The sequence below is a fragment of the Afipia sp. P52-10 genome, assembly GCF_000516555.1.
Classification (GTDB): Bacteria; Pseudomonadota; Alphaproteobacteria; order Rhizobiales; family Xanthobacteraceae; genus P52-10.
This window is the reverse complement of record NZ_AZSJ01000003.1, coordinates 874,776-1,101,807: the sequence shown is the minus strand read 5'-3', so window position 1 is coordinate 1,101,807 and position 227,032 is coordinate 874,776. Positions and strand designations below refer to the sequence as shown.

Annotated in this window: 208 protein-coding genes, 1 tRNA gene and 1 riboswitch (2 of these 210 only partly in view); of the genes, 115 read left to right on the top strand and 94 right to left on the bottom strand. The window is 64.8% G+C overall.

Annotated features, from left to right (window positions below; genetic code table 11):
* The 6 genes from X566_RS06505 to X566_RS06480 all read right to left on the bottom strand — a co-directional run.
* Positions 1–1,268 carry the 5' portion of an ABC transporter ATP-binding protein gene (locus X566_RS06505; protein ID WP_034464568.1) on the bottom strand. Its footprint begins 370 nt before the window's first position, so the window shows 1,268 of its 1,638 coding nt (coding positions 1–1,268); it begins with the start codon at positions 1,266–1,268; its stop codon lies off the left edge, out of view.
* Between the two features lie 5 nt (positions 1,269–1,273).
* Entirely contained in the window at positions 1,274–2,476 is a 1,203-nt protein-coding gene (locus tag X566_RS06500) for an ABC transporter permease (protein ID WP_051443914.1), read from the bottom strand.
* Positions 2,476–3,582: a microcin C ABC transporter permease YejB gene (locus tag X566_RS06495; RefSeq protein ID WP_034464565.1), complete on the bottom strand. Its 1,107-nt coding sequence runs from the start codon at positions 3,580–3,582 to the stop codon at positions 2,476–2,478. Before X566_RS06495 ends, X566_RS06500 begins: the two co-directional genes overlap by 1 nt.
* Before the next feature lie 99 nt (positions 3,583–3,681).
* Positions 3,682–5,580: an extracellular solute-binding protein gene (locus tag X566_RS06490; protein ID WP_034468091.1), complete on the bottom strand. Its 1,899-nt coding sequence runs from the start codon at positions 5,578–5,580 to the stop codon at positions 3,682–3,684.
* A 14-nt stretch (positions 5,581–5,594) separates the two neighbouring features.
* Complete coding sequence (locus X566_RS06485) at positions 5,595–7,421, bottom strand: extracellular solute-binding protein (protein ID WP_244434772.1); 1,827 nt, start codon at positions 7,419–7,421, stop codon at positions 5,595–5,597.
* 264 nt (positions 7,422–7,685) lie between these two features.
* Complete coding sequence (locus X566_RS06480; RefSeq protein ID WP_034464560.1) at positions 7,686–8,237, bottom strand: cytochrome c family protein; 552 nt, start codon at positions 8,235–8,237, stop codon at positions 7,686–7,688.
* Between the two features lie 283 nt (positions 8,238–8,520).
* Between X566_RS06480 and X566_RS06475 the strand changes: the two genes are divergently transcribed.
* Positions 8,521–9,267 carry a 3-deoxy-manno-octulosonate cytidylyltransferase gene (locus tag X566_RS06475; RefSeq protein ID WP_034464557.1) on the top strand — a complete coding sequence of 249 codons (747 nt, stop codon included), beginning with the start codon at positions 8,521–8,523 and terminating at the stop codon, positions 9,265–9,267.
* Positions 9,268–9,313: 46 nt separating this feature from the next.
* Positions 9,314–10,156 (top strand): prephenate dehydratase, encoded by an 843-nt coding sequence (locus X566_RS06470; protein ID WP_034464554.1) that lies wholly within the window; start codon positions 9,314–9,316, stop codon positions 10,154–10,156.
* 44 nt (positions 10,157–10,200) lie between these two features.
* On the opposite strand, the gene X566_RS06465 is transcribed toward X566_RS06470, so the two are convergent.
* The gene (locus X566_RS06465) at positions 10,201–10,530 is read right to left on the bottom strand and encodes a hypothetical protein (protein WP_034464552.1); all 330 of its coding nucleotides are present in this window, start codon (positions 10,528–10,530) and stop codon (positions 10,201–10,203) included.
* Between the two features lie 48 nt (positions 10,531–10,578).
* A complete protein-coding gene (locus tag X566_RS06460) occupies positions 10,579–11,595 on the bottom strand; it encodes an LLM class flavin-dependent oxidoreductase (protein ID WP_034464550.1) in 1,017 nt (338 codons plus the stop codon).
* Positions 11,596–12,004: 409 nt separating this feature from the next.
* Between X566_RS06460 and metF the strand changes: the two genes are divergently transcribed.
* A complete protein-coding gene (gene metF, locus X566_RS06455; protein ID WP_034468089.1) occupies positions 12,005–12,919 on the top strand; it encodes a methylenetetrahydrofolate reductase [NAD(P)H] in 915 nt (304 codons plus the stop codon).
* Positions 12,920–13,068: 149 nt separating this feature from the next.
* Complete coding sequence (gene metH, locus X566_RS06450; protein WP_034464548.1) at positions 13,069–16,935, top strand: methionine synthase; 3,867 nt, start codon at positions 13,069–13,071, stop codon at positions 16,933–16,935.
* Between the two features lie 21 nt (positions 16,936–16,956).
* Here metH and X566_RS06445 read toward each other — a convergent pair whose 3' ends face one another.
* The 6 genes from X566_RS06445 to X566_RS06420 form a co-directional block, all read right to left on the bottom strand.
* Positions 16,957–17,667, bottom strand: a complete 711-nt coding sequence (locus X566_RS06445) for a carbonic anhydrase family protein (RefSeq protein WP_034464546.1) — start codon at positions 17,665–17,667, stop codon at positions 16,957–16,959.
* A 160-nt stretch (positions 17,668–17,827) separates the two neighbouring features.
* A complete protein-coding gene (glpK, locus tag X566_RS06440) occupies positions 17,828–19,333 on the bottom strand; it encodes a glycerol kinase GlpK (RefSeq protein WP_034464543.1) in 1,506 nt (501 codons plus the stop codon).
* 23 nt (positions 19,334–19,356) lie between these two features.
* Positions 19,357–21,048, bottom strand: a complete 1,692-nt coding sequence (locus tag X566_RS06435; RefSeq protein ID WP_034464540.1) for a long-chain fatty acid--CoA ligase — start codon at positions 21,046–21,048, stop codon at positions 19,357–19,359.
* 189 nt (positions 21,049–21,237) lie between these two features.
* On the bottom strand, positions 21,238–22,761 hold the full coding sequence (locus X566_RS06430) for a D-alanyl-D-alanine carboxypeptidase family protein (RefSeq protein WP_409337813.1): 1,524 nt from the start codon (positions 22,759–22,761) through the stop codon (positions 21,238–21,240).
* 234 nt (positions 22,762–22,995) lie between these two features.
* Entirely contained in the window at positions 22,996–24,825 is a 1,830-nt protein-coding gene (locus tag X566_RS06425) for a glucan ABC transporter ATP-binding protein/ permease (RefSeq protein WP_034464538.1), read from the bottom strand.
* A 190-nt stretch (positions 24,826–25,015) separates the two neighbouring features.
* Positions 25,016–26,047, bottom strand: a complete 1,032-nt coding sequence (locus X566_RS06420; protein WP_034464537.1) for an ABC transporter substrate-binding protein — start codon at positions 26,045–26,047, stop codon at positions 25,016–25,018.
* A 680-nt stretch (positions 26,048–26,727) separates the two neighbouring features.
* On the opposite strand from X566_RS06420, the gene X566_RS06410 reads away from it, so the two are divergent.
* The 7 genes from X566_RS06410 (at position 26,728) to X566_RS06380 (ending at position 31,437) form a co-directional block, all read left to right on the top strand.
* Entirely contained in the window at positions 26,728–27,177 is a 450-nt protein-coding gene (locus tag X566_RS06410) for a hypothetical protein (protein ID WP_244434694.1), read from the top strand.
* 157 nt (positions 27,178–27,334) lie between these two features.
* Positions 27,335–27,769, top strand: a complete 435-nt coding sequence (hisE, locus tag X566_RS06405; RefSeq protein ID WP_034464534.1) for a phosphoribosyl-ATP diphosphatase — start codon at positions 27,335–27,337, stop codon at positions 27,767–27,769.
* Positions 27,770–27,849: 80 nt separating this feature from the next.
* Positions 27,850–28,431, top strand: a complete 582-nt coding sequence (locus X566_RS06400; protein WP_034464532.1) for a YqaA family protein — start codon at positions 27,850–27,852, stop codon at positions 28,429–28,431.
* A gap of 52 nt (positions 28,432–28,483) precedes the next feature.
* A complete protein-coding gene (locus X566_RS06395) occupies positions 28,484–29,077 on the top strand; it encodes a hypothetical protein (RefSeq protein ID WP_051443911.1) in 594 nt (197 codons plus the stop codon).
* Between the two features lie 255 nt (positions 29,078–29,332).
* Positions 29,333–30,331 carry a nitronate monooxygenase family protein gene (locus X566_RS06390; protein WP_034468080.1) on the top strand — a complete coding sequence of 333 codons (999 nt, stop codon included), beginning with the start codon at positions 29,333–29,335 and terminating at the stop codon, positions 30,329–30,331.
* Positions 30,332–30,405: 74 nt separating this feature from the next.
* Positions 30,406–30,831, top strand: coding sequence for a PaaI family thioesterase (locus X566_RS06385; RefSeq protein ID WP_034464529.1), 426 nt, complete (start codon positions 30,406–30,408; stop codon positions 30,829–30,831).
* Positions 30,832–30,942: 111 nt separating this feature from the next.
* On the top strand, positions 30,943–31,437 hold the full coding sequence (locus X566_RS06380; protein WP_034464526.1) for a GFA family protein: 495 nt from the start codon (positions 30,943–30,945) through the stop codon (positions 31,435–31,437).
* Between the two features lie 240 nt (positions 31,438–31,677).
* Here X566_RS06380 and X566_RS06375 read toward each other — a convergent pair whose 3' ends face one another.
* Positions 31,678–32,454 carry an HpcH/HpaI aldolase/citrate lyase family protein gene (locus tag X566_RS06375; protein WP_034468077.1) on the bottom strand — a complete coding sequence of 259 codons (777 nt, stop codon included), beginning with the start codon at positions 32,452–32,454 and terminating at the stop codon, positions 31,678–31,680.
* 298 nt (positions 32,455–32,752) lie between these two features.
* Here X566_RS06375 and X566_RS06370 point away from each other — a divergent pair, with 298 nt between their 5' ends.
* The 5 genes from X566_RS06370 (at position 32,753) to X566_RS06350 (ending at position 38,386) form a co-directional block, all read left to right on the top strand.
* Entirely contained in the window at positions 32,753–33,742 is a 990-nt protein-coding gene (locus tag X566_RS06370; RefSeq protein WP_034464523.1) for a tripartite tricarboxylate transporter substrate binding protein, read from the top strand.
* 247 nt (positions 33,743–33,989) lie between these two features.
* Positions 33,990–34,979 (top strand): tripartite tricarboxylate transporter substrate binding protein, encoded by a 990-nt coding sequence (locus X566_RS06365; RefSeq protein WP_034464520.1) that lies wholly within the window; start codon positions 33,990–33,992, stop codon positions 34,977–34,979.
* 202 nt (positions 34,980–35,181) lie between these two features.
* On the top strand, positions 35,182–36,177 hold the full coding sequence (locus X566_RS06360) for a tripartite tricarboxylate transporter substrate binding protein (RefSeq protein ID WP_343213041.1): 996 nt from the start codon (positions 35,182–35,184) through the stop codon (positions 36,175–36,177).
* Between the two features lie 177 nt (positions 36,178–36,354).
* On the top strand, positions 36,355–37,347 hold the full coding sequence (locus X566_RS06355) for a tripartite tricarboxylate transporter substrate binding protein (RefSeq protein ID WP_034464517.1): 993 nt from the start codon (positions 36,355–36,357) through the stop codon (positions 37,345–37,347).
* 46 nt (positions 37,348–37,393) lie between these two features.
* Positions 37,394–38,386 (top strand): tripartite tricarboxylate transporter substrate binding protein, encoded by a 993-nt coding sequence (locus X566_RS06350; RefSeq protein WP_034464515.1) that lies wholly within the window; start codon positions 37,394–37,396, stop codon positions 38,384–38,386.
* 30 nt (positions 38,387–38,416) lie between these two features.
* Here X566_RS06350 and X566_RS24980 read toward each other — a convergent pair whose 3' ends face one another.
* Positions 38,417–38,593 (bottom strand): hypothetical protein, encoded by a 177-nt coding sequence (locus X566_RS24980; RefSeq protein WP_160170452.1) that lies wholly within the window; start codon positions 38,591–38,593, stop codon positions 38,417–38,419.
* A gap of 91 nt (positions 38,594–38,684) precedes the next feature.
* Complete coding sequence (locus tag X566_RS06345; protein ID WP_034464513.1) at positions 38,685–38,915, bottom strand: hypothetical protein; 231 nt, start codon at positions 38,913–38,915, stop codon at positions 38,685–38,687.
* Between the two features lie 237 nt (positions 38,916–39,152).
* Between X566_RS06345 and X566_RS06340 the strand changes: the two genes are divergently transcribed.
* Positions 39,153–39,353: a hypothetical protein gene (locus X566_RS06340; RefSeq protein ID WP_034464510.1), complete on the top strand. Its 201-nt coding sequence runs from the start codon at positions 39,153–39,155 to the stop codon at positions 39,351–39,353.
* A gap of 123 nt (positions 39,354–39,476) precedes the next feature.
* On the top strand, positions 39,477–39,602 hold the full coding sequence (locus X566_RS25430; protein WP_275451014.1) for a hypothetical protein: 126 nt from the start codon (positions 39,477–39,479) through the stop codon (positions 39,600–39,602).
* A gap of 17 nt (positions 39,603–39,619) precedes the next feature.
* On the opposite strand, the gene X566_RS06335 is transcribed toward X566_RS25430, so the two are convergent.
* From X566_RS06335 to X566_RS06315, 5 genes are all read right to left on the bottom strand, one after another.
* Positions 39,620–40,342, bottom strand: coding sequence for an FkbM family methyltransferase (locus X566_RS06335; RefSeq protein ID WP_034464509.1), 723 nt, complete (start codon positions 40,340–40,342; stop codon positions 39,620–39,622).
* A 22-nt stretch (positions 40,343–40,364) separates the two neighbouring features.
* Positions 40,365–41,360: a tRNA dihydrouridine(20/20a) synthase DusA gene (gene dusA, locus X566_RS06330; protein ID WP_081740082.1), complete on the bottom strand. Its 996-nt coding sequence runs from the start codon at positions 41,358–41,360 to the stop codon at positions 40,365–40,367.
* Between the two features lie 210 nt (positions 41,361–41,570).
* Entirely contained in the window at positions 41,571–42,065 is a 495-nt protein-coding gene (locus tag X566_RS06325; protein ID WP_034464506.1) for a GDSL-type esterase/lipase family protein, read from the bottom strand.
* A gap of 146 nt (positions 42,066–42,211) precedes the next feature.
* A complete protein-coding gene (locus tag X566_RS23860; protein ID WP_152539809.1) occupies positions 42,212–42,601 on the bottom strand; it encodes a hypothetical protein in 390 nt (129 codons plus the stop codon).
* Between the two features lie 249 nt (positions 42,602–42,850).
* A complete protein-coding gene (locus X566_RS06315) occupies positions 42,851–43,264 on the bottom strand; it encodes a GbsR/MarR family transcriptional regulator (RefSeq protein ID WP_244434693.1) in 414 nt (137 codons plus the stop codon).
* Positions 43,265–43,384: 120 nt separating this feature from the next.
* Here X566_RS06315 and X566_RS06310 point away from each other — a divergent pair, with 120 nt between their 5' ends.
* Positions 43,385–43,810 (top strand): hypothetical protein, encoded by a 426-nt coding sequence (locus tag X566_RS06310; RefSeq protein ID WP_034464503.1) that lies wholly within the window; start codon positions 43,385–43,387, stop codon positions 43,808–43,810.
* 53 nt (positions 43,811–43,863) lie between these two features.
* Positions 43,864–44,532: an isoprenylcysteine carboxylmethyltransferase family protein gene (locus tag X566_RS06305; protein ID WP_034464501.1), complete on the top strand. Its 669-nt coding sequence runs from the start codon at positions 43,864–43,866 to the stop codon at positions 44,530–44,532.
* A gap of 15 nt (positions 44,533–44,547) precedes the next feature.
* Here the strand turns inward: X566_RS06305 and X566_RS06300 are convergent, their stop codons facing one another.
* From X566_RS06300 to X566_RS06260, 9 genes are all read right to left on the bottom strand, one after another.
* Positions 44,548–45,324, bottom strand: coding sequence for an APH(3') family aminoglycoside O-phosphotransferase (locus X566_RS06300; RefSeq protein WP_206538703.1), 777 nt, complete (start codon positions 45,322–45,324; stop codon positions 44,548–44,550).
* Positions 45,325–45,418: 94 nt separating this feature from the next.
* A complete protein-coding gene (locus X566_RS25135; protein WP_051443909.1) occupies positions 45,419–45,820 on the bottom strand; it encodes a hypothetical protein in 402 nt (133 codons plus the stop codon).
* Positions 45,821–45,941: 121 nt separating this feature from the next.
* Positions 45,942–46,709 carry a slipin family protein gene (locus tag X566_RS06290; RefSeq protein WP_034464500.1) on the bottom strand — a complete coding sequence of 256 codons (768 nt, stop codon included), beginning with the start codon at positions 46,707–46,709 and terminating at the stop codon, positions 45,942–45,944.
* Complete coding sequence (locus X566_RS06285; protein WP_034464498.1) at positions 46,706–48,085, bottom strand: nodulation protein NfeD; 1,380 nt, start codon at positions 48,083–48,085, stop codon at positions 46,706–46,708. Before X566_RS06285 ends, X566_RS06290 begins: the two co-directional genes overlap by 4 nt.
* A 100-nt stretch (positions 48,086–48,185) precedes the next feature.
* Positions 48,186–48,620, bottom strand: a complete 435-nt coding sequence (locus X566_RS06280) for a YeeE/YedE family protein (protein WP_034464495.1) — start codon at positions 48,618–48,620, stop codon at positions 48,186–48,188.
* Complete coding sequence (locus X566_RS06275) at positions 48,617–49,042, bottom strand: YeeE/YedE family protein (protein ID WP_034464492.1); 426 nt, start codon at positions 49,040–49,042, stop codon at positions 48,617–48,619. The genes X566_RS06280 and X566_RS06275 overlap by 4 nt, the downstream gene beginning before the upstream one ends.
* Complete coding sequence (gene bigR / locus X566_RS06270) at positions 49,039–49,380, bottom strand: sulfite-sensing transcriptional repressor BigR (protein ID WP_152539808.1); 342 nt, start codon at positions 49,378–49,380, stop codon at positions 49,039–49,041. Before bigR ends, X566_RS06275 begins: the two co-directional genes overlap by 4 nt.
* A 5-nt stretch (positions 49,381–49,385) precedes the next feature.
* Positions 49,386–50,681: a bifunctional sulfur transferase/dioxygenase Blh gene (gene blh / locus X566_RS06265; RefSeq protein ID WP_034464487.1), complete on the bottom strand. Its 1,296-nt coding sequence runs from the start codon at positions 50,679–50,681 to the stop codon at positions 49,386–49,388.
* A gap of 136 nt (positions 50,682–50,817) precedes the next feature.
* Positions 50,818–51,675 carry an EamA family transporter gene (locus tag X566_RS06260; protein WP_034464485.1) on the bottom strand — a complete coding sequence of 286 codons (858 nt, stop codon included), beginning with the start codon at positions 51,673–51,675 and terminating at the stop codon, positions 50,818–50,820.
* Positions 51,676–51,761: 86 nt separating this feature from the next.
* Between X566_RS06260 and X566_RS06255 the strand changes: the two genes are divergently transcribed.
* The 7 genes from X566_RS06255 to X566_RS06225 all read left to right on the top strand — a co-directional run bounded on the left by X566_RS06255 (position 51,762) and on the right by X566_RS06225 (position 57,717).
* On the top strand, positions 51,762–52,253 hold the full coding sequence (locus tag X566_RS06255; protein WP_034464483.1) for a MarR family winged helix-turn-helix transcriptional regulator: 492 nt from the start codon (positions 51,762–51,764) through the stop codon (positions 52,251–52,253).
* Between the two features lie 96 nt (positions 52,254–52,349).
* A complete protein-coding gene (locus X566_RS06250; RefSeq protein WP_244434692.1) occupies positions 52,350–54,053 on the top strand; it encodes a SulP family inorganic anion transporter in 1,704 nt (567 codons plus the stop codon).
* Between the two features lie 60 nt (positions 54,054–54,113).
* Complete coding sequence (locus X566_RS06245) at positions 54,114–54,737, top strand: ParB-like protein (protein WP_034468063.1); 624 nt, start codon at positions 54,114–54,116, stop codon at positions 54,735–54,737.
* An 80-nt stretch (positions 54,738–54,817) separates the two neighbouring features.
* A complete protein-coding gene (locus tag X566_RS06240) occupies positions 54,818–55,501 on the top strand; it encodes a YafY family protein (protein WP_034468061.1) in 684 nt (227 codons plus the stop codon).
* 67 nt (positions 55,502–55,568) lie between these two features.
* Positions 55,569–55,937 carry a VOC family protein gene (locus tag X566_RS06235; protein ID WP_034464481.1) on the top strand — a complete coding sequence of 123 codons (369 nt, stop codon included), beginning with the start codon at positions 55,569–55,571 and terminating at the stop codon, positions 55,935–55,937.
* 137 nt (positions 55,938–56,074) lie between these two features.
* The gene (locus X566_RS06230) at positions 56,075–56,500 is read left to right on the top strand and encodes a GNAT family acetyltransferase (RefSeq protein ID WP_034464479.1); all 426 of its coding nucleotides are present in this window, start codon (positions 56,075–56,077) and stop codon (positions 56,498–56,500) included.
* 131 nt (positions 56,501–56,631) lie between these two features.
* Positions 56,632–57,717: a phospholipase gene (locus X566_RS06225; protein WP_034464475.1), complete on the top strand. Its 1,086-nt coding sequence runs from the start codon at positions 56,632–56,634 to the stop codon at positions 57,715–57,717.
* Positions 57,718–57,775: 58 nt separating this feature from the next.
* Here X566_RS06225 and X566_RS06220 read toward each other — a convergent pair whose 3' ends face one another.
* Positions 57,776–58,597 carry a hypothetical protein gene (locus X566_RS06220; RefSeq protein ID WP_034464472.1) on the bottom strand — a complete coding sequence of 274 codons (822 nt, stop codon included), beginning with the start codon at positions 58,595–58,597 and terminating at the stop codon, positions 57,776–57,778.
* Positions 58,598–58,988: 391 nt separating this feature from the next.
* Here X566_RS06220 and X566_RS06215 point away from each other — a divergent pair, with 391 nt between their 5' ends.
* Together X566_RS06215 and X566_RS06210 are read left to right on the top strand one after the other, a co-directional pair.
* Entirely contained in the window at positions 58,989–60,542 is a 1,554-nt protein-coding gene (locus X566_RS06215; protein WP_034464471.1) for a 4-hydroxyphenylacetate 3-hydroxylase N-terminal domain-containing protein, read from the top strand.
* 78 nt (positions 60,543–60,620) lie between these two features.
* On the top strand, positions 60,621–61,037 hold the full coding sequence (locus X566_RS06210) for a hypothetical protein (protein ID WP_034464469.1): 417 nt from the start codon (positions 60,621–60,623) through the stop codon (positions 61,035–61,037).
* A gap of 140 nt (positions 61,038–61,177) precedes the next feature.
* Here X566_RS06210 and X566_RS06205 read toward each other — a convergent pair whose 3' ends face one another.
* The 6 genes from X566_RS06205 to mdoH form a co-directional block, all read right to left on the bottom strand.
* On the bottom strand, positions 61,178–62,182 hold the full coding sequence (locus tag X566_RS06205) for a S1C family serine protease (protein ID WP_244434771.1): 1,005 nt from the start codon (positions 62,180–62,182) through the stop codon (positions 61,178–61,180).
* A 238-nt stretch (positions 62,183–62,420) separates the two neighbouring features.
* Positions 62,421–63,584, bottom strand: a complete 1,164-nt coding sequence (locus X566_RS06200; protein ID WP_034464465.1) for an LLM class flavin-dependent oxidoreductase — start codon at positions 63,582–63,584, stop codon at positions 62,421–62,423.
* 385 nt (positions 63,585–63,969) lie between these two features.
* A complete protein-coding gene (locus tag X566_RS06195) occupies positions 63,970–65,337 on the bottom strand; it encodes an MmgE/PrpD family protein (RefSeq protein WP_034464462.1) in 1,368 nt (455 codons plus the stop codon).
* A 201-nt stretch (positions 65,338–65,538) separates the two neighbouring features.
* On the bottom strand, positions 65,539–67,287 hold the full coding sequence (locus tag X566_RS06190; RefSeq protein WP_034464459.1) for an adenylate/guanylate cyclase domain-containing protein: 1,749 nt from the start codon (positions 67,285–67,287) through the stop codon (positions 65,539–65,541).
* A gap of 72 nt (positions 67,288–67,359) precedes the next feature.
* Positions 67,360–68,718: a hypothetical protein gene (locus X566_RS06185; protein WP_034464457.1), complete on the bottom strand. Its 1,359-nt coding sequence runs from the start codon at positions 68,716–68,718 to the stop codon at positions 67,360–67,362.
* Positions 68,711–70,480, bottom strand: a complete 1,770-nt coding sequence (gene mdoH, locus X566_RS06180) for a glucans biosynthesis glucosyltransferase MdoH (protein ID WP_051443908.1) — start codon at positions 70,478–70,480, stop codon at positions 68,711–68,713. Before mdoH ends, X566_RS06185 begins: the two co-directional genes overlap by 8 nt.
* Before the next feature lie 121 nt (positions 70,481–70,601).
* Here mdoH and X566_RS06175 point away from each other — a divergent pair, with 121 nt between their 5' ends.
* The 6 genes from X566_RS06175 to X566_RS06150 all read left to right on the top strand — a co-directional run bounded on the left by X566_RS06175 (position 70,602) and on the right by X566_RS06150 (position 74,883).
* The gene (locus X566_RS06175; protein WP_034464454.1) at positions 70,602–71,588 is read left to right on the top strand and encodes a zinc-binding alcohol dehydrogenase; all 987 of its coding nucleotides are present in this window, start codon (positions 70,602–70,604) and stop codon (positions 71,586–71,588) included.
* A 9-nt stretch (positions 71,589–71,597) separates the two neighbouring features.
* Complete coding sequence (locus tag X566_RS06170) at positions 71,598–71,999, top strand: 6-carboxytetrahydropterin synthase (RefSeq protein WP_034464452.1); 402 nt, start codon at positions 71,598–71,600, stop codon at positions 71,997–71,999.
* The gene (locus X566_RS06165; RefSeq protein ID WP_034464450.1) at positions 71,996–73,051 is read left to right on the top strand and encodes a glycosyltransferase family 4 protein; all 1,056 of its coding nucleotides are present in this window, start codon (positions 71,996–71,998) and stop codon (positions 73,049–73,051) included. Before X566_RS06170 ends, X566_RS06165 begins: the two co-directional genes overlap by 4 nt.
* Positions 73,048–73,851: a class I SAM-dependent methyltransferase gene (locus tag X566_RS06160; RefSeq protein ID WP_034464448.1), complete on the top strand. Its 804-nt coding sequence runs from the start codon at positions 73,048–73,050 to the stop codon at positions 73,849–73,851. Before X566_RS06165 ends, X566_RS06160 begins: the two co-directional genes overlap by 4 nt.
* 58 nt (positions 73,852–73,909) lie before the next feature.
* A complete protein-coding gene (locus tag X566_RS06155; protein ID WP_034464446.1) occupies positions 73,910–74,149 on the top strand; it encodes a BrnA antitoxin family protein in 240 nt (79 codons plus the stop codon).
* A gap of 245 nt (positions 74,150–74,394) precedes the next feature.
* Positions 74,395–74,883: a flavin reductase family protein gene (locus X566_RS06150; RefSeq protein WP_034468057.1), complete on the top strand. Its 489-nt coding sequence runs from the start codon at positions 74,395–74,397 to the stop codon at positions 74,881–74,883.
* Positions 74,884–74,938: 55 nt separating this feature from the next.
* On the opposite strand, the gene putA is transcribed toward X566_RS06150, so the two are convergent.
* From putA to X566_RS06105, 9 genes are all read right to left on the bottom strand, one after another.
* Positions 74,939–78,034 carry a bifunctional proline dehydrogenase/L-glutamate gamma-semialdehyde dehydrogenase PutA gene (putA, locus tag X566_RS06145; protein WP_034464442.1) on the bottom strand — a complete coding sequence of 1,032 codons (3,096 nt, stop codon included), beginning with the start codon at positions 78,032–78,034 and terminating at the stop codon, positions 74,939–74,941.
* 113 nt (positions 78,035–78,147) lie between these two features.
* On the bottom strand, positions 78,148–79,635 hold the full coding sequence (locus X566_RS06140; RefSeq protein WP_244434691.1) for an amidase: 1,488 nt from the start codon (positions 79,633–79,635) through the stop codon (positions 78,148–78,150).
* 40 nt (positions 79,636–79,675) lie between these two features.
* Entirely contained in the window at positions 79,676–80,458 is a 783-nt protein-coding gene (gene otnI, locus X566_RS06135; protein WP_034464437.1) for a 2-oxo-tetronate isomerase, read from the bottom strand.
* An 87-nt stretch (positions 80,459–80,545) separates the two neighbouring features.
* Positions 80,546–81,706, bottom strand: a complete 1,161-nt coding sequence (locus tag X566_RS23855; RefSeq protein WP_081740077.1) for an MFS transporter — start codon at positions 81,704–81,706, stop codon at positions 80,546–80,548.
* Between the two features lie 305 nt (positions 81,707–82,011).
* On the bottom strand, positions 82,012–83,217 hold the full coding sequence (locus tag X566_RS06125) for a CaiB/BaiF CoA-transferase family protein (RefSeq protein ID WP_034464432.1): 1,206 nt from the start codon (positions 83,215–83,217) through the stop codon (positions 82,012–82,014).
* Between the two features lie 85 nt (positions 83,218–83,302).
* Positions 83,303–84,499 (bottom strand): CaiB/BaiF CoA-transferase family protein, encoded by a 1,197-nt coding sequence (locus X566_RS06120; RefSeq protein ID WP_034468053.1) that lies wholly within the window; start codon positions 84,497–84,499, stop codon positions 83,303–83,305.
* Between the two features lie 183 nt (positions 84,500–84,682).
* On the bottom strand, positions 84,683–85,822 hold the full coding sequence (locus X566_RS06115) for a thiolase C-terminal domain-containing protein (RefSeq protein ID WP_034464429.1): 1,140 nt from the start codon (positions 85,820–85,822) through the stop codon (positions 84,683–84,685).
* Between the two features lie 5 nt (positions 85,823–85,827).
* Entirely contained in the window at positions 85,828–86,238 is a 411-nt protein-coding gene (locus X566_RS06110; RefSeq protein WP_034464425.1) for a Zn-ribbon domain-containing OB-fold protein, read from the bottom strand.
* Positions 86,239–86,417: 179 nt separating this feature from the next.
* Positions 86,418–87,728, bottom strand: coding sequence for an MFS transporter (locus X566_RS06105; protein ID WP_051443906.1), 1,311 nt, complete (start codon positions 87,726–87,728; stop codon positions 86,418–86,420).
* A gap of 364 nt (positions 87,729–88,092) precedes the next feature.
* Here X566_RS06105 and X566_RS06100 point away from each other — a divergent pair, with 364 nt between their 5' ends.
* Positions 88,093–88,845 carry an enoyl-CoA hydratase/isomerase family protein gene (locus X566_RS06100; protein WP_034464423.1) on the top strand — a complete coding sequence of 251 codons (753 nt, stop codon included), beginning with the start codon at positions 88,093–88,095 and terminating at the stop codon, positions 88,843–88,845.
* Between the two features lie 176 nt (positions 88,846–89,021).
* On the opposite strand, the gene X566_RS06095 is transcribed toward X566_RS06100, so the two are convergent.
* On the bottom strand, positions 89,022–89,966 hold the full coding sequence (locus X566_RS06095; RefSeq protein WP_034468049.1) for a LysR family transcriptional regulator: 945 nt from the start codon (positions 89,964–89,966) through the stop codon (positions 89,022–89,024).
* A 137-nt stretch (positions 89,967–90,103) separates the two neighbouring features.
* Between X566_RS06095 and X566_RS06090 the strand changes: the two genes are divergently transcribed.
* Positions 90,104–91,069: a tripartite tricarboxylate transporter substrate binding protein gene (locus X566_RS06090; protein ID WP_152539806.1), complete on the top strand. Its 966-nt coding sequence runs from the start codon at positions 90,104–90,106 to the stop codon at positions 91,067–91,069.
* 169 nt (positions 91,070–91,238) lie between these two features.
* Positions 91,239–92,039 (top strand): SDR family NAD(P)-dependent oxidoreductase, encoded by an 801-nt coding sequence (locus X566_RS06085; RefSeq protein ID WP_034464420.1) that lies wholly within the window; start codon positions 91,239–91,241, stop codon positions 92,037–92,039.
* A gap of 99 nt (positions 92,040–92,138) precedes the next feature.
* Here the strand turns inward: X566_RS06085 and X566_RS06080 are convergent, their stop codons facing one another.
* The 4 genes from X566_RS06080 to X566_RS06065 all read right to left on the bottom strand — a co-directional run bounded on the left by X566_RS06080 (position 92,139) and on the right by X566_RS06065 (position 94,775).
* Entirely contained in the window at positions 92,139–93,032 is an 894-nt protein-coding gene (locus X566_RS06080) for a sigma-70 family RNA polymerase sigma factor (protein WP_081740075.1), read from the bottom strand.
* Complete coding sequence (locus X566_RS06075; RefSeq protein WP_034464416.1) at positions 93,013–93,480, bottom strand: carboxymuconolactone decarboxylase family protein; 468 nt, start codon at positions 93,478–93,480, stop codon at positions 93,013–93,015. The genes X566_RS06080 and X566_RS06075 overlap by 20 nt, the downstream gene beginning before the upstream one ends.
* A 142-nt stretch (positions 93,481–93,622) precedes the next feature.
* Positions 93,623–94,087 (bottom strand): carboxymuconolactone decarboxylase family protein, encoded by a 465-nt coding sequence (locus X566_RS06070; protein WP_034464414.1) that lies wholly within the window; start codon positions 94,085–94,087, stop codon positions 93,623–93,625.
* 220 nt (positions 94,088–94,307) lie between these two features.
* Positions 94,308–94,775, bottom strand: a complete 468-nt coding sequence (locus tag X566_RS06065) for a carboxymuconolactone decarboxylase family protein (RefSeq protein WP_034468044.1) — start codon at positions 94,773–94,775, stop codon at positions 94,308–94,310.
* A gap of 259 nt (positions 94,776–95,034) precedes the next feature.
* Here X566_RS06065 and X566_RS06060 point away from each other — a divergent pair, with 259 nt between their 5' ends.
* The 4 genes from X566_RS06060 (at position 95,035) to X566_RS06045 (ending at position 98,660) form a co-directional block, all read left to right on the top strand.
* On the top strand, positions 95,035–96,096 hold the full coding sequence (locus X566_RS06060; RefSeq protein WP_034464412.1) for an amidohydrolase family protein: 1,062 nt from the start codon (positions 95,035–95,037) through the stop codon (positions 96,094–96,096).
* Between the two features lie 103 nt (positions 96,097–96,199).
* Entirely contained in the window at positions 96,200–97,315 is a 1,116-nt protein-coding gene (locus X566_RS06055) for an amidohydrolase family protein (protein WP_034464410.1), read from the top strand.
* Positions 97,312–97,725, top strand: coding sequence for a Rieske (2Fe-2S) protein (locus X566_RS06050; RefSeq protein WP_034464408.1), 414 nt, complete (start codon positions 97,312–97,314; stop codon positions 97,723–97,725). The genes X566_RS06055 and X566_RS06050 overlap by 4 nt, the downstream gene beginning before the upstream one ends.
* A gap of 128 nt (positions 97,726–97,853) precedes the next feature.
* Complete coding sequence (locus X566_RS06045) at positions 97,854–98,660, top strand: TIGR03084 family metal-binding protein (RefSeq protein ID WP_051443904.1); 807 nt, start codon at positions 97,854–97,856, stop codon at positions 98,658–98,660.
* Here X566_RS06045 and X566_RS06040 read toward each other — a convergent pair.
* Both X566_RS06040 and X566_RS06035 read right to left on the bottom strand, forming a co-directional pair.
* Entirely contained in the window at positions 98,641–99,891 is a 1,251-nt protein-coding gene (locus X566_RS06040) for an ATP-grasp domain-containing protein (protein ID WP_034464405.1), read from the bottom strand. The two genes, X566_RS06045 and X566_RS06040, sit on opposite strands and share 20 nt — an antisense overlap.
* 15 nt (positions 99,892–99,906) lie before the next feature.
* A complete protein-coding gene (locus X566_RS06035; protein ID WP_034464402.1) occupies positions 99,907–100,962 on the bottom strand; it encodes a polysaccharide deacetylase family protein in 1,056 nt (351 codons plus the stop codon).
* A 188-nt stretch (positions 100,963–101,150) separates the two neighbouring features.
* Between X566_RS06035 and X566_RS06030 the strand changes: the two genes are divergently transcribed.
* The 10 genes from X566_RS06030 (at position 101,151) to phoB (ending at position 111,055) form a co-directional block, all read left to right on the top strand.
* Positions 101,151–102,545, top strand: coding sequence for an OmpA family protein (locus X566_RS06030; protein WP_034464399.1), 1,395 nt, complete (start codon positions 101,151–101,153; stop codon positions 102,543–102,545).
* 3 nt (positions 102,546–102,548) lie between these two features.
* Entirely contained in the window at positions 102,549–102,845 is a 297-nt protein-coding gene (locus X566_RS06025; RefSeq protein ID WP_034464397.1) for a hypothetical protein, read from the top strand.
* 283 nt (positions 102,846–103,128) lie between these two features.
* Positions 103,129–104,214 (top strand): lysylphosphatidylglycerol synthase domain-containing protein, encoded by a 1,086-nt coding sequence (locus X566_RS06020; RefSeq protein WP_081740218.1) that lies wholly within the window; start codon positions 103,129–103,131, stop codon positions 104,212–104,214.
* Positions 104,215–104,249: 35 nt separating this feature from the next.
* The gene (locus X566_RS06015) at positions 104,250–105,527 is read left to right on the top strand and encodes an ATP-binding protein (RefSeq protein WP_034468038.1); all 1,278 of its coding nucleotides are present in this window, start codon (positions 104,250–104,252) and stop codon (positions 105,525–105,527) included.
* A 225-nt stretch (positions 105,528–105,752) separates the two neighbouring features.
* Entirely contained in the window at positions 105,753–106,766 is a 1,014-nt protein-coding gene (pstS, locus tag X566_RS06010; RefSeq protein WP_034464395.1) for a phosphate ABC transporter substrate-binding protein PstS, read from the top strand.
* Positions 106,767–106,893: 127 nt separating this feature from the next.
* Complete coding sequence (gene pstC / locus X566_RS06005) at positions 106,894–107,886, top strand: phosphate ABC transporter permease subunit PstC (protein ID WP_034468037.1); 993 nt, start codon at positions 106,894–106,896, stop codon at positions 107,884–107,886.
* 4 nt (positions 107,887–107,890) lie between these two features.
* Positions 107,891–108,766: a phosphate ABC transporter permease PstA gene (gene pstA, locus X566_RS06000; RefSeq protein WP_081740073.1), complete on the top strand. Its 876-nt coding sequence runs from the start codon at positions 107,891–107,893 to the stop codon at positions 108,764–108,766.
* Between the two features lie 47 nt (positions 108,767–108,813).
* Positions 108,814–109,587 (top strand): phosphate ABC transporter ATP-binding protein PstB, encoded by a 774-nt coding sequence (pstB, locus tag X566_RS05995; protein WP_173402581.1) that lies wholly within the window; start codon positions 108,814–108,816, stop codon positions 109,585–109,587.
* A gap of 22 nt (positions 109,588–109,609) precedes the next feature.
* Positions 109,610–110,326 (top strand): phosphate signaling complex protein PhoU, encoded by a 717-nt coding sequence (gene phoU / locus X566_RS05990; protein WP_034468035.1) that lies wholly within the window; start codon positions 109,610–109,612, stop codon positions 110,324–110,326.
* Positions 110,327–110,344: 18 nt separating this feature from the next.
* The gene (gene phoB / locus X566_RS05985; protein WP_034464391.1) at positions 110,345–111,055 is read left to right on the top strand and encodes a phosphate regulon transcriptional regulator PhoB; all 711 of its coding nucleotides are present in this window, start codon (positions 110,345–110,347) and stop codon (positions 111,053–111,055) included.
* A gap of 102 nt (positions 111,056–111,157) precedes the next feature.
* Here the strand turns inward: phoB and X566_RS05980 are convergent, their stop codons facing one another.
* The gene (locus X566_RS05980; RefSeq protein ID WP_034468034.1) at positions 111,158–111,664 is read right to left on the bottom strand and encodes a GcrA family cell cycle regulator; all 507 of its coding nucleotides are present in this window, start codon (positions 111,662–111,664) and stop codon (positions 111,158–111,160) included.
* A gap of 458 nt (positions 111,665–112,122) precedes the next feature.
* Between X566_RS05980 and X566_RS05975 the strand changes: the two genes are divergently transcribed.
* The 3 genes from X566_RS05975 to X566_RS05965 are packed head-to-tail and all read left to right on the top strand — an operon-like array spanning position 112,123 to position 115,239.
* Positions 112,123–113,328, top strand: coding sequence for an aspartate aminotransferase family protein (locus tag X566_RS05975; RefSeq protein ID WP_034468033.1), 1,206 nt, complete (start codon positions 112,123–112,125; stop codon positions 113,326–113,328).
* Positions 113,329–113,335: 7 nt separating this feature from the next.
* The gene (gene argF / locus X566_RS05970) at positions 113,336–114,268 is read left to right on the top strand and encodes an ornithine carbamoyltransferase (RefSeq protein WP_409337827.1); all 933 of its coding nucleotides are present in this window, start codon (positions 113,336–113,338) and stop codon (positions 114,266–114,268) included.
* Positions 114,265–115,239, top strand: a complete 975-nt coding sequence (locus X566_RS05965) for an Hsp33 family molecular chaperone (protein ID WP_034464386.1) — start codon at positions 114,265–114,267, stop codon at positions 115,237–115,239. Before argF ends, X566_RS05965 begins: the two co-directional genes overlap by 4 nt.
* A gap of 19 nt (positions 115,240–115,258) precedes the next feature.
* Here the strand turns inward: X566_RS05965 and X566_RS05960 are convergent, their stop codons facing one another.
* Positions 115,259–115,789, bottom strand: coding sequence for a GNAT family N-acetyltransferase (locus tag X566_RS05960; RefSeq protein WP_034464383.1), 531 nt, complete (start codon positions 115,787–115,789; stop codon positions 115,259–115,261).
* 98 nt (positions 115,790–115,887) lie between these two features.
* On the bottom strand, positions 115,888–116,280 hold the full coding sequence (apaG, locus tag X566_RS05955; RefSeq protein WP_034464382.1) for a Co2+/Mg2+ efflux protein ApaG: 393 nt from the start codon (positions 116,278–116,280) through the stop codon (positions 115,888–115,890).
* A gap of 197 nt (positions 116,281–116,477) precedes the next feature.
* Here apaG and X566_RS05950 point away from each other — a divergent pair, with 197 nt between their 5' ends.
* The 3 genes from X566_RS05950 to X566_RS05940 are packed head-to-tail and all read left to right on the top strand — an operon-like array spanning position 116,478 to position 119,502.
* Positions 116,478–117,692: an OpgC family protein gene (locus tag X566_RS05950; RefSeq protein WP_034464379.1), complete on the top strand. Its 1,215-nt coding sequence runs from the start codon at positions 116,478–116,480 to the stop codon at positions 117,690–117,692.
* Complete coding sequence (locus X566_RS05945; RefSeq protein ID WP_244434690.1) at positions 117,689–118,516, top strand: SGNH/GDSL hydrolase family protein; 828 nt, start codon at positions 117,689–117,691, stop codon at positions 118,514–118,516. Before X566_RS05950 ends, X566_RS05945 begins: the two co-directional genes overlap by 4 nt.
* The gene (locus X566_RS05940) at positions 118,513–119,502 is read left to right on the top strand and encodes an SGNH/GDSL hydrolase family protein (protein WP_034464376.1); all 990 of its coding nucleotides are present in this window, start codon (positions 118,513–118,515) and stop codon (positions 119,500–119,502) included. Before X566_RS05945 ends, X566_RS05940 begins: the two co-directional genes overlap by 4 nt.
* A gap of 72 nt (positions 119,503–119,574) precedes the next feature.
* On the opposite strand, the gene X566_RS05935 is transcribed toward X566_RS05940, so the two are convergent.
* Entirely contained in the window at positions 119,575–120,780 is a 1,206-nt protein-coding gene (locus X566_RS05935; protein WP_034464373.1) for an O-succinylhomoserine sulfhydrylase, read from the bottom strand.
* 70 nt (positions 120,781–120,850) lie between these two features.
* Positions 120,851–120,930, bottom strand: a riboswitch (SAM riboswitch).
* A 120-nt stretch (positions 120,931–121,050) separates the two neighbouring features.
* Here X566_RS05935 and X566_RS05930 point away from each other — a divergent pair.
* Complete coding sequence (locus X566_RS05930) at positions 121,051–122,157, top strand: 2'-deoxycytidine 5'-triphosphate deaminase (protein WP_034468031.1); 1,107 nt, start codon at positions 121,051–121,053, stop codon at positions 122,155–122,157.
* 580 nt (positions 122,158–122,737) lie between these two features.
* Here the strand turns inward: X566_RS05930 and X566_RS05925 are convergent.
* A complete protein-coding gene (locus X566_RS05925; protein WP_034464371.1) occupies positions 122,738–124,489 on the bottom strand; it encodes a peptidase domain-containing ABC transporter in 1,752 nt (583 codons plus the stop codon).
* Between the two features lie 282 nt (positions 124,490–124,771).
* Here X566_RS05925 and X566_RS05920 point away from each other — a divergent pair.
* A tRNA-Gly gene (locus X566_RS05920) sits at positions 124,772–124,845 on the top strand.
* A gap of 365 nt (positions 124,846–125,210) precedes the next feature.
* On the opposite strand, the gene X566_RS05915 is transcribed toward X566_RS05920, so the two are convergent.
* Genes X566_RS05915 through X566_RS05895 form a run of 5 tightly spaced genes read right to left on the bottom strand, consistent with a single transcriptional unit; the run spans position 125,211 to position 130,594 of the window.
* Entirely contained in the window at positions 125,211–126,182 is a 972-nt protein-coding gene (locus tag X566_RS05915; protein ID WP_244434689.1) for a LysR family transcriptional regulator, read from the bottom strand.
* Positions 126,183–126,226: 44 nt separating this feature from the next.
* Positions 126,227–127,900, bottom strand: a complete 1,674-nt coding sequence (locus tag X566_RS05910; RefSeq protein WP_034464369.1) for a carbon-nitrogen hydrolase family protein — start codon at positions 127,898–127,900, stop codon at positions 126,227–126,229.
* Between the two features lie 25 nt (positions 127,901–127,925).
* The gene (locus X566_RS05905) at positions 127,926–128,771 is read right to left on the bottom strand and encodes an ABC transporter ATP-binding protein (RefSeq protein WP_034468029.1); all 846 of its coding nucleotides are present in this window, start codon (positions 128,769–128,771) and stop codon (positions 127,926–127,928) included.
* Positions 128,772–128,783: 12 nt separating this feature from the next.
* Entirely contained in the window at positions 128,784–129,779 is a 996-nt protein-coding gene (locus X566_RS05900; RefSeq protein WP_034464366.1) for an ABC transporter substrate-binding protein, read from the bottom strand.
* A 29-nt stretch (positions 129,780–129,808) separates the two neighbouring features.
* On the bottom strand, positions 129,809–130,594 hold the full coding sequence (locus X566_RS05895) for an ABC transporter permease (protein WP_034464357.1): 786 nt from the start codon (positions 130,592–130,594) through the stop codon (positions 129,809–129,811).
* 645 nt (positions 130,595–131,239) lie between these two features.
* Between X566_RS05895 and X566_RS05890 the strand changes: the two genes are divergently transcribed.
* The 10 genes from X566_RS05890 (at position 131,240) to X566_RS05845 (ending at position 144,754) form a co-directional block, all read left to right on the top strand.
* Positions 131,240–132,028, top strand: a complete 789-nt coding sequence (locus X566_RS05890; protein ID WP_034464355.1) for a Crp/Fnr family transcriptional regulator — start codon at positions 131,240–131,242, stop codon at positions 132,026–132,028.
* A 342-nt stretch (positions 132,029–132,370) separates the two neighbouring features.
* A complete protein-coding gene (locus tag X566_RS05885; protein ID WP_409337826.1) occupies positions 132,371–133,801 on the top strand; it encodes an ABC transporter substrate-binding protein in 1,431 nt (476 codons plus the stop codon).
* A gap of 152 nt (positions 133,802–133,953) precedes the next feature.
* Positions 133,954–134,775, top strand: a complete 822-nt coding sequence (locus X566_RS05880; protein ID WP_081740217.1) for an ABC transporter permease — start codon at positions 133,954–133,956, stop codon at positions 134,773–134,775.
* Positions 134,772–135,632, top strand: coding sequence for an ABC transporter ATP-binding protein (locus X566_RS05875; protein WP_034464353.1), 861 nt, complete (start codon positions 134,772–134,774; stop codon positions 135,630–135,632). Before X566_RS05880 ends, X566_RS05875 begins: the two co-directional genes overlap by 4 nt.
* Before the next feature lie 82 nt (positions 135,633–135,714).
* Positions 135,715–137,082 carry an arylsulfatase gene (locus tag X566_RS05870; RefSeq protein WP_034464351.1) on the top strand — a complete coding sequence of 456 codons (1,368 nt, stop codon included), beginning with the start codon at positions 135,715–135,717 and terminating at the stop codon, positions 137,080–137,082.
* A gap of 119 nt (positions 137,083–137,201) precedes the next feature.
* Entirely contained in the window at positions 137,202–138,065 is an 864-nt protein-coding gene (locus tag X566_RS05865) for a formylglycine-generating enzyme family protein (RefSeq protein ID WP_051443902.1), read from the top strand.
* 60 nt (positions 138,066–138,125) lie between these two features.
* A complete protein-coding gene (locus X566_RS05860; RefSeq protein WP_034464349.1) occupies positions 138,126–139,640 on the top strand; it encodes a SulP family inorganic anion transporter in 1,515 nt (504 codons plus the stop codon).
* A gap of 332 nt (positions 139,641–139,972) precedes the next feature.
* On the top strand, positions 139,973–140,536 hold the full coding sequence (locus X566_RS05855; RefSeq protein ID WP_034464346.1) for a DUF6496 domain-containing protein: 564 nt from the start codon (positions 139,973–139,975) through the stop codon (positions 140,534–140,536).
* A 149-nt stretch (positions 140,537–140,685) separates the two neighbouring features.
* Complete coding sequence (locus X566_RS05850) at positions 140,686–143,226, top strand: NAD-dependent epimerase/dehydratase family protein (protein ID WP_034464344.1); 2,541 nt, start codon at positions 140,686–140,688, stop codon at positions 143,224–143,226.
* Positions 143,227–143,275: 49 nt separating this feature from the next.
* Positions 143,276–144,754, top strand: coding sequence for a glycosyltransferase (locus X566_RS05845; RefSeq protein ID WP_034464342.1), 1,479 nt, complete (start codon positions 143,276–143,278; stop codon positions 144,752–144,754).
* Positions 144,755–144,913: 159 nt separating this feature from the next.
* On the opposite strand, the gene X566_RS05840 is transcribed toward X566_RS05845, so the two are convergent.
* Positions 144,914–145,894 carry a tripartite tricarboxylate transporter substrate binding protein gene (locus X566_RS05840; RefSeq protein ID WP_160170451.1) on the bottom strand — a complete coding sequence of 327 codons (981 nt, stop codon included), beginning with the start codon at positions 145,892–145,894 and terminating at the stop codon, positions 144,914–144,916.
* Between the two features lie 265 nt (positions 145,895–146,159).
* Between X566_RS05840 and X566_RS05835 the strand changes: the two genes are divergently transcribed.
* A complete protein-coding gene (locus X566_RS05835; RefSeq protein WP_034464325.1) occupies positions 146,160–147,419 on the top strand; it encodes a Glu/Leu/Phe/Val dehydrogenase in 1,260 nt (419 codons plus the stop codon).
* Positions 147,420–147,763: 344 nt separating this feature from the next.
* Here the strand turns inward: X566_RS05835 and X566_RS05830 are convergent, their stop codons facing one another.
* Together X566_RS05830 and X566_RS05825 are read right to left on the bottom strand one after the other, a co-directional pair.
* Positions 147,764–148,141 (bottom strand): nuclear transport factor 2 family protein, encoded by a 378-nt coding sequence (locus tag X566_RS05830; RefSeq protein ID WP_034464323.1) that lies wholly within the window; start codon positions 148,139–148,141, stop codon positions 147,764–147,766.
* 113 nt (positions 148,142–148,254) lie between these two features.
* Entirely contained in the window at positions 148,255–149,913 is a 1,659-nt protein-coding gene (locus X566_RS05825; protein ID WP_034464321.1) for an FAD-binding dehydrogenase, read from the bottom strand.
* Positions 149,914–150,189: 276 nt separating this feature from the next.
* On the opposite strand from X566_RS05825, the gene X566_RS05820 reads away from it, so the two are divergent.
* The 6 genes from X566_RS05820 to X566_RS05795 all read left to right on the top strand — a co-directional run bounded on the left by X566_RS05820 (position 150,190) and on the right by X566_RS05795 (position 155,414).
* Entirely contained in the window at positions 150,190–150,651 is a 462-nt protein-coding gene (locus tag X566_RS05820) for a hypothetical protein (RefSeq protein ID WP_034468022.1), read from the top strand.
* A 331-nt stretch (positions 150,652–150,982) separates the two neighbouring features.
* On the top strand, positions 150,983–151,168 hold the full coding sequence (locus tag X566_RS24615; protein WP_034464318.1) for a hypothetical protein: 186 nt from the start codon (positions 150,983–150,985) through the stop codon (positions 151,166–151,168).
* 109 nt (positions 151,169–151,277) lie between these two features.
* Complete coding sequence (locus X566_RS05810; RefSeq protein WP_034464316.1) at positions 151,278–151,871, top strand: SCO family protein; 594 nt, start codon at positions 151,278–151,280, stop codon at positions 151,869–151,871.
* Between the two features lie 59 nt (positions 151,872–151,930).
* A complete protein-coding gene (locus X566_RS05805) occupies positions 151,931–152,983 on the top strand; it encodes a transporter substrate-binding domain-containing protein (protein WP_051443901.1) in 1,053 nt (350 codons plus the stop codon).
* Between the two features lie 37 nt (positions 152,984–153,020).
* On the top strand, positions 153,021–153,659 hold the full coding sequence (locus X566_RS05800) for a Pr6Pr family membrane protein (protein ID WP_034468017.1): 639 nt from the start codon (positions 153,021–153,023) through the stop codon (positions 153,657–153,659).
* A gap of 111 nt (positions 153,660–153,770) precedes the next feature.
* Positions 153,771–155,414 carry a lysine--tRNA ligase gene (locus X566_RS05795; RefSeq protein ID WP_034468014.1) on the top strand — a complete coding sequence of 548 codons (1,644 nt, stop codon included), beginning with the start codon at positions 153,771–153,773 and terminating at the stop codon, positions 155,412–155,414.
* A gap of 255 nt (positions 155,415–155,669) precedes the next feature.
* Here the strand turns inward: X566_RS05795 and X566_RS05790 are convergent, their stop codons facing one another.
* A complete protein-coding gene (locus X566_RS05790; protein WP_034464314.1) occupies positions 155,670–156,296 on the bottom strand; it encodes a helix-turn-helix transcriptional regulator in 627 nt (208 codons plus the stop codon).
* Positions 156,297–156,633: 337 nt separating this feature from the next.
* Here X566_RS05790 and X566_RS05785 point away from each other — a divergent pair, with 337 nt between their 5' ends.
* Together X566_RS05785 and X566_RS05780 are read left to right on the top strand one after the other, a co-directional pair.
* Positions 156,634–156,978 (top strand): DUF952 domain-containing protein, encoded by a 345-nt coding sequence (locus X566_RS05785; protein ID WP_034464311.1) that lies wholly within the window; start codon positions 156,634–156,636, stop codon positions 156,976–156,978.
* Complete coding sequence (locus X566_RS05780) at positions 156,975–158,072, top strand: quinone-dependent dihydroorotate dehydrogenase (protein ID WP_034464305.1); 1,098 nt, start codon at positions 156,975–156,977, stop codon at positions 158,070–158,072. The genes X566_RS05785 and X566_RS05780 overlap by 4 nt, the downstream gene beginning before the upstream one ends.
* 92 nt (positions 158,073–158,164) lie before the next feature.
* Here X566_RS05780 and X566_RS05775 read toward each other — a convergent pair whose 3' ends face one another.
* The 5 genes from X566_RS05775 to X566_RS05755 form a co-directional block, all read right to left on the bottom strand.
* Positions 158,165–159,529 carry an MATE family efflux transporter gene (locus X566_RS05775; RefSeq protein ID WP_051443900.1) on the bottom strand — a complete coding sequence of 455 codons (1,365 nt, stop codon included), beginning with the start codon at positions 159,527–159,529 and terminating at the stop codon, positions 158,165–158,167.
* Complete coding sequence (locus tag X566_RS05770; RefSeq protein WP_034464304.1) at positions 159,529–160,263, bottom strand: MBL fold metallo-hydrolase; 735 nt, start codon at positions 160,261–160,263, stop codon at positions 159,529–159,531. The genes X566_RS05775 and X566_RS05770 overlap by 1 nt, the downstream gene beginning before the upstream one ends.
* Positions 160,264–160,270: 7 nt before the next feature.
* A complete protein-coding gene (locus X566_RS05765; RefSeq protein ID WP_034468008.1) occupies positions 160,271–160,573 on the bottom strand; it encodes a DUF6460 domain-containing protein in 303 nt (100 codons plus the stop codon).
* Between the two features lie 170 nt (positions 160,574–160,743).
* Positions 160,744–162,381: a cisplatin damage response ATP-dependent DNA ligase gene (locus X566_RS05760; RefSeq protein ID WP_034464303.1), complete on the bottom strand. Its 1,638-nt coding sequence runs from the start codon at positions 162,379–162,381 to the stop codon at positions 160,744–160,746.
* Complete coding sequence (locus X566_RS05755; RefSeq protein ID WP_034464301.1) at positions 162,378–163,433, bottom strand: ligase-associated DNA damage response exonuclease; 1,056 nt, start codon at positions 163,431–163,433, stop codon at positions 162,378–162,380. The genes X566_RS05760 and X566_RS05755 overlap by 4 nt, the downstream gene beginning before the upstream one ends.
* A gap of 154 nt (positions 163,434–163,587) precedes the next feature.
* Between X566_RS05755 and X566_RS05750 the strand changes: the two genes are divergently transcribed.
* The 3 genes from X566_RS05750 to pdeM all read left to right on the top strand — a co-directional run bounded on the left by X566_RS05750 (position 163,588) and on the right by pdeM (position 167,866).
* A complete protein-coding gene (locus X566_RS05750) occupies positions 163,588–164,511 on the top strand; it encodes a class I SAM-dependent methyltransferase (RefSeq protein ID WP_034464299.1) in 924 nt (307 codons plus the stop codon).
* Between the two features lie 103 nt (positions 164,512–164,614).
* The gene (locus X566_RS05745) at positions 164,615–167,158 is read left to right on the top strand and encodes a ligase-associated DNA damage response DEXH box helicase (RefSeq protein WP_034464297.1); all 2,544 of its coding nucleotides are present in this window, start codon (positions 164,615–164,617) and stop codon (positions 167,156–167,158) included.
* Between the two features lie 12 nt (positions 167,159–167,170).
* On the top strand, positions 167,171–167,866 hold the full coding sequence (gene pdeM / locus X566_RS05740) for a ligase-associated DNA damage response endonuclease PdeM (protein WP_152539803.1): 696 nt from the start codon (positions 167,171–167,173) through the stop codon (positions 167,864–167,866).
* On the opposite strand, the gene X566_RS05735 is transcribed toward pdeM, so the two are convergent.
* The 3 genes from X566_RS05735 to X566_RS05725 all read right to left on the bottom strand — a co-directional run bounded on the left by X566_RS05735 (position 167,863) and on the right by X566_RS05725 (position 172,861).
* Positions 167,863–168,648 (bottom strand): TIGR02186 family protein, encoded by a 786-nt coding sequence (locus tag X566_RS05735; RefSeq protein WP_034464293.1) that lies wholly within the window; start codon positions 168,646–168,648, stop codon positions 167,863–167,865. The genes pdeM and X566_RS05735 overlap by 4 nt on opposite strands.
* Complete coding sequence (locus tag X566_RS05730; protein WP_034464291.1) at positions 168,645–169,571, bottom strand: sulfite exporter TauE/SafE family protein; 927 nt, start codon at positions 169,569–169,571, stop codon at positions 168,645–168,647. Before X566_RS05730 ends, X566_RS05735 begins: the two co-directional genes overlap by 4 nt.
* 209 nt (positions 169,572–169,780) lie before the next feature.
* On the bottom strand, positions 169,781–172,861 hold the full coding sequence (locus X566_RS05725; RefSeq protein WP_244434688.1) for a hypothetical protein: 3,081 nt from the start codon (positions 172,859–172,861) through the stop codon (positions 169,781–169,783).
* A gap of 919 nt (positions 172,862–173,780) precedes the next feature.
* Here X566_RS05725 and X566_RS05720 point away from each other — a divergent pair.
* From X566_RS05720 to X566_RS05700, 5 genes are all read left to right on the top strand, one after another.
* A complete protein-coding gene (locus X566_RS05720; RefSeq protein ID WP_034464287.1) occupies positions 173,781–175,571 on the top strand; it encodes an acyl-CoA dehydrogenase C-terminal domain-containing protein in 1,791 nt (596 codons plus the stop codon).
* A gap of 2 nt (positions 175,572–175,573) precedes the next feature.
* Entirely contained in the window at positions 175,574–176,032 is a 459-nt protein-coding gene (locus X566_RS05715; protein WP_051443898.1) for a GFA family protein, read from the top strand.
* Between the two features lie 44 nt (positions 176,033–176,076).
* On the top strand, positions 176,077–177,234 hold the full coding sequence (locus X566_RS05710) for an acyl-CoA dehydrogenase family protein (RefSeq protein ID WP_081740068.1): 1,158 nt from the start codon (positions 176,077–176,079) through the stop codon (positions 177,232–177,234).
* 77 nt (positions 177,235–177,311) lie between these two features.
* Complete coding sequence (locus tag X566_RS05705; protein WP_034464284.1) at positions 177,312–178,520, top strand: acetyl-CoA C-acetyltransferase; 1,209 nt, start codon at positions 177,312–177,314, stop codon at positions 178,518–178,520.
* A gap of 58 nt (positions 178,521–178,578) precedes the next feature.
* Positions 178,579–180,792: a 3-hydroxyacyl-CoA dehydrogenase NAD-binding domain-containing protein gene (locus X566_RS05700; RefSeq protein ID WP_034464283.1), complete on the top strand. Its 2,214-nt coding sequence runs from the start codon at positions 178,579–178,581 to the stop codon at positions 180,790–180,792.
* A 305-nt stretch (positions 180,793–181,097) separates the two neighbouring features.
* Here the strand turns inward: X566_RS05700 and gstA are convergent, their stop codons facing one another.
* Positions 181,098–181,709, bottom strand: coding sequence for a glutathione transferase GstA (gstA, locus tag X566_RS05695; protein WP_034464279.1), 612 nt, complete (start codon positions 181,707–181,709; stop codon positions 181,098–181,100).
* A gap of 159 nt (positions 181,710–181,868) precedes the next feature.
* Between gstA and X566_RS05690 the strand changes: the two genes are divergently transcribed.
* From X566_RS05690 to X566_RS05670, 5 genes are all read left to right on the top strand, one after another.
* Positions 181,869–182,348, top strand: coding sequence for a MarR family winged helix-turn-helix transcriptional regulator (locus X566_RS05690; RefSeq protein ID WP_034464276.1), 480 nt, complete (start codon positions 181,869–181,871; stop codon positions 182,346–182,348).
* Positions 182,349–182,606: 258 nt separating this feature from the next.
* Positions 182,607–183,977 (top strand): glutamate--cysteine ligase, encoded by a 1,371-nt coding sequence (locus X566_RS05685; protein ID WP_034464274.1) that lies wholly within the window; start codon positions 182,607–182,609, stop codon positions 183,975–183,977.
* Between the two features lie 241 nt (positions 183,978–184,218).
* On the top strand, positions 184,219–184,782 hold the full coding sequence (locus X566_RS05680) for a PAN domain-containing protein (protein ID WP_051443897.1): 564 nt from the start codon (positions 184,219–184,221) through the stop codon (positions 184,780–184,782).
* A gap of 397 nt (positions 184,783–185,179) precedes the next feature.
* Positions 185,180–185,557 (top strand): DUF6152 family protein, encoded by a 378-nt coding sequence (locus X566_RS05675; RefSeq protein WP_051443896.1) that lies wholly within the window; start codon positions 185,180–185,182, stop codon positions 185,555–185,557.
* Positions 185,558–185,748: 191 nt separating this feature from the next.
* The gene (locus X566_RS05670; RefSeq protein WP_034464270.1) at positions 185,749–186,240 is read left to right on the top strand and encodes a DUF6644 family protein; all 492 of its coding nucleotides are present in this window, start codon (positions 185,749–185,751) and stop codon (positions 186,238–186,240) included.
* A gap of 10 nt (positions 186,241–186,250) precedes the next feature.
* Here the strand turns inward: X566_RS05670 and X566_RS05665 are convergent, their stop codons facing one another.
* The 3 genes from X566_RS05665 to X566_RS05655 form a co-directional block, all read right to left on the bottom strand.
* Positions 186,251–186,820, bottom strand: a complete 570-nt coding sequence (locus tag X566_RS05665; RefSeq protein WP_034464268.1) for a nucleotidyltransferase family protein — start codon at positions 186,818–186,820, stop codon at positions 186,251–186,253.
* Between the two features lie 24 nt (positions 186,821–186,844).
* Complete coding sequence (gene tldD / locus X566_RS05660) at positions 186,845–188,272, bottom strand: metalloprotease TldD (RefSeq protein WP_034464266.1); 1,428 nt, start codon at positions 188,270–188,272, stop codon at positions 186,845–186,847.
* Positions 188,273–188,539: 267 nt separating this feature from the next.
* Positions 188,540–189,085, bottom strand: coding sequence for an invasion associated locus B family protein (locus tag X566_RS05655; protein ID WP_034464264.1), 546 nt, complete (start codon positions 189,083–189,085; stop codon positions 188,540–188,542).
* Between the two features lie 612 nt (positions 189,086–189,697).
* Here X566_RS05655 and coxB point away from each other — a divergent pair.
* From coxB to X566_RS05590, 12 genes are all read left to right on the top strand, one after another.
* Positions 189,698–190,558 carry a cytochrome c oxidase subunit II gene (gene coxB / locus X566_RS05645; RefSeq protein WP_034464257.1) on the top strand — a complete coding sequence of 287 codons (861 nt, stop codon included), beginning with the start codon at positions 189,698–189,700 and terminating at the stop codon, positions 190,556–190,558.
* 55 nt (positions 190,559–190,613) lie between these two features.
* Positions 190,614–192,221: a cytochrome c oxidase subunit I gene (gene ctaD, locus X566_RS05640; protein WP_034464254.1), complete on the top strand. Its 1,608-nt coding sequence runs from the start codon at positions 190,614–190,616 to the stop codon at positions 192,219–192,221.
* Between the two features lie 56 nt (positions 192,222–192,277).
* Complete coding sequence (locus X566_RS05635) at positions 192,278–193,216, top strand: heme o synthase (protein WP_034464252.1); 939 nt, start codon at positions 192,278–192,280, stop codon at positions 193,214–193,216.
* Between the two features lie 18 nt (positions 193,217–193,234).
* Positions 193,235–193,399, top strand: coding sequence for a hypothetical protein (locus tag X566_RS05630; protein ID WP_034467994.1), 165 nt, complete (start codon positions 193,235–193,237; stop codon positions 193,397–193,399).
* Between the two features lie 28 nt (positions 193,400–193,427).
* Positions 193,428–194,039 (top strand): cytochrome c oxidase assembly protein, encoded by a 612-nt coding sequence (locus tag X566_RS05625; protein ID WP_034464250.1) that lies wholly within the window; start codon positions 193,428–193,430, stop codon positions 194,037–194,039.
* A 63-nt stretch (positions 194,040–194,102) separates the two neighbouring features.
* Positions 194,103–194,969 carry a cytochrome c oxidase subunit 3 gene (locus X566_RS05620; protein WP_034464248.1) on the top strand — a complete coding sequence of 289 codons (867 nt, stop codon included), beginning with the start codon at positions 194,103–194,105 and terminating at the stop codon, positions 194,967–194,969.
* A 93-nt stretch (positions 194,970–195,062) separates the two neighbouring features.
* Positions 195,063–195,467: a DUF983 domain-containing protein gene (locus tag X566_RS05615; protein WP_034464246.1), complete on the top strand. Its 405-nt coding sequence runs from the start codon at positions 195,063–195,065 to the stop codon at positions 195,465–195,467.
* On the top strand, positions 195,460–196,191 hold the full coding sequence (locus X566_RS05610) for an SURF1 family protein (RefSeq protein WP_034464243.1): 732 nt from the start codon (positions 195,460–195,462) through the stop codon (positions 196,189–196,191). Before X566_RS05615 ends, X566_RS05610 begins: the two co-directional genes overlap by 8 nt.
* Before the next feature lie 149 nt (positions 196,192–196,340).
* The gene (gene thrC / locus X566_RS05605; protein ID WP_034464240.1) at positions 196,341–197,750 is read left to right on the top strand and encodes a threonine synthase; all 1,410 of its coding nucleotides are present in this window, start codon (positions 196,341–196,343) and stop codon (positions 197,748–197,750) included.
* 40 nt (positions 197,751–197,790) lie between these two features.
* Positions 197,791–199,077 carry a pitrilysin family protein gene (locus tag X566_RS05600; protein ID WP_034464238.1) on the top strand — a complete coding sequence of 429 codons (1,287 nt, stop codon included), beginning with the start codon at positions 197,791–197,793 and terminating at the stop codon, positions 199,075–199,077.
* A gap of 275 nt (positions 199,078–199,352) precedes the next feature.
* Complete coding sequence (locus X566_RS05595) at positions 199,353–199,940, top strand: GNAT family N-acetyltransferase (protein ID WP_034467992.1); 588 nt, start codon at positions 199,353–199,355, stop codon at positions 199,938–199,940.
* A gap of 243 nt (positions 199,941–200,183) precedes the next feature.
* Positions 200,184–200,915, top strand: a complete 732-nt coding sequence (locus X566_RS05590) for a hypothetical protein (RefSeq protein ID WP_244434687.1) — start codon at positions 200,184–200,186, stop codon at positions 200,913–200,915.
* Between the two features lie 835 nt (positions 200,916–201,750).
* On the opposite strand, the gene X566_RS05580 is transcribed toward X566_RS05590, so the two are convergent.
* From X566_RS05580 to X566_RS05560, 5 genes are all read right to left on the bottom strand, one after another.
* Positions 201,751–202,233 (bottom strand): ATP F0F1 synthase subunit B, encoded by a 483-nt coding sequence (locus X566_RS05580; protein WP_034464231.1) that lies wholly within the window; start codon positions 202,231–202,233, stop codon positions 201,751–201,753.
* A gap of 4 nt (positions 202,234–202,237) precedes the next feature.
* Positions 202,238–202,810, bottom strand: coding sequence for an ATP synthase subunit B (locus X566_RS05575; protein WP_051443894.1), 573 nt, complete (start codon positions 202,808–202,810; stop codon positions 202,238–202,240).
* Between the two features lie 65 nt (positions 202,811–202,875).
* A complete protein-coding gene (locus X566_RS05570; protein WP_034464228.1) occupies positions 202,876–203,103 on the bottom strand; it encodes a F0F1 ATP synthase subunit C in 228 nt (75 codons plus the stop codon).
* 64 nt (positions 203,104–203,167) lie between these two features.
* Positions 203,168–203,917, bottom strand: coding sequence for a F0F1 ATP synthase subunit A (locus X566_RS05565; RefSeq protein WP_034464226.1), 750 nt, complete (start codon positions 203,915–203,917; stop codon positions 203,168–203,170).
* Positions 203,918–203,968: 51 nt separating this feature from the next.
* A complete protein-coding gene (locus X566_RS05560) occupies positions 203,969–204,373 on the bottom strand; it encodes an AtpZ/AtpI family protein (RefSeq protein ID WP_034467985.1) in 405 nt (134 codons plus the stop codon).
* A 299-nt stretch (positions 204,374–204,672) separates the two neighbouring features.
* Between X566_RS05560 and X566_RS05555 the strand changes: the two genes are divergently transcribed.
* From X566_RS05555 to X566_RS05540, 4 genes are all read left to right on the top strand, one after another.
* A complete protein-coding gene (locus X566_RS05555; RefSeq protein WP_034464224.1) occupies positions 204,673–205,296 on the top strand; it encodes a 2-hydroxychromene-2-carboxylate isomerase in 624 nt (207 codons plus the stop codon).
* 257 nt (positions 205,297–205,553) lie between these two features.
* On the top strand, positions 205,554–206,201 hold the full coding sequence (locus tag X566_RS05550) for a hypothetical protein (RefSeq protein ID WP_244434686.1): 648 nt from the start codon (positions 205,554–205,556) through the stop codon (positions 206,199–206,201).
* A complete protein-coding gene (locus X566_RS05545) occupies positions 206,182–206,661 on the top strand; it encodes a secondary thiamine-phosphate synthase enzyme YjbQ (RefSeq protein ID WP_034464222.1) in 480 nt (159 codons plus the stop codon). Before X566_RS05550 ends, X566_RS05545 begins: the two co-directional genes overlap by 20 nt.
* A 197-nt stretch (positions 206,662–206,858) precedes the next feature.
* Positions 206,859–207,530 (top strand): response regulator transcription factor, encoded by a 672-nt coding sequence (locus tag X566_RS05540; protein ID WP_034464219.1) that lies wholly within the window; start codon positions 206,859–206,861, stop codon positions 207,528–207,530.
* Positions 207,531–208,110: 580 nt separating this feature from the next.
* On the opposite strand, the gene X566_RS05535 is transcribed toward X566_RS05540, so the two are convergent.
* Positions 208,111–211,620 carry a hybrid sensor histidine kinase/response regulator gene (locus tag X566_RS05535; RefSeq protein ID WP_034464216.1) on the bottom strand — a complete coding sequence of 1,170 codons (3,510 nt, stop codon included), beginning with the start codon at positions 211,618–211,620 and terminating at the stop codon, positions 208,111–208,113.
* A gap of 291 nt (positions 211,621–211,911) precedes the next feature.
* Here X566_RS05535 and X566_RS05530 point away from each other — a divergent pair, with 291 nt between their 5' ends.
* Positions 211,912–212,598, top strand: a complete 687-nt coding sequence (locus X566_RS05530; RefSeq protein ID WP_152539802.1) for a response regulator transcription factor — start codon at positions 211,912–211,914, stop codon at positions 212,596–212,598.
* 84 nt (positions 212,599–212,682) lie between these two features.
* Here the strand turns inward: X566_RS05530 and hemA are convergent, their stop codons facing one another.
* From hemA to X566_RS05515, 3 genes are all read right to left on the bottom strand, one after another.
* Positions 212,683–213,912, bottom strand: coding sequence for a 5-aminolevulinate synthase (gene hemA / locus X566_RS05525; RefSeq protein ID WP_034464213.1), 1,230 nt, complete (start codon positions 213,910–213,912; stop codon positions 212,683–212,685).
* A gap of 126 nt (positions 213,913–214,038) precedes the next feature.
* The gene (locus tag X566_RS05520) at positions 214,039–215,082 is read right to left on the bottom strand and encodes an MBL fold metallo-hydrolase (protein ID WP_034464211.1); all 1,044 of its coding nucleotides are present in this window, start codon (positions 215,080–215,082) and stop codon (positions 214,039–214,041) included.
* Positions 215,083–215,311: 229 nt separating this feature from the next.
* Positions 215,312–217,486: a methyl-accepting chemotaxis protein gene (locus X566_RS05515; RefSeq protein ID WP_081740066.1), complete on the bottom strand. Its 2,175-nt coding sequence runs from the start codon at positions 217,484–217,486 to the stop codon at positions 215,312–215,314.
* Positions 217,487–217,867: 381 nt separating this feature from the next.
* Here X566_RS05515 and X566_RS05510 point away from each other — a divergent pair, with 381 nt between their 5' ends.
* Entirely contained in the window at positions 217,868–218,527 is a 660-nt protein-coding gene (locus X566_RS05510; RefSeq protein WP_244434685.1) for a hypothetical protein, read from the top strand.
* Between the two features lie 276 nt (positions 218,528–218,803).
* Positions 218,804–219,076 carry a hypothetical protein gene (locus tag X566_RS05505; protein WP_152539801.1) on the top strand — a complete coding sequence of 91 codons (273 nt, stop codon included), beginning with the start codon at positions 218,804–218,806 and terminating at the stop codon, positions 219,074–219,076.
* Between the two features lie 92 nt (positions 219,077–219,168).
* Here X566_RS05505 and X566_RS05500 read toward each other — a convergent pair whose 3' ends face one another.
* Both X566_RS05500 and X566_RS05495 read right to left on the bottom strand, forming a co-directional pair.
* Complete coding sequence (locus X566_RS05500; protein ID WP_081740065.1) at positions 219,169–220,581, bottom strand: amidohydrolase; 1,413 nt, start codon at positions 220,579–220,581, stop codon at positions 219,169–219,171.
* Between the two features lie 79 nt (positions 220,582–220,660).
* Positions 220,661–221,293 (bottom strand): TetR/AcrR family transcriptional regulator, encoded by a 633-nt coding sequence (locus tag X566_RS05495; protein WP_244434684.1) that lies wholly within the window; start codon positions 221,291–221,293, stop codon positions 220,661–220,663.
* Between the two features lie 157 nt (positions 221,294–221,450).
* Here X566_RS05495 and X566_RS05490 point away from each other — a divergent pair, with 157 nt between their 5' ends.
* The 3 genes from X566_RS05490 (at position 221,451) to X566_RS05480 (ending at position 223,847) form a co-directional block, all read left to right on the top strand.
* Complete coding sequence (locus X566_RS05490; protein WP_034464207.1) at positions 221,451–222,683, top strand: MFS transporter; 1,233 nt, start codon at positions 221,451–221,453, stop codon at positions 222,681–222,683.
* A 217-nt stretch (positions 222,684–222,900) separates the two neighbouring features.
* On the top strand, positions 222,901–223,140 hold the full coding sequence (locus X566_RS05485; protein ID WP_034464202.1) for a DUF2171 domain-containing protein: 240 nt from the start codon (positions 222,901–222,903) through the stop codon (positions 223,138–223,140).
* Between the two features lie 419 nt (positions 223,141–223,559).
* Positions 223,560–223,847: a hypothetical protein gene (locus X566_RS05480; RefSeq protein WP_034464199.1), complete on the top strand. Its 288-nt coding sequence runs from the start codon at positions 223,560–223,562 to the stop codon at positions 223,845–223,847.
* Positions 223,848–223,867: 20 nt separating this feature from the next.
* Here the strand turns inward: X566_RS05480 and X566_RS05475 are convergent, their stop codons facing one another.
* The 3 genes from X566_RS05475 to X566_RS05465 all read right to left on the bottom strand — a co-directional run bounded on the left by X566_RS05475 (position 223,868) and on the right by X566_RS05465 (position 226,535).
* Positions 223,868–224,839: a tripartite tricarboxylate transporter substrate binding protein gene (locus tag X566_RS05475; protein ID WP_034464197.1), complete on the bottom strand. Its 972-nt coding sequence runs from the start codon at positions 224,837–224,839 to the stop codon at positions 223,868–223,870.
* Between the two features lie 147 nt (positions 224,840–224,986).
* Entirely contained in the window at positions 224,987–225,310 is a 324-nt protein-coding gene (locus tag X566_RS05470; protein WP_034464195.1) for a hypothetical protein, read from the bottom strand.
* Between the two features lie 238 nt (positions 225,311–225,548).
* Positions 225,549–226,535 carry a tripartite tricarboxylate transporter substrate binding protein BugE gene (locus X566_RS05465; protein WP_034464192.1) on the bottom strand — a complete coding sequence of 329 codons (987 nt, stop codon included), beginning with the start codon at positions 226,533–226,535 and terminating at the stop codon, positions 225,549–225,551.
* Between the two features lie 272 nt (positions 226,536–226,807).
* Between X566_RS05465 and X566_RS05460 the strand changes: the two genes are divergently transcribed.
* A protein-coding gene (locus X566_RS05460; RefSeq protein ID WP_034464190.1) for a helix-turn-helix transcriptional regulator crosses the window boundary here: on the top strand, positions 226,808–227,032 show its 5' portion. The gene runs 873 nt beyond the window's last position; only the first 225 of its 1,098 coding nucleotides appear in the window; its start codon is at positions 226,808–226,810; its stop codon lies beyond the right edge, outside the window.

Below are 227,032 nucleotides of genomic sequence, written 5' to 3'. Positions count from 1 at the left end.
AATCGCGTCGCCGGATCAAGGCCGACCGAGTCCAGCGCCTTGATTACGCGCTGTTCGCGCTTCTCGCTGGAGAGCTTCGGCTGATGCACACTCAAGCCTTCGGCAATGATGTCGCCGACCGACATGCGCGGGCTGAGCGAGCCGAACGGATCCTGGAAAACGATCTGCATGTCGCGGCGGATCGGCAGCATCTCCTTGAAGCGCAGGCCCTGAATGTCGCGTCCGAGGAAGACGATCGGGCCGTTCGAGGAGATCAACCGCAGCAGCGCCAGGCCGAGCGTGGTCTTGCCGGAGCCGGATTCGCCGACGACACCGAGCGTTTCGCCCTTGCGCACGGCGATGCTGACTCCGTCGACGGCCTTGATCTGACCGACCGTGCGGCGGAAGAAGCCGCGCTTGATCGGAAACCAGACCTTCAAATCGTCGGCCGACATCACCACCTGTTCGTCGGGGCGAGGCGGCGCCGGGTCCGGCTTCGGCTCGGCGGCGAGCAGCGCGCGCGTGTAAGGATGCTGTGGTGCCGTGAAGACCTGCTCGACCGGTCCCTGTTCGACGATCTTGCCTTTGTTCATCACGCACACCACGTCGGCGATGCGGCGGACGATGCCGAGGTCATGAGTGATGAACAACAGGCTCATGCCGAGCCGCTTACGGATGTCGCCAAGCAGCGCGAGGATTTGCGCCTGCACGGTCACATCGAGAGCGGTAGTCGGCTCGTCGGCAATTAGCAGGTCGGGCTGGTTGGCCAGCGCCATGGCAATCATCACGCGCTGGCGCTGTCCGCCGGAAAGCTGGTGCGGATAGGAGCCGAGCCGCTGCTCCGGATCGCGGATGCCGACTTGCGTCAGCAGTTCCAGGATCCGATCCTTCGCCGCCTGTCCGCGCACGCCGCCGTGCAACTGCAGGATTTCGCCGATCTGCTGCTCGATCGTATGCAGCGGATTGAGCGAGGTCATCGGCTCCTGGAAGATGATCGAGATGTCGTTGCCGCGCAGGCCGCGCAGCGCGCGCTCGTCGAGCTGCAGGATCTCGCGGCCCTTGAAACGGATCTGGCCGGTCGGGTGATGCGCGGTCGGGTAGGGCAGCAGCTTCAGCACCGAGAGCGCGCTGACCGACTTGCCGGAGCCGGATTCGCCGACCAGTGCCACGCATTGGCCCTTGTCGATCTTGAACGAGATCCGATCGACCGCGATGGAATCCCGCTCACCCTGGCGGAAGGCGACCGACAGGTCGTGGACATCGAGAAGCGGGTTTGCGGTTGCGTCCATCGGGCTTACCTGAACGTCTTGCGCGGATCGAAAGCGTCGCGCACGGCTTCGCCGATGAAGATCAGCAGCGACAGCATGATCGCCACCGAGAAGAAGCCGGTGAAGCCGAGCCACGGCGCCTGCACGTTGGCTTTGCCTTGCGATAGCATCTCTCCCAGAGAGGGTGAGCCGGGCGGCAGGCCGAAGCCGAGAAAATCGAGCGCGGTCAGCGTCATCACCGAGGAGGAGACGATGAACGGCAGGAACGTCATGGTCGCCACCATGGCGTTCGGCAACAGGTGACGGAACATGATGACGCGGTTGGAGACGCCGAGTGCGCGCGCTGCCTGGATATATTCGAAGTTGCGGCCGCGCAAGAACTCCGCGCGTACCAGGCCGACCAGCGACACCCACGAGAACAGCAGCAGGATTCCGAGCAGGACGAAGAAGCCCGGCACCAGCACCGAGGATAGGATCAGCAGCAGGTAAAGCGAGGGGATCGCGGTCCAGATTTCGATCAGGCGCTGGAAGGTCAGATCGATCCAGCCGCCGAAATATCCCTGCACACCGCCGGCGGCAACGCCGATGATCGAGGAGATGATCGTCAGCGTCAGCCCGAACAGCACCGAGATGCGGAAGCCGTAGATCAGCCGTGCTACCACGTCCCGTCCCTGATCGTCGGTGCCGAGCCAGTTGTATTCGAGATCGCGGCAGCCCGTCAGTCCCTTGCGTTCGACCACCGGCTTGCACTGCTCCTCAGTGAGCAGCCATGTCGGCTTCGAGGGTGCCGGCGTCGGCAGATCGAGGTTGTGGGTGTTGTAGGAATAGCGGATCGGCGGCCAGATGATGGTGCCGCCCTTGTCTGCGATCAGCTTCTGCAGATAGGGATCGCGATAATCGGCGGCGGTTTCGAAGTCGCCGCCGAAGGTGGTTTCCGAATAGCTGATGAAGGTCGGCCAGAAGAACTTGCCGTCATACCTGATGAACAGCGGTCGGTCGTTGGCGATGAGTTCGGCGAACAACGAGATGACGAACAGGAAGCCGAAGATCCAAAGCGACCAGTAGCCGCGGCGGTTCGCCTTGAAGTTCTGCCAGCGCCGCCGGTTCAGCGGCGACAGCAGCGCGCTGTGCTGCGAGGGCGGAACCGCTTCGCCCAACGGAGACGCGGCCGTGGTTTCGATCGGCGTCTGGACGCGCGCCTGGCGCGTGGCTTGATCGGTGGCAGCCATCAGACCTCGCGCGCCTCGAAATCGATCCGCGGATCGACCCACATATAGGTGAGATCGGCGATCAGGTTCACGACAAGGCCGATCAGCGAGAAGATGAACAAGGTGCCGAACACCACCGGATAGTCGCGGTTCAGGACACTTTCAAAGCCAAGCAGGCCGAGGCCGTCGAGCGAGAAGATGGTTTCGATCAGCAGCGAGCCGGAGAAGAACGCGTGGATGAAGGCGGAGGGGAATCCTGCGATGACGATCAGCATGGCGTTGCGGAAGATGTGACCGTACAGCACGCGCGTCTCGCTGCAGCCCTTGGCGCGCGCGGTCATCACGTACTGCTTGCGGATTTCGTCCAGGAATGAGTTCTTGGTCAGCAGCGTCATGGTGGCGAAGGCGCCGAGCGCCATCGACACCAGCGGCAGCGTCAGGTGCCAGAAGTAGTCCGCGATCTGTGCGTACCACGGCATCTGCCAGAATCCTTCCGACGTCAGGCCGCGCAGGGGGAAGATGTTGAAGAACGAGCCGCCGGCGAACAGGATGATCAGCAGAATCGCGAACAGGAAGCCGGGAATTGCAAAGCCGATGATGATGACGCCCGAGGTCCAGACGTCGAAACGGGAGCCGTCCCGGACCGCCTTGCGAATGCCGAGCGGAATCGAGATCAGATAGGTCAACAGCGTCATCCAGATGCCGAGCGACATCGAGACGGGAAGTTTCTCCTTGATGAGCTGCACGACGCTGACATCGCGGAAATAGCTCTTGCCGAAATCGAAGCGCGCATAGTTCGACAGCATCAGCAGGAAACGCTCGGGCGCCGGTTTGTCGAAACCGAACTGTCGTTCCAGGCTCTTGATGAACTCCGGGTCGAGCCCCTGCGCGCCGCGATATTTCGCGTTGACGCCGTCTGCGGCCGCGGTCGGATTGTTGCGGGCGAAATCGCCGCCGGAGGAACCGGAAATGCGAGAGCTTGCGCCGGTGTCCGAGCCGGTGAGCTGCGCGATCACCCGTTCGACCGGCCCGCCGGGTGCGAACTGCACGACGATGAAGGAGACGAGCATGATGCCGAGCAGGGTCGGTATCATCAGGAGTAATCGTCGGGCGATGTAGGCTGTCATCGGTCGGCGATCCTACAGCAGGATGGTAACAAAGTGGAAACGGGCGCCCGTTTCGCGCGCCATGGATTGGCGTTCGTTCGCGGACCGCGGAGCGCCGCCTCAGCCCGGCCGGTCAAGTTTCGGAGCCTTGTCGCGGTCGTACCACCAGGTTTCAAGAACGCCGCGAGCGTAACGCGGTTTCTCCGCCGGGTGGCTGTAGATGTCCCAATAGGCGAGCCAGTGGTTGCCCTTGTACCAGTGCGGAACCCAGTAGCGCCCGGAGCGGACCAGCCGGTCGAGCGCGCGGCAGGCCGTGGTCAGCGATGGGCGATCCTTGGCGGTCACCGCCTGCTCGATCAGCGCATCGATGGCCGGATCGGCGATGCCGGAGAGGTTCTTCGTTCCCTTGGTCGCGGCGGAGCGGGATGTGAAATAGTCCCGCAGCGAATCGCCGGGCGTTGCCGAGAAGCCGAAACGCTCGGTGACGATGTCGAAATCGAAGTCGTTCTTTCGGCTCTGCATCTGCACCGCATCGATCAACCGCAGATTGGCGTCGATGCCGAGCAGCCCCAGGTTCTTGATGAACGGCATGTGATGCGGCTGGAACGTGGGCTCCTCCAGCAGGAATTCGATCGTCAGCCGCTCACCGTCCGGTCCGACGCGCTTGCCGTCCTTGATGCGGTAACCGGCCTCGTTGAGGAGCTGGCCCGCGCGGCGCAGCAGCGCCCGATCCTGACCGGAACCGTCGGTGACCGGCGGCGTGTAAGGCTCGCCGAACACCTCGTCGGGCACCTTGCCGCGGAACGGTTCGAGCAGCTTGAGTTCGTCGGCGGATGGCGGCCCCTTTGCCATCAGGTCGGAGTTCTGGAAGGGCGACTGCGTCCGGTCGTAGGACCCGTACATCAGGTTCTTGTTGGTCCACTCGAAATCGAATGCGTCGATCAGGGCTTCGCGCAGTTTCGGATTCTTGAATTTCTCGCGCCGGGTGTTGATGAACCAGCCTTGCGCGCTGGAGGGCGTGTCGTCAGGCAGGATCTCGCGCTTGACACGGCCGTCGCGGATGGCGGGGAAGTTGTAGCGTGTCGCCCAGATGCGCGAGGTGAATTCCTCACGGAACAGATAGCTCTTGCCGGTGAAGCCTTCGAAGGCGACGTCGCGGTCGCGATAGTATTCGAAGCGAACGGCATCGAAATTATACTGGCCGATCATGACGGGCAGCGTCGCGCCCCACCAGTCCTTCACGCGTTCGTATTCGATGAAGCGGCCGGGCTCGAAGCGGCCGACCTTGTAGACGCCGGAGCCGAGCGGAGCGTCGAGCGAGGAATCCTCGAACGATTTCGCCGTGTAGTAGGCACGCGAGAAGATCGGCAGCGACGCCGCGAATTGCGGCACGTCGCGGGCGCGGCCCGCGGCGAAGCGCACGATCACGGTCTTGTCATCGATGGCTTCCACGCCAGCCATGTCGCGCAGCATCTGCGTGATGGTCGGATGGCCTTTCTCCTTGAGGATCATCAGAGAGAAGGCGACGTCGTGGGCGGTCAGCCTGCTGCCGTCGTGAAAGCGCGCTTCGTCGTGCATCAGGAAGCGGTAGGTGAGGCCGTCCGGCGAGATTCGCACCGCGCGCGCGGCAAAGCCGTACATCGCGTCGGGCTCGTCGAGCGCGCGGGCCATTAAGGTGGCGAACGTCAGCTCCATCCCCAGCGCGGCCTCGCCCTTCAGGATGAAGGAATTGAGGGTGTTGAAGGTGAAGAAGCTCTGATTGAAGGCGCGGGTCGAGCCGATCTGCGAAAACGTGCCGCCCTTCGGCGCATCCGGATTGACATAGTCGAAATGCTTGAAGTCGGCGGGATACTTCAGGTCGCCGAAGTCGGAGATGCCGTGCCGCTCGGTCCCACTCTCGGCCTGCGCCAGGGCGCCGTGCTGGAGCGTGACCGTTGCGATGGGACCGGCGAGGGTCGCGCCGGCGGCGAGGACGAGGACATCCCGTCGCGAGATCGGGAGCCGTGGCGTGGCGTGCATCCGGTGCTTGTCAATCAAGAGCGCTTGCCTGTCTTCGCTGCCTTGTCCTCATCCCACCACCATAACGAGGGCAGACCCGAGACGCCATATTTCGGCAGCGGCTCGGCGTGACTGAAACGGTCCCAGCGGGCGTAGCGCGCCTTGCCATAGGTGTATTGCGGGACCACGTAGAAATTCCACAGCAGCACTCGATCCAGTGCTTTGGTTGCAGCCACCAACGTTGCCCGATCCTTGGCGAAGATCACCTTCTGGATCAGTGCATCGACAGCCGGGTTCTTGATGCCGGCCGAGTTCTGCGCTCCCGGCCGGTCGGCGGCCTTCGAACCCCAGAATTCGAGCTGTTCGTTGCCGGGCGACAGCGACTGCGGCCAGAGATCGACGATGATGTCGTAGTCGAAGCTGCGCAGCCGGTTCTGATACTGCACGTTATCGACGATACGGACGTTGACGGTGATGCCGAGCCGCTCGAGCGACGGCTTGTAGAACAGGAACAGCCGTTCGTCGTTCGGATCATCGCCGAGGAATTCGACCGTGACCTGTTTGCCGCTTGGGTCCACCAGCCGCTGGTTCTTGATCTCGAAGCCGGCTTCCTTGAACAGGCGCAAGGCTTCGCGGCGGTTGTTCCGCACGGCCTCCGGATTGCCGTTGACGGGATTGGTATAAACCGTGGTGAAGACCTCTGGCGGGACCTGTCCGCGAACCGTCTCGAGGATCTCCAACTCCTTGCCTTCGGGCAATCCGGATGATGCAAGCTCGGTGCCTTCGAAGTAGCTGTTGATGCGCGTGTACTGTCCGTAGAACAGCTGCTTGTTCATCTCCTCGAAGTCGAAGGCGTAATTGAACGCCCGGCGGAAGCGCGCATCTTTGAACAGCTCGCGCCGCTGGTTGAAGACGAAGGCCTGCATACGGCCCGAGGAGCGGATCGGAAACTCCTCGATCACCACGCGCTTCTCGCGGACGGCGGGGAAATCGTAGGCGGTGGCCCACTGCTTGGCGCTGGACTCGATGATCCAGTCGGCCTGGTCGGCCTTGAAAGCTTCGAGCGCGACGATGTTGTCGCGGAAGAATTCGTAGCGCAGCTCGTCGAAGTTGTCCTGGCCAAGATTGATCGGAAGCTTCACGCCCCAATAGTCCTTCACGCGTTCGAGGACGAGAGTGCGGCCCGGCGAGAATTCCTTCACGCGATAAGGGCCGGAGCCGAGCGGCGGCTCCAGCGTGGTCGCGGTGATGTCGCGCTTCCGGCCGTCCTTGTCGGAGCCTTCCCACCAGTGCTTCGGCAGCACCATCAATTGCCCGACGATCACCGGCAGTTCGCGGTTGCCGGGGCTGTCGAAAACGAACCGGACCTCGTGGTCGCCGACCTTTTCAGCCTTCGTCACGTGATTGTAATAGGAGGCATAGCGTGGGCTGAGCTTCTTCAGTGTATCGAACGAATAGATCACGTCCTCGACCGACACCGGCTTGCCGTCATGCCAGCGCGCTTCCTTGCGCAGACGATAGGTCGCCCAGGAAAAATCGTCTGGGTGGGCGACTGCTTCCACCAGCAGTCCGTATTCGGTGGAGATTTCGTCCTGCGACTGCGTCATCAGCGTTTCGTAGATGCGGGCGATGCCGGGTGCAATCGAGCCCTTTACGCCGGCGACGGCGACGTTGAAATTGTCGAAGGTGCCGAGCGATATCTGCCGTGCGACGCCGCCCTTCGGTGCCGACGGGTTCACATAGTCGAAACGCTCGAAGCCCGGCGGGTACTTGATCTCGTCGAACAACGACAGCGCGTGGCGCCATGTCACGCCGCCTTCCGCAGTCTGCGCGTGCGCAATCCCCCCACTCAGTTTCGCCAGCGGTGCCACCGCAAGGGCCGCACTCGTTTGCAGGAGATGTCGCCGGGAGATGCTCAAGACGTTGAATCCTCGATTGTTGTCGGGAAATGGAAACGTGAAGCCTTCAAGCCGATTATGTCGGTTTTCTGATAGGTGGCTACAAGCGGCCTTCACATGCCATTGCGGCCAATCGCCCCGTTTCACCAGGAGTTTATGCCGAAAACACAACGGCCGGGGAAAGCCCCGGCCGTCAACTCAATTCGCGTTAATGTTGAGTGCGCGAACTTATTTCGCTGCGGCCTGCGGCAGCGGAACAGGGCTATCGGCCAGGGTGCGCAGATAGTCGATCACGTCTGCGCGCTCGCTGTCGCGCGGCAGGCCGGCGAAGCTCATGCTGGTTCCGGTGATGTAGCTCTTCGGGTTGGCCAGGAAGTGATTCAGCTCGTCGAACGTCCACTTGCCACCCTTGGCCTTCATGGCGTTCGAATAGTTGAAGCCGGCATGCGAGCCCTTGTCGCGGTTGACCACCTCATAGAGGTTCGGGCCCACCTTGTTCGGGCCGCCCTTCTCGAAGGTGTGGCAGGAGATGCACTTCTTGGCTGAAGCCGCGCCCTTCTCGACCGAGGCGCTGGCCAGCAGCTCTTCGATCGGCTTGGAGGGTTCGGCGGGAGCGGCCGGGCCGCCCGCGGCCGGGGTTTCCGGCACCTCGATGTTATAGCCGGACTTCTCCAGCTTCGGCGGGGTGAAGAGCGCACCCGCGGCGATGTTCATCACCAGCAGGAAGAGACACGTTCCGAGCAATGCGCCGAGAATCTTGTTGAGTTCGAAGGAGTCCATTTTGCCCAGCAGTCCCAGGGTTTCGAATCGAGCCGAAAGATGTTCGATGGGCCGCGCACAGCGGCGGCAGGCCGCATTCCGCCCGGATAGAGCGGTTTCGAGGGAATAACGGTTTGCCTCGGCTCTGGCAACCCGTATAAACAGCCCCGCCGCGGGACAATCCCGTACCCCAAGGCCCCGTATTGTCTTGCCTTTTCCCGCCCGGTGCGGACCGGCGAGGCGTGCGCATCGCACCCATGTCTGCATCCATGTCTGCACCCACGCCTGCATCCAGGCCCGCCCCATGTCGTCAGCCTCGACCCTGATCCTGATTCCGGCGCGCATGGCCTCGACCCGGCTGCCGGGCAAGCCGTTGAAGGATATCGCCGGCCTGCCGATGATCGTGCAGGTGTTGCGCCGCGCCGCCGCCGCCGCTGCTGGCCGGGTGGTGGTGGCGACGGATGCTGCCGAAATCGCCCAGGCGGTGCGGGACCAGGGTGGCGAGGCGGTCATGACCCGTGCCGACCATCCCTCCGGCTCGGACCGAATCTTCGAGGCGCTGCAAACTCTCGACCCGGCGGGCAGGGTTGAGACCATCATCAACCTGCAAGGCGACCTGCCGACGATCCCGCCGGCGGACATCCGCGCGGTTGCCACGGTTCTGGACGATCCTGCGGTCGATATCGCCACCCTGGCCGTGCCGATCAGCCGGGACGACGAACACACCAATCCCAACGTGGTGAAGGTGGTCGGATCGCCGCTGTCTGCCACGCGCCTGCGCGCGCTCTATTTCACCCGCGCCACCGCGCCCTATGGCGACGGGCCGCGCTATCATCACATCGGCATCTACGCCTACCGGCGTGCGGCGCTGGCTCGTTTCGTGACGCTGCCGCCGTCGCCGTTGGAGAATCGCGAGAAGCTGGAGCAGTTGCGGGCGCTCGAAGCCGGTATGCGGATCGACGTGACAGTGGTGGATTCGGTACCGCTCGGGGTCGATACGCCCGAGGACCTCGAGGCGGCGCGGCGGATGCTGGGTGCAATGAAGCCCTGACGCGAAACGCCTTGAAGAATGAGCAGAAGGCAGTAAGAGCACGGCTATGAAAATCGCATTCCAGGGCGAATTGGGCGCCAATTCCCACATCGCCATCGACGAGGCCTATCCGGATGCGGAGGCGCTGCCATGTGCGACCTTCGAGGATGCGCTGGCGGCGATCTCGTCCGGTGAGGCCGATCTCGGCATGATCCCGATCGAAAACTCGGTCGCCGGCCGTGTCGCCGATATTCATCACCTGCTGCCGCAATCGGGCCTGTTCATCATCGGCGAATGGTTCCTGCCGATTCGCCATCAGCTGATGGGGCTGCGCGGCACCGCGCTCACCGACATCAAGACGGTCGAGAGCCACGTGCACGCGCTCGGCCAGTGCCGGCGGATCATCCGCAAGCTCGGCATCCGGCCGATCGTGGCGGGAGACACCGCCGGATCGGCGCGGATCATCGCGGCGCGCGGGGATCGCTCATGTGCTGCGATCGCACCGCGGCTGGCGGCGCAGATTTACGGCCTCGATATCTTGGCGGAGGACGTCGAGGACGAGCAGCACAACACCACGCGCTTCGTCGTGCTGGCCCGCGAGCCGAAATGGGCGGCGCAGAACTCCGGTCACGTGGTGACGACATTCGTGTTCAATGTCCGCAACGTGCCGGCGGCGCTGTACAAGGCGCTGGGCGGCTTCGCCACCAATGGCATCAACATGACCAAGCTGGAAAGCTATATGGTCGATGGCAATTTCTTCGCCACCCAGTTCTATGTCGATGTGGATGGTCACCCGGAGGATCGCGGGCTGGCGTTCGCGCTGGAGGAGCTGAAGTTCTTCTCCAAGGAATTCCGCATCGTCGGCGTCTATCCGGCGCATCCCTTCCGCGAGACGTTCGCGGCGGAATGATGCGGTGAGGCAGGCGCGGCCGACCTCGTCCGCCCCAGACGATTTCAGCTCGAGAAATAAAGCCCGGCGATCGAGCAGACGATCGACGCGATGCCGGCTGCGACCAGAACATGGCCGAGGCGGATGGCGGTCAGCACGTCGGCGCTCTGCGCGGCGCGGTCGGATGCGCTCAGCACGCCTTGCGTGATGGTCTGCCGGACAATGGTGCTGGTGGCGTCGAATTCATCGCGCTGGGCAGCCAGGATCATCAGCAGGCCGGCGAGTCCGAGGCCTGCGTAGCCGAGAAAGGCCAGCAACAGCAGTGGAATCGAGCCGACGATGAATAGCGGCAGCAGGAACGGCAAAAGCAGGATGTCGGGGTCGCGGGTGCGCATGATGGCTCTCCGTGAGGGACTAAGCACCCTCAGCGGATCGAAATTATGTCAGGGCGTCGCCTTTTCCAGGCCGAAGGCGTCCGCCAGCAGCGTGTAGGAGTGCTTCCGCTTTTCGTGATCGTAGATGCTGGTGGTGATCATCACTTCGTCAGCCTGGCAGGCCTCGATCAGCGGTTGCAGCTTTTCGCGCACAGTCGCGGCACTGCCGACGAACAGGCGCTTGCGCGCGCGGGCCAGCTTGATGCGATCCTGCTCGGTATAAGGATAAGCCAGGGCCTCTTCCGGGCTCGGCAACGGAAAATACTGCCCGCGATCCCGCCGCAGCCGGTTCAGGTCCATGGAGGCCGCCAGATATTCGGCTTCCTCGTCCGTCTCGGCGGCAATCGCTGCCACCGCCAGGATAGCCCAAGGCGTGGAGCGGGATGGCGACGGCTTGAAGCGCGCGCGATAGTGGGTCATGGCCTCGACGGCGTCATAGGTGGCGAAGTGGTGCGCGAACGCGAAGCCCATGCCGATCTGCGCGGAAAGGTCGGCCGAGTAATCCGACGAGCCGAGCAGCCAGATCGGCGGCAGCGGTGCATCGGACGGCATCGCCACCACGTTGTTGAACGGGTGCCCTTCCGGGAAATTGCGCGTCTCCCACAGCATCAGTTCCATCAGCCGTTCCAGGAACTCGTCGCCGTTGCGTCCGTCGAGCTTGGCTCGCAGCGCGTAGGCGGTGGCCGGGTCGGTGCCCGGGGCCCGGCCGAGGCCGAGGTCGATGCGGCCTGGGAATAGTCCCTCCAGCATCTTGAAGCGCTCGGCCACCACCAGCGGGGCGTGATTCGGCAGCATCACGCCGCCTGAGCCGACCCGGATGCGCTTCGTCGCCGCCGCCACCTGGCCGATCATCAGATCGGGTGCCGGGCTCGCCACCGAGGCGAGGTTGTGATGTTCCGCGGTCCAGTAACGCGAATAGCCCAGGGCATCGACGTGCTGCCCGAGGTCGATGCTGTTGCGCAGCGCCGCCGAGGGCGGGGTGTCGGTGGTGACGAGCGAGAGGTCGAGAACGGAGAGGTGGGTCATGGGCGAAAGCTAGCGGGCGTTCTGTCGTCGACAAGGTGGCGGAACACATTGCTGGGCTTCGAGGATCGGCATGATCGTGGGACAAGGAGCGTATAGTCCTTGATCAAGGGGAAAACTTCCCACCATTCGATTCCGTCGCAAAGATTGATATTATCAATTAATGCATTGATTTCTTGAAAATATTTTCCATTTTTTGATTTGGATGAGGCGGCATGTTCGTCCCACTAGCGGCATTTTCGAGTCAAATTATGCTATATGGTGAGGTCTATGGGAAACTTCCCATGGAAATTTTGCAACTTTCCCCTGTCTTGAGCCGATCCTGTCCCCTAATGTTGGTGGAATTAACCCAAGAGAGCGAGACAGCGCGAGACGTTCGGGATGGGCCCGGACGATGCGGGCGGTGGTGGCGATGAGTGATAGCGCGAATCAGGGGCAGCAGGCCGCTGGCGGCCGCAAGCTGCCGAAGATTTCCTTCGAGTTCTTTCCTCCGAAGACCGAGGAGATGGAGCAGACGCTGTGGGAGACGATCAAGCGTCTCGCGCCGCTGGAGCCTTCGTTCGTATCGGTGACGTATGGTGCGGGCGGTTCCACGCGCGAGCGGACACATGCGACCATCGCCCGCATCCTGAAGGAGACCAGTCTGACCCCGGCGGCGCATCTCACCTGCGTCGATGCCTCGCGCGGCGAGATCGATGAGGTGGTCGCGCGCTATCACGAGACCGGCGTCCGTCATATCGTCGCGCTGCGCGGCGATCCGTCTGCCGGCATTGGCGCGGCCTACAAGGCGCATCCGGACGGCTATCAGAGTTCGGCCGCTCTCGTCGCAGGCATCAAGAAGCGTTACCCGGACATCGAAGTCTCGGTGTCGGCCTATCCGGAGAAGCATCCCGAGAGCGCGAGCCTCGATGCCGACATCGACGTGCTGAAGGCCAAGGTCGATGCCGGCGCGGCGCGGGCCATCACCCAGTTCTTCTTCGACAACGATCTCTACAACCGCTACGTCGATCGCGTGCGCGCACGCGGCATCGCGATCCCGATCGTGCCGGGTATCCTTCCGGTGCAGAACTTCAAGCTGGCGAAGAACTTCGCCACCCGCGCCGGCGCCAGCGTGCCGGCTTGGCTGTCGGAGAAGTTCGACGGGCTCGATGACGATCCGGAGACCCGCAAGCTGATCGCCGCTGCCGTTGCCGCGGGCCAGGTGCAGAAGCTCAACAAGCACGGCGTCGACAATTTCCATTTCTACACGATGAACCGCGCCGATCTCGTCTTCGCCATCAGCCATCTGCTCGGCTTCCGCGCCAATAGCGCGCAGAAGGCGGCGTGAGACGCGATCGAACAAGGAATCTGAACGTGTCGTCCGGGGTGCACCGAAGGTGCAAGCCCGGAATCCATACTCCCTGTGGTGGTTATGGATTCCGGGTTCGCTCATTGCATTCGCGCCCCGGAATGACGACCGAGTGAATGGATAGGCCAGTGACCAGCAAGATATCTTCCGTCGAAGCCACCCTGCGCAAGCTCGCCGCCGAGCGCATCCTCGTGCTCGACGGCGCCATGGGCACGATGATCCAGGGCCTGCAGTTCGACGAGGCGGCGTTCCGCGGCGAGCGCTTCAAGGATTTCCATCGCGATCTGCGCGGCAATAACGACCTTTTGATCCTCACCCAGCCGAAGGCGATCGAGGACATTCATGCGCAGTACCTGCGCGCCGGCGCCGACATCGTCGCCACCAACACCTTCTCGTCCACATCGATCGCGCAGGCCGATTACGACCTGTCGTCGCTCGCCTATGAGCTGAATCTCGAAGGCGCGAAGCTTGCCAAGGCGGCTGCCGTGCGGGTTGCGGCCGAAGACGGCAAGCCGCGCTTCGTCGCCGGTGCCCTCGGGCCGACCAACCGCACCGCGTCGATCTCGCCGGACGTGTCCAATCCCGGTTATCGTGCGGTGACGTTCGACGAATTGCGCGTGGCCTATGGTGAGCAGGCGAAAGGTCTGCTTGATGGCGGTGCCGACATCCTGCTGGTCGAGACCATTTTCGACACGCTGAACGCGAAGGCAGCGCTCTACGCGATCTCGGAAATCTGCGAGGAACGCGGCATCAAAGTTCCGCTAATGATCTCCGGCACCATCACCGACAAGTCCGGCCGCCTGCTGTCGGGCCAGACGCCGGAGGCGTTCTGGAATTCGGTGCGCCACGCCAATCCGTTCTCGATCGGCTTCAACTGTGCGCTCGGCGCGGAAGACCTGCGCGCGCACATCGCCGATATCGGCCGCGTTGCCGATACCCTGGTCTGCGCCTATCCGAACGCCGGTCTGCCGAACGAGTTCGGCGGCTACGATGAGACGCCGGACTATATGGCGGGTCTGGTCGGCGAATTTGCCTCCAGCGGCCTCGTCAACATCGTCGGCGGCTGCTGCGGCACGACGCCGGATCACATCGCGGCCATCGCCAACGCGGTCGCGCCGCACAAGCCGCGCGTGATCGCCGAGGTGCCGCGCCGCTTCCGCCTGTCGGGGCTGGAGCCGTTCGAGCTGACGCCGGATATTCCATTCGTCAATATCGGCGAGCGTACCAACGTCACCGGCTCGGCCCGCTTCCGCAAACTGATCACCAACGGCGACTACACGGCGGCGCTTGCCGTCGCGCGCGAGCAGGTGGAGAACGGCGCGCAGGTGATCGACGTCAACATGGACGAGGGGCTGCTGGATTCGGAAGCTGCGATGGTGACGTTCCTCAACCTCGTCGCCAGCGAGCCGGATATCGCCCGCGTGCCGGTGATGGTTGATTCCTCGAAATTCCATGTGATCGAGGCTGGCCTGAAGTGCATTCAAGGCAAGCCGATCGTCAACTCGATCTCCATGAAGGAGGGCGAGGAGAAGTTCATCCATGAGGCGACGATTGCGCGCCGCCATGGCGCCGCGGTAGTGGTGATGGCGTTCGATGAGGTCGGCCAGGCCGACACGTTTGCGCGCAAGACCGAAATCTGCAAGCGCGCCTACGACATCCTCGTCAACAAGGTGAACTTCCCGCCCGAGGATATCATTTTCGATCCGAACATCTTCGCGGTCGCCACCGGTATCGAGGAGCACAACAACTACGGCGTCGATTTCATCGAGGCGACGCGCTGGATCAGGCAGAATCTGCCGCACTGTCATATCTCCGGCGGTGTCTCGAACCTGTCGTTTTCGTTCCGCGGCAACGAGCCGGTACGCGAGGCGATGCACTCGGTGTTCCTGTATCACGCCATCAAGGCGGGCATGGACATGGGCATCGTTAATGCCGGCCAAATGGCCGTCTATGACGACCTCGATCCGAAGCTGCGTGAGGCATGCGAAGACGTGGTGCTTAACCGCGATCCCGGTGCGTCGGAGCGGCTGCTGGCGCTCGCCGAAAGCTTCCGCGGCAAGGAGAAGCAGACCAAGGAGGCCGATCTCGCCTGGCGCGGCTGGGACGTGAACAAGCGCCTCAGCCATGCGCTGGTGCACGGCATCACCGAGTTCATCGAGCAGGATACCGAAGAGGCGCGGCTTGCCGCCGATCGGCCGCTGGCGGTGATCGAAGGGCCGCTGATGGACGGCATGAACGTGGTCGGCGATCTGTTCGGCGCCGGCAAGATGTTCCTGCCGCAGGTTGTGAAGTCGGCGCGGGTGATGAAGCAGGCGGTCGCCTATCTGCTGCCGTTCATGGAGGAGGAGAAGGCGAAGAATGGCGGCGGTGACAGCCGCAACTCCGCCGGCAAGATCGTGCTCGCCACCGTGAAGGGCGACGTTCACGACATCGGCAAGAACATCGTCGGCGTCGTGCTTCAGTGCAACAACTTCGAGGTGATCGACCTCGGCGTGATGGTGCCCGCGGCGAAGATCCTCGAAACCGCCAAGGCGGAGGGCGCCGATATCATCGGCCTGTCGGGTCTGATCACGCCGTCACTGGACGAGATGTGTCATCTGGCGGCCGAGATGGAGCGCAATCAGTTCACCGTGCCGCTCCTGATCGGCGGCGCGACCACCAGCCGCGTGCATACGGCGGTGAAGATCGACCCGAATTATCAGCGCGGTGCGGTGGTGCATGTGAACGACGCGAGCCGCGCGGTCGGCGTTGCCTCGTCATTGCTGTCACCGGAACGGCGGACGTCTTATGCTGCGGAAGTGCGCGACGAGTACCTGAGGATCGCCGCGACCCATGCGAAGGCGCAGGCTGACAAGAAACGGCTGACGCTGAAGCAGGCGCGCGACAACGCTCTGAAGATCGATTGGAGCAAGGCGAAACCGAAGAAGCCGTCGTTCCTGGGGCTGCGCAGTTTCGACGATTACTCCCTCTCAGAGCTGGTCGAGTACATCGACTGGACGCCGTTCTTCCAGACCTGGGAGCTGAGCGGACGCTATCCGGCGATTCTGGACGATCCGAAGCAGGGCGAAGCGGCGCGGTCGCTGTTCGAGGATGCGCAGGCGATGCTGAAGCAGATCGTCGACGAGAGGTGGTTCCGGGCGCGCGCGACCGTCGGCTTCTGGCCGGCGAACAGCGTCGGCGACGACATCGTCGTCTATTCCGACGAGACACGAAACCAACCGATCGCCACGCTGCACACGCTGCGCCAGCAGCTCGAGAAGCGGCAGGGCCGTCATAACGTCGCGCTGTCCGACTTCATCGCGCCGAAGGATACGGCCGTGCCGGATTACATCGGCGGTTTCGTCGTCACCGCCGGCATTGGCGAGGATGTCATCGCCGACCGCTTCAAACATGCGAACGATGACTACTCGTCGATTCTGGTGAAGGCGCTGGCTGATCGCCTGGCGGAAGCCTTTGCCGAGCGCATGCATCAGCGTGTGCGCAAGGAATTGTGGGGGTATGCTCCCGATGAACGCTACAGCAACGACGAGCTGATCCTCGAGCAGTATCAGGGTATCCGCCCGGCGCCGGGCTATCCGGCGCAGCCCGACCACACAGAGAAGGGCACGCTGTTCCGCCTGCTCGATGCGGAGAAGACGGCCGGTGTGAAGCTGACCGAGAGCTTCGCCATGTGGCCGGGATCGTCGGTGTCGGGTCTCTACTTCAGCCACGAGGAGGCGGAGTATTTCGGCGTCGGCAAGATCGAGCGCGATCAGGTCGAGGACTATTCCGCACGCAAGGGCTGGAGTGTCGCCGAGACCGAACGTTGGCTGATGCCGGTGCTGAACTACATTCCGACCGCCAATGCCAACAAGCCGCAGGAGAGCAAACCGGCGGCGAAGGCGGCCGATGCGCAGGCGGAGCGCGCGGAGTTCGCCGCCGATCTCGCCTTGCATCCGTCGGGCTGCACCTGCGCCGTGCATGTCCGGCTGCGCCAGAAAGCGAAGGCAGGATAACTGGCTTCGCTGGCCGGCTTCTCAGGAAAGGAAGCTGACGCGGCCGGTGGTGATGTCATGCAGCGCCGAGACGACGCGCAGCTGTTTGGCCGCCACCAGCTCTTTCAGGATCTGGCTTCGCTGCGTCAGTGCGGCAGCGCTCATCGTCGCATTCGCTTCGGTGACGGCCTTGACGAACGCCTCGTTGCTGGAATTGGCCGGCCCCTGGACCTTGGTCGCCGCGACGGCCGGGCGGATATGTGCGAGCGTGGCCGTCAGGTTGCCGAGCTTGACGTCGTCGATCGCGCCTTTGACCGCACCGCAGTCGCTATGGCCGAGCACGACGATCGCGCGCGCGCCGACGACTTTGGTGGCGTATTCCAGGCTGCCGATCATGTCGGTGTTGATGAAATTTCCAGCGATGCGCACGCAGAACACGTCGCCGATGCGCTGGTCGAACACCAGTTCAGGCGGCACGCGCGAATCCATGCAGCCGATGATGGCGGCAAACGGTGCCTGTGCCTTGGCGGTGTCCTTCACCTGCTGGCGCAGGTCGCAATTGATGCTCTTGCCGCTGACGAAACGCTCGTTGCCAGATGTCAGCCGCGCGATCGCGTCGTCAGGACTGAGCTGCTTCTGCCGGTTCGGCGTGAAGACGGCGCATTCGCTGGTTTGGGCGTGAGCGGAGGGAGCGAGCAGGCTCGCTGCAAATCCAGCTGTGAAGCAGGCGCAGAAAAAGCGGCGGGTCAACATGATTACGCTCTGAAAAGGTTAAGGGGATGGACGGGTTGTTTGTCCCGTTGGAAAGCGAACGGCTTGACCGTAGCCGCGAAGGAACAAAGACTTTCCTAATACCCGGGACGCCAATTGACCGAGATTGGCGCCATCGCGACAACTGCGCGCACCGTCGGCATCAAGCGCCGGGATCGCTTGCCAGCACGCCGGCCACGGCCTTGCTCCAGCCCCTCAGCTTGCGGTTGCGGGTTTCCACGCTCATCGCAGGCTCGAAGCGGCGCTCCAGCCGCCAGTTGTCGGCAAAGCGCGCCGGTTCGGGAAAGACGCCGGCATTGAGCCCGGCGAGATAGGCCGCCCCGAGCGCTGTCGTCTCCTGGATCACCGGCCGGTCCACCGGCGCATCGAGCAAGTCGGCGAGCCGCTGCATGGTCCAGTCGGAGGCGGTCATGCCGCCATCGACACGCAGCACCGTGTTGGCGGTCGCGGCACCCGGCCAGTCGGCGCGCATGGCCCCCCACAAGTCGCTGGTCTGGTAGCACACGCTCTCCAGCGCCGCGCGCGCCAGCTCCTTCGGCCCGGTGCCGCGGGTCAGGCCGAACAGGCCGCCGCGCACGTCGGGATTCCAGTACGGTGCGCCGAGGCCGACGAAGGCTGGCACGAGGTAGACGTCTTGCGTTGGATCGGCGGCGTCGGCGAGCGGGCCGCTCTCGCGTGCGTCCTTGATGATGCCGAGGCCATCGCGCAGCCACTGCACCGCGGAGCCGGCGATGAAGATCGAGCCTTCCAGCGCATAGGTGCGCTTGCCGTCGAGCTGGTAGGCGATGGTGGTGAGCAGCTTGTTCTGCGACGCCACGGGCGTCGTGCCGGTGTTGAGCAGCGCGAAGCAGCCGGTGCCGTAGGTGGACTTCATCATCCCCGGTGCGAAGCAGGCCTGGCCGATCGTCGCCGCTTGCTGATCGCCGGCGATGCCGCGAATGGCGATCGTGCCGCCGAGCAGGTCGGGGACGGTTTCGCCGAACAGCGTCGCAGAGTCGCGGACGACGGGCAGCATGCTGCGCGGCACATTGAGAAGCCGCAGCAGTTCGTCGTCCCAGTCGCCGGTGTGGATGTTGAACAGCAGCGTGCGCGAGGCGTTGGTGGCGTCGGTCGCATGCACAGCGCCGCCGGTCAGCCGCCACAGCAGGTAGCAGTCGACGGTGCCGAACAGCAGCTCGCCGCGCTCGGCCCGCGCGCGGGCGCCGGGCACGTTGTCGAGGATCCAGGCGACCTTGGTGCCTGAGAAGTAGGGATCGATGATCAGGCCAGTCCTGGCGGAGATCGCGCGCTCGTGGCCATCGGCCTTCAGCCGCGCGCAGATATCGGCGGTGCGGCGGTCCTGCCAGACGATGGCACGGTGGATCGCCTTGCCGGTGGCGCGATCCCACACCAGCGTCGTCTCGCGCTGGTTGGTGATGCCGATCGCGGCGATGTCGGCTGCGGCGACATTGGCCTTGGCGACCGCCTCGCGGCAGGTCGCGATCGTCGTTGCCCAGATGTCCTCCGGCTCGTGCTCGACCCAGCCGGAGGCGGGGAAATGCTGCGGGAATTCCCGCTGCGCCACCGCGGCGATGGAAATATCGCCGCGGAACAGGATCGCGCGCGAGGATGTCGTGCCCTGGTCGATCGCGAGGACGAGGGAAGCCATGCGAACCTTCGCGCCGCTACGGTTCAGGCCGCGGCCTGCTCCGGTTTCTTCTCGTCGCGCAGCGCGCGGCGAAGAATCTTGCCGACGTTGGTCTTCGGCAGCTCGGTGCGGAATTCGATCTGCTTCGGCACCTTGTAGTTGGTCAGCTGCTTGGCGCAGTGCTTGATGATGTCGTCGGCGGTGAGGTTCGGGTCTTTCTTGACCACGAAGGCCTTGACCGCCTCGGTGGACTTCGCGTCCGGCACGCCGATCACCGCGCATTCCAGCACGCCCGGATGAGTGGCGATCACGTCCTCGATCTCGTTCGGATAGACGTTGAAGCCGGAGACGATGATCATGTCCTTCTTGCGATCGACGATCTTGATGAAGCCGTCGGGGTTCATGATGCCGATGTCGCCGGTGCGGAAGAAGCCGTCGCTCGTCATCACCTTTGCGGTTTCGTCGGGCCGTTGCCAATAGCCGGCCATCACCTGCGGGCCCTTGGCGCAGATTTCGCCAGGCTGGCCGAGCGGAACCTCGTTGCCGTCGTCGTCGCGGATCGAAATGTAGGTCGAAGGCACCGGGATGCCGATCGAGCCGGAATATTCAGTGGAGTCAGCCGGGTTGCAGGTCAGTGTCGGCGAGGTTTCCGACAGGCCGTAGCCTTCGATGATCGGCGCACCGGTCAACTTCACCCAGTTCTCGGCCACGGCCTTCTGCACCGCCATGCCGCCGCCATTGGCCGCACGCAACTTGGAGAAGTCGATGCTCTTGAAGTCGGGATGCTGCATCAGCGCGTTGTAGAGCGTATTCACCGCCGGGAAGCTCGAGACCTGATATTTCTTCAGCTCGGCGATGAAGGCGGGGATGTCGCGCGGGTTCGGGATCAAGAGGTTGGCGCCGCCGGCGCGAACCGCGAGCAGGAAGCACGCCGTCAGCGCGAAGATATGGTACAGCGGCAGCGCACAGACGACGAGGAATTGCTCGTCCTTCGGCATGTCTTTGATCGCCGGCTGCAGCCAGGCATCGTTCTGCAGCACGTTGGCGAGGATGTTGCGGTGGAGCAGCGTCGCGCCCTTGGAAACGCCGGTGGTGCCGCCGGTGTACTGCAGGAAGGCGACGTCATCGTTGGTGAGCGTGGGTTTGGTGAACGTCATGCCGCGCCCTTGCGACAGCGCGGTGTTGAACGGCACCGCCTGCGGCAGCGAGAATGCCGGCACCATCTTCTTGATCCGACGGACCACGAAATTGACGATGATGCCCTTGAAGCCGAGCAGATCGCCCATGGAGGCGAGAATGACGTGCTTGATCGGCGTCTTTGCGATCACCTGTTGCAGGGTGGTGGCGAAGTTCTCGACGATGATGATCGCTTCGGCACCGGAATCCGTGAGCTGGTGTTCCAGCTCGCGCGGCGTGTAGAGCGGATTGACGTTGACGACGGTATAGCCCGCCCGCAGCACCGCCGCCGAGGCGACCGGGTTCTGCAGGATGTTGGGCAGCATGATCGCGACGCGCGCGCCCTTCTTCAGGCCCTTGCCTTGCAAATAGGCGCCGAGCGCGACCGACATCTCGTCCAGCTCGCGATAGGTGATCGCCTTGTCCATGCAGATGAATGCCTTGCGGTCGGCATAGGTCTTGAAGCTTTCCTCGAGCAGCTCCACCAGCGACGAATACTGGTTGACGTCGATGTCCGCAGGCACGCCAGCAGGGTATTTCTTGAGCCAGATGCGATCCATGGGTGTCCTCCGCGACAGACGATAGGCGCCCCGGATTGATTGCTGTTCGGGGCTGATGCTTGCGGTCAGTATCGGGAAACGCCGTGCAGGTGGCAAGCGTCACCGTGTGCGGCGGACATCAGGCCGCATCGGATTTTCGTCGGAGGGACAGCGGGATGCGCGTGGTGTTGAAGGTCTACACCGCGAATGTCAGTTGCCCTTGCTGGCATCCTTCGCGGCCGGCTTTGGCTTGCTGGGTACGGGCTTGGCGGCGGCGGCGGCCTTGGCGCTATCCTTCACGCTATTGACGCTGTTCTTGGCCCCATTCTTGGCGGCCGTTGCCGGCTTGGCTTCAGGCTTGCCGCCACCCTTCGCCGCCGCAGCAGCGGGCTTTGCCGGTGCAAGTTTGGCGGGATCGGGCTTTGCAATCGTCAGGTTCGGTTTGGGATCGTTCTTGGCCGCCTGCTTCTTCAACGCAGCCGGCTTGGCCGAAGCCTTCGGGTCAAGCTTCGTATCGGTCTTGGCCTCGGTCGTCACCTGCAGTTTGAGGCTCTTCTTGCCCTTCTTGCCTTTCGGCGTCTGGCTCGCCTCATCGGCCTCAACGGCAGCGATCAACTCGGCGCCGGTCCGCTTGGGGCCGGTGTAAACGATCATCGGCTCGCCCGCGGTTTGCGGTAGCGCCAGCATGTCCGAGGGCTTCATCGCGCCGGTGCCGGATGTCGATGCGAACAGCGAGAAGCCGATGTCGCCGTTATCGCTGGTGCCACTGTTGGCGGCGATGGTGGCATTGTCGTCATCGGATTCGAGGCCCGGCCGCTTCCGCTTCGGCCCGCACATATCGTCGCGCAGGTTCGGCGGCGGGGCGGCGATCGGCTCCATCGAAGCCAGCGTACCCATCGATGGCGTCAGCCAGGACAGGCCGCTCTGGCCGAAGCCGCGTTCGAGCAGTTGCGCGGCCTTGGCGGCACGGATCGTCGCAGACGGCGCACCGAGGACGACGGCGATCAGCCGCCGGCCGTTGCGGGTGGCGGATGCGACAAGGTTGAAGCCCGACGCGCAGATGAAGCCGGTCTTCATGCCGTCGGCGCCCGGGTAGCGCCCGATCAGGCTGTTGTAGTTGCGGGTGATGCGGCGGCCGAATTTGATCGCCGGAATGTGGGTATAGTATTCGTACTCGGGCAGATCGCGGATGATCGCCCGTGCGAGGATCGCCATGTCGCGCGCCGAGGTGATCTGGCCTTCGGCGGGCAGTCCGTTCGGATTGACGTAGCTCGTCTGTGTCATGCCGAGCCGCTGCGCCTGGCGGTTCATCTCGTCGGCGAATTTCTCGATCGATCCCGACACGCCCTCCGCGACCACCACCGCCATGTCGTTGGCCGACTTGACCATCACCATGGCCAGCGCGTTTTCGAGCGTGACGGTGGTGCCGGGCCTGAACCCCATCTTCGAAGGGGCCTGGGCGGCTGCGATCGGCGACACCGTCAGAAGCTTGTCCAGCGTCAGGCGGCGTTCCTTGACCGCTTTCAGCGCAACATACAGCGTCATCAGCTTGGTGGTGGAGGCCGGATACCAGGGATGGGTCGCGTTCTCGGCATAGATCACCTTGCCGGTGTCGGCTTCAGCGACAATCATCGCTTCCGATTGTGCAGGGCGCGCGGCCGTCAGCAGAGCGGCCGACGCAAGCAGGACCAGAACTGGGAGACGGCTGAAAATCGCTTTTGACAGATGATGCACGATCCGGTTCCGGTTTGTCGAAACAAAGTCCTGATGCTTCAGATCCGATACAGCGCTGCTGGATCGTTAGTGTGGGCGCAATCGGTTTCCAAAACCTTCCGGCTTCCGGATATCGCACCCGCGAGAGCGGCCCGCCTGGGCTTCATCGCAAAGCGGTACGGCATTGTAACAAAACTCTCCTCAGCCGAAAGCCGAGAATCCAAGCCGTCACCACCGATTTTCCTGTGAAAGTGGCTAAATTTCGGCCTTCGCCTGCGCGTCTGCTGTGGCCGCTTGTTCGAGCAGTGCCGAGGCCTCCGCTTCGGTCTGTTCCTGAACCATGAATTGCGCACGAGCGAGATCGGCGAAATGCCCGCCGCGCGCCACCAGTTCGTCGAACGTTCCGCTCTCGATCACGCGGCCGTTCTGGAACACGAGGATTCGCGTCGCATTGCGAATGGTGGACAGGCGATGGGCGATGACGAAGGTGGTGCGCCCCTTCATCACCTCATCGAGAGCAGCGTTGACCTTTGCTTCCGTCACGGCATCGAGTGCACTGGTGGCTTCGTCCAGGATCAGGATCGGCGGATCCTTGAGCAGGGCGCGTGCGATCGACAGGCGCTGGCGTTCGCCGCCGGAGAGCATGCGGCCGCGCTCACCGGCGTTGGTCTCGAACTTCTGCTCGCCACGGTCGATGAATTCGATCGCCTGGGCGCGAGTGGCCGCGACGCGCATCTCCGCCTCGGTCGCGTCGGGTTTGCCGACCCGCAGGTTCTCGGCGATCGAGCGATTGAACAGCAGCGCTTCCTGAAACACGACGCCGATGTTCCGCCGCAGGGCAGACAGTGTCAGCCCACGGATATCCATGCCGTCGATCTTGATAATGCCGGACTGAGGATCGAAGGCGCGATGCAGCAGCGCGATCGCCGTCGATTTGCCGGCGCCGGTCGGTCCGACCAGCGCGATCGTTTCGCCCGGCAGGGCGGTGAATGACAGATCCTCGACCGCGGGGCGCTTGCCATCATAGGAGAACGAGACGTCGTTGAACTCGACCAGGCCGGAGAGACGGCCGGGATCGATCGCGTCGGGGCGGTCGCGCACCGCCGGTGTCGCATCCAGCACCTCGTAGAACTGCTGCAGACGCGGCGCTTCCATGAAGATTGAATTGATGAAGCCGACCACCTGTTCCAGCTTGGCGATCAGCATGGTGGCGAAATTGACGAACATGACGATCTCGCCGATCGTGGCGAGGCCTTGCCCATAGAGCACGACGCCGACGACGAAGATCGCGAGGATCGTGATCGTCGTCGATGCGCGAGTCATGACCGACACCAGCGCCCACCACGACAGCACCGGCATCTGCACCGACAGCAGCTTGCTGGACACCTTGCGCAGGTCCTGCACCTCGGCGTCGATGCGGACGAAGCTCTGCACCAGCGCCACATTGCCGAGCGCGTCCGAGGCGCGCGCGGCCAGGTCGGAATAGTAGTCCTCGACCTCGTTCTGCATGCCATGGGTCTTGCGCACGACGATGGTGGTCAGCACGGTGAAGACGACGCAGAGAATGAACAGGATGATCGCGAGCCGCCAGTTCAAGTAGAGCGATAGCGGCAGCAGCACGATCAGCGACATGATCGAGGCGAAATGCTCCCGGAAGAAGGACAGCCAGATCCGCCACAGCGCGTCGGTCCCCTGCAGCATGACCTTCATCAGCCGGCCGGAGTGAACGCCGGTATGGTAGGTCAGCGGAAGCTGCAGGATATGGTCGAAATAGCTGGCCAGGATCGCCTGGCGGCGACGATGCGCGAGCCGGTCCGCATGCAGCGCGACCACGGCGCTGCAGACGATGGTGAACAGGCCGAACGCGACCCAGGCGCCGAGCAGCGGCCAGATCGTGGTCGAGATGGTCGCCCGGTTTGCCGTCGCCTGGCTATTGGTCAGGGCATCGATGATCCAGCCGAACAGCACTGGTTCGGCGAACTGGGCGATCGCCAGCAGAACGTTGGCAAAGGCGAGCAGCCAGCCGAGCCGGGCTTCCGACCCGAGCGACTCGAGGACGCGGCCATAAAGGCGGAGGAGGGACATGGGTGATCGCGCTAGTGGTTCGATTCCAACATTTGCATCCCATTGCGCCAACGATATTTGCAAATGTTGGAATCAAAGAACCACAAGCAAGCCTAATAGCTTAGTGGAGCTTTGGATTTGACATTCGCATAGCGCAGCTACGGCTAGTGGGATGCGAATATCAAATCCGCTCCACTAGAACCGAAACAGGTCAGTTGATCTTACGCGATCCGTGGGACGGAAGGAAAGCACCGTCGAACAGCTCGGCAAGCACCGGCAGCTTGCGGAATTTGTAATCGGCGCCGATCCATGCGACGGCGGTGTCGAAGCGCTCCTGGCTGACGCTGCCAAGCCCGTCGCGCTGGACGTCCGGTGTCATGATGTTGTCGTGCAGCACGACGCGCAGCCGTTCGCGCTCCAATTCGCGTGAGCTGGAGTCCATCTGGTTCATCACGTCGTCGATCGCGCGGGCTGGTTCCTTGACCGCCAGCCGGATGCCAAGGGTCAAAGCGCGCAGAAAAGCACCGACAGCCTCCGGCTTCGTCGCGGCGAAGTCCGGATTGACGACGATCGCCTGTCCGTAGGACCGGTCGCCGAAGTCGGCGAAGCGCAGCACCACCAGGTCTGAGCCGGGAATGCCGCGGTCGCGCAGGTTCAGCGCCGATGCGTACGACAAGCCGCTGACGGCATCGATCTGGCCCGCCGAAAGCATCGGCTCGCGCACCGCCGCGCCGATCTTCTCGATCTTCACCTTGGCGATATCGACCTTGTTCTGCTTGGCGAGCATCGGCCACAGGTGAATGCCGAGGTCGCCATCGGCGGCGCCGAGCGTCTTGCCGGCCAGGTCGGTCAGGTTCTCGACGCCGCGGCTGCGACGGGCGACGATCGCGTAACCGTTCTCGTTGTGAAAGATGAACACGGCCTTCAGCGCCGCCGTGTCCGGCTTATCGCGGTAGCGGATCAGTTCGTTGAAATCGACCACCGCGAGATCGGCGGCGCCCTTGGCGAGCCGGGCGATGGTGTCCTGCGACCCCGTGGCGATGGTCGTCGTGACCTCGATGCCTTCGGACCTGTAAAGGCCGCGGTCCGCCGCAAGCACGAACGGAGCGGCTGCGCCGTCGATCCGCCGGTCGAGGCAGAAGCGGACAGGGGTTGCGGTCTGGGCGGCGGCCGGTGCGGCGAGGAGTGCCAGGATGCTGGCGCTCGCGGAGAGGACGCTTCGTCGGGTTAATAGAACACGCATCGTACGCACGCCGTTTGAAAGTGCCTCTTTTGCAGCGACCGCCCGATTGATGCAAGTCGCACCGGCCGATCTGGCGCAGTTTTGTCGGAGATCTTGGTGTCGGGACATGATGACCCACACCCGGATGATCAAAAGCCCTCGGCACGTTGCGTCGAGATGTGAAAGCCAAGGCCGATGATGGCGCTGACGGTCAAAGCGCGACGCATTCGTTCCAGGCTCCGGTCCGTCCGGTGACGAGCGTCGAGGAATATCCCGCGTTCGGCGGGCGATCGGAGCCGGCCCACATCTGGTCCGAGATGATGGCCGGATCACGTTTCGGTGGCGTCATGCGAAGGGACGAAAGGTCGCAGGCGAGGCCACCGTTGTTCAAGTCGTGTTCATCGTCCGCTGACGATGCTTGCGGCCGTGACGTATCATATCCGGACCTCGATCCTGGTTATGGCAGGACCGTGTGTTTGGGCTTTGCCATTGGCGCTCTGGTGCCGTGGCTCGGATGCTGTGTTTTTGGACGTCGTGGCTCCGGATGCCGCGCTCGGGGTCGTGTCTTGAGGTGCGGTCTCTTGAGCACCATGTTGTCTTGAGCGTGGACGCAGGGCGGCGCCGTGTTCAGGCGTTCTTGTTCAGGCGTTCTGGCGTAGCGTCGGATCGCGGTGTGAGTGTTGGCGTTGTGAGGACATCAGATGCCGAACCCAAATGTGAGCCCTGCTTTTGGTCGTGCGTCGAGCATTGTGGCGTCGCTGCCGGCGGGCCGGGCAGTCGTGCTGGCGCTGATCGTCGCTCTGGCTGCCGCATCCTTTGAAGCGGAGGCAAGTTCTGCCGTCGCGGCACCGGCTGCGGGCGGTCGCGTCGCGTCCGCTGCCGACGATATCGCGTACAGCGCCCGCAAGCGCAGCCGCGTACGCCGTGGCGATGCGGCCGGATTAGCCATGATGGGAGCGATGATTGGTACGATCGGTGCGGTCATCGCCGCCGAACGCCGCCGGGACGCCTACGAAGAGGCCTATCGAGCCCGCTACTACGGTTATGGCCGTCCCTACGGCTACGGCTACGGTTACGGTGTCTACGCGCCCGGTCCGCAGTTCCGGCATCACCATCCCTATTATCATCGCCGCCACCATCATCGCTGGTGAGAGCCATCGGTCTCGACGGCTGCTTCCCTGACAGGGGTGTCGCGGTGTTCGATGCTGGCGCATCCGACGAACCGGGCGACATCAATGCGCCGGAATTCGCGTGATGCATCATTGAATGTTAACACCCGTGCCATGACTTTCGACTAGTCTCGGTTCCATGACTGATTCGGTTGACCGGCTTTACGAGGCGATCGTCGCAGCGAAGGGGCTCGATCCCCATACGTCGCGGACCGCCCGGCTGTTCCAGCGCGGTCAGGCCAAGATGGCGCAGAAGCTGGCCGAAGAGGCCATCGAAGTCGTGATCGACGCTATGAAGGGCGATACCGACGCGGTGGTCCGCGAGAGCGCCGACCTGCTCTACAATCTTGCCGTATTGTGGGCTGCCGCGGGCGTTCGGCCGCAGGATGTCTGGGCCGAGATGGACCGGCGTGAGCGCCTGCTCGGCATGGCCGAGAAATTGCCAAAATCGAGCCGGAAGGAAAAGGCCTTGCCCGCGAAGGCGGGGCTTGGCATGGCAAAGCCCGAAGCCCCGGCGGCGATCGGCCGCCCGGTCATTGCCCTGGAANCCCGCCGCTCGCCCAAGCGCCGCTAGATTGGCCCTGAAGCTCGTCTCCGACACGCGCGGCCCGCATCGATCGCGATCGGGCTCTCACCGAAGAAAGAATTCGCCTGATGCTGAGACGAATGTACGACTGGTGTATTCAGGCTGCCGACAAGCCTTATGCACTCTGGATACTCGGTTTCGTGTCGTTCGCCGAGAGCTCGTTCTTCCCAGTGCCGCCGGACGTCATGCTGATCCCGATGTCGCTCGCGCAGCCGAAGCGGGCCTGGCTCTATGCGGCGGTCTGCACCGTGACCTCGGTGGCCGGTGGTGTGCTTGGCTACGCGATCGGCGCGCTGCTCTATGACTCGATCGGCGGCTGGATCATCCAGCTGTATGGCTATGGCGACAAGGTCGAGGCGTTTCGCGCCGCTTATGCCGAATACGGCGCCTGGATCATTCTGCTGAAGGGCTTCACACCGATCCCCTACAAGCTTGTCACCATCACCTCGGGGTTCGCCGGCTATAGCCTGCTGCTCTTCGTCGTGTTCTCGATCATCACCCGCGGCGCGCGCTTCTATCTGCTCGCCTTCCTTCTCAACCGCTACGGTCCGAAAGCGCGCCAGATCATCGAGGAGCGTCTCGGCTTCTGGGTGACGATCGGAGCGCTCGGACTGATCGGTGGGTTCATCGTTGTTTTCTGGGTGTTCTGATCGGCGGCAGTTCGCGCTTTCTTTGGTGGACGCGCCGGCGTAGGCTCCGGATATGGTGATCGTCGGAGTGGCCAATCTTGTCAGCGACGGCCGTGGCGCCTGCATCCTCGCGCTCGGGCTGCTCGGCCAGATCGTGACGGCCGAGGCGGTTTGGTCGCAGGCGATGCAGCAGCAACCGGCGCCGCCGTCATCCTCCGCGAGCCAATCGCCGCCTGCCGCGCTCGCGCCATCCGCGCAGCCTTCGCTTCCAGCGGAGCCGCAGGCGCCGAGTTCGTCGTCACGCCCTGGCCTGATCGACAAGCTCGGTGGCTGGCTGAAGGATTCCGCCGATGGCGTGACCTCGGGCTTCAAGGGCACGCAACAGCACATCGACAATCTCAACAAGGGGACCATGGATGCGTTGACGCGCATCCCGGTGACCGGTTTCGCGACTGGCCGCATGGTGTGTCCGGCAGCGGCCAATGGCGCTCCGGATTGCTACGCGGCCTCCAACAAGCTTTGCCAGGAAAAGGGCTACGCGTCCGGCAAGAGCCTCGCCACCGAGGCCGCCGAAACCTGCAATCCGCGCATCTACCTTCCGGGCTACAAGCGCAAGGACGGCGACTGCCGCATCGAGACCTTCGTCACGCGCGCGGCCTGCCAGTAACCCGCGTCCCACCATCTTCTCCGTTGCCACACCTGCGGCCGCCCGGTTGCATTCCGGACATTTCATGTGCATGATGATCATCATGCACACTTGCGGCAGCTGCAAGGGGGCCTGGCGAAAACGCGCGCCGTCGGGCGATTGCATCTGCGAACGTTTCTGGCATCGTGCGCGCACTCATCCGGCTGAACACACGGGACGCAGAACATGCTGAGTCCGGTGGACGAGGGAGGGCCGGTAACGAAAGGGCTGTTCGAGATGGCAATTCCCGCCTTGTTCAAAAACCGGCTGTCGATCCCGGTCATCGGTTCGCCGATGTTCATCGTGTCAGGACCCGAACTGGTCATCGCGCAGTGCAAGGCCGGTATCGTCGGCTCGTTCCCGGCGCTGAACGCGCGGCCGCAATCGATGCTCGATGAGTGGTTGCACCGGATCAAGGAGGAACTGGCCGAGCACGACCGCAAGAACCCGGACCGCCTGTCGGCGCCGTTCGCAGTCAACCAGATCGTCCACCGCACCAACAACCGGCTCGATGCGGATATGGCGATCTGCGAGAAGCACAAGGTGCCGATGGTCATCACTTCGCTCGGCGCACGGCCGGAGTTGAATCAGGCGGTGCACAACTGGGGTGGCATCGTTTTCCATGATGTCATCGACCAGACTTTCGCGCACAAGGCGGTCGAGAAGGGCGCCGACGGCCTGATTCTGGTGGCCGCGGGCGCCGGCGGTCATGCCGGCCGCGTGTCGCCGCTGGCTTTCGTTTCCGAGACGCGCGAGTGGTTCAAGGGGCCGATCGCGCTGTCGGGAGCGATGGGCAATGGCCGTGCGATCCGCGCCGCGCGCGTTCTCGGCGCCGACTTCGGCTACATCGGCACCGCGTTCGTTGCCACCCATGAGGCCAACGCCGCGCTGGGTTACAAGGCGATGGTGGTGGAGTATGGCGCCGACGATATCGTCTACACCAACGCGATCACCGGCGTACACGGCAACTACCTGAAACCGTCGATCAGGAATGCTGGTCTCGATCCCGACGCGATGCCGGAATCGGACAAGACCAAGATGAGCTTTGCGACCACGTCGGATGGTGAGCGCGCCAAGCCAAAGGCCTGGAAGGATATCTGGGGCTCCGGTCAGGGCATCGGCAGCATCAAGGGCATCGTTTCGGTGGAAGAGCTGGTCGCGCGTTTCCGCAAGGAATATGCCGAAGCCGCCGATCCGGCCTATGACGGCTGGACCGCCAGCGCCCGCGCCGCCTGACGCGCGCGATATCGGCTGGATTTTCATCCGCGCAGCCGCTGCTGCGCGGATGATCGTTTAGGAGGCTCGTTGAGATGTCGATTCCGGAAGGCTTCGCGCCTTCGAAGCGCTCCAGCGGCTATCTCGATCTGATCGGCCCGATCTATGAAGCGGGCGAGGGCGCGAACTATCGCATTGGTCTGCGCATCGATCAGCGCCATCTCAACACGCGCGGTACCTGTCACGGCGCGTTGTTCTCGGCCCTTGCAGACGTCTATCTCGGCCGTATCGCGGCGATGAGCGCGTCGCCACCACTGGCGCTGGTCACTGCGCATCTCGGGCTCGACTATATCGCCTCGGCCCCGCCGGGCGCTTGGCTGGAGGCGGTGGGCCAGGTGGACCGCGTCGGCAAGACGCTGGCGCATTCCAGCGGCCGCATCCTGGCCGACGGCAAGCTGGCGCTGCGCTGTACCGGCGTATTCCAGCTAACCAGCCGACCGGTGCCAGGCAGAAACGTTTGATCGCCGTCCGCAAACGGCGTAATCTCGTGACCGTGGCAAGCCCGATCCAGTGACGCTGGGTCGGGCTTTTGCGTCCAGCGTTGCCTATGCTGACGACAGGAGCGGAGAGCGATGACCGGCATCAAGCGTCCCACCTTGCCGCTGACCGGCGGCTGCCCGTGCGGGTTGATCCGTTATGAGATCACCGCGATGCCGCTCGCGCTCTACGCCTGCCACTGCACCGACTGCCAGCGCAAAAGCGGCAGCGCCTTTGCGCTCAACATGCCGCTTCCGGCTGGAGCGTTTCGGATCGTCCAGGGCTCGCCGAAAGGCTGGAGCAGCACTGGGCCCAGCGGTGAGGTGACGACCGCCTGGTTCTGCGGTGATTGCAGCGGCAGGCTCTATGGCGAGCGGCCATCGCGGCCCGAGATGATGATGCTGCGCGCCGGGACGCTGGACGATACATCGTGGCTGGTCCCGGCCGTGCACATCTTCATGCGCAGCGCCCAGGCGTGGGATGGATCGCTGCGGCCGGCGATGGCGGAGAATGTCCCCTGCTATGACACGATGCCGGAGGACTTCACGCCGCTGGTGAAGGCCTGGCGCGAGAAGATCGGCGAGGCTTGAGTGCCCGTGAAGACGCTCCGGCCTCCCCTCACGATGCGGAGCGGAGCGCCGCCCGGACCATGAAGCCAACGGAACGTGTAACCATCGCCCTGGGAGACGACGCGTGTGGCCTCCGAAGACATGAGGCAGAATGATCCAGCGAGCATTTTCGGTTCTGATGGAATCAGAACCGAAGGATCTGGACTTTTGTTTGAGGCGTTTCCTTCACGCGAACCGGTATCCGTTTCGCCCGAAAACGCTTTAAGCGATGCCGTTGCTCTCCTTGCGGGTCTGGGCCACTGCGCCTCGTGCGGCCACCGCCATCAGGCTGACGTCATTGGTCAGCGTCACCAGGCGGAAGCCGCGGGCGATGCAGTTGGCGGCATCGGCTGCGCCGCCGGTGTGGATGCCGGCGAAGATGCCGCGCTTGCCGCATTCGGCGATCACCTTGTCGTAGATCGCCAGGATCTCCGGCTCCTGCCGATCGAACTTCGGCGCCAATCCGTAGGAGATGCCGAGGTCTGAAGGTCCGATATAGACGCCGGCGACGCCCTCGACATCGAGGATCGCCTCGAGGTTTTTCACTGCCGTCTGGGTCTCGATCATCGGGATACATAGCGTCTCGGTGTTCGCGGTCTTCTGATACGTGCCGGCTTCGCCATAGAGCCCGGCGCGGATCGGACCATTGCTGCGGGTGCCGTGCGGCGGATACTTGCAGGCGGCGACGAAGGCTTCCGCTTCCGCCTTGGTGTTGACCATCGGGCAGATCACGCCCATCGCGCCGGCGTCGAGCACCTTGCCGATGATGCCCGGCTCGTTCCATGGCACGCGCACCATCGGCGTGACCGGATGCGCCTGCATCCCCTGGAAGCACTGCACCATCGACTGATAGTCCTGGACGCCGTGCTGCAGGTCGACGGTGACGCTGTCGAAGCCGCATTGCGCCATCACCTCGGCGGAGAAGCCGGACGGGATCGCCAGCCAGCCGTTGACGACAGCCTTGCCCGAAGCCCAGATGGTTTTGACGTTGTTCGTCATGTGCCCGCGTCCTCCCGGATTGTTTCGCGTGTGATGCGGCACCTTCGCATTGCTGGCCACCAAATCCAATGCCCCGCGCGCGGTCTAACCGGCGATGGATTGCCCGTTGCGGTGTTCCGCTGGCCCCGAGGGCAGTTTGCGAGCCGCGTGAACGCGCGGTGCTGCAGCCTCGTTCGCTGCCTGCGTCCTCCCGAAAACCACAGGATGGTCTCCGGCCGCAGCCCCACTAGACTGGACGGCAGAGCGGTTCAGCCGCCGGCCGCCCTCGCAGCAGGGCCAATCATCGGGAGAGAACACAATGCCGTTCGACGTGACCCGTCGCCAGCTTCTTGCCACGGGTGCTGCCGCTGCAGCACTGCCATTCGCCGGAGCACAAGCTTCGACAAGCGACTGGCCGAACAAGCCGATCCGTGTGGTCGTCGGCTATCCTGCCGGGGGGCAGACGGACATGATCGCGCGCGCCTATGGCGATTTCCTCGGCAGACAGCTCGGGCAGCCGGTCGTCGTCGAAAACAAGGCAGGCGCCGGCGGCACGGTGGGCGCGGTGGAAGTTAAGCGGGCCGCGCCCGACGGCTACACGCTGATGTGCACGATCTCGACCACGCTGGTTCTCAATCGCGGGACGATGAAGAACCTGCCTTACGACACCGACAAGGACTTCATCCTGTTCTCGGCGATCACTGGCGCCGGTCTGCAACTGGTCGCCAGCGAGAAGTGCGGCGCGAAGACGCTGAAGGAGCTGGTCGACTATGCCAAGAAGACCGGTAAAGCGACTGTCGGCAGCTATGCCGCGGGCTCGGCGGCGCACATGATGATCTTGGAATTCAACCGGCAGTACGGGGTCAACATCGAGGCGGTGAACTATCGTGGCGAAGCGCCGATGTGGGCCGACCTCGCGAGCCAGTCGATCGATGCCGCCATCGGCAGCTACAATGCCGGCCTTGGCGTGTTGCAGACCAACCGCGGTCGGGCCATCGCCGTCACCGGCACGCGCCGCCTGAAGATTCTTCCCGACGTCCCGACCCTGCTGGAGCAGGGCGTGACATCGAAGCTGTATTCGCTGCGGGGCTTTACCGGATGGGGCGCGCCGACCGGCACGCCCATGGAGATCGTCAAGAAGCTGTCCGATCTTATGGTGGCCGGTGGCAAAGACCCGAAAGTGCAGGAGGTGCTGGCGACGTTCGATCTCGATCCGCCGATGGGATACGAGGACACGCAGAAGCTGGTCTCCGAGGAAACGCCGCTCTGGCTGAAGTTCATGGCCGATCTCGGCATCAAGCCCGAATGACTGCCTGGAGCGCAGCGACCTGACTCCAGGGGCTTCAGCATCAAGGCTTCATCATCATCGACTGGGGCACGCGTCATGAAACGGCCGGAGCAATCCGGCCGTTATGTCTGCCTTGACCGGCGTGATCTCCATCAAAATGCGGATTGGCGAAGCGACGCCAGGCCTTTAGAGTGCGCGCAAAAGAACGGGTCAACCGTCACCCTCATCGCAGGCTCTCCATAAAAATACATCGGAAGGAAACAACACCATGTCGTTCGACGTGACCCGTCGCCAATTGCTTGCAACGGGTGCTGCGGCAGCCGCGCTGCCCCTCGTGGGTCAACGGGCGTTCGCGCAAAATGGCTGGCCGAACAAGCCGATCAGAATCGTGGTGCCTTATCCGGTCGGCGGTCAGACCGACATGATCGCGCGGGCGTATGGCGAATTCATCGGCAGGCAGCTCGGACAGCCGGTCGTGGTCGAAAACAAAGCGGGCGCCGGCGGCACGGTGGGCGCGGTCGAGGTCAAGCGGGCGCCGGCGGACGGCTACACGCTGATGTGCACGATCTCGACCACGCTGATCGCCAACCGCGTGATGATCAAGAACCTGCCCTACGATCCGGACAAGGACTTCACGCTGGTTTCGCTGATCACCGGGGAGGGGTTGCCGTTCGTCGTCAGCGAGAAGTGCGGCGCGACCAATCTGAAGGAATTCGTCGATTACGCAAAGAAGGCCGAGAAGGTCAGCGTCGGCACCTACGCTGCCGGCTCCACGCCGCACATGGTGATCGCCGAACTCAACAAGCAGTACGGCATCAATATCGAGCCGGTGCACTATCGCGGCGAGGCGCCGATGTGGGCCGATCTCGCGAGCCAGTCGATCGACGGCGCGATGGGCAGCTACACCGCGGCCTTGCCGGTGCTGCAGACCGGCCGCGGCAAGACCATCGCCTCCGTCAGCAGACCGATTCGCGCGCTGCCTGAGGTAAAGACGCTGACGCAGCAGGGCGCAACCTCGAAGCTGTTCGATCTGACCGGCTTTACCGGCATTCTGGCGCCCGCAGGCACGCCGATGGAGATCGTGAAGAAGCTGTCCGACCTGATGGTGGCGGGCGGCAAGGACGAAAAGACGCAGGCTGCGTTGTCGAGCTTCGCGATCTATCCGCCGATCGGTTACGAGGCGGCGCAGAAACTCTACCGGGAAGAAACTCCGTTGTGGCTGCAGTTCATGGGCAACCTCAATCTCACACCGACCTGAGCGCCTAAATTTGAGGCATTGGAACCAGCGGCTGGAGGGCACTCCAGCCGTTTTTTTGTCCGCCAGCCGCCTTAGCCGAATTGGGTGCTGGCGGGCAGCGCCAATCTCTCCTAACTGAGGCGCACGCGGCGTGCGCCGTTGAGCGGCCCCGAAGCGGTGTCGTCCGGCCTCGGCCCAAAAATCCTACAATCTCGGAGAAGCTATGATGTCGTTTGACGTAACCCGTCGCCATTTGCTTGCCGCGGGTGCAGCCGCAGCCACGCTGCCGCTCGTGGGCCGCCAGGCGTCCGCGCAGGGGGCGTGGCCGAACAAGCCGATCAAGATCGTCGCGGGTTATCCGGCTGGCGGCCAGACCGACCTGTATGCCCGCTCCTACGGCGAGTACCTCGCCAAGCAACTCGGCCAGCCGGTGCTGGTGGAGAACAAGGCCGGTGCGGGCGGTACGGTGGCGGCGATCGACGTCAAGCGCGCGGCACCGGACGGCTACACGCTGATGTTCACGATCTCGACGACGATGATCATGAACCGCGTGCTGCTGAAGAACATCGCCTACGATGCCGACAAGGACTTTGCGCTGATCTCGATCATGCCGTCGGGCAGCCTGCCGCTGGTGGCGAGCCAGAAGAGCGGCGCGAAGACCCTGAAGGAGTTCATCGACTACGCCAAGAAGACCGACAAAGTCAGCATCGGCACCTATGCGGCGGGCTCGTTCGCACACATCGCCATCGCCGAATTGAACAAGCAGTACGGCCTCAACATCGAGGCGGTGCATTATCGCGGCGAGTCGCCGATGTGGGCGGACCTCATGGGCCAGTCGATCGACGGCGCGATCGGCAGCTATGCCGGCGCGCTGCCGGTTCTGCAAAGTGGCCGCGGTCTTGCCGTTGCGGTGTCGCGCAAGCGTATCAGTGTGATGCCAGACGTGCCGACCTTCGAGGAGCAGGGTGCAACGTCGAAGGCGTTCCAACTCACGGGCTTCCAGTGCTGTGCCGCGCCGACCGGCACGCCAGACGCGATCATCAAGAAGCTCTCCGAGCTGTTCGTGGCCGGCGGCCAGACAGAGAAGGTGCGCGAGATGCTGAAGAGCCAGGGCGTCGATGACGCGGCGATGACGCTGGAGGAGAGCCAGAAACTCTACAAGGACGAGTCGCCGATCTGGCTGGAGCTCGTGTCGAGCCTCGGTCTGACGCCGGTCTGATGCCGTAATTGAAAAGCCGGAATGGATCGGGCGGTGCGGCGTGGCGCCGCCCGATTTCTTTTTTGTAGCCTGCATTCTGGGCTGGTCACGCCCGGCGACTTCCCTAAACTGAAACGACTGGACGGAACCGTTCAGCAACAAGCCCGCAAAGGGCCATCGATCTAGGGAGGATACCGAATGACGTTCGACGTGACCCGTCGCCGCTTCATTGCAGCGGGCGCTGCGGCCGCAACGCTGCCGATCGTCGGCACCCAGGCGATCGCGCAGGATGCGTGGCCCTCGAAGCCGATCAAGCTGATTGCGGGTTACCCCGCTGGCGGCCAGACCGATCTGTTCTCGCGTCATTATGGCGAGTACATCGCCAAGCAACTCGGCCAGCCGGTGCTGGTGGAGAACAAGGCGGGCGCGGGCGGCACAGTCGCCGCGTTGGAGGTCAAGCGTGCGGCGCCGGATGGCTACACGCTGATGATGACGATTTCGACGACGATGATCATGAACCGCGCGCTGATGAAGAACATCGGCTACGACGCAGAAAAGGATTTCTCGCTGATCTCGATCATGCCCTCGGGCAGCCTGCCGATGGTCGCGAGTGAGAAGACCGGCGCGAGGAACCTGAAGGAATTCATCGACTATGCGAAGAAGGCGGAGAAGGTCAGCGTCGGCACCTACGCTCCGGGGTCTTACGCGCATATCGCCATCGTCGAACTGAACCGGCAGTATGGGTTGAACATGGAGGCCGTGCATTATCGCGGCGAAGCGCCAATGTGGGCCGATCTCGCCGGCCAGTCGATCGATGCGGCGATCGGTGGCTATCAGGCGGCGCTGCCGGTGCTGCAGACCGGGCGTGGCCGCCCGATCGCGATCTCGCGCAAGCGCATCAAGGTGTTGCCGGACACGGCGACATTCCATGAGCAGGGTGCGACCTCGCGCTCGCATCAGTTGACCGGCTTCCAGTGCTGTGTCGCGCCGGCCGGCACGCCAAGGAACATCATTCAGAAGCTGTCCGAACTATTTGTCGCAGGTGGCCAGAGTGAAAAGATTCAAGAGATGCTGCGCATTCAAGGACTCGACGAAGCCGCAATGACGTTGGAGGCGAGCCAGAAACTCTATAATGAGGAGGCCCCCATCTGGCTCGAACTGGTCTCTGGTTTGGGTCTGACTCCGGTCTGAAACTGGACTGGCGTCCTTCGCGATACTGAAAACCGAGGAGAGAAGAATGCCGTTCGACATCACGCGCCGTAACGTCATCGCTGCCGGCGCCGCTGCGGCAATGCTGCCGTTTGCTGGCCGGTCCGTTGTCGCGCAGGGCGCCTGGCCCACCAAGCCGATCAAGATCATCGCCGGCTTCCCAGCCGGCGGACAGACCGATCTGTTTTCCCGCAGCTATGGTGAGTATATCGCCCGACAGCTGGGGCAGCCGGTCGTGGTCGAAAACAAGACCGGGGCGGGTGGCTCGGTCGCTGCGATCGAGGTCAAGCGGGCCGCGCCGGACGGCTATACGCTGATGGTCACCAACACTGCGACGATCATGACCAATCCGGCCTGGATGAAGGATATCGGTTACGACGTCGCCAAGGACTTCGTGATGATCTCAATGATGCCATCGGGCAGCCTGCCGCTGGTGGCGAGCGAGAAGACCGGCGCGAAGAACCTGAAGGAGTTCATCGATTATGCCAAGAAGACCGAGAAGGTCAGCATCGGCACCTATGCCGCGGGATCTTACGCGCACGTCGCGATCGAGGAGTTGAACAAGCAGTATGGCCTGAAGATGGAGGCGGTGCATTACCGCGGCGAGGCGCCGATGTGGGCCGATCTCGCCGGTCAGTCGATCGACGCCGCGATCGGGAGCTACCTCGCGTCGCTTCCGGTGCTGCAGACCGGCAAGGGCCGCGCGGTCGCGGTGTCGCGCAAGCGGATGAGCGTGCTGCCGGATGTCGCCACGCTGCAGGAGCAGGGTGCGACCTCGCGGGCCCACACGCTCATGACCTTCCAATGCTGTGTCGCGCCGGTGGCGACGTCGCCGGAGATCGTTCGTAAGCTGTCGGAGCTGTTCGTTGCCGCCGGCAAAAGCGATAAGATTCAGGAGATGCTGAAGAGCCAGGGGCTCGACGAAGCAGCGATGCCGCTGGAAGAGAGCCAGCGGATCTACAAGGAAGAGGCGCCAATCTGGCGCGAGCTGATTGCGGCGCTGAATCTCAGCCCGATGTAAGCGGACGCGAATCAGGCTGCGTCGCGCAGATCACAGCGGCGCAGCCTCCTTGACGGTCTCCACCGCCTTGGCGGCGATGTGAGACGGCAGTTCGCCGTGGTTGATGACGATGGCGAGCGTCGCGCCGAGCAGGCCGGCAGCAAAGATCGCGACCATCACAAATCCTGTAATACGTTCCAGCGACCAGCGCCGGTGCGAAAGCGGCATCGTATCCTCCTCGTTCAACAACGCCCGGCCGCGGCCTCGAGTTCGAACATTCCGGTCTGGCAGGGCTGCGGGAACCGGCCGGGTTCCCGGTTCACTTGCCGAACACTGCCTTGCAGGCCGGGCTGAGATTCGTCTTGTTCCTGCGCATGCAGACGGTGATCGCCGGGATGTTCGGGATATCGCCGGCGCAAAGGCGGAACGCGTCCGGCGTGCAGGCGGCGCGCTGCTCGGCGGTCGCGACCTGGGCGGAACTGTTCGAAGCGCAGGCCGCGAGCGCTGCGGCGAGAACGAGCGCACCGAAGGCTATGTGAAGCTTGGTCATGGTCGTCTCCCTGGATTGGCCGCGATGGCTGCGGCGCCTGTTATGGCGGAAGATGCCGTGCGTATGTGATCGACGCTGTGCTGCACGTCACAGTGCTGCGCCGCGTTGCGGCCGTGCGCAGACGATCGCTGTGTGACAGGCATCACAGCGATGGATGGCGCTGCGCGATAAGACGAGGCCGGTTCATCCCGGACGAGGTCGCTCAGGGTCCACGTCCCTCAAGCAAGGTCTGTCGCCATGAAGAAGCTCCTGATCGCCGCCACGCTGTTGCTTGTCAGTGCCTCCGCACAGGCTGCGACTTACGGCGATGGCACCAATCGCGTGGTGATCCCGAAGGGATGCCGCGCCTGGTCCTGCATTTCGGTGTCGGTGCCCGGCCACTACTCTCATAACGTGAAGCCTGCGCGAAAGGTGCGGGCACACCATCGCGTTCGCTAAAGCCGACGCCGTCGGTGTGTGACGCGGGATGCCACAAGTGCTAGGATTGGCTCGCGCCATGCCATGCGTGCGTTGAGCACCCTTGATCCAATGACCGACGAGCGACCAAGTGGAAGCCATAGAATGCCGGACGAGATCGTGCGGCTTCGAAACGCATTCCGCCGGCGCGGCAAGCGGATTCCGGCGCTGGTGATCTTCTTAGGCTTTCTGCTGCTGGCGGTGGTCTACCGACTCTACTTCTGGATTTGAAGCGTGCGTCCGCGATCTCAGGTCGCGCGTTCCCACGTTTCCGTATCGGCGGCACTCAAACGTTCGTTGCGTGAAAATCCCTGCGCGCCGAGATGCACCTGCAGCCGTGCAACGCCGTCGTTTCCGATCACGTCCGGATGAAATTCGATCACGAGCGCCCGCAGCCCCGCCAAGGGACAGGCGGGCAACAGCTCCTCTTCCATGCCTTCGGTGTCGATAATCAGCACGGTGGGCTTGAACGCCGCTACGACGCTGGCGATCGATCGCATCGGCACGGTCAGCGTGCGCCCGTTGATGGCGCGGCGGCCGCTGGCACCGAGCCAGCTGTCCGGCGCGATCGACAGAGCGAGCGTGCCATCGCTGGTGCCGATCGCCTCGTTCTTCAGCGTGATCGGCAGGCCGTTACGGGCGAAGTTCTCTTGCGCGACGCGGGCCGCATCGGGATTCGGTTCAAACGACAGCACGTTGTCCGCTCCGGCCGTGCGGGCGGCGGTGAGCGCGACAAGTCCGACGCAGCTGCCGATTTCAAGAACGCGATCGCCTCGGCGTACGATCTCCGCCACCGCACGCCGTTCCGGCACCTCGTAATCGCCGCGCACCAGCATCTGCGAGACGTGCTTCGGCACGTCTCGGCGGTAGGCGATCAGTGTAAAGCCGTCGATCGTGACGCGCGGGACACGCAGGAAGCGGCGCAGCCGGTAGAGCCAGTTGACCGTGCGTCCGTCGCTGGAGAGTGACATCTCGGATCAGCCGCTGTGTCGGTCAGGCGGCGGCCGCGCCGACGGCATCATGCACCAGCGCCATCGCATCGCGCAGCACGCTGGCGCCGGCGCCGGACTTCACGCCTTGTTCGGCGAGATGGCGGCGGAAGGCGCGCGCGCCTGGCACGGCATGAAAGGCACCGACCATATGCCGGGTGATCGCATGCAGGCGCGTGCCACCCGCCAGCTCGCGCTCGACATACGGCATGAAAGCGTCGATCGCCTCCTTCATCGTCGCCGCCGGCGAGGTTTCGCCGAAGATCGTAGCGTCAGCCTCGAGCAGCCGCCATGGCTCCTGATAGGCCGCGCGGCCGAGCATCACGCCATCGACGTGAGCGAGGTGTTCCGTCGCCGCGGCGATCGAGGGGATGCCGCCATTGATGATGATCGGGACGTGCGGTAGCGACGCCTTCAGTCGGTAGACGAGATCGTAGTCGAGCGGCGGGATGTCGCGATTTTCCTTCGGCGACAGCCCTTTCAGCCAGGCTTTGCGGGCGTGTACGATCAGCATGTCCGCACCGGCTGCAATCACGCTGCGGGCCAGCGCGTTGAGAGCGGCCTCGGGCTCTTGGTCGTCGATGCCGATCCGGCACTTCACCGTCACCGGCACACGCACCTTCTGCTTCATCGCCGCGACGCAGGCGCCGACGAGCGCGGGCTCGGCCATCAGGCAGGCACCGAAACGGCCATCCTGGACCCGGTCCGACGGGCAGCCGACATTCATATTGATCTCGTCGTAGCCGAAGTCCTCGCCGATCACGGCCGCGGTCGCGAGATCGGCCGGATTGGAACCGCCGAGCTGCAGCGCGACCGGATGCTCCAGCGCATCGAAACCGAGCAGCCGCTGACGGTCGCCGTGGATGATGGCGCCGGTGGTCAGCATCTCCGTATAGAGCAGCGTGCGACGCGACAGGTGACGGTGGAACGCCCGGCAGTGCCGGTCAGTCCAATCCATCATCGGCGCGACGCTAAGTCTATAGGATTGATATTGTTGCATTTTCTCAAAATGTTAACCGACGGCGCCAGGCGCAGCCCATGGGCTGCAAGGCACCGTCTGGAGTGTAGCACATCAGGCGTGTGTGCCGCAGGCCCTGGACCCTGGACCGTGGCTCAACTCCGATGAAACGGCACCGATGTCAAATGCATGATCGCGCCGGCCCATCAGAGCGGCGCGATCGGATCGCAGCCTTGGGAGGGATTGCCGGCGTTAGCGGACCTGCGCGGCCAGCTGTTCGGCCACGCGGCGGTGGCCGGCCTCGGTCAGGTGAATGCCGTCGGACTGGCGCAAGCCGCTTTGCAGCGCTGAACGGACCAAGCCGTCTGCCTGGATCACCCGGATGCGCCGTGCCTGCAGCTGCTGTTGGATTTGCGCGATGTTGGCTCGGCGGTCGGTCCCGCCGCGACGCGCGTCGTTTCCACCGTATTGCACGACGACGATCCTGGTTCCTTCAGGCACCGTGCTGGACAGCCGGGCGAGCATCCCGGCCGTGGTATCGCCACTGATACCGGCGTTGCTGACCGACATTGGCCGGCCCCGGGCACTCAGAATGGCTTCGAGCTGCGCCGGAAAAGCTGACGACGCACCAACGCCTTTGCCGGCAGTGTTGCTGGCGCCGAGGCAGACGATTTGAGCGTGAGCTGCGTTGGACGTGATGAAGAAAGTCCCGAGAACAATCATCAAAAGCTTGGCGACATGTCGCATGGATGGTCTCCAGAAGCGCAAAGTGGAAGTCGTGGTTGGAAGATCCTTCAGGTGCGCTGATCAGATGCGCCACAAATGCTACAAATCGCGTCACCCATCTGGGGGGGCGCGCTCGCCATTTCCGCAGCGAAAGGCCGTATCGCGCGCTATGGCGTGCGCTTCTTGGCCGGCGGTGGATCGGCCCGGTGGGACGCCGGCCCGTCCTTGGCGAACGCATTGCGGAGGCTGCTGAGCGCCTCCGTCGCGGCCTTCAACTCCTCCGAGAGCCGCTGAATGTCATACTGCTGGGAGGCAATGCGCCCCTGCAGCAGCTGGATGTCGTCGATGAGCTGCTGTTGCGACGCTTGCAGTTCGAGCAGGTCGCTCTCTCTGGCGAGAGCCGACCTCTCCTTGGCCGTCTTTGGCGGGCTTGCGCTGCTGTCGCCTTGATAATATCGCCACGAGGCAATGCCGAACACGGTGACGATCGCAAGCGCGGCGGCAGCGATCACTCGCTGGCCGCTCGAAAGCGCTCGTCGGTCTTCGCCTCGCCTCATTCCGCACGATCCACTCGGTGACGCCTGCGAATGCAGTCCTACGTCGAGGATTATGGTCTCTGCAAGGCAGGCTGCGCCTTATGGTGAAAATTATCAATCGGCTTTGGCTGCGAGTCGGTGTGAATATGTCGGAAATCTGGGTGCTGACATGTCCGGGCCGCTGGCCGTCGTTCCGTCGCCACGCGTCGCTCCCGTCGCCAAACAAGCAAGCGGGCAGGCGCTGCCGGCCGATGCTGACGTGCCGCTCCGTCAGTGCCGCTCTTTGGCCCGCTGGCGCTTCAGGGCGGAGCTCATTGCCGACTTGACTGTCAAATAGAAGCCGCCCATGGCGTTCAGGCGCGTGCGAGCTACGGGCGATGCGGCGGTTTCGGCGCCCCGTTGCAGCAACGCCGCCATGGCGTCGAGCAGACGGTTCTGTTCCGTCAGCATCGCTTCGTAGTTGTCGGAGACCGCATAGAGCACGCGCTTGCTGCCGCGCACGCGCTGCCGGTACGCGAGCGTGTATTTCTCCAACAGTCGGGCGGCGACGCTGGCGCTGCTCTTGCTGATCTGCAGGTCGTCGGCCATCTGGTCGAGACTGACCGGCGCCGGTGCGAGCAGCATGTAGCCATAAATCCGAGCCGCCGTCGTCGGTACGCCCCAGGGAACCAGCAGACGGGTCATATCCTCGATGAACCGATGCTGCGCTTGGTTGCTTTTGTTTGACATATTCGGCATATACCGAATATACTGAATTTCAGGATCGTCGCCAGCCCGAACTCGGCCCAAGGCGGGAGGATCCCCATGGCAATCACATTGCAACAGCGGAACACCACCCGCGCTTTCGCGCGCGTGATCGGCCCGTGGCTGCTCATCGTTCCCGGCGTCATCGTGCTGCGTCTGCCGCAGATGGAGCGGTTGCTGGCCGCGTTCATTGCCAGCGAATTGTTCGCATGGTTCGCCGGCGCGCTGCTGCTGCTCTGCGGGCTCTTGATTATCGCCTTGCATCAATTTTGGTCGAGCGTATCGGCGGTGCTGATTTCGCTGTTCGGCTGGTTCCTGGCGTTGCGCGGGCTCGTGCTGCTGGTGGCGCCGCAATGGATCGAGCGCGCAGCCACCGGTCTGATGGGTCAGCTGCTGCTGGTGCGGCTGATCTTCATCGGCCTCTTCCTGATCGGGCTCTGGCTCACGGTCGACGGCTGGATCCTCAAGCCCCCGACCGCGGACTAGGCGTGCGGCTCTCGCGATGCCATGCCCGTCAACCTCCGATTCGAGTGTTAGCCATGCTGCGCTATCTGCTTCAGCTTCTCGTTTGGACGGTCTTCATGGCGGTCCTGGTCCTGTGGCCTGCCGGGACGCTGGTCTATCCGGCGGGCTGGGTTCTGATCGCGATGTTCGGCATCGGCGGCCTTGCGATGGTGCTTTGGCTGGCAAGGCAAAGCCCGGACTTGCTGCGCGAGCGGATGGCCTCGCCCCTGCAGCGCGCGCAGAAGCCATGGGATCGCGCCTGGCTCGGGCTGTTCATTCTCGGCTTCTGTAGCTGGATCGCGTTGATGGGTTGGGATGCGGCACGGGCCGGCTTCACCGCCATCCCGTTCTGGCTGCAGGGGCTTGGAGGTGTCTGCATTGTCCTCAATGGCGCAGGGACCTGGTGGACGTTCCGGGAAAACGCGTTCGCCGCGCCAGTGGTGAAAATTCAGACGGGGCAGCGGACCATCGACACCGGCCCATACGCCCTGGTGCGACATCCGATGTATGCGAGCACGGTGTTCTTGTTTCTCGGCGTACCGCTGCTGCTCGGGTCCTGGCTCGGTCTCGTGCTTGCCGTACTGCTCGTGCTCGCCCTGGCCTGGCGTACGGTGCATGAGGAACGGACCTTGCGGCGGGAACTCAGCGGCTACGAGGCCTATGCGGCCCGCGTGCGCTACCGCATCATTCCGCTCGTGTGGTGAGGAGCAGCGGCTCGTTCAGAAGAATTCGTCGAGCAACTGGTAATAGTCCATCCGCTCGGGATCGGGCTTCGCGCCATAACGTGTGAGGAACGGCGCTACCCAGGCTTCACCGAGGTTGTAACGAACGCTTGAGCTTGCGATCGCCAGATCCCGGTGCTGGTCGGCGACGCCGAGCCGCGCACAATCGACAAATCCGCTGAAACGGCCGGCCTCCGCCAGCAGGTTCGGCAGCGACGGATCGCCATGCGCAACGACGAGGTCCTCGCGATCGGGCCGACGTCGCAGCAACTCCTCGAAGAGATCGTGCGCGCTGCGGCCGAGGCGCGGTTCGTCGAAGTCCGTCTCGTCAACGAGGCCGGCCTGGGTGCGCGCCTCCGCTTCGGCGAGCGCGCGCTCAAGCCGGTGGTCGAACGGGCAGCCCGAGGGGGCGAGGCGATGCAGATCCCGCAGTGCGTCGGCTGCGATCGCGACGATCTGCTCAGGCGCAAGATGCGGCGAGGAGGCCAGGTCGCGGCCAGGGATCGCGGTCGTTAGCAGCCAGTTGCGCCGACCGTCGCGGGTCTCCTTCAGGATGGCTGGGCAAGGGATCCCGGTCTCACCGAGCCATCGCAACCGTTCGGCCTCCGCCGGCAGAGTGTTAAAGCCGCCGCGTTGCTCCGTCTTCACGAACAGCGTGGGCTGGCCGTTAGCCTCGAGCCGGAATACTGCCGCACCGGATCGGCCGATGGTCTGCTGTCTCCAGGCATAGTGCGCCAACTCCTGCGTCCAGGTGGGCGGAAGCTCGGGCGGCATGGGCAAGCGAAGCGAAGCATCTGTCATCGAAACATTCATAACCCGGGTGCGCCGTCGCAGCGAGAGGCCCTGCATGGCGGGGTGCGGAGCTGCTCTAGGAGGCGGACGATGCGGTGCGCGGCGCTGCCGGGAGTGGAGCGCCGGTGCAGGCGGGCTCGCGCTCGTTGCGCCGGTTCTCGATCAGTGCGGTGGCGATATTGATTGCGAGCGGCACGCAAACGGCGGCGCAAAGCATGGCCGGCAGGAGCCGCCGTGCCGATCCGTTGGTGAGGGTGCCGGCGCCATAAACCAGAAATGCCGGAATGGCAAAGATCATGACCTGCAGCGGACCATCGCAGTCGATCGCGTCGATGCCTTGAGCCTTGTAGCTGTTGGCATCGGCGAGAAGCCCCAATCCTGCAATCGGCAGCATGGCGATTAGCAGCAGATGGCCGATCCATGCGCCGCGCCCGGCCCAAGCAGCCGTCGCGTGTGTATGGCGGGCGTCATCATCCATCGTCGGTCGCCTGCATCCCTGGTTGCGCTCGTCCTCAAATCGAGGCCGTTCGGGCTGGCAACGTGGTCCTTGCTATGCCGTCGGGACGATAGTCGTTCAAGCCACGATGGTCGCTCAAGGCTTATGGCGCGCTGCTGCCTGCCCGGCTGACCATATGTCCGAGCAGGTCCATCGGCAGCGGGAAGACGACGGTCGAGGATTTGTCTCCAGCGATGTCGTGCAGCGCCGCGAAATAGCGAAGCTGCATTGCCTGCGGCTCCTGCGCTAGGATGCGTCCGGCCTCGACCAGCTTTTCGGCGGCCTGCAACTCGCCGGTCGCGTTGATCACCTTGGCGCGGCGGAGCCGTTCGGCCTCGGCCTGCTTGGCGATGGCGCGGACCATGGTTTCGTTGATGTCGATATCTTTGATCTCGATGGTCGTGACCTTGATGCCCCAGGCGTCGGTCTGTTGATCCAATGTCGCTTGGATGTCGGTGTTGAGGCGGTCGCGTTCGGCGAGCATTTCGTCCAGCTCGTGCTTGCCCAGCACTGAGCGCAACGTTGTCTGGGCAAGTTGGCTGGTCGCGGCCATGTAGTTGCCGACCTTGATGACCGCGCGTTCGGGATCGACGATGCGGAAGTAGAGCACGGCATTGACCTTGACCGAGACATTGTCACGCGAGATCACGTCCTGTGGCGGCACTTCCTGAACCATCACCCGCAGGTCGACCTTCACCATCTGCTGCACATATGGAACGAGGATGATGAGACCGGGGCCCTTGACGCCGGTGAAGCGGCCGAGGGTGAAGATGATCCCGCGCTCATATTCGCGCAGAACGCGGATGGCCGACGAAAAGAAGATGACGATCGCGACTGCGATCAGCAGATAAGTCAGATAATCGAGCATCATCGCATTCCTCCTTCGCGGCTCGCTGGAGCGGATGGTCGCCGCACCTCGAGCGTAAGGCCGGTGACGTTCGCCACCTCGACTGTTTCACCCGGCTGGAAAGTGTCCCGGCTCTTCGCCTGCCAGCGTTCGCCCTGGGTGAGGACATGCCCCTGGTCACCGGACCAGTCGAGCACCTCGGCGGGTGCCCCATGCATGGCGAGCGCGCCGACCCGCGCAGGCGCGTTGTAGGTTCGGCGCAGGGCGCGCAGCACGACCAGCACGAGGCTTGCGAGCAGGGCGGCCGCGAGGCCGATCACTGTCCATGAGAGGCGGTATCCAGGCGCCTCGACGTTGAACAACATCATCGCGCCCAATACGAAGGCGACGACACCGCCGAGCCCGAGTACGACGGTCGGACTGAATGCTTCGATGATCAGCAGCGTGATGCCGAGCAGCATCAGCGCCAATCCGGCCTGGTTGATCGGCAGCAGGTTCAGCGCGTAGAAGCCGAGCAGCAGGCAGATCGTGCCGACGACGCCGGGGGCGATGGCGCCGGGCGACATGAATTCGAAGATCACGCCATAGATGCCGATCAGCAGCAGGATGACGGCGACGTTCGGATCGGTGATGATCGCGAGCAGCCGTGAGACCCATCCGGGATCGTAGACTTCGATCGTCGCGTCCTTGGTCGCCAGTAGCCGCGTTTCGCCGTCGCTCAGTTCGATACGGCGGCCGTCCGCCTGCTGCAGCAGGTCGTCGGGGCTGCGCGCGATCAGGTCGATTACCTTCTCCTGTAGCGCGCTTCCGGCAGAGAGGCTTGCCGCGTCCCGCACAGCCTTCTCGGCCCAGTCGGTATTGCGTCCGCGCAATTCCGCCAGGCTGCGGATGAAGGCAACGGCATCGTTGGTGGCCTTGGCCGTCATTGCATCCTTGCCCGAAGGCTGCGTTCCCTTGCCGTCGTCTTTGCCGGGCGCGGCCGGTTGACCGGGTATCGGCGCGCCGATCTGTACCGGCGTTGCTGCGCCGAGATTGGTGCCCGGCGCCATGGCGGCGATATGTGTCGCGTAGAGAATGTAGGTGCCGGCGCTGGCGGCATGAGCACCGGAGGGCGCGACGAAACCGAGGACAGGGACCGGCGAGGCGAGAATGTCGGTGATGATCTCGCGCATGCTGGTGGCGAGGCCGCCCGGGGTGTTCATACGCAGGATGACGGCTTCGGCTCGGCGTTGCTTGGCCTTGGCGAGCGCATCCTTGATTGCGCCGGCTGTGGCCGGGCCGATCGCGCCATCGACGGCAACCGAGAGCACGAGCTTGCCGCTCTCGGCTGGCGCGGCGGCCGGTGCAATGAGCACTGCGGCTGCCAGCGCCGCGGCGAGGGTTGCCTTTACCAGCGTCATGGCAAGCACTCCCGGATCACGGATATATGGGAATATCCTGCCGAATCTCAATACGGCGCCGGCCGCTTGCCGCGGATCTGCGCGGACCTGCCGCAGCGCGTTAGTCGCTGCGTCCGATCGCGGTGCGATCGTGCAGCGTTATACCGGCGAGCATGGCCGCGACGAACAGCCAGGTCTGCCAAAGTCCGAGCGAGAGCGAAGCCACGGCAGGGCCGGGACAGAAGCCGCCCAGTCCCCAGCCCGCTCCGAACAGCACCGCACCCAAGATCAAGCGAGAATCGACGGCTGTGGCCGTCGGTAGCTGGAAGGAACTGTCGAAGGCGGGCCGCTGCATGCGCCGCATGATCCGCACGCCGACGAAGGCGACCGAAACCGCGCCCCCGAGCACGAACATCAGGCTCGGATCCCAGTCGCCAAAGATGTCGAGAAATCCCTGGATGCGCATCGGGTCCAGCATGCCTGACAAAGCGAGGCCGAAGCCGAAGGTCAGACCCGCCACCAGCGCGACCAGGATTCGTGCGCCGTGAGCGTTCATGAGGCGAAGATCCATGGGGCGAAACCTTTCATGACGGCGACGGTTGCGACACCGGCGATGAGAAAAGTCGCGACGGCTGCGAACGAACGGGGCGAGAGGCGGGCAAGGCCAAGCACGCCGTGACCGGATGTGCAGCCGGAGCCCATGCGCGTGCCGAAGCCGACAAGCAGGCCGGCGACGATGATCCACGGCCATGACACGGTGATCGTGATCGCAGGTTCATGTCCGAACACTCCGAGCAGGATGAGCGGGCCGAGCATCAGGCCGATCACGAACGCGCCGTTGACGGCAAGGTTCGACCCCAGCGCCAGCCGTCCGACGATACCGCTGATGCCGGCGATGCGGCCGTTGAGCAGCAACAGCAGTGCGGCGGAGAGGCCGATCAGCATGCCTCCCGCGAGTGACCAGCCGTATCCGCTCATGCTGTGCCTCCCGGTTTGCAGAAGATGGCATAGAGTGCGGCGATCAGTTGCGCGGCCTTCTCCGCCGTCAGCCGGTAGTAGATTTGCTTGCCGTCGCGTCGGGCCTCGACGATGCGCGCCTCACGCAGCACGGTGAGTTGCTGCGAGAGGCTCGGTTGATGGATGCCGAGTTTCTCTTCCAGAGCGCCGACCGAATATTCGCCATCGACCAGGGTGCAGGCGAGCATCAGCCGCGCGGGATGGGCCAGCGTTTTCAGCAGCACCGATGCCTCGGTGGCGCGCGCTGCCATCGTCGGCGGACCCTTGGTCTTGATCTTCAGCGCTCTCGCCGTACCCATCGCCATCACCATGCTGCGCCTGTCAACACATCAAGCGGGAATTTGAGATAACGCCGGCCGTTCGCCTCCGGCTCGGGCAGGCGGCCGCCGGAAATGTTCACCTGCAGCGCGTGCAGGATCAGCTTCGGCATCGGCAGCGTGCGGTCGCGGGCCTCGCGCAGCGCGACGAAGGCTGCTTCGTCGCAATGGGCGACATGCGGGTTGGTGCGCTTCTGTTCGGCCACGCTGCTCTCCCAGCGCGGCGCGCGGCCGTGCGGCTGATAGTCGTGGCCGGTGAACAGGCGCGTGGTGTCCGGCAGCGCCAGGATGTCCTGGATCGAGCGCCACAGCACGCGTGCATTGCCGCCAGGGAAATCGGCGCGGGCGCTGCCGCTGTCCGGCATGAACAGCGTGTCGTGGATGAAGGCGGCATCGCCGATGACATAGGTGATGGAGGCGAGCGTGTGTCCCGGCGAGAACATCACCCGCGCCTCGATCGATCCGATCATGAAGCGGTCGCCGGGCGCGAACAGCCGGTCCCATTGCGAGCCGTCGGCGGCAAGCTCCGGCCAGTTGTAGATATCCTTCCAGAGCGTCTGGACGTCGGCGATGTGCGAGCCGATTGCGGTCGGCGCGCCGGTCCTGGCCTTGAGATACTGCGCGGCGGAGAAGTGATCGGCATGCGGATGGGTGTCGAGGATCCACGCGACCGTCAATCCTTCGCGTGCGATGTGGGCGAGGATCGCGTCGGCGCTGGTCGTGGCGGTCGCGCCGGACTTTTCGTCGAAATCGAGCACCGGATCGATGATGGCGCACTGCTTGGTCGTGGGGTCGCTGACCACATACTGGATCGAGAAGGTACGCGGGTCGAAGAAGCCCTGCACATGCGGGCGCTGTTGCGCCTTGGCCGCGAGCCAGGCCGCGGCGTTCGATAGATCGAAACCATGTGTCTGGCCGAAGGCGATCACCTCGGCAGCCGGCATGCGCCCGTCGAGGACTTCGCTCAGGGCATAGAGCGTCAGCGCCCGTGTACCGCCCTTACAATGGGCGACCACGGATCCCTCCGCAGCGGCCAGCGCCGAGCGGAAGGCGTCGATATCGGCCTGGGTGATGTTGCTGCCGCGCACGGGAATGAAGCTGTAGCCGAGGCCGGTATCGCGCGCCGCCTGGCTTTCCGCCGCATGGCCGGGCTGGCTGCCGTCCTCGCCGTCCGGCCGTAGGTTCACCAGGGTCGCAAAGCCATCCGCCTTCAGGCGAGCGATGTCGGCGATCTCAGGTTGGCCGGAAACGGAAAACCGGTCGGTGATGGGGGTGAGCTTCATTGGCAATGCCGTCCTTCTGGTTATTATTATATATTATTGTATAATATATAATGTTGACGGAGACCAGCGGCGTTTTCGTGGCGCGGCGGGCCTGACTATCGGACGTCCGACGTCGACGGCGACGCTTCCACATTGCTCAGTGCGGCGTGCTCGGCTGGGCGCGCTGGCTGAGCCAGACGCTGGCAAGGACGACCGCCATTCCGGCGATCTGCAACGGGCTGAGCGATTGCCCGAGCACCGCCCAGCCGAGCACGACGGCGGTCATCGGGCTGAGGAAGCCGAGCGAGGCGACCACGGGTGGATCGAGCCGGGCGACGCCGCGAAACCAGAGCATGTAAGTCAGCGCCGCACCGATCAGTCCGAGATAGGTGAAGCCGAGCAGGTTATGCGCGGTGAGCGGCGGCAATGCGGGCTCCAGGAGCAGCGCTGCGGGCAACAGCAGCAGGCCGCCGGCGGTCAGTTGCCAGGCGGTGAAGGTCAGCGGCGAAACAGGCGGCTGCCACTTGCGGCTCAGCACGGTGCCGAACGCCATCGATATCGCGCAGCCGAGGCCGGCAACGATCCCGATCGGATCGAGCGCCGCTTGTGGCGTGAGGATCAGCAGCGCCACGCCGGCCATTCCCGCAGCCGCGGCTGCGATCGACAAGGCGCGGATCGGCGACCCGAGCAGAAGCCGCGCGAGGCCGATGACGATCAGCGGCTGGATCGCGCCTACGGTCGCTGCGACGCCGCCCGGCAGACGATAGGCCGCGACGAACAGCAGCCACCAGAAGATCGCGAAGTTCAAGGCACCGAGGATCAGCACGCGTCCCCACCAGATCCCGGTTGGTCGTTGCCGGACGATCAGCAGCAACAGCAGGCCGGCCGGGAGCGCGCGCAACATCGCCACTGTGAGCGGATAGCCCTGCGGCAACAGCTCGGTGGTGATCAGATAGGTGCTGCCCCAGATGGCGGGGGCGAGGGCCGTGAGGAGCAGGTCGGTGTTGCGGGTCATGAGATGGACGAGACGCCATTTATCTTGATATCAAGATAACTCGTTATATCTTGACGTCAAGATAAAGCCGCGCCACCGTGTCGTGAATGGATCGCGTCGATGACATTCTCGCCCAGTGGGCCCGCGAGCGGCCGGACCTGAAAACCCTGCCGATGGGGTTGATCGGCCGCCTGCGTCGGATCGCCCACCATCTGACTCGGGAAATGGAGAAGACCTTCGCCGCGCACGGGCTGAACGACGGTAGCTTCGATGTGCTGGCGACGTTGCGGCGCTCAGGTCCGCCCTATGCGCTGTCGCCCAGCGAACTGCTCGCGACCATGATGATCACGTCGGGGACGATGACGCACCGGATCGACCAGCTTGAAAAGGCTGGGCTGGTGACACGGGCCGGACATCCCGACGATCGGCGGAGCGTGGTCATTTCGCTGACCGACAAAGGCTTCGCCAAGATCGATGCCGCGGTAACCGCGCATGTGCAGACCCAAATCCGGCTGACGGCGGCGCTGTCGGCGCGGGACAAGGCTGCGCTTGATGCGCTGCTGAAGACCTATCTCGCCGCGTTCGAGCCGCCGGCCTGAATCTCACGCGCATGTGACGCGGTAACATCCCGCCGGATGGTTCCGGATGATGGTTCGTACTACAGTGATGCGCCCGACCAGTGAGGGAGTACGGCTGTGGCGGAGGACAGTATCGACGGCGCGGCTCGGCGCAAATCGTCCTTTCTGTTCAACCCGTTTCAGGGCTGGCGCGTGGCGCATCTCGGCCGTGATGCGATAGCGGGATTGACGCTTGCGGCCATTACCATCCCCGAGCAGATGGCGACGGCCAAGCTCGGCGGCTTCGCGCCACAGATCGGTTTCTATGCCTTCATCGGTGCGACGCTCGGCTTTGCCCTGCTGGGCGCTAGCCGGGTGCTGACCGTGGGCGCCGACTCGACGATCACGCCGATCTTTGCCGGCACGTTGGCGGCGCTGGTGGCGTCCGGCGCCGGGACATTGGGATCGTCGGCCGTGGCGCTGGCCTGCCTGGTTGGGCTGATGCTGTTGCTCGGCGGCATATTGAAGCTCGGCTGGGTCGCCAATCTGCTGTCGACCCCGGTGATTACTGGGTTTCTGGCCGGCATCGCCGTGCATATCCTGATGTCGCAGTTGCCCAGCCTGCTCGGCATCGCTGGCGGCGGCAGCGATTTCCCCAGCCGCGTGATGGCGATCGTGCATCAGCTCGGTGCCTTCAATCCGTATTCGGCAGCGATCGGCCTTGGCGTGCTGGTGCTGATGCTCGTCGGCGAGCGGGCCAATCCGCGTTTCCCGGCGGCATTGGTCGGGGTGGTGCTGGCGACGTTGGCCGTAATCGCTTTCGATCTCGAGCACCGGGGCGTTGCCGTGCTCGGCGCGCTGCCGGGAGGTCTGCCGCAGCCGTTGTTGCCCGCCGTTGACGAATGGCGGCCGCTGGTGCCGCTGGCGCTGCTCGTCACGCTGATCGTGATGATGCAGACGGCCACGGTAAGCCATTCCTTTCGCGATCCGGATGGGCGCGATCCCGACATCAATCGCGACTTCGTCGGTCTTGGCGCCGCCAATCTGGCGTCCGCCTTGTTCGGCGCGTTTCCGGTGAATGCCAGTCCGCCGCGAACCGCGGTCGTGGTCGAGGCCGGCGGTGTCTCGCAGGTCGGTGCGCTCGTGGCTGCGGTGATCGTGCTGGTGCTGGTGTTATGGGGCGGCGCGCTGCTGGCGCATGTGCCGCAGGCGGCGCTGGCCGGCGTGCTGTTGTTCGTGGCGCAGCGGATCTTCCGTCTCGGCACCATGCTGACGGTCGCGCGGCAGGCATGGGCCGAAGGCGTATTGGTGCTGCTGACGATGGTTTCGATCGTCATGCTGCCGATCGAAACGGGCGTGGCGATCGGCATTGGATTGTCGCTGCTGCACGGCGTCTGGATGACGACGCAGACCGCGCCGATCGAACTGCGTCGCCTGCCGGGGACGACCGTGTGGTGGCCGGCGCAACACGCAATGCAGGGCGAGGTCGTAGACGGCATCGCCGTCGTCGCCTTCCAGGCGCCCCTGTTGTTCGCCAATGCGGACACCTTCAAACGCGGCATGACCGGATTGATCGATGCGCGGCGGGGTACGCTGTCGCTGGTGGTGCTGGAGGCGAGCGGTATCGCCGACATCGACTACACCGCCGCGCAGGCGCTGAAGGATGTGATCGGTCACTGCCGGGCGGCAGGGGTGGTGTTGGCCCTGGCGCGGCTGGAATCGGTGCGGGCGCAGCGGGCGCTGGAACGCTTCGGCGTTGCTGCGGAACTCGGCGGCGATCACGTGTTTCACAGCGTCGCCGAAGCTGTGAACACGCTGGCGCCGAAGGAGACCGCGGCATGACCGGTGCATTCGACGATGTCCGCGCCGACAACAGGTTTGAACGTCGATAGGATCATCACCATGCATAGCGCACGAGAGCCGTTGCTGAAGCCGGTCAAGATCAAGGATCTGCGTCCGACCCAGATCACCGTCGGTATGCACGAAGTCGCATCGAAGCGGAAGCGCTGGCGCGACGAAGGCGACGAGAAGGGGGCTGAATTTCTCGGCCGGCATATGATCCCGGTGGTGATGGGACCGAAGAAGCGGCCGTTCGTCATCGATCACCATCATCTCGCGCTCGCCCTGCAGAAGGAAGGCGTCGAGCATGTGCTCATCACCGTTGTCAGCGATCTCAGTCATCTCGAGAAGGATGCGTTCTGGATTGTTCTCGATAACCGGAGCTGGATGCATCCGTTCGACGACAAGGGGCGACGCCGCGATTACAAGGACATTCCGGGCTCGGTGGAGGAGTTGGTCGATGATCCTTACCGCTCGCTGGCAGGCGCGTTGCGCCGGGCGGGGGGCTTCGCCAAGGACACCACGCCATTCAGCGAATTCCTGTGGGCGGACTTCATGCGCCGCCGTATCAAGCGGCCGATCGTGCAGAAGGATTTCGAGCGCGCGCTCGACCTTGCGCTGGAACTCGCGAAGGGACAGGACGCCAGTTACCTGCCGGGCTGGTGCGGTCCGGTCGATAAGGACTGACGAGAATAGGTCTCCTGCGCCTTGAGCGTGCCGGCTGCTGCCAGAAATTGGCACACGTGGCCACTAGGGTGGTGCGCATCATGTCGCGCTCCGCCCGCCTGCTCGATCTTCTGCAAGTGCTGCGCCGCCATCGCCAGCCGGTTAGCGGCCAGGTGCTGGCCGACGAGCTGCGCATCAGCATTCGGACGCTCTATCGCGATATCGCCACGCTGCAGGCGCAGGGCGCGCACATCGATGGCGAGCCGGGCATCGGCTATGTGCTGCGTCCCGGCTTCATGCTGCCGCCGTTGATGTTCTCCGAGGATGAGCTGGAGGCGCTGGTGCTCGGGTCGCGCTGGGTCGCCGTCCGTGCCGACACGCCCTTGGGTCTCGCCGCGCGCGATGCGCTTGCCAAGATCGCGGCCGTGCTGCCGGCCGATCTGCGCGAGAGTCTCGATGCGAACCTGCTGATTGCTCCCGGCGAATCGGTGGTCGAGAGCGTCGATGTGTCCATCATCCGTAGAGCGATCCGTTTCGAGCGCAAGCTCGGCATTCACTATCGCGACGTCAATGGCGTCTGCACGCAACGGATTATCTGGCCGTTCGCGCTCGGCTTCTTCGACCGTGTGCGGATGGTGGTGGCGTGGTGCGAGCTGCGCGAGGACTTTCGGCATTTCCGTGCTGACCGCATCCTCAGCCTCGAGCCGGGCGAAGAGCGTTACGCCCGCCGCCGGCAGGCGCTGTTGCAGGCCTGGCGCGAGAGCGAAGGCATCGAAACCGCCTAATCGCCACTGCCGGAAACTGACAGTGGCGCAGTCTATCGTCGGATCGTTGGACCTTAGGAGATCGACGATGCCGCACCCGACCTACATGCTTTTATATGTCGACGACCCGCAAGCCAGCGGCGAGTTCTATCGTGCGCTGCTCGACTGCGCGCCGGTGGAGACGTCCCCGACTTTCGTGCTGTTCGTGCTCGCCTCCGGACTCAAGCTTGGGCTGTGGTCGCGACATACGGCCCAGCCGGCAGCTGCGGCTGCAGGTGGCGGCGGCGAGATCGGCATTGCCGTCGAAAGTTCACAGGCGGTCGATGCGACCCATGCCGACTGGCGCGCGCGGGGCGTACCCATGCTGCAGGCTCCGGTGGACATGGACTTCGGCCGGACCTTCGTCGCGCTCGATCCGGACGGCCATCGTCTGCGGGTGCTGGCGCTGACGGTGTGAGATGCAACAACTCGATGCTGTGCGCAGATGCTTTGTCGTCGACGTTCGAGCGGAAACGCAGAAAGGACAGAAACCGGTTGATCTTGCGCTGCCAATGAGGGAAAGCCGGTGTCTCGCGCATCAACGGCTCAGAGCACATGGCGGCACAGCATCACATCCGCGAACTTCGCGACGAAGACATTGATCAGGTTGTCGCCATCTGGCATGCGGCCGGCGTCGCGCGGCCCTGGAACGATCCGCTCAAGGACATCACGTTCGCGCGCCGGGATGCGCATTCCACCATCTTGGTGGCGGAGATCGGCAACCGCGTCGTCGCCACGGCGATGGTCGGCGAGGATGGGCACCGGGGCTGGGTCTATTATCTCGCAACCGATCCGCAGCATCAGGGCCAGGGTCTCGGCCGGGCGATGATGCAGGCTGCAGAAGCATGGCTGATCGCGCGCGGGGTCTGGAAGCTGCAATTGCTGGTGCGCGAGGAGAACACCCAGGTTCTCGACTTCTACGGCAAGCTCGGCTTCCGCGATACCAGGACCGTATGCATGCAAAAGGTCCTTCAGCCCTGAACGTATGCTGGCGTCGTTGTGACGCATCGGCGGTGTGCGCATGCCTGGCGTTTACGGCGTTGCTGAACTTCGTCAGGATGGGATCCGACCCAGCAACACGGCGCGACAGCCGCCGGAGAAAGAGGCGCCAGATGACCGAAGCGAGAGAAGCGGCCGTCGATGACATCGTCGCGTTGCTGCCGCCGCTGATGCATACGCTGGAAGCGCTCGGCTTCATCGCCCGCTACTTCAATCCGGCGGATTTCGACGCAGTGATGGAGGCCGCGGGCAGGCCGGACGACGTGCTACGGGCGGAGCGGCCGCGGCTCGATCGCTGGCCGGACGAGATCGCTCACATCCGCAAGCCGTTGCAGGAGGCGGCCGACGCGGCGCTTGCCGGCTTCGATGGCTTGCGCGCGGCGCCGGAGCAGGCGGATTCGTTGCGTGCGGCCTTTCGCGCTTTACGCTATGGGCCGCGTGCGCAGGAGGCGCTCTATCCGCTGGCGGCGATGTTTCCCCCGGTCAGCAGCTTCTTCCTCGATCCCGCGAAGCGGGATGACGAGGCGCTGCTTGCGTGCTTCGATCAACTGGGACCTTCACCGGACACCGGCGTCATCCATGTCGATAACGAGCCTGGCAGCCGTGGCGGCTTCTCGCTCTACGTGCCGGAATACTACACGCCGGACCGGCGGTGGCCGCTGGTAGTGGCGCTGCATGGCGGCAGCGGCAATGGACGTGCATTTCTCTGGAGCTGGTTGCGCGACGCCCGCGCCTATGGTGCGATCGTCGCAGCGCCCACCGCCACCGGCGACACCTGGGCGCTGATGGGCGAGGATACGGATACGCCGAACCTCAAGCGTATCGTCGATCTGGTGCAGAGCCGCTGGTCGATCGATCCGACCAAACTGCTGCTCACCGGCATGAGCGACGGCGGCACGTTCAGCTACGTCAGCGGCTTCGAGACCGCCTCGCCGTTTACGCATCTGGCGCCGGTCGCGGCGTCGTTTCATCCGTTCCTCGCCGAGATGGCGGACGCGGAGCGGCTGCGGGGCCTGCCGATCTTCCTGGTGCATGGCAAGCACGATTGGATGTTTCACGTCACCATCGCCCGGCAGGCGCAGCAGGCGCTCCAGGCGGCGGGCGCCAATGTCGTCTATCGGGAGCTCGGCGATCTCAGCCACACCTATCCGCGCGAGCTCAATGCCGAGATGCTGCGCTGGCTTGGTCCGGCTGGCTGAGGCATAAACGAAAACGCCGCCCTGACGGCGGCGTTTCTCTCGTTCTTCCTGTCTCAGATCACGGGCTGGCCGCGGAGAAGTTCACCAGCACATGCTGGTCCGGATTCTTCGGCGGCTTGTCCTCGGCCAGGAAGCGGGACAGCACGGCCTTGATGCTTTCCTTGACCTTGTCGGGCCCGCGGTCGCTCATGTCGGTGTGCTGAAAGTCGGTCCGCACCAGTTCGATACCTGCGTGCGCGCACATGTCATCGTTCGGCACGACGCCGGGATCCGGCTTCCAATCGCGGGAGCGGAAAGAGAGGATGCGTGACTTGCCGGACATCAGGAACGGCACGCGCAAATTGTCGAGCGTGACGATCTTGCTGACCAGCTCCGGATTGTTGCCGGCGAAGAACATCGAGATGTCGCCGCCGTTGGAGTGGCCGACCATCGTCAGCTTGGTATAGTCGAGTTCGGGAAAGCGCTTCTTCATTTCGTCGATGACGAAGAAGATGTTTTGCGCGCCGCGCTCATAGACCGGCAGTCGACCGACGAACGGGAAGCCTTGCTGCGACAGCGGCGCGTCGCCCTTCAGATCGTGCTGGATGCTGGCGACGAGATAGCCTTGAGTCGCCAGCACGTTGGCGATGAAGCTGTATTCGGTGTGATCGACGGTGTTGCCGTGGTTGAGCAGGGCGACACGCGGCTTGATGCCGAGCAGCTTTTCCTTCAGCTCGGCGCGGCGGCTGATCGAAATTTCAACAGGAACGTCGCGATTGCGGAGCGCGTCGTGCAGCGCGAGCTGTTCGCGATGCACGTCGAACTTGCTGGCGAAGGCATATCCGCCCGCGCCGATCACGGCCGCTACACCCAGCAGCGAAAGCAGCACTTTGCGCTTCATGTCGTCCTCAGCCTCGGTCTTCGTAGGACCTATGCCCGGTTAGTATTTATAAAGAACGCCTGCCTTGTCTAGAATGTGTTTCAATCTTTCATGATGCAGCTGCGAACAAACGCTGGTTTTTGTTTATGCATATTGCACTGCAAACGAGCTTTCGTATCCGCTGGGGCAGCATTTAGCTGCATCGCACCATGCGATCAGTTCGCGGTTGCGAAGGTGGCGCCGATCTTGGAAAACTTTTCCGCGGTCTGGCTCCCGGGGGTATTCAGCCACCAGAATAGTTACCGCGAAGGCGCGAAACACGCATTCCCTGCGGTCCTGTCCTGGAGCAGGCCTGTGCTATCGTCCTGAGCGGCCTTGCTGAAAAGGCCGGACCAGCAAGGGAGGGGACGGCATGCGGCCGGAGGACATTCGTGCGGAGACCTCGCGCCCCTTCACGGGAGCTGAATATCTCGAGAGCCTGAGGCACGGCCGCGAAGTCTACATCAACGGCGAGCGGGTCAAGGACGTCACCAGTCATCCGGCGTTTCGCAATTCTGCCCGTTCGATCGCGCGGCTCTACGACGCGTTACATGACCCGGCGAGCAGGGATGTGCTGACCGCGCCGACCGACACCGGCAACGGCGGCTACACCCACCGTTTCTTCAAGGCCGCGCGCTCGCGCGAGGACTTGCGGGCGCAGAAGGATGCGATCGCGGCGTGGGCGCGCAAGACCTATGGCTGGATGGGCCGTACGCCGGACTACAAGGCGTCGCTGATGAACACGCTCGGCGTGAATGCCGCGTTCTACGGCGCGTTCGCGGACAACGCCCGCGCCTGGCACAAGCGCGCGCAGGAGCCGGTACTGTTCATGAATCACGCCATCGTCAATCCGCCGGTGGACCGCTCGCTGCCGACCGATCAGGTGAAGGACGTCTATGTGACGATCCAGAAGGAGACCGACGCAGGCATCGTCGTCTCCGGCGCGAAGGTGGTGGCGACGTCGGCGGCGCTGACGCATTACAATTTCCTCGGCCAGAACGCGGCGACCGCCACCGACGACACTGACCTCGCGGTGATGTTCATGCTGCCGATGGATGCGCCCGGCGTAAAACTGTTCTGCCGCAACTCGTATGAGGAGATTGCCAGCACCGTCGGCACGCCGTTCGATTATCCGCTGTCCAGCCGGTTCGACGAGAACGACGCGATCTTCGTGCTCGACAACGTGCTGGTGCCTTGGGAGGACGTGCTGGTGCATCGCGATGTCGAGCGCATCAAGATGTTCTATCCGCGCTCGGGCTTCCTCGAAGGCTTCTGCTTCCAGGGCTGCATCCGTTATGCGGTGAAGCTCGATTTCATCGCTGGCCTCGTCGCCAAGGCGTTGCACACCACCGGTGGCGATGTCTTCCGCGGCAATCAGGCGATGCTGGGCGAGATCGTCGGCTGGCGCAATCTGTTCTGGTCACTGGCGGATGCGATGGCGAACGATCCGAAACCCTGGATCGACGGCGCGATGCTGCCGAAGCTGGAGGCGGGGCTGACCTATCGCTTGTTCGGCGGCGATGCCTATGGCCGCATCAAGGAGATCGTCGAGAAGATCGTCGCGTCGGCGCTGATCTACTTGCCGTCGTCGTCGCGTGATTTCGCCAATCCGCAGATCGAGCCTTATCTGGCGCGTTTCGTCCGTGGCGCCAATGGCATCGGTCACCGGGAGCGCATCAAGCTGATGAAGCTGTTGTGGGATGCGATCGGGTCGGAGTTCGGCGGCCGGCATGAACTTTACGAGCGCAACTATGCAGGCAACCATGAGGAGATCAGGCTGCAGGCGCTGGTCTCGGCGCAGCGTTCGGGGCAGATGCAGTCGATGACCGATCTGGTCGATCAATGCATGGCAGACTACGACGAGAGCGGCTGGACCAGCGAGACCTGGATCGATCCGATCGATGGTGCAAGGCGCGCGGCGGAGTAGTTCATGTCCGCGAGAGATGCCGCGCGGGCGCTATCAACGATTAGCGTCTGGTTAAGGAACTCCGGTCATTGTCGCCCTATGACCGATTCGTCCACAGCCCGCTCCAAAGCCGAAGCCTGCATTCGTCTCGCCAATGTCGCTGATCATGCGCGGACAGCCGAGCTGTTCAGACAACTGGCGAACGAGTATCTCGCCGAAGCCGGCTTGAGCGGAGCGGACACTGTCTCGACGGAGCAGCCGGCTTCGGCCGTGACCTGGGCGATCGCGGATCTGCAGGCGATGACTGGCGAGACCGCCACCGAGGCGGCCGTCCCCGAGGTGGCCGCAATCGACATTCCCGGCGTCGCCGCGAACGAGGCGCCATCTGTCACCGAAGAGGTGCGGCTGATCGAGACCGCTCCCCAGGCCGAGCATGCGCCGCCGCTCGCGCCAGCTTCCGATTCCGAGCACTTCCTCGCCCGGCTGCAGGCGCTGCGCGCCCGCGCCGAGATCTAAGGCATGATCCGGAAAAGTGCAAAGCGGCTTTCCGAAAAGGCTTGTCCTTGGGCTCGACCCGAGGATCATGCTTAAACAATCGGCTAAAGCGCGAGGATGATTCATCCCAATCTCGTCGCGCTTTAAAGGTGCTCTGAGGATCAGGCCGCCGCTCGCTGCCGTTCGACCGGGGTGATCGAAAACACCCGTGCGCGGCCAAGGCGCAGGGCTTCGATCTCGACCGTGCGGTTGATCCGATCGCGATCCAATAGGCGGATCAGGTCATCCACGCCGGACACCGGCTTGCCGTCCAGCCGGTAGACGATATCGCCGCTTATCAGGCCGCTGCGCGCGGCCGGTCCCTGCGGATCGAGCGCGGTCAACAGCGCGCCCATCGTGTTCTCGATGCCGGAATTGAGCGCATGCCGGCGCGGGATCGGCACGGTCTGGGCGGATACGCCGATGAAGGCCCGCCGCACATAGCCGTGGCGGACGATCTCCGACAGCACGAACTCGGCCGTGTTGCTGGCGACCGCAAAGCAGATGCCCTGCGCGCCCATGATGACGGCGGTGTTGATGCCGATCACCTCGCCGCGGGACGACACCAGCGGCCCGCCGGAATTGCCCGGATTGAGTGCCGCATCGGTCTGGATCACGTCCTCGATCATCCGCCCGGAGACAGCGCGGATCGAGCGGCCGAGCGCGGAGATCACGCCTGCGGTAACCGTGGACTCGAAGCCGAGCGGATTGCCGATGGCGATCACGAGCTGGCCGCGCTTGAGCGCCTTGGAGTTGCCGAGCGAGGCCGACGTCAGATTGCGCACGGCATCCGCCCGCAGCAGCGCCAGATCGGTGTCCGGATCAGTGCCAAGCACGCGCGCCTCGGTGACGAGGCCGTCGGTCATGGTCAGACGGATGTCGCGTGCAGCGCCGACCACATGGTTGTTGGTCAGCACCAGGCCGTCCGGCGAAAGAACGATGCCCGAGCCGACGCCGCCGGGCCGCTGGTCGGCGCCCTTGGTGGCGCGCGTATCGACCCGCACGACCGCGGGGCCGACCTTGTCAGTCACCTGCACGACCGCGTTGGAATAGGCGTCGAGCAGTTCGCTGTCGTTGGTCGGCGACGTATCGACGGCGATGTGTCGGTTGGCGTCACCGTCGGCCATGTCATCATTGGCCATGGAGATGGCGGAAGTATCCAGCATGGGTGCGATCCACACGCGTATTCCGCAAAAGTGGGTGCCGGTTTCGTGAACCGGAATACGCGGACACAAGCAGTTGAAGCACGGGATACGGCAGACCGGCGGTCCACTCCGCCATATCCTGCTCTGATGGATCGAACAGATAGGAAGCGCTGCATCGAAATGTAAGATGCACCGACGGCGAAGGTCCCGCCCGGCTCGCTTACGCGAACCGGGGCATCACCTTGGTCCAGAACGCTTCGGTGGATTTCATCAGCGTCTTATGCGGCACCAGCGCGTTGTAAGTGTAGCAGAACAGCCAATCCACCGGCTGCCGCTTCATGTTGACCTCCAGCGCGCGGGTGACCGTATCGACGGTGCCGACCAGCGCGTAGCCGAGATCGACCGATTCCTTCGCCGACGGATAGGTCTTCGTCACCGGGTCCATCGAGCCCTGGCGGAAGCCGAATGGCTCGAACCAGGCGCGCCCTGAGAAGCGGCCGGAGTCTTCCCAAAGCTGCATCGCTTCTTCGTCGGTGTCGCAGATGATGACGTCTCGCAACAGGCCGGTGCCTTGGCCGCGCGGACGGCCGGAGACTTCGGCGTAGAGATCATACAACGGCGCTTCATAGGCGGCGTGCATCGGCGGCAGGATCGCGGTGACGCCTTCGCGTGCCGCCCAGCGGATGCTGTTCGGCGACGAGGCGAAGGGGAGGAAGACCGGCGGATAGGGTTTTTGCAGCGGCTTCGGCACCACGCCGACGGCTTTCAGCAGGCCGTTCTCGACACCCTTGCCATATCTCTTCGTGGTCTCGAGGTCCCACGGCGTCGCACCGGCTGGCACCTTCCAGAACTTGCCGTCGAAAGTCAGCATCTCCTCGGTCCAGCATTTCTTGATGATCTGCCAGTTTTCCTCGAACGCCTCGCGGTTCACCTTGTCGATCTCGTCGTGCTGATGCGGCAGCGTGCCGCTGACGCCATGGGTCTGCTGCGCCATGATGTCGACCCAGCGCCGCTGGTAGCCGCGGGCGAAGCCGGCGCAGGCGCGCCCGCCGGTCATGTGGTCGAGCATCGCGATGTCTTCGGCGACGCGAATCGGGTTGGCCGCAGGCAGCACGATCCCCAGTTGGCCGACGCGGATGCGCTTGGTCTGCATCGCGAAGTAGAGGTCGAGCAGCACCGGGTTGTTGGAGAGCTCGAAGCCTTCGATATGGAAGTGATGTTCGGTGAAGGACACGCTGTCATAGCCGAGGTCGTCGGCGAGCTTCACCAGCTCGGTCAGCTCCTTCAACATCTTTTGGTAGAGATCCGGCCGCGTCGCGGCCATTCCGGCTTCGATCTCCGCGCGTGAGCCGACACTGGGCAGACAGAAGATGGAGGCTTTCATGGCAGCGGCGTCCTTCCCTGATCGCTTTCGATTTTTGCTATGCTGTTTTCGCAACGCTAACATGGGCTGCTTGCGCGTGAAGCGGCATTTGGGGTTCGCGGGCTCCGGTCTGCCATGCGAGATTGGCCGTTGAGCGTGCTGTGGACGGCGCCGAGTTCACCATCCCGACGATGCGATGAGGTAACGCCGCGCAGCGTGTGAGCGTTTCGGGTTGCTCAGTGTGGGTGACTCAGTGTCGTCCCCGCGAAAGCGGGACCCAGTACTCCGAGACGCTTACAAGCAAGGCAAGGGCGCACGGCGTGCTGGATGTCCGAAGGAGCCTGTCATCGGGCTCATCCAAGGCGGGAGCCTGGTGACGGGCGTGACCGTGCTGAACGTCAGGCAGTCACTCCCGCGCGAGCTTCATCGTCTCGGCGATGCTGGTCTTCTCCATCGACAGGATCGCATCGGCGAACGCGGACGCCTTGTTGTCCAGCACCGGCCGCGCCAGCAGCAGGAACTTGTCGACCATCGCCTGCTGCGCCGGAAACGTGTCCGGCTCGCCGGACGGATCATCGACCATGCGTTCGATCACGCCATCGCGGGTCTTGATCGTCACATTGCTGCCGAACGGGTGGCGGCGGCCTTCGAGCCGTTCATCGCGCACGACATTGATGCGCTCGGCCAATGCCACCAGTGAAGGGTCGTTCAGCCGTGTATAGTCGTCCCAGCCGAAGCTGCCCTGATCCAGCGCGACCGCGCCGGTGAAGAACATCGAGAACTGGCCATCGACGATGCTCTTCGGGCGGCGCTTGGCCTCCGGCGGATCGGCCGCGAGCGTGATGCCGTTGCGGTGCAGGCCGATCTCGACGCTTTCGATCTGCTCCGGCGCGAGCTTGATCTCGTTCTTGATGGCAATCAGCGCGTCGAGCGCGGCATGGGTGTAGCGGCAGCTCGGATACGGTTTCACGCCGACCTTCATGGTCTCCCACACCTGTCCGAGATCGGCGATGGCGGCCTCCGGATGCGGGTCGTCGCTGTAGCCGACCAGCAGGCCGTGTTTGCCTTCGACCGCCTCGATCGAGCCCTTGAAGCCTTCACCCGCCAGCGTGCCGGCGATCACGCCGTTCATCGCCGCGGCGCCCACCTGCGAACGCTTGTTCCAGGAGCCGTTGACGAGGAATTGCAGCGAGCCTGCCGCCTGGCTGCCGGAGATGCCGAACGCCGAGATGATCTGATCCGGCGATAGCTTGAACAGCTTGGCCACGGCTGCGGCCGCGCCGAACGTTCCTGCGGTCGCGGTTGGGTGGAAGCCCTTGGCGTAATGCGAGGTCGGGTCGAGGGCGTTGCCGAGCCGGCAGCAGACTTCGTAGCCGGCAATGATGGCGGTGAGCACGTCGCGGCCCGAGGCGCCGGCGAGTTCGCCCGCAGCAAGCGCCGCCGGCACCACCGGTGCGCTCGGATGCAGCGAAGAATCCGCGTGCGTGTCGTCGAAGTCGAGCGAGTGGCCGAGGGCGCCGTTCAGAAGCGCTGCAATGGCCGGCGTATAGCCCTTGCTGTCAGCGCAGACGGTCGCGATCCCGTCGCCGTCGAGCGACAGCGCCTTCAACATCGCGAGGATCGATGGCGTGGACTCTGCCTCCCTGCGCGCCCGCACGGCGCTGCCGAGCAGGTCCAGCGTCAGCGCTTTGGTCCGCGTAACCACCGCTTGCGGGATCGCTTCATAAGTCAAGCCCGCGACGAAGGCTGCGAGCGTAGCGGTTTCGTGGGCCATGGTCAGTCCTTCGCGTCCGGCTAGTGGTTCGATTCCAACATTTGCATCCCATTGCGGCAACGATATTTGCAAATGTTGGAATCAAGAACCACTGGCAAACCTAATAGCTCGTGGAGCTTTGGATTCGACATTCGCATAGCGCAGCTGCGGCTAAGTGGGATGCGAATCTCAAATCCGCCCCACTGGGATGCCTGACCTGTATTACGCAGCCGCGGCGGGTGAGCTATCGGTGATCGCGGTGAGCTGGGATGCATCCGTGACGGTGCGGACCGTCATCGGCGTGCTGCGGCCGCGGATCGTCACGTCGGTCGCGGGCAGGGCGAGCTCGGGAAGGCCGGCGCGGACGCGCACTTCCTCCGACAGGATGACTTCACAGGCGAGCGCTTTGGTCATGTCCTGTAGCCGGGCCGTCACATTGACCGGATCGCCGAGGGCGGTGAACACGATGTGGCCGGGCGAGCCGATGTCGCCGATGATGACCTCGCCGCCGTGGATGCCGATGCCGAAGCGCAATGGCTCCGTTAGATCGCCGCGCAGGAACTCGTTCAGCTCGGAGACATTCTGCGCGATGCGGGCGGCGGCGGCGAGCGCCTGCCGGCAGGCGGTCGCGGGATCGCAGTCGAGCCCGAACAGCGCGAGCTGGCCGTCGCCGACGAACTGGTTCGGCGCGCCGCCGCTGGCGAGCACCGCTTCGGATACGGCGGCGAGGAAGCGATTGATGATGAACACCGTATCGAACGGCAGCCGCGTCTCTGCGAGCCTGGTCGAGCCGCGCATGTCGACGAACATGCTGACCAGATAGCGTTCCTGACCGTTGTGCGCGGCACCGCTGCCAAGCAGTGAGGTCGAGGTCTGTGGTGGGAAGATTCGGAAGAATGACAAATCGCAGCGCGGCCGCAGCTGGCAGGCAAGCCGCACGGCCGGGTTGCCGCCCGCGCCGACCCGCTCCAGCACAAACGCTTCGCGCCGCGATGGCGGCGGCAGGTGGCTGCAATCGCCGACGATGCGGATGCGGCAGGTCGAGCAGCGCGCCCGTCCGCCGCAGACGCTTGCATGCGGCACGCCATGCAGCAGGCTTGCTTCGAGCACGGTGAGGTCTTTCGGCACGCGGACGGTCTTGCCGTCGCCATAGGACAGGCGGATCACGCCGCCGCGCCGCTCATTCAAGCTGCGAAGGCCGCGCGCGGCCAGCACCAGTACGAGCAGGCAGCCATAGCCGATCAGGAAGCGCTCGGTGATGCGGTCGAGCACGACGCGCTGCTCCGGCGTGCCGACATGTTTGACCGACAGCGTTTCTGCGCGCCATGCGGGCGACTGGTAGAGCTGACGCACCGTCTTCGCGCCCTGATAGAGACCGAGTGCTGCCGCCGATGGCACCAGAACCGCAAGCGCCAGCAGCAGCGGCGCCAGCGTCCTGAACCATGGTCGCAGCCGGAACCAGAAGTAGAGTCCAATGCAGGCGTGCGTCCACGACACGACCAGCACCGTGTATTGCACCCAAGGCATGTAAGGACGCGCCATGCTGTAGAACGCGAACAGCTGGGCGTAGTATTTCTCATTGCCGAACAGCGTCTGCGCCAGCCGTGCATCGGCGATATGGGCGATCAGCAGGGCCGGGATGCTCAAGCCGAGCACGAGTTGGGTTGCTTCCGCCGCGCTCCAGCGGAATTGACGGCGCGCATAAAGCATCCAGATGCCCAGCGCCATGTGGGCCACGGCGGAGAGATAGAAGATCGCCTTGACCGGCTGGCGCTGCCAGAAGCCGCTGTGCCAATTCAGCGCCTCTTCCATCGCATCCAGCGAGATGTTGCCGAGCGCATGGTTGAGGAAATGGCTGACGAGGTAAGCGAACAGGACCACGCCGCTGATCATGCGGATTTGCCGCACGCCGATGCCGCGCAGCAGTGCCGGACGGCGCGTGGCGGGGATTGGCGTGGCGAGGTCGACCATGCGCGCAGATGCTTCCGGTTGACGAGCGGTCAAGTCTAGCACCGTTCGCCGATTGCTCAACGCGCCCTAGGCCTAGGCCGGAGGCGGCGAGCGCTCGGCAGCAGCGGATGCAGACGGCAGCAAGGCGACGATCAGGCTAATGCTGCTCGCCAGCACCGTCCAGTAGACGTAGCGGAATTCGGATGCGACCCCGAGCGGGAGGTAGCTCAGAGCATAGAGCGATGCTGATCCGCAGACGCCCCACAGGAAGGCGCCATCCGGCGTCGCCCGTCGCCGCCAGGCGGGAATCAGCAGCAGCAGGCTTGCGAGCAGCCAGCTGCCGATCCGGAACAGCGGCGTCGGCAACAGCCCGTCATGCATGGTTTTCAATGCGGTGAAGGCCGCCCGGTCCTGGAAGACGGTGGCGGGGGCGTGGTCGATGTCCTCGCTCCACATCGCCAGATGCTGGCCGAACAGGAACGTGCGGAAGAAGGCGAAACGGTGTTGCAGGTAGGCCGCCGGATGCGTCAGCACCGCGTTGCGCCAGGCGCGGGTGAGAGCCGGTGTGCCGAAGATCGCCTGTTCGCCCTCGAGTTTGGCCATCACGAACTTGCAGTCGCCGTTCCAATAGATGTTCCAGTAGGACGGGTCGTAGCAGCGGCCGCGCAGGGCTTCCAGTTCGGCCGGCTGCCAGCTCACGGGAAAGGCGTTCTCGCCCGAGAAATAGGTGATGCCGCCGAGGTCGAACACCGCGATCGAGTGCAGTGGGTGCTGGCGCGTCGCGCCGAGCGCATCGTAATAGACGAGCTGCACGATCGCGTAGAGCGCGATCGCGAACGGCACGAACAGCAGCGCCGCGCGCCTCCAATGGAATCGCTGGGGCCACAGGGCGTAGGTGATCAGCAGCGGCGCGGCGGCGATGGCGTTCGGCCGAATCAGCACGCCGAAGACGATCAGCAGCAGGGCAAGAGCCTGGGCCGCGGGGCGCAGCGGTTTCCCGCCTTGCGTGGCTGATGCGAGCAGGATCGCCACGGCGAGCAGCCAGGTGGCGGCCATGAAGACATCACGCCAGATCACGCCGAGCAGCGCGAACAGCGGCGGGATCAGCGCCAGCAGCGGCAGTGCTGCCGCAAGCGGGCCCGAGCGGCGGCTGATCGAATGGCTGAGGATGGCGATGCCCCCCCAATAGAGCGTCACGATGACCAGGAACATGCTCGCGGGGCCGGGGGCGAGCGGATCGATCATGCGCCAGAACCACGTCATCACCGGCGATTGCCAGTCGCCATAGAAGCCTTTCAGGCTATCGAGATGCACGTAGCGGGCATCGTAGGTCATGATGCCGGGATAAAATACCAACAGGGTGAGTGCGTAGGCGCCGGCGGATAAGGCCGACGGCAACCATCGCCATAACGCGTGGCCGGCGATCGGTGCAGGGCGCGCGATCTCAGTCATGGTCGGTTGTCGCGCGTGGCGACAGCTCCGACAGTACGGGTGGCGGAGCGATTTCTTCCGGCAGCCGGCCGATACCGAGCCGCGTCAGGACGGATCCGGCCGCGGGATGCGAGCTGACCCATGCGAGCGGGATGGAGAGCGCCGGGCCCGCCGCGAGAAACAGCGCGTAAGGAAGCGTTGCCGGATGGCTGCAGCCGAGGATCGTCAGCGCGCTGAGGCCGAGCAGGGTGTGTGGCCAGAACATGCGAATCGCATGTGCGAGTGGAACGTGATGGTCGTCGCGGATCTGCGCGGCCCAGCCCACACCGCCGCCGAACGGCCGGCGGATCATCAGCAGCGTGTGTCCGACCCACATGATCGAAGACAGCAGCACGAAGACGATCGTCTCGACGGCGACGCTCGCGCTGAAACGCAGCGTGCCGCCGAATGCCGCCCGCGCCGGCGCGCGGGTCAGGATGTCGGCGACGGTGGCGATCTTCGGCGCGAACCACATGATCAGCACGGCGATGAAGATCGCAAGCCCGGCGTCGCCGCGGATGATATCGCTGGGGGCGTCGGCGGCTGCCAGCGCCAGGCTGCCGATGACCAGCATGCCGATCCAGCCGGGCGAGCCGAGGAACATCAGCATCGCGAACAGAAGCTGACAGCGGCTGACGGCTTTCAGCCCGGGCAGCGCGAGAAAGCGCCAATACTGCAGATTGCCGCGGCACCAGCGCAAATCCCTCCGGATGAATTCGGTCAGGTTCGGCGGGTTCTCCTCCCAACTCTCGTATTCCTCCGGCAGCACGCGCACATGATAACCGGCACGCCGCATCAGCACCGCTTCGATCTGATCGTGGCTGAGGATCTGGTCGTGTGCGTTCTTCGGCAGCGGAAGCTGAGCGTGCTGGAGAAACGGTTGCAGGCGCAGGATCGCATTGTGCCCCCAATAGGGGCCGCAGTCGCCTTGCCACCAGGCGCTGCCGAGGGTGTAGGAGCGCATGCCGAGACGCATGCCGAACTGAAAGATGCGGGTGAACGCGCTGGTGGACGGCAATCCGGTGACGAGGCTCTGCAGGATGCCGATCCGGGAATCGCTCTGCGCGATGCGGACGAGACGCAGGATCGCATTCGCCGACATGAAGCTGTCGGCATCGAGCACCAGCGCGAAATCGTGGGCGCTGCCCCAGCGCTCGCAGAACTCGCCGATATTGCCAGCCTTGTAACCGATATTGGTGTCGCGGCGGCGATAGGTCAGCGGCATTTGCCCGCGCCATTGGCCGGCGAGCGCCGCGAACGCCGTCTGCTCGGTTGCGGCGAGCGATGCGTCGCTCGTGTCGCTCAGCACATAGACGTGGAAGCGGTCTGCATCCGCAGTGGCGGCGAGCCCGCGCATCATCGCCTGCAGATTGCGGACGAGGCGCTCGGGGCTTTCGTTGCGGATGCAGAGCAGGATTGCCGTCGATGTCACGAGCGCACCGACGGGTGCGTCGGCGGCGGCTGGAAAGATCGTCCGCAGGGGATTGGTGGAGAAGCGCGCGATCAGGAAGCCGAGCGTCGCGTTCCAGAAACCGACCACCATCCACGGCAGCGTCAGCGCGAAGCAGGCGAGCAGCAGGGCATCGACGAGGCCGAAGCCGCCCGGTGACAGGGCGATGACGGACAGTTTCAGCATGGCCGCGATCGTTACGCCAACCAGCGCGCCGAACAGCAGCCGGCGGCCAGTGATCGTCGCACCGGCATCGCCGCTCGCCGCTACGTCCGTGAGGGAGTCATCAAGCACGCTGGTTGGTCCGGTCGCTCTATGGCTGATCGCCGCTCGTCAGGTATAATGGGCAGTCTGTCCCGAAGTCCAATCAGGGACTTTTGCGGTCAGTGTGGCGAACTTTGGATGTGGGACCCGCGTGCCAACCGAGCAGACAGGCGATACCGCGAGGGGGCTCTGGTATGTCGAACCGGGGCGCGCGGAAGTCCGCGTGGAGACATTGCCGCGGCCCGGCGCTGGCGAGGTGCGTGTGCGCGCGCTGCACAGTGCAATCAGCCGCGGGACCGAGGCGCTGGTCCAGGCCGGGTGCGTGCCGGAAAGCGAATACCAGCGCATGCGTGCGCCGATGATGGGCGGCAGCTTCCCGTTCCCGGTCAAATATGGTTATGCGATGGTCGGCCAGGTCGTCGATGGCGGTGGCGAGTTGGCGGGCGCGCGCGTGTTCGCGCTGCACCCGCATCAATGCAGCTTCAATATCGCGGCGGAGGCAGTTCTGCCGGTGCCGGAGAGTGTGACGCCGCAGCGTGCGGCGCTGGCGGCCAACATGGAAACCGCGCTCAATGCGGTCTGGGATGCCGCGCCCGCGCCGGGGGATCGCATCGCGATCGTCGGCGCCGGAGTGGTCGGCGCGCTGGTAGCCTATCTCTGCGGCCGGATGGCAGGCGCTGAGGTGACCTTGGTCGATCTTGAGGCCAGCCGTGCGGCTGTGGCGGCCGCGCTCGGGGTGCGGTTTGCGTTGCCCAACGACGCGCCGGTGGATTGCGATGTGGTCTTTCATGCGAGCGGCCAGGCGCAAGGGCTGGCGAGCGCGCTCGCGGCCGCCGGTCAGGAAGCGACAGTCGCCGAGATGAGCTGGTACGGCAAGGGCGAGGTGCCGCTGGCGCTTGGCGGTGCGTTTCACAGCCGCCGTTTGCGCCTGATCTCGACCCAGGTCGGGCAGGTGGCCCCGTCGCATCGGCCGCGCTGGAGCCATAAGCGACGGCTCGCTGCGGCGCTGGCGCTGCTCGCGGATCCCGCGCTCGATGTCCTGCTCGCGCCGGCGATTGCTTTCGACGACCTGCCGGACAGGCTGCCGGCGGTCCTGGCGCCGGGCAGCGGTGTGCTCTGTCAGATCGTCAACTATTGAGGAGGGTTTGTGTTCGCAGTCGAGGTTCGCGATCACGTCATGATCGCTCATTCGTTTCGCGGCGATGTCTTCGGCCCGGCGCAGGCGTTGCATGGAGCGACGTTCGTGATCGATGCCGCCTTCATGGCCGCGACGCTCGACCGCAACGGCATCGTGGTCGATATCGGTCTGGCGCATCAGGTGCTGAAGGACATTCTGACCCCGCTCAACTACCGCAACCTGGATGAGATGCCTGTATTCAAGGGCATCAACACCACCACCGAGTTTCTGACCAAACACGTCTTCGATGGTCTTGCGGCCGCGGCAGCGCAGGGACGGCTCGGGCGCGCTGCGAATGAGCTGACGGCGATCCGCGTCACCATCTCCGAATCGCATGTTGCGCGCGCCTGGTATGAGGCACCCTTGCCGTGAGGCGGGTCGTCGTCGCAGTTCCCGGATCGCTCGATACGCCGACCGGTGGCTACGGTTACGACAAGCGCATCGTTGCCGAACTGCGGACACTCGGCTGGCAGGTGGACGTCATCGATCTCGGCGCAGGTTTCCCGAAGCCTGATCGGGGGATGCGTGAGGCGGCGATGGCGAAGCTGCTGGCGGTGCCTGAAGGCTGCCCGATCGTGATCGATGGTCTTGCCTATGGCGTCATGGAGGCCGAGGCGACGCTGCTGAGCAGCCGCAATCCGCTGATCGCATTGGTTCATCACCCGCTGGCGTTCGAGACCGGGATCGATGCCGAACGGGCGGCTGCCTTGCAGGACAGTGAACGCGCCGCACTGGTGCATGCGCGCGCCGTCATCGTCACCGGCAACACCAGCCTCGATATCCTGACGCAGGACTATGGCGTTCCGCGCGTGCGGATCACGGTGATTCCGCCCGGCATCGATGCGGTGTCGCTGCCGCCGCGCGGCCGGCGCGCCGGTGAAAGCGTCAATCTGCTGTCGGTCGGCTCGATCGTCCCGCGCAAGGGGCATGAGGTGCTGGTGGCGGCGCTTGACGACCTCAAGACGCTGCCGTGGCGCCTGACGATCGCAGGCGATACGACGCGCGACCTTGCTGCGCTGGCGCGGCTGACGGCGATGATCGAGGTTGCCGGACTGCAGGGCCGCATTGTGGTGACCGGCGCGGTCGGCGATGCGAGGCTTGCCGAACTGTACGGGCAGGCGGACGCCTTGGTGCTCGCGTCGTTGTTTGAGGGATACGGGATGGTGTTCGCCGAAGCGATCGCACATGGCCTACCGGTTGTTGCGACCGACGTCGGTGCCGCGCGCGCGGTGATCCCGCCGGATGCGGGGATTCTGGTTTCTCCGGGCGATCGCCGCGGTTTGAGTGACGCGCTGCACCGGGTGATTGCCGACGATGCGGAGCGAGAACGGATGGCGGTCGCGGCCCGGCAGGCCGCAGTGCATTTGCCGCAATGGCGTGAGGCGGGAGCGGCCTTCGCGCGCGTCTTGGAGGCGTGCCGATGAGCGGTTTCTCGGCAGATTGGCTGGCGCTGCGTGAGCCGCTCGACCATCGCGCGCGCAACCGTTCGGTGCGCGATGCTGTGGCGGCAGCGTTCGCAGGTCGCGCCTCGCTTTCAATCATCGATCTTGGCAGCGGCACCGGCTCGACGGTGCGTGCCCTGCAAACGCACCTGCCAAAGCCGCAGCGCTGGACGCTGGTCGACGACGATCCGGTGCTGCTGGCCGAGGCTTATGCCATGGAGCGCCCCGCCGGCGTGACGGTGGAGACCGTGCAGGCCGATCTCGGCTGCGATGTCGCGTCGTTGCTTGCGGCCGACACCGATCTCGTCACCGCCTCGGCCCTGCTCGATCTCGTTTCCGAGCCGTGGCTCGCGAACTTCGCTGCGGCCGTCGCTGCCCGCGCCCTGCCGGTGTATGTGGCATTGAGCTACGACGGCCGCGCGACGCTCGATGATGCCGATCCTCTCGATGAGGCCGTGGTCGCCGCGCTGAACGCGCATCAGCGCCGCAACAAGGGCTTCGGTCCGGCGCTGGGGCCGCGTGCCGCTGCGTTCGCGGTTCGCCTCTTTCGGACGTTCGGCTATGACGTGGTGCAAGGGGAATCCGACTGGGTGTCCGGCCCGGCTGACGCCATGTTCCAATCCAAGCTGCTGGCGGGATGGGTGCATGCGGCGCAGGAGATCGGCACGCCGCGTCACCAACTGCAGGACTGGCTCGCCCGGCGCAGGGACGGCATCGCCGCAGGACGGCTCTCGGTGCGCGTCGGTCATGTGGATTTCTTCGCGCGGCCCAAAGCGCGATGAATCCGTCCATCCATTTGGATTATGCTGGTTATGACCGAATCGCCGACAGGGAACGCCGATGTCGCAACCGCCGAAACGCCCCAGAACCGCGCTCGATGCACGCAGCGCTGCCGAAGCCGCCTTCAAGGCCGTGACGGCGCCGCGGGTCGAAGGGCCGCCGAAGAAAACCGCGATCCCCAACGTCAAGGAACAGGTAACGCTGCGGATCGATCAGGATGTCCTGGAATATTTCCAGGAGGGTGGTCCCGGCTGGCAGGACAGGATCAACGACGCATTGCGAAAAGCCGCTGGAAAGTAATCTTTTCCTCCGAAGCGTGGTCGCGTCCGGATCGCGCGTCCTGGCGGCCTTCGTCAGCGGCGGGTCATGCCATCGCCATGTCAACGCTGGCATCTCGAAGTGTCATTGCAGAGCTGGCCGATCTAACGCACATATAGGTGCTGGCGTCGCTTGCGCGGCGCTGGGCGTTTTCGAGCGAAGTGGGCACCGGTTCGCGTGAAGAAGACGCGTCAAGTAAGAAGCTCCAAGACTGGGCGGATCGGCGCATGACACAAACGGCGGAATTCAAGGAAGTCTTCTCCCGCTATCCGAGCGGCGTGGTGCTGGTCACCACGCGCGACGAGGATGGCGTGGCCAGAGGGTTCACCGCGAGTTCGTTCACGTCGGTCTCGGCCAATCCGCCGCTGGTGCTGGCCTGCCTGAACCTGTCGGCGGAATGTTATCCAGTTTTCGCGACGGCGGAGAAGTTCGCGATCAGCATCCTGCGCCCGCACCATCAGGAGCTCGCGGAGCGTTTCGCCAAGCGCGGCGTGGAGAAGTTCGTCGGCGATACGTTCGTCGATTCGCACCACGATCTGCCGGTGGTGAAGGACGCGTTGGCGACGCTGATCTGCAAGAAGGCGGATCATTTTCCAGGCGGCGATCATGTGATCATCGTCGGCGAGGTCACGGCCAGCCTGCTCGGCGATCCGGGCGACGGCATGGTACATTACCAGCGCCGCTTTTGGGGCGTCGGCGATCGCGCCGCCTCGTAGCGCAAAGTGTCCTGCTTGATCGTGCCTCCTTTGGCCAGCGTTCGTCGCCGCCCCTTTAGCCATCGTCCTGGGCCATCAGTGCCGCGTTGCCGCCGGCCGCCGCGGTGTTGACCGTGATGGTCTGTTCGGTGGCGAAGCGCACCAGGTAATGCGGCCCGCCGGCCTTCGGGCCAGTTCCGGACAGGCCGTGCCCGCCGAACGGCTGCACGCCGACCACCGCCCCGATCATGTTGCGGTTGACGTAGATGTTGCCGGTCGCAAGCCGCGCCACCACCTCATCCATGGTCTCGTCGATGCGCGAGTGCAGGCCGAAAGTGAGGCCATAGCCGCTGCGCGCGATCGCCTCGATCACGGCGGGAAGGTCGCTCGCCTTGTAACGGACGACGTGCAGGATCGGACCGAACACCTCCTCGGTGAGGTCGCTGGCGCGGTTCAGTTCGATGACATGCGGCGCGACGAAGAACCCCGAGGCGGGTGCCTCACCGGCGAAGTGCACGCGTGCCGACGTCTGCATGCGGGCGATGTGCGCGTCCAGTTTGTCCTTGGCGTCGCGATCAATCACCGGCCCGACATGGGTCGCAATCTCGCGTGGATCGCCGACCGCAAGCTCGCGCGCGCTGCCGGTGATGATGCCGATCATCCGCTCGGCGACATCGTCCTGCAGAAACAGCAGCCGCAGCGCCGAACAGCGCTGTCCCGCCGAGCGGAAGGCGGAAGTGATCACGTCGTCGGCGACCTGCTCGGGCAGCGCGGTGGCATCGACGATCATGGCGTTGATGCCGCCGGTCTCGGCGATCAACGGTACGATCGGTCCATCCTTCGCGGCCAGCGCTCGGTTGATGATGCGGGCGACCTCGGTCGAACCGGTGAACACGACGCCTGCGATGTCCGGATGTGCGACCAGAGTGCCGCCGATGCGGCTGTCGCCGGGGACGAATTGCAGCGCGGAGGTTGGAATACCGGCGTCGTGCAGAAGCCTGATGGCTTCGAACGCGACCAGCGGGGTCTGCTCGGCGGGCTTCGCCACCACGGTATTGCCGGCCATCAGCGCGGCCGTGATCTGGCCGATGAAGATCGCCAGCGGAAAATTCCACGGCGAGATCGCCGCGAACACGCCGCGTCCGCGCAGACGCAGCACGTTGCGCTCGCCGGTCGGTCCCGGTAGCGGCTGGTCGGCGCCGAACAGCTTGCGTCCTTGCGCTGCATAGTAGCGGCAGAAGTCGGCGGCCTCGCGCACCTCCGATACCGCGTCGTCCAGCGTCTTGCCGCCCTCGCGCTGCAACAGCGCGATGAGATGCGCGCGCCGCCGTTCCAGCAGGTCCGCTGCTGTTTCCAGCGCGCGGGCGCGGGTGTCCGCCGCCGTGGTGCTCCAGGCAGCGAAGCCGGCCCGGGCTGCGCGGACCGCGGCGGCCGCTTGCTCTGGTGTTGCCTCGCCGACCTGTCCAACGATCGTCTTGACATCGATCGGACTGACGACGGCGCGGTTCGGCCCGGCGGCGGGGGTACCGTCAATCAAAGGCATGGCGCGAGGTTCGGTGGTCTCGGCGGCGACAGCCTTGACGAGCGCATCGAGCGCCGTGCGATGGCCGAACTCGATGCCGGACGAATTGATCCGCTCAGGCTGGTAGAGATCGCGCGGCAAAGGCAGCGCATGATGATTCGCCTGCTCCGGCGCGCCGATGATGGCGTCCGGCCGCTTCAACAGACGTTCGATCGGCACCGAAGGGTCGGCTGCGACGGCAACGAACGACGAGTTCGCGCCGTTCTCGAGCAGCCGTCGCACCAGATAGGCGAGCAGGTCGCGATGGCTGCCGACCGGCGCATAGGTGCGGCAGGCGAGGTTTGGATGGTCTGCGCGCAGTTCCTCATAGAGCGCATCGCCCATGCCGTGCAGCCGCTGGAATTCGTAGCTGCCGTCGTCGCCGGCGAGTTCGCGCACGGTTGCCACCGTCAGCGCGTTGTGAGTGGCGAATTGCGGAAAGATGCGCGGGCGCAGGGCCAGCAGCCGCTTGGCGCAGGCGATGTAGTTGAGATCGGTCATCGCCTTGCGCGTGAACACCGGATACCCGTCAAGCCCGCGCTCCTGTGCCCGCTTGATCTCGGTGTCCCAATAGGCACCTTTCACCAGCCGCACCATGGCGCGGCGGTTGAGCCGATGCGCGAGCTCGCCGATGCTGTCGATCACGTGCATGGCCCGGCTCTGATAAGCCTGGATCGCGAGGCCAAATCCGTCCCAGCCCGCGAGCGAGGGGTCGGCGAAGACGGCGGCGATGACGTCGAGTGACAGCTCCAGCCGGTCGGCTTCCTCCGCGTCCACCGTCAGGTTGAGATTGTGGCGTTTCGCCTGGCGTGCCAGCGCGGTAAGCCGCGGCACCAACTCGGTCATGATCCGCGCGCGGCTGGTCGCCTCGTAGCGGGGATGCAGCGCCGACAGCTTTACGGAGATGCCCGGTCGGCCCGGCAGGGGGCGGTTGCCGGCGGCGGCGCCGATCGCTTCGATGGCTTCGGCATAGGCGTCGTAGTAGCGCTGGGCATCGGCGGCAGTGCGCGCGCCTTCGCCCAGCATGTCGAACGAGTAGCGCTCCGCATACGTCGCCCCGGACTGCGCCCGCGACAGCGCCGCGTCGATGGTTTCGCCGAGCACGAAGTGGTTGCCCATCAGCCGCATCGCCTGCCGGGTGGCGAGGCGCACCGCCGGCAGGCCGAGCCGCTTGACCAGCCGGCCAATGGTGCCCTGCGGCGTCTCTCCGGGCTGGATCACGCTGGCCGAGAGGCCGAGCGCCCAGGCGGATGCGGAGACCACCAGCGTTTCCGACTGCGTCCGATGATGGGCGAAGTCGCCTTGCTCCAGCTTGTCTTCGATGAAGCGGTCAGCGGTGGCCGCATCTGGCACCCGCAACAGCGCCTCGGCCAAAACCATCAGCGCCAGCCCTTCTTTGGTGGACAGGGCAAACTCGTGCAGCATTTCCTCGACGCCGCCGACACCGCTACGCCGCTCTCTGATTGCCGTAATCAAGCGCGTGGCCGTCGCATCAATGCGGGCGTCCTGATCGGGGCGAAGCCGCGCATCCTGTAGCAGCCGCGCGGCGATCGCGCGATCGTCGGCGACGTAGGGCACGTCGAAGCTCGGCGGCAGGGGCGTATCCGGCATGAGGCCGGATGTTAGGGCATGATCCCGAAAAGGGGAAACCGGTTTTCGGCAGAGACCATGCCGAAAGAATGACCCGAGAGATTGTTCAAGAGATTGTTCAAGAGGCCTGCTCGCTAGGCCGTGAGCAGCGGCGGACGAACTTTCGAGGTCCAGCCGGTCGCCAGTTCATAGGCGTGGGCGAGTTGCAGCACCGCATGCTCGGCGCGATTGGGGCCGACGATCTGCATGCCCATCGGCAATCCGGCGGCATTGAAGCCGACCGGCACGCTAATCGCTGGACAGCCGGACATGGTGACCGGGATCACCACCTCCATCCAGCGGTGATAGGTGTCCATACGCTTGCCGGCGATCTCTTTCGGCCAGTGCGTGTCCTTCGCGAATGGAAACACCTGGGCACTTGGTAGCAGCAGGTAGTCGTAGTGCTGGAACAGCGAGCGGACCACCTGATACCAGGCGCTGCGCGTGGTCGAGGCCGCCATGATGTCGAAGGCGGAGAGCTTTTTGCCTTGCTCGACTTCCCATTGCGCTTCCGGCTTCAGCAGGTGACGCGTCGCCGGGTTGTCATAGGCGGCGTTCAGTCTCGATCCCTGCAGCCAGGCCCGCAACACCAGCCATGCCTTCCAGATCGTCTCCGGGTCGAAGTCCGGCGTCACTTCCTCGACGATGCATCCCATAGTCTCGAACGTGCGCAGCGCGGCGCGGCATAGGTCGAGCACGCCGGCCTCCATCGGCAGGTGACCGCCGAAGTCGCCGATCCAGCCGAGCCGCTTTCCTTTCATGGTGCCCGTGAGCGGCGGGGTTTCGTAGCTGTGCGGATCGCCGATCGACAGCGGCACGCGGTCATCGTAGCCGGACTGCACCGCGAGCAGCATCTGCAGGTCGGCGGTGGTGCGCGCCATCGGACCGGTCACGCTCAAGCCCGGCAGAAACACATCGTCTCCACTTTGCGGGACCCGCCCGAACGAGGTACGGAAGCCGAGCACGTTGTTGAAGGCCGCCGGGTTGCGCAGCGAGCCAGCATGATCGCCACCATCGGCGACCGGCAGCATGCGCAGCGCCAGCGCGACCGCAGCGCCGCCGCTCGATCCGCCGGAAGTCTTGGTCGGGTCGTAGGCGTTGCCGGTTGCGCCGAACACCGGATTGTAGGTCTGCGAGCCGAGGCCGAATTCCGGCGTGTTGGTCTTGCCGATGATGATCGCGCCAGCCTTGCGCATGCGTTCGACGAACAGCGCATCGGCGCTAGGCACCGTGTCCTTGAAGATCGGTGAGCCTTGCGTGGTGCGCAAGCCCTTGGTGGCGGCGAGATCCTTGATCGCCTGCGGCATGCCGTGCAGCGGGCCCATGTCCTCGCCGCGCCGGAACTGGTCGTCACGTTGGCCTGCTTCCGCGATCAGGTCCTTGCGTTCGCGCAGCGAGATGATGGCGTTAACTGTAGGGTTGAAGCGCTCGATATGATCGAGATAGGCGTTCATCACTTCGACGCAGGAAAGCCTGCGTGCGCGCAGCGCCTGGCCGAGCGGCAGCGCATCCATCATCACGATGTCGGAGATCGTGGGAGCGGATGCAGACGCCATGGTCCGCTGGGTGTTATGAGACGTCATGAGAGCCCTCCCTTGCGACAGCAGAGCACAGTGCGGCCGCTTAGGCCAGCTTGCCCTTGTAGGGAAGGAACCAGTCGAGCCCGTCCAGCGTGTCCTTGCGTGGGCGATACTCGCAGCCGACGAAGCCGCGATAGCCGAGCCGGTCGAGTTCGTCGAACAGGAACGGATAGTTGAGCTCGCCGCGATCCGGTTCGTGCCGCGACGGCACACTCGCGATCTGGATGTGGCCGATGATCGGCATCAGCCGCCGCAGTGCGGTGGTGACGTCGCCGTGCATGATCTGGCGATGGTAAATGTCGAATTGCAGCTTCACGTTCGGCAGCGCCAGCTCGTGGATTAGATCCTCGGCGAAGCCGAAATCGTTGAGGAAGTATCCCGGCATGTCGCGGCTGTTGATCGGCTCCAGCAGGATCTCGATGTGCTCGCGGGTCAGCGTCTCGGCCGCATAGGCGACGGACTTGCAGTAGGCGGCCACCGCGTCGGGATCGTTGCGGTCACCCTTGCCGGCCATCAGGTGAAAGCGGCGGACGCCGGTCGCGTGCGCGTAGAGCAGTGCGGTGTCGACCGCGTGTTGGAATTCGCTGAAGCGGCCGGGGAGGCAGGCGAGGCCGCGTTCGCCGGCCTCATAGTCGCCGGGCGCCATGTTGAACAGCGCGGGCGTCAGGTCGTTGCGCCGCAGGGCTTCGGCGATCGCAGCCGGTGGCGCCTCGTAGGGAAACAGCACCTCCACCGCGCGAAAGCCCGCCTGCGCCGCCGCCTCGAACCGTTCGAGCAGCGGCACCTCGTTGAACATCAACGTCAGATTGGCGGCGAAGCGGGGCATTCAGGCGCGTTCCAAAAGTGCGTCCCTGTTCGTGTGATCAGACCGTGCCTGAGCAACGCGAAAGGTGACGAATCGGAGGGCGCCTTGTCAACTCGTCGAGCGCGGACGGATGAACTGCACGGCGGTCGCAGCCATCGCCAGGCTCGCGCCGATGACGATGAACACGCTGGCGACGCCGGCGGCGGTGGCGAGAATACCGGCCAGGAACGGGATCACCACCTGGCCGAGGCGGGTGCCGCCGGTGCGGAGCGAGTTCGCAGTGCCGCGGACCTCGCTGCCGACCAGCGCCAGCAGGCTGGAGATCGCTGTGGTGACGGCGATGCCGAGCGCGCCGCCGACGATGGCGATCGAGGCATACATGGAGGCGACAGGGAATGGCGCGGCGAGACAGACGAACGCCAGCGCGCCGGCGACGGTGCTGGCCACCATCAGCCGGGTGCTGCCGAGCAGGGCGCTGAGTCTTGCGAAGAACAGCCGCGACAGCACGGCGGAGAAGGCGCGCACCGCCAGCAGCGACCCGATCACGTCGACCGCGATGTTGCGCTCGGTGCCGAGCAGCGGCAGGTAGACGACGATCAGGTCCTGAGCCACCACGGTCACGACGCTGACGAAGAAGATGACGGCAAAGCCCGGGCTGCGGATGATGTCGCGCACCGGCGTCGGCTTGCCGCCCTCGGCCTGCGGCGTGCGGTCGAGGCCGGATTGCAGCAGCAGGCTGGAGAGGAAGGCGAGGACGGCGGTGCCGAGCGCGATCCAGAACAGCGGCTGCGTCGGCGGGATCGCGGCCGAGCCGCCCATCCATCCGACCACCGCGGGGCCCGCTCCCTGGCCGACGGCGGTGGCGATCATGTAGTTGCCAAGCATGCGCTCCATCACGCCGGGACCGGGCTGTTGTGCGCACAGCACCTGCACGCCGATCGACAGCAGCAGGTGGCCGATGCCGAGGACCGCGGTGAACAGCAGCAGCATGGCGATCGAAGGCAGCATGGCGACGCCCGCGCAGGCGACCACCAGCATCGCCGTGCCGGCGCGGACCATCAGGATGTCGTTGCCGCGATCGATCGCGCGCCCGACCTTCAGGGCGAGCAGCACGGGAAAGACGGCAAATGCGGCGGTGATGATGCCGATCCAGGCGGCGGACAGGCCGAGTTCGATGGCGCGATAGGACGTGGTGACGCGGACGATCGAGACGACCGACAGTTCGAAGAACGCGGTCGCCATCATGGGAAGGACGAATCGGTAGTTCATGCCCGCGCCGGCGCGCTCCCCTCGCTGCGCCTCGGCTTTCTGCGCCGGGCGGTGATTGATCGTTATCGGTGCACGCTTGCCTTCGGGTGTTCCCCCTGCCGGACCATGCCCAGGCGTTCGCCTGTTGCGTGCGAACGCCTGCGAAGCACACCATGCTCGGAGATTTTAGACAACGAACGCTGCGTCAATGCAGCAATGCCGCCGGGCGCATCGGACACGAGAGCGAAACGACTGTCGTTCCACATGCGTCGCGCTTCCGGCGCTGGGTCCGGAAGCGATATCGCATTGCGAGAGGGGCTCCGCCCTCAGGCGATCGCGCGCGCCTCGCGCATCGCCTTGATCTCCGCGGCGCTGTAGCCATACTCGGCCAGCACCTCGTCGGTGTGCTGGCCGAGCGCAGGCGCGCGGCGCGGTGCGGTTTTCGGTGCGCCTTCCACCTGGAACGGGCTCGAGACGATCTCGCCGTTGCCGTCGGCCATCGGCACGATCGCACCGGCGTCGCGCATCTGCTGGTCGCTCAGCGTTTCGTCGATGGTGCCGACGAAACCGAAGGTGATACCGGCGGCGTCCAGCAGTTTGCGCAGATCGGTCAGGTCGTGCTTGGCGAACTCCTCGTCCAGGATGGCGAGCAGGGCGCGGCCGTTGGCGCGACGGTTCTCGCGGGTGTCGAAGCGCGGGTCGGTCGCAAGCTCCGGCCGGCCGAGCGCCTCGACCAGGATCGGATACTGTTTGATGTCGTTGACCATCGCCAGGTTGAACCAGCGGTCATCGCGGGTGCGATAGACGTTGCTCATGGCGCTGTCGGACTCCGAGCGCTTCGGCCGCAGCGGAATTTCCGCGCCGACCAGCCGCGCCTGCACCAGGAACGAGTTGGTCCACAGCCCGTTCGCCAGCAGCGAGGAGGAGACGAGCCCACCCTTGCCGGTCAGCTGACGGCGGTAGAGGCCGGTGACGATCGCCGCATAGAGCGCGATGCCTGACGGGTGATCGCCCATGCCGGCCACCGCGCGCGCGGGCGGCGAGCTCGAGTCGGGGCGCACCTGGTCCATCAGGCCGGAGCGTGCCCAATAGGCGGTGGAGTCGAAGCCGGTCTTGTCGGCCTCGGCGCCTTCCTCGCCATAGGCGGTAAACGAGGCATAGATCAGCCGGGGATTGCGGGCGCTCAGATCCTCGTAGGAGATCTTCATACGGCGGCGCACGGGCAGCGGCAGGTTGGTGACGAACACGTCGGCCTTGTCCACCAGCCGGTACAGCGCTTCGAGCCCCTGCTCGGACTTCAGGTTCAGCGCGATGCCGCGCTTGTTGCGTGCGCCGTGCATCCAGGCGTAATCGACCTTGGCTTCCGGCGCGCCGGGGCGTGCATGCAGCGTGCGATAGCCGTCGCCTTCGCCCGGCGGCTCGATCTTGATGACGTCGGCGCCGAAGTCGGACAGCACGGTGGCGGCGGCGGGGGCAGCGATGAAGCTCGCGCAGTCGATGACCTTGAGACCTGCGAACAGTGGATCAGCCATTTCTTCTTGTTCCTTCTGGCGTATTGTCATGGGTCTTGTCGGCAGGGTGCGATGCGGCCCTGCCGGGGTTGGGAAGCGGCAGCCGTCAGACGATCTTCATGCTGCGCAGCTTGCCGATCTCGGCATCGCTGTAGCCGTATTCGCGCAGGATCTGCTCGCTGTGTTCGCCGACATTGGGGGCTTTGCCCGGAGGCCGTTTGGTCTCGCCGGCAACGCTGAACGGGCTTGAGACGGTTTCGCCCGAGCCGTCGGCGAACGGGACGATGGCGCCGGCATAGCGCGCCTGCTCGTCATGCCGCAGATCGTCGAGCGTGTTGACGATGCCGAAGGTAATGCCGGCCGCGTCGAGGATGGTCCGCCACTCCTCGAGGGTCTTCTTGGCGAACAGCTTGTCGAAGATCTCGACCAGCTCCGGCGAATGCTTCTGTCGGTCGGCCTGCACGGCGTAGCGCTCGACCAGATCGCCGAGCCCGATCGCCGTCATGAACGGCGCATACTGCCGCGCCTCGTTGACCATCGACAGGATGAACCAGCGGCCGTCCTTGCAGCGGTAGGAGTTGCTCAACGGGTTGAGGACGTGGGTCCGCGGCGGGCGCGGCGGAAACTGCGCATTGATCAGCGCGGCTTGCACGAAGTAGCTGTTCGACCACAGCCCGTTCTGCACCAGCGAGGAGGCGACGAGGCCGCCCTTGCCGGTCTTCTCGCGGCGGTAGAGCCCGGTCATGATCGCGCCGTAGAGCGCCATCGCGCTCGGATGGTCGCCCATGCCGGGGGTCGAACGCGCCGGTGCGGCCTCACCATCCGGCCGTACCATGTCCATCAGGCCGGAGCGCGCCCAGTAGGCGGTGGAGTCGAAACCGGTCTTCTCGGCTTCCGGGCCGGTCTCGCCGTAGGCGGTGAACGAGGCGTAGATCAGCCGCGGATTCAGCGGCGCAAGGTCCTCGTAGGCGGTCTTCAGCTTGCGCCGCACCGGAAACGGCATGTTGGTGATGAACACGTCGGCGGTTGCGACCAGCCGTCGCAGAACCTCCTGGCCGTGTTCGGATTTCAGGTCGAGGGAGAGGCCGCGCTTGTTGCGCGAGTCGAGGATCCAGGCATAGTCGCGGTCGGCCTTGGGCGAGCCGGGGCGGACGTGCAGGCTGCGATAGAGATCGCCCTCGCCGGGCGGTTCGATCTTGATGACGTCGGCGCCGAAGTCGGCCAGCACCGTTGCGGCTGCAGGCGCGGCGATGAAGCTCGCGCAGTCGATCACCTTCAGTCCCGCAAATAGCCCCTCGGCCATCGTGCTGAATTCCTCTTGTTGAATCATGCTTTCCGCATGACGTTTCTATGGAAGCCCCACTTTTCGGACATCGGCCCTGAAAAAGAAAGCCCGGAGTTGGTGCTCCGGGGGCGTCGCCGTCTGGGCGGGAAAACCAGGACAAGAAAAAGGGGAGCCGGAGCTCCCCTTTTTGCTAGGCCGCGCTCAGCGCTGGTTGGTGAAGATGATCGTGCCGGAGGCGGCGAACATGCCGCCGACGCCGTGACAGACCGAGATTTTCGCGTTGGGAACCTGAGCCGGTGCCGTTCCGCGCATCTGCCGCACGCTCTCCTGTAGCGCGTACATGCCGTACATGCCCGAGTGCATGTAGGAGAGGCCGCCGCCGTTGGTGTTCAGCGGCAGCTTGCCGCCGGGGCGGGTGTTGCCGTCGGCGATGAACTTGCCGGTTTCCTCATACGGCATGAAGCCGAGGTCACCGAGGCCATACAGTGGCAGGTGGGCGAAGGCGTCGTAGATCATCAGGTGATCGACGTCCTTGTGGGTGATGCCGGCTTCCTGGAAGGCGAGCGGGCCTGCCACTTTGAACGCGCGCGAGGAGTTGAAGGTCTCCATCTGGCTGACCATCGGGGTTTCCACGCTCTCGCCGGTGCCGAGGATGTAGACCGGCTTGTTCGGGAAGTCCTTGGCGCGATCGGCGCTGGTCAGGATCAGCGCGCCGCCACCGTCGGTGACGAGGCAGCACTGCAGGATGCGCATCGGATAGGCGATCATGCGCGAGTTGAGCACGTCGTCCACCGTGATCGGGTCCTTCATGGTCGCGCGCGGGTTCTTGCCGGCCCATTCGCGCTGCACCACCGAGACCATCGCCATCTGTTCCTGGGTGATGCCGTAGGTCTTGAGGAAGCGCAGCACCGGGATCGGGAACATGCTGGCGGGGGTGGTGACGCCATAGGGCAGCTCGAACTGGCCGTTCAGGCTGTCGGCGCCGGTCATCCGCGGGGTGCGGCCGATGTTGGACTTGCCGCTCTCGGCGTGGGTGATCAGCACGGTCTTGCAGAGGCCGGCCTCGATCGCCGCCGCCGCATGGCGGACGTGCAGCATGAACGAGCAGCCGCCGACCGAGGTGCCGTCGACCCAGGTCGGCTTGATGCCGAGATACTGGCAGATCTGCTGCGGCGTTTCGACAGCCGTGGCGAAGCCGTCGATGTCGGAGATCTTCAGGCCCGCATCGGCGATGGCGTTCAGCGCAGCATCCGCATGGAGCTGGATCTGCGACATGTCGGGAATGACGCCGAGCTTGGTGGTTTCGGCGGCGCCGACGACTGCGACTTGGTTTCTACGCATGGGTCTTAGCCTTTCGCCGGACGGAACATGGGAAGCGTGGTCTTGTCGTCGATCTTCTCGAACTTGACCTCGAGCTTCATGTCGAGCTGCAGCGCCTCGGGTGTCTGCGGGCAATCGACGATGTTGGTCATCATGCGCGGGCCTTCATCGAGCTCGACCACGGCGATCGAGTAAGGCGGGGTGAAGCCCGGCGCCGGGCGGTGGTGGATGATGTAGCTGTAGAGGAAGCCCTTGCCGGACGCCTTGAACACGGTGACTTCGCGGTTGCCGCAGGCGGGGCAGAACGGACGCGGCGGGAAATAGGTCTTCGAGCAGCTGTTGCAGCGCTGCAGGCGCAACTCGCCCGCATCGACGCCGTCCCAGAAATGCTTGGTTTCCGGCGTCGCCTTCGGACGCGCGCGTTGTGGTTCAGCCATCGATGGAGTCTCCTCGGCCTTTTTGGATTGAAGATTGCGAGCCGGACGGCTCGGACGGGCGTTCTTGTCGGCGCGATTATCTATGGTGGGGCGCCCGCGGTCCAGCCGCCCGGCCTGCCCGTGGCGCAGACACCGCATGCGCAGACTTCATCTCTGAACCAGTATCGGGCGCGAACCGGTTATCGGTTTGGTAACCCGGCTTGTGTCGGCGCAAGGGCCGGCGATTCGCCGGCGGCGGCGTCGATCTCGTCTTGCTGCGCGGCGGCGACGGCCTGGTCGCTGCCATGCAGCCGATCTGCATCGCGCAGCTTCGGAAACAGATGTGACACCGCCGCGACCACCAGCAGCGTGCCGACGCCGCCGATCACGGCCGCGGGTGCCGCGCCGAACAGGCTTGCCATCGTGCCCGCCTCGAAGCTGCCGAGCTGGTTGGAGGCGCCGACGAACACCGAATTCACCGCACTGACGCGGCCGCGCATGTCGTCCGGCGTCGCCACCTGGATCATGGTCTGGCGGATCACGAGGCTCACCATGTCGGAGCCGCCGATGACGATCAGCGCTGCGAGCGACAGCCAGAAATGGGTCGAGAGGCCAAAGGCGATGGTCGCGACGCCGAACACCGCCACGGACGCCAGCATGGTGATGCCGGCGCGGCGGCTGACCGGCAAATATGTCAGCCCCAGTCCAACGATCAGCGCGCCGAAGGTTGGCCCGCTGCGCAGGATGCCGAGCTCTGTAGGCCCGACCTTGAGGATATCCTGCGCGAAGATCGGCAAGGTCGCGGTGACACCGCCGAGCAGCACGGCGAACAGGTCGAGCGACATCGCGCCGAGGATGATCGGGTTGCCGCGCACATAGACGAAGCCGGCGACAGCCTTCTTCCAGGCAGAGCCGGTGTCGGCCTGCACCACCGCAGGTGGCGCCTTCACGGTGAGGATCAGCAGCGACGCGGTCGCCGGCAGCGCGACCAGCGCGAGGAAGATGTCTTGGGCGATCAGGGCATAAGCGAAGCCGCCGATCGCCGGTCCGACCATCGCAGCGAACTGCATCGAGGACGACGAGAACGCGACGGCCTGCGGAAACTGGGCACGCGGCACGATGTTCGGCAGCAGCGATGCGGTGGCGGGCAGCGAGAACGAGCGGGCGCCGGAGATCAGCATCGCCATCAAATAAATCGGCAGCATCCGGTCCGGCGCGGCATGGATACAGGCATAAAGCCCGAGCGCGCCGATCGCCTGCGCGGCCTGCGACAGCATCACCACCTTGCGGCGGTCGTAGTGATCGGCGGCGTAACCGGCCATCGCCAGCAGCGGGATGGAGGGCAGGAACTGGGCGAGGCCGATCAGGCCGAGGCTGAAGGCGCTGCCGGTCTGCGCGTACACGAACCAGCCGAGCGCGACCGCCTGCACCTGCATCGCCAGCACGATCAGCATCCGCGTAATGATGAAGCGCAGCAGGTTGGGCTGAGTGTAGACGGGCGGTTGGCTCATCGCGGCGTCAGGTGCGGCCTGTGCTCGACGATCGCATGCGGCTCCGCCGCGCATCCTGCCTCTCGTGAATCGGCGCTGCCGAAACCATGTCGCGGCAGCGGCTGATCCTATCTCTGCGACAAGAAAGCGGCTCGTAACCTTCGTGTCCTTGTCGACGCACGTTCCTTGCCCCGGTCAGATCCGCTTGCTGCGATCCTTGCAGCCTTTTCCCGCGGATGGAACGCCGCATCAAGCTGCTTTCGGCGCGCGCAAGGAATGCGAGCAATGCGCTGGTAAAATCGCTGCGGCGGTCTATGGTCGGCCGGCCGCGTGAGCTGTCACCGTCGAACAACAAAACCGCAGAACAAAGAGAGGGAGAGGCCTCATGCCTGAAGCGAACGGGTCCGCCAGCGTGCTGCGCATCGAGAATCATGGCGCGGTGCGCGTTCTCACGTTGAACCGTCCTGATAAGCTGAATGCGCTTAACACCGACCTCCTGCTCGCGCTGCGCGACGCACTTGCGGATGCGGATCAGGACGACAGTGTCCGCGCGCTGGTGCTGACCGGCGAGGGGCGCGGGTTTTCCGCCGGAGCCGACCTTGGCGAGTTCCGCGGCGAGCAGAACGCCGAGTCGATCAAGCGCAATGCGCTCCGTTCCGAACTGATGTCGCGGCTGCAGGTGACGCTGCGCAGTCTCACCAAGCCTGTGGTCGCGGCGGTGCACGGCGCTGCGATCGGCGGTGGCGCCGCGTTTGCGATCTGCTGCGATATGGTGGTCGTCGGCACCAATCTGAAGTTCGGCTATCCCGAGCTGAAGCATCAGCTGACGCCGACGGCGGTGCTGACCAGCCTGTTGAAGCAGACCGGCCCGAAGGCGGCGTTCGAACTGATCTCGCTCGGTGCTACGCTCTCGGCCGACGATGTGCAGCGGTTGGGGCTTGCCAACCGCGTGGTGGCGCCCGAGGCGGTGCTCCAGACTGCGATCGATATCGCCAAGGCATGGACCGAAAACGATCCCGTACAGCTCGCCGCCACCAAGAACATGTTCTATCGGATGACGGAAATATCGTTCGCGGACGGACTGGCGATCGGTCGCGACGTGTCGCTGGCGATGCGGGGTCGCCCGGCCAAAGCCTGATCCTCATAAAGCCTGACCCTCATGGTGAGGAGCGCGGCACGCATCGTCCCGAAAAGTGGGAACCGGTTTTCGGATCAGATGATGCGCAAATCAGCAGCGTGTCTCGAACCATGAGGCCAGATCGCGATCATCCGTCGAGACGGCTGCGTTAAGGATGAGGCTGCATGCCCGGACGGTCAGCGCGCGGCGTAACGCCGCCATACGCCGTCGGCCACCAGGCGGTTGACCTCGGCGACCACCGTCCGCCGCAGCTCGTTCGGCAGTCGCAGCGTGCGCCGCTCGCGCAAGACCGCGACCGCGACGGTGGACATCAACGCAGGCCGTTCGATCACGCGCATCTTCAGCTCACCGCGCTGCACCTCGGCGTGGACCGCGGCATAGGCGAGGATGGTGCAGCCGAGGCCGCTCTTCACCATCGCCTTGGCCAGCGCGACGCTATCGACCTCCAGCTTCATGCGCAGGTGGACGCCGTGCTGGATCGCCGCCTGTTCGACGATGCGGCGGTTGTTGTGCGGCAGACTCGGCATGATCAGCGGCATGTCCGCGAGATCGCGGATGCGGCACGTTCCGATCTGCGGTCTGATGCGGCGCGACTTGCTCGTTCCGTCTGGCGGCTCGACCACCACCATGTGTTCGCGCAGGATTACGTCGCTGTCCAGCGCCTCCATTGGCGGCGGATTGTAGAGCACAGCGACATCGATACGGCCGTCGAGCAGCCATTCCTGCAGCAGGTTGCTGATGCCGTCGCGCACCTGCAGCGCCACCTGCGGAAAGTCGCGCTGGAACGAGCGGACGACGGGCGCTGCGAGCAAGAGCCCGGCCGCGGGCGGCACGCCCAGTCCGATATGGCCCGAGACCTGGTTGGCGCTGGTTTTCACCGCGTCGCCGGTCTGCCGCAGGAAGTGGATCATCTGCCCTGAGCGTTCGAGCAGGACCGAGCCTGCGCCCGTTAGCCGCACGCCGCGCCCATGCCGTACCAAGAGATCGACGCCAAGCTCCTGTTCGAGCTTGCGGATCTGCCGGCTCAAGGCCGGCTGCGCGACGCGTAACTCCTTGGCGGCAAGGCTGAAGCTCCCGGCATTGGCCACCTGCACGAAGTAGCGGATCTCGCGAAAATCCATCGGGCGCTCTTCCCATGCCGTTTCGGCATAGGAAGCCATTGCACAAAGGTTTTTGTCAATCGCGCGCTCTGCCGCCAAGAATGCGGGCCACAACATCAAGCCGGCGACGATGACCGGCGACGAGGGAGATGGATGAGATGCCGGGATTGATACGCTCTGTCGCGCTGGCTGTTGCGGCCTTGCTGCTGCCGCAGGCGGCGCAGGCGCAGGATTACCCCAACCGCCCGATCAAACTGATCGTGCCGTTTCCGGCGGGCGGTCCGGCCGACACGATCGCACGCGTCGTCGGCGGCAAGATGCAGGATCTGATCGGCCAGACCATTGTCATCGACAACCGCGGCGGGGCGGGCGGCATCACCGGTGTCGATGCCGTCGCGAAGGCCGAGCCGAACGGCTACACTATCGGCATCACCAGCCCCGGTGCGATCGCCATCAATCCGAGCGTGCAGACCACGCTGCCGTACAACGTGCAGAAAGATATCAAGGCGATCAGCCTGGTGACCAAGGTGCCGGAGATCTTGGTGGTCGCGCCGAACGTCGAGGCCAAGACCATCGCCGAGCTGCTGGCGCTGAGCAAGGCGAAGTCGATCAACTTCGCCTCCACTGGCACCGGCAGCATGCCGCATCTCGCCGCCGAGCTGTTCAAGCTCAAGTCCGGTGTGCAGGCGGTGCATATTCCCTATCGCGGCGCAGCGCCCGCGGTGAACGATCTGCTCGGCGGCCAGGTGCAGTTCATGTTCGCCGATATTCCAGTGCTGCTGCCCCATGTGCAGGCCGGTACCTTCAAGGCGCTCGGGATCGGCTCGGCCAAGCGCTCGCCGGCGCTGCCCGATCTGAAGACCATGGGCGAGCAGGGCCTGCCGGATGTGCTCGCCGACAACTGGTATGCGCTGATCGCACCGTCAGGCACGCCGCCGGAGATCGTCGCCAAGCTGAATCGCATCGCCAACGAGGCGGTGAAGTCGAAGGATGTGATCGACAAGCTCGCGCTGCAGGGCGCGGATGCCGAAGGCAGCACTGTGGAGGGGATCAATCAGCTGATCGTCGCTGAAACCAAGAAATGGGGCGATGTTATCAAGCAGTCTGGCGTGAAGCTCGAATAACGCCAGTGATCGACGTGGCTGCGCCGGGTGCCGCCATCGTGCGGACCCGGCGTTGCTTTTTGCATGGTTGTCGTGGATGCGCGGCGGTTATAGCGTTCCTGGCGCGCGTTGCGTGTGTTGCGCATCAAGACGGCAAGACGACAAGAAAACAAGAAGAATGGAGTGAGGCATGGCCGGACGCTTGCAGGGAAAGATCGCGCTGATCGTCGGTGCCGGGTGCGTCGGCCCCGGCTGGGGCAATGGCCGGGCGGAGTGCGTGCTGTTCGCGCAGGAGGGCGCCAAGATCTTCGCCGTGGATCGCGATCTCGCGCCGATGGAGGAAACCGTCGCGCGGGTGAAGGAGGCCGGCGGCGAGATCGTCACTCACACCTGCGACGTCACGCAATCCGCCGATGTCGCGGCGATGGTGAAGGCCTGTACGGACAGGTTCGGCCGCATCGACGTGCTGGTGAACAACGTCGGCGGCTCGGCGCCGGGCGGCCCGGTGGAGATGGCGGAGGAGGCGTGGGACGCCCAGGTCGATCTCAACCTGAAGAGCGTGTTCCTCACCTGCAAGCACGTGCTGCCGGTGATGGAGTCGCAGGGCGGCGGCTCGATCATCAATACGGCGTCCGCATCCGGCATTCGCTGGACCGGCGCGGCGCAGGTCGCTTACGCCGCCTGCAAGGCCGGCGTGATCCAGTTCTCGAAGGTGGTCGCCGTGCAATACGCGCCGAAGCATGTGCGGGTAAATACGCTGGTGCCGGGGCAGTTGCACACGCCGATGGTCGAGGCGCGGCTGGCCAAGACGCGCGCCGGCGGCGATGTCGAAAAGCTACTGGCGCAGCGGCAGGCGCGGATTCCGCTGGGTTTCATGGGCGACGGCCGCGACACCGCAAATGCGGCGTTATTCCTGGCCTCTGACGAATCGCGCTGGGTGACGGGCACCGAGATCGTGCTCGACGGCGGCATGAGCGCCCGCTGCGACTAGACCCTATGCATTGTGGTGCGTATCCGACAGCGCGCTCGACTTAATACCGTCGTCATTCCGGCCTCGTGAGCGTTGCTCGCGCCCCGGAATGACAGTGGTTTATTGAAGCATCCTGGCCACGCCGACATGCTTCAGCTTGTCGGGATTGCGCACCGCATAGATCGCCGTGATCTTGCCGTTGTCGATCTCGAACGCCACCGTCTGGATCACCTCGCCGTTCGCGCTCTCGATGATGCCCGGCAAGCCGTCGACCAAGGCTTGGCGCCAGGTGGATGGCGGCAGCGTCAGGCCGCCCATCTGAATCCGGCGGACAATGCTGGCGAAGAAATTCGCGATCGCCTCGCCGCCGACGATCGGGATCTTCGCGGCCGCGCGTTTTCCGCCCCCGTCCGAATACATGATCGCGTCCTGCGCCAGCAGCGCCTGCAACGGGGCGACCTCGCCGGTGCGGCTCGCTTCATAGAACGCCTTGGCGATACCGGCGCCTTGTTCGGCGGAGACGGGAAACCGCGGCTTGGCGGACCGCACATGGTCGCGGGCGCGGCTGGCCAGTTGTCGCGTCGCGGCCGGGTCGCGATCGATCGCCTGGGCGACCTGATCGAAGCCAAGCCCGAACACGTCGTGCAGCAGGAACGCCGCCCGCTCCAGCGGCGACAGCCGCTCCAGGGCCATCATCAAAGTCAGGGTGATGTCGTCGCTGTCGTCTTCGGTCGGATCGATCATCGGTTCAGGCACCCACGGGCCGATATAGGTCTCGCGCTTTACCCGCGCGGACTTCAGGTGATCGAGGCACAGCCGCGTCACGGTCTTCGACAGAAATGCTGCCGCGTCGCTGACATCGGTGCGGTCGGTCCGATGCCAGCGCAGGAAGGCCTCCTGCACGATGTCCTCCGCCTCGGCGACCGAGCCGAGCATGCGGTAGGCGATGCGGGTCAGTCGCGGGCGTAAGGGAGCGAAAGTGTGGGCTGCGTCGTCAGGCTGCAGTTGCGGCATGTTTGGCGTCTTCGGGGTGAACGACACGGAAGCCCACCGCAAAACGATTGAAGGTGTTGATCGTGGTGATCAGCAGCGTCAGCTCGACCATCTCCTTCGCGGTGAAGTGGGCTCTCAGCTCATTATAGACGTCGTCCGGCGCGCCTGTCTCGGCGAGCTGCGTCAGCGCTTCGGTCCAGGCCAGCGCCGCCCGTTCGCGCGGCGTATAGAGACGGGACTCGCGCCAGGCGTTGAGCAGGTAGATGCGGGCTTCGCTCGCGCCGGCGGTGCGCGCGTCGGCGGTGTGCATGTGCAGGCAATTGACGCAGCGGTTGATCTGCGAGGCGCGGATCTTCACCAGCTCGCACAGGCTGAACTCGAGATTGGTGTCGTTGACCTTGGCGCCGAGGTCGAGCAGCGGCTGGATGATGTCAGGGGCGGCGATGAACGGGTTCACGCGAGCTTGCATGGCTGTCTCCTGGTCTGGCCTTCTTGCGGCCGGCGCTAGTCAGACGAACGGACGCGCGCCAAAACGACATGGAACCGGGATTTATTTTGTCCCACGACCGGCCTTTGGCGACGGTCGTGGTCTTAGGCGTGATTGTGGGAGGTCAGGCCGCCGCTGCGTGCTTGGCATCTTCCGGATGCACGAAGCCGAAGCCGACCGCGAGCCGGTTCCAGCTATTGATGGTGATGACCAGCATCGTCAGCTCGACCATTTCTTTCGGCGTGAAGTGGGCTTTCGCTTGATCGTAGACATCCTGCGGCGCGTGGCTCTCCGCCACCAGCGTCAGCGCTTCGGTCCAGGCCAGCGCTGCCCGCTCGCGCGCGGTGTAGAGACGGGACTCGCGCCAGGCGTTGAGCAGGTAGAGGCGAGCTTCGCTCTCGCCCGCCTCACGCGCATCCTTGGTGTGCATATGCAGGCAGTTGGCGCAGCCGTTGATCTGCGAAGCGCGGATCTTCACCAGTTCCGCGAGGCTGTGTTCGATGCCGCCTGCGTTGACTGCGGCGCTCAAGTCCAGCATCGCCTTCATGCTCTCAGGTGCGGCGGCGAAAGGGTTCAAACGTGGTTGCATGATCGCGTCTCCGTGATGGCCTCGTTTCGGGCCTCATGCCGCCAAGACGAATGGCGGGTGCGCGATGTGACATCGGGCGCAATTTTTTTTGAATCGCAGGCACAGGCCATGGTTCGAGAACGTCTTCGGATAGGAACAGGGGTCATCCAGATGGCAAAGGGCGACCGGCCGCGTGAGCGGGTCGGTCGCGTTGGCTTTAATTGTTGACGATGGAATGCGTTCAAGCCGCGGCCGCGGCGTGCTTCGCATCCTCGGGGTGAACCGAGCGGAAGCCGATGGCGATCCTGTTCCAGGTGTTGATCGCGCCGATCAGCAGCGTCAGCTCGACGATCTCCTTCGGCGAGAACTGTGCCTTGACGGCTTCATACGCCGAATCCGGCGCATGCGTGTCTGCCACCAGCGTCAGTGCTTCGGTCCATTCCAGCGCCGCACGCTCGCGCGCGGTGTAAAGCCGCGACTCGCGCCAGGCATTGAGCAGGTGGATGCGGGCTTCGGTCTCGCCGGCCTCCCGCGCGTCTTTGGTATGCATGTGCAGGCAGTAGGCACAGCCGTTGATCTGCGAGGCACGGATCTTCACCAGTTCAAAGAGGCTGTGCTCGAGGCTCGCGGTCTTCAACGATGCTTCGAGATCGATCATCGGCTTCATGACGTCGGGCGCGGTGGTGTAGGGGTTCAGGCGCGTTTGCATCGTCGCTATCTCCATGCGGGGCTTGTTGTCCGTCTGCATCCAGACGAGTGCCGTCCGGCCGGTGTGACATGGTGGTGCTCTCTCTATCTATTTTATTCGCGAGGACATCAGGCGGCGTTCTGTCTGACGTTACGCTGCTTATGCTCAGTATGTGCATAGGCCGCATGAGACCCGTGCGAGGCGGTTCGATTGCGAGGCTCACCCGGCGCAGTTACACTTGTCGCATAACAATGTGATCTGCCCGGAGGAAACCCAGCCCATGACGTCGGTCGTTCCAGGCGGAGTCGATTGCGACCTGCATCCCGCGCTGCCCGGTCTCCAAAGCCTTCTGCCGTATCTGAACGATTACTGGAGCGATCAGGTCACCAGCCGCGGCATGGTTGACCTCGTGTCGCAGTCCTATCCACCGAACTCGCCGATCACGGCCCGTCCCGACTGGCGGCCGACACAGGGCAAACCGGGCTCAGTGGTAGCCGACCTGACCCGCCAGGCGCTCGATCCGTATGGCACCCGGTTCGGCATCTGCAACCCGCTCTATGGCGTGCAGATGGTGTTCAGCGAGGACATGCAGAGCGCGTTCTGCAGCGCACTGAACGACTGGCTGGCGAGGGAATGGCTGGACAAGGACGACCGCCTGCGCGGCTCCATCGTCGTGCCGATCCAGAGCACCGAGAAAGCCGTTGCCGAGATCGAGCGCTGCGCCCAGGACAAGCGGTTCGTGCAGGTGCTGATGCTGGTGTCCGGCGACATGCCGCTCGGTCGCCGCATCTACTGGCCGATCTATGAGGCCTGCGAGCGGAACGGCCTGGCGCTCGGCGTGCATGCGGGCAGCAACTACCACAATCAGCCGAGCCCGGTCGGCTGGGGCTCCTACCACGCGGAGGATTATGTCGGGAACTCGCAGGCCTTCCAGACCCAGCTCACCAGCCTGATCATCGAGGGCGTGTTCGCCAAGTTCCCGAACCTGAAGGTGGTGATGCTGGAATCCGGCTTCACCTGGCTGCCGACCTATCTTTGGCGCCTGCAGAAGTTCTGGCGCGGGGTGCGCATGGAGACGCCCTGGGTCGATCGCTCGCCGCAGGAGATTGTGCGCAGCAACGTGCGCTTCTCGCTGCAGCCGGTGGACGGTCCGCCGGACCCGGCGATGCTGGAGCGCGTTATTGACCATATGCAGTCGGAGGATTTGATCCTATTCTCCACCGACTATCCGCATTGGCAGTTCGACGGCGAGGCGGTGTTGCCGGATGGGTTGTCGTCCGATCTCGTGCGCAAGATCATGATCGACAATCCGCTTGCGACTTACCCGCGGCTCAATGCTTAAAGCGATGATCCGGACGCGCGTGGTTTTCCGAAATGGTCAGGCTCCAACAGACAGCGATCAACGACGAGTCCGAGCGTCGCGCGGACGTTAAGGGAGAGCGCTCATGAATATGCAGTTCCGGCCCGGTTCGCAGCAAGGCGCGGACGCCGTCGTCAAGCAGGCGATCGCCGATTGCGACATCCACCCGTCCTACCGTGAGATCAGGGATATCTATCCGTTCCTGGAGAAGCGCTGGCAGGAGCACATCGAGACCTACGGCCTGCACCTCTATCAGGGCATGTTGTCCGGCCCCGCCTATCCGAAGGCGCAGCCGAACGCCTCGCGGCGCGACGCGGTGCCGCCGGAAGGTGGCCGGCAGGGATCGTCGCTGTCGTTCATGCAGGAACAGCATCTGACGCCAAACAATGTCGCGCTCGGCATCCTTTGTCCGCTCAACCCGTCGGGGCAGGGCTTGCGCAATCAGGATCTGTCGGCGGCGATGACCCGCGCCACCAACGACTGGCAGATCGCCGCGTGGACCAGCAAGGACAAGCGTCTGAAAGCGTCGGTCGTCGTTCCCAACGAGGACGGCGTCGCCGCGGCGAAGGAAATCCGCAGCCGTGCCGGCGACAAGAATTTCGCCCAGGTGCTGCTGATGAGTCGCAACACCGAGCCGCTCGGTCAGCGCCGTTACTGGCCGATCTATGAGGCGGCGGCGGAGGCGGGGCTTCCGGTCGGCGTGCATGCGTTCGGTTTCGGCGGCCATCCGATCACGTCGGGCGGCTGGCCGAGCTATTACATCGAGGAGATGGTCGGGCATTCGCAGTGCCAGCAGGCCGCGCTGGTCAGCATGGTGCTCGAAGGCGTGTTCGAGCGTTTCCCGACGTTGAAGGTGATCTCGATCGAGGCCGGGTTCGGCTGGGCGCCGTCGCTCGCCTGGCGGCTCGACAAGCATTTCGATCGCCTGCGCAGCGAACTGCCGCATCTGAAGCGCAAGCCGTCGGAATATATCCGCGAGCATGTGTGGTGGTCGACGCAGCCGATGGAGGAGCCGGACAACCGCGAGCATCTGTTCGAGGTGATCAAGTGGATCGGCTGGGACCGGCTGATGTTCGCGACCGATTATCCGCACTGGGATTTTGACGATCCAGCCCGCGTGCTGCCGCCCGGCGTATCCAAGGAGGATCGCGAGAGCTTCTTCATCGGCAACGCTCGGACCGTGTTCGGGATCGCCGCATGACCCGTCATGTGATTGCCCCGGTGGGCGACTTCCCGCCGGGTGAGCGCAAGTTTGTCACCATCGACGATCGGCCGATCGCGATCTTCAATGTCAACGGCGAGTATTACGGGCTGCTCAACCGCTGCCCGCATCAGGGCGCCTCGTTCTGCGAGGGCTCGCTGATCGGCCTCGCCGAGTCGAACGAACCCGGCGAGATCACCTATAGCCGCCGCGGCGAGATCCTGCGCTGTCCGTGGCACGGCTGGGAGTTCGACATCAAGACCGGCCAGTCCTACTGCGACCCGCGAAAGTTTCGCGTCCGGCCCTATCCGGTCTCGGTCGAGTCCGGTGAGAGCGTGGTGAAGGGACCTTACGTCGCCGAGACCATCGCCGTCACGGTCGAGAACGATTACGTGGTGGTCGATCTCTGACTTCGTTCTCAGGCCTGCGGCATACGCGATGCTTGCGATTGCGGCGGCTTGACTGCGCCGTGTGGTGATGCAGCAATGGCGCTATCAATCGAACCTAGAAAACACAACGTATATGATGGGCAGGGCAGATGCTGCGTGAGATCACCGACTTCCACGACGAGGGCAAGGAGTTGCGCGGTCTGCTCGAGACGCTGAGCGAGAGCGACTGGCAGCGCAAGACGCTATTCAAGGACTGGACTGTCAATGACGTGGTGCTGCACTTGCATTGCAGCGACATCTCCGCAGCCGCTTCCGCGCGCGATCCGGCCGAGTATGAGGCGCTGCGGCAGAAGATCATGGAGGTGCGCAAGGGCGGCCTGTCGATGATCGAGGAATCGCGACTGCGCTTCCCCGACCTGAAGGGCAGGGCACTGCTGAGGCGCTGGTGGGATCAGCTCGAGGCATTGTGCGATCTGCTGGCGACCAAAAATCCAGCGACGCGCTTGAACTGGGCCGGGCCCGGCATGGGCGTGCGCATGTTCACCACCGCGCGACAGATGGAAACCTGGGCGCACGGCCAGGAAATCTACGACGTGATGGGCAAGGATCGCATCTTCCACGACCGGCTGAAGAACATCGCCGTGATCGGCGTGAAGACGTTCGGTTGGACCTTCACCAACCGCAAGCTGCCGGTGCCGGTGGACGTGCCATATGTGCGTGTGACCGGTCCGTCGGGCGAGGTCTGGGAGTGGAATGATCCCACCAGCGGTACCTCGGTCGAGGGTGACGCGGTGGAGTTCTGCCAGGTGGTGGCGCAGACCCGTAACGTCGCCGACACCAGGCTCGCCGTGAAGGGCGAGACCGCGCAGCGCTGGATGGCGATCGCCCAGTGCTTCGCCGGCCCGCCGAACGATCCGCCGGCCAAGGGCACGCGCTTCAAGGCTCGGGCGGCCTGATCGCTGGCGCGGCGGGCGTTGCCGATGCGCCGGGCCGGCTTCGGCGGGCCAGCGAAGGCATCTTGCGTGCCAGCACACGCCAAGCCGTCAGCGGCAGTTCGATCAGGCCGGGCGTCGGGTCGTCCCAGGCGAAGCTTGCAAACGTCAATCGCCGGCGCAGCGAGTGCAGGTAGTCCGCGAATGTGAGATCGCCGCGCGCGATCAAATGCAGTGCGGCGGCTGCGTCTCGCACGGTGTGGATCCAGGCATGGCCCGGCGCGGCCGGTGTGGCGGGGATCGGTGCGCTGGTGGCGAGGGCGTGCAGCACATGGCCGAAGTTGGCGCCGGAGGCCTCGCACAGTGCCAGCCACGACCACGCGCGCGGATTGACGTCCAGCACCTTGTAGCTGCGATCGCGCGCATCGAATTTGAATTCGACCTCCACCAGCCCCTCGAAGTCGATCGCACCGAGCAGTGTGGTTGCCGCGGCGCGCACGTCCTCGTTTGCGACGATCTCGACGAAGGTGCTGGTGTAGCTGAAGTCGATCGGATACTGGCGGGTGCGGCGCGCGGTCAGATCGGCGACGGGTTTGCCCTCGCGCCAGACCCCGGCATAGGAGAACTGCGTCTCGCCGCCGCCGGGGATCATCTCCTGCACGACGACGTTTTCGTCACCCACCAGCGCCGCGGCGGCGCGATACCGCGCCAGCAGCTGATCGCGATCGTCGGCGCGCCACGCCTTTGCCTGGGTGAAGGCGTTGCGTTCGGTCCGCATCGCCGGCTTCAGCACCACAGGGTACTGGACCGCGAGTGCTGCCGCCTCGGCGTCGCTGCCCGCCTGATAGGCGCGCGGGACGGCGATGCCGCTTGCGGCGGCGGTCTGCGCGAGCTGCTGCTTGTCGCAAACCCGGCGCAGGCTGTCCCAAGGGCTGCTGATGATGCGGTAGCTTTGCCGCAGCCGCTCGAGATGGTTCGCCACCAGCCGCAATTCGTTATCGCCGCAGGGGATCAGTAGCCAGCCGTTGCAGCCCTGCTGTCCGGCAAAGCCGATGAGCCAGGAAGCCGCATCGTTCGCGCCCGGCCCAGGCCAGCCGGAGTGTCGGGTGACGAAGCGGGAAAAGCGGGGCAGCGGGTGATCGTCGGAGACCAGTGTGACGGGAATGCCGCGGCGGCCGAAGCTGCGCGCCAGGGCGAGGGCACCATGCGCGCCGCCCAGGAGAACCACTCCGGGATGATTGGTCGGAGCGCTCATTGCGAAGGCGCTCGGTCAGGCGGCATCGACACGGCGGAAACCGTTCCAGACCGCAGTCGCTGCGCCGGATGTCAGCACCGGCAGCAGCCGCGTGCTCTGGTAGTTGCCGTTGAGCGACAGCCGCGGCAGCGCCGTGAGATGGTTGGCACTCTCGGTGAACAGCATGCCGGGCCGGGTGGTCACCGCGGTCTTGAAGCCGAGCTTGCGGGCCAGCGCGAACTCCCGCGCCGTCGCGGCATCTTTGTCGCCATAGGGATAGGCGAGATGGGCGGCGGGCTTGTTGAGCTTGGCCTCGATCGCGCCGCGGCTGGCCGCCATCTCGTGCCTGGCGGTCTCGGGCGTGCAGGTGGCGAGATTGCAGTGGGTGAGCGTGTGGGCGCCGATGGTGACGAGCGGATCGGCAGCGAAGTTCTGCAGCTCCTGCCATGACAGGCACAGCTCGCGGGCGATCACGCCATCGTCGACGCCGTGGCGCCGGCACAGTTCGGCGAGGAGGTGCGTTATCTCCGGGCCAGGCACAGCGCGCAGCAGGTCGTGCAAGGTCGCGAACGCGATGCTCTTCGCGGCCGCATCCTGGCAATCGAGCCGCACGACCTCGCCGCCGATCGTCGTTTCGATCCGCTCGGCCCGCGCGATCAGCCGTTCGAGCGCCACCCACCAGAGCCGGCCGTTGCCGCAGGCGAAATCGCTGGTGACGTAGACGGTAAAGGGGGCGGCGAACTCCCGCATCACCGGCAACGCGAAATCGCGGTTGTCGCGATAGCCGTCGTCGAAGGTGAAGCAGGCGAAACGGCGTCTGAAGTCCCGTTCCCGCAGCCGCCGGTGCATCTCGTCGAGATCGACGATGTCGATGCCGCGTGCGCGCACATGGCGCAGCGTCGCCCGCAGGAAATCCGGCGTGATTTCCAGGTGGCGATTGGGCTGAAAGGCATCCCCGCGCGGGGGGCGCACGTGATGCAGCATGAAGATCGTGCCGACGCCGGCGAACAGCGGTTGCAGCAGCCGGTGCGCGCCGGAGAAATACAGCGCTTCCAGTCCGGCGCGGATGACATTGTGGCGAAGCTGATTCATGGCCGGTCCGGCTGGATGCGCCCAGCGCCCGATCACAGGGGCTGAGCCATCCGTTCCGTATATCGGCGAGCCTTGAAGAAACGGTTAGCCGATGCAGGCACACCCGTTCGCTGGCACTGGTCGCATTTGCAGTTTGACACCCGCCGAGGGGTTTGTTTTGTCTTGCCGCGACGGTTTCGGGTATTTGAATGCGCACATTGGTCAGGGTGGTTCGCAAGTGGTGGCCAGGGTTGATCCCGCTGGCGGTGCTCTGGGTGTTCGCTGCCTGGTTCAACACAGTTCCCTTTGAGACCAGTCTGTCCGGTCGGACGGCGGAGTCCTTGCGTGAAACGATCCTGGACAAGACCAGGGTGGAGGCGGCCGGCCGCGATCTGACGATCAGCGCCGACGCCTTCTCCGAGGAAGGCCGTCGCAGTTCGCTGGCGATTGCCGAAGCCGTTCCAGGCGTGCGGCTGGTGCATAACCAGATCAAGATCATCGACGAGGCGAAGCCGTACAATTGGTCCGCCGAGCGGAACGTCTCCCGCTTGACCCTGTCCGGCAGTGTGCCGCTTCCGGCGGTCCGATCCCGCTTGGTGGAGGCGGTGCGGGGCATCGCCGGTGGGGTCGAAGTTGTGGATCAGATGAACTTCGCGCGTGGCGTGCCGTCGCGTTACGAGGCCGCCGCCTTGCTGCTGATCGAACAGCTCGGCCGGCTGCGTGACGGCAAGGTTTCGCTCTCGAACAATGCGGTGAGCCTGTCGGGAACAGCGCGCGAACTCGGCGGCCGCGAGGCGATCGCGGCGGCATTGCGCAACCTGCCGGAAGGCTACACGGTTGCCGAGAATGCTGTCAGCGCGCCGCCCTATATCTTCCAGGTCAACAAGGATCCAGTCGCCTCCACCCTGACATTCAATGGCTACGTGCCCGACAATGCGGTGCATGCGGCGCTGATCGATGCGGCGAAGCGCAAGTTTCTCAACGAGAAGATCGTCGACAATCTGAAGGCCAGCGTCGGCGCGCCGTCAGGCTTTGCCAATGCGGTGACCGCCGCACTGGGCGCATTGTCGCGGCTCTCGACGGGATCGCTGACCATCTCCGACCGCGAGGTCAAGCTGTCCGGCGACGCGCTGTACGATGTGGCGGCCGAACAGTTGCGGTCCGGGCTTGGTGGCGAGCTGCCGCAGGGTTGGCGCGCCAATGCCGAAATCTCGGTCAAGCCGCCGGCGAGCGCGGTCGATGCCAGCGTTTGCCAGCAGCTGTTTACGGAGCTGCTGGCAATCGGCAAGATTCGCTTCGAGTCCGGTCAGGCCAACATCGATGCGGACTCGCGGGGGCTGATGGACCGGCTGGTCGAGATCGCGCTGCGGTGCCCGAACACGACTCTCGAGATCGGCGGCCATACCGACAGCGATGGCGACGCGGAGGCCAATCAGCGCTTGTCCGAGCGCCGCGCTCAGGCGGTGCTCGACTATATGGTGCGTGCGGGCCTGCCAGCGGACCGGCTGCACGCGACGGGGTACGGGCCGACGCAGCCGGTGGCATCGAACGACACCCCCGAGGGCAAGGCGCAGAATCGCCGCATCGAATTCGTGGTGAGGTAGGCCATGCTGTATCTGGCGGAATTCCATTGGGGCTGGGTCGCGGCGGCGGCGTTCATCGGCCTGCTGACCGGCTGGGTCGGCACCGTGCATCGCGGCGGCGGTCTCGCCAAGCGAACCCTGCAATGGAGCGCCCTTGCGCTGGTGGTTGCGATCGCCTGCGCGGTGGGACGGGTCGTGCCCGGCCGTTTCGGCTATTGGCTGGACCTTGGGTTGCTGCTGTTCGCTGCCTATATCGTGGGCTGCGCGCTTGGCGCATGGCTGCGCGACCTGCTGATCGCCGACCATCGTTCAGCCCCTTGAGGGCGCGGCGGATCGAAGCAGCGCGAGGTAGGATTCTGGAAACGTCAGGGACACTACCTTTATTGCGCCATGCTCAGCGTCAACATGAAGATCTGGCTGACGGCGCGGTCGTTTGCTGAACCGCGACATGTCAAGGCGTGGCAGACAACCTGCGCAGCGTCCTGATGCCGCCCTCGCGGAGGTTCCAGCATTCTGCTAGGAAGCGGCGTGGAGACCATCGTTTGAGCGTTCGAGAGCAGAGTGGATTCGACCGACCATGTCCGGCAGCAGCACTGAGATGCCGATGCTAGGGTCGATACGTCAGACGATTGCTTTCCTCCGTGAAAAGCACATCCTGCACAAGCTCGGCCTGGTGCTGAGCCTGTCGGTGATCGGCTTCGCCTGCTACGTGCTGTTTCACATGCTGCGCGACATCGACGTCGATGACCTGATCGATGCGCTGCGTGACAAATCCGAGAGCGACATTCTGTTCGCGGCGCTGTTCGTCGCCGCAGGCTATTTCACGCTGACCTTCTATGATCTGTTCGCGTTGCGCACGATCGGCCGCGGCGATGTGCCGTATCGGATCGCAGCACTCGCTGGCTTCACCAGCTATTCGGTCGGCCACAATGTCGGTGCCAGCGTGCTGACCGGCGGTGCTGTCCGTTATCGCGTCTATTCGGCCTGGGGCCTGAATGCGGTCGACGTCGCCAAGGTGTGCTTCGTCGCGGGCCTCACCTTCTGGCTCGGCAATGCCGCCGTGCTCGGGCTCGGCATCAGCTATCATCCGGAAGCGGCGGCGCAGATCGACAAGCTGCCGGTGTGGCTTAATCAGATCGTCGCCTTCGCAGCCCTTGCCGCGCTTGCAGGCTACGTGATCTGGGTGTGGATCCGCCCGCGCGTGGTGGGGCGCGGCAACTGGACGGTCACGCTGCCCGGCGGTCCGTTGACGCTGTTGCAGATCGTCATCGGCATTGTCGATCTCGGCTTCTGCGCGTTGGCGATGTACATGCTCGTTCCCGGCGAGCCGCATGTCGATTTTGTGACAGTCGCCGTGATTTTCGTCTCCGCAACGCTGCTCGGCTTTGCCAGCCACTCTCCCGGCGGGCTCGGCGTGTTCGATGCGGCAATGCTGGTCGGCCTCTGGCAGCTCGATCGCGAAGAGCTGCTTGCAGGAATGCTGCTGTTTCGCGTGCTTTATTACATCGTGCCGTTCATTCTCTCGCTGCTCATTCTCGCCGCGCGCGAACTGATCGTCAGCCGCCGCAGCGAGGCGCCTCGTGCCGCGCCGCTGCCGGAAGAGCCTCCGGCTGCGACCGATGTCATCGCCGGAAGCCTTGACGAAGCCGTGCAGACGAAGGCACTGATGCGTGAGGAGCGCCGCGCCTGAACGACGCGGCGCAATCTCTTGCCGGAGGGCAGGTGGTGGCTGCGAACGCCTCGTCTCTTTCAGCGCCATGGTCGGACCGCATCAAGCGGGCTGCGATCATTCTGCTCGTCACGGCGATCGTGCTGGGCGGTCTCGTCGTACTCACGGACCTCAGCCTCGCGCGGGCGATCTTCGCTTTCATCTGCATCGCCGCCGCCGCTCTCGTTCCCTGGCAGCTGCATGACGGTGCGCGCTCCAGCGATGCGGAGCCGCGGATCGATCCGGTTGATTCCGCGGTCGTACGCTCGCTGGTCGCCGGTCTTCCCGATCCGTCGGTGCTGCTCGATCGCGCCGGCCGCGTGCTGCATTTCAATCAGGAAGCGAGCGAGCTTGCGCCGGCGCTGCGCCGCGGCGAGCTTGCGCAGTCGGCGCTGCGGGCGCCGGAGATCGTCGCCACGCTCCGGCAGGCGCTGGCGACCAACAAGATGCAGCGGGCGACCTATGTCGAGCATGTGCCGATCGATCGCTGGATGGAGTTGGTGGTGACGCCAATTCCGGTGCCGACCCATTTCGGCGGGGCCGACACCTGCATGCTGATGACGTTCCACGACCAGACGCCGCTGCGCCGGGTCGAGGAGATGCGCGCCGATTTCGTCGCTAATGCCAGTCACGAGTTGCGCACGCCGCTGGCGGCGCTGTCCGGCTTTATCGATACATTGCTGGGGCCGGCCAAGGACGATCCCTCCGCACGGGAGCGGTTCCTCGGGATCATGCGGGTCCAGGCGACCCGGATGGCGCGGTTGATCGACGACCTGCTGTCCTTGTCGCGGATCGAACTGTCCGCCCATGTTCGTCCCAGCAGCCCGATCGACCTGCCGCCGCTGGTGCGTCAGGTGGTGGATGGTCTCGAGGTGTTGGCGCAGGAGCGCGGCGTCGAGGTGACCGTCGATATTCCGGAAACGCCGGTAATCGTGCCGGGTGATCGCGACGAACTGCTGCGGCTATTCGAGAATTTGATCGAGAACGGCCTGAAATACGGCGCGTCTGGCGGCAAGGTCGAGGTGACGCTGGTCGAGACGCCTGCCGAGATCCGCGTCAAGGTCCGTGACTACGGTCCCGGCATTGCGCCGGAGCATCTGCCGCGCCTGACCGAGCGCTTCTACCGTGTCGATGTCGGCGACAGCCGGGCGCAGGGCGGGACCGGGTTAGGCCTGTCGCTGGTGAAGCATATTTTGAACCGCCACCGCGGCCGGCTCCTGATCGAAAGCGTCCCCGACAAGGGCGCAACGTTTACCGCGGTTTTCCCCAAGGCGGCTGCCGTCGAAGCGCGATAGCCGTGTGATTTCAGAGGCTTGCCTCTGTCATCCAGCTGTCATCGAACTCTCATAAATCCATGACGGGCGCGATCTAGACCGGTCTCGCCGCTCGGACGGTTAACGGTGATTGAACGCCGGAACCGCCGGGTGAGCCAAGCTACTGCGGATCGCGGGCAACGTGGCGCCCGGCCAGCGTGTTGTCATCGGCGGACGATGAGCGCGCGATTAACATGGAGAGAGCCAGTGAATTTTCTCAAAGCAACTCTCGCCGCCAGCGTTCTCGCTGCGACGGCGCTCAGCGCGCAGGCCGCCGACATTACCGGCGCGGGCGCGACCTTCCCGTTTCCGATCTATTCGAAGTGGGCCGACACGTACAAGAAGGAGACCGGCAACGGCCTGAACTATCAGTCGATCGGCTCCGGCGCCGGCATCAAGCAGATCCAGGCCAAGACCGTGACTTTCGGCGCCACCGACGCGCCGCTGAAGGCCGATCAGCTTGAGAAGGACGGCCTCGTGCAGTGGCCGCAGGTGATGGGCGCGATCGTGCCGGTCGTCAATCTCGACGGCGTCAAGCCGGGCGAGCTGGTGCTGAGCGGCCAGGTGCTCGCCGACATCTATCTCGGCAAGATCACCAAGTGGGACGATGCGGCGATCAAGAAGCTGAACCCCTCGGTCAACCTGCCGGCGACGGCGATCGCCGTGGTCCGCCGCTCTGACGGTTCGGGCACGACGTTCAACTTCACGGATTACCTGGCGAAGGCGAGCGACGAGTGGAAGAGCAAGGTCGGCTCGAACACCGCGGTCGAATGGCCGGTCGGCGTTGGCGCCAAGGGCAACGAAGGCGTCGCCGGTAACGTGTCGCAGACCAAGAACTCGATCGGTTATGTCGAGTATGCGTACGCGAAGCAGAACAAGCTGACCTACGCCGCTCTCGTCAACAAGGCCGGCAAGACCGTGCAGCCGACGATTGCGACCTTCCAGGCCGCCGCAGCCAATGCCGATTGGGCGAAGGCTCCGGGCTACTATGTGATCCTGACCGATCAGCCCGGCGACCAGTCGTGGCCGATCACCGCCGCGACCTTCATCCTGATGCACAAGCAGCCGACCGATAAGGCCGCTGCCGCCGAGGCAATCAAGTTCTTCACCTGGGCGTTCGAGAAGGGCGGCAAGGCTGCCGAGGAACTCGACTACATCCCGATGCCGGCTTCGGTGGTCGATCTGATCAAGAAGACCTGGAGCGCGGACATCAAGAGCTGATCACACGCAGCGATCAAGGGAGGGCGGCCGCCGCCCTCCCGCAGTCGCCATCACGGCATGAGCGAGACGGTGACGGCAGTTGCAGATGCGTAGCGACAATGTAAGGGTGGGGGATCGCGTGGCAGACATCGTCGTTCAAGGGGGATCGTTGGAAGCGTCCGAGCCATTCGACCGCGCTCGTGCCCTCAGTGCGTTCAAGCTCAGCGACAGCCTTTTCTACTGGGCGACCCGCCTCGCCGCGCTGTCGGTGCTCGGCATCCTGGGCGGTATCATTCTCTCGCTGATCGTCGGCGCCTGGCCGGCGATGAAAGCCTTCGGTTTCGAATTTCTCTGGACCCAGCGGTGGGCGCCGTCGGCGCAGCCGGAGCCCGTCATGGGCGCGCTCGGCCCGATCTACGGGACGCTCGTCACCTCGGTCATCGCCATGTTGATTGCCGTGCCGGTCGGTCTCGGCATCGCCGTCTTCCTCACCGAACTCTGCCCGCAATGGCTGCGCCGGCCGATCGGCATCGCCGTCGAACTGCTCGCCGGCATTCCCTCGATCATCTACGGCATGTGGGGCTTCTTCGTGCTCGGCCCGTTCCTGGCGCACACGTTCCAGCCGTTCATGATCAGCATCTTCGAGGGCGTTCCGGTGCTCGGTGCGGTCTTCGCGGGCCCGCCATCCTATCTCAGCCTGTTCAACGCCTCGCTGATCCTGGCGATCATGGTGCTGCCATTCATCACTGCGGTCTCGCGCGACGTGTTCGCGACCGTTCCGCCGGTGCTGAAGGAGGCGGCCTACGGCGTCGGCTGCACAACCTGGGAAGTGATCCGCTACGTGGTGATCCCCTACACCCGCGTCGGCGTGATCGGCGGCGTCATGCTGGCGCTCGGCCGCGCGCTCGGCGAAACGATGGCGGTGACGTTCATCATCGGCAACTCGTTCCGCGTCTCCTCGTCGATCTTCGCGCCGGGCACGACGATCTCGGCGGCGATCGCCTCGGAGTTTGCCGAGAGCGACGGCCTGCACCAGTCGTCGCTGATCCTGCTCGGCCTGCTGCTGTTCATTCTGACATTCTTCGTGCTCGCTGCGGCGCGGCTGATGCTGCTGCGACTCGAGCGCAAGGCGGGGAAGTGACGCCATGACCATCGCCGATACCAGCGTTCCGGCTGCCAATCCGATCTATAGCCGCCGCCGGCGGGCGGACGTCATCGTGCGCCTGCTCTGCGTCGGTGCGGCGCTGTTCGGCGTGAGCTGGCTCGCGCTGATCCTGTTCACGTTGTTCTGGAACGGGCTTGCCGGCATCAGCCTGCAGATCTTCACGGAGATGACACCGCCGCCGGGCTCCAACAGCGGCGGCCTGCTCAATGCCATCGTCGGTTCGCTGCTCATGACGTTGATCGGCGTCGGCATCGGCGCGCCGCTTGGCCTGTTCGCCGGCACTTACATGGCCGAGTACGGCCGTCACGACCAGCTCACCTCGGTCGTCCGCTTCATCAACGACATTCTGCTGAGCGCGCCGTCGATCATCATCGGTCTGTTCGTCTACGGCGCGGTGGTGGTGCCGATGGGCGGCTTCTCGGCGCTCGCCGGTGCGCTGGCGCTGGCGGTGATCGTCATTCCGGTGGTGGTGCGCACCACCGAGGACATGCTGCTGCTGGTGCCCAATCCGCTGCGCGAGGCGGCGTCCGCCCTCGGCCTGCCGCGGTCGCTGGTGATCCGCCGCGTCGCCTATCGCGCCGCCCGCGCCGGCATCATCACCGGCGTTCTGCTCGCCACCGCCCGCGTGGCAGGTGAAACCGCGCCGCTGTTGTTCACGGCGCTGTCGAACCAGTTCTGGAGCCTCGATCTCACCAAGACGATGGCCAACCTGCCGGTCACCATCAACAACTTCGTGCAGAGTCCTTACGACTACTGGAAGCAGCTCGCCTGGGCGGGCGCGCTGATCATCACGCTTGCAGTTCTGGCCCTGAATATCGGTGCGCGTATCCTTGGCGCCGAAAGGACGAATAAATGAGCAGCCTCAACGTTTCCGTCGATCTTCCTCAGACGTCGGCGCCGCCGATGTCGGCCACCGCCGACAGCACGCCGAAGATCACCGTTCGCGACCTCAACTTCTTCTACGGCGACGCGCGTGCGCTGAAGAACATCAACCTGACGCTCGGCACCAACCGCGTCACGGCCTTCATCGGCCCGTCGGGGTGCGGCAAGTCCACCTTGCTGCGCATCTTCAACCGGATGTACGATCTGTATCCGGGCCAGCGCGCGGAAGGGCAGATCCTGCTCGACAAGACCAATATTCTGGACCCGAAGCTCGATCTCAATCTCTTGCGCGCGCGGGTCGGCATGGTGTTCCAGAAGCCGACGCCGTTTCCGATGACGATCTACGAGAACATCGCTTTCGGCATCCGCCTGTACGAGAAGATCTCCCGGTCGGAGATGGACGATCGCGTCGAGGCGGCGCTACGCGGCGGTGCGCTCTGGGACGAGGTGAAGGACAAGCTCAATGCCTCGGGCCTCAGCCTGTCGGGCGGCCAGCAGCAGCGGCTGTGCATCGCGCGGACCATTGCGGTGCGCCCGGAGGTGATCCTGTTCGACGAGCCGTGCTCGGCGCTCGATCCGATCTCGACCGCCAAGATCGAAGAGCTGATCAACGGCCTGAAGGAAGATTATACGATCGCGATCGTGACCCATAATATGCAGCAGGCCGCGCGCGTGTCGGACTATACGGCGTTCATGTATCTCGGCGAGCTGATCGAGTTCGACGCGACTAACAAGATCTTCACCTCGCCGTCGGATCGCCGGACGCAAGATTACATTACCGGCCGGTTCGGTTGAGCCGCGCTTTTTGGAGATGGTCATGGCTTCAGAACATACCGCAAAGGCATTCGACGCCGATCTGCAGGAGCTCGCGCGTCTGGTTGCCGAGATGGGCGGCCTGGCCGAGCGCCAGATCGGCGACTCCGTCGACGCGCTGGTGCGCCGCGATGCCGCGCTCGCCAAGCAGGTCGTCGAACTCGATACCGAGATCGACAGGCTGCAGCATCAGATCGAGGAGCGGGCGGTGCTGACGATCGCCCGCCGCCAGCCGATGGCGGTCGACCTGCGCGAGATCGTTGGCGCGTTGCGCGTCGCCACCGACCTGGAGCGGATCGGCGACCTCGCCAAGAACATCGGCAAGCGGGTCAACCAGCTTGATGGCGATTTTCATCCGATGAAGCTGATCCGCGGCCTCGAGCATATGACGGCGCTGGTGCAGTCGCAGATCAAGTCGGTGCTGGATGCCTATGCCGCACACGATCTGCCGGCGGCGATGGCGGTGTGGAAGGGCGACGAGGAGGTCGATGCGATCTGCACCTCTTTGTTCCGCGAATTGCTCACCTACATGATGGAAGACCCGCGCAACATCTCGTTCTGTATCCACCTGATGTTCTGCGCCAAGAATATCGAGCGGATCGGCGATCACGCCACCAACATCGCCGAGACGGTGTTCTACATGATCGAAGGTCAGCAGATCTCCGACAAGCGCCCGAAGGGCGATATGACCAGCTTCGCCGCGATGGCGCCTGGCAACTAAGCGAACGACAGGGGTTTCATGAACGCACGGATTCTGGTTGTCGAAGACGAAGAGGCGCTGACGACGCTCTTGCGTTACAATCTCGACGCGGAAGGCTACGACGTCGAAACCGTCGGGCGTGGCGACGAAGCCGATACGCGCTTGAAGGAGCGTGTGCCCGACCTGGTGGTGCTCGACTGGATGCTGCCGGGGCTCTCCGGCATCGAACTGTGCCGCCGCCTGCGGGCCCGTCCTGAAACGCGGCAGTTGCCGATCATCATGCTGACCGCGCGCGGCGAGGAAAGCGAGCGAGTGCGCGGGCTCGCCACCGGCGCCGACGACTATATCGTCAAGCCGTTCTCAGTGCCGGAGCTGTTGGCGCGCGTGCGCGGCCTGTTGCGCCGCGCCTCGCCGGAGCGGATGGCCAACGTGCTGTCCTGGGGCGACCTGGAGCTCGATCGCGAGAAGCGTCGCGTCTCCCGCGCGGGCCAGCCGATCGAACTCGGTCCGACCGAGTATCGCCTGCTCGAGTTCTTCCTTGAGCATCCGGGCCGCGTGTTCAGCCGCGAGCAACTGCTCGACAGCGTCTGGGGCCGGGACATCTACATCGACGAACGCACCGTCGATGTGCATATCGGCCGTCTGCGCAAGCTGTTGAACTCCGGCCGGGCGATCGATCCGATCCGCACCGTGCGCGGCGCGGGCTATGCTCTCGACGATCGTTTCGGCAAGGTGGAGCAGCAGCAGTAGCGGCAGCCCGCATGCGGTGACACCAGCAGCATAACAACGCAGAAGGGCCTGACTTTAAGTCAGGCCCTTTGTTTTTGTTCGTTTCGGTCGTTCGCTTGCGCCTCAGCGCGGCCGCGACGGGTTCCGGCGGCGGTCCGCAGCCGGCTGATAGGCGACTCGGGAGTGATGGCCGCAGTAGGGAAGACCGGTGAGCGACTTGCCGCCACAGAAGAAAAAGTCGGCGCTGCCGGGATCGCCGACCGGCCAGTGGCAGGTATCTTCGGTGAGTTCCAGGAGCGTCTTGCGTTGACTCATCGGAACCACGTTGTCGAAGGCGATCGGATCGGCCTCGACTTCCATCTCGAAGGCATGAGCCAGCGCGGTGTTGCCGCGTGAGACCGGACGCGAGATGCGCATGATGTGCTGGGCGGGCCGCGCCTTGCGCGGACGCGGGACGGATGTGGACGGTGACTTGGCGCGGCCGGAGAGTCCGAGCCGATGGACTTTGCCGATCACGGCATTGCGCGTGACATTGCCGAGTTCAGCCGCGATCTGGCTTGCCGAAAGCCCCGCTTCCCAGAGCTTCTTGAGTTGCTCCACGCGCTCGTCGGACCAGGTAATGACTGTCATCGCCTTCTTCCCTTGTTGTCGCATGCGCGTTGCGCGCACATGTGACTGGAACCTCCGGCGCGATTTCGCCGGCCTCGGGCCGCTGAATCCCTCCTCCCTCGCCGGAATCGCCTTTAACGACCGGACGCTACGCCTTAACAAAAACGACCTGAGGGGGCAGAACCGCTGCACGAGATGTCGTGTCTTATGGCCCAAACGCTACAATATGCGCTGACTCGCGCGCAAGAGTCCGGGGCTGTGAATTCCGACATGAGCTGTGAAGAAATCAGCAAAATGGGCTTTTTCTACGGTCGCCGTGACCGAACTGCCGCTGTTGACAGTTCGCGGCCCACCAATAGAATGTTGCCTGTGCCGCCTTGGAAGGGCGGCACTTTTATTTCGGGCCGACGCCAAAGCCTAGCGCACTCAATATGATGCCGGGCACGAAGCGCCCCCCTGATCCAATGAACCAGGTCGCCATGAACCAGATCGCACAGACCCATCTGCTTCCCGTTTTCGCCCGTGCCGACGTCGCCTTCGAGCGCGGCGAGGGGGCGTGGCTGATCGCGACGAACGGCGATCGTTATCTCGATTTCGGCAGCGGCGTCGCAGTCAATGCGCTCGGCCATGCACATCCGCATCTGGTCAAGGCGATGACCGAGCAGCTCGGCAAGGTCTGGCACGTCTCCAACCTCTATTCGATGCCCGACGGCGAGAAGCTCGCGCGCCGGCTGTGCGAGGCGAGCTTTGCCGACGTCGCCTTCTTCTGCAACTCCGGCGCCGAAGCGGTGGAGTGCGCGATCAAGATGGCGCGCAAGTATCAGCATGCGAGCGGCAAGGGCGAACGCTATCGCATCATCACGTTCGAAGGCGCATTCCATGGCCGCACGCTTGCGACCATCGCCGCCGGCGGCCAGGCGAAATATCTCGAAGGCTTCGGCCCGCCGGTCGAAGGCTTCGATCAGGTGCCGCTCGGCGACATCGAGGCGGTCAAGACGGCGATCGGTCCGCAGACCGCGGCGATCATGATCGAGCCGCTGCAGGGCGAGGGCGGCGTGCGTTCGCCATCGCCGCAGTTCTTCAAGGCGCTGCGCGAGCTGTGCGACCGTAACGGGCTGCTGCTGGTGTTCGACGAGGTGCAGACCGGCATGGGCCGCACCGGTGAGATTTTCGCCTACAAGCGGACCGGCGTGACGCCGGACATCATGTCGCTCGCCAAGGCGCTCGGTGGCGGCTTCCCGATCGGTGCATGCCTTGCAACGAAGGAAGCGGCCAAGGGTATGACGGCCGGCACGCATGGCTCCACCTTCGGCGGCAATCCGCTGGCGATGACGGCAGCCAATGCGGTGCTCGACGTGATGCTGGCGCCGGGCTTCGTCGACCATGTGCAGCGCATGTCGCTGTTGCTGAAGCAGAAGCTCGCGGGCATCTGCGATCGCCATCCCGACATCCTCAGCGAGGTGCGCGGCGAGGGGCTGTTGCTCGGCGTCAAGGCGGTGATCCCGGCCGGCGATCTCGGCAATGCGCTGCGCGACGAGAAGCTGCTGACGGTTGCGGCCGGTGACAATGTGCTGCGCATGCTGCCGCCGCTGATCGTCAGCGAGGCGGAGATCGACGAGGCGGTGCAGCGCATCGAGCGGGCCTGCGCCAAGCTGAGCGCTGCCGCGAAGCGGGGAGTGGCCTGACGTGAACATGCCGCCTCGTCATTTTCTCGATATCAGCGCATTACCGCAGGCCGACCTGCGGGCGATGCTGGACACCAGCCTCGCGTTGAAGACTCGGCGCAAGCAGGGGCTGAACGGCACCGCCGACCGTCCGCTCGCGGGCAAGACGCTGGCGATGATCTTTGAAAAGCCCTCAACGCGAACGCGGGTGTCGTTCGACGTCGGCATGCGCCAGCTCGGCGGCGAGGCGATCATGCTGACCGGCGCCGAGATGCAACTCGGCCGCGGCGAGACGATCGCCGACACCGCACGGGTGCTGTCGCGCTATGTCGACGCCATCATGATCCGTATCCTCAGCCACGATGCGCTGCTGGAACTCGCCGAGCACGCCACCGTGCCGGTGATCAACGGGCTGACGCGGTTGTCGCATCCGTGCCAGGTGATGGCCGACGTGATGACCTATGAGGAGCATCGCGGGCCTATCACCGGACGCACCGTGGCCTGGAGCGGCGACGACAACAACGTGCTGGCCTCCTGGGTGCATGCGGCGCAGCGCTTCGATTTCAAGCTCAACGTCGCGACCCCGCCGGAACTGGCGCCGAAGAAGCCGCTGAAGGATTGGATCAAGCTGAACAATGCCGCGGTGCGGCTCGGCAACGACCCGGAGGAGATGGTGCGCGATGCCGACTGCGTCGTCACCGATACCTGGGTCTCGATGGGGGATAAGGATGGCGAGCATCGCCACAACCTGTTGCGGCGCTATCAGGTCAATGCCAAGCTGATGTCGTTGGCCAAGCCCGACGCGCTGTTCATGCATTGTCTGCCAGCGCACCGTGGCGAGGAGGTGACCGATGAGGTCATCGATGGTCCACAGTCGGTGGTGTTTGATGAGGCCGAGAACCGCCTGCACGCGCAAAAAGGTATTCTTGCCTGGTGTTTTAACGCGGCGAAGCCGGAATGACGGATGACACTCTCGTTCGCGAGCCGTCGGCAGCGCCGCTGCACGACGCGCTGATTCCATTCGAGGTCGCCTCGCTCGACCTGCGCGGCCGGCTGGTCAAGCTCGGCCCGGCGCTGGACGATATCCTGACCAAGCACGCTTATCCGCCCGCGGTGAGCAAGGTGCTCGGCGAGGCGATCGTGCTCACCTCGCTGCTCGGCTCGTCGTTGAAGTTCGAAGGGCGCTTCATCCTGCAGACCCAGACCGACGGTCCGATCTCGATGATCGTCGTCAACTTCACGGCGCCGGACAAGCTGCGCGCCTATGCGCGCTTCGATACCACGCGATTGAAGTTCGGCCAGACCACCGGCGAACTGCTGGGCAAGGGCCATCTGGCGATGACCATCGATCAGGGCTCGGACATGAGCCGCTATCAGGGGCTGGTGGCGCTGGACGGCGGCGATCTGGAAGCGGCCGCGCACGAATACTTCCTGCGCTCGGAGCAGATTCCGACGCGTGTGCGGCTTGCGGTTGGCGAGGAGCTGCGTGGGCAGGGCGGGCCCCGTCATCGTTGGCGTGCTGGCGGATTGCTGCTGCAGTTCCTGCCGAAATCGCCGGAGCGCGCGCGGCAGGCGGATCTGCATCCAGGCGATGCGCCGGAAGGAACCGAGCCGCACACCACCGAGGTCGATGACGCCTGGGTCGAGGGTCAGTCGCTGATGCAGACGGTGGAGGATGTCGAACTGATCGATCCGGAGCTGTCCGGCGAGCGGCTGCTGTTCCGCCTGTTCCATGAGCGCGGCGTGCGGGTGTTTCAGCCGCAGCATGTCCAGGCCAAGTGCTCGTGTTCGCGCCAGGCGGTGGAGGGCATGCTGAAGGGCTTCACCAAGCGCGAGCGGATCGAGATGGTGAAGGACAGCAAGATCGAGGTGACCTGCGAATTCTGCTCCTCGGTCTACACGTTCACGCCGGAAGAGGCCGACGCGGTTTGACGCGCGAGTGTCGCGCCCGTCACGCGCGCCTGACGGGCGCGTCCGGGTCGCTGCGGCGGTCGAGCGTCAATTGCAGGAACGCGAGGTCGAGCCAGATGCCGAACTTGGTGCCGACCTCCTTCATATGGCCGACAGTTTCGAAGCCGAGTTTGTGATGCAGCTTGATCGACGCCTCGTTGCGGGCTTCGATCGCTGCGACCATGACATGCTTGCCGAGCCTTCGGGCGCAGCCGATCAGGCCGAGCATTAGCGCTGTGCCGATGCCGCCGCCGCGCTGATCCCCCCGCACATAGACGGAGTGTTCGACCGTGTGCCGGTAACCGTCGAACGCCCGCCAGTCGCCGAAGGTGGCGTAGCCGAGCACAGCGCCATCGTCGCCGACCGCCACCAGCACCGGGTAGCCCTGGCGCTGCCGGTCGGCCAGCCAGGCGGCGCGGTTGGCGGCGTCGACCTCGACCTCGTTCCAGATTGCGGTGGTGTTGCTGACAGCGTCGTTATAGATCGCCACGATACCGTCGATGTCCGCCGCCCTGGCGTCCCTGATCTGCATGGTAATGGCTCCTTGCTGGCGTGGCGATGCGGTGGCCTTGGCTCAGCGTTTGGGCGGACGGCGCCGCCTGTCGCTGGTTAGGCATTCCGGATCATGCCTCAGTTCAGCGTGCGGTTGCCATTCGGACTGTCGAGCGAGAATGTCGGGATGTCGATCTCGAACCGTTCGCCGTGATCGGTGACCATCTGATAGCGGCCGGTCATGAATCCGGAGGGCGTCTGCAGCGGTACGCCGCTGACATACTCATAAGTCTCGCCTGGGCTGAGCGTCGGTTGTTCGCCGACCACGCCTTCGCCCTTGACGACCTGCTCGCGTCCGGTCGCGTCGGTGATGATCCAGTGCCGCCGCTTGAGCTGTACGGTTTCGGTTCCGTGGTTGGCGATGACGATTCTGTAGGCCCAGAAATAGTAGTGCTTCTCGGCCGACGAACGCTCCGGCATGAAGCTCGGCTCGACGCGGACTTCGATTTCGCGGGTCACCGCTTTGTACATTTGCTGCCGATACCTGCTGTCGATGCCTGGCCGAGGCCTGTCCTTGATCGTGCCGTATTATAGCGGACAAAACCGGACAAGGATACGAGCCGCCTGCGGCACCCTGGATGCTTGAACTTTCGGTGATGGTCTGCTTGCCAAGCTGTTGCCTGCGAATGGATCGCGATAGGATTTGACGAGACCAACATGGATCACGCATGACGCTTGCTGTCGCCCATGGCGAGACGCCGCTGCCGAAACTCGTCGTGCCGGCGCCGTCGGCGGCTGAGCGCGAACTGCGGCTCGATCTGTTTCGCGGCCTGGCGCTGTGGTTCATCTTTATCAATCACCTGCCGGCCAACGTGCTGACCTGGTTCACGCTGCGCAATTTCGGTTTTAGCGACGCCACCGAGATGTTCATCTTCATCTCCGGCTATACGGCGGCGTTCGTTTATGGACGGGCGATGCAGGAGCGCGGCGTCGTCGTCGCTTCGGCCCGCATCCTCAAGCGCGCCTGGCAGATCTATGTCGCGCACATCTTCCTGTTCACCATCTATCTTGCCGAGATCTCCTACGTCGGGGCGCGGTTCGACAACCCGCTCTATGCGGAGGAGATGAACATCCTCGATTTTCTCAAGCACCCCGATGTAACGATCGTGCAGGCGCTGTTGCTGCGCTTCCGCCCGGTCAACATGGACGTGCTGCCGCTTTATATCGTGCTGATGGTGTTCTTCCCGCCGGTGCTGTGGCTGCTGCGCAAGAAGGCGGACCTCGCGCTCGGGCTGTCGGTGCTGCTCTATGCGATCACCTGGGAGTTCGAGCTGGCGCTGCCGTCCTATCCGAGTGGCTCGTGGTTCTTCAACCCGTATGCGTGGCAGCTTCTGTTCGTGTTCGGCGCCTGGTGCGCGCTCGGCGGCGCGGCACGGATGGCGCGGATATTGGCGTCGCCGATCACGATCTGGCTTGCGGCGGTTTACCTCGTGTTCGCGTTCGCGGTGACGCTGACCTGGCACTTCCCGAAGATCGACTTCCTGATGCCGAACGTGCTCGCGCGCTGGATGTATCCGATCAGCAAGACCGACCTGGATGTCTTAAGATTTGCTCATTTTCTTGCGCTGGCGACGTTGACCATCCACTTTATTCCCAGTGGATGGCCAGGGCTGAAATCGCCCTGGCTCCGCCCGATGATCCTGTGCGGCCAGCACTCGCTCGAGATCTTCTGCGTCGGGGTGTTCCTGGCCTTCGCTGGGCACTTCATCATGGTCGAAATGTCCGGCGGCGCTTGGATGCATTTCGTTATCAGTGTTGCGGGAATCCTGATCATGTGGGCCATCGCCTGGGTGCTGGCGTGGTACAAGGGGGTCGCGGAACGGCGCGACCAGCAGGTTCGCGCCAGAGAGTCCGGAGGTAAAATCTCCGGCGGAGAGATATGATGAGAGCCATTCTCGGAGCCATCGTCGTTGCCGGCCTTTTGGCCGGCGCTGCGGCGTATGCGCAGGAGAAGGCGACGGCGCCGCAAGCGGCCGAGAAGCCTGTCACGGGCGGCGCGGATACAGCGGCCGCCGAGAAGAAGCCATGCGATGTGCCGGCAGATTTGCTGCCAATGGGCGATAACGTGCTGGACAAGGTCGCCCAGGCCATCAAGGCAAACAAGAAGCTCGACGTGCTGGTGGTCGGCAGCGGCTCATCGACCCTGGCGGGCCCCGACGGCGTGTCGCTGGCGTATCCCGCCCGGCTCGAAGCGAACCTGCGCGAACAGCTTCCGGGCATTGCCGTCGCGGTTGCCACCAGCCTGCAGCCGAAGCGGACCGCGGAGGAGACGGCGGAAACCCTGTCCGGGCTCGTCGCCGAAAAGAAGCCGGACCTTTTGATCTGGCAGACGGGCACCGTCGACGCGCTGCGCTCGATCCATCCGGATGACTTCCGCAATGCCATCGATGAAGGCGTGGCGAACGTGAAGGCCGCCGGTGCCGACGTGATGCTGATGAACCTGCAGTACAGTCCCCGGATCGAAACGATGCTGCCGACGTCGCCTTATCTCGACAACATTCGGGCGGTGGCGCAGCAGCAGGATATCCTGCTGTTCGATCGTTATGCGATCATGCATAGCTGGGCTGAAAACGGCGTGTTCGACCTCTCGCATGCCTCGCGCAGCTTAACCCTTGCCAAAGGGGTCCATGACTGCATAGGACGAGCGCTGGCGGGGTACGTCATCGCAGGCGCCAAGGTTCCGTCTGCGGAACCCAGGGTTCAATGATGGTGAAATTCGCAGGAACGATCCGGTGGCAGTGTGGCGCCGCCGCGCTGCTGGCGTTGTCGCTCGGTACTGTATGGCCGCGACCGGCCACGGCCCAGACGCAGGCTCCGGCGGCACCGTCCGCCGCATCGTCAACGGTTGCCGCAACGACACCGCAACAGCCTGCGGCCGGCGTCACCGAACAGGCCAAGGACAAGCTCGGCGCGGCCGCCGGCAAGCTCGACGATGCGGTCAAGCGTGCAGCGGACATTTTCAATCGCGTGCCGTGCTCCAGCAAGAACGCCTACATGGAAGGTTCGCTGCCGGGCATCGCCAAGAAGCTCGCGGCCGGTCAGCCGGTCACCATCGTCGCGTTCGGTTCGTCCTCGACGGTTGGCTTCGGGACGACCTCGCCGATCTTCTCCTATCCGTATCGTCTCGCCGACCAGTTGCGGCGCAAGTATCCGAAGTCGGACATCACCGTGCTCAACCGCGGCATCGGCGGCGAGGACACGGTGCAGATGCTGAAGCGGATCAAGGTCGCGGTGCTCGACGCCAAGCCGGACCTGGTGATCTGGCAGCTCGGCACCAACACCGTGATCAAGGAAGATGACGCGGCCGTTGCGCGCACCGAGGCGCTGGTCAACGAGGGCATCGACAAGCTGAAGGCGACCGGCGCCGACGTCGTGCTGATCGATCCGCAGTTCGTGCCGGCCACCACCAGCAAGGACGCCGAGGAGAAGAGCAACAAGATGGTCAGCCTGCTGACGCGGATCGCGCAGGCGCGGCAGATCGCGCACTTCCCGCGCTTCTCCGTCATGCGAGGGTGGCACGATGACCAGAAGCTGCCGTTCGACAGCTTCGTCATTCACGACGGTCTGCACATGAACGACTGGGGCTATGCCTGCTTCGCCCAGTTGCTCGGCGACACCATCATCGACACGGTGTCGCGGGTTCAGGCGGGCATCGAGATTCCACCGGACGTGCTGCTCTACCGGCCGATGTAAGGGCTGGAAAGAGAACACCCCTCCCCCACAAGGGAGGGGCAAAGAAGGATATGCGCAAGGATAAGACGTGCCTCACGCCTTCTCCAGTGCGGCGTACAGATCCTCGATCAGATCGTCGGCGTGTTCGAGGCCGGCGGAGTAGCGGATCATGCCCTCAGTGATGCCGAGTTCGGCGCGGGCTTCCTCAGTCAGGCGCTGATGCGTCGTCGTCGTCGGGTGCGTGACCAGGCTCTTCGAGTCGCCGAGGTTGTTGGAGATGCGGGCAACCTTCAGCTCGTTCAGCGTGCGGAACGCTGCGGCGCGCGCGCCCTTCACCTCGAAGGCGACCATGGTCGAGCCAGCGCGCATCTGCTTCTTGACGATCGCCGCCTGCGGATGGTCGTCACGGCCGGGATAGATCAGTCTCGAGATCTTCGGATGCTTGGCCAAGGCGTCTGCGACCTTCGCTGCGTTTTCGGTCTGCTGGCGCACGCGCACGCCGAGCGTCTCCAGGCCCTTCAGCAGCACCCAGGCGTTGAACGGCGACATCGACGGGCCGGTTTGGCGCAGGAAGTTATGGATGTGTTCCTGGATGAAGTCGTTGTTCGACAGGATCACGCCGCCGAGGCAGCGTCCCTGGCCGTCGATGTGTTTCGTCGCGGAGTAGACCACCACGTCGGCGCCGAGCGCGAGCGGGCTCTGCCAGATCGGCGTCGCGAACACGTTGTCGACGATCAGCCGCGCGCCGCCCGCATGCGCGATCTTGGCGATCTCGGCGATGTCCAGCACCTCCAGCGTCGGGTTGGTCGGACTCTCCAGAAACAGCGTCTTGGTGTTCGGCCGCATCGCTTTCTGCCACTGGTCGAGATCGAGCCCGTCCACCAAAGTCGAGGTGATGCCGTAGCGCGGCAGCAGGTCTTCCACCACGAAGCGGCACGAGCCGAACATTGCCTTCGCTGCGACGACATGGTCGCCGGCGCGCAGCGGCGCCAGCACCGCGGTCGTCACCGCCGCCATGCCGGTTGCAGTCGCGCGCGCCGCCTCGGCGCCTTCAAGCTCGACCATGCGCTGCTCGAACATCGACACGGTCGGGTTGGCGAAACGGGAGTAGATGAAGCCGGGGTCGGTGTTGGCGAAGCGGGCCGCGCACTGCTCGGCGCTCTCGTAGACGTACCCTTGCGTCAGGAACAACGCCTCGGATGTCTCGCCGAACTGCGAGCGCAGCGTGCCGCCGTGGACGAGGCGGGTTTCAGGGCGGTAGTGGCGGGTGCCGGCGGCAGCAGACTTGGAATCGGACACTGTGACCTCCTTGTTGGCCTGTTCCGGCCAATAAAAAACCGGCCTCGGGCTTAAACCCTGCGGGCCGGGATCACATGTGTCCCCGGCCTGTTTAGCGATTTATTTAACGTGGCTGCAAGCCGGCCGGCTCAAATCACCACGGGATAAGTGTTGCTCTTAGTCGGTGACGCCCTTCCCGTCAAGACAGGCTTCGGTTAACCGGAAAGATGCTCAAACTCTTTGAATTCGGGCCGTTCCACGGTCCCGCCCAGCCGATTGAAGGATGACGACGTGCCGCTTGCGCTGCCGCCCGACGCGAAAGGAATCCTTCCCGACCGCATGATCGCGGCGATGGCGGACGCGGGCGCGATCCTGCCCGCCTATCCGTTCATCGAAAGCCAGATCCAGCCGGCGAGCCTCGATCTGCGGCTCGGCGATCTCGCCTACCGTGTGCGCGCGAGCTTCCTGCCAGGCCCAGGCGCCACCGTCGCCGACCGGATCGAGGATCTGAAGCTGCATGAGATCAGCCTCGCTGACGGCGCGGTGCTGGAGACCAACTGCGTCTACATCGTGCCGCTGATCGAGAGCCTGGCGCTGCCGCCGTCGGTGGCCGCCGCCGCCAACCCGAAAAGCTCCACCGGCCGCCTCGACGTGTTCACCCGCGTCATCGCCGACGGCACCCGTCGGTTCGACATGATCGACCACGGCTATCATGGCCCGCTCTATGCGGAGATTTCGCCGAAGACGTTTCCGGTGCTGCTGCGCGAAGGCTCGCGGCTGTCGCAGATCCGCTTCCGGCAGGGAGAGGCGGCGCTGGACGGCGCGGCGCTGGCCGCATTGCATGCGCAGGAGCGGTTGGTCGATGCCGACGAGGCCGATCTCACCAACGGCCTTGCGCTCAGCGTCGATCTGTCGGGCGAGGGCTCGAATGGATTCGTCGGCTATCGCGCCAAGCGCCACACCGGCGTCGTCGATGTCGACCGCCGCGCCGGTTATCCGATGGCGGAGTTCTGGGAGCCGATCATGGCGCGCGAAGATCGCAGCCTGATCCTCGACCCCGGCGAGTTCTATATTCTCGCGTCCAAGGAAGCCGTGCAGGTGCCGCCGGACTATGCCGCCGAGATGGTGCCGTTCGATCCGCTGGTCGGCGAATTCCGAGTTCACTATGCGGGCTTCTTCGATCCCGGCTTCGGCTATGCCGGCGCCGGCGGGCAAGGCTCGCGGGCGGTGCTGGAGGTGCGTTCGCGCGAAGTGCCGTTTATTCTCGAGCATGGCCAGATCGTCGGCCGCCTCGTGTATGAGAAGATGATCAGCCGGCCCGATGCGCTCTATGGCCAGCGCATCGGCTCGAATTATCAGGCGCAGGGCCTGAAGCTGTCGAAGCACTTCCGGATTTAGGTCGGCGCGGCGGCTGGAGCGCGCGGGCTATCGAACGTTGAGGTGGATCGTGGGGGCGCCCGCAAGCGGAGCGATGCGAGGCGTGCGCGCTGGTGAGCAATCCGCAGCTGCTGGCGTTCGACGACCGTTCGCTGCGCTCGACGCATTGACGCAGATCACCATGCAGGAGCTGCTGGAAAGCCGGCGCGATCGGGGTTTTACGGCGATCGGGTCATCCATAATGGGGCCGAGGCAATCGCGTTGGCCGATCGTGTCATCGTGCTGGAGGAGAGCGCATCTCTCTGGATGGTTCGATCTGCCGTATCCGCCAACGATGTCTGCAGGAATCGTCGCCCTCAAAGGGATATTTAGACAAGCTCCCGGTCGTGACGCTTCGCTGGTTCGTCTTATCCAGAGGTCGCCATTCCCATGGTAGCAGCATAGAGTGAGCGTTTCAGGCCAACAAGGTCAGCTACAAGGTCGCGCCAGCCTTGGAGAAGCGATGACGGCGCCAGCGCGTGAGCACCGTCAATCGTCTCGTCACGAGGCGCGGTCGCACGGCGCGATCATATCGTCCGGGGCGGCACGCCGGCCGGTCTGCTCACGCGTAGGAGCGCTGCGTCTCGTGCTCGCGCCAGAGCGTGTCGTATTCCGCTGACGCGCGGAGCAGGTCCTGGTGCGTGCCGGTTCCCAGTAAGCGCCCTCGATCGAGGAAGACGACGTGATCGGCATTGCGCACCGCCGGCAGGTGGTGGGTCGCCAGGATCAACAGCCGCTCCTGTCCCCAGACCACCAGCTTGCGCTCCAGCTCGGCGGCGGCTTCGGCATCGAGGAAAGCCGTCGGCTCGTCCAGCAGCGCGATGGCCGGGTCGCGCAGGACAGCGCGTGCGATCGAGAGCCGCTGACGCTGGCCGCCGGACAAGGGTCGGCCGTTCTCGGCGATCTCCGCATTGAGCCCGCCGGGCAGCGCATCGACGATCCCCTCGGCGCGGGCGAAGGCCAGCGCTTTTCTCAAGGCCGCATCGTCGAGGTGCGGACCGGCTGCGAGGTTGTCGCGCACCGTGCCCGAATAGAGCACTGTGTCCTGATCGACGGTGCCGATGCGGCTGCGCAGCCAGCGCGGATCGTAATCCTTGAGATCGCGGCCGCCGATTTCGACGCGGCCCTCGTAGTCGCGTTGCAGGCCGAGCAGCACGCGCATCAGGGTCGATTTGCCTGAGCCATTGCGTCCGACCAGTGCGATCACGCCGCGTGCGGGCAGCCTCACCGTCACCTCGGCGAGAGCGGGGCGCGTGGCGCCGGGATAGCTGAAGGAGAGGTTGTGCAGGGTGATGCTGCTGTCCTGCAGGGTGCGTAGCGGCGGCCGCTGCGCGGCGGTTTCGCGCGGCAGTGCCGTGAACATTCCGATCTGCCGGATCGCGACCTCCACCTCCTGCCAGAGTCGGTAGAGATCGCCGCTCGACAGGATCGGCCCGGCGAAGCGCGCGGATAAAATCTGCAGTGCCAGCAGATCACCCACGCTGATGTGTTCCTGATACATGCGGATGCAACCGGTGCCGACGACCAGCAGCGTCACCGCGCGCGAAGCGATCTGCGCGCGCAGGATGTAGCTGCGGCTGATCCGCATCAGCGCGGCGAGCTCGGTGAGCACGACCTGCGTCACGCTCTCCCAGCGCCGCAGCCGGGCGCTCTCGATCGCCAGCGCCTTCACCGTCCCGAGCCCATTGACGGTTTCCGACAGCGCGTTGTTGCGCACGCCGGTTGCCGCATAGAGCGCGGTCGCCTTCTGGTTCGCGGTGCTGAGCTGGTTGCGTGCAAGCAGTGCCAGAAATGGCGTGACGATCAGGATCGCCACACCCACCGCCACGTCATAGTAGAATGTCAGCGCCAGCGCGACGATGGCGCCGCCGGTGTCGAGCACCAGATTGGGAAGCTGATACAGGATGAAGTCGCGGATCTTCCGCACCTGCTCGAAATGATTGATGGCGTCGCCGGCGCGGAACCGGGCGCTGTCGATGCGTACCCGCATCAGTTGGACGAACATCAACCGGGAGATGCGGCGGTCCAGGAACGTCGCCAGCCGGATCAGCATTCCCTGGCGCGCGAACGAAAGGCCGGCCTCGATCACGATCGCGGCGACCGCAACCAGCGCCAGCAGCGCGACGTCCGGACCGGCGCGACCGGCGACGATCGCATCGACGCCCTTCTGCAAGGCGATCGGAAACACCAGACCCGCCGCATAGGTTGCCGTCGTGACGGCAAGGACGCCAGCCACCTGCGGCCGCCGAAGTGCCAGCGCCTGGCGGATCCAGCGCCAGCCGAACGGGGATGGAGGTGGGGTGGTCGTCGTCATGCGAAAGCCTGGNCGGTGTGGGGAGGGCGGGCTTGATAGGCGAAGCCGCGTGGGCAAGCCAGTCCCGCGGGCGGACAAGACCTGCTGACTGGAGCTTTTTTAAGTCGCGGCCGCCGGCCCGGTGCGACTCGCCTTGGCCGTGCTCGTGGCGGCTTGCACTCCGTGCGCTCTCATGCGATCCATAGGGCGAGGCAGGGTCTTGGGCGAACGTCTACGGGCTCCAGCCATTCGGGCATGGTCCGCTCCGAAACCGGATCACACGGTTTGATGATCATGCCCCACGCGGGCGTAGTTCAATGGTAGAACGGCAGCTTCCCAAGCTGCATACGAGGGTTCGATTCCCTTCGCCCGCTCCAACGTAATTCTGCTCGTATGGCATCGGTCCTGCAGCGGAAGCGCGATCGAACCAAACGAATTTGTCTGGGACACGGGTCCTTCAAGCGCGTTGCCCATCGCGTGGGGTCGAGTGCCGCTGGCGCGACAATGGTTTTCAGATGCCGCCACGCACCAGCTCACACGGCTGCCGACCGGGTTCTGGGTGGTCGAGGACGGCATCGTCATCGAGGCTGGACTGCATCGGGAGCTGTCGGAGCACATGGGGCGCTACGGACACCTGGAGGTCTCTCGGGGAAGGCGAGCCGCTCGCGTCTGTGTCTGGAACAATTGCCTCATTGAGGCCGCTCCTAATATTATCGAACGGCGCTCCCGCGCCGCCGACGCATCAGCCCTTATCGCGATGCGTTGCGGCCATCAGGTAACCTGCGTCTTCTGCGATGCGCTTCTCGAGGAATGCCATCAGGGCTTTAATGCGAGCGATGTGCAGCAGATCCTCGTGAACGGATAACCAGATGTCGCGAACGGAAAAATAACTTGGCAGGATCGGGCGCAGATCCTTGTTATGAGCCGCCACGTATGACGGCAGCATGGCGATTCCGAGCCCGTCCGACGCCGCCATGTATTGGGAGACCAGGCTGGTGCTGCGAAACACGACATGGGCGGGCCGCAGGATGTCGGAGAGCCATCGGTTCTCCTTGATGTGGATGTGCTCGTCGATGAAATCGATGAAGTCGTGGTTATCGAGTTCCTTCAGATTTCCCGGAATTCCTGCCCGCTGCAGGTAGGTGCTGCTGGCGTAGAGAAATATCCTGAACTCGCCGATCTTCTTGACCGAGAGCCGCCTGCCCTTCGGCCTGAAGAAGCTGATGAAGATATCGGCCTCGCGACGCGTCATGTCCAGCAGGCGCGTATCGGTGATCAGCTCGACCTGGATCGAGGGCCAGGCCTTGCTGAATGCGGCCATACAGCTCGTCAGATACATGCTGCCGATGCCTTCCATCGCCGCAATTCGCACTGCCCCGGCCGCTTCCGCCTTCTCGGAGCCGACGACCGTCTCGATGATGGCGTTGGCATTGTTCTCCATGCCTTCGGCGAACTGCAGCAGCCGCAGCCCCGCCTCGGTCAGTGCGAAGCCTGACTTGCTGCGCTTGAACAGCGTGGTGTTCAAGCTGCGTTCGAGCTCCCTCACTCGCCGGCTGACGGTGGTGTGGTCGACCTTCAGCTTCTGGCCGGCGCGAACCAGATTGCGGGTGCGCGCGACCTCCAGAAAATAGATCACGTCGTCCCAGTTGTAGCGCAGCGTTCGCGCAGCCTTCGCCATTTCCGTCCTGATATGCCCGTTCGCGAGCTTCGGCATCGAACACTCGCTACTTTCGGGCATATCGGCAGGCACGGCAATCGTCAGGCGGCGATGATCGGGGTATAGGTGTCCACCAGCCGGTTGGCGAACATGTCGACCTTCGGGATCATCAGCTTCTGCCGGCAGACCGCGAGATCGATGTGCTTGGGCATCACGGCGCCAAGTTTCAGCACGCGCGGCGCGACCACGTTGATGTCCCAGAGCGGAAAGCCGTTCGGTGGAATCACGAGGCTGCCGCCCGGATAGGGCGAATCGACGCGGTTCGCCAGCACGACCGCCACCCGATTGTCCTCGGCCCGCGGGATGGCCAGCAGCTCCCGTTCGAACGGCTCGCGCAGCGAGGCCGGCCACAGGATGATGTCGGCCGCCGCGATGCCGAGGCACCGCGAGACCTCGGGGAATACCGCGTCATAGCCCGACATGACGCCGATGCGGCCGAACGGGGTGTCGAACACCGGATAGTCGTCGCCCGCCTTCGCCCACTTGCGTTCCTCGGCCGTCAGGTGGGTCTTGCGATATTTCCCGACCTCCTTGCCATCGGGCCCGATCAGGAAGGTCGTGACGTAAAGCCCCGCCGCGGCCCGCTCGACCGTAGGCAGCGCGATCAGGCATTGATAGCGGGATGCGATCGCCGCCGTCTTGGCCAGCAGCGACGTGGTCTGGTCGGCCAAGGCCGCGGCCTCCGCCGCGTTCGGGATGGCGGATGGGCAGAACGCATATTCCGGCAGGGCGAGAACCTTGATGCCGAGCTTGGCGGCGTGGTCGATCATGTCGAACACGTCCTCGGCCGGGCTATCCTTGGTCACATGCATCTGCACGGCCGCGATCTTGGCGACGGATTTCGCGGGAATCAGCGGTTGCTCCGCGATCCGGTAGACCGGTGTCTTCTCGTACGACAGCGACATCAGGCCATAAGTTTCGGGACGGCGATCGGCGATCTTGTCGTTCGCCGCGTAGATCGACTTGTCGCGCGCGGCGTCGAGATCGATGTCGGCAATGGCCATTCCGTGCGTATCGTACGGCACCTTCGACAGCACGCGTCCCTTGGGATCGACGATCATGCTGCCGCCGGGATAATAGATCGATCGCTCATAGCCAGCCTTGGTTGCGGCCACGAGCCACAGACCGTTCTCGTAGCTGCGGGCGGGGCCCCACATGTCCGCCTGGTCCATGGCGAAGAAGTTCGCCATATCGACGATCACCTCCGCACCCTGCATCGCCATCGCGCGGAAGATCTCGGGAATGCGGCCGTCGAAGCAGATGAGCAGGCCGATCTTGCCGAGATCGGTCTCCACCACCGGGCAGCCGCGCTCGCCGAACGCAAACCAGTTCTGATCGTGGGTGGCGAGGAACTGCTTGTGGTAGTGGCAGACGGTCTCGCCGTTCCGGCCGAACATGATTCCGGTGTTGAAGATCTTCTCCTTGTCCGGATCCCATTCGGTGACGCCGCTGGCAATGTAGATGCGGTGCTTCTTGGCGAGCGCGGACAGCGCCGTAACGAACGGACCGTCCGACATGGTTTCGGCGAGCTCACGGCAATGCTCGGCGGAATCAAACAGATAGCCGGTGTCCATGCACTCGGGGAACACCACCAGTTCGGCTCCCTGCCTCACCGCTTCCTCGACATATTGCGTGGCCAGCGCGATGTTGTGGTCAAAGTCTCCCAAACGGGCAAGCGTCTGGACGGCGGCAGCGCGGAAACGGCGCTTCGTCATATTGGGTCTCCTTATTTTTCGAAGGTTAGTCGAATGAGTCTCGCTTGACCTCGCGCCAGAAGCGGTCGAGGCAATGGCGTTTCAGGGCGATAAAGTCTTCGCCGGTCGTGACGTCGAGGTCGCGCGGCCAGGGCAGATCGACCGGAACGATCTCCGCCACCCGCGTCGGCCGGCGCGTCAGCAGCACGACCTGATCGGCGAGCTGGATAGCCTCCTCGAGATCGTGCGACACCAGCAGCATCGTGGTTTTCAACTTCATGAAGATGTGCTGGAGCCGTTCGCGCATGAACAGCGTCATCTCGTAGTCCAGGGCGGAGAAGGGCTCGTCGAGGAACAGCACTTCGGGTTCGGTCACGAGCGCGCGCAGGATCGAAACCGTCTGCTGCTGGCCTCCAGACAGTGTGTAGGGATAGGCATTGAGGTCGAACGGCACATCGAAATCCGCGAGCAGCTTTTCGACCCGCCGCCGACGTTCCCTACGATCCACCCCGAGCACCTTCAGCGGATAGTGGATGTTGTCGATCGCGCGCATCCAAGGAAACAGCGCTTCCCGATAGTTCTGGAAGACGTACGATATCCTGGTGTCCCGAATGATCTGGCCGTCATAGAGCACCTCACCCGCATCCATCGGCATCAGGCCGGAGATCATGTTGATGAAAGTGCTCTTGCCGCAACCGTTCGGGCCGAACACCGAAATAAAACTCCCCATCGGCAGGTCGATCGAGAAATCGTCGTAGATCGTCGTGCCCTGGAATTTCTTACTCAGCCCACGCACGGTGACATAGGCCTGCCGCGGCTTCGGCGGTGGAACAGGTGACGGACTTTCGGCGGCTGGCCCGTCTACGCTGCGGATCGCGGTCACGTTCCCCATCGGATGATCCAATCAGTTTCCGAGATCGGACTTGGCGAGCAGCTTGTCCTTGACGTTGATCGGGCCTGCCACCGCACCCTCCTTGATGAAGACATCGACCAGAGCCTGGTACGACTTCATGTCGGTGTCGTTGAGGTCCTTGAAGCCGCGCAGATAAGGCTGTGCCAGGAGCTCGAGCTGGTCTTCCTTGATCGGCGTATATTTGGCGAGGATCGGCTTGTACTTCTTGAAATCGGCATTCACGAGGTCGGTCGCCTCGTCGATCACCGCGACGACCTTGCGCGCGACCTCCGGTCGCTCCTTCAGGAACTTCGTGGTCATCAGCGAAGCTCCGGAATAGAAAGGATCGGCGATCACATGCGCGACCGGATTGGTCATGGCACGCGCCGCCTTGCCCGAGGCAACGGCGATCGATCCGACCGGTTCGAGCGACAACGTGGCGTCGACGGTGCCGCCAACCACGGCAGGGACCTGCATCGCGACCGCAAGGTCGACCAGCTTGACGTCGGTATCGGGATCGAGCCCTGCCGAGCGGACCATGTGGCGGGCGATGGTGCGCCACTGAATGCCCGGGACGTGGCCGAGCGACTTACCCTTCAGATCGGCAAAGCTCTTGATCGGGCTGTCCGGCTTGACGATCAAGCCGTCATTGATGCGATCGACGGCAATGCCCCCGCCCTGCAGGCCGAACACCTTCAGCTTGCCGGGAAACTTGGCCTCCGCGATCATCGCGATGCCTGCTGCCGCGCCCGGAGGACCGAAATCGGCGCGCTCCGCGATCAGCGCGTCGATGATCTGGTTCGGCGCTTCCATCTTGGTGGAAACGATTTCGATGCAGGCTTTTTCGAACAACTTCTCTTCCAGCGCGACATAATAGGCCGTGGTCTGCATGATCGGCAGCCAGACTGCCGTCACCTTCTCGGTCTTGTCGCAGGCCGCATATGCTCCGCTCGCGCCAAGCAGGAACGTGGACGTCGCGAATGCTGCAAGGAATGTCTTCGTCTGCATGATGGCCTCTTCGTGTTGAGATTGGCTGACTATCTGCCGGACCAGTGAATGAACGAGCGTTCGATCATCAGGAGCATGAGGTTGAGCCCGTATCCCATCGCGCCCGCGATCAGGATGGAGCCGTACATGTCGGTGAGCGAGTACGAGATCTGCGCATCGATGATTCGATGACCGATGCCATCGGTGGCGCCGATGAACATCTCGGCGACGATGATCACGACCAGCGCCAGCGATACCGCGGTACGCAGGCCGACGAAGGTCTGCGGCAGGGTCTCGTAGAAGATGACGTCCTTGAAGATGCGGAGCGACGAAGCGCCCATCGAGCGCGCCGCGAGGATGCGGGTCTGGCGGGCATTCATCACGCCGTAAGCCACGTTGAAGACGATGACGAGCCAGGCGGCGAAGGCGGCAACCGCAATCTTGGCAAAATCGCCGAGGCCGAACAGCAGCAGGAAGAGAGGAAACAACGCGGTCGCCGGCGTGGATCGGAAGAAGTCGACCAGGAATTCGACCGAGCGATAGATCGCGGCCTTAGCGCCCAGCACGATGCCGATCGGGACGCCGGCGATGACCGCGATCAAGGTCGAATAGGCGACACGCGCGATGGTGTGGACGAAATCGTCGGTCATCTTGCCGGCGGCAATGCTGGCAGCGGTGTCGCGCAGCGTATCGACCGGCGACGGCAGCAGATCCTTGTTGACCAGCTGCCCCTTGAACGCGATCCACCACAGCGCGAACAGCAGCAGCGGACCTATCGCCAGTTCGATGGCGCGCTTTACCTTCGGGTTCGAGATCGCCTCAGTGATCTGTTGCATCGGCATCCTCGTGGGCGCGGCTTGCTTTGCACTTTCCGCCGCGAGCACGAGAAGTGTTGGCCTCAACGACGCGAAAGAAAATGGCGAGATATGCAATCGATCGTGCAGGAATGCATATTGAAATCAATGATCTGAGTGATTGATTTGCAGGCTTGCATAGCCCAATCCTTAGGCAACTTGCCGGTTTTCATCCATTTGACCGATGGTTGGTATTGCCCCACGGCATCCACCACTCGCCAGTATCATCGGCCGGCATCGCCACAGGCGTATCATCGACGTTGATAGTCGCGTTCCCACCCAGTGGATCGATCGCGAACGGTGATCCCTCTTACCATTCCTCAACATCTGCGCTTGACCGCCACAGCAGCTTCAGAAGGCGCAAACGAAGGTAGCTTCTCGTCGCTGTCATTCTGCACGCGCACGGGCGGATCGATTGCGCTCGTCCCGCCGTGCAACGTCGGAGCCACCGGTTCAGGAGACGACCCTTCGCCACGTCGCGCCCGCCGATGAGCGATATCATTCCGACCGAACGATTGACGTCGCTCTCACAATTTGTCGCACGTTGATGGATCGCAAGCCGGACTGTAGGATCGATGCTGAAGCTGCCGGGCTCAACGGTTACAGGATATCAAGGCGCCCCTTGAGATGAACAAGCTCCCTTCCAATTGGCGGGGCACAGCAGGGCAATCCACGAAGCTCGCCAACATCGATGGCCTCCTGACGCCAGACGCCGAGCACCAGCGCGGTGGTCCGCCGCAGCTGTTCCGCGATATGTCGCATCACGAACAGGACGCCGTGCTCAGCGCCGGCAAGCGCCGCGTCCTCAATCGCGGGACCCTTCTGTTCAAGCAGGGCGGAGCGCAGGACGGCATCTATCTGATCGAAAGCGGACGCATCAAGGTTTTCTACATCGGACCAAAGGGACGGGAAATCACGCTGGCCTATTGGCATGCCGGAAATTTCGTCGGCGGGCCCGACGTGTTCGAGCGCGGCAAGCATGTCTGGTCGGGCGAGGCCGCCGCCAACAGCACGGTGCTGCATCTGCCCGGCGATCTGCTCAGGGGCATGATCAAGAAAATTCCCGCCCTCGCCATCAACATCATTGACGGCCTCAGCTTCAAAGGAAAGTGCTACTCGGCGCTCGCGCAGATGCTTGGCACGCGATCGCCGATCGAGCGGCTGGCGCAACTGCTGTTGCATCTCGCAAATCTCTACGGCGTCGAAGAACGTCACGGGACCTTGATAGCCGCCATGTTCACCCATGCGGATCTCGCGCACATGACCGGCGTGACCCGTCAATCGGTGACGACGACGCTCAAGCGTTTTGTCGATGATGGCATTGTCGACTGGAGCGGGCCCAACCTGGTCGTGAAGAATTTTGAACTTCTTGCCAGCATTCGGGACGGCAACAAGACGATCTCCGCCGCCCCATAAGACTATATATGTGGCAGTGATCGCCGTCATTCTGGCTACGAAATGAGCACGTGGTCCTTTCTCTGCAACAGATTGCGCATCGCCGCTGTTTAGCGTTCAAAAACTGAAATCCGACCGCCAGAACATTCGTATGGCCTGATCCCTGGAAACAGGCCCGCCCCTGGATCGAACCGATCTTCGGGCGCGATGAATGGTCGAGGAAGGTGGTTCGGTTTGCTTTCCACGCATTGACTGTTGGCACGAGCTTTGCGGCTCCGAAGCCGCGTGATCAGCCGCGCGTTCCATCATGAGGGACGCAGCGGATGACTAACCACTTTGATCGGAAAGGGTGATCCAATGTCTGTGGTTCGTTTGAAACGAAAGTTCGGCCTCGCCTGCGCCGTGTTCGCGGGCGCACTGTCGCTTGCGTCCGCAAGCGCGCTCTCGCAAACAATCGAAATCGGCATTGGCACCCAGAACACGACGACGAACACCGTCACCGGTGGCGTTGTCCTCAAGGAACTCGGCCTTCTCGAAAAGCACCTGCCGAAGGACGGCAAGTACAAAGGCGTGAAATACACGCTCAATTGGCAGAACTTCACGTCCGGTCCACCCATCACCAACGGGATGATGGCCAACAATATTCAGATTGGCATGATGGGCGACTATCCGCTGATGGTGAATGGCGCCACCGGTCAGGCCACGAAGAACGAGACCCAACTGGTTGCAATCATCGCCTACAATGCTTTCGGTGGCGGCAATGGCATCGTTGTCCATAAGGATTCGCCGTACTTTCAGCTCTCCGATCTGAAGGGAAAGACCGTCTCCGTTCCGTTCGGCTCGGCCGCGCATGGCATGATGCTGGCGTCTCTGCAGAAGAACGGCCTGCCGAATGATTTCTGGAATCTGGTGTCGCAATCTCCCGAGGTCGGCACCACAAACCTGCAGGAGAAGCGCATCGACGCGCACGGCGATTTCGTGCCATTCGCGGAGTTGCTTCCCTTCAAGGGCTTTGCGCGCAAGATCTACGATGGCGTCGAAACCGGAACGCCGACCTTCCATGGCGTCGTGGTCCGCAAGGACTTCGGCGAAAAGTATCCTGAGATCGTCGCCGCATACATCAAGGCCTTGATGGAGGCGAACGACTGGATGCGTCGCGATCCAAAGCTGGGCGCCGAAAAAATCGAGGAGTGGACCAAGATCAACAAGGAGGTCGCCTATATCTTCCTCGGCCCAGGCGGCATCCACACGCTCGACCCGACAATCAAGCCGAAGTGGGTCGAGGCGATCGCGGGAAACTACGCCGTCCTGCAGAAGCTCAACATGATCAAGGAGCTGAACATCGATGCGTGGGTGAACGACGCCTACGTCAAGCAGGCTTTCAAAGAGCTCGGGCTGGACTACGACAAGCAGCTCTCGTCGATGTCCAACTACGGCGTGACGGGCAAGGATGAGGTCTGCAACGCGGCGGTCGACAATCCGCGCGAGGCGGGCGAGGTCTGGGTGCAGGGAGGAGGAATTCTGCCGTTCAGTTCGCCGGCCTGCACGTTGATGGGCGTTCGTAAGTTGAGCGCTGACAACAGCAAGCCCAACGCCGTCTACCTCGTCGATCATGCGCTGGGAATCAAGGTCTTCGCTGAGGCGGCGTTCTACGCGATCGACGCAAGCCCTTCCAAGAGTCCGCAGGTGGTGCCGTTCCTGTTGAAGAAGGACGCCGAAGCCTATGCGTCGAAGAACGGGGGCAAGCTCGCGACCTACCCGGAAGCGTTGGCAGCCGTCGGCGCGAGCCGATGATGGGGGGCGTCGTGAACCAGCCCCAACTCAAGAGCCGTCTCGCACTCGTCGATGATGATGATCCGCAAGCTCCGCCGACATTCAAGAGTTCCTCTCAAGCCAGAGGCGCTCCTGCTGAGACCGATGCGACGTCCTCCCAAGCGAAGCAGCCGATGCCTGTGAAGCAAAAGCCGCTTCTCCGACGCGTCAGCCGTGACCAGTGGCTGTCGGCTGTTCTCGCCGTGGCATCCATCACGTTGCTCTTTGCGGTCTGGTATCTCGGCACGAAGTACCGGATCGAATTCTACATCCGCTTCAAGAACGTTCCGACGCCTTACGAGGTCTTTCGGCAGGCGCTCGAAATGGGAGCGTCTACGAAGTTCGTGACCAACATCATCAATAGCGTCCGGCGGATTCTGGCCGGGTTCGCCATCGCCATTCTGATTGGCGTGCCGCTCGGATTGGTGATCGGCAGATACCGGCATGTGCGAAGCTTCTTCATGCCGGTGGTCGAGATCCTGCGGCCCATACCGGCGATCGCATGGGTGCCGATGTCGATCATGCTGTGGCCGAGCAACGAGGCGAGCATCGTCTACATTACGTTCATCGGCGCGTTCTTTCCGATCCTGCTCAACACGATACACGGCGTGCATTCGCTCGATGGCGTGCTGATCCGGGCGGGCCGGTGTCTTGGCGCGAGTGAGCCGCGTTTGTTCCTGTACGTGATCTTGCCCGGCGCACTGCCGCACATCTTCACCGGCCTTGCCGTCGGAATGGGCGTGGCGTGGGTCTCCCTCATCGCGGCCGAAATGATCTCGGGTCAGTTCGGCGTCGGCTATTTCACCTGGGAGGCCTACTCGCTCGTGGACTACCCGGCGATCGTCCTTGGAATGATCACGATCGGCGTCCTCGGGCTCGCGTGCAGCGGACTGATCCGTCTGATCGGCAAGCTGCTGATGCCGTGGCTTGCATTCGCGCCAGGGAGCAGAAAATGACGGAGCTTGCGACAGGCAGGATCGATGTTCGAACCATGTCCGTGGTGTTCGGCTCGGGGGATGATGAGGTCGTCGCCGTCAACGACGTCGATCTCAACGTTCAGCCAGGCGAGTTCGTCTCGCTGATCGGGCCATCGGGCTGCGGGAAATCCACGCTTCTCAGCATCGTTGCCGGCTTCATGACGCCGTCGTCAGGCGAGGCGTGGCTCGATGACAAAATGATCACCAAGCCGGGCGCGGAGCGCGGGGTGGTGTTTCAGCAATACTCGCTGTTTCCATGGCTCACGGTCCGCAAGAACGTCGAGTTCGGATTGAAGATGGCCGGCGTGGCAGCGAGCAAGCGCAACATCACCGCCCGGGAGCTTCTCGACCTCGCCGGTCTTCTCGCGTTTGAAAATCATTATCCCGACCAGCTGTCCGGCGGCATGAAACAACGCATCGGTATCATCCGTGCGCTCGCCACCAGCCCGCGCGTTCTTCTGATGGATGAACCATTCGGCGCGCTGGATACGCAGACCCGCGTCGTCATGCAGGAAATCCTGACGAACATCTGGCAGCAGTTCAGGATCTCGGTCCTCTTCGTCACGCATGACATCGAAGAATCGATCTTCCTGTCCGACCGCATCTACGTGATGACGGCGCGGCCCGGACGCATCAAGGCCGAGATCAAGGTCCCGCTGCCAAGGCCGCGTACGCCCGAGATGACTGAGACGCCCGAATTCGTCGGACTGGTCCGCAAGCTCAAGGGCCTCATCCGGGAAGAGTCGCTTGCCGCAATGGGGCCGGAAATAAAAACGCGAGGCCTCACAGGCTTCGGAATGGAGGTGGGACCTAAAGGAGTCGGTCAGATTTTCTGACACAGCTGACGTACGAGCGCCGGCATGGAGCCGGACACCTACAATCGACGACGCGACCGCGCGTCGTCAGGAAGGACAATCTATGGCTAAGAAACCCAATATCCTGTTCTTCCATGTCGACAATCTCGGCATGGGCGAGCTGGGCTGCTACGGCGGCGGCATTCTCCGCGGTGCGGACACCAAGCGGATGGATGCTTTCGCGAAGGAAGGCGCAAAGCTCACACATTATGTCGTCGAGCCGCAGTGCACGCCGACACGTTCGGCTCTGATGACTGGACGTTTTCCGATCCGCTCCGGCAATCATACCATTGCCTTGGGCGGCAATGGCGGCGGCATCGTCAGCTGGGAGCGCACGATCGCATCGATCCTCTCCGAGGCCGGCTATACGACGGCGATCTATGGCAAATGGCACATCGGTGCGGAGGACGGCCGCTTCCCCACCGATCACGGCTTCGACGAATGGTACGGCCCCTTGCGCACCTACGACGAATGCATGTGGCTCGAGGACCCGCATTATGTACCGGAGCGTGATGGCTATTCGTTCATGCATGAGGGCGTCAAGGGCAAGGGCGCGTGGCCGGTCGAAGGTCAGCAGCTCACCATGGAGACGAAGAAGACCTGCGACCTCGAATACCAGAAGCGTGCGATCAAGTTCATGGAAAGGGCGGTCAAGGAGGAGAAGCCGTTCTACTGCTACTTCAATCACTCGCTGATGCACTTCCCGATGAGCCCGCGCGACGAATTCGTCGGCAAGAGCACGAACGGCGATTGGGGCGACTGCCTCCTCATGCTCGATCATGATTTCGGCGTTCTGCTCGACAAGCTCGATGAACTCGGCGTGCGCGACAACACGATCGTCGTGATGTGCGGCGACAACGGGGCGGAGGATCATCTCGCTGGCCGCGGTACGGGCGGCTTCTTCGACGGATCGTATTTCAGCTCGGCGGAAGGCGGTATCCGCACCCCGCTGCTGATCCGTTGGCCGGGCCACATCAAGCCGGGCACGGAAAGCAACGAGATGGTGCATGTCACGGACATGTTCACCACGCTCGTATCGTTCGCCGGTTGTGAAATCCCGCGCGATCGCCTGATCGATGGCGTCGATCAGTCGGCGTTCTTCTTGGGCCAGCAGGAAGCTTCCAATCGCGAGTCCTGCATTGTCTGGCTGAAGGACGAGCTTCATGCGGTGAAGTGGAAGGACTTCAAGATCAACTTCAAGCGTCAGCAGCACTTCCATGATCCGGAGCTGCCGCTCGGGTTCGCACGCATCACCCATCTTCAGGAAGATCCCAAGGAGCGGGAAGCGGTGAACCAGCGTTACGTGCGCTGGTGGGTGATGCAGCACGCGCATCGTGTCGTGAAAGCGTTCGATGACAGCACGAAAGTCGAGGAGCTGATCCCGCCGGGGTCGCCGCTCGATTTCGTTCCGAAGCAGCGGCGCGCTTCCTAGCAAGCCCAGCCAGAGGCGCTGACATGTCTGACACCTGCTGTCATCAGACCGTTCTCTCGAACGTCACGAGCCCGTTGAGCCGGGCACAGCGCCTCAGCGGCATCGTCGATCGGGGAGCCATGGTCTGGATCCCCGGCGGCACTTTCCTGATGGGGTCGAACAGTTTCTATCGTGAGGAACGGCCGGTCCGGCCGGAGACAGTCGAGGGCTTCTGGATCGATCCTCATCCGGTGACGAATGAGCAGTTTGCGGCGTTTGTTCGCGAGACGGGCTACGTTACGCTCGCTGAGCGAAAACCTGATCCTACGCTGTATCCCGACGCCGATCCGGCTCTGCTCGTGCCGGGGTCGCTGGTTTTTCGCATGCCGGACCGTCCCGTCAGTCTCAGAGACAATCGCGCCTGGTGGGAATATCTCCCAGGCGCCGACTGGTGCCATCCGGAGGGACCCGCAAGCACGATTCTCGGGCGCGAAATCCATCCTGTCGTACACATCGCCTACGAGGATGCCGTCGCCTATGCGGATTGGGCCGGTAAGGCGCTGCCGACCGAGGCCGAGTGGGAGTTTGCCGCGCGCGGCGGTCTCGACGGGGCGGCTTACTGCTGGGGCGATGCGGCCAGTCCCAACGGATTGCACATGGCCAACACCTGGCAAGGCCGCTTTCCGTGGGAGAATCTCAAGGAAGACGGTTACGAGCGGACATCGCCGGTCGGCGCATTCCCGCCCAATGCGTATGGCCTGTACGACATGGCGGGGNACGTCTGGGAATGGACGGCGAGTCTTTATGCGGCATCGTCAGCGGCACCTGCGCAATCGTGTTGCCAACCGGCGCCTGCCGGTGACAGCGCCCGTCGCGTGGTGAAGGGCGGTTCGTTTCTGTGCGCGCCCAACTACTGCCTGAGATATCGGCCGGCCGCTCGTCAGGGTGAGGCGGTCGACACGTCCACCTGTCATATCGGCTTTCGTTGCATCGTCAGGCCCTGACCGCGGCCGTGAAGCATTGAGCGGTCCTGTTTGATCGGCTGCTCGCATGAGTGAAGAGAAATGACCCTGTCGTCCGCCGTTCGAACCACACCTGCTCAGCTTGGCCACGAAGATACGCCGTCTCCGATTCATGTACTTCAATCGCCGCATCTGCTGGTGCGGGAAACGCTCGCGGGGGTCGTCACGGCGCTGGCGTTGATTCCGGAGGTCATTTCCTTCTCGTTCATCACCGGAGTCGATCCGAAGACGGCGCTCATCTCATCGATCGTTCTCTGTTTCGTCATGTCGGTGATCGGCGGACGGCCGGCCATGGTCACCGCTGCGGCGGGATCGATCGCGCTCGTGGTCGGACCGATGGTGAAAGCCCATGGGGCTGGATACATCCTGCCGACGATCCTTTTCGCGGGCGTCATTCAGGTCATGTTCGGCGTGCTGGGTCTCGCCCGGCTGGCGAGGTTCATTCCGCGTTCGGTGATGATCGGCTTCGTGAACGCGCTCGGCATTCTGATTTTCTGGGCCCAGGTCCCGCATCTCGTGAACGTCCCCTGGGTGGTCTATCCGCTCTTCGCCCTCACCATCGCGATGGTCCTGGTGTTTCCCCGGATCACCACAGCCATTCCTGCGCCCCTTGTGGCGATCGTGGCTGTAACCGCGATCGTGATCGCGGGTCATCTTTCGGTTCCCAACGTCGGAGGCGAGGGGAGCATGACGCCCGGCCTGCCGGGCCCCAATGCATGGACGGTACCGTTCAACTACGAGACTCTTCAGATCATCTGGCCGACGGCGCTCAGCGTCGCGTTCGTCGGTTTGCTCGAGACCCTGCTCACCGCCAAGCTCGTGGACGAAATCACCGATACGCGCTCGCATAAAGGTAAAGAGTCCTGGGCCCTCGGCGTCGCGAACATCTGTGCGTCCTTCTATGGCGGAGTGGCCGGCTGCGCGATGATTGGACAAACCATCGCCAATGTGAAGATCGGACAAGGGCGGACGCGCGTATCCACGGCGGTTGCGGCAGTTGTGCTCTTGATTCTCGTCACTGTGCTCAGCAATCTGATGGCGCAGATTCCGCTCGTCGCCTTGGCTGCGGTGATGATGATCGTGGCGCTGACGACGGTGAACTGGCACAGCGTGCGGCCGGATACGCTCAAGCGCATGCCGCGCTCGGAGACCCTGGTCATGCTGGCGACCGTTGCGGTCACAGTGATGTCGGGCAATCTCGCGTTGGGGATCGTCGCGGGTGTCCTGCTTGCCATGGTGCTGTTCGCGCGCCGTGTCGCTCACGTGATCAAGGTTGATCGTGCGGTGAGTGCCGATGGCTCATCGGTTCAGTATTCCGTCCGCGGGCCTCTGTTTTTCGGCAGCAGCAACGATCTGGTCGATCGGTTCCTCTATGCTGCCGATCCGAAGACAGTCGTTGTCGATCTCAGTCAGTCGCAAGTGTGGGATGCGTCGACCGTGGCGGCACTGGACTCGATCGAGACGAAGTACAAGGAACGCGGACACGTGGTCTCGATCATCGGGCTCGATCCGCACAGCCTCGCCTTTCATGGCAGGCTGACAGGAAAGCTGTCGTGAGGGGGCGCAACCGAACAGGTTCGTGCGGTCGCCGGATGGCGTTCATCTCAGTCCCGCGAAATTAGACGGCATCGGCGGGATTGCGGCGAGGTGCCGCGCCCTGCCGATCACGTCTGGTGCGTTCGCAGACCCGCCCGTTCCAGCGCGTCTGGCACACTGTTCCAGGATGTGTGTCAGGTCTGGGTCAGACTCAATCAGACTTGGATCAACCAAACTTGGCCCAGGCTTGAATCAAACAGGCTTGGATCATTCAGGTCATTGCCGCGTTAGCGCTTTTGCGAAGGCAGCGGATCGCTGCCCGAACGGCTGTCCCATCCAGCGAGGAGAAGGTGATGCCGGACAAGAAGACCATTGCGAGGGCGCGGAAGGATAAACGCGAAGGGAAGTCGCCGAGCACCCAGGCTGGCGAATTCGTGCATGAGGAGATCGAGAAGGTGCGCCGTGGCAAGCGCGGTGCGCGTTCGACCAAGCAGGCGATCGCCATCGGTCTTTCAGAGGCGCGGCGTGCGGGGGTCGATTTGCCTCCGCCGAAGCGGGGCCGGGTCAAGGAGAGCACCCGCAAGAGCGCCAAATATGCCTATGAGGTGGGTCAGGGCGAGCGCAGACCGAAGCACCAGCCGAAGGTCGCCAAGGCCGTCGCCGATGTGCTCGCGCACGAGCCGAAGACGACGGCGTCCCGCAAGGCGCTCTCGCAGCAGACCAAACGCGCGGCGTCGCGTCGCAGCGCCAGGGCGCGCTCTGCCGCCGCGAAAAAGGCGGCGCGGACGAAAGGCGCCGCCGGCCGCTCTGCCGCGGCACGGAAGGCCGTCCGGACAAAGGGCGCTGCGGGGAGGAAGCAGGCGGCGCAAAAGGCCGCGCGAACCCGCGCACGTCATGCTCGCGCGCGCCGTGGCTAAGCATGATCCGGAAAAGTGTGAAGCGGTTTTCCGAAAAGATCATGCTTAGCCAATGAGCGAGAGCGCGAGAGGGTTTCATCCCCCTCTCATCGCGCTTTAAGTCGGCGGTGATCCTGCCCCGGTATCAGGCAAATCGGAAGGGTATCCGAATGACAGGAGCGGAGCGTCCAACCGTTCTCATCACCGGCAGCAGCGGTTTCCTTGGTCAGGCGATCGCCAGCGCCCTGATGCCGCGCTATCGGGTGATCGGACTCGATGTCGCCGGGCCGAAGCAGCCGATGCCGGGCCTTGAGACGATTGCGATCGATCTCACGTCCGACGCGCGCGTTGCAGAAGCCCTGAATGAGGTCCGGATTCGCGTCGGCAGCCGGATCGCATCGGTCATCCATCTCGCGGCCTATTACGACACGACCGGAAAGGACAATCCGAAATACGACGCCGTAACGGTGGAGGGAACGCGCCGGTTGTTGGCGGCACTCCAGCGCATGGACACGGAGCAGTTCGTCTTCTCCAGCACGCTGCTGGTGCATGCCCCCAGCCCCGCCAAAGGCGCGACAATCGACGAGGATGCGCCGCTCGCACCCGCCTGGGCCTATCCACGCTCGAAGGCGGAGACCGAAAAGCTGATCCTGCAGCAGCATGGCGATATCAAAGTCGCAATCCTGAGACTGGCGGGCGTCTATGACGAGAACTGCCGCGCGGCCTTCATCGGCCAGCAGATCGCCCGCATCTTCGAACGACGGCCTACGGCGTATCTGTTCACGGGCGACATCGACACCGGCCAGCCTTATCTCCACCGCGATGACCTCGTCGATGCCGTGACACGCGTGGTCGACCGGCGCACCGATCTTCCTGATGAAACCGTGCTGCTGGTCGGCGAGGAGGAGACGCCGACCTATGCCGAGATGCAGCAACGGATTGGTCAATTCGTACATGGTCAGGACTGGCGGACCTTCGCTCTGCCCAAGGAGGTGACGAAGCTCGGCGCCTGGATGCAAGAGCAGGTCCTGGACCAGGACACGGACGTCAAGGCCTGGATGGTGGAGAATGCCGACGATCACTACGAGATCGACGTCACGCGCGCCAAGGCGCTGCTCGATTGGCAGCCGCGTCACAGCCTGACCGCCACACTGCCGGAGATGATCCGCCGGCTCAAGGCCGACCCGACCGACTGGTACGAGACCAACAAGCTGGAGCCTGCCGCAGTCGCCGCCTCGCCGCCTGAAATCGCCCAGGCCGCCGAGCGTCTGCGCCGGCCGCTCGAGCGGTCCGAGGCAGAGGTCGAAACGGAGACCGAACAGCACCGCGCCGGCACCCGCTGGGCGCCGCTGACCAATGCCGCGATCGGGTTATGGCTCGTTGCGTCGCCGTTCACACTCGGTCTGTTCGATCCAGCCGCGGCGCCGGCGCCGCCGGCGCTGGGCCACGAGATCGCAGAGCCGGGAATGCGCGATGCGCGGCTCGGCATCAGCGAGGTTCTGTCCGGTTTGCTTGTCGTATCGCTGGCATTGCTCGGCATGTGCCGGGCCTGGCGCGGGCTGCAATGGCTTACGGCGTGCGTAGGTTTGTGGGTGATGCTTGCGCCGCTTGTGTTCTGGACCACGAGCGCCGGAGCCTATGCGACCGACACGCTGGCCGGCATGCTGATCGTGGTCTTCGCGGTGATGGTCCCGCCGACGCCCGGCATCAGCCGGCGCGCGCTGGCCGCTGACGACGACCGGCCGCTCGGTTGGAGCTATTCGCCCTCCACATTCAGCCAGCGTCTCCACATCATCGCGCTGGCTTTCGTCGGTCTGTTCGTTTCACGCTATCTCGCGGCGTATCAGCTCGGCCATATCGACGGTCTGTGGGATCCGGTGTTCGGCGCCGGCGGCGCGTCGGTTGCAAACGGCAGCGAAGCGGTGGTCACCTCCTGGGTGTCGAAAGGCTTCCCCATCGCGGATGCCGGCTTCGACGCCTTCGCCTATGCGCTGGACATTCTTGCCGGCGCGATTGGCGACCGGCGCCGCTGGCGGACCATGCCTTGGATGGTGCTGCTGTTCGGCCTGTTGATCGTCCCGCTCGGCGTGGTGAGCGTCAGCTTCATCATCATTCAGCCGCCATTGATCGGCGCGCTATGCCTGTTCTGTCTGCTGCAGGCGGCGGTGACGGTGGTGCTCATTCCCTATTCCGTCGATGAGGTGCTGGCGAGCTGCCAGTATCTCTGGCGCGCGAAGCAGGCGGGCGAGCCGTTCTGGCGCACGTTTTGGCGCGGCGGCCCGGCTCTGACCGAGGATCAGACGCCGACGCCCGATCTCGACAGGCCGCTGTCTGCGGTGTTCCGGGATTTCGTCACCGGCGGGGTGAATTTCCCCTGGACGCTCGTGGCGAGCACGCTGATCGGCATCCTGCTGATGACCACGCCGCTGCTCTTTGGCACCAACGCGCCGCTCTATTTCAGCGATCATGTGACGGGCTGTCTCGTGATCCTCGTCGCTATCACCGCGATGGCGGAGGTCGCGCGAGCCGTACGCTTTCTGAATGTCGGGCTCGGCGCCTGGATTGCTCTCTCGCCCTTCATGTTCGGCGGCGGAACGGCCACGGCTATGGTCGCCAACATCCTGATCGGTCTTCTGCTGGTCGGGCTGAGCCTGCCGCGCGGCCCGCGCAGCGATGCCCGCTACGGCGGATGGGACCACGCGATCGTATGAGGCGGGTGGGAGATTTCGCGCAGCCGAGAGGAGGAGGTGGAGTTTTCTCATGGCGCATCTGGTCGAACCGCGGCATCATGTTTCCCTCGACGATTACGAGCGCATCGCACATCTCAGCACGGCGGTCCGTGACCTGCGTCATGAGGCGAGAAGTCTGCTGCCGGCGCTCGCGGGACGCCGGGTATGGATGGTCAACAGCACCCGCCATGGCGGCGGCGTGGCCGAGCTTCTGCCGCCGCTCCTGGCATTGCTGCGGGACCTCGGCGTCGATGCCAACTGGCTCGTGATGGAGGCGGATGACCCGGCGTTCTTTCGGCTGACCAAGCGGCTTCACAACCTGATCCATGGTGAGGGCGATCCGAACCTCGGCCAGGCCGAGCGTGATCTGTATGACCGGGTGAGCCGCGAGACGGCAGAGATGGTTGCGCGCCATCTTTCGCCGGGGGACGTTCTGGTCATCCACGATCCGCAGCCGCTCGGAGCGGGTGCTATCCTGAGAGAACGAATGGACATCGCCGCGATCTGGCGCTGCCACATCGGCCTTGATCGGGAAACGCCGGAAACCCGCGCCGCCTGGGCATTTCTCGAGGAGGCTGCATCGGTTTACGACCATGCGGTGTTCACGGCTCCGGAATACATTCCGAGCTGCCTCGCCGGCCGGGCGGCAATCATTCATCCTGCCATCGACCCGCTGAGCCATAAGAACCGGGAGCTGTCGGTCCACAAGCTGGTCGGGATCCTCGCCAACGGTGCGCTGATCCGCGCGCCCGGCCCGATGCTGACGCCGCCATTCCCCCATCAGGCAAAACGGCTCCAGCGCGATGCGACATGGGCCCCCGCCACCGCCCCCGAGGACATCGGGCTTCTGCATCGGCCGATCGTAACGCAGATTTCACGCTGGGATCGGCTGAAGGGCTTCCTGCCGCTGATGCAGGGCTTCGTCATGCTCAAGCGCGAGCTGGGCAGCCGAACGGGTCTCGACGAACGGCACCGGCGGTCGCTGCAATTGGCGCGGCTGGTTCTGGCGGGGCCCGATCCGGGATCGATCGAAGACGATCCGGAAGGCAAGGAGGTGCTGGCGGAGCTCGGCAATGCCTATGCCGGCTTGGCGCCGGAGCTGCAGGCCGATGTGGCGATCGTCGTGCTGCCGATGAATTCGGAGAAGCACAACGCGCTGCTCGTCAATGCGCTGCAGCGGTGCTCGGACATCGTGGCACAGAACTCCTTGCGGGAAGGGTTCGGGCTGACCGCGACCGAGGCGATGTGGAAGCGCGCCGCCGTCTTGGGGTCGCAGGCGGCGGGGCTCCGGCAGCAAATCCGCCCTGACCTGGATGGACGTCTAGTGGCGAACCCGGAGGATCCGCGCGAGATCGCGGCTGCGCTCGATGATCTGCTCGCCGACCTGTGGAAGCGTGAGATGTTCGGCCAGAGCGCGCAGCAACGTGTGCACGACGGCTTCCTGATCTTCACCCAGGCCCGGAGCTGGCTCGCGCTGATCGCCGACACCGTCAAGGCGCGCTGGCGGTGAGAGCGTCAGGACCGACAGTGACCAACGGCGCATATGCCGAAGCGACGATGCTGCCGTGTCACGCTGTCACGGTGGCATGCGCAGGCCCTTTGCCTGCGGGCATCCGTCACGCGGTGCATGCCGATCATTCGACAGGCACCGCGCGGAAGGACGAAGGCGTCACTCCACCGGAATTTTCGCCTTCTCGATGATTGCCTTCATCTTGGTCGTCTCGCTCTTGAGGAATTCGGTCAGTTTCTCGCCGGGCAGCGGCGGCAGCATCTGTCCGCCGGTCTGCTCGAAATAGGCCGCGGTGGCGGGGTCAGCCATCGTCTCGCCGAACGCCTTGATGAACTTGTCGGTGATGTCCTTCGGCACGCCCTTCGGCATCACCACCGTCGACCACGAGCTGAACACCGCCTGGGGATAGCCGAGCTCGACCACCGACGGCACGTCAGGCAGGCCGGGCAGCCGCCGGTCGCTGTTGACGGCAAGCGGTCGCAACTGACCGGCGTCGATCAGCGGCTTCACGACCACGGGGAAATCCCACATGAAATCGACTGTGCCGGCGGCGACGTCGGTGAGCGCCATCGGCGAACCCTTGTAGGGGATATGCACGGCCTCGATGCCGGTGGCCATTGCGAACAGCTCGCCGGCGAGATGCTGCGCAGCCGCAGTGCCGATCGAGGCAAAGTTGATTTTCCCCGGATTCTTCTTCGCGTATGCGACGAACTCGGCAAACGTCTTGTATGGTTTGTTGGCGGCCACCACCAGCACGCTGGAGGAGGCAGACATGCCATAGAGCGGGGTGAAGGCCAGCGGATCATACGACATCGACTTGCGGGTCGCCGGAATCGTCACCATCGGCCCGGACGATGCGTACAGGAACGTGTATCCGTCAGGCTTGGCGTTTGCGACGAATTCAGAACCGACGATACCGCCGGCGCCTGGTTTGTTCTCGACGATGACGGTCTGGCCGAGCCTATCGCCGAGCGGCTTCGCCAGGAAGCGCGCGGCGTTGTCGGTGACGCCGCCGGGCGAGAACGGCACGATCCAGAGGATCGGCCGGTTCGGATAGTCCTGCTGCGCACGCGCTGGCGTCGCGGCGACGATGAATCCGAGTGCGGCGACGGCCGCGCCAAATAGGCCTGCAAGCTTCACGGGCATTCCTCTCGTGTTGTTCTCGTTGGTTGCTTTTCGTTGGTCGCGCGGTGTTGTCCCCCGCGTCGCCAGCCACTTTAGAGACGGTCGCGTCGAAATCAATCGGCGGGCGTCTTCACTCAATCGTCAAACGCAAGCTCGCAGGACGGGTTCATACTGGCACGCGGAACGGGTGCGGCTATGATGCCGCGACGTTTCCGCGCGGCCGGCCGGCGACGCCGGCCATGCCGTTTCCTTGAGCGTTGATGCTGGAAGGAGCGACGCGATGACGATCTACAGTGGCCCGGTGTTCGAGATGGCGGCGCAACAGTTCAACGTCATCGCCGATCACCTTGCGATTCCGCTGGACCAGCGCGACCGGCTGCTGCTGCCGAAGCGCTCGGTCACGATCTCTTGCCCGATCCATCGCGACGACGGTACGCTCGCGGTGTTCGAAGGCTATCGCGTCCAGCATCACCTCACCCTCGGGCCGACCAAGGGCGGCACGCGGTTCGCGGCCAGTGTCGATATCGGCGAGGTGGCGGCGCTGGCGGTCTGGATGAGCTGGAAATGCGCGGTGATGAACCTGCCTTATGGCGGCGCCAAGGGTGGCGTGTGCGTCGATCCGCACGCGCTGTCGAAGCATGAGCTCGAGGGTCTTTCCCGTCGTTACATGCAGGAGATGATCCCGTTCGTCGGCCCGCATACCGACGTGATGGCGCCGGACATGGGCACCGACGAGCAGGTGATGGCGTGGTTCATGGACACCTATTCGATGTATCAGGGCCGCACCGTCACTGAGATCGTCACCGGCAAACCGGTCAGCGCCGGCGGCACGCTCGGCCGCCGCGAGGCGACCGGCCGCGGCGTCGCCCATCTCGCGCACCGGGTGATGAGGGACCTGGCGATCGAGCCGAGCGGAGCGACGGCGGTGGTGCAGGGGTTCGGCAATGTCGGCTCGGTGGCTGCGTCCGAGCTGCACGCCATCGGCGTCAAGGTGATCGCGGTCAGCGACCACACCGGCGCGCTGTGCCGCAAGGAGGGGCTCGATATCCCGGCGCTGATCGCCCATGTGGGCAAGCACGGCAGTCTCGCCGGTTACTCAAACGAACTCGCCTGCGATCCGAAGGACATCCTGACGATGCCCTGCGACGTGCTGGTGCCCGCCGCGGTCGAGCGGGTCATCGATGCGACGGTGGCGAACAGCCTGCGCTGCCGCGTGCTCGCCGAGGGCGCCAACGGACCAACCACGCCGGAGGCCGATCTGGTGCTGCAACGGCGCGCCAATGAGATCGTCGTCATTCCGGATATCATCTGCAATGCGGGCGGCGTGGTCGTCAGCTACTTCGAATGGGTGCAGGACCTGCAGCAGTTTTTCTGGGATGAGGAGGAGGTGATGCGGCGGCAGTATCAGATCCTCAATCGTGCCTTCAGCGAGATGGCCGCGCGCGCCAAGAAGGACGGCGTCTATAACCGCACCGCGGCGATGGCGATCGGCGTCGAGCGTGTCCGCGCCGCCAAGAACACTCGCGGGCTGTTTCCGTAAAAGCGGGCTGTTCCGTAAAGCTTGCTCGGCTGGAAGCTCCGCCCGGCGCCTCATGGTGACGAGCCGCGCAAGCATGATCCCCGAAAAGTGCGGTGCGGTTTTCGGACGGGATCATGCTCAAACAACCGCCGCGTCTCGAACCATGAGGCCGGTCTGCGGGCTAAAGCATGATCCGGAAAAGTGTGAAGCGGTTCTCCGAAAGATCGTGCTTAGACAATGAGCTAAAGCGCGAGGAGGATTCATCCAAATCTCATCGCGCTTTAGAGTTTGCGGGTCTCATCTTTTCGAGACGCCGCCCGGTGCGTGGCTCCCTCAGGATGAAGACGCGACGCCAGCCAGACGGCTCACGCCGCCTGCGGCACCTGATCGAGGAAGCCAGTGATGCTCCGGATCTTGCCGTTCTCGATGCGCGCGAAGTCGGTGCCCTTCACCGGCGCATCGGCGCCCTTCGGGCCGAGGCCCCAGGAGAAGCGGACGTTGTCGCCGAAGCCGTCCACCTTGCCGATCAGGGCGAAGGTGAAATCGGGGAAGCGCTGCTGCACGCCGCCGATCAGCGCGTTGATCTCGTCGGCCCCGCGCACGGCGGCGAGCGGATCGGTGTAGGTGGCGTCGGCAAGCCAGGTCTCGCTCAGGAGCTGCTTGCGCTTGCCGGCGTCACGTTCGTTCCAGAGGGCGATGTAGCGGTCGGCGATGGTTTTCGCATCAATCTTGGCGTCGGTCATCACAGTGTCCTTCCAGAGTGGCCGGGGTGTTTCCGGTGCCGGCGACTATCGGCGGACGCGCGCGCGAAATCGATTACGTGCGAGGTAATGGAAACGAAACCCGCCGCGGCGGATCACGCGACGGCGTTCGCCGCGGCGCGGCCGGCGTTGCGGCCGGAAAACAGGCAGCCGCCGAGGAACGTGCCCTCCAGCGAGCGATAGCCATGCATGCCGCCACCGCCGAAGCCGGCGGCTTCGCCCGCCGCATAGAGGCCCGGCATGATCTCGCCGGTGCTGCCGAACACGCGGCCGTCGAGGTCGGTCTCCAGCCCGCCGAGCGTCTTGCGGGTGAGAATGTTCAGCCGCACGGCGATCAGCGGGCCGTGCGCCGGATCGAGGATCTTGTGCGGCCGCGCGGTGCGGATCAGCCGGTCGCCGATGTAGCGCCGGGCGTTGTGGATGCCCATCACCTGCGCGTCCTTGACGTAAGGGTTGTCGATCTCCCGGTCGCGTGCCTCGATCTGCGCCTTGATGGCGTCGAGCCTCAGCAGGTCACTGCCGACGAGGGCATTCATGGCATCGACCAGATCGTCGAGCCGGTCGCGGACGATGAAGTCGGCGCCCTTGGTCTTGAACGCCTCCACCGGAGCCGGCGCGCCCTTGTTGGTGGCGCGGCGCGCAGTCATGCGCCAGCTCTTCGAGGTCAGGTCCGGGTTCTGTTCGGAGCCGGACAGAGCGAACTCCTTCTTGATGATGCTCTGGGTCAGCACGAACCAGGAGTAGTCATAGCCGGTCGCCATGATGTGCTGGAGCTGGCCGAGCGTGTCGTAGCCGGGATAGAGCGGCGCGGGCAGGCGCTTGCCGGTCGCGTCGAACCACATGGATGAGGGCCCGGGCAGGATGCGGATGCCGTGGCCGGGCCAGATCGGATTCCAGTTCTGCAGGCCTTCGACATAATGCCACATGCGATCGCGGTTGATCAGCCGCGCGCCGGCTGCCTCGCTGATGCCGAGCATGCGGCCGTCCACATGGGCGGGCACGCCGGTCACCATCCGCGTCGGCGGCGTGCCGAGCCGCTTCGGCCAGTTCTGCCGGACGAGATCGTGGTTGCCGCCGATGCCGCCGCTCGCCACGATCACCGCCTGCGCCCGCAAGGCGAACGCGCCGGCGGCGTCGCGTGAGGAACTGACGCCGCGCGGCTCCGACGACGGCTCGAGGATCGCGCCGGACACGCCGTCGATATGGCCGCCGGTGACGGTCAGCGCATCGGCGCGGTGCCGGAACTTGAACGTGAGCAAGCCTTTCGCCTCAGCTTCGCGCGCGCGCCGTTCGAACGGCTCGACCACGCCGGGGCCGGTTCCCCAGCTCACATGAAAGCGCGGAACCGAGTTGCCGTGGCCCATCGCGTCGGTGCCGCCGCGTTCCGCCCAGCCGACCACCGGAAAGATGCGATGGCCCATGGCCCGCAGCCAGCCGCGCTTCTCGCCGGCGGCGAACGCAACGTAGGCGTCGGCCCATCTTCGCGGCCAATGATCGTCGGCGCGGTCGAACCCCGCTGCGCCATGCCAATCCTGCAGAGCTAGATCGTAAGAATCCTTGATGCCGAGCCGACGTTGTTCGGGAGTATCCACAAGGAACAGGCCGCCGAACGACCAGAAAGCCTGGCCGCCCAGATTCTGCTCTCCTTCCTGATCAACAATGATCACCCGCTTGCCAGCGTCGGCGATCTCCGTCGCCGCGACGAGCCCTGCGAGTCCTGCACCCACGACGATCACGTCGGCATCGTATGCCATGGTCGTTCCCCCAACCGCGCCGCAATTGAAGCGCTGTCTGGGGAACAGGGTCAAGGCGCGATGTGAAGGAGAGAACCATGAGCCGAGTCACACGTCGCCGTATGGTCGCCGTGTCAATTTGGGATCATCGCGAGGAAAGTGCATCTTCTTCGCAACACTGGATTTGAATCTCGTTTGAGCGATCGTCACGATCTGGACAAAGGCCGTGACTCGCAAGAAGTTTGGATGCGCCTCGAATTCGCATCGCATCATCTGATCGAGGCACTAGGGCAGGCTATGAAGATCGTAACCGGGTTGCTCGCGGCGGTTCTCCTTCTGGCAGGTGTTGCCTCGAGTCACGCGGTGGTCCGCATCGCCGATGATCGTGGCGGCCGGATCGGCACCTACATCGATCGCTATCAGAGCCTGAAGAATTCCAACGAGATGGTGGTGATCGACGGGTTGTGCGCGTCGGCCTGCACGATCGTCCTTGGCGCAGTCTCCCCTGATCGCATCTGCGTGACGTCCCGCGCCAATCTTGGCTTCCATGCCGCGTGGGATTTCGGTGCCCGCGGCCAGGCGATCACCAACCCCGAGGCGACGCGGATGCTGTATTCGATGTATCCGCCGAATATCCGCCGCTGGATCAACCAGAAGGGCGGGCTGAAGACGCGCATGATCTTCCTGTCCGGACGCCAGCTCACCAGCATGTACCGGCCCTGCTATCTCGACGCCCAGGCCTCCGCGCGCGGCAACTGACCGGCGTCGATTGAGTGCCGGCGGATCGAACGCGCGGGCCGCGCGCTATCGCGGTTGCAGTTTTCAATCACGGTTTTGCGAGCGCCGTAGGATCGGAAAGGTCACTTCGGCGTGACGCAGGCGCGGTTTTCCCGCACGATCGGTGGTGATCTGGACCTGCCGCAATCCGCATGCCGCGAGGTTCATTGCGCGCTAGGACGCCTTGTCCGCTTGCCCGGCCTCCGCGCGGGGCCTATTTGAGAGGCAAGAGCTGAGCGGCAGGATGCCCGATCGCGCTGTCAAGCGTGTCCGGCACCGTTCAGCTTCCGTTTCCGGTCGTTGGAGCAAACACGTGCGGACAGTTGAGCCATCGTCGCCCCCAGAGGCGTTGCCAGCGCTCCAGCGGCTGCCGGTTGCGCTGGTGACCGCCGTGGCGGTCGCGCTGCTGTTCCTTGCCGGGGCGCTGGCGCTCTGGGTCCATTATGGGACCGCGGTGTTCTTCGAGACCATCGCCGCTGGGATCGCCGCATGCTTCTGACGTGAACCTCTGAGCCCGAACATTTGACTTGGATCATTCGCGCATGATCGTTCCCGCCCGGTTCCTGCCTGTCGCATGGCGTCCGGGATCGCGCTAACCGGATACTCCCATGACCGACCGCCTGCTTCGCCCGCTGATCATCATCGCCGCCTTCGCGGCAAGCCTCGCCGTCGGGCTCGCGCTCACGCTCTGGCTGATGGGTGGCCCGCGCAGCGTCACCGCCGCCTCCTCGATCGGCGGGCCGTTCCAACTGGTCGATCAATCCGGTCAGGCGGTCACCGAGAAGAACCTGCAGGGCAAGCCGACCATCATCTTCTTCGGCTTTACGCACTGTCCGGACGTGTGTCCGACGGCGCTGTTCGAGATGTCGGAGATCCTGCGGGCGATGGGCGGCGACGCGAGCCGCATCAATGCCTACTTCGTCTCGGTGGACCCGGAGCGCGACACGCCGGAGGTGATGAAGTCCTACCTCGGCAGTTTCGATCCCAACCTGAAGGGGCTGACCGGCTCGCCCGATCAGGTCGCCAAGATCATCACCGCCTATCGCGTCTACGCCAAGAAGGTGCCGCTGAAGGATGGCGACTACACCATGGACCATACCGCGTTGATCTACCTGATGGATCGCGAGGGCCGGTTCGTCGCGCCGTTCAACATCAAGCGGCAGCCGGAAGAGGCCGCGGCGGACCTGAAGAAATATCTCTGAGCGCCGGACTGAAGCAGCTATAAGCCTCGCATTCGTGACAGTCCGGGCAGCACGGTGGCATGGCGGCGCTCCGCATTGAAGGTATTTTGGTAAAGCTTGTCCTCGCGGCAGGGCTTTTGCTCGCCGGGTTCTGGACGCCCGCTCTGGCCCAGACTGTCCCGCCGGCAGCGCCTGCCCAAGCCCGACCGGGGCAGCCTCCGTCGCCCCAGACCCCGCCAGTTCAAGCCCAGCCGAACCAGGTTCCGCCGGCATCGGCCGGGTCCGAAAGCCAGGTTCAGCCTCCTTCGGGCGCCGAAGAGCGGCCGCTGACCCCCGGTGTCGCGGTCCCGCCGGCGCAGGCCACCACGACCCAGGCCGTTCCCGGTTTCTGGGATCCGCGCCGCCGGCCGGAGCGGCCGGACCTGTCGCGCATAACGGTGATCCGCTTTCTGACCGAGACCGATTATCCGCCGTTCAATTTCACCGGGCCGGACGGCAACCCGGCCGGATTCAACGTCGACTTCGCCCGCCTGCTGTGCGCGGAAATCAAGGTGACCTGCACCATCCAGATGCGCCGGTTCGAGACGCTGCTGGATTCGCTCGCCGCCAATCGGGGCGATGCGGCGATCGCTTCGCTGGCGCCGACGCCGCAGATCCGCCAGCGCGTCGATTTCACCGACCCGTATTACCGCACGCCGGCACGGTTCGTGGCACGCAAGGATGCGGTGCTGGCCGAGATTCGTCCCGAATATCTGGAGGCGAAGAAGGTCGGCGTGATCGGCGGCTCCTCGCACGAGGCCTATCTCAAGGCGCTGTTCACCGATGCGCAGATCGTCAGCTTCCCGAATGATGACGAACTGCGTCAGGCGCTGCGTCGGGGCGATGTCGACTTCATCTTCGGCGATGCGATCGCGCTCTCGTTCTGGATCAACGGCACCGACTCTGCCGACTGCTGCGCGTTCAGCGGCGGGCCCTTCACCGAAAGCCGCTATTTCGGCGAAGGCGTCGGCATCGCCGTTCGCCGCGGCAACGACATCCTGCGCCAGACCCTGAACTGGGCCATGTTCCGGGTCTGGGAAAAGGGGCAGTATACCGATCTGTGGCTGCGCTATTTCTCGGTGAGTCCGTTCTAACAACATTGGGCTTCCATCGGCGATGATCGCGACGGGAATGACGACGACGGTGGAACGCGTGACGGCAGGGGCGCTCGCGCTCGTCGCCTGGGGTGCGCTGGTGCTGCAATATGGTCTGCTGCTGCAGGCCGCCGGCCCGCTCGGCCTGTCGGTCGGCGAGGCGACCGTCCGCTTCTTCTCCTACTTCACCATCCACGCCAACGTCCTCGCGGCGCTGATGCTGACCGCGCTCGCGCTGCGCACGAAGGCCAACGAGTGGACCGTGCATCCGTTCGAGCGCTCGGCGGTCGCGACCTACATCGCGGTGGTGATGCTGGTTTACCTCGGCGTGCTGCAGTCGCTGTGGGCGCCGCGCGGCGCGCAGTGGCTGGCCGACATGCTGCTGCACTATGCACTGCCGCTGGCGTATCTGGCGGTCTGGCTGTGGGTCATGCGCAAGGCGGGCCTGCGCTGGTACGATCCGCTGCTGTGGCTGATCTATCCGGCGTTCTATCTCGCTTTCGTGCTGGTGCGCGGCCGCTGGTCCGGCTTCTATCCCTATCCGTTTCTCGACGTGGGCAGGCTCGGCTACGGCCAGGTGGCGCTCAATGTGCTGGCGCTGATCGCCGTGTTCGTCGTGGCCGGTTTCGCGATCCTGCTGGCGAGCCGGCTGCTGGCCCGCCGCGAGCCGGTCTGACCGCTATCAAAGCACCGCAATTGGCGGTTTCTCTGGGCTGTTTTACGGGCTGCTTTCCTGTTTGACGCGCGGGATGCTAGATTCTAGAGCATGTCGCGTCTGGAGATCATGATGACGACTGCAACCTTGCCCCCGCTGACCGAGCTGCGCAGCTTTGCCGAACAATCGAACGCCTGGCCGTTCGAGGAAGCGAAGAAGATCGTCGCGCGGCTGAAACGGAAGCCGAAGGACGAGGTGCTGTTCGAAACCGGCTACGGTCCGTCGGGGCTGCCGCATATCGGCACCTTCGGCGAGGTCGCGCGCACGACCATGGTGCGCCATGCCTTCCGCGTGCTTACCGACGACAAGATCAAGACGCGCCTGCTCGCCTTCTCCGACGACATGGACGGTCTGCGCAAGGTGCCGGACAACGTGCCGAACCGCGAGATGCTGGCGCAGCATCTCAACAAGCCGTTGACCACGGTGCCGGACCCGTTCTCGAACGCCTACCCGTCGTTCGGCGCGCACAACAACGCGCGGCTGCGCGCGTTCCTCGATTCCTACGGCTTCGACTACGAGTTCGCCAGCGCCACCGACTACTACAAGTCGGGCCGTTTCGACGCGACGCTGCTGACGATGCTGGCGCGGCTCGACAAGGTGATGGCGATCATGCTGCCGAGCCTGCGTGAGGAGCGGGCGGCGACCTATTCGCCGTTCCTGCCGATCTGCCCGCGCACCGGACGCGTGCTGTACGTGCCGGTGGTGGCGCATGACGCGAAGGCGGGCACCATCTCCTACGACGATCCGGAAACCAATGAGCGCGTTACCCTGCCGGTGACCGGCGGGCACTGCAAGCTGCAGTGGAAGCCGGACTGGGCGATGCGCTGGGCCGCGCTCGGCGTCGATTACGAGATGGCGGGCAAGGACCTGATCGATTCGGTGAAGCTGTCGGCGAAGATCTGCGCGGCGATCGGCGGCACGCCGCCGGAAGGCTTCAACTACGAATTGTTCCTCGACGACAAGGGCCAGAAGATTTCCAAGTCGAAGGGCAACGGCCTGACGATGGAAGAGTGGCTGCGCTACGCTTCGCCGGAGTCGCTGTCGCTGTTCATGTATCGCGAGCCGAAGTCGGCCAAGCGGCTGTACTTCGACGTGATCCCGCGCAACGTCGACGACTACCAGCAGTTCCTGGAAGCCTATCCGCGGCAGGAGACCAAGCAGCGGCTGGCCAATCCGGTCTGGCACATCCATTCCGGCCAGCCGCCGGCGGCCGACATGCCGGTGACGTTCCAGATGCTGCTGACGCTGGTGTCGTCATCGAACGCGGAGAACGCCGAGACGCTGTGGGGCTTCATCGGCCGCTATCGTCCGGGCGTGACCCCGCAGACCCATCCGAAGCTCGATGCGCTGGTCGGCTACGCGATCAACTATTTCCACGACTTCGTGCTGCCGTCGAAGAGGTTCCGCGAGCCCAGCGAGGGCGAGCGGGCGGCGCTGCAGGACCTGCGCAACGCGCTGGCGCAGTTGCCGCAGGATGCGAGCGCGGAGGACATCCAGAACGTGGTATACGAGATCGGCCGCCGCGAGCCGTTCCTCGATCATGCCAAGAAGGGCAAGGATGGCCGGCCGGGCGTCGCGCTCGACTGGTTCAACATGCTCTATCAGGTGCTGCTCGGCCAGGAGAAGGGCCCGCGCTTCGGCTCCTTCGTCGCGGTCTACGGCGTCGGCAACGCGGTGGCGATGATCGACGCGGCGCTGAAGCGCGCAGCGGCGTGATCGATTCCTTATCCTGATGAGGAGCGGCAACGCCGCGCCTCGAAGGATGAGGCCGGCGATCACCCCGCATGGGTTGAGGCGCGTTCCATCAAATCCAGCCGTCATTCCGGGGCGCGTCGAAGACGCGAACCCGGAATTCATCCCTATGCCCATGATGAAAGCGCGGCGGCAATAAATACTCCGCATCCTCAAATCATATCGGCCTCGGAAATGACGGCTGCAATGGTCGGTGCGGGACGGCTTGAGTGTGGCGCCTTACTGGCTCGCCCAGACGATGCGGGCGATCCACTCGATGTCCTTCGCGGCGAAGGTCCGGTCGCGGTGGTTGGGATTGAGCGAGGCGAGCTCGATCGATTTGGTCGAGCGGCGGCGCAGTTCCTTCGCCATCACCTCGCCGTCCTTGGTCTTCACCACCACGCGATCACCCTTGCGCACGGTCGCCGCCGGCGAGACGACGATCACGTCGCCGTCGCGGTAGGCCGGCTTCATGGAGTCGCCGGAAATCTCCAGCGCGTAGGCATGCTCGTCATTGACGGCGAGCGCCGCCACCTCGTCCCAGCCCTTGCCGACCGGAAAGCCGCCGTCATCGAAAAAGCCGCCTGCGCCCGCTTCCGCGAAACCGATCAGCGGGATCGCGCGCATCGCTTTGCCCGGTCCCTCGATCAGCTCGACGAAGGTGTCGATCCCGGTGTTGGTGGCGGCGAGCGATTTGGAGACGGATTCGGTGGACGGCCAGCGCTCGCGGCCATCCGGCGTAATCCGCTTCGACTTGTTGAAGGTGGTGGGATCGAGGCCGGCGCGCTTGGCGAGGCCGGATGCGGACAGGCCGGCACGGGCGGCCAGGCGGTCGATGGCGGTCCAGACCTGATCGTGGGTCAGCACTCGGGCTTTGGGTGGCACGGCATGAACTCCGGTTGCAGAAGACGGCGGTGGCAGATCGGGATCCGAACCAACGTGGATGCGCACTTGCTTGGGTGTGCTTGAGCGCAGATTGTTTGCGCCACATGCATGGTTGCGCACGGATTGAGACGGGATCGTCGGCTGCCTGCCCTCGGCGGTGAATTTTGTCCTGATTAGGAATTATAACCTTGACAGGGCGATTCCTGCAACCGAAATGGTGGGCCGCCCCGCTGAATCGGCCGCCGGGCTTGAATGCGGCCCGTGCCGCCGGTACGGTCGGCGCGAAAGCAAAGTAAAACAACAATCAAAACGTGTAGCGGTGCCCACGATCTATAAAATTTGTCCGGCGTCAGCCTGGCGCGAGGCCGAACGCCAGGGCGTCTATCGCGGCAGCGCCGACGATAAGCGCGACGGCTATATCCATTTTTCCACCGCCGCCCAGGTGCCGGGCACCGCCGCGAAATATTTTTCCGGCCAGCAGGGGCTATTTCTGGTTGCGGTGGACGCCGATGCGCTTGGCGCTGCGCTGCGCTGGGAACCCGCGCGCGGTGGCGACCTGTTCCCGCACCTCTATGGCGATCTCGATGTCGGCGCGGTGCTGTCGATCGTCGACCTGACCCAGCGTGCGGACGGGTCGCATGTCATTCCGGAGCTGGCCCCGTGATCCGTGCCTTCGATGCGTTGACGCTGCCGATCCTGCGCAAGCTCGACGCCGAGTATGCGCACGGGCTTGCGATCCGCGGCCTGCGTTTCCTGCCGCCGCCGCGTCAGCGCCGGCCGGACAGTCCGCGGCTGGCGATCCGCGCTTTCGGCCTCAACTTTCCGAACCCGGTCGGCATGGCGGCCGGGTTCGACAAGAACGCCGAAGCGCCTGATGCGCTGCTGCGGCTTGGGTTCGGCTTCGTCGAGATCGGATCGGTCACGCCGAAGCCGCAGTCCGGTAACCCGCGACCACGCCTGTTCCGTCTGGAGCGCGACCAGGGCGTCGTCAACCGGATGGGCTTCAACAATGACGGCGCCGAGATCGTGCTGCGGCGGCTCGCCGGGCGGGCGCACAATGGCGGCATCGTCGGCGTCAATGTCGGCGCCAACAAGGACGCCGCCGACCGTACAGCCGATTACGTCAAGCTGATCGAGACGTTCGCGCCGGTGGCGAGCTATTTCACCGTCAACGTTTCGTCGCCGAATACGCCGGGGCTGCGCAATCTGCAGCAGGCGGCGGCGCTGGACGATCTCTTGGCGCGGGTGATCGAGGCACGCGAGCGGGTGCGGCGGAATGCCGGCGAGACGCCGGTGCTGCTGAAGATTGCTCCGGATCTGTCGCTGGACGAGCTCGACGACGTGGTGCAGGTCGCGCGCCGCCGTAAGGTGGACGGCATGATCGTCGCCAACACGACGCTGTCGCGCCCGCCCTCGTTGCGCGATACCGTCCGCGCCGAGGAGCAGGGCGGGCTGTCGGGACGGCCGCTGTTCAAGCTGTCGACACGGATGCTGGCGGAGACCTATGTTCGGGTCGAGGGCGCGTTCCCGCTGATCGGTGTCGGCGGCATCGATTCTGGCGGCTCGGCGCTGATGAAGATCCGCGCCGGCGCGAGCCTGATCCAGCTTTACTCGTCGCTGATCTACAAGGGACTGGGTCTCGTGGACGAGATCAAGAACGATCTCGTGTCGGTGCTGCGGCGGACCAACCGCGAGTCGCTGTCGGAGATCGTCGGCGCCGATGCGGCGCAGATCACTGCCGAGGATTGGCCAGTCTAGGCGAAGCCTAAAGCATGATCCGGAAAAGTGTGAAGCGGTTTTCCGAAGAGATCATGCTTAAGCAACGGGCGCGAGGATGATTCATCCGAATTTCATCGCGCTTTAGCGCGGTCGCCGAACGAGGCGCGCAGCAGCGCAGGATAGCGCAGCGCCTGCAGCCCGCCGCGCGCGGCGTAATGCACCAGCATCGCGCCCCACAGCCCGGCGTTGCCGAACGGTTGCAGCAGATACCAGGCGGCGAGATAGATCACCAGCGACAGCAGCATCAGGTTGCGCATGTCGCGGGCCCAGGTCGCGCCGATGAAGACGCCGTCATAGGCGAAGGCGAAAACACCGAGCAGCGGCGCTAGCGTCACCAGCCAGAGGTAGTCGCGCGCGGTGCGGCGGACCTCGTCGCTGGCGGTCATCACGTCGATCAGCTGCGGTCCGCCGAGTGCGTAGACGAGGGTGACGGCGATCGCGAAGCCAAAACCCCAGCCGATCGCCAGTCGCGTCGCCGAAGAGAAAGCCGTGCGGTTGCGCGCCCCGTAGGCGCGGCCGCAGAGTTGCTCGGCGGCGTTGGCGAGGCCGTCGAGGAAGAACGCGCTGATCATCAGGAAGTTGTTCAGCACCGAATTCGCCGCGAGCGTCACGTCGCCGGCGCGTGCGCCCTGGGCGACGAAGAACAGGAACGCGGTGATCAGGGCGGCGGTGCGGATCATGATGTCGCGGTTGACCGCCATCATGTGCAGCAGCTTGGCGCGGTCGAGCAGGTCGGGCAGCGGCACGGCGAGCCTGCGGCCGTTCAGCAGCCAGGCGATGCTCAGGCCGAGCGCGAAGCCGACCGCCTCGCCGGCGATGGCAGCGATCGCCGCGCCGGCGATGCCATAGTCGAGGATCAGCACCAGCAGCACGGTGACCGCCATGTTGGTGACGTTGATCGCGATCTGGGTGCACAAGGCGAGGCCGGCGCGGGCCTGCCCGACCAGCCAGCCGAGCACCACGTAGTTCGCCAGTACCAGCGGCGCCGACCACAGGCGGATCACGAAATAGGACCGTGCCGCGGCGGTGACGCCCTCGCTGCCGCCCATCATGCCGAGGATCGTGTTCGCCAGCGGCGCCTGCAGCGCGATCAGCAACAGGCCGATGATGCCGGCAATGCAGAGGCCGCGCGCGAGCACGGCGCGGATTTCGCCGCGTTCGCCGGCGCCGAGCGCCTGCGCGGTAAACGCCACCGTGCCCATGCGCAGGAAGCCGAACAGCCAGAACAGGCAATCGAAGATCACCGATGCCATCGCCACGCCGCCGAGCAGCGTCGCGTTGCCGAGCCGGCCGATCGCGGCGGTAGCGACGATGCCGAGCAGCGGCGTCGTCAGGTTGGCGAGCATCGCAGGGCCGGCGATGGCGAAGATGTCGCGCGAGGTGGCAGGGCGGTGCGCCGGTCCTGCGGACGGCGCGTCGGGAGCGGCGGCGGTCATTACAGTTCGACGGTCATCCCGTCGCTTGCGGTCTCGTAGGCGAGCGACCCGGCGCGGGCGAGCATGTCGTCGCTCATATGGGTCAGGATCAGCCGCTTCGGCCGGATGCGCGGCAGATGCTGCTCCAGCGTCGTCAGGCTGAGGTGATTCTTGACGATGCGGTCGTAGTAATACGCCTCGCAGATGAACAGGTCGGCCTCGCGCGCGGCCGGAACCAGCGTTTCGGTCCATTCGGTGTCGGCGCTGTAGGCAATGGTGCGGCCTTCAGCCTCGATGCGGTAGGCGAGGAACGGCCCGCCGGAGGCGCCATGCACGACAGGGAATGGCGTGACGCGCAGGTCGCCGAGCTGCCGTGGCTGCTCCGGCTGCAACGTCACGAGGTTCAGCACGAATTTCTGCTGCGTCTGTGACGAGTGCTCGTACAGCGCCTCCATCGCCTGGTGCAGCCGCTGTTCGAGCCCTGCAGGGCCGGCGATGGTCAAGGGCCGGATGCGGCGGGTGAACTGCGCGTCGAGCAGGAGGAATGGCAGGCCCGCAAAGTGGTCGCCGTGAAAGTGAGTGATCAGGATGGTGTCGATCGCGTCGCAGGCGATGCCGAGCCGCTTCAGCGCCAGCAGCGAGGAGGCGCCGCAGTCGATCAGGAAATTGACGCGCGCGCCGCTGACATGGAAGCAGGTGTTGAACCGGCCGCCCGAGCCGAGCGCGTCGCCGCAGCCGACGAAACGCAGGTGCATGGCGCGATCAGCGTTTCGGCGCGTTGACGACCCGCGAGATCAGCCAGATCGGCACGACGATCACCGCGCCGAGCAGGAAGTAGCGCCACACCCAGTTGATCGCATCGAAGCCCAGGTTCCAGATGCTGATGAACAGGCGGCGCACGCTCTCAATGATGTTCCAGGGATCGAAGCCGATCGCGGACAGCACGACGCCCACCAGAATCGACAGCAGCACGAGGCGCACGGCCACCGCGAGCGGCGTTCCGCCGATAAACCGCGCCAGGCCGTCATTCCGAGCCGCCGGCAATTCCCTGACTTCGTCTGGCATCGTCATCTCCCGAACACTGTGCTTGCAGTGTAGCACAGTCGCCGGGAAAAGCGCGCGTTTCTGTCAACGGTGATTTGCAGCATCTGCAGGGGCGAGATTTGTGTGCGGCATGCGCGGCAGATGTCGTTCGGCGGAGCGCGCGCCACGATCTCTCGATGGCGGTACATTATTCATGCCGCCAGCATGCGTTCCAACGTCTCCAGCCGGTCGGCTTCGCGCGGCGGCTTGTCCCAGCGCAGCCGGTTGATGCGGGGAAAGCGCATCGCCACGCCGGATTTGTGCCTAGTCGAGCGTTGCAAGCCCTCGAACGCCACCTCCAGCACCAGTCCCTGATCCGGCTCATGCACCACCTCCCGCACCGGGCCGAAACGCTCGATGGTGTAGCGGCGCACGAACTTGTCGATCTGGATCAGCTCCTCGTCGGTGAAGCCGAAATAGGCTTTGCCCACCGGCACCAGTTGGTCGCCCTCCGCCGTCGCCGTCCAGACCCCGAACGTGTAATCGGAGTAGTAAGACGAGCGCTTGCCGTGGCCGCGCTGTGCATACATCAGCACCGCGTCGATCACATGCGGGTCGCGCTTCCACTTCCACCATTGTCCCTTTGGCCGGCCGGGCACGTAGGCCGAGTCGCGGCGCTTCAGCATGACGCCTTCGACGGCTTCGGCATCGGCGCCCGCATTCGCCGCGGCCGGGTTGGCGCGGGCGGCGGCGAGCTGGTCCCATGAAGCGAACGGGATCTGCAACGAGAGATCGACACGCGGCGCGTTGAGTTCGGCCACGAACGCCTCCAGCCGCTGGCGCCGTTCCTCGAACGGCAGTTCGCGCAGGTCGTTCTCGCCGTCGCTGAGCAGGTCGTAGGCGCGCAGGTGGACGGGAAATTCTTTCGTCAGCTTCGGCGTCACCGATTTGCGGTTCAGCCGCTGCTGCAGCACGTTGAAGCTCTGCACGCGGTTGTCGCGCATCACAAGCAATTCGCCATCGATCGCGCCGGGCCGGTGCAGCGAACTCAGCAGATCGGGAAAGCTCGCGGTGATGTCTTCGCCGGTGCGCGAATAGAGCCGGGTGACGACGCTGCGGTCCTCCGCCCGGCCGCTCACTGCCTGCACGCGGATGCCATCCCATTTCCATTCGGCGGTGAAATCGGCCGGATCGAGGCTGGCGAAGTCTGTCTGCTCGATCGCGTGCGCCAGCATCACCGGGCGGAATGGCGCCGGATCGCGGTTCACCGGCTTGTCGGCGCGGCCTTCGAGCCAGGCGAACAGCTCCGTATAGGGCGGCGCGAGGCCCGGCCAGATCAGCTCGACCTCGTGCACGTCCTTGTCGCCGAGGGCGGCTGCGGCCGTCTTGGCGAGCCGCGCCGAGATGCCGATGCGCAGTGCGCCGGTGACGAGTTTCAGCAGCGCCCAGCGGCCGGTCTCGTCCAGCTCGTCGAGCCATTGGGCGATCTGCGCCGGCAGCTCCTTCTTCGGCAGGCTGTCCAGCGTCGTCACCACCTCGCCAAGCGTTGGTGGCGGCGGTGCGTTGCTCGGGCGACCTGGCCGCGGCCACATCAGCGCGACCGTCTCCGACAGGTCGCCGACATAGTCATAGGACAGCGCGAACAGCGTTGGGTCGGCGCGGGACGCGATCAGATCGCGCACCAGGCCAGCCTTCGCATGCTTGAACGACAGCGCGCCGGTCATCGCCGCCAGCGCGTAGCCGCGATCGGGATCGGGCGTCGCGCGGAAATAGGCCGTGATCAGCCGCAGCTTGTTGTTGCGGCCGGGCTCATAGGACAGGCGATCGAGCAGGGCGGCGAAACGGTTCATGACGTGCCGCTCTCGCCGGTCTTGCCGTCAACGATTGCGGGCAGCGCCTCTTCGTCCTCGTCGCCATAGCCGACCAGCGCCAACGGTCGCGCGGCGAGCCCTTGCGTCTTGCACCAGTGCACCAGCGCGTCTTCCTGTCCGTGCGTCACCCAGATTTCGCCAGCGCCAGTCGCCTTGATGGTGGCGCACAGGCCGTCCCAGTCGGCATGGTCGGAGATCACCAGCGGCAGCTCGATGCCGCCCTGCCGGGCGCGGGCCCGTACGCGCATCCAGCCGGAGGCGAAAGCTGCCAGTGGATCGGGAAAGCGCCGCGTCCACAGGTCCTGGATGGCGGAGGGCGGCGCCAGGGTGATGGTGCCGGCGAGCTCGGCCTTCTTCGCCTCCTTGGCAAGGCGCAGGTCGCCGAGCGCGATACCGCGGCTTTCGTAATAGCGGGTGATGGTCTCCATCGCCCCATGCAGATAGATCGGCGCGTCGTGGCCCGCCTGCCGCAGCATGGCGATCACCCGCTGCGCCTTACCGAGCGAATAGGCGCCGAGCAGGTGCGCGCGCTCGGGAAACACGGCGACGGAATTCAAGAGCTTGGCGATCTCGTCCTGCGGGTTGCCGTGGCGGAACACCGGCAGGCCGAAGGTGGCTTCGGTGATGAACACGTCGCAGGGGACCACCTCGAATGGCGCGCAGGTCGGATCGGCCACGTCCTTATAGTCGCCGGAAGCGACGATCCGCACGCCGTCGCAGCTCACTGCGATCTGGGCAGAGCCGAGCACATGGCCGGCCGGATGAAACGTCGCCCGTACCGTGCCGAGCGTGACGCTCTCGCCATAGCCGATCGCTTGCGTCGACCCGGCAAAAGCCTCGCCATAGCGCAGGCGCATCATGTCGAGCGTTTCCTGCGTCGCCAGCACGGCGCCATGGCCGGCGCGGGCGTGGTCGGAATGGCCATGGGTGATCAGCGCCCGGGTCACCGGTCGCACCGGGTCGATGTGGAAGTCCCCCGGCTTGCAATACAGGCCTTGCGGCGTCGGATTGAGGATATCCTGCGGGCGCATGATCGCTATATAAGGCTGCCCTTGACGCCGACCTAGCCCTCATGGTGAGGAGCGCGGGATGTGCGTCTCGAACCATGAGGCTGACAGAACGTCCTTCGAGGCGGCCCGCGTTGCGGCCTCCTCGGGATGAGGCTGAGTCGTTGATCGGATTTTTATGCAGCCGCTGTTCGTCACATCCGGTAACCTGACGGCCGACCGCCGTTACGACATCGCGCGCCAATATTGGGTGCGTGGCGATCTCGACGCGGCGGCGGAGGTGATGGCGCAGGCGGTGGAGCTGGTGCCGCAATTCGCATCCGCCTGGTTCGCGCTCGGCGAGATCAACGACGAGCGCGGCAAGCGCGAGGAGGCGGTGGCCGCCTTCCGGCAGGCGCGCGATCACGACCGCGACGATCGCCACGGCGCGGGGCTGCATCTGATGCGGCTCGGCGCCGAGGCCATGGGCACCATGCCCGAGGCCTATGTACGGACGCTGTTCGATCAGTATGCGCCGAATTTCAACCGGGCGCTGCTGGAAACGCTGAACTATCGCGGACCACGGGTGCTGCGCGACGCCGTGCAGGCGGTGTTGAAGGCGACCGGCCGCGCGGCGGCGTTTCGCCGCGCCATCGATCTCGGCTGCGGCACCGGTCTCGCGGCGCGGGCGTTCGCCCGCAACGCGGCTGAGATGGTCGGCTATGACCTGTCGCCAGGCATGATCGCCCAGGCGCGGGAAACCGGGCTTTATGACCGGCTCGATGTTGCCGACATGGTGACAGCCTTAAAGCACGAGGCGGCGCTCGGCGCCGATCTCATCTTCGCGGCCGATGCCGTGGTCTACCTCGCCGACCTCACGCCGTTGTTGCATGAGGTCGCGCGGGTGCTGGACCACGGCGGCCTGTTTGCCTGCACGCTGGAGACCCATGAGGGCGCCGGCGTGATCCTCGGCGAGGGCCTGCGCTATGCCCACGGCGCGGCTTATGTGCGCGAGACGGTGCAAGGCGCGGGACTGCGCCTCTTGCATCTGACGGAGATGTCCACCCGCGATGAGGGTGGCGTTCCGGTGCCCGGTCTCGTTGCGGTCGCGGAACGCCCATAACCCAATCTCCTCGGACATCGCTGGAACCAAGCTCGACCGAGGTCATCTGTCCGGCAAAATAGGCTAACGTCGCGGCCCGACTCGCCTGGAGGTCGTTCCGGCCGTGCTGACGCCGCCCCGCCATCTGTTGCCTGAGACATTTCTGCGCTGGTTCGAGGCGCGGGGCTGGGAGCCGCGCGAGCATCAGCTGGCGCTGCTGGAGAAGGCGCGGGACAATCGCTCGGCGCTGCTGATCGCGCCGACCGGCGCCGGCAAGACGCTGGCGGGCTTCCTGCCGACACTGGTGGAGTTGAGCGGACAGCGCGAGCGCGCGCGCCGCGCCGAATCGACCGGTCGCGATGTGAAGCGCACGGGCGGCTTGCACACGCTGTACATCTCGCCGCTGAAGGCGCTGGCGGTCGATATCGCCCGCAACCTGGAGCGGCCGATCGCCGAGATGGCGCTGCCGATCAAGGTGGAGACGCGCACCGGCGACACGCCGGTCTCGCGCCGGCAGCGGCAGCGGCGTTATCCCCCTGACATCCTGCTGACCACGCCGGAGCAACTGGCGCTGCTGTTGTCGTCGGCCGATGCGCCGTTCCTGTTCTCGTCGCTGAAACGCATCGTGCTCGACGAACTGCACGCGCTGGTCACCTCCAAGCGCGGCGACCTGCTGTCGCTTGGGCTCGCGCGGCTGTTCCGCTTGGCCCCGGAGATCACCGCAATCGGGCTGTCGGCAACGGTCGCCGACCCGGAGCAACTCTGTCGCTTCCTGGTGCCGCAGCGCCCCGACGCGCCGACCACCGCCGATCTGGTGATCGCCCGCGGCGGAGCCGCGCCGATCGTCGAGATGCTGGAGACCAGGGAGGTCATTCCCTGGGCCGGGCATTCCGCCCGCCACGCGATGACCGAGATCTACGACCTGATCAAGCGGCATAAGACCTCGTTGATGTTCGTCAACACCCGCAGCCAGGCGGAGATGTTGTTCCAGGAGCTGTGGGCGATGAATGACGATGGCCTCGCCATCGCCCTGCATCACGGCTCGCTCGATGTCGCCCAGCGCCGCAAGGTCGAGGATGCGATGGCGGCGGGAAAGCTGCGCGGTGTGGTCTGCACCTCCTCGCTCGATCTCGGCATCGACTGGGGCGACATCGATCTCGTCATCAATGTCGGCGCGCCGAAGGGCGCGTCGCGATTGATGCAGCGGATCGGCCGCGCTAACCATCGCCTCGACGAGCCGTCGCGGGCGATCATGGTGCCGGCCAACCGCTTCGAGGTGCTGGAGTGCCGCGTCGCCATCGATGCGGTGGCGGAGAATGCGCAGGATACGCCGCCGCTGCGCAGCGGCGCGCTCGACGTGCTGGCGCAGCATGTGCTCGGCTGCGCCTGCGGCGAGCCGTTCCTGGCGGACGGGCTGTATGACGAGGTGCGGAGTGCGGCGCCCTATGCCGAGCTGGCGCGCAAGGATTTCGACGACACGGTGGAGTTCGTTGCCACCGGCGGCTATGCGCTGAAGTCCTACGAGCGGTTCGCGCGCATCCGCCAGGGCGCGGATGGCAAGTGGCGCGTCACCAATCCGCGCGTGCGGCAGATGTATCGCCTCAACGTCGGCACCATCGTCGAGGAGCAGATGCTGAAGGTGCGGCTGGTGCGCTCGCGTAGCGGCAGGGGGCCGGGCACGACTGGCGCGATCGCCCGCGGCGGGCGGCTGCTCGGTCAGATCGAGGAATACTTCATCGAAGGCCTCGTCGCCGGTGATACCTTCGTGTTCGGCGGCGAAGTGGTGCGCTACGAGGCGCTGATGGAGGACGAGGTCTACGTCTCCCGCGCCCACGACAAGGATGCCAAGGTGCCGTCCTATATGGGCGGCAAGTTTCCGCTCTCGACCTATCTCGCTGAGCGCGTGCGCCAGTTGCTCGCCGACAAGAGCGCCTGGCGCGGACTGCCGGAGCAGGTGCGCGAGTGGCTGGCGATGCAGGTGCGGCTGTCGCGCGTGCCGGGCCCGCGTGAACTCGTGGTCGAGACGTTCCCGCGCGGCGACAAGAGCTATCTCGTCTGCTACCCGTTCGAGGGGCGGCTCGCACACCAGACGCTCGGCATGCTGGTGACGCGGCGGCTGGAGCGCGCCCGCGCGCGGCCGCTCGGTTTCGTCGCCAATGAATATGCGCTGGCCGTGTGGGGCGTTGGCGACCTGTCGGCGATGATTCGGCAGGGCCGGCTCGACCTGCGCGAATTGTTCTCGCCGGACATGCTGGGCGACGACCTCGAAGCGTGGCTTGCCGAATCGGCCTTGATGAAGCGCACCTTCCGCAACTGCGCGATCATCTCCGGGCTGATCCCGCGCCGCTTCGTCGGCGAGGAGAAGTCGCGGCGGCAGATGCTGTTCTCGACCGATCTCGTCTACGACGTGCTGCGCAAGCACCAGAGCGATCACATCCTGTTGCGCGCGGCGCGGGCCGATGCGGCCACCGGCCTGCTCGACATCCGCCGCCTCAGCGACATGCTGGAGCGCATCCACGGCCATATCACGTACAAGTCATTGGATCGGGTTTCGCCGCTGGCGGTGCCGGTGATGCTGGAAATCGGCCGCGAAGCAGTCTATGGCGAGGCATCGGATGCGCTGCTGGCGGAGGCCGCCGAGGAACTCGTCCGCGAAGCGATGGGCTAACTACACCTGATCATGTCGGACGTGGCGGATATGCAGCGGCAGAGCGCGACCGTGCCGGTCAGCGGCGTCGAATTCCTTGCCGATGCCTCGGGCGCGCTGCTGTGGGAGGAGGAGCGGCTGCTCGTCGTCTCCGACCTGCACCTGGAGAAGGGTTCCAGCTTCGCCATGCGCGGCATCCTGCTGCCGCCTTACGACACCGCCGCGACGCTGGCGCAACTCGCCGCCGTGGTCGCTCGCTACAATCCGCGCACGGTGATCGCGCTCGGCGACAGCTTCCACGATGCGGATGCGCACGAGCGCGTCTGCGCGCCCGATCGGGCCACGATCGCAGCGATGCAGGCGGGCCGCACCTGGATCTGGATCGCCGGCAACCATGATCCGAAGCCGCCGGTTGGCCTCGAGGGCTCGGTCGCGAGCGAAATCGCCATCGGTCCACTCACCTTCCGCCACGAGCCGACTGGTGCTGTGGGCGAGATCGCCGGCCATCTGCATCCGAAGGCGCGGGTGGCGACGCGCGGTCGCTCGATCGAGCGGCGCTGCATTGCGACCGACGGCGTGCGCGCGGTGATGCCGTCGTTCGGGGCGTACACGGGCGGCTTGAGCATCCGCGACCGTGCGTTCGCGAAGATCTTCGATGCGCTCGCCTTCACCGTGCATCTGCTCGGCGACAACCGCCTGCACATGATGCCGGCGGCGCGCTGTTATTAATCCTTGCGGAAGATCACCGAGGCGAGCCAGCCGGTGAACAGCGCCATCATCGCCGTCACCAGGCCGTAGAGGAAGCCGTTGCGGCGGGCCGCGTCGGCGACGAACTGCTCGAAGCCGACCTTGACGATCTCGAACGCGGTGTCGGTGCGGGTGATCAGCGCGCCGTCCGACAGGAGCTTGATGTCGATGTCGTAGGTGCCGGTCGGAACCTCCGGCGGCAGCGGAATGCTGACCCGGAACAGCGTCGGCGTCAGGAACGTCACCGCATTGGAGGCCTCGCGATAGAGGCTGTGCTGGGCGCGCAGGCGCACGAAGGCGGCGCGGAACGGGTCGCCCGGCACCACGTCGGCGAAGTCGGTTCCGACCCGCTGCGTCAGGATGAAATTGTTCAGGCCGAGCTGCTGCCGGCGCTGCACGTCGGCGGAGGCGATCGCGTTGATCGGTCGGTTGGAGAAGACGGAGAGGTATGACGGCACGTTGATGAACTCGCGCGACTCGCGGTTGATCCAGATGCCGAACTTCTTCTCCTTGCGCCATGTCGCCATCGTCATCTTCGGACCGCGCACCGTGATCACCAGATCGTAGCTGCCGCGATGCGGCGGCGTGTCGGCGTCGCGCTCGATCGAGCCGAACAGCAAGAGCTCCTCGCCGGAATATTCCGGCGTGATGGTGACGCGATGGTTGGAGATCGAGGCGATCAGCCGTTCCGCCTGCGCCCGTCCGGCGCCCGCGGCGAGCAGCAGGGCGGCAAGGGCGATCGCCAGAGCGCCGCGCCGGCTCATGATCCGGGCTCCAGCGCGCGGACGGTGAACAGCTCGTCGGGGCGGATGGTGAGCTCGACCGCGAAGCGGATACCGACGGCGAGGATCAACAGCCCGAGCAGCAGCCGCAGCTGTTCACCCGGCATGCGCTGGCCGGCGCGGACGCCGAACTGCGCGCCGATCACGCCGCCGACCATCATGATCAGCGTCAGCACCGCATCGACCTGATGGTTGGTGGTGGCGTGCAGGACGATGGCGAAGGTCATCGTCACCAACGTCAGCATCATCGAGGTGCCGATCACGGTCGCTGTCGGAACCCGCAGCACGTAGATCAGCAGTGGTACCAGAATGAAGCCGCCGCCGATGCCGAGGATCGCGCCGACGAAGCCGATGAAGACGCCGATCGCCACCACTGGAAACACTGACAGGTAGATCTTGGAGCGCTTGAAGCGCAGCTTCAGCGGCAGGCCGTGCACCCAGTTGTGCGCGCCCGGTCGGCGCAGCGTCGGCGGCTTGCCGCTGCGGGCGCGCAGGATCGCGCCGACGCTTTCCCAGAACATCGCCCCGCCGACGCCGGACAGCAGCACCACGTAGGAGATGGCGATGGTGAGATCGAGCTGGCCGTAGGAGCGCAGCAGCGTGAACAGCCAGACGCCGGCGAAGGTGCCGACCGTACCGCCGATCAGCAGCACCAGCGCGAGCGTCGGATCGACCGTCCGCCGCCGCCAGTGCGACAGCGCACCCGAGAACGAGGAGGCTGCGATGTGGCCGGTGACCGAGGCCACCGCGACCGCCGGGGTGATGCCGATGAAGATCAAGAGCGGCGTCATCAGGAAGCCGCCGCCGATGCCGAACATGCCGGAGACGAAGCCGACCGCCATGCCCATCGCCAGGATGAGAAAGATGTTCACCGGAAGATCGGCGATGGGAAGATAGAGCTGCACGGCGCCCGCTGGGTTGGATGGATTTGCGGCGAGGGTACGGCGACCAAGTCGGGGACACCCGTGCCGGATCTTGCTGACACAGAGCCTTTGCTTACCCAAATCGTGCGGCGGAATCGACACCGAATCCGCGTCATGGCTGCTGAAACAAAAACGCCGCGCTCGAAGCGAGGCGGCGTGCTAACTGTCGGAGTCGCGTGCCTGCGGAGCGCTTAGCGAGCCGCAGTCTGCAGCCGGCTCGCGGTCCCGTTGTGGACGGACTTGGCCGGTCTGTGCTGGGCGGATTTGGCGCTGCCCGGCTGCGGCTTGTTGGCCGAGGGCGCATCCCAGCCGCCGGCGGGGGCCGCGACGTTGATCGCGTCGGCCGGCTGCCGCTCCGGTGTGAAGGTCTGCACCGCGAGCTTGGCCGCGGCCAGCGACTGCGGGTCGAGCCGCTTGGCGATATCGTCGCGTTTCTGGCCGGCGTCGGCGTCGCCCTGCGCGGCGGCGAGGCTGAACCACTTGAACGATTCGGCGAGGTTCTGCTCCACGCCGATGCCGCGCGCGTAGAGGATCGCGAGGTTGTACTGGCTGTCGGCGACACCATGGTCGGCGGCCTTGCGGAACCAGACCGAGGCATTCTTGTAGTTCGGGCCCTTGCCGCCGCCATCGGCGTCGAGCACGGCGAGGTTGTGCATCGCCTTGGCGTTGCCGCGCTCGGCCGCTTGCACGTAGTAGCGGCGTGCGGTCTCCGGGTCCTTCTTGGTGCCGAGGCCCTTTTCCATCATCGTGCCGAGGCGGAACATCGCCATCACCACGCCCTTGTCGGCGGCGCGCTCATACCAGCGCAGCGCCTCCTCGGCGTTGGCCGGCACGCCGCGGCCTTCGGAGTAGCGCACGGCGATCTCGTAGGCCGCCGCTCCGTCGCCCTTCAGGGCGGCGGCACGCAGGGCCGGGCCGCCGATCGCATCCGGCAGGGCCGTCGCCGGCGACGTCGGCTCGGCAGCGGGGGCTGTGGTTGCGCTGGCCGCAGGTGCGGATACCGAACCAGTCACGTCGCCGGCAGGCTGTGCCGGCAGCGGCTCGCGTGCCGCAGTCTGGGTCTGTGCCCCGGTGACCGGCGCGACGAAGGTCTGCCGTTCGACCGCCGTCGGCGAGGTCAGGAGCGGCGAGGCGGGCGGCGCGATCTCTGCCTTAGGCGGCAGCGCGGGAGCCGGCACCGGCGCCACCGAAGGCGGCACCGCGGACTTCTCGATCGTCTGCTGTGAGCCGTCGTCGGCGCCGTCGAGCAGCGTCAGCGCGACGCGGAAAGCGCCGATCACGATCATGACGACGCCGAACCCGACCAGGATCTGGCGGATGCGCGACGGCTTGGCCTCCTTAGCGGCATTGCCGCTGCCCTTCACCTTTTCCGTGGCCTTGGCTGCGGCATTGCGCGCAGCTTCGGTCAGGGCGGCGACGCGGCTCGGCTTCTCGACCGTCGCGGCCTGGGCGGCTTGCGCGGCGCGGCGGGCGGCGGCGATGAAGTTCGACGGGCTGGTGTCTTCGGCGGGTGCCGCGGGCTCGGTGAACTCCGGCTCCAGGCTTGCGGCGCCACGGCCGCGCGCGCCGGGCTCGAGCGGGAAGTCCGGCGGCAGCGACGGATCGATCGGTGCCCGTTGACCGGCGGGCGGCCAGGCTGGGGTGGGCTCCTCGGCGCGGAATGGGCTGACCGGCGGCGCCGGCGCGAAGCCGGTGGCGATGCTCGGGGCCTGCGCCATCGGCAGCTCGGCCATCGGCGGCGGCACCGGGTTCGGCAACTCGGGGCGGCCAGGCGGCTGCGACACGCCAGCCGCCATGAAGGCGGGCTGGGCAGACGATTGCGGCAACGCTCCGCCCGGCTGGGCGCGGCGCAGGTCGCCTTCGATCGCCGTCAGCCGGTCGGCCACATGGGTCAGCGTGCTGTGGACCGCTTCGAGCGCGTCCTGGGTGCGCCGCTCGGTCGCCGATTGAGTGTGGCGGACGTCGGAGAGCTCACGCTTGAGCGTATCCATCAGCCCGCGCGCGTCCGCAGGCGCGTCGGCACCGAGCGAAGCGATGTTGGCGCGCTGGCCTTCAAGCTGGCGCAGGATGTCGGCAAGTCCTTCCTCGATCCGGCCGAGATGGCCGCCGGCGCTCTGCGTGCTTTCCAGCCGCTCCAGCAGGTAGGCGATGCGCTGCTCGACCGCGGCCATCGCGCTGGCGCTGTCGAGGCTGGCGATGCGATCGATCCGTTCCGTCAGGGTGCGGATCGCCCCTTCCAGGTGGCTGAAATCCGAGGCCGGAGCGGTCGGGCGGCCTTCCATCGCCGCGGTCAGCAGGGCAATGCGCTGCTCCAGCGCCGCCAGCATGTCGTGACCGCCGGTTTCGGCGAGGTGATCGACCTTCTCGCCGAGCGAGCGGATATGGTCGCTCAGGTGGCCGATGGATTCGTTCGAGGCGACGTTGGCGGCGATGTTGCGCAGCGCTGCGATCGCGTCCTGCAGTTGGACGATGTTGGAATCCGGATTGCTGCGGATCAGCACGTCGATCTTGTTCGACAGGCCCTGGATCGCCGCGTCATAACCCGCGAGCTGTTCGGCGGGTGTCAGCGTGCGCACGACGCCGTAGATGTCGTTCAGCGCCTTCTCGATGCCGCCGAGCGCCTCCTGGTCGCCGACGCTGTCACGGTTGCGCTCGATCTTTTGGCCGAGCGCGCGGATTTCGTTTTCCAGCGCTTCGATTGCCTGGCGCGGCAGCGCCTCGGTGAGCGAGCGGCGGATGTCGGCGAGCTCCTCGCGAAAGGCGGCGATCGATTGATCGAGCTGGTCGGGGCGGCGCAGCGCCTCCATCTGGCTCGTGAGCTGGTTGAGCTGCCGTTCGATCCCGGACAGGTCGACCGGCACGGACGACGCCTGCGAAGCCGGGGTCTGCGGCGCGAACGGCTGGGCCGGATAGGCGTTGCCGCCGCTGAGCGAGCTCTGTCGGGCTGAAATCTCCGCGACCGCCGCATCGAGCCCTGCGGGATTGAGCGGTGGCGCGTTGTGATAGCCGGGGGTCTGATAGGCCGGGTTCTGCTGACCTGGAGCCTGGAAGGCCTGGTCATGAAAGGTCTGACGAGGCGCGGCTTGGCCGCGTGGCATCGGCGGCTGGCCGTAGGCTGGCTCAGTGGCAGCTTGTGTTGCCCGCGGCGCCGCCTGCGTCAGGCTGGCGAGCCGCATGTCGAGGCGGGAAATCGCGTCGTTGAGCTGGCTGGCAAGGGTTGGAGCGGCAAGGCTTGGAGCGGCAACACCTGAGGGCGGGGCGGCGGATGGCATCGAAGCCGCCGGGCCCCCGGCGCGGCGCTGCGAGATCTGGTTGATTTGCTGGGTGATACTGTCGAGCCGGCGGTGAATTTCGGAAATGCTGTCGAATTCGGAGCCCGGCAGCGGCGCCTGCGGTTGGACGGCGTAGCCATGGTTCCGGTTCCGGCCCAGGGTTGGGCTTTGATCTGGACTTTGATCTGGACTTTGATCTGGACTTGGGCCGCGGGCTTGCGGGGGCGCGGCAACGTGCGGTTGCGGGGCCGGAGCCTGCGGGGGGCGAGCCATGGCGGGCGGCTGCTGGCCGAGGGTGGCGTTCAACCAGTGGCCAAGCGACATCCCTGCAGGACGCGCCGCTCCGCTGGCCGGGGGCATTCCACTGTCATTCGGTACGCGCGATTTCATGCCTGATCCGGTGTCCGAAGCGATTGCGTTTGCACTGCGCCTCACGCCCCGCCCGCGCCGTTGAAGAGACAAGCAAAATTGTGCGACCGCAGGCTGGTTTCGTCCCCGACTTTTCAGTGTTACGGTAAATAACCGGTTAAGAAGTATGGACGTCCCGCCGCAAATCGTCAGACCGCTGTCACAGACCGGCGGGAGAGGCGGGGAGGCTCAGCCGAAACCGTCGCGCAGGCGGGCGCGATGGCATGTCGCGCGTTTCGACATGTCACGCGTCTTGGCACGTCGCGCGTCTTGGCATGTCTGCCGTACGAGGCGCGCCGTAAGGTCACGAGAGGCGTTCAGTCGCGACGAAAGTTTAGCCGAAGGTTGTTGCTGCGCCGCAAAATTTTTCTTAGAGCTTAGTCCCACCCGGATTGAATTCGGACCGGTGATCTCGCTTTTTCCCGCTCGCGTGATCATGTGAAGAAACCGAACGTCCCGCCTTCCAGACCATCGATCGCGCGCGATCGCATGCCTTTGCCGGGAGATCGAAATGCCGACCTACAAAGCGCCCGTCGAGGACGTCCACTTCCTCCTCAACGACGTTTTCCACTTCGACAACTACAACAACCTGCCGGGTTTCTCTGACGCGTCCGCCGACGTGCGCGAGGCGATCATCGAGGAGGCGGCGAAGTTCTCCGAGAAAGTCTTGCAGCCGCTCAACCGGTCGGGCGATCTCGAAGGCTGCAAGCGCCACGACGATGGCCGCGTCACCACGCCGGCCGGTTTCAAGGACGCCTTCAAACAGCTCGGCGAAGGCGGCTGGCTGAGCCTCGCGCTGCCGGCGGAGTATGGCGGACAGGGCCTGCCGGTGACGCTGTCGCAGGTGGTCGGTGAATTCCTGATTTCCGCCAACATGGCCTTTTCGATGTATTCGGGCCTGACCCAGGGAGCGATGGCGGCGTTGCTCGCGCATGGCAGCGACGCCCAGAAGAAGACCTACATCCCGAAGATGATGACGGGCGAGTGGGCCGGCACCATGAACCTGACCGAGCCGCATTGCGGCACCGATCTCGGCCTGTTGCGCACCAAGGCGGTGAAGCAGGCGGACGGCAGCTACAAGATCACCGGCACCAAGATCTTCATCTCCGGTGGCGAGCAGGACCTTACCGAGAATATCATCCATCTGGTGATCGCGCGCATCGAGGGTGCGCCGGCCGGCACGCGCGGCATCTCGCTGTTCGTGGTGCCGAAGGTGCTGATCAATGCCGACGGTTCGCTGGGCGCGCGCAACGGCGTGTCGTGCGGTTCGATCGAGCACAAGATGGGCATCCACGGCAATTCGACCTGCGTGATGAACTACGACAACGCCACCGGCTGGCTGGTCGGCGAGGAGAACAAGGGTCTCAACGCCATGTTCGTGATGATGAACGAGGCGCGGCTCGGCGTCGCCGTTCAGGGGCTCGCGCAGTCAGAGGTCGCCTATCAGAACGCCGTGACGTATGCGAAGGAGCGGCTGCAGGGCCGCGCGCTCACCGGCGCGAAGGAGAAGGACAAGGCCGCCGATCCGATCATCGTCCATCCGGACGTGCGCCGCACGCTGATGACCATCAAGGCGTTCAACGAGGCTGCGCGCGCCTTCGTGATCTGGACTGCGTTGAAGAGCGACGTCGCCCATCGCTCCGGCGACGAGAAGGAGCGCCAGGCGGCCGACGATCACATGGGGCTGATGACGCCGATTCTGAAGGGTGTGCTCACCGACCAGGGCTTCGCCAACACGGTCGCCGCGCAGCAGATGTATGGCGGCCACGGCTACATCGCCGAGCAGGGCATGGAGCAGTTCGTGCGCGATGCCCGCATCGCCATGATCTACGAGGGCGCGAACGGCATCCAGGCGCTGGACCTCGTGGGCCGCAAGCTGCCGCGTGACGGCGGCCGCGCCATCACCGCGTTCTTCACCGAGGTCGGCGGCTTCGTGAAGCAGCATGGCGGCGACGAGGCGATGAAGCCCTATGTCGGACCGCTCGCCGCCTCGCTGCAGCATCTGCAGCAGGCGACCATGTGGCTGATGCAGAATGCCTTGGCGAAGCCGGATAACGCCGGCGCCGCCTCCACCGATTACATGCACCTGTTCGGCCTGGTCGTGTTCGGCTACATGTGGGCGCGGATGGCCAAGGTGGCGCAGGACAAGCTCGCGGCCGGCAGCGCGTCCGAGCAGCACAAGACCAAGCTCGTCACCGGCAAGTTCTTCATGGAGCGGATGCTGCCGCAGACGGCGCTGCATCTGACGCGGGTTCAGGCCGGGGCGGATACGACGATGGAACTGGCCGCCGAGGCGTTCTGACGATGAGTGAAACGCGCACCCTATGGACGGGCGGATGCCAATGCGGCGCCGTCCGTTATGCGTGGCGGGCGCCGCCGCTTTTCAGCAGCATCTGCCACTGCCGTATGTGCCAGAAGGCATCCGGCCAGCCGTTCATGGCGCTGACCGGCGGCAAGGCGGAGGACTTGCGTTTCACGCGCGGCCAGCCTGCGATCTTCCGCTCGTCGAACTTTGCCGAGCGCGGCTTCTGCAAGGATTGCGGCACGCCGCTGACCTATGCGTTCGCGGGGTCTGGCGAGATCAGTGTCGCCGTCAACAGCCTGGATGACCCCAATCTCGCGCCGCCGACGCGGCAATTTGGCATCGAGAGCAAGGTGTCGTGGCTCGATAGCATTCACGCGCTGCCGGCGGAAACCACCGACGACTGGCTGAAGGACAAGAGCGGATCGCTGATCAATCATCAGCATCCGGACAAAGATTGATCAAACAAAAATCGCTTGAAACAATCGCCTGGGAGTGAACGCCGATGGAAGCCTTGTCTGTTCCCCGCCCCGCATGGATGACCGAAGAGCTGAGCCTGCTCGAGGAGCAGACGCGGCGGTTTCTGGCGAACGAGATGGTGCCGCATATCGAGCGCTGGCACGAGCAGGGCATGATGGACCGCGCCGCCTGGAACAAGCTCGGCGAGGCCGGGCTGCTGCTGGCAGGCATTCCCGAGGAGTATGGCGGCGCCGGCGGCAGCTTCGCGCACGAGACCGTGATCAACCGCGAGTTCGCGCTGGCCGGCATGGACCAGATCGGCGCGCCGCTGCATTCGGGTATCGTCGCGCCCTACATCCTCAACTACGGCACCGAGGAGCAGAAGAAGAAGTGGCTGCCGAAGCTCGCCACCGGCGAGCTGGTCGGCGCCATCGCCATGAGCGAGCCGGGCGCGGGCTCGGACCTGCAGTCGGTGCGCACCACCGCGGCGAAGTCCGGCAACGGCTACGTGCTGAACGGCTCGAAGACCTTCATCACCAACGGCCAGCACGCCAACCTGATCATCGTCGTCGCCAAGACCGACCCGACCCAGGGCGCCAAGGGCACCTCGCTGATCGTGGTCGAGACCGACGAGACGCCGGGCTTCCGCCGCGGCCGCAAGCTGAAGAAGCTCGGCATGGACTGGGCCGATACATCGGAACTGTTCTTCGAGGATGCCAAGGTGCCGGCCGAGGCGCTGCTCGGCACCGAGGAAGGGCAGGGCTTCTTCCAGTTGATGCGCGACCTGCCGCAGGAGCGCCTGATCGTCGCCACGTCGGCGATCGGCATGATCGAGCGCGCGCTGCGGCTGACCATCGATTACGTCAAGGAGCGGAAAGCCTTCGGCAAGGCGATCGTCGAATACCAGAACACCCAGTTCGAGCTTGCCGAGTGCAAGACCGAGGCGACCATCGGCCGCGTGTTCCACGACCATTGCGTCGCCCAGCACCTGAAGCGCGAGCTCGACACCGCCACGGCCTCGATGGCGAAGTACTGGCTGAGCGACCTGCAGAACAAGATCGTCGATCGCTGCCTGCAACTGTTCGGCGGCTACGGTTTCATGGACGAGTACCCGATCTCGCGCATGTATCGCGATGCGCGGGTGCAGCGCATCTATGCCGGCACCAACGAGATCATGAAGGTGGTGATCGCCCGCACGCTTTGACTGCGCATGATCCCGCAGCTGTCGTCAGCCTCGGGATCGTGTGCTTATGAAATTTCGCGTCATCAAGGAGACCGACGATGGCTGATGCCTTTATCTATGATCACGTGCGCACGCCGCGCGGCCGCGGCAAGGCCGACGGCTCGCTGCATGAAGTGACGGCGCTGGCGCTCGCGACCACGCCGCTGCGCGCGCTGAAGGAGCGCAACAACCTCAACGTCGGCGATGTCGACGACGTGGTGCTCGGCTGCGTCGATCCGGTCGGCGAGGCCGGCGGCGACATCGCCCGCATGGCAGCGCTGAGCGCAGGTTACGGCAACTCGGTGCCGGGCGTGCAGATCAACCGCTTCTGCGCCTCGGGCCTCGATGCGGTGAACTTCGCCGCCGCGCAGGTGATGTCCGGACAGCATACGCTGACCATCGGTGGCGGCGTCGAATCGATGAGCCGCGTCGGCATGCTGTCGTCGGGCGCGGCCTGGCCGATGGACCCGTCGATCGCGGTGCCGTCCTACTTCATGCCGCAGGGCGTGTCGGCGGACCTGATCGCCACCAAATACGGTTTCTCGCGCGATGACGTCGATGCTTACGCGGTCGAAAGCCAGAAGCGCGCCGCGCAGTCCTGGGAGGAGGGCCGCTTCGCTAACTCCGTCGTGCCGGTGAAGGACATCAACGGTCTGACGATCCTCGCCAAGGACGAATACATGCGTCCGGGCACCACCATGCAGTCGCTGGCGCAGTTGCAGCCGTCGTTCGTGCAGATCGGTGAGATGGGCGGCTTCGACGCAGTGGCGGTGCAGTCGCATCCGGAGATCGAGGCGGTCAACCACGTCCACCATGCGGGCAACTCCTCCGGCATCGTCGATGGCGCGGCCGCCGTGCTGATCGGCTCGAAGGAAGCGGGCGTGAAGGCCGGCCTGAAGCCGCGCGCCAAGATCCGTGCCTTCGCCAACATCGGCTCGGAGCCGGCGATGATGCTGACCGGCCCGGTCGATGTGACGAAGAAGGTGCTGGAGCGCTCCGGCATGACGCTGAGCGACATCGATCTGTTCGAGCTGAACGAGGCGTTCGCCTCGGTCGTGCTGCGCTATCAGCAGGCGTTCGACATCGACAGCGCCAAGATCAACGTCAATGGCGGCGCGATCGCGCTCGGCCATCCGCTCGGCGCCACGGGGGCGATGATCCTCGGCACGGTGTTGGACGAACTGGAGCGGCGCAAGCTCTCCACCGCGCTGGTGACGCTGTGTATCGGCGGCGGCATGGGAACGGCAACGATCATCGAGCGCGTGTAGTCCGGGCAGCTAAAGCCGGACGTGATCATGCGAAAGCAAGAGATTTGAGGCGAATACGATGAGCTACAAGAACTTCAAGGTTGAGACCGACGCCGACGGCATCGCGCTTGTCACCTGGGATTCCCCCGGCAAGTCGATGAACGTGTTCGATATCAGTGTCATCGAAGAACTCTCCGACATCGTCGAGAAGACCACGGTTGATACCGCCGTGAAGGGCGTCGTCGTCACCTCCGGCAAGGAGGCGTTTTCGGGCGGCGCCGATCTGACGATGCTGGATTCGATGCGCACCGTCTTCGCCGACCTGCTGAAGAGCAAGGGCAAGGAGGCCGCGAACGAAGCGCTGTTCAAGGAAGCGGGACGGCTGTCGCAGATCTTCCGCCGCATCGAGACCTGCGGCAAGCCGTGGGCTGCGGCGATCAACGGTCTCGCGCTCGGCGGCGCGTTCGAACTGGTGCTGTCGTGCCACTATCGCGTCGCCGCCGACAATCCGAAGACGCGGCTCGGTTTGCCTGAGATCCAGGTCGGCCTGTTCCCCGGTGCGGGCGGCACCCAGCGGCTCGGCCGCCTGCTGCAGCCGACCGACGCGCTGACGATCATGCTGAAGGGCGAGCAGCTCAAGCTCGACAAGGCGAAGGCGCTGAAGCTGATCGATGCGATCGTGCCGGCGGCCGACCTGATCAAGGCGGCGAAGGACTGGATCAAGGGCGGCGGCAAGGCGGTCGCGCCATGGGACGAGAAGGGCTTCAAGCTGCCCGGCGGCCCGGTTTACGGCAAGGCCGGCATGATGGTGTTCCCCGCAGCGAACGCGCTCTACCGCAAGGAGACGCAGGACAACTATCCGGCGGCGCGGGCAATCATGCAGAGCGTCTACGAAGGCCTGCAACTGCCGATGGACGCGGCGCTGCGGGTGGAGACGCGCTACTTCACCCACATCCTGCAGACCAAGGAGGCGGCGGCGATGATCCGCAGCCTGTTCGTGTCGATGCAGGAGTTGAACAAGGGCGCGCGCCGTCCGAAGGACGTGCCGCCGACCAAGGTGAGGAAGCTCGGCGTCATCGGCGCGGGCTTCATGGGCGCCAGCATCGGCTTCGTCTCGGCGCAGTCCGGCATCGAGGTGGTGCTGATCGATCGCGACCAGGCCTCCGCCGACAAGGGCAAGGCGCATGCGAAGGCGACGCTCGACGCCAACATCGCCCGCGGCCGCGGCACTGAGGCGGAGCGTGATGCGGTGCTGTCGCGCATCACCGCCACCGCCGACTATGCCGCGATCAAGGACTGCGACCTGATCATCGAGGCGGTGTTCGAGGATCGCAAGGTCAAGGCGGAAACCTTCGCCAAGGCGCAGCCGCTGTTGAAGGAGGGCGCGATCTTCGCCTCCAACACCTCGACGCTGCCGATCAACTCGCTGGCCGAGGAGTGGAAGGACCAGTCGAAGTTCATCGGCATCCACTTCTTCTCGCCGGTCGAGAAGATGATGCTGGTGGAGATCATCGTCGGCAAGAACACCGGTGACGTGGCGCTGGCCACCGCGCTCGATTATGTCCGGCAGATCAAGAAGACGCCGATCGTCGTCAACGACTCGCGTGGCTTCTTCGCCAACCGCTGCGTGCTGCGGTTCACCGCCGAAGGCCTCGAGATGCTGATGGAAGGCGTGCCGCCGGCGATGATCGAGAACACGGCGAAGCAGGCCGGCATGCCGGTCGGGCCGCTGTCGCTGTCGGACGAGGTCGCGCTGGACCTGGTGCTGAAGATCATGAAGGCGACGGAAGCCGACCTCGGCCCCAACGCCATCGATCAGGCGCAGAAGAAGCTCCTGGTCGAGATGGTCGAGAAACAGGGCCGCTTTGGCCGCAAGAACGGCAAGGGCTTCTACGACTATCCCGAGAAGGGCAAGGGCAAGAAGGCGCTGTGGCCGGGCCTCGGCGACCTGCAGAGCAAGAAGCTCGATCCCGACACGCTCGACGTCGAGGAGCTGAAGCAGCGTTTCCTTGTGGTGCAGGCGGTGGAGGCCGCGCGTACGGTGGAGGACCATGTGATCACCGATCCGCGCGAGGCGGATGTCGGCTCGATCCTCGGCTTCGGCTTCGCACCGTTCACCGGCGGCGCACTCTCCTACATCGACTTCATGGGCACGAAGGCCTTCGTCGCGCTGTGCCACGAGCTAGAGGCGAAGTACGGCTCGCGCTTCACGCCGCCGAAGCTGCTGCTCGACATGGCGGCGAAGGGTGAGACCTTCTACGGCCGTTTCGCGCCGAAGAAGTCGGCGGCATAGGCCCGTCTCTCCTTCTCCCCGCATGCGGGAGAAGGCTGGGATGAGGGCTGCGCCCGCATTTCTGCGAGGCACTCCATTCCTCATGGTGGTGAGGAGCCGCGCAAGCATGATCCCCGAAAAGTGCGAAGCGGTTTTCGGACAGGATCATGCTCAAACAAGTGCGGCGTCTCGAACCATGAGGCCACAGCGCGGACCTCATCCTTCGAGACGCGCGTTCCGCGCTCCTCAGGATGAGGATCGACGTCCCCGTCAGCGGGTCGGTGCGCAGCGCCGCCTAATGACAGAAATGACAGAGCGGTCGCGGATCAAGCCTTGATCAGGCCCTCGGCCAGCATCGCTTCCTTCACCTTCGGCCGCGCGCCGACGCGGTCGTAATAGGCCTTCAGGTTCGGGAATTGCGCGAGGTCGAACTTCATCGCCACCGCCCATCGCAAAATCGTGAACAGGTAGCCATCCGCCACCGTGAACTGGCTGCCCATCAGGTAGTCCTTGCCCGCGAGCTGTTCGCCGACATAGGTCAGCGTCTTGGAGATCTTGTCGCGGAAGAACGCCTTGGTCTCGTCGGACATGGCAGGGTTGAACAGCGGGCTGAACGCCTTGTGCAGTTCGCTGGTGATCAGGTTCAGCCATTCCTGCAGCTGATAGCGCTCCAGCGTACCATTCGCGGGCGCGAGCTTCTTGTCCGGCGCCTTGTCAGCGATGTACTGCACGATCGCAGGACCTTCCGTCAGCGTCGCGCCGCCATCGATGCTGAGGACCGGCACTTGGCCCTTCGGCGCCACTTTCAGATAATCATCGCCGCTTTCGGTCTTCTTCTCCCGGATATTGACCTTTACGAGATCGGCATTGAGGCCGGCCTCGGCGAGTGCAATATGCGGTGACAGCGAACAGGCTCCGGGGGAATAATACAGCTTCATGGGCGGTTTCCTTGTTGCTTGCTCGTTTCCATCTTGCGTTTTTGCGGCAAGATATTATATGCAATTGCATGTATATGCCGTGCAAGCGGATGCGTCAACGCCACTGCCGAGCACGACGCGTTGATCAGCCGAAGCCGCGCCGGGGAAGACGGGAGTCAGATGAAGCGCAAACCCTCAGCTGAGGCGACCGCCGCCTGGATACGCCTCGTGCGGATCCAGAGCCGGGTGTTGAGCGCGGTTGAGCAGGACCTGAAGAAGGCCGGCTTCCCGCCACTGTCCTGGTATGACGCGCTGCTGGAATTGTCGCGCGCGGAGTTCGGCTGCCTGCGGCCGATCGAACTCGAGAAGCAGATGCTGCTGCCGCAATACGGCTTGTCGCGGCTGATCGATCGTCTCGTCGATAACGGGCTGGTGGCGCGCAAGGTATGCGAAGTCGACAAGCGGGGCCTTGTCGTCGAGATCACGGAAAAGGGGCGCGAGTTGCAGAAGAAGATGTGGACCGCCTATTCGGCGGCAATCGAACGCCATATCGGCTCGAAGCTGTCGGATGCGGATGCGGTGAAGCTCGCGGCGCTGCTCGATCAGCTCGGCGTGTCTTGCGACGCCGTTACAGCGTCCCAGCGCGCAAAATCCGCTTGACCGTAATGCACCCGTCGCATTCGCCTGCGCGCGCCTGGTCTGCGCGGCGGCCGCTCCTCTGTTGCTCAATCCGTCGGGGCGTCTATAACGTCACGCCGCTTTCATCGCATGATCCCGAAAAGTGGGTACCGGTTTTCGGATCAGATCATGCGCAAACGAAGCATGATCCCGAAAAGCGGGTACCGGTTTTCGGATCAGGTCATGCGCAAGCTAATCAAATCGTGATTCATCCGGATCATGATTTAGAATGGGTTCTTCATGGCGCGTGACCAGATCGATATGACGCCGCTGTCCTCGCGCGATGAACTCGTCGCCTGGATCGCCGCCGGCGAGAAGCCGAAGGACCAGTTCCGGCTCGGCACAGAGCATGAGAAGACGCCGTTTCGGCTGAAGGATCATGGACCGGTGCCTTATGAAGGCCCGCAAGGCATCGGCGCGTTGTTGACCGGCATGCAGCATCTGCTCGGCTGGGAGCCGATCATCGAGCAGGGCAACATCATCGGGCTTTATGACGTGACCGGCGGCGGCGCGATCTCGCTGGAGCCGGGCGGGCAGTTCGAGCTGTCCGGCGCGCCGGTGGAGACGGTGCATCACACCCGCGCCGAACTGGTGGCGCATCTCGCGCAAGTGCGCGAGGTGGCGGCACCGCTCGGCATCGGCTTCCTCGGTCTCGGCATGACGCCGTCGTGGTCGCGTGCGCAGGTGCCCGTGATGCCGAAGGGCCGTTACAAGATCATGACCAACTACATGCCGAAGGTCGGCTCGCTCGGCCTCGACATGATGTATCGCACCTGCACGGTGCAGACGAATCTCGACTTCTCCTCCGAAGCCGACATGGTGAAGAAGCTGCGCGTGAGCCTCGCGCTGCAGCCGGTCGGCACCGCGCTGTTCGCCAATTCGCCGTTCACCGAAGGCAAGCCGAATGGCTTCCTGTCGTTCCGCTCCGAGATCTGGCGTGACACTGACAACAACCGCGCCGGCATGCTGCCGTGGGCGTTCGAGGACGGCATGGGTTACGAGCGCTATGTCGATTACGCGCTCGACGTGCCGATGTATTTCATCAAGCGTGGCGATACCTACATCGACGTCGCCGGCTCCTCGTTCCGCGACCTGTTCGCAGGCAAGCATCCGGCGGTGCCGGGCGAGCAAGCGACGCTGTCGGACTGGGCCAACCACGTCTCGACGATCTTCCCCGAGGTGCGGCTGAAGCGCTATCTCGAAATGCGCGGCTCCGATTGCGGCCCGTGGGAGCGGCTGCCGGCGCTGCCCGCGTTCTGGATCGGCATCCTGTACGACGACGCCAGTCTCGAAGCCGCCTGGCAGATGGTGAAGGGATGGAGCGCGGAGGAGCGGCAGCAGGCGCGCGACGATGTGCCGAGGCTCGGATTGAAGGCGAAGGTCGGCAACCGGACCTTGCTGGAGATCGGCCGCGACTGCCTCGATCTCGCCCGCGCCGGGCTGAAGCGGCGTAACCGGCTGGACCGCAACGGCCGCGACGAGAGCTACCACCTCGAACCGCTGGAGCGGATCGTGGCCGCGGCCCAGACCCCGGCCGAAGAGCTGCTATGCAAGTTCCATGGGCCGTGGAATGGCTCGGTCGATCCGGTCTATCGCGAATATGTGTTCTAGCTGCGCGGATTTGACCTTCGCTTCGGCTGCAACCGCCATGCGAAAGTCGGCCCGAAGCATCGCTCCATGTTTATGCGTATTTGCGATTCTTTGATTGCTTCGTGATTCTTTGATTGCAGCCTGTGCAGGCCGTGGCGGGCCCGTTCATCGACCGTACAGGTCGGCGGCGGTTTGATGGTCAAGGAAATCATTACGTCACCCTGGCCGTCTGCCCCTGGCCTTGATTGCTGGAAGTCATCGGATGATCCGTATCCGCCTCGCATCGATCCTCGTCCCGATCCTTGCGCTGCTGGGGATTGCTGCGTCCGGCAGCGACCTGCATGCGCAGGCGAACTTCGATCGGCCGGGCGGCGATTACCAGCGCGTGACCATCACCACCGGCGATCCGGCCGATTGCGCTCTGCAATGCGAGCGGGACCGCCGCTGCCGCGCCTGGTCGTTCAACTATCCCGCCGAAGGTGACGGCGGTTCGGCCACGGCCGCGTGCTGGCTGAAGAACACGGTTCCGCCGCGGGTGGCGAACACCAGCAGCGTGTCGGGGGTGCGCGGCGCCGGTGTGGTCGAGCGGCGGACCAATGATTTCGAGACTTCGATCGACCGGTTCGGCGGGGATTATCGTAGCTTCGCCCTGGCCGGCCCGCCGAACGGCGAAGCCTGCCGCGCCGCCTGCGAGAGCGATCAGAAGTGCCGCGCCTGGACTTATGCCCGGCCGGGCTACACCGGAAAGACCGCGCGCTGTTTCCTGAAGAGCCAGATCACGCCGCCGCGCCGACGGCCGGGACTGACCTCCGGGGTGGTCCGGTAACGGTCGGGCACGGCATGGCGAGTTGTGCGTGGAGCGGGTTGATCGCTTGGCACAAGCGTCATGCATCGGTCACCTCCGAAGTTCCGCGTCATGACGCTGTGATGAGGCTGTGCATTTGCGTGCGCTGTGTTCGTCGGAAAGTCTCATGGGTTCGGCCCTTTCGCCGGCGGCTCTGAGCTGCGGCCTGGTTTTTGCGGAGCGGCGGCAAATTTTATGCCTTCGCCGGGGTTATAGACGATAGCGCCTTCGTGCGGCCGTTTCCCGGCAGGCTGGGACCGGTTCGCGTCAAGACGTTAAGACACGCGTCAAGCCAATGCGTCAGGCCATGTTGGAGTCCTGCGTCTGATTGCGTCGGATGCAGGACAGTCGAAGCCCGTCAGACGAAAGGGAGCCCGCCATGCGACCTCTCCTTGCCACCGCCGCCCCGACGGCCCTGTGGACTGCTGCTGCCGCGCTCACTATGGCGCTGTTGACGTCCGCGGTGGCGCATCACGGCTGGGGCAGCTACGACGCTGCGCACCCGATTACTGTGGCCGGCCCGATCCAGTCGCTGAAATACGAGAACCCGCACGCCGAGATCACCGTGAAGGGCGCCGACAAGGTCTGGACGGTGACGCTCGCGCCGACGTTCCGCATGAGTACCCGTGGGGCGACGGCGGAGGTGGTCGCCGTCGGCAAGACCGTGTCGGCCTATGGCTATCCTTCGACGGTGACTCATGACGAGATGCGCGCTGAACGCATCACCGTCGATAGCAAGACCTACGAGCTGCGGTAGGCATGATCCGGAAACGTATGAAGCGGTTTTCCGAAAGATCATGCGCAAACAGAGCATGATCCCGAAAAGTGGAAACCGGTTTTCGGATCAGATCATGCGCAAACAGAGCATGATCGAAAGGTGAGAGCTGGTTTCTGATCAGATCATGTGTGGACAAACAATATCATGCGTTACCGGCAACGGGTGAAGCGATGAACGATGCCGCGCCAGCCGTCTTCCTCGCGCTCGAGGCGAGCGGCCTGGGCGCAGCGATCCGCCAGTCGAGCTGGGCCTATATGGCGGCCAATGTCGGTCACATCGTTTCGCTGATGGCGTTTGCCGGAGCGATCGCCGTGCTCGACCTGCGCATGATGGGCGCGTTCGCCGCGACCTCGCCGGGCTTCGTGCTGCGGATGGCGCGACGGGGCGCGATCATTGCCTTCGTCGGTCTCGTCGTCACCGGCGCGGTGCTGTTCACCGCCGAAGCGAGCCACGTCGTGCTCAACCGCGTGTTTCAGATCAAGCTCGGGTTGATCGCGCTCGGTCTCGTCAATGTGGTGCTGTTCGAATTGCTGGTGGCGCCGCGGCTGACGCATCTGCCGCCGCTGGCGCCGTTGCCGCGCATCGCGCGCGTCATTGCCGTCGCATCGCTGACAATCTGGTTCTGCGTCGCCGCCAGCGGCCGGCTGATCGCCTACTTCTGAGACGGATCGGCTAAGGCTCCGCCGGAATGACGGTGAGCTCCGGCCACAGGCTTTTCCAGCGAGCGGCTTTCTGGGCGTAGGCTTCGGCAGAAAAGTTCGGCGTGAGGTTCGGGCGCACGATCATGTTCGCGACGTCGTCGAAGGCATGCGGCGCGTAGACATCGCAACCTTCGTTTGCGAATCGAAGTCCGATCATGGTGTTGCGCGTGAGGAAGTGGTCGATGCCTTGCGTTGCCGAGCGAAGCTCCGGATAGGGGCGGCCGTGCTTCTCGCGATACCACAGGTGAACGCGCGCCTGATTGCGGACCTGGATGTCGATCCCGAGCCTGGATGCGGTCGGTCTCATGGCGCGGATGACCGCGTCTTCCGCATCCCATGATGGATCGGGATCGAAATAGAAGACGTCGTAATCGGCGATGCCGTGGGTGATCGTGCGGCCGGTCTGGACGTTCCAGACCGTCTGCACCAGGCAGCCTGAGACCAGCCACGCATCCGGCACGCGAAGGCGTGCCAGTTCGTCCAGGATCGCGGCGTTCGCCGGATTGCGGAGCGCCGTTCGAACGAAGCTGTCAGCATCCATTCCAGGCTCGCCGCAATTTCAACCTCAGCCGCCCGTGCCGCCGACGGTGATGCGGTCCATGCGCAGCGTCGGCTGGCCGACGCCGACCGGTACGCCTTGGCCGTTCTTGCCGCAGGTGCCGATGCCGGTGTCGAGTTCGAGGTCGTTGCCGACCATGGAGATGCGATGCAGATCGGTCGGGCCGTTGCCGATCAGCATCGCGCCCTTCAGCGGCGCGCCGATCGTGCCGTTCTCGATGCGGTACGCCTCGGTGCATTGGAACACGTACTTGCCCGAGGTGATGTCCACCTGCCCGCCGCCGAAATTGACCGCGTAGATGCCGTTCTTCACCGAGGCGAGAATCTCCTTCGGGTCGTGCTGGCCCGCCAGCATGTAGGTGTTGGTCATGCGCGGCATCGGCACATGGGCGTAGCTCTCGCGCCGGCCGTTGCCGGTCGGCTTCATGTTCATCAGCCGCGCGTTCTGCCGGTCCTGCATGTAGCCGACCAGGATGCCGTCCTCGATCAGCACGGTGCGGTTGGTCGGCGTGCCTTCGTCGTCGATCGAGAGCGAGCCGCGCCGGTTCTGGATGGTGCCATCATCGACCACGGTGACGCCCTTGGCCGCCACCTGCTGGCCCATCAGCCCGGCGAACGCCGAGGTCTGTTTGCGGTTGAAGTCGCCTTCCAGGCCATGGCCCACCGCCTCGTGCAGCATCACGCCGGGCCAGCCGGGGCCGAGCACCACGTCCATCTCGCCTGCCGGAGCGGGCACGGAGTCGAGATTGACCAGCGCCTGCCGCAGCGCGCCGTCGGCGGCATTGCGCCAGGCCTTGGTCTCGATGAAGCGCTGGTAGCCTTCGCGCCCGCCATAGCCATGGCTGCCGGTCTCCTGCCGGTCACCGGAGCCGGCGACGACAGCGACGTTCACCCGCACCAGCGGGCGGATGTCGCGATAGCTCTCGCCGTCGGGGCGGACGATCTCGACCACCTGCCAGGTGGCGGCGAGGCTGACCGAGACCTGCCGCACGCGCGGGTCCTTGTCGCGGACATAGGCGTCGATCTCGCCGAGCAGTTTCACCTTGGCCTCGAAGCCCGGCGCGTCGAGCGGATTGTCGTCGCCGTAGAGGCGGACATTGGTGCGGGCGGGGGCGGCCGCGAGCGAGCCGGTATAGCCCGCGCGCACGGCGCCGACCGCGTCGGCGGCGCGTGCCAGCGCCGGAATCGATACATCGGACGAATGGGCGTAACCGACCGCGTCGTTCTTCACCGCGCGCAGGCCGAACCCTTGCGCGGTGTCGTAGGTCGCCTGCTTCAGCCGGCCGTTGTCGAACATCAGCGCTTCGGACTGGCGATATTCGAGGAACAGCTCGCCATCGTCCGCACCTATCAGGCCGCGGGCGATCTCGGCTTTGACCTGGTCGCGGTCGAGGCCGGAGCGGTCGAGCAGGGATGTTGTGGCGGGATGGGTCATGATGGATCCTCGAGCAAAACCGGGTTGCAACACACCATCACCGGCCCGTCAGGACGGACGGCGCATGCGCGCATTCAACGCAAGATAAGTGTCAAAGCGGCCAAGTGCGAGGGGGCTTGTGAACCCTCGCCCCGCTTGCGGGGAGAGGGTGCCTGAGCAACGCGAAGGCGGGGGAGGGGCGGCGGCGTAAGGTTTGCCCCTCACCCGGAGACGTCGCTGTCGCTCTGTCTCCGACCTCTCCCCGCAAGCGGGGCGAAGTGGAAAAAGTCACGGCAACTTGTCGTAACCTTCGCCGATGCCGTTCAGGCTCAGCGGGAAGCCGATGCCTTCCTCAGGCGTCTCGAAGATGATGAAGGTTGCGGTCTTCGCGCTCCTGAGCTGGCCGAGCAGGTTGTCGTCCATCACCACCTCGGCGACACAGCCGTTCGGCAGGCAGCGGACGAAGCCGGCGCGGCCGACGTCCTTGTCGTCGAGCTTCAGTCCGAGACCGGACGGAAGCAGCACGCCGAGCGGAGCGACCACGCGCATCAGCTTGCTCTTCTGATCGGCGGTCTTCAGGATGATCACGGTCAGTCCGGCGTTGGAGCGGTCTTCCGCCACCACGCTCTGGATCAGCGCGCACTGTTCGCCCTGCGCGCCCGGTGGCGTGTCGCAGCGGATCTGCCAGTCGCCGGCCACCGCCTTGACCGCACCTTGGGCCTGCGCATCGCTCGCGCCGATGCCGAGCCAGCTTGTCGCCAGGCAGACCAGCACGGCCAGCGCCGTCAGTTTTCCGGAAACCCGGCGGAACCGGGGATGTTCAGAGGCGCCCATCGCGAGACTCTATCTTGTACTGGCCGCCCAAGACGCCGGCCGCGTGAATGATCGCACCGCTCCCGGATGTGCCGCCACCCGTCGCGTGGCTGGCCCGGAAGGACTCGAAACACATGATTCCAGTGCGGTTTTGGCCCGACACCGCCGTACGCATGGCCACATGACTGACCATGACCACGGCGCCGCTGCCGGAGGGGTCCACACCGGGCGGACAGAACGCCTCGTGGCGTCCGCCATCCGCCCACCGCCCAATGGACCCGTAACTGCGGCGTCTTGAAGGCGTCCCGCAACCGTCGGTCGCGATCGGGCGCGAATCAGGCCGTCGCAGCCATCCCATCACGGCCTATACCGTGCAAATCCTCAGTCAAGCAGAAGCTGCCGGTTTGCGGCTGGAAGATAAGGCGAATTACGCGCTGCGCTGCTCTGCGCGGGCGGCTGCGCTCCCCTGTTGCAAAGGGGGATGAGGTGCATTGCGGTGGCCTTTGAAGTGTGATTTGAGAGGCGGGATTCTTCGACGCGTTCTAAGCCGATTTTCGGCGCGGATTCGCGTTGTTGGGCGCGGTCGAGCGATAGCCTGCGCCAGAGCGTGGATTTTGAGGGAGCTTGGGCGGCATGAAGATGTCGATGAGGCGGATGGGCTTGTTGGGCCTCATGGGATTGGCGGTCACGGGATTGGCGATCGTCGTCCTGACTGGCGGCGCGGCGTGGGCGGCCCAGCCGGAGCCGTGGAAGCTTGGATTCCAGGAAGCGGCATCGCCGGTGATGGAGGACATCGTCTGGTTCCATCACTTCCTGCTCTGGATCATCACGGCGATCACGATCTTCGTGCTGCTTCTGCTGGTGATCGTGATCTTCCGCTTCAATGCGCGGTCGAACCCGAATCCCTCGAAGACCACCCACAACACCATGATCGAGGTCGCCTGGACCATCATCCCGGTGTTGATCCTGGTCGGGATCGCGGTGCCGTCGTTCCGGCTGCTGTTCTATCAGCTCGACGTGCCGAAGGCGGACCTGACCATCAAGGCCACCGGCAAGCAGTGGTTCTGGACCTTCGCCTACCCGGACAACGGTCCGTTCGAGTTCGATTCGATCATGCTGCAGGACAACCAGCGCAAGCCGGACCAGCCGCGTCTGCTCGCGGTCGACAACGAGGTGGTCGTGCCGGTCAACAAGGTGGTCCGCGTGCAGACCACCGGCGCCGATGTCATCCACGCGTTCGCGCTGCCGGCGTTCGGCGTGAAGATCGACGCCATTCCGGGGCGCCTGAACGAGACCTGGTTCAAGGCCACCAAGGAAGGCGTCTACTACGGACAGTGCTCGGAATTGTGCGGCAAGGACCATGCGTTCATGCCGATCGCGATCCGTGTCGTGAACGATCAGGCGTTCGAGGCCTGGCTCGCGGACGCCAAGAAGAAGTTCGCGTCAACACCGGATAACAGCAAGTTCGCGTCGGTCGGCGCGGTCGCCCAGTAACGGCGCCTGCGATCAGATAGCGATAGGACCAGAGTAGGTTCGAGGGACGAAGATAATGGCAAGTTCAGCGGCACAGGATCACGCACACGACGATCACGGCCACCCGACCGGCTGGCGCAGGTACGTCTATTCGACGAACCACAAGGACATCGGCACGATGTACCTGATCTTCGCGATCATCGCCGGCATCATCGGCGGCGGTCTGTCGATCGTGATGCGCATGGAACTGCAAGAGCCGGGGATGCAGTACTTCTCCAACGGCGGCATGTTCAACGTGTTCGTCACCGGCCACGGCCTGATCATGATCTTCTTCATGGTGATGCCGGCGATGATCGGCGGCTTCGGCAACTGGTTCGTGCCGCTGATGATCGGCGCGCCGGACATGGCGTTCCCGCGCATGAACAACATCTCGTTCTGGCTGCTGCCGGCCGCGTTCGCGCTGCTGCTGATCTCGATGTTCGTCCCCGGCGAGGCGGGCGGGCACGGCGTCGGCGCCGGCTGGACGCTGTATGCGCCGCTGTCCACCTCGGGCCATCCGGGGCCGTCGGTGGATTTCGGCATTCTGTCGATGCACATTGCCGGTGCGTCGTCGATCCTCGGCGCCATCAACTTCATCACCACCATCTTCAACATGCGCGCGCCGGGCATGACCCTGCACAAGATGCCGCTGTTCGTGTGGTCGATCCTGGTGACGGTGTTCCTGCTCTTGCTGTCGCTGCCGGTGCTGGCCGGTGCGATCACCATGCTGCTGACGGACCGTAACTTCGGCACCACCTTCTTCAATCCGGAAGGCGGCGGCGACCCGATCCTGTATCAGCATCTGTTCTGGTTCTTCGGTCACCCCGAAGTGTACATCCTGATTCTGCCGGGCTTCGGCATGATCAGCCAGATCGTCTCGACCTTCTCGCGCAAGCCGGTGTTCGGTTATCTCGGCATGGCCTACGCGATGGTGGCGATCGGCGGCATCGGCTTCGTCGTGTGGGCGCACCACATGTACACCGTCGGCATGTCGGCGGCGGCCCAGGCCTACTTCGTCGCCGCGACGATGGTGATCGCGGTGCCGACCGGCGTGAAGATCTTCTCGTGGATCGCCACCATGTGGGGCGGCTCGATCGAGTTCCGCGCGCCGATGCTGTGGGCGATCGGCTTCATCTTCCTGTTCACCGTCGGCGGCGTCACCGGCGTCGTGCTGGCGAACGCCGGTGTCGATCGCGCGCTGCAGGAGACCTACTACGTCATCGCGCACTTCCACTACGTGCTGTCGCTCGGTGCCGTGTTCGCGATCTTCGCCGGCTGGTACTACTGGTTCCCGAAGATGTTCGGCTACATGTACAGCGAGACGATCGCCAAGCTGCACTTCTGGGTCACCTTCATCGGCGTCAACATGCTGTTCTTCCCGCAGCACTTCCTCGGTCTGCAGGGCATGCCGCGCCGCTACGTCGACTATCCGGATGCGTTCGCCGGCTGGAACTACATCTCGTCGGTCGGTTCCTACATCTCCGGCTTCGGCGTGCTGATCTTCCTGTTCGGCGTCGTGCATGCGTTCGTGCGCAAGGAGCAGGCTGCGAACAACCCGTGGGGGCCTGGCGCCACCACGCTGGAGTGGACGCTGACCTCACCGCCGCCGTTCCACCAGTTCGAAGTGCTGCCGAAGATCAAGTAAAGCGAGAGACTGTCCGGCGCGGCCTGGTCCGCGCCGGATCTTGAGAGAGTGCCGCCTTGTCGATTGTCGATCATAACCCGATCAGCGTTTCGCCCCGGATTTCCGAGGCGACGGTCGGCGACTACATCGCGCTGTTGAAGCCGCGGGTAATGTCGCTCGTGATCTTCACGGCGCTGGTCGGCATCGTCATGGCTCCCGGCCACATGCATCCGGTGATGGCGTTCACCGCGCTGCTCTGCATCTCGGTCGGTGCCGGCGCCTCGGGCGCCCTCAATATGTGGTACGACCGCGACATCGACGCGGTGATGTCGCGCACACAGAAGCGGCCGATCCCGCAGGGGCGCGTCACCCCGTCGGAGGCGCTGACCTTCGGCATGACGCTGTCGTTCTTCTCGGTGTTCACGCTCGGCACGCTGGTCAACTGGTTCGCCGCCGGCCTGCTCGCCTTCACCATCTTCTTCTATGTCGTGATCTACACGATGTGGTTGAAGCGCTCGACCGCGCAGAACATCGTCATTGGCGGTGCCGCCGGTTCGCTGCCTCCGGTGGTCGGCTGGGTCGCGGCCACCGGCTCGCTCTCGGTCGAACCGCTGATCCTGTTCGCGATCATCTTCCTGTGGACGCCGCCGCACTTCTGGGCGCTGTCGCTGTATCGCACCGACGACTTCATCCGCGCCAAGCTGCCGATGCTGCCGGTGGTCGCCGGCCCCGCCGCAACCCGGCTGCAGATCCTGCTCTATACCGTCGTGCTGGTCGCGGTCGCGATCGCGCCGTGGCCGCTCGGCTACTTCGATCGTGCCTATGGTATCGTCTCGGTGATCTCCGGCGCGGCCATGCTCTGGCTCGCTGTGCAGGTCTACCGCAAGCGGGAAGGCGCCGCCGCCGAGCAGGCCGCGCGCAACCTGTTCGCGTTCTCGATCCTTTACCTGTTCGTGCTGTTCGCGACGCTGCTGGTCGATGCGCTGCTGCCGTTCGCGATGCGGCTGGCCGGCTGACGGATGGACGCGCAGGCGATGGACAACAACGACGACAGCGAGGGCATCGTCCTCACCGAGCAGCAGAAGCGCAGCCGCCGGCAGCGCTCGATTGCGATCGCGGTGGTGCTCGGCCTGCTGGTGGTGCTGTTCTTTATCGTGACGCTGGTGCGCGGCCCGGCCGTGCTGATCCGGCCGATCTGACGGCTTTTGTGAAGGTGGTTTGGGGACCATGACGGAAGCAGCCAACAACACGCCGAAGAAGGCGCCGCGCGTCGGCCGCGATGCGCTGGTGGCGAGCGTGTGCGGTCTCGTCGTCGCACTGATGATCGGCGCCTCCTACGCCGCCGTCCCGTTCTACAACTGGTTCTGCCGCGTCACCGGCTTCGGCGGCACCACCCAGGTCGCGACGTCGATGCCGTCGCAGACGCTGGAGCGCACCATCAACGTCCGCTTCGATGCCAACGTGATGGCCGGCCTGCCTTGGAAGTTCGAGCCGGAGCAGACCGAGATCAGCGTGCGGATCGGCGAGGTGATCACCGCCTATTACAAGGTCACCAATCTCGCCGCGCGTGCGACGCTCGGTCAGGCCGCCTACAACGTCACGCCGCTGACCGCCGGCATCCACTTCCAGAAGATCAATTGTTTCTGCTTCACCGAGCAGCGTTTCGGCCCTGGCGAGACGCGCGAGATGGCGGTGGTGTTCTACGTCGATCCGGCGATCATCGCCGATCCGGAGCACCAGGGCCTGAACACGATCACCCTGTCCTATACCTTCTATCCGTTGCGCGAGGAGCCGAAGCCGTTGGCCCAGGCGACAGACAAGCGGAACGGAAACCTGTAAACTTGCCAATACGCGGCCGAATCCCTAACCGGACCAGGCCTCGACGCTTACGGAGACGCCAAGATGGCCGACGCGCACGCCAAGCATCACGATTATCACCTCGTCAATCCGTCGCCGTGGCCGTTCGTCGGTTCGGTGTCGGCCTTCATCATGGCGGTGGGGGCGATCGGCTGGATGCATCACATGTATGCCGGCGCGCCGATCGTGTTCGGCGTCGGCCTGATCGGCGTGCTCTACACGATGGCCGGCTGGTGGGCCGATGTCATCCGCGAGGCCAATGGCGGCGATCACACCCGCGTCGTGCAGCTGCATCACCGCTACGGCATGATCCTGTTCATCGCCTCGGAGGTGATGTTCTTCGTCGCCTGGTTCTGGGCCTACTTCTCCTCGGCGCTGTTTCCGGCCGATATCCATCAGGTGGCGCGCGCGGAGCTGTTCGGCGGCGTCTGGCCGCCGAAGGGCATTGAGACCTTCGATCCCTGGCACCTGCCGCTGCTCAACACGCTGATCCTGTTGACCTCGGGCACCACCGTCACCTGGGCGCACCATGCGCTGCTCGAGGGTGACCGCCAGGGCCTGAAGTGGGGCCTGATCCTGACCGTCGCGCTCGGCGCGGTGTTCACCTGCGTCCAGGCTTACGAGTACAGCCACGCGACCTTCGCCTTCAAAGGCCACATCTATGGCGCCACCTTCTTCATGGCGACCGGCTTCCACGGTTTCCATGTGCTGGTCGGCACCGTGTTCCTGATCGTCTGCCTGCTGCGCGTCTACGCGGGCCATTTCACACCGAAGCAGCATCTCGGCTTCGAGTTCGCCGCCTGGTACTGGCACTTCGTTGACGTGGTGTGGCTGTTCCTGTTCGTCGCGATCTATGTCTGGGGCCATGGCCCCGAAGGCGCCGCGGCGCATGGGGCGGCGGCGGCGCACTGATCGCGGGCCGCAAACGAAACGAGAGGGCGGCTCCGGGCCGCCCTTTTCTTTTCCGCCTGGATCGTCACGGCGGGCTCACGGAGGCCGAAACTCATGACCGGCATCGCTCCATCCACGCTGTCGCAGGCGGTCGTCCGCGGCATCGCCTGCAAGTGTCCGCGCTGTGGCGAGGGCAAGCTGTATGCGGGCTTCCTCGCGCTGGCGCCGTCCTGCAAAGCTTGCGGCCTCGACTACACCTTCATCGATGCGGGCGACGGCCCGGCGGTGTTCATCATCCTGATTGCCGGCTTCATCGTCGTGTTCTGCGCGCTGATCGTCGAGGTGGTCTATCAGCCGCCGTTCTGGGTGCATGCGGTGCTGTGGGTGCCGCTGATCCTCGCCACCACGCTCTTGCCGCTGCGTTCGATGAAGTCGCTGCTGATCGCCCTGCAGTACCATCACCGCGCCCGCGAAGGCCGGTTGATCGATCGCGATGCGGCGCAGGCCCGTGATGAGTGAGACGGCCGTGCCCCGTCGTGGCCTTCTGATCCCGGTGCTGACGACGCTGCTGATCGTCGGCGCGCTGCTGTCGCTTGGCTTTTGGCAACTGTCGCGGCTTGCCGACAAGCGCGCGCTGATCGCCGCCCTCGACGAGCGTCTCGCGGCGCAGCCGGTGGCTTTGCCGCCGGTTACGCAATGGGGCGCGCTCTCGGCGCGGACGGACGAATTCCGTCGCGTCACTCTTTCCGGCGTGGTCGCTCGGGGGCAGCAGGCGCGGGTGTTCGCCTCGGTCTCACCGCTGCGCAAGGACATCACCGGCACTGGCGCCTGGCTGTTCGCGCCGGTGAAGCTTGCGGGTGGAGAGCAGGTCGCCGTGAATCTCGGTTTCGTGCCCGAAGGCGCGGCCGTGCCGGCATCCCAGCCAGGCGGGCCGGAAACGCTCACCGGCTATATCCGTTTCCCGGAGCAGGCCGGTTGGCTGACGCCGGTCGCCGACATGGCGAAGCGGCTGTGGTTCGTGCGCGATCCGGTGGCGATGGCGCAGGCGCTCGGCTGGGGGCCGGTCGCGCCGTTCTACATCGACCTGGAGGCTCCGGTTCCGCCCGGCGGCGTGCCGAAGCCGGGGCCGCTGCAGGTCCAGCTCAAGAACGACCACCTGCAATATGCCATCACCTGGTTTCTGCTCGCAGCGGCCGTGGCCATCGCCTTCGCGGTCTGGCTGCGCGGCCACCGGCGGGCATGACCGGAAGGTGCTGAAGTACCAGCGCGTGTCCTTGTGAAGTCCCAATCCTGCGGATAATGTGCCCGGCACCCGCGCCGTTGGCGTGTGCTCATATTTCCCTTTAATTATCAAAGCTTTGTGTGTATCGCGCAGGCTTTGGAGGATGTTCGGTGCGCTATATCTCGACCCGCGGGGAGGCCCCCGCGCTGGGCTTCTGTGACGTGATGCTGACCGGGCTCGCCCGTGACGGCGGCCTGTACGTGCCGGAAACCTGGCCGCAGCTCTCGGCGGAGGCGATCGCGGCGCTGTTCGGCAGGCCCTACACCGAGGTCGCGGTCGAGGTCATCCGCCCGTTCGTCGATGGCGAGATCGCCGATGCCGATCTCGCGCGCATGGCGAACGAAGCCTACGCGACCTTCCGTCATCCCGCCGTGGTGCCGCTCGACCAGACCGCGCCGGACCAGTTCATCCTCGAGCTGTTTCACGGGCCGACGCTGGCGTTCAAGGACGTGGCGATGCAGCTGCTCGCGCGGTTGATGGACCATGTGCTGGCCAAGCGCGGCGAGCGCACTACCATCGTCGTCGCCACCTCCGGCGACACCGGCGGCGCCGCAGTCGAGGCGTTCGCCGGCCGCGACAACGTCGATCTGTTCGTGCTGTTTCCGGACGGGCGCATCTCCGAGGTGCAGCGGCGGATGATGACCACCGCGAATGCCGCCAACGTGCATGCGCTCGCCGTGGACGGCACCTTCGATGACTGCCAGGCGCTGGTGAAGGCGCTGTTCAATCATCATCGCTTCCGCGATTCGGTCGCGCTGTCGGGGGTCAACTCGATCAACTGGGCGCGGATCGTCGCGCAGACGGTCTACTACTTCACCGCGGCGGTGGCGCTCGGCGCGCCGGCGCGGAGCGTCGATTTCACCGTGCCAACCGGCAACTTCGGTGACATCTTCGCCGGCTACGTCGCCAAGCGGATGGGTCTTCCGGTCGGCCGGCTGCGCATCGCCACCAACGTCAACGACATCCTCGCCCGCACGCTGGCGAGCGGCGCCTACGAGCTGCGCGACGTGCAGGAAACCTCCTCGCCGTCGATGGATATCCAGGTGTCGTCGAATTTCGAGCGGCTGGTGTTCGAGGCGACCGGCCGCGACAGCGCCATGGTGCGCGGGCTGATGGCCTCGCTCGGCCAGTCCGGCCGCTTCGTGCTGCCGGCCGGCGCGCTGGCCAGTATCCGCGAACAGTTCGATGCCGGCCGCGCCGATGAGGATGAGGTGAATGCGGCGATCCGCACCGCCTGGCGCGAGAGCGGCGACCTGATCGACCCGCATACGGCGGTGGCGGTCGCGGTGTCGGAGCATGCCGCGGCGACGCCGCATGTGCCGAACATCGTGCTGTCCACTGCCCATGCCGCGAAATTTCCCGATGCGGTGGAGGCGGCTTGCGGTGCGCGCCCGGCCTTGCCTGCCTACCTATCTGGGCTGATGACCAAGCAGGAAACCATCACGCGCATGCCGAACGACCGCGCCGAGCTGGAACGCTTCATCCTGAAGGCGAGTCGTGTGGCGAAGGCGCCGGCGTGAGCACCCCCGGCGTGAGCACCCATGGACACGAGGACCGAGTATGAGCGTTAAACTGACCACGCTGCCGTCGGGGCTCACCATCGTCACCGATGCGATGCCGCATCTGGAGACGGCGGCGCTCGGCGTCTGGACTGGCGTCGGCGGCCGCGACGAGCTCGCCAACGAGCACGGCGTGTCGCACTTCCTCGAGCACATGGCGTTCAAGGGCACCAAGACGCGTTCGGCGCGGCAGATCGTTGAGGAGATCGAGAACGTCGGCGGCGATCTCAACGCGGCGACCAGCACCGAGACCACCGCCTACTACGCCCGCGTGCTGAAGGCGGATGTCGGCCTCGGCCTCGACGTGCTGTCGGACATCCTCGCCAACCCAGTGTTCGAGGCGGAGGAGGTCGAGCGCGAGAAGAGCGTGATCGAGCAGGAGATCGGTGCCGCGCAGGATACGCCCGACGACGTGATCTTCGAGCACATGAACGAACTGGCGTTCCCCGACCAGCCGATGGGCCGCTCGCTGCTCGGCACGCCGGAGACGTTGCAGGGGTTCAGCGGCGATACGCTGCGCGGCTATCTCGCCAAGCATTATCGCGCTCCCGACATGGTGGTCGCCGCGGCCGGCGCGGTCGAGCATGAGGCGGTGGTCGCGGAAACGGCGCAGCGCTTCGCCTCGTTCGCAGGACCCTCGGCGCCCGCGCCGCTGCCGGCGAAGTTCGGCGGCGGATCGCGTATCGTCCAGCGTGATCTGGAGCAGGCGCATCTGACGTTCGGCCTCGAGGGGCTGCCGCAGAAGGACCCGGCGCTGTTCAGCCTGCAGGTGTTCTCCTCGATCCTCGGCGGCGGAATGTCATCGCGGCTGTTCCAGGAGGTGCGCGAGAAGCGCGGGCTCTGCTACTCGATCTACACCTTCCACATGCCCTATTCGGACACCGGCTTCTTCGGCCTCTATACCGGGACTGATCCGGACGATGCGCCGGAGATGATGGACGTGGTGGTCGAGCAGATGAAGGCGGCTGCCGACAGCCTGACCGAGGTCGAGGTCAACCGCGCCAAGGCGCAGATGAAGGCCGGCCTGCTGATGGCGCTGGAAAGCTGCGGCTCCCGCGCCGAGCAGCTCGCGCGGCAGGTGCTGATGTTCGGCCGCCCGCTCACCAACGAGGAGATGATCGCCCGGATCGACAATGTCAGCCTCGCCTCCACCCGCCTGGCTGCCCAGGCGCTGCTGGCGCGCAGCCGTCCGGCGGTGGTCGCGCTTGGGTCGGGCCGCGGCCTGGAAAAGGCCGTCCAACTGGCCGAGGGGTTGACGGACGCGCCGGTTCGGGCACGTTATCACTAGTGTCCCCAATCCGAAGTTCGCTGTCCTTTGCAGGACGCTCAGAGCGAACTTCGGACTCGATAAGGACACTACCAAGTCAGTGATTCCAGTGTCGTTTCTGGATCAGACATTCGCACGATGGACTTGCAGAAACGATGCTGCGAGTGTCTGATCCACGACACTGGCCGTTCGCACGGTTTCGCGCAGCCGATGGCCAGCGGGCGGGTCTCCGGCCTGTTTGACCGCAGGCCGTCCGTTGCGGTTTGAAACAGGCGGTTTGAACAAGGGTTTTGCAGGTGGCCCTGTTTGGATTGACATCGTCGGTGCCGCCGGATCTCGCGCCGCGCGGATACGGGCTGTTGCTGCGCCCGCCGCAGATGAGCGATTTTCCGCAATGGTCGAAGCTGCGCGAGGATAGCCGCGCCTTCCTCACCCCGTGGGAGCCGATCTGGCCATCCGACGACCTGACCCGCTCCGGCTTCCGCCGCCGGCTGCGGCGCTATGCCGAAGACATCGCCGCCGACCGCGCCTATCCCTTTCTGATCTTCCGCATGGCCGACGACATGCTGCTCGGCGGCGTGACGCTGGCGAATGTCCGCCGCGGCATCGTCCAGGCCGGCACCATCGGCTACTGGGTCGGCGAGCCGTTTGCCGGGCAAGGCTACATGACGCTGGCGCTGCGGGTGCTGCTGCCTTTCATCTTCAGCGAGCTGAACCTGCACCGCATCGAGGCCGCCTGCATCCCGACCAACGCCGCCTCCGTGCGCGTGCTGGAGAAGTGCGGCTTCGTGCGCGAAGGGCTGGCGCGTCGCTATCTCTGCATCAATGGCGTCTGGCAGGACCATTGCCTGTTCGGGCTCTTGAACGAGGATCTGCGGCATTAGCGGGATGAGATTTGGACGAATCATCCTCGCGCTTTAGCTCATTGTTTAAGCATGATCTTTTCGGAAAACCGCTTCACACTTTTCCGGATCATGCTTTAGCGCATCGGCCCGAGCCGTTTGCGCCTGTCCGGACAGGTCGATGCGCAAAGAGCACCCGAATGGTACGGATCGGGACAACGCCTGCCTTTGGCTCGCCGTTATTGCTTTGCTATAAGGCGGGCGGTGGGTAACCGGGGTTATTTCATGCAGCGCGAAGAGTGTTCGAGCCGGTTCGGCGCAGGCGTATCTCGTCTGCGCGGTGGGCTCTGCGTGGTGATGGCCGGGCTGCTGCTTGCCAATTGCGGCGGCTTCGGCGGCGGTGGCGGACCGTCGGTCGGCGATCGTTTCAGCCAGTTGTTCGGCTCTGGCTCGCCGGCGGCGAGCTCCAACGCCCAGCTTGTCGGCACACCGCCGGCTCCGTTCCGGGGCGGCAATGCCGGCGGCAGCGACGGTGGCGTGCAGGGGGCAGCGTTCCAGGATTGCCCGCCGGTCGCCATCCGTGAGGGCGCCTCGACGCTACAGATCGGCCTGCATGGCAACACGATCACCGACAACAGCGAGCTGCGCTATCAGGGCACCATCAGCCGCAACGCGCGCGATTGCACCGTGGTCGGCAACGGCCAGGTGAACGCCCGTGTCGGCATCCAGGGCCGCATCATCGTCGGCCCGGCCGGCGCGCCGGCATCGGTGGACGTGCCGCTGCGCGTGGCGGTGGTGCAGGAAGGCGTACAGCCGAAGACCATCGCGACCAAGCTCTATCACACCACGGTCGATCTCGGCGGTCAGGAGAACGTGCCGTTCTCCTTTGTCGCCGAGGACGTGACGTTCCCGACGCCGCCCAGCGAGGCGCTCGGCGCCTACGTCATTTATATCGGCTTTGATCCCGATGGGGCCCGGCCTGCGCAACCGCGCAAGAAGGGCCGCGCCGCGCGCTAACGCGTGGATCGTTTGAAATCGAAGCGATGTGGTGACGCGGTTTTCACCTCTCCTTCAAGGGAGAGGTCGGCGCGGAACGCCGGGTGAGGGTGTTACAGACGACCGAGAGGCTCGATCCCCCTCACCCCAACCCTCTCCCGCTGGGAAGAGGGCGCACGCGATCCACTTCAGTCTGAAACAATCACGATCTAAAGCGCGGTGAGCGGCGCCGCCGCGTCGTACGGCTTTACCCGGATTGCAGGACGACCGCGGCCCGCCCATCTCAGTGCGTATGCGAGGCTGAGGAGCATCCGTGCGAGATGAACCTTGAAGCCGCTCGCATAGGCCAGAAGTGATCAGGAGGGCTCCGGTCATGTTGGCGGAAATGTTTGTGCTGAAGCTGGAGGCCCTGTTGCGGGCGGCGACCCTGGCGCCACGTCCGGTGCCGGCGAACGAGCCGGAACTCATTGCCCTCGTTGATGGGCTCAGGGATGACCAACGGCGTCTGTCGCCACACCGGCCGGGGCATGGGTTGGCGCACGGCAGCGTCCCGGCTGCGCCGCGGTCACCACGTCGCTAAAGCATGATCCGGAAACGTGTGAAGCGGTTTTCCGAAAAGAGCATGCTTGAACAATGAGCTAAGGCGCGAGAACGATTCATCCAAATCTCATCGCGCTTGAGATGTCGTTGGATCACGGCGCCATAACGAAGCCGCCGCAAGCGAGCGGCATGCATCGATCAGGCGCGCTTGATCCACACGCCGTCGGGCCGCGCATTCCCAGGCAAAGAAAAAGCCGGCCCGAAGGCCGGCCTTTTGTTTCGTTATCCGTCGCGCGACGCGTGAGCGCCTGCAGGCTCAGTTGAGCTTCTGGCGGACCTCGGTGATCCCCTGCGCCAGCAGCGCATCGGCGGTCTGGCCCTTGACCGTATCCGACAGAATGCGGGACGCGGCGGCAACGGCGGCATCGGCGGCTGCGGCGCGAACGTCGGCGAGCGCCTGGGCTTCGGCCTGGGCGATCTTGGTCTCCGCCATTTGCGTGCGACGTGCGACGAACTCCTCCATCCGCGTCTTGGCATCGGCGGCGACGCGCTCGGCTTCCGCCTTGGCGTTGGCGACGATTTCCTCGGCTTCCTTCACCGCGCTCTCGCGCTTGGCGCGATACTCGGCGACGAGCGCCTGCGCCTCTTCCTTCAAGCGGCGGGCATCGTCGAGTTCGTTCTTGATGCGGCTGGCCCGATGGTCGAGCGCCTCGGCGAGCTTCTTGTGCACGCCGAGATAGGCGAAACCGGCGAGCAGCAGCACGAATGCGGCGGCGACCCAGAATTCAGCTTCGAACATCGGTCTATCCCTTCAGCGACGCGTCGACGGCGGCGTCCACCGCCTTCGGGTCCGGCGCGGTGCCGGCGAGCCGCTGCACGATCGCGGCGGCGGCATCCGAGGCGATCGAGCGGACGTTGCCCATCGCGGTGGCGCGGGTGGCGGCAATGGCCTTCTCCGCATCGGCGAGCTTTCCGGCAAGACGGTCTTCGAGTTGCTTGCGCTCCTCGTCGGCCTGCTTGCTCAGCTTGTCCCGGATATCGCTGCCGATCGCCTGCGCGTTGGCGCGGGCCGTCGCCAGCTCGGTCTCATAAGCCTTGAGCGCAGCATCGGATTCGCTCTTCAGCCGCTGCGCTTCCGCCAGGTCGCCATCGATCGTGCCCTGCCGGTTGGCGATGATGCCGCCGACGCGCGGCAGCGCGAACTTCGACACGATCACATAGAGCAGGATGAACGCGATCGCGAACGAGACGAGCTGCGATGCGAAGGTCTCGGACTGGAACGGCGGGAAACCGCCCTTGCCATGGGCGTCCTCGGTACCATGCGAGGTCCCGGAAGACGGAGTCGTCGCGGCATTCGCGGGACTGATCAACGCCATCGGCGCACCTTCTTAAAAAAATGAGCCGCCTGGCCGCGCGCGTGCGGCCAGGCGAGGCAAGATCATCAAACGGCGAACAGCAACAGCAGCGCGATCAGCAGCGAGAAGATGCCGAGCGCTTCGGTCACGGCGAAGCCGAAGATCAGGTTCGCGAACTGGCTCTGCGCGGCCGATGGGTTACGCAGCGCGCCGTTGAGGAACTGGCTGAAGATGTTGCCCACGCCGACGGCGGCGCCGCCCATGCCGATCGCCGCGATACCGGCACCGATGTACTTTGCTGCGACTGGATCCATTTTTTGCTCCTGTTTGGATGGGTCGATTGCAGAAAACGTGTGTGAAGGAATGCGCCCGGACCGCCTAGTGGCCCGGGTGAATGGCGTCGTTGAGGTAGATGCAGGTCAGCATCGCGAACACGTAGGCCTGCAGGAACGCCACCAGGATTTCGAGCAGGGTGATGGCGATGGTCAGCGCCAGCGGCAGCACCGAGCCGATCGCGCCGGCGATGCCCATCGCGCTCAGCGTGGCGACGAAGCTCGCGAACACCTTCAGGGTGATGTGGCCGGCCAGCATGTTGGCGAACAGACGCACCGAATGCGAAATCGGCCGCGAGAAGAAGGAGATGATCTCGATCAGCACGATCAGCGGCAGGATGTAGAAGGGGATGCCGCTCGGCACGAACAGCTTCAGGAATTTCAGGCCGTTCTTGTAGAAACCGTAGATCACCATCGTCAGGAACACGATCATCGCCAGGGCGAAGGTGACGATCAGGTGGCTGGTGACGGTGAAGGTGTAGGGAATGATGCCGATCAGGTTCGCCGTCAGGATGAACATGAACAGCGAGAACACCAGCGGGAAGAACTTCATCCCGTGTTCGCCGGCGCTACTGCGCAAGGTGTCGGCGACGAATTCGTAGGACAGTTCCGCCATCGACTGGAAGCGGGTCGGGATCAGCCGCTTGCCGGCGCTGCCGCCGATCATCAGCAGCGATACGAGGCCGACGGCGGCGAACATGTAGGCGGAGGAATTGGTGAAGGCGATCTCGTGCCCGCCGATATGGCCGAGCGAAAACAGCTTCTGGATTTCGAACTGGTGAATCGGGTCGGCCATCGCGTTGCAGTTCTCGTCTCGTGCGCCGGCATTCCGGCAGGTCAAATGTCGTCAGTCCGGCTTGCGGTTATCCAGACGCGCTGACTGCCTTGCGATCACACCTGCGGACCGCATCACGTTCATGACGCCGGCGGCGAAGCCGACCATCAGGAAGATCATGAGCCCCCAGGGAGACGTCGACAGGAAACGGTCGAAACCCCAACCGAGAAGCGCCCCAACGAGGACCCCGGCAACGAGTTCGGTCGAGAGACGCAACCCGATGGCCATGGCCGAGGCCTTGGCCCGTGTCGCTTGCTCCTCGTTTCCGGCTCGCTGTTCCTCAAGCTCGCGGTCGCCCCGAAGTGTGGAGAGCCGCTGACCGAGACGGTTCAGCCTTGCAGAGAGCGCGGCCTCGTCAGACGGCGGTTGGTCGTTCGTCTGATCTTTGCCAAGTCCTTCGCCTCGTGTGTCCTTCATGTCATCGACACCCGAACTAAAGCCTTGACGAGAAAAGAAAAAAGCTCCGCCACCCACAAAAGCCGCGCGGACCATACTGATCGCGCCATGCCAAGTCAAGATTCGTTGAATGCACAACAAATAGCTGATTTTGCTGGATGAATTGCATGTTGGGCGGGGCCCCTGCGAAGGTTGGTCACAGCGTTCTTTGGCTTTCTCGCGCGCATGTGCGGGTTTTCACGCCCGGCCCGTTCTTGCGCTGGCTGCGGTGCTCTGTTGGGATGCATGCAGGGTTCAATGCAGGGGTTTGAAGAACGGCAATGGCACGTCAGCTCGACTACTATTTCTCGATGGTTTCGCCATGGGCCTATATCGGCCATGGGCTGTTTTGCGATCTCGCGCGGCAGCACGGCTGCACAGTCAACTACAAGCCGGTGTTTCTGGGCGAGCTGTTCGCGGAGACCGGCGGTCTGCCGCTCGCCAAGCGGCATCCGGCGCGGCAGCGCTACCGGATGATGGAGCTGCAGCGCTGGCGCGAGAAGCGCGGCTTGGACTTCCACCTGCAGCCCAAGCACTGGCCGGCCGATCCGAAGCTCGCCGACGGCGTGGTGCTGGCGGCGATCGAGGCGAAGCACGATCCGGAGCCGTTCATGCGCGCCGCGTTCAAGAGCATCTGGGAGGACCAGCGCGACATCGCCGACAAGGATACGGTGATTGCGCTCGCCGATCAGGTGGGACTGCCGGGCGCCGCGCTGGTCGGGCGGGCCGATGCGCCGGAGATTGCCGCGGCCTACGAGCAGAACCGCCAGGATGCGATCGCTGCCGACGTGTTCGGCTCGCCGGGCTATGTGCTCGACGGCGAGGTGTTCTGGGGACAGGATCGGATCGAGCTGCTCGCCGACGCACTCGCCTCCGGCCGCAAGCCGTTCCGGTCCATCGCATGATCCCGAAAAGTGGGTACCGGTTTTCGGACCAGATCATGCGTGAAAGAGCATGATCCCGCTCCCGCAAGGGCGCGCAGCGAAAAGTGGCACTGGCTTTCGGATCGGATCATGCGCGTTGGGGCTGCGAGAACGAGGGAACCGGCGGTTCGCCGGGCGGTTTTGTCTCTGTCTGGCGGGCATTTCCGCGCCTATATGAGCTGCGATGGCAGGACGCGCGCTGCGCCCAACGGCAGCGGTTGCCGGACGGAGGTGATGCGATGCTGATGCGTTTGCGATCTGCGGCTCTGCTCGCCGGGCCGCTGGCGTGTCTTGGCCTTTGGTCCGGCGGTGCTGTGGCCGCACAGGCGACACCCGACAGCGAGAACGGCCGCTACAGTTTTCAGCAGACGGTGGATGGCGTGTTGCGGCTGGATACCCGCACCGGCCGCATCGCCAGTTGCCACAACCGGATCACCGGCTGGGCCTGCTACGCGGTGCCGGACGAGCGCGCCGCGCTGGACGCGGAGATCGGCCGGCTGCAGCAGGAGAACACGGCGCTGAAGGACAGCCTGAAGAAGGTTGCCGACGAGCAGGCGCGGTTCGACCGCGACATCGCCGCGCTGAAGGAGGCGCATGCACGGCTCGATGCGGAGCGGATGCGGCTGCAGGGCGAGCTCGACAAGCGCGCGCTGGCGGCCCCCGAACCGAAGATCGATGCGCCGCTGGCGAAGGAGGATTCGCAGCAGCGGGGCGTAGCGCGCGAGACGCAACGCGAAGCGGCCAAGGGCGACAAAGCCAACAAGCTCGAACTGCAGCTGCCGGACGATCGCGACGTCGATCGCGCGCTTGCGTTTCTGGAACGGGCTTGGCGGCGGCTGATCGACATGGCGAACCGGATGCAAAAGGATGTCTCGGGCAAGATCTGAGCGCTTCTCCCGAACGGCGGTCCAGAGCGGCCGGATCGACAGTTTCGCCTCGGCGACGCTGGCGATCGAGACCCGTGGTGAGAGCTTCGTCGACTTCACCCGCGAGGTGCGCGCCTTCGTCGCCGACAGCGGCATGGTGGCGGGCCTGGTCACGCTGTTCGTGCGGCATACCTCGGCGTCGCTGACGATCCAGGAGAATGCCGATCCGGATGTGCTGACCGATCTCACCACGGCGCTGCACCGGCTCGCGCCGCAGGGAGCCGGCTGGGTGCATGAGATGGAGGGGCCGGACGATATGCCGGCGCATATCCGCACCATGCTGACGGCGACGTCGCTGCAGATTCCGGTGGCGGGCGGCGAACTCGCGCTCGGCACCTGGCAGGGCATCTACCTGATCGAACATCGCGCCGCGCCGCACCGACGCGAGGTGGTGATGCAGGTTTTCGGTGTGCGGGCGTGAGCGATCGCCGCCTCCACGAGGGGTGCCGCAAGCGGCGCAAAGGTTTTTGCGGTGCAGCAACCGCTGTCCGGTTACTTTAGTTTCCGGCGCGCTGCGCGCAAAGCTTGCAAGACGGCGAGGGGCAGTGAACAATTGCCGCTGATTTTACGCAGTGGCGCGATCGAAACATGCTCCAGCTCAATAGACCCGCAAGGCAGATGACCTCCCGCACCCGTCTGATTATCGCCGACGATCACCCGCTGTTCCGCGATGCCTTGCGCGGGACGGTGACGCATGTGGTGCCCTCAGCGTCAATCGAGGAAGCGGGGTCGTTCGAGGAGCTGACCAAGCAACTCGAGCAGGACGGCGACGTCGATCTCGTGCTGCTCGATCTGTCGATGCCGGGGATCAGCGGTTTCTCCGGGCTGATCTATCTGCGCACCCAATATCCGGCGGTGCCGGTGGTGGTGGTCTCGGCCAGCGACGATGCCGAGACGATCCGCCGGGCGATGGACTTCGGCGCGTCGGGTTTCATCCCGAAGCGCTTCGGCGTCGAAGCGTTGCGCGAGGCGCTGACCAAGGTGCTCGCCGGCGACGTGTGGGTGCCGGCGGATGTCGATCTTTCCGGCGCCGCCGATCCGGACACCGCGCGCCTGCGCGACCGGCTGGTGACGCTGACGCCGCAGCAGGTGCGCGTGCTGATGATGCTGTCGGAGGGGCTGCTCAACAAGCAGATCGCCTACGAGCTGAAGGTGTCGGAGGCGACCATCAAAGCGCACGTCTCGGCGATCCTGCAGAAGCTCAATGTCGAGAGCCGCACCCAGGCGGTGATCGTCGCCGCGCGCATCGCCGGCAACCAGTGGCGGCGCGACGACTCGCGGGTGAGCTGATAGTATCTCGGCCGTCATTCCGGGCGTCGCGAAGCGACGAGCCCGGAATCCATAGCCCCGGTCTTCACGAGACGACAAGCGCATGGGTCTGTTCGCACACGGCCTTCAGGCACACTGCGCGTGCGATGCTTGGGATCATTCCCGTAACGCACGTCTTGTCACGAGTGCAGAAAGTACCATCAGCACAGGAGTTATGGATTCCGGACAGCCGCTGTGCGATTTCCGGAATGACGGGAGAGGTTGGCGATATGCCTCGTCACCCGCGCTTCATCCTGATCAGGATGAGAAGAAGCGCCTCATGGTGAGGAGCATCGCGAAGCGATGCGTCTCGAACCATGAAGCGAAGCGCTCTTGGTCATCGGATGGCCGCGCTCCATGAGGCGCGTGGCGCTCAAAGCTCACCACGCGTCATTCCGGGCTCGCGCGTGGCGCACAAACATCACCCCACGTCATTCCGGGGCGTCGCGAAGCGACGAGCCCGGAATCCATAGCCCCTGCGCTCGCGACCTGAAGGGGCTCTTCTGCGAAATGATCTCTCCTGCGCCGTGATAGCGCTGCCGTTCGACGTCACAACCGACATTCACTCCGCCGCGATCAGGCGCTGCTTGCACCACTGGCCGATGATCGCGCGCAGCGCCGCCGGCTTCACCGGCTTGTTCAGCATCGTGATCTGCTCGCCGCGCGCGGCCTCGCGCACCTTCGGGCTGCGGTCGGCGGTGATCAGCACAGCGGGAATGTCGGCGCCGTAGCGGTTGCGTAGGTCGGCGATCGCGGCGATGCCGTGGCCGCGATCGAGGTGGTAGTCGACGATGAGACCGGTCGGCCGACGCCCGTCGCGCTCGATCGCCAACATCGCCGAGATCGTATCGGGTCCGGCGACGATGTCGGCGCCCCAGCCGGTGATCAGGGTGCGCATGCCGTCGAGGATCGCCGGCTCGTTCTCGATCACGACGATCAGCGCACCCTGCAGCGAGGCGCGCGCGGCATTGATCGCCGGCGTCACCGCCGACGGGTTGATCGCGGTCTCGCTGACCGGCACGGTCACGGAGAAGTGCGAGCCGCCGCTGCGGTTCGAATCCAGCGCGAGGCCGTGGTTGAGTACGCGCGCCATGCGCTGCACGATCGACAGGCCGAGACCGAGCCCACGCGCGATCCGCGCGCCCTGGTCGAGCCGGTGAAACTCCTTGAAGATCTCCTTGCGCTTGGACACCGGAATGCCGAGGCCGGTGTCATAGACGTCGATCTGCAGCGACCGGCCGCGGCGGCGGCAGCCGACCAGCACCTTGCCCGTCGGCGTGTATTTGATCGCGTTGGAGACGAGGTTCTGCAGCAGCCGCAGCAGCATGGTCTTGTCGGACTGGATCGGCTGCGACGACATCACGAAGGTCAGATCGAGGCCCTTCTCGCGCGCCAGCGGCTCGAACTCGACCTTCAGTGAATTCTGCAGATCGGAGACGCGGAAGCTCGTCGGCGACGGCTTCAGCGCGCCTGCGTCCAGCCGCGAGATGTCGAGCAGCGCGCCGAGCAGCTGCTCGATCTGGTCGAGCGAGCCGTCGATGTTGCCGACCAGGCGCGCGTCCTCGCCGCCGATCTGTCGCTCCACCAGGCTCGTGACATACAGCCGTGCGGCGTTGAGCGGCTGCAGTAGGTCGTGGCCCGCCGCCGCCAGAAACCGTGTCTTCGACAGGTTGGCGTCCTCGGCATCGCCCTTGGCCTTGGCCAGCGCCGAGTTCAGCCGCGTCAACTCCTCGGTGCGCTCGCGCACGCGCCGCTCCAGCGTCGCGTTGGCGCGCTCCAGCGCCTCGGCCGCCTCCACGCTCTGGGTGATGTCGGAGAAGGTGACGACGACGCCATCCGGCATGCGGTTGGCGCGCACCTCAACCACCAGGTTGCGCTCCGGGAAGCGCTCCAGATGCGGCGTGCCCTCGGTGGTGTAGGCGAGCAGCCGCCGGTTGACGAAGTCGTCGTCGCTGTCGGCGTGCGCCACGCGCGGGCGGATGGTGTCGAGGATTTCTTCCAGCGTCACGCCGATATGCATGATCCGCGGCGGCAGTTCGAGGATCTCGCCGAACTGGCGGTTGGAGCAGATCAATTGGTGCTCGCGGTTGAACACGGCGATGCCCTGGCGCACGTGGTTCAGGGCGGTCTGCAGGATTTCCTGGTTGTAGTGCAGCGCCGCGTGCGCGTCGTCGAGCAGCTTCAACGCTGCCTTGCCGGAGACCGTGCGCTTGCGCAGCAACAGCGACAGGACGAGCCGCGCCGAGGCGACGCCGATCGCCGAGGCGATCAGATGCTCGGCGTGGCGCAGCAACTGGAAATCCGCCGCAGCCCCTCGTTCGAGCGAGATGCGGTTGGCCGCCGCGAAGCTTTCGAACGAGGTGCGGGTGCGTTCGGGACCGAGATACTGGCCGACGGTGTTCATCAGCTCGTCCACCGTTGCGGTGGTGCGCCAGCGGCGGAAGGTCGGCGCGGCGGGTGCAAGCCGGGTCGGCACGAACAGGTCCGCCTGCAGGTGCTCGATCGAGGATTGCTTGCGCGCCAGCGAGACGATCACGTAGGCGGTGATGTTGAGCGCGAGGCTCCACATCACGCCGTGCATCAACGGCGGCATGTCGAGGCCGAACAATGCCTGCGGCCGCAGCTCGACGATGCCGAACGGGCCGTTCTTCAGCACGTCGGCGCCGAGCAGGGCGGCGTCGGCGAAGCTCGGCAGAAACAGAGTGTAGGCCCAGATCAGGAAGCCGATGATCATGCCGCTCAGCGCGCCGAGCGCGGTGCCGCGGCGCCAGAACAGGCCGCCGAAGAAGGCGGGGGCGAATTGCGCCACGGCAGCGAACGAGAGCAGGCCGATCGAGGCGAGCTGGGCGCTGCCGGATTGGCGGTAGTAGAAGTAGCCCAGCAGCAGGATGCCGAAGATCGCCACGCGGCGGATCTTTAAGAGCAGCGTGCCGACGTTGCGGGTGTCGGCGGGGGAGGCCGCGGTTCGTTGCAACACCAGCGGCATGACGATGTGGTTCGACACCATGATCGCCAGCGCCACGCACTCGACGATCACCATGGCCGTTGCCGCCGACAGGCCGCCGATGAACACGGCGACGGTGAGCATCGGTGAGCCGCCGGCCAGCGGCAGCGCCAGCACGTACATGTCACTGTCGACCGCGCCGAACGGGAAGGTGACGAGGCCCGCCAGCGCGATCGGGATCACGAACAGGTTGATCGCAATCAGGTAGAGCGGGAACAGCCAGCGCGCCCGGCGCACTTCGACGTCGGAGGTGTTCTCCACCACGCTGACATGAAACTGCCGCGGCAGCAGGGTGATGGCGAAGAACGACAGCAGCGTCATCACCGCGAAGTTGCCCCAGGAAGGGGCATAGTCGATGGCCCGCTTCGCCTCGATGCTCTCGCTCGCGCGCTGCCACAGCTCGGCCGGCGAGAACATCCAGAAGGTGACGAAGATGCCGGCCGACAGGAACGCGAACAGCTTGACGATCGACTCGGTGGCGATCGCCAGGATCAGGCCGTTCTGGTGTTCGGTCGCGTCGATATGGCGGGTGCCGAACAGCACCGCGAACATCGCCATCGCGAAGGTGACGATCAGCGCCACGTCGCCGATCACGGGCTGGACCGTGGTGGCCGGGAGCTGGCCGGCGCCGAGCACCGTCTCCAGCGAGGAGGCGACAGCCTTGAGTTGCAGCGCGATGTAGGGGACCGAGCCGATCAGGGCGATGATCGCGACCGTCGCCGCCACCGCCTGGCTCTTGCCGTAACGCGCGGCGATGAAGTCGGCGATGGAGGTAATGTTGTGGGCCTTGGCGAGATGCACCACCCGCATCAGCAGCGGCGTGCAGAGGCCGACCATCAGCACCGGGCCGACATAGATCGCCAGGAACTCGATGCTCGTGCGGGTTGCAAAGCCAACCGAGCCGAAGAAGGTCCAGGAGGTGCAGTAGATCGCCAGCGACAGCGGGTAGATCAGCACGCCGGCGCGGCCGCGCGGCTCGCCGGAGACGCGGTCGCCATAGCTGGCGATCGCGAACAGCAGGCCGATGTAGCCGAAGGCGGCGACGATCACGACCCAGTTTGGCAGCATTGGCCGCAGTGTCTCCCAACGCGCACGATCCGGAAAAGGCGCAGCGGCGTTCCGGAAAGATCACACTCAACAAGGCGGCGGGAGCGTTGTCCCGCCCGTTCCGGTGACGTTAGCCCCCGGCGCGCCGGCCGGCGATTGGATTCTCGTCGGGGGGAGGGCTGGGTGGCCGGGCGGGAACCCGTCGCCGGATGCGTATTCGTACGGACGCAAGCGATGATGTTCTAACCGCCTCGAATCGGCTACACACGTATAGCGTGTGGTGGTTCCAGTTCTGCTATCGGAGATGGTGGCATGGAGCATATTGGTCGAAGTTCGTTTCAGCCGGGTCCGGCTCGCGAGATTTTCATCGTCGACGATGACAGCTCGGTCTGCGACGCCCTGAAGCTGCTGCTGGGCGTCGAAGGGTTCGGGTGCCGGGTGTTTCGGGACGCCGAGTCGTTTCTGGAGGCGCTGGACCACGAAAATCCGCTTTGCGTGGTGATGGACGTGCAGATGCCCGGGTATTCCGGTCTGGAGGTTCTGCGCATCCTGAAAGCGCGCCACTTCGAGGCGCCGGTGTTCATGATGTCCGGCCGCTCCGATATCGCGATGGCGGTCGAAGCGATGAAGACCGGTGCCTACGATTTCATCGAGAAGCCGTTCGCAGCGGGCATGATGATCGAGCGCATCCGCGCCGCGGTGGCGGCCCAGACCGCGCGCGACTGCGGCCGGGTCGATGGCATTCCGCAATTCGCTGAAGCGCGGCTGTTGACCGCGCGCGAGCGGGATGTGCTGTCGCTGATCGCCAAGGGCGCTTCCAACAAGGAAGCGGGCCGCCGTCTCGGCATCTCGCCGCGCACGATCGAGGTTCACCGCGCGCGCATCATGGACAAGCTCGGCGCCAAGAATGCCGCCGACCTGATGCGGATCGTGCTGATGAATGCGGGGCCGAAGACCCGCGGCCAGAGCGCACCGGAGGATATGGTCGCCGCTGATTGATGCCCTCAGCGGTGACGCAAAACGGCGGCGATGCGATCGCCGCCGTTTTTTGTTCAGCTCTGTTCGGCCGAAGTCGTTCTGGAATTACTCGGCGGCGAGCGGCTTGGCGTGCAGCGGCAGGCCGAGCTTCTCCCACACGTCCACCAGCGCCTCGGCCAGCGCATCGATCAGCCCGTCATCGTGATAGGGCGACGGCGTGATGCGCAGCCGTTCGGTGCCGCGAGCGACGGTCGGATAGTTGATCGGCTGGATGTAGATGCCGTGCTGTTCCAGCAGCAGGTCGCTCGCCTGCTTGCAGAGTTCGGCATTGCCGACGAATACCGGCACGATGTGGGTGTCGTTGGTCATCACCGGCAGACCGGCGGCGCCGAGCACCGCCTTCAACCGCGCGGCACGGTCCTGGTGCCGCTCGCGCTCCCAGTTGGAGGCCTTCAGGTGCTGGATCGCTGCGGTGGCGGCGGCGCAGACCGGCGGCGGCAGCGCGGTGGTGAAGATGAAGCCCGGCGCGTAGGAGCGCACCGCGTCGATCACGTCGGCCTTGGCGGTGATGTAACCGCCGACGCAGCCAAACGCCTTCGCCAGCGTGCCTTCGATCACGTCGATGCGCTGCATGACGCCGTCGCGCTCGGCGATGCCGCCGCCGCGCGGGCCGTACATGCCGACCGCGTGCACTTCATCGAGATAGGTCATCGCGCCGTAGCGCTCGGCGAGGTCGCAGAACTGCGCCAGCGGCGCCACGTCGCCATCCATCGAGTAGAGGCTTTCGCAGACGATCAGCTTGGCGCGGTCGGGACCGGCGGCGCGCAGCAGCTCTTCCAGATGTGCCGCGTCGTTGTGGCGGAAGATCTGGTACTCGCAGCCGGACTGGCGGATCCCTTCGATCATCGAGTTGTGGTTCAGCGCGTCCGACAGGATCAGGCAGTTCGGCAGCAGCTGGGCGATGGTGGCGATGCCGGTCTGGTTGGAGACGTAACCGGAGGTGAACAGGAGCGCCGCCTGCTTGCCGTGGAGGTCGGCGAGTTCCGCCTCGAGCTGCACCAGCGGGTGGTTGGTGCCGGCGATATTGCGGGTGCCGCCAGCGCCGGTGCCGATGCGGGTGGCGGTTTCCACCATCGCGCCGACCACTTTCGGGTGCTGGCCCATGCCGAGGTAATCGTTCGAGCACCAGATCACCACGTCGCGCTTGCCCTGCGGCGAATGCCAGTAGGCATGCGGGAAGCGGCCGGCGATCCGCTCGAGATCGGCGAAGACGCGATACCGCCGCTCGTCGTGCAAGCGGGCCAGCGCCTTGGTGAAAAAGCTCTCGTAATTCATCGCTTTAAACCCCGGCAACGCGGTTCCCGGGCCGGCGCCGAGCCTTGCGCTCGGGGGTGGCCGGGGCCGCCTCTGGAACGCTTTTAGATACGTTCCAGCGTCGCTGTCGAGGTCCAAATGGTCGCTTCACGTCGCCTTGAAACGCATGACGCCGCTGGCGTCGGTCTGCTTCATCAGTTCGCCGCGCGACAGCATGTAGTTGATGTGGGCGATCACCTCGCCGGTGGCGAAGCCGGCCTGGTGGGCGTCGAGCGGGCGGTGGAAGATCACCGGAACCATCTCCGAGGCGGTGAGCGCCTTGTCGCGGGTGGCGGCGGTGATCATGCCGCAGCGCTCGGCGTGGTGGTCGAGCAGTTGCTGGATGCGGATCTTGACGCCAAAGAACGGCACGCCATGGCCCGGCAGCACCAGCACGTCGTCGGGCAGGTCGCGCGCGAGCCGCTGCAATGAGGTGACGTAGGCGCCGAGCGCATTCGCCTCCGGCTCCATCGACCATACGCTGACGTTGGGCGAGATCTTGCTCAGCACCTGGTCGGCGGAGAGGAACAGCTTGTCGGCGCGCGACAGCAGCATCACCTGCTCGAGCGAGTGGCCGCCGCCGGTAAGCACCTCGAAGTCGCGCGTGCCGATGCGATGGGTGTCACCATCCTTCACGCGGAAGTAGGACGGCGGCAGGCCGGTGGTGCGCGTCAGGTAGTTGGAGCCGCGGCCGAGCAGCGCGTTGGCGGTCTCCTCGTTGATACCGTGGCGGCGGTAGAAGTCGGCCTGGTCGGCGAGCTGCTCCTCGGTGCGGCGGCTGTTGAAGTACATGCCGTTGAAGTATTCGGTCTGGCTCATCACCAGCGGGCACTGGGCGCGGTCGACGAGCCAGCTCGCGAGACCGAGATGATCGGGGTGCGAGTGGGTGATGATCAGCTTGGTGATAGGCGTACCCTTGAGCGGGCCGCTCAGCAGCTTGTCCCAGGTCGCCTTGGTCTTGTCGTCGCCGATGCCGGTGTCGACCACCGCCCAGCCGCCGTCATGGGCGATCAGGTAGATGTTGACGTGGTTGAGCTGGAACGGCAGCGCGAGCCGCAGCCACTGAACGCCGGGTGCGACTTCGGTCAGTTCGCCCGGTTGCGGCGTGGTCGGGTGGGGATAGACCAACGGGTCTGTGGTCGTTCCATGCATCTGATGTGGATCTCGCTATAGCGTTTCATCCGGCTTAGCGGTCCCGTCCCCCCTGCGCCAGCCGAAAATGAGGCTTCACCCATGCGCTGCCTACATGCGCTGACCGGTGGCGTTGGCCGTGCCAACGGTGCGGTGCAGCCGGTCGGGCCAACATTCGCGGCGAAAAGAGCGCCGAAGTGCGGTCTTCGCGCTGCGAATGGCCGGGAAGACAGTGAGGTTTTCCTGACTGTCAGGCGGCGCGGATCGCGGCAAGGAAGGTATCGATTTCCTGCCGCAGGCCGTCGGCCTCGCGGCGCAGCCCCTGCGAGGCGGTCAACACCTCGGCGGCGGCGAGGCCCGCATCCGACGAGGCCTGGCTGACGCCGGTGATGTTGGATGACACCTCGCTGGTGCCGGAGGCCGCGTGCTGGATGCTGCGGGCGATCTCGCGGGTGGCGGCGCCCTGTTGCTCCACGGCGGCGGCGATCGACGTGGTGACGTCGCTGATCGTGCCGATGGTTTCGCCGATATGGCGGATCGCGCCGACCGCATCGCCGGTCATCGTCTGCATCGCGGTGATCTGCGCGCGGATCTCGTCGGTTGCCTTGGCGGTCTGGTCGGCGAGGGTCTTCACCTCGGAGGCGACGACGGCGAAGCCGCGTCCGGATTCGCCGGCGCGGGCCGCCTCGATGGTGGCGTTCAGCGCCAGCAGGTTGGTCTGCGAGGCGATGGTCTCGATCAGGTCGATGACCGTGGTGATGCGGTTTGCCGAGTCGGCGAGGCCCTGCATTGTGGTGTCGGTCGTGCTCGCCTCCGACACCGCCTTGGTCGCGACCTCGGTGGAGGCGGCGACCTGACGGCTGATCTCGGCGATCGAGGAGGACAATTCCTCCGTCCCCGACGACACGGTCTGCACGTTGGCGGAGGTCTCTTCCGCTGCTGCGGCGACAGCGGTTGCGAGCTGGCTGGAGCGCTCGGCGCTGCCGGTCATGGTCTCGGCGGTGGCCTGCATCGTATCGGCGGCTGTCATCAGTGCGCCGAGCGCCGTCTGCACGGTCTGCTCGAAGCCTATGATGCGCGCTGCGATCTGCCGTGTGCGTTCGGCTTCCGCCGCGCGGCCTTTGTCTTGTTCGGTCGAGAGCGCCTGCGTGCGCAGCATGCTCGCGCGGAATACCTCGAGCGACTGCGCCATGTCGGCGACCTCGTCCTGCTGCCGGCTCACCATTGTTTCTGCCTGCAGGTCGCCCTGCGCAAGGCGCTGCATCACCCCACGCAGGTTGTCGATCCGGCGCAGGATGTTGCGGCCGACATAGAGCCAGACGAACAGCGCCGAGGCGACCAGCGCGGCGATTCCCATCGCGATCATCGCGATGATCGAGAAGCGGGTGAGGTTCATCGCGTTGTTGGAGCTTGCCGCGGTGCCGGTCTGCACGCCGTCCACCAGCTCCTTCACCGAGGCGGCAAGGAAGGCGTTGAAGCGGCGCGTGTCGCCGAGGATGCCTTCGCCGGTTTCGATCGTCTGCAGCTCGGCGCGGCGCAGTTCGAACAGGCCGTCGGCGCCTTCGCCGAGGGCGATCACCTTGGCCATGCCGTCGCGGATCAGTTGTGCGGAGAACAGCTCCTTCACCGTCTCCACCTTGGCGTCCATCCGCTTGCGGGTGGTCTTGAAGGCGGTCTCGAGCAGGAACAGCGTCTCGATGCGCGGCTCGGCCGCGGCGGTGCGCATGTCGCTGACCAAGAGGTTGGTGTCGGATTGCAGGTCGTTCAGCGCGTCTGCCATCCGTACTGCTTCCAGCGCTTCCTTGGCGCCGCTGGCGCTCATCAGCGCCGAGTTCATGTCCGAGCGCGCTTCGGTGATGGCGGTGTTGATGACGCCGAGGAAGGATTTGTGCGCGACGCCGAGCGCATCGGACAGTTTCTCGCGCTTGGCGGCGAGTTGCAGCCGTTGACCCGCGGCGGTGTTCAGCTCGCCGGTCATCGTGCCGATGTTCTTCAGCTTCTCCGCGATCGCTGTGACGATCGCGGGATCGGCGTTCAGCGCGCGCAGGTCGGCGAGCTTGGCGGCCGCCGCCTGGTCGGTCTCCTGCAACGCCTTCAATGCGTCCTGCCGCGCGCTTTCGCTGGTGGCGGCAAGCAAAGCGGGACTGCGCGAGGCGAGGCTTTCCGACAGCTCGGAAAGTTGCATCGCGCTGATCAGCCGTGGCACGTCGCGTTCGGTCAGCGCCTGCGTCATGTCGCTCAGGCGGCTGAGCAGCAGGCTCGCGCCAGCGGCGATGATCATGGCGGTGGCGGCGATGGCTGCGAAGGCGAGGAAGAGACTGCCGCGAATGCCGAAGTGGGCGCGACGTGGCGCTGCGGACGCGGCCTGCGTTTGATGGACACGCGCACGTTTGAACGGCCAAGCGATGACCTTGCCCCAAGCCATACCTTCCCCCCGAAATGACCTGATTTTCAACCGGTGCAGTATTGCGTTACCGAGTTAACAAAACCTGCCAAATCTCAACCATTGGGCCCATTCTGAGGCAGCGGTTCGGGATTGCGGTCGGTCACGTCGGACACCGTACGGTCCGGTTTCGCCCCATTTACAGGATCAAACGCGTCCGTTAACGGACGGCAACGGATGTGACGACGCCACAGCGCGTTGCCACATATCGGGCGTCATACGCCTCTGCAGGCCGCATTCACGCCCTGAAATGGTTCGGTTCGGCTGATGAACCGCCCCCTGCCGCGATGCGCAGTGCTCTGCCGCTGCCGCGTCTCCACACCAAAACATCTCAACAACATCGGAGAAACTGAATTGCGACGTTTGACGATCATTGAACTTGGCTGCCTTGGACTTGGCTGCCTGCTGCTTCCTTCGCTCGCGGTGACGGCGGTTGAGGCGCGCACGCGTGCGCCAGCCTTGGCGGCGGAGTGCAACATCTCGTTCGCGTGTGATGCGCCGGTGGCGAGTGGCGCCTCGCGCAAGGTGAAGGCGGTGCAGACCCGCGCCGTGCAGAGCGAGGTCGAGCTGGTGGAGCGGCCGCGCCGGGCGCAGCGCTCCCATCGTCGCGTGCGGCAGGCGCTGGCATATGCGCCCGCGGGCGATGACAGCCTTCCCATCGTGCGCGAGCGGGCGACAGGGCGCGGCGTGTCGATGTCCGGTATCGTGCCCGCGCTCGCCGCCAAGGTGGCACAGATCCAGGCGAGCTGCCCCGGTGCGCAGGTGATTTCCGCCGTGCGCCACACCCGCATCCGCGGCACCCGCCGCATGAGCCTGCATGCGAACGGCGAGGCGGTGGACATGCGCGGCAACCCGTCGTGCATCTATGCCCAGCTACGCAACTGGCCGGGCGGCTATTCCACCGACTACGGCCGCGTGCAGCACGTCCATATTTCGCTGTCGTCGAGCGGCCGCGAGATGGGCGTCCGCTTCGCCCATGGCGGCGGCAAGAGCCATCGCCATCGCCGGTACGCGCGGCGCTGACGCGGCCCGCTGACGATCCGGCAGGATCGCCGCGTGGCGCGTGTGTGGCAATGATGTCACGCCGCGCCGCGCAGCGATCCTCCGGCGCGTCGACTGCTTGAAACCTTTCGCCGCACCTCCCAAATCCGGACCCAGCGCGACGGTCCCGTTGCGCATCATGACCTGCAATCGTTGTGTTGAGCCGGTATGCGCCGCCGTTTCCTTCTCGTCCTGCCGGCCGTCTTGCTGTCTGCCGCCTGTTCCTTCTCCGGCATCGGAGAACCCGCCCCCGATCCCATGCCTGATACGGGCGACATGCGCGCTGCCTATGCGGCGATCCGTACCGCTTATGCCTCGTTCAAGCTGTCGGGCAATCCGGAGATGTCCGCCGTGCATCGCGTGCGTGGTGGCTATCTCGCCGAGTGGGCGATCTGCGTGCGCAACGACGATGCCGCCAAGCGCCAGCACTACACCTTCTATTTCAAGAACAAGAAGATCGCCGAGTGGCGGCTCTCGGTGCTGGTCGATGGCTGCGAGGAAGAACGCTACGCGCCGCTGCCACCAGGCTGATCTCGCCGCCGTGCGCGTGTCGCGCGAACGGGCGCACCGGTTCGCGTTACCGTGTCGAATCGAGAGGCCTGGCTTCGCGCCACCAGGTCTGTCTAGGCGGTGCCGCTGCCGGTAAAGTCGGCGATGACGTGCAGCATCGCCCGCAGCCCGTAGATCAGTCCGGCCTCATCCACATAGAAGCGCGGCGAGTGGTTGGACGCGGCGTTCTTGTCGTCGGGACGGGCGATGCCGACGTTGAAGAACAGTCCCGGCACCACCTGGCCGAAATACGAGAAGTCCTCGCTGGCGCTGCCGGGCACGTCGGCGAGAATCGTCCGCGCGCCGACGCGGGCCAGCGACGGCGCCATCCTCGCCGTCAGCGCCGCATCGTTGACCACCGACGGATATGACGCGCCGTCCCAGAACACCTCCGCCGAGCCGTTCATGCCGCGGGCGATGTTCTCGGCAATCTCGCCGATGCGTTGCTTGACGCGCGCGCGATGCCGCTCGCTGAAGGTGCGCAGCGTGCCCTGCAACTCCGCCTGCTCCGGGATGATGTTGTTGCGGTTGCCGCCACGGAAGGCGCCGATCGTCACCACCGCCGGATCGCGCATCACGTCGGTCTCGCGGCTGAGGATGGTTTGCAGCGTGGTGACGATGGTGGCGCCGATCACCACCGGATCGACGCCGCTCCAGGGCCGCGCGCCATGGGTCTGCTTGCCGCGCACGACGATGCGGAACATGTCGGCGCCGGAGGTGGAGACGCCGGGCCGGTAGGCGATCGTGCCGACCGGCGTCGCCGAGCTGACGTGCAGGCCGAACACCGCGTCCGGCTTCGGGTTCTCCATCGCGCCCTGTTCGACCATCACCTGCGCGCCGCCGCGCTGGCCGGGCGGCAGCCCTTCCTCCGCCGGCTGGAAGATCAGCTTGATGGTGCCGCGCAGGTCCTGGCGCCGGGCGGCGACCACCTCAGCCACCGCCATCAGGATCGCGACATGGCAGTCATGGCCGCAGGCATGCATCACGCCGACAGTCTCGCCGCCCCATTGCGTCTTCACCTTCGAGGCGAACGGCAGATCGACTTCCTCCGCCACCGGCAGCGCATCCATGTCGGCGCGCAGCGCGATCACCGGGCCCGGTCCGCCTTCGCCCTTCAGCACGCCGACGACGCCGGTGACGGCGACGCCCTCGCGCACCGTGTAGCCGAGCGACTTCAGATGCTGGGCGACCAGGCCCGCGGTGCGCTTCTCCTGGTTGCCGAGTTCGGGGTGGGCGTGGATGTCGCGCCGCCAGCCGATCATCTTCGCCTCGATCGCCTTCGCGGCTCCGTCGAGCACGCCATGAATCGGCCGGGCTGGTCCGGCGGCTGCGGCCGGGGCGGCTTGCGCCAGTGCCGCGACCGGGTGCAACAGGCCGAGCGCGCCGCAGGCGCAGGCCGCATGCAGCAGCGCGCGGCGGCTGGGGGTGGGATCGATCGCCTCGGCGACGAATGCTGGAGGACTCTGAGAGCGCCCGAACAGCCGCATGATCCAACCCCCTTTTGCCAACGTCCTTTGCGGATCGTCGTCAAATGGAAGCGCCAAATGCGCGTTCGCGCAAGGGCCGTCAGCGCTTGCAGTGCAGCGGAGCGTTCGGCGCCGGCGTGTCGTCGGGGCCTGCCGCGCCCGCAAGGTCGACGCCTGCGCCGGCGATCAGCACGCGCGCCGCTTGCGCGGCCTGCCGCGCCACCGACGGGTCGCCGCGTACCATCGCTCCGGCGATCGCGCCGTCCACCAGGATCGCAAGCTGCATCGCCAGCCCGTCGGCGTCGGCAACGCCGAGGGCTGTGAGGCGGTCGCGAAACCACAGCCGGCGCCCTTCCTTGAATTCGATGGCGATCGCGCGCGCGGCGCAATCCGCGTCGCCGATCTCGGCGACGGCGTTGACGAAGCGGCAGCCGCGGAAATCTTTGTTGGCGAAGTTCGCTTCCAGCCGGTCGAACGAGCGGAGGATCTGTTGCAGCGGCGGCAGGTCGGAGGATCGCGGCTCGTAGAAACCGCGCTTGAGATAGGCGGCGATCAGCGCGTCCTTCGAAGGGAAGTGGTTATAGAGCGTGCGCTTGGAGATGCCGGCCTTGGCAGCGATGGTATCGACGCCGGTGGCGCGGATGCCCTCGCCATAAAACAGCGCCTCGGCGGTCTGCAGGATGCGCTCCTGCATCGCCGGTTTCTGCGAACTGCGTTTTGCGATGGCTGTCATGTAAACAGACCTGTGTAATTCGCTTGACAGGGCGAGCCCGGATCGGAAATGTATTTGCACAGATCGGTGTAATCAAGCGAACGTTTTTCCAAACGCGCTGCTGCATGGGGAATAGCCTGCCTCGCGCGGGCTGATGATGCTTTCGAGGATTGGGTGGATGGCAGATTTGCGCGCGCTGCGGCCGGTGTGGCCGATCCTGCTCGGGGCGGCCTTGATGCTATCGCTGAGCCTCGGCCTGCGGCAGAGCCTTGGCCTGTTCGCCCCGCAGCTCACCCGTGATCTGGCGATCTCGATGTCGGATTTCACCTTCGCCATCGCCGTGCAGAACCTTGCCTGGGGCGTGCTGCAGGCGGTCGCGGGCGCGCTCGTGGTCAAATACGGCTTCCGGCCGCTGCTGCTCGGCGGCGCCGCGCTCTACGTGGTCGGCCTTGCGCTGCTCGCGAGCGCGCAAGGGTTCCTGCTGGTGCTGATCGGCGCCGGTGTCTGCCTCGGCATCTCGATGTCATGCACCGCGTCCGCGCTCGCCAACTCGGTCGCCTCGCGCGCGGTGCCCGCGCATGTGCGCAGCCTGGTGCTCGGTGGCGTCACCGCGGTCGGCTCGCTCGGTTCGCTGCTGGCGGCGCCGCTCGGGCAGGCGCTGGCCGAAGGGTTCGGCTGGCGCACCGGTGTCATCGGCTTCGCCATCCTCGCGCTCGGCATGCTGCCCGCGGCGTGGTTCGCCAGCAAGGTCGATGCGATCCCGCTGCCCGCCACCTCCGCGCATGAGATCGGCGGCACCAGTGTCGGCCAGGCGCTGCGCGCCGCCGCGACCCATGCGCCGTTCGTGGTGATGGCCTGCGCCTATTTCGTCTGCGGCATGCAGCTCGTGTTCCTGACGACGCATCTGCCGTCCTATCTCGCGCTGTGCGGCATGGACCCGATGCTCAGCGCGCAGGCGCTCGGCGCGATCGGCGGCTTCAACATTCTCGGCAGCTTCTTCTTCGGCTGGGCGGGCCAGCGCTGGAACAAGCTGGCGCTGCTCGGCATCATCTACATCAGCCGCTCGATCGTGCTGACGTTCTACTTCATCGCGCCGCCGACGCCGACCACCACGCTGATCTTCGCCTCGATCATGGGCTTCCTCTGGCTCGGCGTCAGCCCGCTGACGGCAGGCGCCGTGGCGGAGATGTTCGGCCTGCGCTGGCAGCCGATGATCCAGGGCATCGCCTTCGTCAGCCACCAGCTCGGCAGCTGCCTCGGCGCGTTCGGCGGCGGCGTGCTGTACGATGCGCTCGGCTCCTACACGCTCGCCTGGCAGATCGGCGTGTCGCTCGGGCTCACCGCCGGCATCGTGCAGATCGCCTTCGCGCTGTGGCGTCCGCCGTCGCAGTCCGCCGTGGCGATGGGGTAGCGCATCGGCCCGAAAAGCGTGTGCGGTTTTCGGACAAGCCGATGCGCAAAAACAAGGACGGGAGCGCCAGTCCGATGTGGCGAGACCGTCCGGCGCTCTGGCACCTCACATCGCCGTGCGCACAGCGGGTTCCGGCGGGGTATTTTCGTGGCATGACGAACTGCGCGCGGTTCCTCGCGTTGTGTTGCAAGCATGTCCACCACGAAAGGAGCAAGTCATGGCGCAAGCGGTGCAACCCTCCCAGATCAAGGAACATATGGACGTCATCGCCTCCGACGGCATGAAGATCGGCACCGTCGATCACATGGAAGGTCAGGACCAGATCAAGCTGACCAAGCATGATGCGGCCGATGGCAAGCATCACTTCATTCCGCTGAACTGGGTCGATCACGTCGATCAGAAGGTGCATCTCAACAAGGCCGCCAACGACGCGAAGGCGCAGTGGAAGGCGGCATGAGTCTCGCTGCGGCATCGCATGATCGTGTCTGAGAGCGCATGGCGCGCCTGATGCAGGCGGCAGCGCGTGGTGCGAAACAGGTGCGGGCATCCGTGCTTGGTCGCCACGGCGCGCGCCGCCTTCATCGTTTGCTCTTGGTCTCCTGGCCATCCCCTTCTGGCCATCATCGTTTTGCCATCGCGGGCGGCTTTGCTAAAGCATGATCCGGAAACATGTGAAGCGATTTTCCGAAACGATCATGCTTAGACAATGAACTAAAGCGCGAGGACGATTCGTCCAAATCTCGTTGCGCTTTAGAGCGTTTTCTAAGCAAAGCGGTCCGCGTCGCCTGTGGAGCGTCCGGTTCTCGCTCCATCGAGGCCGACATGTTTTGCCGGATCGGCTGCGCGGCGGCGAAAGAGGTGCGCGAAGAGGTGTGAATGGCCGGAATCGATTTGTTGCGGGCGTTGCTGAGCAACCGCGTGTTCGCGGCGGCGCCCGGATGGAACGACGACCAGTGGGGCTTTGCGGAATTCGCCTGTTCGCCCGCCGAATGCGCTGAGCTGTTTCAGCAGGGCCTGATCGCCGCCGTGCCGGTGACAATTTCCGACGAGGTGCTGGCGGCGCATGGCCGGGATCGCGAGCGCTGCGGCCCGATCACCCACGAGTGGCGGCTGACGGAAGCCGGCCGTGCGCGCGCCCTGCAAGCGGTGCGGCGAGACGCGTAGGCGTACGCGGCGCTCGCCGGTCATTCCGGCTGGATGCCGGCGCGCTCGATGATCGCTTTCGTCTTCACCCGCTCGTCCTCGAAGAACGCGGCGAGCTTCTCCTTCGCCAGGCCCGGCATCATGTTGGAGCCGCGATCGGCGAAGTACTTGATCATCTCCGGATCGGCGAACGTCTTGGCGAAGGCGTCGGCAAGCTTGTCGACGATCGGCTGCGGCGTGCCCGCGGGCAGCACGATGGTCGACCATGCGGTGAACACGGCGCCGGGGTAGCCTTGCTCGGCCAGCGTCTTCACCTCGGGCATGCCGGCAAGGCGCTTGTCGGAGGAGACGCCGAGCGCGCGCAGCTTGCCTGCCTCGATGTGCGGCGCCATCACGCTCTGATAGTCGAGCATCATGTCGATGGTGCCGGCGAGCAGGTCGGTGAGGGCGGGCGCGCTGCCCTTGTAGGGGATCTGCGTGAGCTTGATGCCCGCTTCCTTCTGGATCAATTCGCCGAGCAGATGCTGCGCCGATCCCTGGCCGACGGTGAAGTAGTTGATCTTCTCCGGATTCTTCTTCGCGTAGGCGACCATCTCGTCGAATGTCTTGTAGGGCGCGTCGGCGCGCACCACCACCAGCATCGGCGAACTCGACATGCCGTGCACGGGAATGAAAGCGGTCTTCGGGTCGAAGGTCAGCTTCTTGTAGAGGAACGGATAGGTGACGACGGCACCGTTCGAGGCATAGAGGAAGGTGTAGCCGTCGGGCTTCGCGTTGGCGACGTATTCGGCGCCGACGATGCCGCCTGCGCCGGGCTTGTTCTCGATCACCACCGGCTGGCCGAGCCTTTCGCCCAGCACCTTGGCGACCGTGCGGGCGCCGGAATCGGTGATGCCGCCCGGCGAGAACGGCACGACCCAGGTGATCGGGCGATTGGGATAGTCGTCGGCCAGCGCTGCGCCGGCCGTGATGATGGCGGCGATCGCCGCAAAGGCTGTGGTCAGCAGTTTCATCGGGGTCCTCCGGTCCGCCTGCGCGGCTCTTGTTGTCGTTCATGCTGGCGCGCGCCTGCGCGCACGTCAGTCATGCCCGCCCGCGCTGCGGCGGGAAAGTTCCGAGAGCGTTGCTTGGATGGTCGCCTTGCGAGCTGCCTGCGTGTCTCAGCAGTAGCCGTAGAAGCCGCAGGCGTAGGGCAGGCGGGTATAGGCGTCGGTGGTGGAGGAGTAATACGGCCGGTAGAAGTAGGCGTTTGGCTTGCCATAGTAGCCGTTGACCAGCGGCCGCACGTCGATCTCCGGCGCGAACACGCCGGGCACGTATTCGGTCTCGATCTCGGCGTGGCGGCGCACCATATGCGGCGCGGGTTCGGCGAAGATCGCGCCAAGGCGAGTGTGGGCGGGCATGTCCGCCGCCGAGGCGGTCGCAAGGCCTGCGACGGTCAGCACCGCCAGCGTCAGCACCGCCAGCGTCAATACCGCTGGCATCAATACAGGCATCAATGCTGTCAGCCTCAACGCGATCGGCCGCGACTTCCATGAAGATGCGAATCGCTGCATCGCCTGCTCCCTGATTCGGCAAGTCTCGTCCGGCGAGGCTAGCGGGTTTGGTTTACGAAATCTGAAAGCGGTGCGCGCGTCCCGGCGACCTCTGTGCGGCGCCGGATATGAGAGCGGGCGCGACCGTCCGGCCGCGCCCGCTCTTGTATGGCCGCCCAGGCGGGGACTATTCGGGCTTCAGATTCCGCTCGACCACGACCTTGCGATAGGTCTCGTACTCGGTCTTGATCTGCTCGGCGAACTCCGCCGGCGTGTTGCCGACGACGATCGAGCCGGTCTCCTCGAGCCGCTTGCGGATATCCGGATCGTCCAGCGTCTTCTTCGCCGCGTCATGCACCTTCTGCACGATCGCAGCCGGCAGGCCCTTCGGGCCGACGATACCGTAGAAGGCGACACGGTTGACGACCGGCACGCCGACTTCGGCGAAGGTCGGCACGTTCGGCAGTGTCGCGACGCGCTGCGGCGCGGCCACCGCGATCGGGATCAGCTTGTTGTCCTGGATGAACGGTAGCGACGACGGCAGGTTGTCGATGATGATGCCGACGTGGCCGGCGATCGCGTCGTTCAGCGCCGGGCCTGAGCCGCGATAGGGCACATGCAGGATCTTGGTGTCGGTCGCCGACATGAACAACTCGCCCAGCAGATGCAGGATCGAACCGACGCCCGAGCTTGCGAAGCTGTACTTGCCGGGGTTCGCCTTGATCTCGGCGAGGAAGCCCGCATAGTCCTTCGCGGGGAACGATGGATGCACCGACAGCACGTTTGGCGTCGCCGCGAGGTTGATGATCGGGGTGAAGTCGTTGATCGGGTCGTACGGCGTTTGCGGCTGGATCGCGGGCGCGGTGGCGATGGTCGAGACCGCGGCGATGCCGAGCGAGTAGCCGTCCGGCGTTGCGCGCGCGGTTTCCGCGGCGCCGACCAGACCGCCGCCGCCGCCCTTGTTCTCGATCACCACCGGCTGGCCGATGAACTGCGGCAGCTTCGATGAGACGATGCGCGCGACGATGTCGGTGGTGCCGCCGGCCGCGAACGGCACGACAACCTTGATGAACTTGTTCGGATAGTCCTGGGCGAAGGCCGGCGCGGCGAAGCCGCCTGCTGCCGCCGCGGCGACGCTGGCGAGGAAGCCGCGGCGATCAAACTCGAAACGCATGGGTCAAAGGTCCCTGTTGTTCGGAAGGTGGCGTGTTTCTTGGTTTTGATTGCGGCGCAACCTAATGGCTTTCGCCGGGGGTGGCCAGCGGCGCGCCGTCGCGGGAACCGGCGGGAAACCGGCCCGAGAATGTCGGCCAATTCGGCAGCGCAAGAGGCCGGCGAGCCCGGTCGCCGGGCGGGCTGGCATCCGCATCTCCAGGGCGCGATGGAACCTGTTCTTTGGCCGTTGGTACGCTAAACTCCCTCGGGGATCGGAAAGGGGATGGCGTCTTGACCGGTGGATTTGAGGAAATCATCGGCCGCATTTACGAGGCCGCGGTGATACCGGAGGTCTGGCCCTCGGCGCTGCACGAGATCGGCGAGATCAGCGGCGCGCGTGGCGCGATCCTGCTGACCGCCAATCCCGCCGGCCAGCGCTGGATTTCGTCGCCGGATGTGTATGAGGACATGGCCGCCTACGAGCAGGGCGAGTGGCACCTGAAGAACAAGCGCTTG

Bases quoted from the DNA above. Each gene is read 5' to 3' on its own strand.
- X566_RS06195 (WP_034464462.1), bottom strand. From the start codon at position 65,337: ATGGCCCACGAAACCGCTACGCTCGCAGCCTTCGTCGCGGGCTTGACT.
- X566_RS05500 (WP_081740065.1), bottom strand. From the start codon at position 220,581: ATGCGGCTGTTCGGGCGCTCTCAGAGTCCTCCAGCATTCGTCGCCGAG.
- X566_RS06155 (WP_034464446.1), top strand. From the start codon at position 73,910: ATGTCGCAACCGCCGAAACGCCCCAGAACCGCGCTCGATGCACGCAGC.
- X566_RS05690 (WP_034464276.1), top strand. From the start codon at position 181,869: ATGAAGCGCAAACCCTCAGCTGAGGCGACCGCCGCCTGGATACGCCTC.
- X566_RS06470 (WP_034464554.1), top strand. From the start codon at position 9,314: ATGAAAATCGCATTCCAGGGCGAATTGGGCGCCAATTCCCACATCGCC.
- X566_RS05945 (WP_244434690.1), top strand. From the start codon at position 117,689: ATGATGAGAGCCATTCTCGGAGCCATCGTCGTTGCCGGCCTTTTGGCC.
- X566_RS06255 (WP_034464483.1), top strand. From the start codon at position 51,762: ATGGATCGCGTCGATGACATTCTCGCCCAGTGGGCCCGCGAGCGGCCG.
- X566_RS06210 (WP_034464469.1), top strand. From the start codon at position 60,621: ATGACCGATTCGTCCACAGCCCGCTCCAAAGCCGAAGCCTGCATTCGT.
- X566_RS05705 (WP_034464284.1), top strand. From the start codon at position 177,312: ATGGCTGATGCCTTTATCTATGATCACGTGCGCACGCCGCGCGGCCGC.
- X566_RS06245 (WP_034468063.1), top strand. From the start codon at position 54,114: ATGCATAGCGCACGAGAGCCGTTGCTGAAGCCGGTCAAGATCAAGGAT.
- X566_RS06335 (WP_034464509.1), bottom strand. From the start codon at position 40,342: ATGTCACTCTCCAGCGACGGACGCACGGTCAACTGGCTCTACCGGCTG.
- X566_RS06045 (WP_051443904.1), top strand. From the start codon at position 97,854: ATGCTGCGTGAGATCACCGACTTCCACGACGAGGGCAAGGAGTTGCGC.
- X566_RS06410 (WP_244434694.1), top strand. From the start codon at position 26,728: ATGCCGAACCCAAATGTGAGCCCTGCTTTTGGTCGTGCGTCGAGCATT.
- X566_RS05810 (WP_034464316.1), top strand. From the start codon at position 151,278: ATGACCGACCGCCTGCTTCGCCCGCTGATCATCATCGCCGCCTTCGCG.
- X566_RS05870 (WP_034464351.1), top strand. From the start codon at position 135,715: ATGGCTAAGAAACCCAATATCCTGTTCTTCCATGTCGACAATCTCGGC.
- pstB (WP_173402581.1), top strand. From the start codon at position 108,814: ATGTCGGCCACCGCCGACAGCACGCCGAAGATCACCGTTCGCGACCTC.
- X566_RS06345 (WP_034464513.1), bottom strand. From the start codon at position 38,915: ATGACCAAGCTTCACATAGCCTTCGGTGCGCTCGTTCTCGCCGCAGCG.
- phoB (WP_034464391.1), top strand. From the start codon at position 110,345: ATGAACGCACGGATTCTGGTTGTCGAAGACGAAGAGGCGCTGACGACG.
- X566_RS06030 (WP_034464399.1), top strand. From the start codon at position 101,151: ATGCGCACATTGGTCAGGGTGGTTCGCAAGTGGTGGCCAGGGTTGATC.
- coxB (WP_034464257.1), top strand. From the start codon at position 189,698: ATGAAGATGTCGATGAGGCGGATGGGCTTGTTGGGCCTCATGGGATTG.
- X566_RS06390 (WP_034468080.1), top strand. From the start codon at position 29,333: ATGGCAATTCCCGCCTTGTTCAAAAACCGGCTGTCGATCCCGGTCATC.
- X566_RS06360 (WP_343213041.1), top strand. From the start codon at position 35,182: ATGATGTCGTTTGACGTAACCCGTCGCCATTTGCTTGCCGCGGGTGCA.
- X566_RS06025 (WP_034464397.1), top strand. From the start codon at position 102,549: ATGCTGTATCTGGCGGAATTCCATTGGGGCTGGGTCGCGGCGGCGGCG.
- X566_RS05775 (WP_051443900.1), bottom strand. From the start codon at position 159,529: ATGACCGCCGCCGCTCCCGACGCGCCGTCCGCAGGACCGGCGCACCGC.
- X566_RS05505 (WP_152539801.1), top strand. From the start codon at position 218,804: ATGCCTGATACGGGCGACATGCGCGCTGCCTATGCGGCGATCCGTACC.
- X566_RS05725 (WP_244434688.1), bottom strand. From the start codon at position 172,861: ATGCCATCCGCCGCCCCGCCCTCAGGTGTTGCCGCTCCAAGCCTTGCC.
- X566_RS06400 (WP_034464532.1), top strand. From the start codon at position 27,850: ATGCTGAGACGAATGTACGACTGGTGTATTCAGGCTGCCGACAAGCCT.
- X566_RS06105 (WP_051443906.1), bottom strand. From the start codon at position 87,728: ATGAGCCAACCGCCCGTCTACACTCAGCCCAACCTGCTGCGCTTCATC.
- X566_RS05575 (WP_051443894.1), bottom strand. From the start codon at position 202,810: ATGGCGTTGATCAGTCCCGCGAATGCCGCGACGACTCCGTCTTCCGGG.
- X566_RS05495 (WP_244434684.1), bottom strand. From the start codon at position 221,293: ATGACAGCCATCGCAAAACGCAGTTCGCAGAAACCGGCGATGCAGGAG.
- X566_RS05535 (WP_034464216.1), bottom strand. From the start codon at position 211,620: ATGCTGCCAAACTGGGTCGTGATCGTCGCCGCCTTCGGCTACATCGGC.
- X566_RS05610 (WP_034464243.1), top strand. From the start codon at position 195,460: ATGAGTGAGACGGCCGTGCCCCGTCGTGGCCTTCTGATCCCGGTGCTG.
- X566_RS06050 (WP_034464408.1), top strand. From the start codon at position 97,312: ATGACCCGTCATGTGATTGCCCCGGTGGGCGACTTCCCGCCGGGTGAG.
- X566_RS06020 (WP_081740218.1), top strand. From the start codon at position 103,129: ATGCTAGGGTCGATACGTCAGACGATTGCTTTCCTCCGTGAAAAGCAC.
- apaG (WP_034464382.1), bottom strand. From the start codon at position 116,280: ATGTACAAAGCGGTGACCCGCGAAATCGAAGTCCGCGTCGAGCCGAGC.
- X566_RS05555 (WP_034464224.1), top strand. From the start codon at position 204,673: ATGGCACGTCAGCTCGACTACTATTTCTCGATGGTTTCGCCATGGGCC.
- X566_RS05925 (WP_034464371.1), bottom strand. From the start codon at position 124,489: ATGACGACGACCACCCCACCTCCATCCCCGTTCGGCTGGCGCTGGATC.
- X566_RS06300 (WP_206538703.1), bottom strand. From the start codon at position 45,324: ATGCCGCCCGAGCTTCCGCCCACCTGGACGCAGGAGTTGGCGCACTAT.
- phoU (WP_034468035.1), top strand. From the start codon at position 109,610: ATGGCTTCAGAACATACCGCAAAGGCATTCGACGCCGATCTGCAGGAG.
- X566_RS06280 (WP_034464495.1), bottom strand. From the start codon at position 48,620: ATGAACGCTCACGGCGCACGAATCCTGGTCGCGCTGGTGGCGGGTCTG.
- tldD (WP_034464266.1), bottom strand. From the start codon at position 188,272: ATGACCCATCCCGCCACAACATCCCTGCTCGACCGCTCCGGCCTCGAC.
- X566_RS06240 (WP_034468061.1), top strand. From the start codon at position 54,818: ATGTCGCGCTCCGCCCGCCTGCTCGATCTTCTGCAAGTGCTGCGCCGC.
- X566_RS05820 (WP_034468022.1), top strand. From the start codon at position 150,190: ATGAAGATCGTAACCGGGTTGCTCGCGGCGGTTCTCCTTCTGGCAGGT.
- X566_RS05490 (WP_034464207.1), top strand. From the start codon at position 221,451: ATGGCAGATTTGCGCGCGCTGCGGCCGGTGTGGCCGATCCTGCTCGGG.
- otnI (WP_034464437.1), bottom strand. From the start codon at position 80,458: ATGCCCCGCTTCGCCGCCAATCTGACGTTGATGTTCAACGAGGTGCCG.
- X566_RS05855 (WP_034464346.1), top strand. From the start codon at position 139,973: ATGCCGGACAAGAAGACCATTGCGAGGGCGCGGAAGGATAAACGCGAA.
- X566_RS06355 (WP_034464517.1), top strand. From the start codon at position 36,355: ATGACGTTCGACGTGACCCGTCGCCGCTTCATTGCAGCGGGCGCTGCG.
- X566_RS06435 (WP_034464540.1), bottom strand. From the start codon at position 21,048: ATGGATCGCATCTGGCTCAAGAAATACCCTGCTGGCGTGCCTGCGGAC.
- dusA (WP_081740082.1), bottom strand. From the start codon at position 41,360: ATGCAACAATATCAATCCTATAGACTTAGCGTCGCGCCGATGATGGAT.
- X566_RS06375 (WP_034468077.1), bottom strand. From the start codon at position 32,454: ATGACGAACAACGTCAAAACCATCTGGGCTTCGGGCAAGGCTGTCGTC.
- X566_RS05600 (WP_034464238.1), top strand. From the start codon at position 197,791: ATGAGCGTTAAACTGACCACGCTGCCGTCGGGGCTCACCATCGTCACC.
- X566_RS05950 (WP_034464379.1), top strand. From the start codon at position 116,478: ATGACGCTTGCTGTCGCCCATGGCGAGACGCCGCTGCCGAAACTCGTC.
- X566_RS05835 (WP_034464325.1), top strand. From the start codon at position 146,160: ATGACGATCTACAGTGGCCCGGTGTTCGAGATGGCGGCGCAACAGTTC.
- X566_RS05700 (WP_034464283.1), top strand. From the start codon at position 178,579: ATGAGCTACAAGAACTTCAAGGTTGAGACCGACGCCGACGGCATCGCG.
- X566_RS05800 (WP_034468017.1), top strand. From the start codon at position 153,021: ATGACGACGACGGTGGAACGCGTGACGGCAGGGGCGCTCGCGCTCGTC.
- X566_RS06275 (WP_034464492.1), bottom strand. From the start codon at position 49,042: ATGAGCGGATACGGCTGGTCACTCGCGGGAGGCATGCTGATCGGCCTC.
- X566_RS23860 (WP_152539809.1), bottom strand. From the start codon at position 42,601: ATGAGGCGAGGCGAAGACCGACGAGCGCTTTCGAGCGGCCAGCGAGTG.
- X566_RS06060 (WP_034464412.1), top strand. From the start codon at position 95,035: ATGACGTCGGTCGTTCCAGGCGGAGTCGATTGCGACCTGCATCCCGCG.
- X566_RS06260 (WP_034464485.1), bottom strand. From the start codon at position 51,675: ATGACCCGCAACACCGACCTGCTCCTCACGGCCCTCGCCCCCGCCATC.
- X566_RS06315 (WP_244434693.1), bottom strand. From the start codon at position 43,264: ATGACCCGTCTGCTGGTTCCCTGGGGCGTACCGACGACGGCGGCTCGG.
- X566_RS05845 (WP_034464342.1), top strand. From the start codon at position 143,276: ATGGCGCATCTGGTCGAACCGCGGCATCATGTTTCCCTCGACGATTAC.
- X566_RS05890 (WP_034464355.1), top strand. From the start codon at position 131,240: ATGAACAAGCTCCCTTCCAATTGGCGGGGCACAGCAGGGCAATCCACG.
- X566_RS05915 (WP_244434689.1), bottom strand. From the start codon at position 126,182: ATGCCGAAGCTCGCGAACGGGCATATCAGGACGGAAATGGCGAAGGCT.
- X566_RS06035 (WP_034464402.1), bottom strand. From the start codon at position 100,962: ATGAATCAGCTTCGCCACAATGTCATCCGCGCCGGACTGGAAGCGCTG.
- X566_RS05520 (WP_034464211.1), bottom strand. From the start codon at position 215,082: ATGCATGGAACGACCACAGACCCGTTGGTCTATCCCCACCCGACCACG.
- X566_RS06075 (WP_034464416.1), bottom strand. From the start codon at position 93,480: ATGCAAGCTCGCGTGAACCCGTTCATCGCCGCCCCTGACATCATCCAG.
- X566_RS06215 (WP_034464471.1), top strand. From the start codon at position 58,989: ATGCGGCCGGAGGACATTCGTGCGGAGACCTCGCGCCCCTTCACGGGA.
- X566_RS06125 (WP_034464432.1), bottom strand. From the start codon at position 83,217: ATGGCTGATCCACTGTTCGCAGGTCTCAAGGTCATCGACTGCGCGAGC.
- X566_RS05735 (WP_034464293.1), bottom strand. From the start codon at position 168,648: ATGAGCCGGCGCGGCGCTCTGGCGATCGCCCTTGCCGCCCTGCTGCTC.
- X566_RS05805 (WP_051443901.1), top strand. From the start codon at position 151,931: ATGGCGGCGCTCCGCATTGAAGGTATTTTGGTAAAGCTTGTCCTCGCG.
- X566_RS05905 (WP_034468029.1), bottom strand. From the start codon at position 128,771: ATGGGGAACGTGACCGCGATCCGCAGCGTAGACGGGCCAGCCGCCGAA.
- glpK (WP_034464543.1), bottom strand. From the start codon at position 19,333: ATGGCTTCCCTCGTCCTCGCGATCGACCAGGGCACGACATCCTCGCGC.
- X566_RS05795 (WP_034468014.1), top strand. From the start codon at position 153,771: ATGACGACTGCAACCTTGCCCCCGCTGACCGAGCTGCGCAGCTTTGCC.
- X566_RS06500 (WP_051443914.1), bottom strand. From the start codon at position 2,476: ATGGCTGCCACCGATCAAGCCACGCGCCAGGCGCGCGTCCAGACGCCG.
- X566_RS05975 (WP_034468033.1), top strand. From the start codon at position 112,123: ATGAACCAGATCGCACAGACCCATCTGCTTCCCGTTTTCGCCCGTGCC.
- X566_RS06480 (WP_034464560.1), bottom strand. From the start codon at position 8,237: ATGGACTCCTTCGAACTCAACAAGATTCTCGGCGCATTGCTCGGAACG.
- X566_RS05565 (WP_034464226.1), bottom strand. From the start codon at position 203,917: ATGGCCGACCCGATTCACCAGTTCGAAATCCAGAAGCTGTTTTCGCTC.
- X566_RS06100 (WP_034464423.1), top strand. From the start codon at position 88,093: ATGCCTGAAGCGAACGGGTCCGCCAGCGTGCTGCGCATCGAGAATCAT.
- X566_RS06365 (WP_034464520.1), top strand. From the start codon at position 33,990: ATGTCGTTCGACGTGACCCGTCGCCAATTGCTTGCAACGGGTGCTGCG.
- X566_RS25135 (WP_051443909.1), bottom strand. From the start codon at position 45,820: ATGGATGATGACGCCCGCCATACACACGCGACGGCTGCTTGGGCCGGG.
- X566_RS05615 (WP_034464246.1), top strand. From the start codon at position 195,063: ATGACCGGCATCGCTCCATCCACGCTGTCGCAGGCGGTCGTCCGCGGC.
- X566_RS05560 (WP_034467985.1), bottom strand. From the start codon at position 204,373: ATGAAGGACACACGAGGCGAAGGACTTGGCAAAGATCAGACGAACGAC.
- X566_RS05680 (WP_051443897.1), top strand. From the start codon at position 184,219: ATGATCCGTATCCGCCTCGCATCGATCCTCGTCCCGATCCTTGCGCTG.
- X566_RS06055 (WP_034464410.1), top strand. From the start codon at position 96,200: ATGAATATGCAGTTCCGGCCCGGTTCGCAGCAAGGCGCGGACGCCGTC.
- X566_RS05770 (WP_034464304.1), bottom strand. From the start codon at position 160,263: ATGCACCTGCGTTTCGTCGGCTGCGGCGACGCGCTCGGCTCGGGCGGC.
- X566_RS05480 (WP_034464199.1), top strand. From the start codon at position 223,560: ATGGCCGGAATCGATTTGTTGCGGGCGTTGCTGAGCAACCGCGTGTTC.
- X566_RS05960 (WP_034464383.1), bottom strand. From the start codon at position 115,789: ATGCAGATCAGGGACGCCAGGGCGGCGGACATCGACGGTATCGTGGCG.
- X566_RS05860 (WP_034464349.1), top strand. From the start codon at position 138,126: ATGACCCTGTCGTCCGCCGTTCGAACCACACCTGCTCAGCTTGGCCAC.
- X566_RS06305 (WP_034464501.1), top strand. From the start codon at position 43,864: ATGCTGCGCTATCTGCTTCAGCTTCTCGTTTGGACGGTCTTCATGGCG.
- X566_RS06220 (WP_034464472.1), bottom strand. From the start codon at position 58,597: ATGAAGCGCAAAGTGCTGCTTTCGCTGCTGGGTGTAGCGGCCGTGATC.
- X566_RS06120 (WP_034468053.1), bottom strand. From the start codon at position 84,499: ATGGCCGAGGGGCTATTTGCGGGACTGAAGGTGATCGACTGCGCGAGC.
- pdeM (WP_152539803.1), top strand. From the start codon at position 167,171: ATGTCGGACGTGGCGGATATGCAGCGGCAGAGCGCGACCGTGCCGGTC.
- X566_RS06115 (WP_034464429.1), bottom strand. From the start codon at position 85,822: ATGCGTAGAAACCAAGTCGCAGTCGTCGGCGCCGCCGAAACCACCAAG.
- bigR (WP_152539808.1), bottom strand. From the start codon at position 49,380: ATGGGTACGGCGAGAGCGCTGAAGATCAAGACCAAGGGTCCGCCGACG.
- X566_RS05900 (WP_034464366.1), bottom strand. From the start codon at position 129,779: ATGCAGACGAAGACATTCCTTGCAGCATTCGCGACGTCCACGTTCCTG.
- X566_RS05540 (WP_034464219.1), top strand. From the start codon at position 206,859: ATGACCTCCCGCACCCGTCTGATTATCGCCGACGATCACCCGCTGTTC.
- X566_RS06465 (WP_034464552.1), bottom strand. From the start codon at position 10,530: ATGCGCACCCGCGACCCCGACATCCTGCTTTTGCCGTTCCTGCTGCCG.
- X566_RS06070 (WP_034464414.1), bottom strand. From the start codon at position 94,087: ATGCAACCACGTTTGAACCCTTTCGCCGCCGCACCTGAGAGCATGAAG.
- X566_RS05470 (WP_034464195.1), bottom strand. From the start codon at position 225,310: ATGCCAGCGGTATTGACGCTGGCGGTGCTGACGCTGGCGGTGCTGACC.
- X566_RS05825 (WP_034464321.1), bottom strand. From the start codon at position 149,913: ATGGCATACGATGCCGACGTGATCGTCGTGGGTGCAGGACTCGCAGGG.
- X566_RS06425 (WP_034464538.1), bottom strand. From the start codon at position 24,825: ATGTCCCTCCTCCGCCTTTATGGCCGCGTCCTCGAGTCGCTCGGGTCG.
- X566_RS05940 (WP_034464376.1), top strand. From the start codon at position 118,513: ATGATGGTGAAATTCGCAGGAACGATCCGGTGGCAGTGTGGCGCCGCC.
- X566_RS06230 (WP_034464479.1), top strand. From the start codon at position 56,075: ATGGCGGCACAGCATCACATCCGCGAACTTCGCGACGAAGACATTGAT.
- X566_RS06325 (WP_034464506.1), bottom strand. From the start codon at position 42,065: ATGCGACATGTCGCCAAGCTTTTGATGATTGTTCTCGGGACTTTCTTC.
- X566_RS06495 (WP_034464565.1), bottom strand. From the start codon at position 3,582: ATGACAGCCTACATCGCCCGACGATTACTCCTGATGATACCGACCCTG.
- X566_RS05665 (WP_034464268.1), bottom strand. From the start codon at position 186,820: ATGGATGCTGACAGCTTCGTTCGAACGGCGCTCCGCAATCCGGCGAAC.
- X566_RS05670 (WP_034464270.1), top strand. From the start codon at position 185,749: ATGAACGATGCCGCGCCAGCCGTCTTCCTCGCGCTCGAGGCGAGCGGC.
- X566_RS05875 (WP_034464353.1), top strand. From the start codon at position 134,772: ATGACGGAGCTTGCGACAGGCAGGATCGATGTTCGAACCATGTCCGTG.
- X566_RS05750 (WP_034464299.1), top strand. From the start codon at position 163,588: ATGCAGCCGCTGTTCGTCACATCCGGTAACCTGACGGCCGACCGCCGT.
- hemA (WP_034464213.1), bottom strand. From the start codon at position 213,912: ATGAATTACGAGAGCTTTTTCACCAAGGCGCTGGCCCGCTTGCACGAC.
- X566_RS06200 (WP_034464465.1), bottom strand. From the start codon at position 63,584: ATGAAAGCCTCCATCTTCTGTCTGCCCAGTGTCGGCTCACGCGCGGAG.
- blh (WP_034464487.1), bottom strand. From the start codon at position 50,681: ATGAAGCTCACCCCCATCACCGACCGGTTTTCCGTTTCCGGCCAACCT.
- X566_RS06065 (WP_034468044.1), bottom strand. From the start codon at position 94,775: ATGCAAACGCGCCTGAACCCCTACACCACCGCGCCCGACGTCATGAAG.
- X566_RS23855 (WP_081740077.1), bottom strand. From the start codon at position 81,706: ATGAACTACCGATTCGTCCTTCCCATGATGGCGACCGCGTTCTTCGAA.
- X566_RS06110 (WP_034464425.1), bottom strand. From the start codon at position 86,238: ATGGCTGAACCACAACGCGCGCGTCCGAAGGCGACGCCGGAAACCAAG.
- X566_RS05545 (WP_034464222.1), top strand. From the start codon at position 206,182: ATGTCTCGGGCAAGATCTGAGCGCTTCTCCCGAACGGCGGTCCAGAGC.
- ctaD (WP_034464254.1), top strand. From the start codon at position 190,614: ATGGCAAGTTCAGCGGCACAGGATCACGCACACGACGATCACGGCCAC.
- X566_RS06290 (WP_034464500.1), bottom strand. From the start codon at position 46,709: ATGATGCTCGATTATCTGACTTATCTGCTGATCGCAGTCGCGATCGTC.
- X566_RS06040 (WP_034464405.1), bottom strand. From the start codon at position 99,891: ATGAGCGCTCCGACCAATCATCCCGGAGTGGTTCTCCTGGGCGGCGCG.
- X566_RS06080 (WP_081740075.1), bottom strand. From the start codon at position 93,032: ATGCCGCAACTGCAGCCTGACGACGCAGCCCACACTTTCGCTCCCTTA.
- X566_RS05620 (WP_034464248.1), top strand. From the start codon at position 194,103: ATGGCCGACGCGCACGCCAAGCATCACGATTATCACCTCGTCAATCCG.
- X566_RS05630 (WP_034467994.1), top strand. From the start codon at position 193,235: ATGGACAACAACGACGACAGCGAGGGCATCGTCCTCACCGAGCAGCAG.
- X566_RS05710 (WP_081740068.1), top strand. From the start codon at position 176,077: ATGGAAGCCTTGTCTGTTCCCCGCCCCGCATGGATGACCGAAGAGCTG.
- X566_RS06285 (WP_034464498.1), bottom strand. From the start codon at position 48,085: ATGACGCTGGTAAAGGCAACCCTCGCCGCGGCGCTGGCAGCCGCAGTG.
- X566_RS05590 (WP_244434687.1), top strand. From the start codon at position 200,184: ATGCAGCGCGAAGAGTGTTCGAGCCGGTTCGGCGCAGGCGTATCTCGT.
- argF (WP_409337827.1), top strand. From the start codon at position 113,336: ATGCCGCCTCGTCATTTTCTCGATATCAGCGCATTACCGCAGGCCGAC.
- X566_RS05980 (WP_034468034.1), bottom strand. From the start codon at position 111,664: ATGACAGTCATTACCTGGTCCGACGAGCGCGTGGAGCAACTCAAGAAG.
- X566_RS05895 (WP_034464357.1), bottom strand. From the start codon at position 130,594: ATGCAACAGATCACTGAGGCGATCTCGAACCCGAAGGTAAAGCGCGCC.
- X566_RS05550 (WP_244434686.1), top strand. From the start codon at position 205,554: ATGCTGATGCGTTTGCGATCTGCGGCTCTGCTCGCCGGGCCGCTGGCG.
- X566_RS05465 (WP_034464192.1), bottom strand. From the start codon at position 226,535: ATGCGTTTCGAGTTTGATCGCCGCGGCTTCCTCGCCAGCGTCGCCGCG.
- X566_RS06085 (WP_034464420.1), top strand. From the start codon at position 91,239: ATGGCCGGACGCTTGCAGGGAAAGATCGCGCTGATCGTCGGTGCCGGG.
- X566_RS05765 (WP_034468008.1), bottom strand. From the start codon at position 160,573: ATGCCAGACGAAGTCAGGGAATTGCCGGCGGCTCGGAATGACGGCCTG.
- X566_RS06490 (WP_034468091.1), bottom strand. From the start codon at position 5,580: ATGCACGCCACGCCACGGCTCCCGATCTCGCGACGGGATGTCCTCGTC.
- X566_RS06475 (WP_034464557.1), top strand. From the start codon at position 8,521: ATGTCGTCAGCCTCGACCCTGATCCTGATTCCGGCGCGCATGGCCTCG.
- X566_RS06310 (WP_034464503.1), top strand. From the start codon at position 43,385: ATGGCAATCACATTGCAACAGCGGAACACCACCCGCGCTTTCGCGCGC.
- X566_RS06395 (WP_051443911.1), top strand. From the start codon at position 28,484: ATGGTGATCGTCGGAGTGGCCAATCTTGTCAGCGACGGCCGTGGCGCC.
- X566_RS05755 (WP_034464301.1), bottom strand. From the start codon at position 163,433: ATGCGCCCGCAGGATATCCTCAATCCGACGCCGCAAGGCCTGTATTGC.
- X566_RS05715 (WP_051443898.1), top strand. From the start codon at position 175,574: ATGAGTGAAACGCGCACCCTATGGACGGGCGGATGCCAATGCGGCGCC.
- X566_RS06160 (WP_034464448.1), top strand. From the start codon at position 73,048: ATGAGCGGTTTCTCGGCAGATTGGCTGGCGCTGCGTGAGCCGCTCGAC.
- X566_RS06445 (WP_034464546.1), bottom strand. From the start codon at position 17,667: ATGTTGACCCGCCGCTTTTTCTGCGCCTGCTTCACAGCTGGATTTGCA.
- X566_RS06380 (WP_034464526.1), top strand. From the start codon at position 30,943: ATGACCGGCATCAAGCGTCCCACCTTGCCGCTGACCGGCGGCTGCCCG.
- X566_RS05880 (WP_081740217.1), top strand. From the start codon at position 133,954: ATGCCTGTGAAGCAAAAGCCGCTTCTCCGACGCGTCAGCCGTGACCAG.
- X566_RS05475 (WP_034464197.1), bottom strand. From the start codon at position 224,839: ATGAAACTGCTGACCACAGCCTTTGCGGCGATCGCCGCCATCATCACG.
- X566_RS06235 (WP_034464481.1), top strand. From the start codon at position 55,569: ATGCCGCACCCGACCTACATGCTTTTATATGTCGACGACCCGCAAGCC.
- X566_RS06225 (WP_034464475.1), top strand. From the start codon at position 56,632: ATGACCGAAGCGAGAGAAGCGGCCGTCGATGACATCGTCGCGTTGCTG.
- X566_RS06150 (WP_034468057.1), top strand. From the start codon at position 74,395: ATGACACAAACGGCGGAATTCAAGGAAGTCTTCTCCCGCTATCCGAGC.
- X566_RS05675 (WP_051443896.1), top strand. From the start codon at position 185,180: ATGCGACCTCTCCTTGCCACCGCCGCCCCGACGGCCCTGTGGACTGCT.
- putA (WP_034464442.1), bottom strand. From the start codon at position 78,034: ATGCCGGATACGCCCCTGCCGCCGAGCTTCGACGTGCCCTACGTCGCC.
- X566_RS05625 (WP_034464250.1), top strand. From the start codon at position 193,428: ATGACGGAAGCAGCCAACAACACGCCGAAGAAGGCGCCGCGCGTCGGC.
- X566_RS05530 (WP_152539802.1), top strand. From the start codon at position 211,912: ATGGAGCATATTGGTCGAAGTTCGTTTCAGCCGGGTCCGGCTCGCGAG.
- X566_RS05910 (WP_034464369.1), bottom strand. From the start codon at position 127,900: ATGACGAAGCGCCGTTTCCGCGCTGCCGCCGTCCAGACGCTTGCCCGT.
- pstA (WP_081740073.1), top strand. From the start codon at position 107,891: ATGACCATCGCCGATACCAGCGTTCCGGCTGCCAATCCGATCTATAGC.
- X566_RS25430 (WP_275451014.1), top strand. From the start codon at position 39,477: ATGCCGGACGAGATCGTGCGGCTTCGAAACGCATTCCGCCGGCGCGGC.
- metF (WP_034468089.1), top strand. From the start codon at position 12,005: ATGAGTGATAGCGCGAATCAGGGGCAGCAGGCCGCTGGCGGCCGCAAG.
- X566_RS05570 (WP_034464228.1), bottom strand. From the start codon at position 203,103: ATGGATCCAGTCGCAGCAAAGTACATCGGTGCCGGTATCGCGGCGATC.
- X566_RS05580 (WP_034464231.1), bottom strand. From the start codon at position 202,233: ATGTTCGAAGCTGAATTCTGGGTCGCCGCCGCATTCGTGCTGCTGCTC.
- X566_RS06460 (WP_034464550.1), bottom strand. From the start codon at position 11,595: ATGACCCACCTCTCCGTTCTCGACCTCTCGCTCGTCACCACCGACACC.
- X566_RS06385 (WP_034464529.1), top strand. From the start codon at position 30,406: ATGTCGATTCCGGAAGGCTTCGCGCCTTCGAAGCGCTCCAGCGGCTAT.
- X566_RS24980 (WP_160170452.1), bottom strand. From the start codon at position 38,593: ATGCCGCTTTCGCACCGGCGCTGGTCGCTGGAACGTATTACAGGATTT.
- X566_RS06090 (WP_152539806.1), top strand. From the start codon at position 90,104: ATGCCGGGATTGATACGCTCTGTCGCGCTGGCTGTTGCGGCCTTGCTG.
- X566_RS05685 (WP_034464274.1), top strand. From the start codon at position 182,607: ATGGCGCGTGACCAGATCGATATGACGCCGCTGTCCTCGCGCGATGAA.
- X566_RS05760 (WP_034464303.1), bottom strand. From the start codon at position 162,381: ATGAACCGTTTCGCCGCCCTGCTCGATCGCCTGTCCTATGAGCCCGGC.
- X566_RS06370 (WP_034464523.1), top strand. From the start codon at position 32,753: ATGCCGTTCGACGTGACCCGTCGCCAGCTTCTTGCCACGGGTGCTGCC.
- X566_RS05515 (WP_081740066.1), bottom strand. From the start codon at position 217,486: ATGGCTTGGGGCAAGGTCATCGCTTGGCCGTTCAAACGTGCGCGTGTC.
- X566_RS06420 (WP_034464537.1), bottom strand. From the start codon at position 26,047: ATGCGTGTTCTATTAACCCGACGAAGCGTCCTCTCCGCGAGCGCCAGC.
- X566_RS05485 (WP_034464202.1), top strand. From the start codon at position 222,901: ATGGCGCAAGCGGTGCAACCCTCCCAGATCAAGGAACATATGGACGTC.
- X566_RS05720 (WP_034464287.1), top strand. From the start codon at position 173,781: ATGCCGACCTACAAAGCGCCCGTCGAGGACGTCCACTTCCTCCTCAAC.
- X566_RS05655 (WP_034464264.1), bottom strand. From the start codon at position 189,085: ATGGGCGCCTCTGAACATCCCCGGTTCCGCCGGGTTTCCGGAAAACTG.
- X566_RS06185 (WP_034464457.1), bottom strand. From the start codon at position 68,718: ATGACTGAGATCGCGCGCCCTGCACCGATCGCCGGCCACGCGTTATGG.
- X566_RS06205 (WP_244434771.1), bottom strand. From the start codon at position 62,182: ATGGCCGACGGTGACGCCAACCGACACATCGCCGTCGATACGTCGCCG.
- X566_RS06340 (WP_034464510.1), top strand. From the start codon at position 39,153: ATGAAGAAGCTCCTGATCGCCGCCACGCTGTTGCTTGTCAGTGCCTCC.
- X566_RS05965 (WP_034464386.1), top strand. From the start codon at position 114,265: ATGACGGATGACACTCTCGTTCGCGAGCCGTCGGCAGCGCCGCTGCAC.
- X566_RS06350 (WP_034464515.1), top strand. From the start codon at position 37,394: ATGCCGTTCGACATCACGCGCCGTAACGTCATCGCTGCCGGCGCCGCT.
- X566_RS06190 (WP_034464459.1), bottom strand. From the start codon at position 67,287: ATGGTCGACCTCGCCACGCCAATCCCCGCCACGCGCCGTCCGGCACTG.
- X566_RS06140 (WP_244434691.1), bottom strand. From the start codon at position 79,635: ATGACGTCTCATAACACCCAGCGGACCATGGCGTCTGCATCCGCTCCC.
- X566_RS05850 (WP_034464344.1), top strand. From the start codon at position 140,686: ATGACAGGAGCGGAGCGTCCAACCGTTCTCATCACCGGCAGCAGCGGT.
- X566_RS06095 (WP_034468049.1), bottom strand. From the start codon at position 89,966: ATGGATTTTCGCGAGATCCGCTACTTCGTGCAGGTGGCCAATGCCGGG.
- gstA (WP_034464279.1), bottom strand. From the start codon at position 181,709: ATGAAGCTGTATTATTCCCCCGGAGCCTGTTCGCTGTCACCGCATATT.
- X566_RS05830 (WP_034464323.1), bottom strand. From the start codon at position 148,141: ATGACCGACGCCAAGATTGATGCGAAAACCATCGCCGACCGCTACATC.